This window comes from Bacillus sp. NPDC094106, from assembly GCF_044764345.1.
Taxonomy (GTDB): Bacteria; Bacillota; Bacilli; order Bacillales; family Bacillaceae_G; genus Bacillus_A.
In genome coordinates, this window is the sequence record NZ_JBIWHY010000003.1 from 1 (window position 1) to 230,686 (window position 230,686).

Annotated in this window: 194 protein-coding genes, 5 pseudogenes and 1 riboswitch (1 of these 200 cut by a window edge); of the genes and pseudogenes, 56 read left to right on the plus strand and 143 right to left on the minus strand. The window is 34.9% G+C overall.

What is annotated here, in order from left to right; translation table 11 throughout:
- Positions 1-614: 614 nt before the first annotated feature.
- The 14 genes from ACIQ7L_RS04895 to ACIQ7L_RS04960 form a co-directional block, all read right to left on the minus strand.
- On the minus strand, positions 615-2,801 hold the full coding sequence (locus ACIQ7L_RS04895) for a M60 family metallopeptidase (protein ID WP_400567662.1): 2,187 nt from the start codon (positions 2,799-2,801) through the stop codon (positions 615-617).
- Between the two features lie 735 nt (positions 2,802-3,536).
- Positions 3,537-4,523, minus strand: coding sequence for an LLM class flavin-dependent oxidoreductase (locus tag ACIQ7L_RS04900; protein ID WP_400567153.1), 987 nt, complete (start codon positions 4,521-4,523; stop codon positions 3,537-3,539).
- A gap of 277 nt (positions 4,524-4,800) precedes the next feature.
- Positions 4,801-5,088 (minus strand): hypothetical protein, encoded by a 288-nt coding sequence (locus ACIQ7L_RS04905; RefSeq protein ID WP_400567155.1) that lies wholly within the window; start codon positions 5,086-5,088, stop codon positions 4,801-4,803.
- A 482-nt stretch (positions 5,089-5,570) separates the two neighbouring features.
- Positions 5,571-6,569: a 2-hydroxyacid dehydrogenase gene (locus tag ACIQ7L_RS04910; protein WP_400567156.1), complete on the minus strand. Its 999-nt coding sequence runs from the start codon at positions 6,567-6,569 to the stop codon at positions 5,571-5,573.
- 23 nt (positions 6,570-6,592) lie between these two features.
- Positions 6,593-7,648, minus strand: a complete 1,056-nt coding sequence (locus ACIQ7L_RS04915) for an AEC family transporter (RefSeq protein ID WP_400567158.1) — start codon at positions 7,646-7,648, stop codon at positions 6,593-6,595.
- 671 nt (positions 7,649-8,319) lie between these two features.
- The gene (locus tag ACIQ7L_RS04920; protein ID WP_400567160.1) at positions 8,320-9,027 is read right to left on the minus strand and encodes a response regulator; all 708 of its coding nucleotides are present in this window, start codon (positions 9,025-9,027) and stop codon (positions 8,320-8,322) included.
- Positions 9,024-10,634 carry a DcuS/MalK family sensor histidine kinase gene (dcuS, locus tag ACIQ7L_RS04925; RefSeq protein ID WP_400567664.1) on the minus strand — a complete coding sequence of 537 codons (1,611 nt, stop codon included), beginning with the start codon at positions 10,632-10,634 and terminating at the stop codon, positions 9,024-9,026. Before dcuS ends, ACIQ7L_RS04920 begins: the two co-directional genes overlap by 4 nt.
- 786 nt (positions 10,635-11,420) lie before the next feature.
- Positions 11,421-11,711, minus strand: coding sequence for a hypothetical protein (locus ACIQ7L_RS04930; RefSeq protein WP_400567162.1), 291 nt, complete (start codon positions 11,709-11,711; stop codon positions 11,421-11,423).
- Positions 11,712-11,978: 267 nt separating this feature from the next.
- The gene (locus tag ACIQ7L_RS04935) at positions 11,979-12,197 is read right to left on the minus strand and encodes a hypothetical protein (protein ID WP_400567163.1); all 219 of its coding nucleotides are present in this window, start codon (positions 12,195-12,197) and stop codon (positions 11,979-11,981) included.
- A gap of 83 nt (positions 12,198-12,280) precedes the next feature.
- Positions 12,281-12,613 carry a hypothetical protein gene (locus ACIQ7L_RS04940; protein ID WP_400567165.1) on the minus strand — a complete coding sequence of 111 codons (333 nt, stop codon included), beginning with the start codon at positions 12,611-12,613 and terminating at the stop codon, positions 12,281-12,283.
- Between the two features lie 517 nt (positions 12,614-13,130).
- Complete coding sequence (locus ACIQ7L_RS04945) at positions 13,131-13,718, minus strand: hypothetical protein (protein WP_400567167.1); 588 nt, start codon at positions 13,716-13,718, stop codon at positions 13,131-13,133.
- A 778-nt stretch (positions 13,719-14,496) separates the two neighbouring features.
- Entirely contained in the window at positions 14,497-16,317 is a 1,821-nt protein-coding gene (locus ACIQ7L_RS04950) for an acyltransferase family protein (protein ID WP_400567169.1), read from the minus strand.
- 1,371 nt (positions 16,318-17,688) lie between these two features.
- Positions 17,689-18,069: a hypothetical protein gene (locus ACIQ7L_RS04955; RefSeq protein ID WP_400567171.1), complete on the minus strand. Its 381-nt coding sequence runs from the start codon at positions 18,067-18,069 to the stop codon at positions 17,689-17,691.
- 356 nt (positions 18,070-18,425) lie between these two features.
- Positions 18,426-18,674 (minus strand): CRISPR-associated protein Cas2, encoded by a 249-nt coding sequence (locus tag ACIQ7L_RS04960; RefSeq protein ID WP_400567172.1) that lies wholly within the window; start codon positions 18,672-18,674, stop codon positions 18,426-18,428.
- Between the two features lie 1,129 nt (positions 18,675-19,803).
- Between ACIQ7L_RS04960 and ACIQ7L_RS04965 the strand changes: the two genes are divergently transcribed.
- The gene (locus ACIQ7L_RS04965) at positions 19,804-21,522 is read left to right on the plus strand and encodes a methyl-accepting chemotaxis protein (protein ID WP_400567174.1); all 1,719 of its coding nucleotides are present in this window, start codon (positions 19,804-19,806) and stop codon (positions 21,520-21,522) included.
- Positions 21,523-21,785: 263 nt separating this feature from the next.
- On the opposite strand, the gene ACIQ7L_RS04970 is transcribed toward ACIQ7L_RS04965, so the two are convergent.
- From ACIQ7L_RS04970 to ACIQ7L_RS04985, 4 genes are all read right to left on the minus strand, one after another.
- Positions 21,786-22,463 carry an S-layer homology domain-containing protein gene (locus ACIQ7L_RS04970; protein ID WP_400567176.1) on the minus strand — a complete coding sequence of 226 codons (678 nt, stop codon included), beginning with the start codon at positions 22,461-22,463 and terminating at the stop codon, positions 21,786-21,788.
- Positions 22,464-22,592: 129 nt separating this feature from the next.
- Positions 22,593-23,483: a DMT family transporter gene (locus ACIQ7L_RS04975; protein WP_400567666.1), complete on the minus strand. Its 891-nt coding sequence runs from the start codon at positions 23,481-23,483 to the stop codon at positions 22,593-22,595.
- Positions 23,484-23,946: 463 nt separating this feature from the next.
- On the minus strand, positions 23,947-25,674 hold the full coding sequence (locus tag ACIQ7L_RS04980) for a methyl-accepting chemotaxis protein (protein WP_400567178.1): 1,728 nt from the start codon (positions 25,672-25,674) through the stop codon (positions 23,947-23,949).
- 143 nt (positions 25,675-25,817) lie between these two features.
- Positions 25,818-27,080 (minus strand): M48 family metallopeptidase, encoded by a 1,263-nt coding sequence (locus ACIQ7L_RS04985; RefSeq protein ID WP_400567180.1) that lies wholly within the window; start codon positions 27,078-27,080, stop codon positions 25,818-25,820.
- A 157-nt stretch (positions 27,081-27,237) separates the two neighbouring features.
- On the opposite strand from ACIQ7L_RS04985, the gene ACIQ7L_RS04990 reads away from it, so the two are divergent.
- Positions 27,238-27,822 (plus strand): SCO family protein, encoded by a 585-nt coding sequence (locus ACIQ7L_RS04990; protein ID WP_400567182.1) that lies wholly within the window; start codon positions 27,238-27,240, stop codon positions 27,820-27,822.
- A gap of 53 nt (positions 27,823-27,875) precedes the next feature.
- On the opposite strand, the gene ACIQ7L_RS04995 is transcribed toward ACIQ7L_RS04990, so the two are convergent.
- On the minus strand, positions 27,876-28,175 hold the full coding sequence (locus tag ACIQ7L_RS04995; RefSeq protein ID WP_097897618.1) for a hypothetical protein: 300 nt from the start codon (positions 28,173-28,175) through the stop codon (positions 27,876-27,878).
- 530 nt (positions 28,176-28,705) lie between these two features.
- On the minus strand, positions 28,706-29,536 hold the full coding sequence (locus ACIQ7L_RS05000) for a CPBP family intramembrane glutamic endopeptidase (RefSeq protein ID WP_400567184.1): 831 nt from the start codon (positions 29,534-29,536) through the stop codon (positions 28,706-28,708).
- A 142-nt stretch (positions 29,537-29,678) separates the two neighbouring features.
- Between ACIQ7L_RS05000 and ACIQ7L_RS05005 the strand changes: the two genes are divergently transcribed.
- Entirely contained in the window at positions 29,679-30,383 is a 705-nt protein-coding gene (locus ACIQ7L_RS05005; RefSeq protein WP_400567186.1) for a response regulator transcription factor, read from the plus strand.
- Positions 30,384-30,392: 9 nt separating this feature from the next.
- Positions 30,393-32,132, plus strand: coding sequence for a sensor histidine kinase (locus tag ACIQ7L_RS05010; protein ID WP_400567188.1), 1,740 nt, complete (start codon positions 30,393-30,395; stop codon positions 32,130-32,132).
- Between the two features lie 44 nt (positions 32,133-32,176).
- Here the strand turns inward: ACIQ7L_RS05010 and ACIQ7L_RS05015 are convergent, their stop codons facing one another.
- From ACIQ7L_RS05015 to ACIQ7L_RS05040, 6 genes are all read right to left on the minus strand, one after another.
- A complete protein-coding gene (locus ACIQ7L_RS05015) occupies positions 32,177-32,542 on the minus strand; it encodes a VOC family protein (protein WP_400567190.1) in 366 nt (121 codons plus the stop codon).
- Between the two features lie 59 nt (positions 32,543-32,601).
- On the minus strand, positions 32,602-33,507 hold the full coding sequence (locus ACIQ7L_RS05020; RefSeq protein WP_400567192.1) for an AraC family transcriptional regulator: 906 nt from the start codon (positions 33,505-33,507) through the stop codon (positions 32,602-32,604).
- A gap of 235 nt (positions 33,508-33,742) precedes the next feature.
- Positions 33,743-34,852 (minus strand): metallophosphoesterase, encoded by a 1,110-nt coding sequence (locus tag ACIQ7L_RS05025; protein WP_400567194.1) that lies wholly within the window; start codon positions 34,850-34,852, stop codon positions 33,743-33,745.
- Between the two features lie 297 nt (positions 34,853-35,149).
- Positions 35,150-35,344, minus strand: coding sequence for a hypothetical protein (locus ACIQ7L_RS05030; RefSeq protein WP_400567196.1), 195 nt, complete (start codon positions 35,342-35,344; stop codon positions 35,150-35,152).
- A gap of 380 nt (positions 35,345-35,724) precedes the next feature.
- Complete coding sequence (locus tag ACIQ7L_RS05035) at positions 35,725-37,581, minus strand: S8 family peptidase (protein ID WP_400567198.1); 1,857 nt, start codon at positions 37,579-37,581, stop codon at positions 35,725-35,727.
- 441 nt (positions 37,582-38,022) lie between these two features.
- Positions 38,023-39,693, minus strand: a complete 1,671-nt coding sequence (locus tag ACIQ7L_RS05040) for a M4 family metallopeptidase (protein ID WP_400567200.1) — start codon at positions 39,691-39,693, stop codon at positions 38,023-38,025.
- Positions 39,694-40,058: 365 nt separating this feature from the next.
- Here ACIQ7L_RS05040 and ACIQ7L_RS05045 point away from each other — a divergent pair, with 365 nt between their 5' ends.
- The 3 genes from ACIQ7L_RS05045 to ACIQ7L_RS05055 all read left to right on the plus strand — a co-directional run bounded on the left by ACIQ7L_RS05045 (position 40,059) and on the right by ACIQ7L_RS05055 (position 45,002).
- Positions 40,059-41,777, plus strand: coding sequence for a methyl-accepting chemotaxis protein (locus tag ACIQ7L_RS05045; protein ID WP_400567202.1), 1,719 nt, complete (start codon positions 40,059-40,061; stop codon positions 41,775-41,777).
- 334 nt (positions 41,778-42,111) lie between these two features.
- Positions 42,112-43,830 (plus strand): methyl-accepting chemotaxis protein, encoded by a 1,719-nt coding sequence (locus ACIQ7L_RS05050; protein ID WP_400567204.1) that lies wholly within the window; start codon positions 42,112-42,114, stop codon positions 43,828-43,830.
- Positions 43,831-44,018: 188 nt separating this feature from the next.
- Positions 44,019-45,002, plus strand: a complete 984-nt coding sequence (locus tag ACIQ7L_RS05055) for a S66 family peptidase (RefSeq protein WP_400567206.1) — start codon at positions 44,019-44,021, stop codon at positions 45,000-45,002.
- Between the two features lie 326 nt (positions 45,003-45,328).
- Here ACIQ7L_RS05055 and ACIQ7L_RS05060 read toward each other — a convergent pair whose 3' ends face one another.
- From ACIQ7L_RS05060 to ACIQ7L_RS05070, 3 genes are all read right to left on the minus strand, one after another.
- Positions 45,329-46,861, minus strand: a complete 1,533-nt coding sequence (locus ACIQ7L_RS05060) for a fatty acid--CoA ligase family protein (protein WP_400567208.1) — start codon at positions 46,859-46,861, stop codon at positions 45,329-45,331.
- A 364-nt stretch (positions 46,862-47,225) separates the two neighbouring features.
- Positions 47,226-48,215: a lipoate--protein ligase gene (lplA, locus tag ACIQ7L_RS05065; RefSeq protein ID WP_400567210.1), complete on the minus strand. Its 990-nt coding sequence runs from the start codon at positions 48,213-48,215 to the stop codon at positions 47,226-47,228.
- Between the two features lie 9 nt (positions 48,216-48,224).
- Positions 48,225-48,959 (minus strand): MBL fold metallo-hydrolase, encoded by a 735-nt coding sequence (locus tag ACIQ7L_RS05070; RefSeq protein ID WP_400567212.1) that lies wholly within the window; start codon positions 48,957-48,959, stop codon positions 48,225-48,227.
- 193 nt (positions 48,960-49,152) lie between these two features.
- Here ACIQ7L_RS05070 and yhfH point away from each other — a divergent pair, with 193 nt between their 5' ends.
- The gene (yhfH, locus tag ACIQ7L_RS05075) at positions 49,153-49,281 is read left to right on the plus strand and encodes a protein YhfH (protein WP_000567010.1); all 129 of its coding nucleotides are present in this window, start codon (positions 49,153-49,155) and stop codon (positions 49,279-49,281) included.
- 40 nt (positions 49,282-49,321) lie between these two features.
- Here the strand turns inward: yhfH and ACIQ7L_RS05080 are convergent, their stop codons facing one another.
- Positions 49,322-50,335, minus strand: a complete 1,014-nt coding sequence (locus ACIQ7L_RS05080) for a LacI family DNA-binding transcriptional regulator (protein ID WP_400567214.1) — start codon at positions 50,333-50,335, stop codon at positions 49,322-49,324.
- A gap of 197 nt (positions 50,336-50,532) precedes the next feature.
- On the opposite strand from ACIQ7L_RS05080, the gene ACIQ7L_RS05085 reads away from it, so the two are divergent.
- Together ACIQ7L_RS05085 and ACIQ7L_RS05090 are read left to right on the plus strand one after the other, a co-directional pair.
- Positions 50,533-51,474 (plus strand): helix-turn-helix transcriptional regulator, encoded by a 942-nt coding sequence (locus ACIQ7L_RS05085; RefSeq protein WP_400567215.1) that lies wholly within the window; start codon positions 50,533-50,535, stop codon positions 51,472-51,474.
- Positions 51,475-51,568: 94 nt separating this feature from the next.
- Positions 51,569-52,093 carry a DinB family protein gene (locus tag ACIQ7L_RS05090; RefSeq protein WP_400567217.1) on the plus strand — a complete coding sequence of 175 codons (525 nt, stop codon included), beginning with the start codon at positions 51,569-51,571 and terminating at the stop codon, positions 52,091-52,093.
- A 501-nt stretch (positions 52,094-52,594) separates the two neighbouring features.
- Here ACIQ7L_RS05090 and ACIQ7L_RS05095 read toward each other — a convergent pair.
- From ACIQ7L_RS05095 to ACIQ7L_RS05115, 5 genes and pseudogenes are all read right to left on the minus strand, one after another.
- Positions 52,595-53,017, minus strand: a complete 423-nt coding sequence (locus ACIQ7L_RS05095) for a YfmQ family protein (protein WP_400567219.1) — start codon at positions 53,015-53,017, stop codon at positions 52,595-52,597.
- A 1,383-nt stretch (positions 53,018-54,400) separates the two neighbouring features.
- Positions 54,401-54,597 (minus strand): annotated as a pseudogene (locus ACIQ7L_RS05100) (IS6 family transposase); the annotation flags it as partial.
- A gap of 238 nt (positions 54,598-54,835) precedes the next feature.
- Complete coding sequence (locus ACIQ7L_RS05105) at positions 54,836-55,408, minus strand: TetR/AcrR family transcriptional regulator (protein WP_400567220.1); 573 nt, start codon at positions 55,406-55,408, stop codon at positions 54,836-54,838.
- Positions 55,409-55,905: 497 nt separating this feature from the next.
- Positions 55,906-57,870, minus strand: coding sequence for a M56 family metallopeptidase (locus tag ACIQ7L_RS05110; RefSeq protein ID WP_400567222.1), 1,965 nt, complete (start codon positions 57,868-57,870; stop codon positions 55,906-55,908).
- Positions 57,867-58,271: a BlaI/MecI/CopY family transcriptional regulator gene (locus ACIQ7L_RS05115; protein ID WP_335359632.1), complete on the minus strand. Its 405-nt coding sequence runs from the start codon at positions 58,269-58,271 to the stop codon at positions 57,867-57,869. The genes ACIQ7L_RS05110 and ACIQ7L_RS05115 overlap by 4 nt, the downstream gene beginning before the upstream one ends.
- Before the next feature lie 393 nt (positions 58,272-58,664).
- Between ACIQ7L_RS05115 and ACIQ7L_RS05120 the strand changes: the two genes are divergently transcribed.
- The gene (locus ACIQ7L_RS05120) at positions 58,665-59,522 is read left to right on the plus strand and encodes a hypothetical protein (RefSeq protein ID WP_400567224.1); all 858 of its coding nucleotides are present in this window, start codon (positions 58,665-58,667) and stop codon (positions 59,520-59,522) included.
- A 37-nt stretch (positions 59,523-59,559) separates the two neighbouring features.
- On the opposite strand, the gene hemY is transcribed toward ACIQ7L_RS05120, so the two are convergent.
- The 4 genes from hemY to ACIQ7L_RS05140 form a co-directional block, all read right to left on the minus strand.
- Positions 59,560-60,981, minus strand: a complete 1,422-nt coding sequence (gene hemY, locus ACIQ7L_RS05125; RefSeq protein ID WP_400567226.1) for a protoporphyrinogen oxidase — start codon at positions 60,979-60,981, stop codon at positions 59,560-59,562.
- A 24-nt stretch (positions 60,982-61,005) separates the two neighbouring features.
- Positions 61,006-61,941, minus strand: a complete 936-nt coding sequence (gene hemH / locus ACIQ7L_RS05130; protein ID WP_400567228.1) for a ferrochelatase — start codon at positions 61,939-61,941, stop codon at positions 61,006-61,008.
- 14 nt (positions 61,942-61,955) lie between these two features.
- Positions 61,956-63,002, minus strand: a complete 1,047-nt coding sequence (hemE, locus tag ACIQ7L_RS05135) for a uroporphyrinogen decarboxylase (protein ID WP_400567229.1) — start codon at positions 63,000-63,002, stop codon at positions 61,956-61,958.
- Positions 63,003-63,183: 181 nt separating this feature from the next.
- Positions 63,184-65,301, minus strand: a complete 2,118-nt coding sequence (locus tag ACIQ7L_RS05140) for a transglycosylase domain-containing protein (RefSeq protein ID WP_400567230.1) — start codon at positions 65,299-65,301, stop codon at positions 63,184-63,186.
- Between the two features lie 129 nt (positions 65,302-65,430).
- Here ACIQ7L_RS05140 and ACIQ7L_RS05145 point away from each other — a divergent pair, with 129 nt between their 5' ends.
- Positions 65,431-65,904, plus strand: coding sequence for an antibiotic biosynthesis monooxygenase family protein (locus tag ACIQ7L_RS05145; RefSeq protein ID WP_400567232.1), 474 nt, complete (start codon positions 65,431-65,433; stop codon positions 65,902-65,904).
- Between the two features lie 14 nt (positions 65,905-65,918).
- Here the strand turns inward: ACIQ7L_RS05145 and ACIQ7L_RS05150 are convergent, their stop codons facing one another.
- From ACIQ7L_RS05150 to ecsA, 6 genes are all read right to left on the minus strand, one after another.
- Positions 65,919-67,370 carry a PH domain-containing protein gene (locus ACIQ7L_RS05150; protein ID WP_400567234.1) on the minus strand — a complete coding sequence of 484 codons (1,452 nt, stop codon included), beginning with the start codon at positions 67,368-67,370 and terminating at the stop codon, positions 65,919-65,921.
- Positions 67,363-67,839 carry a PH domain-containing protein gene (locus tag ACIQ7L_RS05155; protein WP_097899665.1) on the minus strand — a complete coding sequence of 159 codons (477 nt, stop codon included), beginning with the start codon at positions 67,837-67,839 and terminating at the stop codon, positions 67,363-67,365. Before ACIQ7L_RS05155 ends, ACIQ7L_RS05150 begins: the two co-directional genes overlap by 8 nt.
- Positions 67,840-67,928: 89 nt before the next feature.
- Positions 67,929-68,111 carry a hypothetical protein gene (locus ACIQ7L_RS05160; RefSeq protein WP_097899666.1) on the minus strand — a complete coding sequence of 61 codons (183 nt, stop codon included), beginning with the start codon at positions 68,109-68,111 and terminating at the stop codon, positions 67,929-67,931.
- A gap of 742 nt (positions 68,112-68,853) precedes the next feature.
- The gene (locus ACIQ7L_RS05165; protein WP_400567236.1) at positions 68,854-69,573 is read right to left on the minus strand and encodes an EcsC family protein; all 720 of its coding nucleotides are present in this window, start codon (positions 69,571-69,573) and stop codon (positions 68,854-68,856) included.
- 13 nt (positions 69,574-69,586) lie between these two features.
- Complete coding sequence (locus ACIQ7L_RS05170; protein ID WP_400567238.1) at positions 69,587-70,798, minus strand: ABC transporter permease; 1,212 nt, start codon at positions 70,796-70,798, stop codon at positions 69,587-69,589.
- Positions 70,791-71,534 (minus strand): ABC transporter ATP-binding protein EcsA, encoded by a 744-nt coding sequence (gene ecsA / locus ACIQ7L_RS05175; protein WP_400567240.1) that lies wholly within the window; start codon positions 71,532-71,534, stop codon positions 70,791-70,793. Before ecsA ends, ACIQ7L_RS05170 begins: the two co-directional genes overlap by 8 nt.
- Before the next feature lie 591 nt (positions 71,535-72,125).
- Between ecsA and ACIQ7L_RS05180 the strand changes: the two genes are divergently transcribed.
- Entirely contained in the window at positions 72,126-72,560 is a 435-nt protein-coding gene (locus ACIQ7L_RS05180; RefSeq protein WP_097899673.1) for an HIT family protein, read from the plus strand.
- 47 nt (positions 72,561-72,607) lie between these two features.
- On the opposite strand, the gene yhzF is transcribed toward ACIQ7L_RS05180, so the two are convergent.
- Positions 72,608-72,790 (minus strand): membrane protein YhzF, encoded by a 183-nt coding sequence (yhzF, locus tag ACIQ7L_RS28155; RefSeq protein WP_483861802.1) that lies wholly within the window; start codon positions 72,788-72,790, stop codon positions 72,608-72,610.
- Between the two features lie 88 nt (positions 72,791-72,878).
- Here yhzF and ACIQ7L_RS05185 point away from each other — a divergent pair, with 88 nt between their 5' ends.
- A complete protein-coding gene (locus tag ACIQ7L_RS05185; RefSeq protein ID WP_400567241.1) occupies positions 72,879-73,241 on the plus strand; it encodes a YtxH domain-containing protein in 363 nt (120 codons plus the stop codon).
- Positions 73,242-73,294: 53 nt separating this feature from the next.
- On the opposite strand, the gene ACIQ7L_RS05190 is transcribed toward ACIQ7L_RS05185, so the two are convergent.
- On the minus strand, positions 73,295-74,380 hold the full coding sequence (locus ACIQ7L_RS05190) for an ArsR/SmtB family transcription factor (RefSeq protein ID WP_400567242.1): 1,086 nt from the start codon (positions 74,378-74,380) through the stop codon (positions 73,295-73,297).
- Positions 74,381-75,031: 651 nt separating this feature from the next.
- Between ACIQ7L_RS05190 and ACIQ7L_RS05195 the strand changes: the two are divergent.
- Positions 75,032-75,118: pseudogene (locus ACIQ7L_RS05195) on the plus strand (recombinase family protein); the annotation flags it as partial.
- A gap of 44 nt (positions 75,119-75,162) precedes the next feature.
- Here ACIQ7L_RS05195 and ACIQ7L_RS05200 read toward each other — a convergent pair.
- Positions 75,163-75,861, minus strand: a complete 699-nt coding sequence (locus ACIQ7L_RS05200) for a Crp/Fnr family transcriptional regulator (protein WP_400567244.1) — start codon at positions 75,859-75,861, stop codon at positions 75,163-75,165.
- Between the two features lie 88 nt (positions 75,862-75,949).
- Here ACIQ7L_RS05200 and ACIQ7L_RS05205 point away from each other — a divergent pair, with 88 nt between their 5' ends.
- From ACIQ7L_RS05205 to ACIQ7L_RS05215, 3 genes are all read left to right on the plus strand, one after another.
- Complete coding sequence (locus tag ACIQ7L_RS05205) at positions 75,950-76,738, plus strand: HAD-IIB family hydrolase (protein ID WP_400567245.1); 789 nt, start codon at positions 75,950-75,952, stop codon at positions 76,736-76,738.
- A 270-nt stretch (positions 76,739-77,008) separates the two neighbouring features.
- A complete protein-coding gene (locus tag ACIQ7L_RS05210; protein ID WP_400567246.1) occupies positions 77,009-78,673 on the plus strand; it encodes an MFS transporter in 1,665 nt (554 codons plus the stop codon).
- A gap of 450 nt (positions 78,674-79,123) precedes the next feature.
- On the plus strand, positions 79,124-79,681 hold the full coding sequence (locus ACIQ7L_RS05215) for an HTH-type transcriptional regulator Hpr (protein WP_400567248.1): 558 nt from the start codon (positions 79,124-79,126) through the stop codon (positions 79,679-79,681).
- 6 nt (positions 79,682-79,687) lie between these two features.
- Here ACIQ7L_RS05215 and ACIQ7L_RS05220 read toward each other — a convergent pair whose 3' ends face one another.
- Entirely contained in the window at positions 79,688-80,023 is a 336-nt protein-coding gene (locus tag ACIQ7L_RS05220) for a DUF1878 family protein (RefSeq protein WP_400567250.1), read from the minus strand.
- Positions 80,024-80,140: 117 nt separating this feature from the next.
- Here ACIQ7L_RS05220 and ACIQ7L_RS05225 point away from each other — a divergent pair, with 117 nt between their 5' ends.
- Together ACIQ7L_RS05225 and prsA are read left to right on the plus strand one after the other, a co-directional pair.
- Positions 80,141-80,335, plus strand: a complete 195-nt coding sequence (locus tag ACIQ7L_RS05225; protein WP_400567251.1) for a hypothetical protein — start codon at positions 80,141-80,143, stop codon at positions 80,333-80,335.
- Between the two features lie 461 nt (positions 80,336-80,796).
- Positions 80,797-81,645: a peptidylprolyl isomerase PrsA gene (gene prsA, locus ACIQ7L_RS05230; protein ID WP_400567253.1), complete on the plus strand. Its 849-nt coding sequence runs from the start codon at positions 80,797-80,799 to the stop codon at positions 81,643-81,645.
- A 331-nt stretch (positions 81,646-81,976) separates the two neighbouring features.
- On the opposite strand, the gene glpD is transcribed toward prsA, so the two are convergent.
- The 16 genes from glpD to ACIQ7L_RS05310 form a co-directional block, all read right to left on the minus strand.
- On the minus strand, positions 81,977-83,659 hold the full coding sequence (glpD, locus tag ACIQ7L_RS05235; protein WP_400567255.1) for an aerobic glycerol-3-phosphate dehydrogenase: 1,683 nt from the start codon (positions 83,657-83,659) through the stop codon (positions 81,977-81,979).
- A 131-nt stretch (positions 83,660-83,790) separates the two neighbouring features.
- Positions 83,791-85,281, minus strand: coding sequence for a glycerol kinase GlpK (glpK, locus tag ACIQ7L_RS05240; protein WP_400567257.1), 1,491 nt, complete (start codon positions 85,279-85,281; stop codon positions 83,791-83,793).
- Positions 85,282-85,294: 13 nt separating this feature from the next.
- Complete coding sequence (gene glpF, locus ACIQ7L_RS05245) at positions 85,295-86,116, minus strand: glycerol uptake facilitator protein GlpF (RefSeq protein ID WP_400567258.1); 822 nt, start codon at positions 86,114-86,116, stop codon at positions 85,295-85,297.
- A 224-nt stretch (positions 86,117-86,340) separates the two neighbouring features.
- Positions 86,341-86,901, minus strand: a complete 561-nt coding sequence (locus tag ACIQ7L_RS05250; RefSeq protein WP_400567260.1) for a glycerol-3-phosphate responsive antiterminator — start codon at positions 86,899-86,901, stop codon at positions 86,341-86,343.
- A gap of 352 nt (positions 86,902-87,253) precedes the next feature.
- Positions 87,254-87,454: a sporulation YhaL family protein gene (locus ACIQ7L_RS05255; RefSeq protein WP_097899688.1), complete on the minus strand. Its 201-nt coding sequence runs from the start codon at positions 87,452-87,454 to the stop codon at positions 87,254-87,256.
- 610 nt (positions 87,455-88,064) lie between these two features.
- The gene (locus ACIQ7L_RS05260) at positions 88,065-88,544 is read right to left on the minus strand and encodes a hypothetical protein (RefSeq protein ID WP_400567262.1); all 480 of its coding nucleotides are present in this window, start codon (positions 88,542-88,544) and stop codon (positions 88,065-88,067) included.
- A gap of 787 nt (positions 88,545-89,331) precedes the next feature.
- Positions 89,332-90,273 (minus strand): carbohydrate kinase family protein, encoded by a 942-nt coding sequence (locus ACIQ7L_RS05265; RefSeq protein ID WP_400567264.1) that lies wholly within the window; start codon positions 90,271-90,273, stop codon positions 89,332-89,334.
- On the minus strand, positions 90,270-91,745 hold the full coding sequence (locus ACIQ7L_RS05270) for a glycoside hydrolase family 32 protein (protein ID WP_400567265.1): 1,476 nt from the start codon (positions 91,743-91,745) through the stop codon (positions 90,270-90,272). The genes ACIQ7L_RS05265 and ACIQ7L_RS05270 overlap by 4 nt, the downstream gene beginning before the upstream one ends.
- 20 nt (positions 91,746-91,765) lie before the next feature.
- The gene (locus tag ACIQ7L_RS05275) at positions 91,766-93,142 is read right to left on the minus strand and encodes a sucrose-specific PTS transporter subunit IIBC (RefSeq protein ID WP_400567267.1); all 1,377 of its coding nucleotides are present in this window, start codon (positions 93,140-93,142) and stop codon (positions 91,766-91,768) included.
- 139 nt (positions 93,143-93,281) lie between these two features.
- Entirely contained in the window at positions 93,282-94,268 is a 987-nt protein-coding gene (locus ACIQ7L_RS05280) for a LacI family DNA-binding transcriptional regulator (RefSeq protein WP_400567269.1), read from the minus strand.
- Between the two features lie 802 nt (positions 94,269-95,070).
- Positions 95,071-95,298, minus strand: coding sequence for a Phr family secreted Rap phosphatase inhibitor (locus tag ACIQ7L_RS05285; protein WP_400567271.1), 228 nt, complete (start codon positions 95,296-95,298; stop codon positions 95,071-95,073).
- Positions 95,298-96,392 (minus strand): response regulator aspartate phosphatase, encoded by a 1,095-nt coding sequence (locus ACIQ7L_RS05290; RefSeq protein WP_400567272.1) that lies wholly within the window; start codon positions 96,390-96,392, stop codon positions 95,298-95,300. The genes ACIQ7L_RS05285 and ACIQ7L_RS05290 overlap by 1 nt, the downstream gene beginning before the upstream one ends.
- A gap of 204 nt (positions 96,393-96,596) precedes the next feature.
- Complete coding sequence (locus ACIQ7L_RS05295) at positions 96,597-96,998, minus strand: DUF2871 family protein (protein WP_400567274.1); 402 nt, start codon at positions 96,996-96,998, stop codon at positions 96,597-96,599.
- Positions 96,999-97,529: 531 nt separating this feature from the next.
- On the minus strand, positions 97,530-98,474 hold the full coding sequence (gene yhaM / locus ACIQ7L_RS05300) for a 3'-5' exoribonuclease YhaM (RefSeq protein ID WP_097899695.1): 945 nt from the start codon (positions 98,472-98,474) through the stop codon (positions 97,530-97,532).
- A gap of 41 nt (positions 98,475-98,515) precedes the next feature.
- Positions 98,516-101,443: an ATP-binding protein gene (locus ACIQ7L_RS05305; RefSeq protein ID WP_400567275.1), complete on the minus strand. Its 2,928-nt coding sequence runs from the start codon at positions 101,441-101,443 to the stop codon at positions 98,516-98,518.
- Positions 101,440-102,684: a metallophosphoesterase family protein gene (locus ACIQ7L_RS05310; RefSeq protein ID WP_400567277.1), complete on the minus strand. Its 1,245-nt coding sequence runs from the start codon at positions 102,682-102,684 to the stop codon at positions 101,440-101,442. Before ACIQ7L_RS05310 ends, ACIQ7L_RS05305 begins: the two co-directional genes overlap by 4 nt.
- 316 nt (positions 102,685-103,000) lie before the next feature.
- Between ACIQ7L_RS05310 and ACIQ7L_RS05315 the strand changes: the two genes are divergently transcribed.
- Entirely contained in the window at positions 103,001-103,558 is a 558-nt protein-coding gene (locus ACIQ7L_RS05315; protein ID WP_400567279.1) for a class I SAM-dependent methyltransferase, read from the plus strand.
- 176 nt (positions 103,559-103,734) lie between these two features.
- Here ACIQ7L_RS05315 and ACIQ7L_RS05320 read toward each other — a convergent pair whose 3' ends face one another.
- A complete protein-coding gene (locus ACIQ7L_RS05320; RefSeq protein WP_400567281.1) occupies positions 103,735-104,964 on the minus strand; it encodes a helix-turn-helix domain-containing protein in 1,230 nt (409 codons plus the stop codon).
- 280 nt (positions 104,965-105,244) lie between these two features.
- Here ACIQ7L_RS05320 and ACIQ7L_RS05325 point away from each other — a divergent pair, with 280 nt between their 5' ends.
- Entirely contained in the window at positions 105,245-106,468 is a 1,224-nt protein-coding gene (locus ACIQ7L_RS05325; protein ID WP_400567283.1) for a helix-turn-helix domain-containing protein, read from the plus strand.
- A 171-nt stretch (positions 106,469-106,639) separates the two neighbouring features.
- On the opposite strand, the gene ACIQ7L_RS05330 is transcribed toward ACIQ7L_RS05325, so the two are convergent.
- Positions 106,640-112,156, minus strand: a complete 5,517-nt coding sequence (locus ACIQ7L_RS05330; protein ID WP_400567285.1) for a Cna B-type domain-containing protein — start codon at positions 112,154-112,156, stop codon at positions 106,640-106,642.
- 1,404 nt (positions 112,157-113,560) lie between these two features.
- On the opposite strand from ACIQ7L_RS05330, the gene ACIQ7L_RS05335 reads away from it, so the two are divergent.
- Positions 113,561-113,746, plus strand: coding sequence for a YhzD family protein (locus tag ACIQ7L_RS05335; RefSeq protein WP_400567286.1), 186 nt, complete (start codon positions 113,561-113,563; stop codon positions 113,744-113,746).
- Positions 113,747-113,772: 26 nt separating this feature from the next.
- Here the strand turns inward: ACIQ7L_RS05335 and ACIQ7L_RS05340 are convergent, their stop codons facing one another.
- Entirely contained in the window at positions 113,773-114,132 is a 360-nt protein-coding gene (locus tag ACIQ7L_RS05340) for a hypothetical protein (RefSeq protein WP_400567287.1), read from the minus strand.
- A 158-nt stretch (positions 114,133-114,290) separates the two neighbouring features.
- Here ACIQ7L_RS05340 and ACIQ7L_RS05345 point away from each other — a divergent pair, with 158 nt between their 5' ends.
- Positions 114,291-114,431 carry a YflJ family protein gene (locus ACIQ7L_RS05345; protein ID WP_097899701.1) on the plus strand — a complete coding sequence of 47 codons (141 nt, stop codon included), beginning with the start codon at positions 114,291-114,293 and terminating at the stop codon, positions 114,429-114,431.
- Between the two features lie 86 nt (positions 114,432-114,517).
- Here the strand turns inward: ACIQ7L_RS05345 and ACIQ7L_RS05350 are convergent, their stop codons facing one another.
- Positions 114,518-115,876, minus strand: a complete 1,359-nt coding sequence (locus ACIQ7L_RS05350) for a VWA domain-containing protein (protein ID WP_400567289.1) — start codon at positions 115,874-115,876, stop codon at positions 114,518-114,520.
- A 562-nt stretch (positions 115,877-116,438) separates the two neighbouring features.
- Between ACIQ7L_RS05350 and ACIQ7L_RS05355 the strand changes: the two genes are divergently transcribed.
- Positions 116,439-116,795 (plus strand): DUF805 domain-containing protein, encoded by a 357-nt coding sequence (locus ACIQ7L_RS05355; protein ID WP_400567291.1) that lies wholly within the window; start codon positions 116,439-116,441, stop codon positions 116,793-116,795.
- Between the two features lie 88 nt (positions 116,796-116,883).
- On the opposite strand, the gene scpC is transcribed toward ACIQ7L_RS05355, so the two are convergent.
- The 4 genes from scpC to ACIQ7L_RS05375 form a co-directional block, all read right to left on the minus strand.
- On the minus strand, positions 116,884-118,398 hold the full coding sequence (scpC, locus tag ACIQ7L_RS05360) for a succinyl-CoA:acetate CoA-transferase ScpC (RefSeq protein ID WP_400567293.1): 1,515 nt from the start codon (positions 118,396-118,398) through the stop codon (positions 116,884-116,886).
- A 128-nt stretch (positions 118,399-118,526) separates the two neighbouring features.
- Complete coding sequence (locus ACIQ7L_RS05365; RefSeq protein WP_400567294.1) at positions 118,527-119,171, minus strand: LytTR family DNA-binding domain-containing protein; 645 nt, start codon at positions 119,169-119,171, stop codon at positions 118,527-118,529.
- 513 nt (positions 119,172-119,684) lie between these two features.
- Positions 119,685-121,124: a WD40/YVTN/BNR-like repeat-containing protein gene (locus ACIQ7L_RS05370; protein WP_400567296.1), complete on the minus strand. Its 1,440-nt coding sequence runs from the start codon at positions 121,122-121,124 to the stop codon at positions 119,685-119,687.
- Positions 121,125-121,568: 444 nt separating this feature from the next.
- Positions 121,569-122,135: a TetR/AcrR family transcriptional regulator gene (locus ACIQ7L_RS05375; protein ID WP_400567298.1), complete on the minus strand. Its 567-nt coding sequence runs from the start codon at positions 122,133-122,135 to the stop codon at positions 121,569-121,571.
- Between the two features lie 145 nt (positions 122,136-122,280).
- Here ACIQ7L_RS05375 and ACIQ7L_RS05380 point away from each other — a divergent pair, with 145 nt between their 5' ends.
- The gene (locus ACIQ7L_RS05380) at positions 122,281-123,039 is read left to right on the plus strand and encodes an SDR family oxidoreductase (RefSeq protein ID WP_400567300.1); all 759 of its coding nucleotides are present in this window, start codon (positions 122,281-122,283) and stop codon (positions 123,037-123,039) included.
- 461 nt (positions 123,040-123,500) lie between these two features.
- Here ACIQ7L_RS05380 and ACIQ7L_RS05385 read toward each other — a convergent pair whose 3' ends face one another.
- Positions 123,501-124,349 carry a MerR family transcriptional regulator gene (locus tag ACIQ7L_RS05385; RefSeq protein ID WP_400567302.1) on the minus strand — a complete coding sequence of 283 codons (849 nt, stop codon included), beginning with the start codon at positions 124,347-124,349 and terminating at the stop codon, positions 123,501-123,503.
- Positions 124,350-124,447: 98 nt separating this feature from the next.
- Between ACIQ7L_RS05385 and ACIQ7L_RS05390 the strand changes: the two genes are divergently transcribed.
- Together ACIQ7L_RS05390 and ACIQ7L_RS05395 are read left to right on the plus strand one after the other, a co-directional pair.
- Positions 124,448-125,077, plus strand: coding sequence for a GNAT family N-acetyltransferase (locus ACIQ7L_RS05390; RefSeq protein ID WP_400567304.1), 630 nt, complete (start codon positions 124,448-124,450; stop codon positions 125,075-125,077).
- Positions 125,078-125,453: 376 nt separating this feature from the next.
- Positions 125,454-126,068: a DedA family protein gene (locus tag ACIQ7L_RS05395; RefSeq protein ID WP_400567306.1), complete on the plus strand. Its 615-nt coding sequence runs from the start codon at positions 125,454-125,456 to the stop codon at positions 126,066-126,068.
- Between the two features lie 83 nt (positions 126,069-126,151).
- On the opposite strand, the gene ACIQ7L_RS05400 is transcribed toward ACIQ7L_RS05395, so the two are convergent.
- The 3 genes from ACIQ7L_RS05400 to ACIQ7L_RS05410 all read right to left on the minus strand — a co-directional run bounded on the left by ACIQ7L_RS05400 (position 126,152) and on the right by ACIQ7L_RS05410 (position 132,321).
- Positions 126,152-127,258, minus strand: coding sequence for an alpha/beta hydrolase (locus tag ACIQ7L_RS05400; protein ID WP_400567308.1), 1,107 nt, complete (start codon positions 127,256-127,258; stop codon positions 126,152-126,154).
- Positions 127,259-127,303: 45 nt separating this feature from the next.
- Complete coding sequence (locus tag ACIQ7L_RS05405; protein WP_400567309.1) at positions 127,304-129,583, minus strand: glycoside hydrolase family 3 protein; 2,280 nt, start codon at positions 129,581-129,583, stop codon at positions 127,304-127,306.
- A gap of 221 nt (positions 129,584-129,804) precedes the next feature.
- A complete protein-coding gene (locus tag ACIQ7L_RS05410; RefSeq protein ID WP_400567311.1) occupies positions 129,805-132,321 on the minus strand; it encodes a GH39 family glycosyl hydrolase in 2,517 nt (838 codons plus the stop codon).
- A gap of 617 nt (positions 132,322-132,938) precedes the next feature.
- On the opposite strand from ACIQ7L_RS05410, the gene ACIQ7L_RS05415 reads away from it, so the two are divergent.
- The gene (locus tag ACIQ7L_RS05415) at positions 132,939-133,193 is read left to right on the plus strand and encodes a hypothetical protein (protein ID WP_400567313.1); all 255 of its coding nucleotides are present in this window, start codon (positions 132,939-132,941) and stop codon (positions 133,191-133,193) included.
- Between the two features lie 258 nt (positions 133,194-133,451).
- Here the strand turns inward: ACIQ7L_RS05415 and ACIQ7L_RS05420 are convergent, their stop codons facing one another.
- On the minus strand, positions 133,452-134,501 hold the full coding sequence (locus ACIQ7L_RS05420) for a DUF5105 domain-containing protein (RefSeq protein WP_400567314.1): 1,050 nt from the start codon (positions 134,499-134,501) through the stop codon (positions 133,452-133,454).
- A gap of 168 nt (positions 134,502-134,669) precedes the next feature.
- Between ACIQ7L_RS05420 and ACIQ7L_RS05425 the strand changes: the two genes are divergently transcribed.
- Complete coding sequence (locus ACIQ7L_RS05425) at positions 134,670-134,831, plus strand: hypothetical protein (protein ID WP_400567678.1); 162 nt, start codon at positions 134,670-134,672, stop codon at positions 134,829-134,831.
- A 274-nt stretch (positions 134,832-135,105) separates the two neighbouring features.
- Here the strand turns inward: ACIQ7L_RS05425 and ACIQ7L_RS05430 are convergent, their stop codons facing one another.
- The 4 genes from ACIQ7L_RS05430 to ACIQ7L_RS05445 form a co-directional block, all read right to left on the minus strand.
- Positions 135,106-136,236 carry an MFS transporter gene (locus tag ACIQ7L_RS05430; protein ID WP_400567316.1) on the minus strand — a complete coding sequence of 377 codons (1,131 nt, stop codon included), beginning with the start codon at positions 136,234-136,236 and terminating at the stop codon, positions 135,106-135,108.
- Positions 136,237-136,379: 143 nt separating this feature from the next.
- Entirely contained in the window at positions 136,380-137,006 is a 627-nt protein-coding gene (locus ACIQ7L_RS05435) for an FMN-dependent NADH-azoreductase (RefSeq protein WP_400567318.1), read from the minus strand.
- 197 nt (positions 137,007-137,203) lie between these two features.
- Positions 137,204-137,788: a DUF3238 domain-containing protein gene (locus ACIQ7L_RS05440; RefSeq protein WP_400567320.1), complete on the minus strand. Its 585-nt coding sequence runs from the start codon at positions 137,786-137,788 to the stop codon at positions 137,204-137,206.
- 141 nt (positions 137,789-137,929) lie between these two features.
- Positions 137,930-138,514, minus strand: coding sequence for a DUF3238 domain-containing protein (locus ACIQ7L_RS05445; protein WP_400567322.1), 585 nt, complete (start codon positions 138,512-138,514; stop codon positions 137,930-137,932).
- A 152-nt stretch (positions 138,515-138,666) separates the two neighbouring features.
- On the opposite strand from ACIQ7L_RS05445, the gene ACIQ7L_RS05450 reads away from it, so the two are divergent.
- Positions 138,667-139,140, plus strand: a complete 474-nt coding sequence (locus ACIQ7L_RS05450) for a MarR family winged helix-turn-helix transcriptional regulator (RefSeq protein ID WP_400567323.1) — start codon at positions 138,667-138,669, stop codon at positions 139,138-139,140.
- A gap of 343 nt (positions 139,141-139,483) precedes the next feature.
- On the opposite strand, the gene ACIQ7L_RS05455 is transcribed toward ACIQ7L_RS05450, so the two are convergent.
- The 3 genes from ACIQ7L_RS05455 to ACIQ7L_RS05465 all read right to left on the minus strand — a co-directional run bounded on the left by ACIQ7L_RS05455 (position 139,484) and on the right by ACIQ7L_RS05465 (position 143,483).
- Positions 139,484-140,419, minus strand: coding sequence for an ATP-grasp domain-containing protein (locus ACIQ7L_RS05455; RefSeq protein ID WP_400567325.1), 936 nt, complete (start codon positions 140,417-140,419; stop codon positions 139,484-139,486).
- A gap of 158 nt (positions 140,420-140,577) precedes the next feature.
- Positions 140,578-142,206: a ribosomal protection-like ABC-F family protein gene (gene abc-f, locus ACIQ7L_RS05460; protein ID WP_400567327.1), complete on the minus strand. Its 1,629-nt coding sequence runs from the start codon at positions 142,204-142,206 to the stop codon at positions 140,578-140,580.
- A 521-nt stretch (positions 142,207-142,727) separates the two neighbouring features.
- Positions 142,728-143,483: an SDR family oxidoreductase gene (locus ACIQ7L_RS05465; protein ID WP_400567329.1), complete on the minus strand. Its 756-nt coding sequence runs from the start codon at positions 143,481-143,483 to the stop codon at positions 142,728-142,730.
- Positions 143,484-144,389: 906 nt separating this feature from the next.
- On the opposite strand from ACIQ7L_RS05465, the gene ACIQ7L_RS05470 reads away from it, so the two are divergent.
- Genes ACIQ7L_RS05470 through ACIQ7L_RS05480 form a run of 3 tightly spaced genes read left to right on the plus strand, consistent with a single transcriptional unit; the run spans position 144,390 to position 146,608 of the window.
- Positions 144,390-144,923, plus strand: a complete 534-nt coding sequence (locus ACIQ7L_RS05470; protein WP_400567331.1) for a sigma-70 family RNA polymerase sigma factor — start codon at positions 144,390-144,392, stop codon at positions 144,921-144,923.
- A gap of 4 nt (positions 144,924-144,927) precedes the next feature.
- Positions 144,928-145,335, plus strand: a complete 408-nt coding sequence (locus ACIQ7L_RS05475) for a PadR family transcriptional regulator (RefSeq protein ID WP_016113565.1) — start codon at positions 144,928-144,930, stop codon at positions 145,333-145,335.
- Between the two features lie 7 nt (positions 145,336-145,342).
- Positions 145,343-146,608 carry an FtsW/RodA/SpoVE family cell cycle protein gene (locus tag ACIQ7L_RS05480; protein WP_400567333.1) on the plus strand — a complete coding sequence of 422 codons (1,266 nt, stop codon included), beginning with the start codon at positions 145,343-145,345 and terminating at the stop codon, positions 146,606-146,608.
- 558 nt (positions 146,609-147,166) lie between these two features.
- Here the strand turns inward: ACIQ7L_RS05480 and ACIQ7L_RS05485 are convergent.
- The 3 genes from ACIQ7L_RS05485 to ACIQ7L_RS05495 all read right to left on the minus strand — a co-directional run bounded on the left by ACIQ7L_RS05485 (position 147,167) and on the right by ACIQ7L_RS05495 (position 152,758).
- Positions 147,167-148,285, minus strand: a complete 1,119-nt coding sequence (locus ACIQ7L_RS05485; protein WP_400567668.1) for a CapA family protein — start codon at positions 148,283-148,285, stop codon at positions 147,167-147,169.
- Positions 148,286-148,913: 628 nt separating this feature from the next.
- Positions 148,914-151,127, minus strand: a complete 2,214-nt coding sequence (locus ACIQ7L_RS05490) for an N-acetylmuramoyl-L-alanine amidase family protein (protein ID WP_400567334.1) — start codon at positions 151,125-151,127, stop codon at positions 148,914-148,916.
- A gap of 572 nt (positions 151,128-151,699) precedes the next feature.
- Positions 151,700-152,758, minus strand: a complete 1,059-nt coding sequence (locus ACIQ7L_RS05495; RefSeq protein ID WP_400567336.1) for a sensor histidine kinase — start codon at positions 152,756-152,758, stop codon at positions 151,700-151,702.
- Between the two features lie 315 nt (positions 152,759-153,073).
- On the opposite strand from ACIQ7L_RS05495, the pseudogene ACIQ7L_RS05500 reads away from it, so the two are divergent.
- Positions 153,074-153,379 (plus strand): annotated as a pseudogene (locus tag ACIQ7L_RS05500) (Tn3 family transposase); the annotation flags it as partial.
- Between the two features lie 203 nt (positions 153,380-153,582).
- On the opposite strand, the gene ACIQ7L_RS05505 reads toward ACIQ7L_RS05500, so the two are convergent.
- Positions 153,583-153,783, minus strand: coding sequence for a hypothetical protein (locus ACIQ7L_RS05505; RefSeq protein WP_400567337.1), 201 nt, complete (start codon positions 153,781-153,783; stop codon positions 153,583-153,585).
- Positions 153,784-153,836: 53 nt separating this feature from the next.
- Positions 153,837-154,481: a sporulation membrane protein YtaF gene (ytaF, locus tag ACIQ7L_RS05510; RefSeq protein WP_400567339.1), complete on the minus strand. Its 645-nt coding sequence runs from the start codon at positions 154,479-154,481 to the stop codon at positions 153,837-153,839.
- Between the two features lie 629 nt (positions 154,482-155,110).
- On the opposite strand from ytaF, the gene ACIQ7L_RS05515 reads away from it, so the two are divergent.
- Positions 155,111-155,773, plus strand: coding sequence for a YdeI/OmpD-associated family protein (locus ACIQ7L_RS05515; protein ID WP_400567341.1), 663 nt, complete (start codon positions 155,111-155,113; stop codon positions 155,771-155,773).
- Positions 155,774-155,899: 126 nt separating this feature from the next.
- Here ACIQ7L_RS05515 and ACIQ7L_RS05520 read toward each other — a convergent pair whose 3' ends face one another.
- The 3 genes and pseudogenes from ACIQ7L_RS05520 to ACIQ7L_RS05530 all read right to left on the minus strand — a co-directional run.
- Entirely contained in the window at positions 155,900-157,360 is a 1,461-nt protein-coding gene (locus ACIQ7L_RS05520; protein ID WP_400567342.1) for a M56 family metallopeptidase, read from the minus strand.
- Positions 157,361-157,362: 2 nt separating this feature from the next.
- On the minus strand, positions 157,363-157,764 hold the full coding sequence (locus ACIQ7L_RS05525; protein WP_400567344.1) for a BlaI/MecI/CopY family transcriptional regulator: 402 nt from the start codon (positions 157,762-157,764) through the stop codon (positions 157,363-157,365).
- Between the two features lie 565 nt (positions 157,765-158,329).
- Positions 158,330-158,878, minus strand: a pseudogene (locus ACIQ7L_RS05530) (M15 family metallopeptidase); the annotation flags it as partial.
- An 895-nt stretch (positions 158,879-159,773) separates the two neighbouring features.
- On the opposite strand from ACIQ7L_RS05530, the gene ACIQ7L_RS05535 reads away from it, so the two are divergent.
- Positions 159,774-160,457: a response regulator transcription factor gene (locus ACIQ7L_RS05535; protein ID WP_400567346.1), complete on the plus strand. Its 684-nt coding sequence runs from the start codon at positions 159,774-159,776 to the stop codon at positions 160,455-160,457.
- Entirely contained in the window at positions 160,454-162,271 is a 1,818-nt protein-coding gene (locus tag ACIQ7L_RS05540) for a sensor histidine kinase (protein WP_400567347.1), read from the plus strand. The genes ACIQ7L_RS05535 and ACIQ7L_RS05540 overlap by 4 nt, the downstream gene beginning before the upstream one ends.
- Positions 162,272-162,570: 299 nt before the next feature.
- Here ACIQ7L_RS05540 and ACIQ7L_RS05545 read toward each other — a convergent pair whose 3' ends face one another.
- From ACIQ7L_RS05545 to ACIQ7L_RS05560, 4 genes are all read right to left on the minus strand, one after another.
- Positions 162,571-162,882 carry a YbjQ family protein gene (locus ACIQ7L_RS05545; RefSeq protein ID WP_400567348.1) on the minus strand — a complete coding sequence of 104 codons (312 nt, stop codon included), beginning with the start codon at positions 162,880-162,882 and terminating at the stop codon, positions 162,571-162,573.
- 102 nt (positions 162,883-162,984) lie between these two features.
- The gene (locus tag ACIQ7L_RS05550; RefSeq protein ID WP_400567350.1) at positions 162,985-163,857 is read right to left on the minus strand and encodes a CPBP family intramembrane glutamic endopeptidase; all 873 of its coding nucleotides are present in this window, start codon (positions 163,855-163,857) and stop codon (positions 162,985-162,987) included.
- Positions 163,858-163,900: 43 nt separating this feature from the next.
- Complete coding sequence (locus ACIQ7L_RS05555) at positions 163,901-164,134, minus strand: helix-turn-helix domain-containing protein (RefSeq protein ID WP_400567352.1); 234 nt, start codon at positions 164,132-164,134, stop codon at positions 163,901-163,903.
- 22 nt (positions 164,135-164,156) lie between these two features.
- Positions 164,157-164,771, minus strand: coding sequence for a DUF2975 domain-containing protein (locus ACIQ7L_RS05560; RefSeq protein ID WP_400567354.1), 615 nt, complete (start codon positions 164,769-164,771; stop codon positions 164,157-164,159).
- A 253-nt stretch (positions 164,772-165,024) separates the two neighbouring features.
- Here ACIQ7L_RS05560 and ACIQ7L_RS05565 point away from each other — a divergent pair, with 253 nt between their 5' ends.
- Positions 165,025-165,651, plus strand: a complete 627-nt coding sequence (locus tag ACIQ7L_RS05565) for a recombinase family protein (protein WP_400567356.1) — start codon at positions 165,025-165,027, stop codon at positions 165,649-165,651.
- 21 nt (positions 165,652-165,672) lie between these two features.
- Here ACIQ7L_RS05565 and ACIQ7L_RS05570 read toward each other — a convergent pair whose 3' ends face one another.
- The 8 genes from ACIQ7L_RS05570 to ACIQ7L_RS05605 form a co-directional block, all read right to left on the minus strand.
- The gene (locus tag ACIQ7L_RS05570; RefSeq protein ID WP_242216656.1) at positions 165,673-165,984 is read right to left on the minus strand and encodes a heavy metal-binding domain-containing protein; all 312 of its coding nucleotides are present in this window, start codon (positions 165,982-165,984) and stop codon (positions 165,673-165,675) included.
- Positions 165,985-167,029: 1,045 nt separating this feature from the next.
- A complete protein-coding gene (locus ACIQ7L_RS05575; protein ID WP_097899321.1) occupies positions 167,030-167,146 on the minus strand; it encodes a YjcZ family sporulation protein in 117 nt (38 codons plus the stop codon).
- Between the two features lie 342 nt (positions 167,147-167,488).
- Positions 167,489-167,662, minus strand: a complete 174-nt coding sequence (locus ACIQ7L_RS05580) for a hypothetical protein (RefSeq protein ID WP_335358476.1) — start codon at positions 167,660-167,662, stop codon at positions 167,489-167,491.
- Between the two features lie 148 nt (positions 167,663-167,810).
- Positions 167,811-169,097, minus strand: a complete 1,287-nt coding sequence (gene dnaB / locus ACIQ7L_RS05585) for a replicative DNA helicase (protein WP_400567358.1) — start codon at positions 169,095-169,097, stop codon at positions 167,811-167,813.
- A complete protein-coding gene (locus ACIQ7L_RS05590) occupies positions 169,094-169,954 on the minus strand; it encodes a DnaD domain-containing protein (protein WP_400567360.1) in 861 nt (286 codons plus the stop codon). Before ACIQ7L_RS05590 ends, dnaB begins: the two co-directional genes overlap by 4 nt.
- 409 nt (positions 169,955-170,363) lie before the next feature.
- The gene (locus tag ACIQ7L_RS05595) at positions 170,364-170,753 is read right to left on the minus strand and encodes a DUF3021 domain-containing protein (RefSeq protein ID WP_400567362.1); all 390 of its coding nucleotides are present in this window, start codon (positions 170,751-170,753) and stop codon (positions 170,364-170,366) included.
- Positions 170,754-170,776: 23 nt separating this feature from the next.
- Complete coding sequence (locus tag ACIQ7L_RS05600; RefSeq protein ID WP_400567364.1) at positions 170,777-171,295, minus strand: hypothetical protein; 519 nt, start codon at positions 171,293-171,295, stop codon at positions 170,777-170,779.
- A gap of 79 nt (positions 171,296-171,374) precedes the next feature.
- Positions 171,375-171,842 (minus strand): LytTR family DNA-binding domain-containing protein, encoded by a 468-nt coding sequence (locus tag ACIQ7L_RS05605; RefSeq protein WP_400567366.1) that lies wholly within the window; start codon positions 171,840-171,842, stop codon positions 171,375-171,377.
- A 593-nt stretch (positions 171,843-172,435) separates the two neighbouring features.
- On the opposite strand from ACIQ7L_RS05605, the gene ACIQ7L_RS05610 reads away from it, so the two are divergent.
- Both ACIQ7L_RS05610 and ACIQ7L_RS05615 read left to right on the plus strand, forming a co-directional pair.
- Positions 172,436-174,682, plus strand: coding sequence for an ABC transporter ATP-binding protein (locus ACIQ7L_RS05610; protein ID WP_400567368.1), 2,247 nt, complete (start codon positions 172,436-172,438; stop codon positions 174,680-174,682).
- Entirely contained in the window at positions 174,679-176,553 is a 1,875-nt protein-coding gene (locus ACIQ7L_RS05615; protein ID WP_400567370.1) for an ABC transporter ATP-binding protein, read from the plus strand. Before ACIQ7L_RS05610 ends, ACIQ7L_RS05615 begins: the two co-directional genes overlap by 4 nt.
- 315 nt (positions 176,554-176,868) lie before the next feature.
- On the opposite strand, the gene ACIQ7L_RS05620 is transcribed toward ACIQ7L_RS05615, so the two are convergent.
- From ACIQ7L_RS05620 to ACIQ7L_RS05695, 16 genes and pseudogenes are all read right to left on the minus strand, one after another.
- On the minus strand, positions 176,869-178,305 hold the full coding sequence (locus ACIQ7L_RS05620; protein ID WP_400567372.1) for a GntP family permease: 1,437 nt from the start codon (positions 178,303-178,305) through the stop codon (positions 176,869-176,871).
- A gap of 99 nt (positions 178,306-178,404) precedes the next feature.
- Positions 178,405-179,196, minus strand: coding sequence for an enoyl-CoA hydratase (locus ACIQ7L_RS05625; protein ID WP_400567374.1), 792 nt, complete (start codon positions 179,194-179,196; stop codon positions 178,405-178,407).
- 37 nt (positions 179,197-179,233) lie between these two features.
- Positions 179,234-180,838, minus strand: coding sequence for an ATP-dependent acyl-CoA ligase (locus ACIQ7L_RS05630; protein WP_400567376.1), 1,605 nt, complete (start codon positions 180,836-180,838; stop codon positions 179,234-179,236).
- A 249-nt stretch (positions 180,839-181,087) separates the two neighbouring features.
- The gene (locus ACIQ7L_RS05635) at positions 181,088-182,827 is read right to left on the minus strand and encodes a sigma 54-interacting transcriptional regulator (protein WP_400567378.1); all 1,740 of its coding nucleotides are present in this window, start codon (positions 182,825-182,827) and stop codon (positions 181,088-181,090) included.
- A 462-nt stretch (positions 182,828-183,289) separates the two neighbouring features.
- Positions 183,290-183,451 (minus strand): annotated as a pseudogene (locus tag ACIQ7L_RS05640) (nucleoside triphosphate pyrophosphohydrolase family protein); the annotation flags it as partial.
- 297 nt (positions 183,452-183,748) lie between these two features.
- Positions 183,749-184,489: a MerR family transcriptional regulator gene (locus ACIQ7L_RS05645; RefSeq protein WP_400567380.1), complete on the minus strand. Its 741-nt coding sequence runs from the start codon at positions 184,487-184,489 to the stop codon at positions 183,749-183,751.
- Between the two features lie 47 nt (positions 184,490-184,536).
- Entirely contained in the window at positions 184,537-184,815 is a 279-nt protein-coding gene (locus tag ACIQ7L_RS05650) for a hypothetical protein (protein WP_400567382.1), read from the minus strand.
- 3 nt (positions 184,816-184,818) lie between these two features.
- On the minus strand, positions 184,819-185,157 hold the full coding sequence (locus tag ACIQ7L_RS05655) for a magnetosome magnetite crystal formation protein family (protein WP_400567384.1): 339 nt from the start codon (positions 185,155-185,157) through the stop codon (positions 184,819-184,821).
- Positions 185,158-185,556: 399 nt separating this feature from the next.
- Positions 185,557-187,998 carry a DEAD/DEAH box helicase family protein gene (locus tag ACIQ7L_RS05660; protein ID WP_400567386.1) on the minus strand — a complete coding sequence of 814 codons (2,442 nt, stop codon included), beginning with the start codon at positions 187,996-187,998 and terminating at the stop codon, positions 185,557-185,559.
- Complete coding sequence (locus ACIQ7L_RS05665) at positions 187,991-188,317, minus strand: pyrophosphohydrolase domain-containing protein (protein WP_400567387.1); 327 nt, start codon at positions 188,315-188,317, stop codon at positions 187,991-187,993. Before ACIQ7L_RS05665 ends, ACIQ7L_RS05660 begins: the two co-directional genes overlap by 8 nt.
- 603 nt (positions 188,318-188,920) lie before the next feature.
- The gene (locus ACIQ7L_RS05670; protein WP_400567389.1) at positions 188,921-191,821 is read right to left on the minus strand and encodes a DEAD/DEAH box helicase; all 2,901 of its coding nucleotides are present in this window, start codon (positions 191,819-191,821) and stop codon (positions 188,921-188,923) included.
- A 126-nt stretch (positions 191,822-191,947) separates the two neighbouring features.
- Positions 191,948-192,349: a (deoxy)nucleoside triphosphate pyrophosphohydrolase gene (locus tag ACIQ7L_RS05675; RefSeq protein ID WP_400567390.1), complete on the minus strand. Its 402-nt coding sequence runs from the start codon at positions 192,347-192,349 to the stop codon at positions 191,948-191,950.
- A 358-nt stretch (positions 192,350-192,707) separates the two neighbouring features.
- Positions 192,708-193,715 carry a restriction endonuclease gene (locus ACIQ7L_RS05680; protein WP_400567392.1) on the minus strand — a complete coding sequence of 336 codons (1,008 nt, stop codon included), beginning with the start codon at positions 193,713-193,715 and terminating at the stop codon, positions 192,708-192,710.
- Positions 193,716-193,815: 100 nt separating this feature from the next.
- Entirely contained in the window at positions 193,816-194,607 is a 792-nt protein-coding gene (locus ACIQ7L_RS05685; RefSeq protein ID WP_400567394.1) for an NERD domain-containing protein, read from the minus strand.
- A 256-nt stretch (positions 194,608-194,863) separates the two neighbouring features.
- On the minus strand, positions 194,864-195,415 hold the full coding sequence (locus tag ACIQ7L_RS05690) for a restriction endonuclease (protein ID WP_400567396.1): 552 nt from the start codon (positions 195,413-195,415) through the stop codon (positions 194,864-194,866).
- Between the two features lie 36 nt (positions 195,416-195,451).
- Positions 195,452-195,646, minus strand: a complete 195-nt coding sequence (locus tag ACIQ7L_RS05695) for a hypothetical protein (RefSeq protein WP_400567398.1) — start codon at positions 195,644-195,646, stop codon at positions 195,452-195,454.
- Between the two features lie 340 nt (positions 195,647-195,986).
- On the opposite strand from ACIQ7L_RS05695, the gene ACIQ7L_RS05700 reads away from it, so the two are divergent.
- The gene (locus ACIQ7L_RS05700; RefSeq protein ID WP_400567399.1) at positions 195,987-197,078 is read left to right on the plus strand and encodes a response regulator aspartate phosphatase; all 1,092 of its coding nucleotides are present in this window, start codon (positions 195,987-195,989) and stop codon (positions 197,076-197,078) included.
- Positions 197,078-197,332 carry a Phr family secreted Rap phosphatase inhibitor gene (locus tag ACIQ7L_RS05705; RefSeq protein WP_400567401.1) on the plus strand — a complete coding sequence of 85 codons (255 nt, stop codon included), beginning with the start codon at positions 197,078-197,080 and terminating at the stop codon, positions 197,330-197,332. The genes ACIQ7L_RS05700 and ACIQ7L_RS05705 overlap by 1 nt, the downstream gene beginning before the upstream one ends.
- A gap of 90 nt (positions 197,333-197,422) precedes the next feature.
- On the opposite strand, the gene ACIQ7L_RS05710 is transcribed toward ACIQ7L_RS05705, so the two are convergent.
- The 6 genes from ACIQ7L_RS05710 to ACIQ7L_RS05735 form a co-directional block, all read right to left on the minus strand.
- A complete protein-coding gene (locus ACIQ7L_RS05710) occupies positions 197,423-198,742 on the minus strand; it encodes a hypothetical protein (RefSeq protein ID WP_400567403.1) in 1,320 nt (439 codons plus the stop codon).
- A 33-nt stretch (positions 198,743-198,775) separates the two neighbouring features.
- A complete protein-coding gene (locus ACIQ7L_RS05715; protein WP_400567405.1) occupies positions 198,776-199,495 on the minus strand; it encodes a plasmid pRiA4b ORF-3 family protein in 720 nt (239 codons plus the stop codon).
- Positions 199,496-199,801: 306 nt separating this feature from the next.
- On the minus strand, positions 199,802-200,419 hold the full coding sequence (locus ACIQ7L_RS05720; RefSeq protein ID WP_400567407.1) for a putative bacteriocin export ABC transporter: 618 nt from the start codon (positions 200,417-200,419) through the stop codon (positions 199,802-199,804).
- 2 nt (positions 200,420-200,421) lie between these two features.
- Entirely contained in the window at positions 200,422-202,575 is a 2,154-nt protein-coding gene (locus ACIQ7L_RS05725; RefSeq protein WP_400567409.1) for a DUF1430 domain-containing protein, read from the minus strand.
- A 220-nt stretch (positions 202,576-202,795) separates the two neighbouring features.
- Entirely contained in the window at positions 202,796-203,191 is a 396-nt protein-coding gene (locus ACIQ7L_RS05730; RefSeq protein WP_400567411.1) for a lactococcin 972 family bacteriocin, read from the minus strand.
- Between the two features lie 207 nt (positions 203,192-203,398).
- A complete protein-coding gene (locus ACIQ7L_RS05735; RefSeq protein ID WP_400567413.1) occupies positions 203,399-203,611 on the minus strand; it encodes a hypothetical protein in 213 nt (70 codons plus the stop codon).
- A gap of 330 nt (positions 203,612-203,941) precedes the next feature.
- Here ACIQ7L_RS05735 and ACIQ7L_RS05740 point away from each other — a divergent pair, with 330 nt between their 5' ends.
- Positions 203,942-204,085 carry a YflJ family protein gene (locus tag ACIQ7L_RS05740; protein ID WP_400567415.1) on the plus strand — a complete coding sequence of 48 codons (144 nt, stop codon included), beginning with the start codon at positions 203,942-203,944 and terminating at the stop codon, positions 204,083-204,085.
- A gap of 53 nt (positions 204,086-204,138) precedes the next feature.
- Here ACIQ7L_RS05740 and ACIQ7L_RS05745 read toward each other — a convergent pair whose 3' ends face one another.
- Both ACIQ7L_RS05745 and ACIQ7L_RS05750 read right to left on the minus strand, forming a co-directional pair.
- Positions 204,139-205,050, minus strand: a complete 912-nt coding sequence (locus ACIQ7L_RS05745) for a sigma factor regulator N-terminal domain-containing protein (protein WP_400567417.1) — start codon at positions 205,048-205,050, stop codon at positions 204,139-204,141.
- The gene (locus tag ACIQ7L_RS05750; protein WP_400567419.1) at positions 205,050-205,541 is read right to left on the minus strand and encodes an RNA polymerase sigma factor; all 492 of its coding nucleotides are present in this window, start codon (positions 205,539-205,541) and stop codon (positions 205,050-205,052) included. Before ACIQ7L_RS05750 ends, ACIQ7L_RS05745 begins: the two co-directional genes overlap by 1 nt.
- 241 nt (positions 205,542-205,782) lie before the next feature.
- On the opposite strand from ACIQ7L_RS05750, the gene ACIQ7L_RS05755 reads away from it, so the two are divergent.
- The 5 genes from ACIQ7L_RS05755 (at position 205,783) to ACIQ7L_RS05775 (ending at position 209,642) form a co-directional block, all read left to right on the plus strand.
- Positions 205,783-206,127 carry a hypothetical protein gene (locus ACIQ7L_RS05755; RefSeq protein ID WP_400567420.1) on the plus strand — a complete coding sequence of 115 codons (345 nt, stop codon included), beginning with the start codon at positions 205,783-205,785 and terminating at the stop codon, positions 206,125-206,127.
- 282 nt (positions 206,128-206,409) lie between these two features.
- Positions 206,410-207,144 carry a response regulator transcription factor gene (locus tag ACIQ7L_RS05760; RefSeq protein ID WP_400567670.1) on the plus strand — a complete coding sequence of 245 codons (735 nt, stop codon included), beginning with the start codon at positions 206,410-206,412 and terminating at the stop codon, positions 207,142-207,144.
- Positions 207,144-208,457, plus strand: a complete 1,314-nt coding sequence (locus tag ACIQ7L_RS05765) for a GHKL domain-containing protein (protein WP_400567421.1) — start codon at positions 207,144-207,146, stop codon at positions 208,455-208,457. Before ACIQ7L_RS05760 ends, ACIQ7L_RS05765 begins: the two co-directional genes overlap by 1 nt.
- A gap of 118 nt (positions 208,458-208,575) precedes the next feature.
- A complete protein-coding gene (locus ACIQ7L_RS05770; RefSeq protein ID WP_400567423.1) occupies positions 208,576-209,259 on the plus strand; it encodes a YhfC family glutamic-type intramembrane protease in 684 nt (227 codons plus the stop codon).
- The gene (locus ACIQ7L_RS05775) at positions 209,256-209,642 is read left to right on the plus strand and encodes a DUF3887 domain-containing protein (protein WP_400567425.1); all 387 of its coding nucleotides are present in this window, start codon (positions 209,256-209,258) and stop codon (positions 209,640-209,642) included. The genes ACIQ7L_RS05770 and ACIQ7L_RS05775 overlap by 4 nt, the downstream gene beginning before the upstream one ends.
- A 412-nt stretch (positions 209,643-210,054) precedes the next feature.
- Here ACIQ7L_RS05775 and ACIQ7L_RS05780 read toward each other — a convergent pair whose 3' ends face one another.
- The 5 genes from ACIQ7L_RS05780 to pgtP all read right to left on the minus strand — a co-directional run bounded on the left by ACIQ7L_RS05780 (position 210,055) and on the right by pgtP (position 214,255).
- On the minus strand, positions 210,055-210,804 hold the full coding sequence (locus ACIQ7L_RS05780; RefSeq protein WP_400567427.1) for an ABC transporter permease: 750 nt from the start codon (positions 210,802-210,804) through the stop codon (positions 210,055-210,057).
- On the minus strand, positions 210,805-211,566 hold the full coding sequence (locus tag ACIQ7L_RS05785; protein ID WP_400567429.1) for an ABC transporter ATP-binding protein: 762 nt from the start codon (positions 211,564-211,566) through the stop codon (positions 210,805-210,807).
- Positions 211,567-211,737: 171 nt separating this feature from the next.
- Entirely contained in the window at positions 211,738-212,079 is a 342-nt protein-coding gene (locus ACIQ7L_RS05790) for a DUF1048 domain-containing protein (RefSeq protein WP_400567430.1), read from the minus strand.
- Positions 212,080-212,150: 71 nt separating this feature from the next.
- Positions 212,151-212,471 carry a PadR family transcriptional regulator gene (locus ACIQ7L_RS05795; protein WP_016131412.1) on the minus strand — a complete coding sequence of 107 codons (321 nt, stop codon included), beginning with the start codon at positions 212,469-212,471 and terminating at the stop codon, positions 212,151-212,153.
- Positions 212,472-212,890: 419 nt separating this feature from the next.
- The gene (pgtP, locus tag ACIQ7L_RS05800) at positions 212,891-214,255 is read right to left on the minus strand and encodes a phosphoglycerate transporter PgtP (RefSeq protein WP_400567432.1); all 1,365 of its coding nucleotides are present in this window, start codon (positions 214,253-214,255) and stop codon (positions 212,891-212,893) included.
- 727 nt (positions 214,256-214,982) lie between these two features.
- Between pgtP and ACIQ7L_RS05805 the strand changes: the two genes are divergently transcribed.
- From ACIQ7L_RS05805 to ACIQ7L_RS05820, 4 genes are all read left to right on the plus strand, one after another.
- Positions 214,983-215,873, plus strand: a complete 891-nt coding sequence (locus ACIQ7L_RS05805) for a substrate-binding domain-containing protein (RefSeq protein ID WP_400567434.1) — start codon at positions 214,983-214,985, stop codon at positions 215,871-215,873.
- Positions 215,870-217,333: a sensor histidine kinase gene (locus tag ACIQ7L_RS05810; RefSeq protein WP_400567436.1), complete on the plus strand. Its 1,464-nt coding sequence runs from the start codon at positions 215,870-215,872 to the stop codon at positions 217,331-217,333. Before ACIQ7L_RS05805 ends, ACIQ7L_RS05810 begins: the two co-directional genes overlap by 4 nt.
- Positions 217,302-217,955: a response regulator gene (locus ACIQ7L_RS05815; RefSeq protein WP_400567438.1), complete on the plus strand. Its 654-nt coding sequence runs from the start codon at positions 217,302-217,304 to the stop codon at positions 217,953-217,955. The genes ACIQ7L_RS05810 and ACIQ7L_RS05815 overlap by 32 nt, the downstream gene beginning before the upstream one ends.
- Positions 217,956-218,146: 191 nt before the next feature.
- A complete protein-coding gene (locus tag ACIQ7L_RS05820) occupies positions 218,147-218,659 on the plus strand; it encodes a cysteine hydrolase family protein (protein WP_097896134.1) in 513 nt (170 codons plus the stop codon).
- Positions 218,660-218,899: 240 nt separating this feature from the next.
- On the opposite strand, the gene ACIQ7L_RS05825 is transcribed toward ACIQ7L_RS05820, so the two are convergent.
- From ACIQ7L_RS05825 to ACIQ7L_RS05835, 3 genes are read right to left on the minus strand one after another with little or no spacing between them, the layout of a single operon-like run.
- Positions 218,900-219,586, minus strand: a complete 687-nt coding sequence (locus tag ACIQ7L_RS05825; protein ID WP_400567440.1) for an MBL fold metallo-hydrolase — start codon at positions 219,584-219,586, stop codon at positions 218,900-218,902.
- Positions 219,587-219,603: 17 nt separating this feature from the next.
- Positions 219,604-219,984, minus strand: coding sequence for a VOC family protein (locus tag ACIQ7L_RS05830; protein ID WP_400567442.1), 381 nt, complete (start codon positions 219,982-219,984; stop codon positions 219,604-219,606).
- 52 nt (positions 219,985-220,036) lie between these two features.
- Positions 220,037-220,900, minus strand: a complete 864-nt coding sequence (locus tag ACIQ7L_RS05835; protein ID WP_400567444.1) for a helix-turn-helix domain-containing protein — start codon at positions 220,898-220,900, stop codon at positions 220,037-220,039.
- A gap of 257 nt (positions 220,901-221,157) precedes the next feature.
- Here ACIQ7L_RS05835 and ACIQ7L_RS05840 point away from each other — a divergent pair, with 257 nt between their 5' ends.
- On the plus strand, positions 221,158-221,448 hold the full coding sequence (locus ACIQ7L_RS05840; protein ID WP_400567445.1) for a hypothetical protein: 291 nt from the start codon (positions 221,158-221,160) through the stop codon (positions 221,446-221,448).
- Between the two features lie 333 nt (positions 221,449-221,781).
- On the opposite strand, the gene ACIQ7L_RS05845 is transcribed toward ACIQ7L_RS05840, so the two are convergent.
- From ACIQ7L_RS05845 to ACIQ7L_RS05855, 3 genes are all read right to left on the minus strand, one after another.
- Positions 221,782-222,057, minus strand: a complete 276-nt coding sequence (locus ACIQ7L_RS05845; protein WP_400567447.1) for a hypothetical protein — start codon at positions 222,055-222,057, stop codon at positions 221,782-221,784.
- A gap of 484 nt (positions 222,058-222,541) precedes the next feature.
- Positions 222,542-222,859, minus strand: a complete 318-nt coding sequence (locus ACIQ7L_RS05850) for a magnetosome magnetite crystal formation protein family (protein ID WP_400567449.1) — start codon at positions 222,857-222,859, stop codon at positions 222,542-222,544.
- A gap of 324 nt (positions 222,860-223,183) precedes the next feature.
- The gene (locus ACIQ7L_RS05855) at positions 223,184-225,562 is read right to left on the minus strand and encodes a discoidin domain-containing protein (RefSeq protein WP_400567450.1); all 2,379 of its coding nucleotides are present in this window, start codon (positions 225,560-225,562) and stop codon (positions 223,184-223,186) included.
- 123 nt (positions 225,563-225,685) lie between these two features.
- A riboswitch (cyclic di-GMP riboswitch) is annotated at positions 225,686-225,775 on the minus strand.
- Positions 225,776-226,122: 347 nt separating this feature from the next.
- Here ACIQ7L_RS05855 and ACIQ7L_RS05860 point away from each other — a divergent pair.
- The gene (locus ACIQ7L_RS05860; RefSeq protein WP_400567452.1) at positions 226,123-226,575 is read left to right on the plus strand and encodes an AraC family transcriptional regulator; all 453 of its coding nucleotides are present in this window, start codon (positions 226,123-226,125) and stop codon (positions 226,573-226,575) included.
- A gap of 121 nt (positions 226,576-226,696) precedes the next feature.
- On the opposite strand, the gene ACIQ7L_RS05865 is transcribed toward ACIQ7L_RS05860, so the two are convergent.
- Together ACIQ7L_RS05865 and ACIQ7L_RS05870 are read right to left on the minus strand one after the other, a co-directional pair.
- Positions 226,697-227,170, minus strand: a complete 474-nt coding sequence (locus ACIQ7L_RS05865) for a hypothetical protein (protein WP_400567454.1) — start codon at positions 227,168-227,170, stop codon at positions 226,697-226,699.
- 221 nt (positions 227,171-227,391) lie between these two features.
- Positions 227,392-228,867 carry an MDR family MFS transporter gene (locus tag ACIQ7L_RS05870; protein WP_400567456.1) on the minus strand — a complete coding sequence of 492 codons (1,476 nt, stop codon included), beginning with the start codon at positions 228,865-228,867 and terminating at the stop codon, positions 227,392-227,394.
- Positions 228,868-229,012: 145 nt separating this feature from the next.
- Here ACIQ7L_RS05870 and ACIQ7L_RS05875 point away from each other — a divergent pair, with 145 nt between their 5' ends.
- The gene (locus ACIQ7L_RS05875; protein WP_400567458.1) at positions 229,013-229,594 is read left to right on the plus strand and encodes a TetR/AcrR family transcriptional regulator; all 582 of its coding nucleotides are present in this window, start codon (positions 229,013-229,015) and stop codon (positions 229,592-229,594) included.
- A gap of 286 nt (positions 229,595-229,880) precedes the next feature.
- Here the strand turns inward: ACIQ7L_RS05875 and ACIQ7L_RS05880 are convergent, their stop codons facing one another.
- Positions 229,881-230,686, minus strand: partial view of a DMT family transporter gene (locus ACIQ7L_RS05880; RefSeq protein ID WP_400567460.1) — the 3' portion only. It continues 67 nt past the right edge of the window; 806 of the gene's 873 nt are visible here — the last part of the coding sequence; the start codon falls outside the window, past its right edge; its stop codon occupies positions 229,881-229,883.

Genomic DNA, 230,686 nt, shown 5'->3' on the forward strand with positions numbered 1-230,686 from the left:
CCAAGTTTGCAGTTTCGGATGGAGATAATCTTTGCGTCTAGATTAGTAGCGTGAGCTACACTGCAGAAATGCGACTTCCTGTCGCACCATAACGTAACATTATCAGAAGTTCTCCTTACCAACAATCCCCGGCTTATCAACATTCTGTGAACCATCCTCTTCACCTACGTATGCAGTTTCTTATCCATCCCATTATATCAGTGGTTAAAAGCAATCATTGTCTTTATTTCCTTTACTCCATATGTATAAAATTCCGCATAAATTAACGGCCAGCTTATGGGTTAATCATTAACTCAAGGCCAATTTATGCTTCCAATTCCGTTAGATAATTAGATAATCACCTATAAAAATAAGTGTTTTCTGGTCAACTTATGGGTAAAGTGACACTTATAAAAAAAGGCTCCATAACTGGAGCACACAAGTATTGCAACAAATAATTAAAAGAAAAAAAGACAATTACAATATATAATAAAAAATAACTGCGTATCAATTCATATGTAAAATTGCATAAAGTAAAATGTTAATCAGCAGGGATTTTCTTCATCCCCACTGATTATTAGCCCTCACCAATTGGGCTTTTACGAGCAGTAATACTCCCCTATAATGATGATCTTTTATTGGTGCTGCTCATTCGAAATTGCATTATATAAAAACTGTGCATACTGTTCACGCGTTACTTTCATATTTGGAGCGAATTTCCCTTCTCCAACTCCTGCTGCAATCTTATTCGATTGTACGGCACTAATCGCATTTTTTGCCCATGAATTCGCCGGGACATCGCTAAAATTATGTGGAGCCTTCACATCTAGTTTAAAAGCTCTCGTAATGACTTGTGCCATTTCTGCACGTGTTAATGTAGCTTTCGGTCTAAAGTTCCCTTGATCATCACCTTGGAAAATCCCTAACTTCGTTAAAGCTAATATTTCCTCAGGAAACATTGTTGAATGTTTAGCGATATCTCCATATGGATTTTCATATTTATCTTGTTTTTCTATATGCAAAGTACGGTACATTAATGCAGCTACTTGTTCCCGTGTTACATTGTCTCCCATACCAAATATTCCATTTCCATAACCTGCAATAATTCCTTTATTCGCTAAATCATAAATCGCGTTAAATGCCCAGTGTCCTTGTGGGACATCCTTGAATGTATTTCTATTTACTCCTGCATCAATTGTCAAATCGTCATGTAAAAGAGTAATAGCATCTGTTACTCCAGTCTCACTTACACTAGAGTCAACCGTTACATCTTGTCCACTTTGTTTTGGTGCGAAGACATAACCAGATGGTTTCTCTACTTGTACACGATATGTGTTTTCTATTAACCCATCAAACAAGTAGTGGCCCTCTTGATCTGTTTTTACTTCTTTTAATACGTTCCCCTCTTTATCTAACAGTTGAACACGAACGCCTTCCATTCCTTTTTCACCTTGATCGTGAATACCATTTTGGTTACTATCTTCCCATACTCGGCCGCCTAACTTGAGGACATTCGCTTTAACAGGTTTAGAATCAGTTGCTTCCCAAATAGGCGCGGCTAAAATCGGATAATTTAAAGCTTCTACTTTTTTTCTTGTTTCCGGTGTAGCTATAAGTCCCCATTTATCAAAGAATGGCAATAGATTTTGTTTTGCTACCTTGGATGTATTGTAAATAAAAGCTTGGATTTTCTCGTCACTCGTTTTAGGAAGCTCTTCTTTAGATAATGAGCGGTACGCTTGATGTAATTTAGGGTAAAATTCCTCTCCAAAGGCTAAGTCTAATTGCCAAAACATTGCTAATTTTACAAAAACATCATCGATTTTATTATAGTCTTTTTCTGACTGAGGCTTATTTAAATAGTTGAATGCTTTTTCATATGTTCCATTCTCTAATCTCGATTTATTTCCAAAAGCTCGTTGCACAGACATACTATAAATGTTTGTAGTAACTTCTCCTAATCCATCCCATAGCCAAGGAGTTTGTTGTCTTTGATGACCCATTTCATGCCAAGGTCCCCATCCATCTTTTGTAAACTTATTGATATCTAATACATTTTGAATCGAATCTCCTACATAAGCAGTTCTACTATTATATGAATACATATAATAATTCGAATGATTATCTTCTACAAAATGAACGTAATGCTTGTCTGCTTCTGCTTCAGATAAACCAGAAACTCGATCTTCAATTCTAATAGCTTCATCTATTTTTTTTAAAAGTTCTACAGGATCGGTATTAGAATCTATTAAATATTTTTTCACTCTTGCAGGACTTGCTGTTATTAGTGAGCGTTCCCCTTTTAATTCTACCGCATGGGCGTTAGGATATGCATCTAGCATGTTGATTAAATCTTGTTTCGTATGTTTGCCTAATTCAAAAAAAGGCGTAGGCGCTCCCCCTGTTTTTATTTCAGCTTGTACTGCACCGCCTTGACTTGGATTATAGAAATAAATCATTCCACCATTTGGAGATTCAATTGTGTTTTCTCCTGGTTTTAAAGTAAACGACTTTACTAACGAATCCTCATTCCATGCACCATCATAGGAGAATGTTCCTATATAAGCTTGAATATTCTGTGTACCGTCTACCTGAATTGTTATCTTTTCATTCGGGCTTGCATATAATCCGGTTGGTTCATATGGACTAAATCTAAATTGGCGCCTATCCATATCTCGGATTTGGTCTACATTTCCTTTACCCATCACATGAAAAATACGTTGGGTGGATACTTGTTTTCCTACAGTTTGTTCTTGAGTTTCAGCTGAAACCTTTGTTATTCCCGTCGTCCCCCCTACAAATGGAAAAACAAGTACATTCACAGCTATAAACGCTTTGATTGCTCTCTCCTTATTTCTTTTTTGGCTATTTTGTTTCACTCTACATCACAAACCTTTCTATAGTTTGATAAATATAACACATACCCGAAGAAAGAAATCCTCATCCTAGATCATGATAAATAATAGCTAAGAGATAAATAATTATGTAAGGTAGGATTGCGAAACGAACCCATCATTCTTTCTTATTACTACGAATTTAACATCGAACATATAGTATAGCAATCAAAATTATACAATTTTAGCTATTTTTCGACAAAAAATACTTTTTTGTCAACTTACTAAAATAGTAGTCTATGTAAATCCATTTTAATTTTTCGACATCTAAATCCCTGCTATGCAGAACAAAAAGTAACCTACACTCGTTTGCTCTTTCTGTTCTTACTGCGCATGTGGCAGAAAAAGGCCCTGACCGTTTCTATGCATGAATAGATGCTCTCTCCCACCTAAAAAGAAGGGATTATGTCGTTTTTTTAATTGATGTATATATCAACTAAAAAAGTTGGCAATCACTAAAGCGAAAAAGCTCTTTCTTTTTGTTAATCCAAATTTAATTGTTTTTTAGAATTTGTCATTTTATCTTTGAATCTCCCTAATCCAAAAATCCCCAAGAAACTTCGCTGCAAACAACGTTTCTTGGGGATTTTATCGTTAGTATTACTGCCCGTTCATGCGGGATAAAACTATCTTTTTTGAAGTTCAATTTGCTCTATCAAATTTTCACTTACAAGCAGGAATGACATACTTACCAAATAAGTCCAAGGATGAAAGTACTTTATGATGTTCTAATCCACCAAAATTCATTACTGCCATAAAGTTTGTAACACCAATTTCACGGTAAGACTGAACTTGTTCAATAACTTCATCTGGGCTTCCGATTACTGGATTAAAATTCTGTTTAAGGACTTCATACGGGATATTTTTCCCGTGCGGTGTATTCATAAATAATTGATAAGGACCTTTTGCATTTGATTCAGCATCTGCAGATGTTTCACCAACATGAACATGAAAGGCAATAGGGATCTCTAATTCATCTGGATTACCGTGTCCTGATTTTTGATACACATTTTTGTATGTATCGATCAGCTTTGCTAATTCATCCCGTGATTTGCTAAATCCAAGCCCCATAAAATTGCTTCCCATGCTAGCAACATGAGTTGCACCATTTTCACTAGAGGTCGCAATCCAATGAGGAGGAAACGGGGCTTGGATTGGCTCGACACTAAGCTTAATTTCGTTGTATTGAAAAAAGTCTCCTTGATGAGAAAAAGGCTTGCCTGACCATGCCTTACGTAACACTTCTAAAGACTCGTTAAATCGTTGTGCTTTATCCTCCAATGAAATATGATAACCATCAAATTCCTTCTGATTATATCCACTGCCTAACCCTAAATCTAATCTCCCGTTTGATAAAAGATCAACAACTGCATAATCCTCAGCAATTCGTAAAGGGTTATGTAACGGAAGTACTGAAACACCTACACCAAGGCGAATTCTATTCGTCCTTTGAGATACCGCAGCGAGCATAACTGCTGGAGAGGGATTAATGCCAAAATCTGAAAAGTGATGCTCTGTAAACCATACCCCGTCAAAATTCATTTCTTCAGCCCGAACGCTTTGCTCCAATACCTCATTATAGAATTGTCTAGGAGTTCGAGGTGAGTGATTCGGGTAATGATCAAATATTGTTAATGTACTAAATTTCATTTCATATCGCTCCTGGTAATTTCATTTCTTTACTTCACGGTTACAAAAAATCAAAATGATACTGTACCTATATATAAATCCATTTTAATTTTTCGAGATCTACATCCCTGCGATGCAGAATAAAAAGTAATTTCCACTCGTTTGCTCTTTCTGTTTTTACTTCGCATGTGGCAGAAAAAGGCCCTGACCGATTCTATGCATGGATGGATTCTCTCTCCCACCTAAAAAGAAAGGTTTATGTCGATTTTTCAATTTCTACTTATATAAAATAATCATTCTAGTTTTCTGAATCATTCCACTGGCGGCTCATTTCTAAACCATAATCCATGTCGTAAACTTCTTTTATCGCTTTAACCTTTTCAAGACTTTCTTGGCTAAACATAGGTTTGTTTTCAAAAGCATGAAGAACAATTCTTTCAAGAAGAACACCTAGTGAAATATCATGATACTCTGCCATTGCTTTTAAAACTTTTACCATCCTTTTTTCCATCCTCATACCCGTTTGCACACGCTCAATTTTAATTTTTTGACCTTCTCCACTCGTCTGATTGTTATGTTGTTTCATCATTACACATCCTTTTTGCTTAAAATCACCATCTGTTATTTACATACCAGTGTACCATTATAACAATATCACACAAGTTGTCAATTATGATATTTTAATACCGATTTAAAAGTGTGGTAGCTTTTTATATGATTAACAATTCTGTTGCAAAATTCCCTAACACATAAAGCAGTGAGAGATGTTATCTGTAGTTTGCTATACGTCAAAAACCCGAAGTTTGGTTACAAACTTCGGGTTTTTTGAAAAAGGAAAGAAAAGGATTGTCTTATTACTATATATATCCATTTTGACTTTCCAACATATAAGTCACGGCTATGAAGAACAAAAGGTGATCGCTACTTATTTTCTCTCTTTGTTTTCACTTGGCATGGGGCAGGAAAAGGATCTGACCGCTTCTATGCATGGACGGATTTTCTCTCTCACCTAAAAAGAAAGGTTTTATGTCGATTTTTCAATCTGTACTTATATAATTTTCTCTATGATTAAGCAACTTCGTTTTGACAAGCACCATCAGTTAAGAAACTATATAAGTTTTCATAAGAAATTTCAACCATATTTGTTAAAGCTTCATCAGTATAGGAACCGATATGAGGAGTTACAAGAACTCGTGGGAAATGGCTCATTAACTTTTCAATTGTTTCAGATGGTAAAGATTCATTTTTTAAGTTTTTGAAGAAGAATGTAGATTCACCCTCAAATACATCTGTACCAAATCCTGCAATTGTATTTTCTTCAATCGCTTTTAAGATTGCTTCATTGTCTTGAAGTTCACCTCTAGAAGTATTGATTAAAATCGCTTCGTTTTTCATTTTTCCTAAAAATTCTTCATTAATCATTTTGTAGTTTTGTCCTTTAATATAAGGAACATGTACAGAAATTAGATCAGAAATTGCCAGCACTTCGTCTAAAGGTAAAAATTCAACGACTTCTTTCGCAGCTTCACTTTCAAACACATCAAATGCAACGACTCTTGCCCCTAAACCTTTGAACAGTTTTGCAGTTGTTAAACCAATTTTTCCAGTTCCAAGAATACCAACTGTACAGTTACGAATTTCTTTACTGAACATCACTGCGTCTACTGTAAAGTCTTTTTCTTTTGTTTTGTTTGCAGTGTATGCTGTATTTCTTAATAACATCATACCAAGCGTTACTGCAAGCTCTGAAATAGCATTTGGAGAATACGCAGGTACACGTGCTACTTTTATTCCAACCTCTTTTGCGGCTTCTAAGTCAATATGATTGAATCCTACTGTTCTTGTTAATAAATATTTCACACCGAAACTAGCTAATTTCTCAATATTTCGTCTATTAGCCTTACAATTACCACGAATCATGACAGCATCTGCATGTTTTGCATTATTTACATTTTCATCATTCATTAAATCTGTTACTAGAGTTAAATTATAATCGTGTTTATTTAACTTCTCAAAAAAGGCTATTTCTACATCACGTACACCATAGCATACTAAATTTGCTTTCATCTTCATCTACCTCCGATATCATATTAAGAGAAAATATGAAAACTTTTAATAACTTCAAGTATTACAATCCATAATGGCATTGCTACAACACCTACAATAGTGGAAAGAAGAGAACAGTTAGATGTTAAAATCGCTTCTTTATCAAAGCTAATCGCATATGCTGCTGCAACTGTTGCTGTTGGTGTAGCCATCATAATAACAACTGTAGCCACTGCAACTTGTGAAATTGGAAGAATACCTGTTGCATTTAAGATCATGAGTAAAGCAATATTAATTACTGGAACAATAATGATTTTGTTTAAGCTATAGTACCAAGCATCTTTTGTTTTGATTGCGTCTTTTAATGAAATTTCAGCTAATGTTGCACCAATGGAAATCCATGCAAGCGGCGAAGCTAATTTAGCTAAGTAATCCATTGGCTTGAATAACCATGGAGCTGTTTGATCGATTCGTAAAAAGGCGAAATGAGAAACTTTACCATTCACTGTAACTGCCACTTGCGGTAAATATGCTTGGCATACCCAAATGAATAAACCTGCAAATGTTGCAATAACAATTGGATTTAAGAACATTGTTTTAATATTCTTTTTCTCCATTTTTAAACCTGACATTTTGATATATCCGTAAGAATAAAGGAAAATGCGGTATCCGATGTTGAAAATGGATGCATACATAACTCCTTCCGGGCCATAAACGACACCGATAATTGGAATACCAAAAAATGTAGTTGAACCGAAGATTGTTAATACGCGTAAAACATCTTGTTTATCGCCTTTGTATTTCATAAACAATGGCTTCGTTACAACGATTAATATAATGTAAATGACTATACCCCAGATCAGTAAGTTAGCCCCTTGTTTTAATGAATTCGTATTGATATTTTGCATGAATGCTGTAAATGCTAAAGCTGGAAGTGCAGCTGAAAGAATAACGCCACTTAATACCTTTGCTGCCTGAGCATTTAAAATATTTTTTTTGCGCATGTAAAAACCTAATAAAATAATAAAGACCGATGAACTAATTGCGCTAATAATGTTTTTATCGGTTAGAGTCTTGATAAGTATTTGACCGATATCCATTTTAAAAACCTCCTTATTGTGAATTGTTTCACATTTTGTTTTAAAAAATATCCGTCTCTTAATGTGAAATATTTCACATTAATTTACGTTGTTGAATTACAACTCTATGATAAATCTACTATCACCATTTGAATACATTGCGTTATTTTTAAAAGTATTATGTTAATAATGTAAGTGGAACGCTTCACAAACTATTAAAATATCACTTTCAAAACTTTCTTTATCCACAATTTAGACACTTTTCTCTAGAGCATAACTTCTATATAAATCCATTTTCATTTTTCGACATCTACATCCCTGCTATGCAGAATACAAAGTAACTTACGCTCGTTTGCTCTTTCTGTTCTTACTTCGCATGGGGCAAAAAAAGGCCCTGACCGCTTCTATGCATGGCCAGATGCTCTCGCCCATGTAAAAAGAAAGGGGTTTTTATATATAAATCCATTTTCATTTTTCGACATCCAAATCCCTGCTATGCAGAATACAAAGTAACTTACACTCGTTTGCTCTTTCTGTTCTTACTTCGCACGGGGCAGAAAAAGGCCCTGACCGCTTCTATGCATGGCCAGATGCTCTCGCCCACCTAAAAAGAGGGGTTTTATATCGGTTTTTTAATTGATATATATATATCCCTGTTTACTTAAAGCAAAAAAATAGTACTTATGAAGAACTCATAAGTACCGTTTTATCACATCGCTATTTTCTTCCGTACATTGATATTTTGTAATAGGTCTTCCAACAAACCCATACCCAACTTCCACTTCTAATATGCCTATGTCTTCTAGGAAATTCAAATATTTTCGAATGGAGACACGAGAAATCCCTATTTGAGAGGCTAATTCTTCTGTAGAAAATGCTCTTTCTTCCATAGACATAATACTTTTCCATACTACTACCAATGTTTTTTTCGTTAAACCTTTTGGTAATTCTGCTGAGCCTACACCTTGATCTTTCGCTAAGAACATTTTATCTATTTCTTCTTGGCTGACTATTTGCTGCGCATCCATGAACGTCGCCTTTTCTCGATATGCTGACAACGCTTCATTAAACCGTTCAAATTCAAAAGGTTTAATTAAATAATCAATCGCACCATATTGCATCGCTTTTTTTACACTATACATATCCCTTGCGGCTGTAATTAAAATAACGTCAACACTTTTTTCAACATTTCGGATGTGTGTTAGTAATTCAAAACCAGTTTGTTCTGGCATATATATATCTAATAAAATCAAATCAATAACCGTTGTATCTAGAACCTTTATCGCATCTTTTACAGAAGAAGCGACTGCTATTAATTGAAATCCCTCAAGCTGATTTAAATAACGCTTATTAAATTCTGCAACCATTGGATCGTCTTCTACAATAAGTACTTTAATCATTCACCTTCATCCTTAACTTCATAGGGTAACTTCATACGAAACGTTGTCCCTTTTCCGACAACAGTACGAAGCTGTAAATCTCCATGTAACTTTCTTAAACTTTGTTGAACAAAAAACAACCCTAAACCTCTATTTTCACCTTTTGTTGAAAAACCTTTTGTAAAAATTTTTTCTCGTATATCCCTTTCGATACCTTTTCCTGTATCTTTTACTTCTATATATAAAAGCTTCTCCTCAGAATCATAATCAATAGATACCATTATTTTTTTCTCTTTGCATCCATGCATTGCTTCAATCGCATTATTAATAATATTTCCCGTTATTCTAACAAGATCGTGGATGACATCTGAATGAGCTGCTTCAGGCAAATAACTATCACTGTTAATAATTAACTCTACCCCGTCTTCTCTTGCGTCACTATACTTCCCTAATAAAAAACCTGCAAATACAGAGCTTTTAATTCGTTTCATAATAAACCCTATCTCTTTTTTATGCTGATGAACGATTTGCTGAACATACTCTCCTAACTTGTCATAGTATTCCATATGAACCATTCCTAAAATAACATGGAGCTTATTCATAAATTCATGTGATTGTGCACGTAAAGCGTCTGTATATAACTGAACACCTGTAAGTTGCTCTGCAAGCTTTTTCACTTCGGTTTTATCACGAAACGTAGCAATTGCACCAACAATTTCATCATCAACTCGAACTGGAACACAATTAATAAGAACTAAAACACCATTAAAATGTTGCTCTCTATTGAACTCTGGATTGCCGGTATGTAATACTTCTTGAAAAACTTCCATATACTCATCAGCATCTTTTCCAATTAAATGATCTGTGGTATCCCCTAATTGTAAAAGACGGATTGCTGCGGTATTAACGAGGGTTATTTTCCCCGTGCGATCAACTGCCAAAACCCCCTCTTTCAACGAATGTAACATTGCATTTCGCTCTTCTAAAACCATCGCAATCTCAGAAGGCTCAAGACCAAATAATATTTTCTTAATATGCCTAGCTAATACTAAGGCACCAACAACTCCAATCAATAATCCAATCACAGTTCCTACATAAATCATCGACTGACTCTTATCAACAGCATCCTGCACTTCATCAAGTAATATCCCTACCGTTACAACACCTATTTGCACACCATCTTTATTCATTACAGGAGTAAATACACGCATTCCATCTCCAAGTACTCCCTTTGCAATTGAAATATATTCCTTCCCTTGAAGTGATGGTTCAGCATCCTTTTTATCCAAAAATGGAGACCCAATTTCCTGTGGATTTGGATGTGATTTTCGAATTAAATTCATATCTAATACGACCACAAAACTGACATTTGTTACATTCTTTATTTGATTAGAGTAACTTTGAATTTCTTTTTCATCCCCAGTCCCACTCAAAGCATCTATCACAACCTTTGAACGTGCAACTGTACGAGCTATATCTGTCACTTTTTCTGCCAACGCTTCTTCTTTTTTTTCAGCAATGTTCTTACTTATCAACACATCTGTAACTAATAATGCAATGATTACGACAACACATACTAAAATGGAAATTGTTGAATGCAAACTAAAATATCGTTTATTCTTAGGTATCATTCTTAAGAACTTCATCATTTTTCCTTTCGGTTATACCTGCAAGTTATGTACGTTCCTACGCCCTCATTCAAACATAATACAAAAAAGGGCTGGTGCTATATAAATCCATTTTAATGTTTCGACATCTAACTCCCTGCGGTGCAGAATAAAAAGTAACCGACACTCGTTTGCTCATTCTGTTTTTCCTTCGCATGTGGCAGAAAAAGGCTCTGACCGCTTCTATGTATGGCCTGATGCTCTCTCCCACCTAAAAAGAGGGGTTTTTTGTCAGTTTTTTAATTGATGTATATATAATCACATGATAATTTAGTAACATATGATTCGTTTTTCTTTTTTGAAAATGTCATAATGCTTTCAAATTCATGTGACAATATATCGAAAATTCATTTTTAAGAATGTGCTTTATATATCTTTTTCCTCTTTATTCATTCCTATATACTTTCGTATGATCTGGGATCCCTCCATTGAGTGGAGTTAGTATAGTCATATGGACACAACTTATATATATCCATTTTGATTTTCCAGCATATAAGTCACTGCTATGAAGAACAAAAAGTGACCGCTACTTATTTGCTCTCTTTGTTTTCACTTGGCACGGGGCAGAAAAAGGCCCTGACCGCTTCTATGCATGGCCAGATTCTCTCTCCCACCTAAAAAGAAAGGTTTTATGTCGATTTTTCAATTTGTACTTATATAGTTAAGTCCTTACAATACATGTTCTCACATAAAAATAATAGCTAAGCCCATTAATCAATAAAATTAACAGGCTTAGCTGTATACTGATTAACAAATTCTTTGAACACTAATAACATTTAAACTTGTGATATTAATATCTGCATGATGATCTACCCAAATAAGAAATCCGTCTTCCACGCGAATAAAAACACCTACTCCATCGATTTGATCTCCACCAGAAAAGACCCTAATTTTATCGCCTTCTCTTAAACCATCTAATACTGTCGGTCTCATTCTTGGTACTTCTTTAATTTCTTTAACTTCCCTAACTTCCTTCATTTCTTTTCTTCTTCTGTGCCGCATACATTCATCACATTCACATCTACGCCCACCAAACATTTCACATAACCCCTTTTTTCTAAAAATGTATTTACACGATAGCTTATGAAATGAATAAATTAATTGATTAGGCTATTCCCCTCTATCAAATGTCCAATCCATTAAATTTATAAATTATTTTACTAATCGTACAAGCTTTTTTTCACTACTTGCATACACTATTAGCAGGATGAAAATCATCCGAAACATAACCCCACCCTATAGATAGGAACAGCAAAAAAGGACAGTCAAAATACTGTCCTCTTTTTATTTTTCTATGCTATAACATTAGCAAAGAACTCTTCGAACACTAATAACATCTAGACTTGTGACATTAATATTTGCATGATGATCTACCCAAATAAGAAATCCATCTTCTACGCGAATAAAAACGCCTACTCCATCGATTTTATCGCCACCAGAAAAGACTTCAATCTTATCGCCTTCTCTTAAACCGTCTAATCTTCTACGACCTCTATTGTCTTCACATTCTCTTTGATTTCCCATGATTATCCTCCTTTTAAACAAATATATAAATACGTAAACTAAGATAAGCGTTCTCTCTTCTTACCTTTAATCTTTTTATTCATTTAAGAAATTCTGCGGACACTAATAACGTCTAGGCTTGTGATATTAATATTTGCATGATTATCAACCCAAACAAGAAATCCGTCTTCTACATTAATAAATACGCCTGTTCCATCGATCCGATCGCCACCAGAAAACACCTGGATTTTATCGCCTTCTCTTAAACCGTCTAATCTTCCACGACGTCTAGGCTCAAACCTTTCTTCACATTCAAAATCTTCTTCAAATTCTCTACGTCTTTCTCTTCTTCGACAATCATCAAAGTCGCAATCTCTTCGGAAATTATCGAAATCACAATCTCTCCGGAATTCATTACCTCTTCGCCCAAAGAACATTTTAACAACTCCTTTTCCTTGCTTTATACTCTTGCGTTATATTCTATGAAAGTAATGAAATAATTGATTAGACTTGTATCATCAATAAAGAAAAATGGATAGATTTCTTGCTAACAAAACAATAAATATATATACATCAATTAAAAAAACGACATAAAACCCCTCCTTTTAGATGGGAGAGAGCATCTGGCCGTGCATAGAAGCGGTCAGGGCCTTTTTCCGCCACATGCCAAGTAAAAACAGAACGAGCAAATGAGGGTAGATCACTTTTTATTCTGCGCAGCAGGGATTTAGATGCCGAAAAATGAAAATAGATTTATATAGACAAAATAACCATACTTTGTACAAACCTTTTCTCTATACGTATGCTATTACTAAGATAATTTTCATCAAATTACACCCCTATCTCCCATAGATTTCCTATGCATAAACACAGCTATCTAATATGGATAACAAAAAAACTGCCCCAAAAAGTCGTTAAATAAAGACCTTTTAGAGACAGTTTTTTGTTCACATCTTATTTATTCGCATTCATTTCTTGCTGTAATTTCTGATTAGAGCTTTGTAATTGTTGATCAAATTTTTCTAATGCAACCTGAATAGCTGCTTTGTCTTTCTTCTGAACAGCCGCTTTCAATTCTTTCTGAATACTACGCTCACCTTGTTCTTTACCTTTATCATGATCCTCTTGTTTTCCGAATACTGCTTCTAATTGCTTATGCGCTTCTTGTTTTGTTAATTTCCCATCTTTTACTTGTTGTTTAATAGAATCAATTTCTTGTTTATGAGCTTGGTAAAACGCTTTTCGCTCTGCTTTCTTTTGTTCCTCTTGTTTTTGAGAACCCACTGTTTTGTGCAATTGCTTCTCTAAATTTTTATGTGTTGCTAAATCTTGTGTAAGTTTATTTTTCAAATCAGAAGAAGCATATTGATCAATGATATTCGTAAACTCCTTCTTATAGTTACCTTTATGTTGATGTTCTGATGTTTCATGTGTAGCTGATTTGTTAGATGTATCGGAATGATCTGTTGCTGCACTTCCAGCTGCTGGAGCTAATATTGATGCTGCTAAAACAGGTGCAATTAAACTTGATCTTAGTTTCATTTAAATCTCCTCCTAAAATGCTTAATTAACTTACTAGTAGCATTATCGAACATGTTTCTTAACTTTTCCTTAACTACATAAAAACATCTTTCTTTTTAGGTGGACGAGAGCATCTGGCCATGCATAGAAGCGGGCAGGGCCTTTTCCTGCCTCATGCCAAGTAAAAACAAAGAGAGAAAATAAGTAGCAGTCACCTTTTGTTCTTCATAGCCGCGACTTATATGTTGGAAAATCAAAATGGAGATATATACCTAAAAACATCTTTCTTTTTAAGTGGACGAGAGCATCTGGCCGTGCATAGAAGCGGGCAGGGCCTTTTCCTACCACATACGAAGTAAGAACAGAATGAGCAAACGAGTCTAGGTTACTTTTTATTCTGCATAGCAGGAATTTAGATGTTGAAACATTAAAATTGATTTATATATAAATCCCTTTCTTTTTAGGGGGACGAGAGTATCTGGCCATGCATAGAAGCGGGCAGGGCCTTTTCCTGCCTCATGCCAAATAAAAACAAAGAGAGAAAATGAGTAGCGGGCACCTTTTGTTCTTCATAACTGCGACTTATATGCTAGAAAATCAAAATGGATTTATATAAACACTTCATCGCCCCTATGGGTATACAAAGAACTTCCTAGCTGTTATGCACTTGAAAGTTTCATATAAAAAGCCAATTTCCTTGTAGGAAATTGGCTTTTTATATGAATTCAGTGTGTTTACTTTTTTTGAGTATTGCAGCGATAGCTAGAAATAATAGCTCACTTAACGGAAGTAAGACGAATTACTTCTTAATATGCTTTACTATAAGTGAAGTGTATGCTTCCGCTCCTTCTTTCGTCAAATGGACTGCATCTGGTTCAAAATACGCTTGTTTCCCAGCACTTGCTGAATGCCAATCAACTAGTGTAATATTAGAGAATTTCGATGCTACTTCTTTTAATTTTTCATTAACCACCGATTCCCACGGACGCGGCACTCTAGTATTAACCAATATAACTTTATGTTTATTACCTATTAACTGAATCAATGATTCTATTTGTTCAGTAGTAAATGCTCCATTTGTACCCAATCCAATAATAACATAATCCCCCAAAGTACCCTCTTTTTTCATTCTCTCTACCGTATCAACCGCTTGAGACATCTGCCTTCCAATCTTCGCGTCAATATTGACATTAGGAAAAGCATTTTTCAAATATGGAGAGATATCAATCATAATTGAGTCGCCAATGGCTGTAATGGTTGGAGATTGTTTCGTTTGTGCCGAAGCTTCTTCTTTTTCCTCTTTATTTTCAGCTGGTTTATCAGCATGCTCCTCTTTAACTATACTTGGCTGTTTCGCCTGTTCTTTTTGTTCCGTTTGCACCGCTTCTATCCTATTTTCCTTAGGATTCTCTTTTGCTTTTCCAGCTGTTGCTAAACCAAAGCTAGCTGTTGAGAAAAGCAATAGTGCACATATTAAAGCTAGCTTACTACTGAACTTTAAGTTTCTTACTCTCAATTTCTGTAAACGAATATTCTTCAACGCACCTTGACGAATTGGATTTTCAATAAACTTCCATGAAAGTTGCGCCACAAACAGGATTAAAAAGAATTGAAAAATGGCCCTAGTGACTTGAAATTCTCCCGTACTAACTTGCGGACTCGTCAATGTGATAATCGGATAATGCCAAAGATATATCCCATAGGAGCGGACACCCATCCAACGTAAAGGTTTAAACCTCAAAAATACAGCAATTCGGCTAGCTGGATGAGCAAGATTGGCTACTAATACAGCAGTAGCAATTGATAAAAGGAACATTCCCCCTCGGTAAAGGAATGGATCATATTGATTCGTTTTCCAAAACATAACAAGAATAACAATAAGAGCAATTCCTCCAATTACATCAAGAGCGAGACGTGCTGGTGCAATAATTTTATTAGCAAGCCTACTGCTCGGCCAAATGAAAGCGAGTGCTGCACCAATCAATAAGGAAAATGCTCTTGTATCGGTACCATAATAAACCCTACTTGGATCTACGCCTGGCTCATATATCATTGCCATTGCGATAGCTGAAGCAATAGCTCCTAGAAAAATAAATAGTGCCAGACGTGATTGTTTCTTTATGTAGTAAAATCCTAAACTAATGATAAATGGCCAGACCACATAAAATTGCTCCTCAACAGCTAACGACCAAAAATGATTCAAAGGAGAAAGTTGGCCGAAGTTATCAAAATAGGATACTTTGTGAAAAATATACCACCAGTTACTGAAATAGAATACAGCTGCTAACGAATCTTCCCGCATTTTCCCCAGTAAAGAACTATGAAAAATCGTAACCCATGCCAAAACGATAATGAGCATGACAATCATTCCTGGAATCAACCTTCTTATCCTACGCAACCAGAAATTCTTCAAATCAATTCTCTTATTTTTCTTCCACTCAATAGCAAGAATATCAGTAATTAAATAACCAGAAAGCACAAAAAATACAGTAACGCCTAAGAATCCTCCAGGCATCCACTTAAAATTGATATGGTACAACATAACACCTAGTATAGCTAGGCCCCTTAGACTATCTAATCCGACCATATAACGATTATTTTTATTTAATGGTGTGGGCATTCACAATCCTCCCTATATTTCTCTTAGATGTTTTTGTTGCTTTTACTTCTCCTATAAAGTTCTTTTTCAATCATCAATGATTTCATGTCGTTTTTATTCTTTTTTTAAAGTTTCATAATAATTTTTATGAGATTCTTCTACTTCTTTTGCTTGCTTTCATAATTTTTTATCTTCAATTGTAACTTCTCTATAAATCAATTTCTCCTACGATATTACATACAGCTATCATACCAAAAATCTGCTGAAAAATGCTCATCTTCAAGTTTATACCTTTTGTCTTTTCATCCTTTTATAATAGGTACGGCAGCAACGAATTGTATATATATTCATTTTAATTTTCCAGCATATAAGTCGCGGCTATGAAGAACAAAAAGTGACCTGCACTCTTTTTGTTTTCACTTGGCATGGAATAGGAAGAGGATCTGACCGCTTCTATGCATCGGCGGATCCTCTTTCCCCCCCAAAAAGAAAGGGGTTATGTCGGGTTTTCAATTTGAATTTATATAGGTGAATATCGTTCATTAAAATAAATTCTTGTATTTTATAGAAAAGGAAAAGCACCCCCATCCTTAGCGAGGTGCTTTAGCAATTATGCTTCTTTTATATTTATACACGTAAAGCTTTAACGCTTCAAGTTTTATAGATTTTTTTCACCAGAATGACAATTATATCAACTTTCACAGAAAAAAAGACTTGAATCATGACAAGTCTTTTTTTTCTGTAGGGTCAAACAAAGAAAGAGTGGAGATAGAAAATGCACAAACATGTCAATCAAATAAAACTGTTCGAACTAAACAAATTTTCAGAAAACTGAAATCGCTGAGGGATGTGTGTTCACTCTTTCTTTGTAATGACAAGTTTATCACTAAAAATAAAATAAAACAACAAAATTCACATAAATTCGACATTTTTTTCGCGAATTAACACCATATTATCTCAGCTGTTATAACCAACTCGTTTCAATGATCTTGATTTTTTGCACCAAAACCGCAAAAGGATTTAAACTTTAACATACAGCTCATCCACTTAATTGTACCAATTACTGAGTCATAAAAAGATACAATCCTTAAAATTATACACATGATTCTACTTAATATTTCATCATCTATGAACTCTTCTACACTAATACTTAAACTTAACTAGTCTTTTCTATATATATCCATTTAAATTTTCCAGCATATAAGTCACTGCTATGAAGAACAAAAAGTGATATGCACTCGTTTGCTCTCTTTGTTTTCACTTGGCATGGGGCAGGAAAAGGATCTGACCGCTTCTAGGCATGGCCGGATGCTCTCTCCCACCTAAAAAGAAAAGTTTTATGTCGATTTTTCAATTTGTACTTATATAATTGACATTCTTCTGTGCCTATACTTAATTTTTATTTGGTCGGAAAAGATCTTGTAATAAAAATACAATCGTTATGATAACCATTACAAAATTAAAGATAAGAGATGCTATAACAGTTGCATCTGTCATATATAAAAACATGATACCTATCAAAAAAATTGCTGTAATAAAAGGTACGCTTTGTCTTGCAGTTGTTATAGAGTGACCTTTTCTCTTCTTTAAATATGTCATAATTACACCTAGAACTAATAATAAAGAAACAGTCACGAAGAGTCCGAACCAACCAAAAGCATCTTCAACAAACCAAGGTAAAAAGCGCATGGTTGAGGAACATATAAATAGGGTGAGTACTAAAAGAAATAATTGTATGAGAGATAGTGCTATATTTATGCTTTTTTGTTTCATTTTATTAAACCTCCAAGAGTTTGCAAATACAGGAGTGATATTTGTATTTAAATTTATATGAAAAGACTTACTAAGAGGTCATATCATGGAAAGGGAGTCCATAATATCTTCATTTTGTTGATCAATTAAAAGTTGGTTAGTACCTGCTGCTGAAACTTTAAATAAAAAGCTTTCACTGATGGAAGTTTCACTTTATTTAAGCTCACAGGACTGAATCAATATTGAACTACCCCCACCTTCACTTCGTTTAGAGGAAGGGAGCTTCTCGGTTAAAATGGTAAAACAGGTCATATTATGGAAATATAATTCAGTCCATTATTGTGAATAACTATAAATTAACAATACACCTTTAAAAACTAAGTTTTACAAATAATATTTTGCCAAGCTGAAACTCCAGAAATCTCAGTTACAAACAAACGATCATTAAAATCTACGTGTTTCTTTAAAGTATCCATAATCCTAATACATGAATCAGAAGTTGAAACAAACCAAGTAAATTCTGTGATTTTTGCACATGTTTCATACTCTTTGATCGCTTTAATAAAGTCTTCATAATACCTTTCTGGCTTCTTTAAAACGTAAGTAATAATTTTTAAATTACTCATAATTACACCTCATTCCAATAAAAATTTTCTACAATTTTCGACAATAAAACGACATAAAAATACTTTTTAAATATTTAGCAAGCTGTACTTATCTTAATAACCATAACAACATCTATTGTTAGCAAGCAAAATATTCAAAAAAACTAAATTCTCATTTTATTTTCATTAATCCCTATGTATAAATATTTACATTAAAAGAATTTTAAAACCAGTCTATTTTTTAATAAACTTATCTGATAAAATAAGTAGGAAATAACGCTAAGTTTAATTTCATTAACTATTTAACAATTTAATTAATCTATATATACACCAATTAAAAAAACGACATAAAATTCCTCTTTTTAGGTGGGAGAGAGCATCTGGCCATGCGAAGTAAAAACAGAACGAGCAAACGAGTGGAGGTTACTTTTTATTCTGCATAGCAGGGCGGGGATTTATATATCTTTACAACATCAAAATTAGAGAGTACAAATAGGGTGTTTAAAACGATTATTTTTTAATGTTACTAAAATTGGTGCGCATTTATATTATAAAATCTTTATAATTCGATATTTTTGTATTCGTAATGTCATAACAAGTATAATTAAAATGTTTGATTAGAAAATTGTCGCCTTATTAAACAAAAGCAAAAAACCCCGTTACTGCATTTAGTAGAGTACCGGGGCTTTTTGCTTTTTACATATTGTTCACTTGCTGTACTATATAAAGTTCGTCCTCTTGAATTGCGAACTTTATATTGTTGCGATCCATTTGTATTTATATAGTTGATAAAGTGAAACTTTAATCAGTGGGAGTTTTCTTCATCCCCCCACTGATTATTAGCCCTCACCAATCGGGCTTTTACGGGCAGTCGATCCCTCACCTAACTTCTTTGCTTTTGCTGAATTTTGAGGCGGGGATCTTACTGCCCGTTTATGCGAGATAAACTAATATTTTCTTAATCGATTACTGCGATATCACCACATCCAAAATATCTTACAGTTCTTCCCTTCTCAACTAACAGCTTTACTAATTTTATTTCTTCAAAAAACAACAAATAACGACATTTTTCAAAAAATATGTCGTTATTTGGCATCTTTTATTATAAGATATATAACGTAATATCAAGATTTAAGAGGAGTGTGGTTGAATGTCAGTTCTAAAAAACAGTAAGATTGGTACGAAGTTGAATACATTAATGATTACAGCTAGTATTGCATGTATTCTCTTATCCATTATAGGGGTTATCGCTTTAAAGAAAACAGGTGAAGCTTCTGCAAGTATGTATGACGAAAGGTTACTTCCAATTTTTTGGATAGAAGCTCTAGAATCGAACTTCTACGCCGGGAATAGTAATTTTATGGAACTCATGCTTACAACTGATGAAAAAAGAAACAAAGAACTATCAAATAATATAGCTGAACTACGTAAAGAAAATGATGAGTTATTAAAAAACTTTGAGTCTAAGATCAGCTCACAAGAAGAAAAGCAATTATATGCAAACTTCAAAAAAAACTTTCAAGAATTTAGAACTCAAATGAAAGAAGCACAAAATTTAGCAGTAAACAATAAAAATGAAGAAGCTTATGCTTATTATTCAAAAAACACTGAGCCCGCTATGCAAAATGCTATTAATTCTATTCAAGAACTTGTGAAATATAATAGTGATCAAGCAGAAAAATTACAAAAAAATAATACAAACGATGCACATACTACAATACTGATGTTTATTATTATTTCAGCTATTGCGACTGTAATTATTATATGTATTGGATATATTATTAAAATCGCGATTAAACGTCCGATTGATTTATTACAACATGATATGAAACAAGTAGCTGATGGAAATTTAGTCATACGTACTTCCTATCAAGCAAATGATGAATTAGGAGCTATCGTTACTTCTTTTAATCACATGTTAGATAATTTACAACAATTAATTGAGAAAATACAGGTAACGACACACGAAGTTACTTCCTCTACCGATAATATGTTACAGAATACAACACAAGCATCTAAAATATCTAACGAAGCTGTTCAAACCATTAATGAAGTAAACAAACAAATAGAAGGACAAGTTACTAGTATTCATGAAAGTTCAACAGCAATGAGTGACCTAACAAATGGCGTTCAAACAGTAGCTGAATCAGCATCAACTGTTGCTGAAGTATCTGTTGCTACAACAGATCGTGTAAATAACGGAAGTAAAGTAATCAAAGAATCTATTACGCAAATGAATAATGTACATGCAGTTGTTGCAGAAACATCTACAGTGATAGAACGTCTTATTATGCGTACACAGCATATAGATAAAGCTTTAGATGCGATTACGAATATTGCGGAACAAACAAACTTGCTTGCTTTAAATGCTGCAATCGAAGCAGCACGTGCAGGAGAAAATGGAAAAGGGTTTGCAGTTGTTGCAGCTGAAGTGAGAGATTTAGCGGAACAATCCAAGCAATCCGCAAAAGAAATTAATGATTTAATTAAATCCATCCAACAAGATACAAAAGATACGGTTCAAATCATGAGAAAAGGACACGAAGAAGCTACACAAGGAAGAAATGCTGCTAATGAAGCAGACGAGGCCTTTTCAACAATCATGCAAGACATTCATAAGATAACACGTCAAGTTCAAGAAGTATCAGCTACGACAGAAGAAATGTCTGCTGGAACGGAAGAAATTAACGCTTCCCTATCAGTAGTATCAGAAACTTCTATAAAAGTAGCGGAAGATACAAATCAAACCGTACAAGCCATTCAAACACAAGCATCATCCATTACAGAAATAACAAATCAATCCATGCAAATAAAGAAAAAAATTGAAGAATTAGAAGGATTACTTTCGCAATTTAAAATTAAAGAATAAAAAACAATAAATTTAATTTCACTTTATGAACAAAAAAAGCGCAAATATGATACATCTGCGCTTTTTTCTCTTAACTGAATCTCAATCGTAATTCTATATAAATCCATTTCCATTTTTCGGCATCTAAATCCCTGCTATGCAGAATAAAAAGTAACCTCCACTCGTTTGCTCGTTCTGTTTTTACTCCGCATGGCCAGATCCTCTCTTCACCTAAAAAGAGGAGTTTTATGTCGGTTTTTTAATTGATGTATATATAATAGTGTTTATTGCTTAGCTACTTCATCTTGTGAATAGTAGCTTAGTAGTGCGTTATATAAAAACTTCGCATACTGATCACGAGTTACAAACATTTGTGGTTCATACTTCCCATCACCAGTTCCTACCACAACGTTATTAGATTGTAAGGCACTAATTGCATCTTTTGCCCAAAAATCTTCCGGCACATCTGTAAACGTATGCTTTTGTTTCACTTCAAATTCAAATGTTCTTGTAAGAATTTGTGCCATTTCTGCACGAGTTAACGGTGCCTTTGGACGGAATTTTCCATTTTCATCCCCTTTAAAAATACCAAGATCTGTTAATTGTAAAATTTCGTATGGAAACATTGTTGAACTTCCATCGATGTCTTCATATGGATTTTCTAAATCTGCGCGCTGTTTCAGGCCAAGCGCACGATAAAGTACCGCTGCTGCTTGTTCACGTGTTACATTATCTCCTACACCAAACTTTCCATTTCCATAACCATACATAATTCTATGGTAAACTAAAGACGTAATTTCCTCATATGCCCAATGATCTTTTGGTAAATCATTAAATGTAAGAATGATATCCGGTCCAACTGGTGGAGTCTCATTAGTGTTTGCAGAAACGCTATTTGCACCTACAAATACCCCGCCCATTAAAGTAAGAGACGTAATCACTTTTACTAACTGTTTCTTCATTTCATTCGTCCACCCTTCCCCTTCATTTATGTACATATTAATTGTATAAAAAAACCAAAAATGGAACAATATATTTTCCACATTACATATGACATTTTTTTGAAGTGTATTCATTACAAGGTTTGTACCTCACGCCTTAGAATGAACCTTTTCTTCCCATTGCACCGTTTCCGTTTCTGATTTCCGAAAAGTAAACGCCATTCCCGCGAAGATAAGAATAATCCCTACAATCTGCACTGTAGTCGGCCGGAATCCAGTAAATACTGTGTCCAGTAAAATTGCTACACCTGGATCTAAAAAGACTAATACGGAAATAAGCCTTGTTGGCAAATCTCTTAAACTGTCGAAAAATAAATAATAAACAAACCCTGTATGGATGAGTCCTGTTGCTGTAATTGCAATCCAATTACTTTCTGTTAATCCTTGAAATTCCCCAAAGTCTACAAATGGCAATAAAAGAAAGATTCCTAAAAACGTTTGCAAAAATGTCATTGCATACGCGCTAGTCTGCTTAATTCCTTTCCCTAATAAAGTCGTAAATGCATAAAACAATGCGGCAAGAAGCGCCCAAATCATCCCAGATGACATCAATTTCTCTAAAGAAATACTTCCATCCACTCCCGCTACTAAAACAGTACCAATAAAACAAATGACGATTGAAATAATAGATAATATTGTTAGTTTCTCTTTAAATACTACACTGCCAATTAGTAATACAAGAATTGGCGCAAGGTGATATACAGAAATTGCAATCGTTATGGACATTACTTCAAAAGCTTTAAATAAAAACACCCAGTTAAAAACAAGGAATACACCACAAGCTAATATTTGCAATATTTCTTTTCGATTCCATTTTTCCTCTTTAAACTTCCCTGTTACAAGCCAGCATAAAGTTAAAAATACCGTGGCACAAATGCAGCGTACAAATACTAATTCAAAAGACGGCAAACCGGTTCTAACTGAGAAAAATCCAATTGAGCCAAAAATAGACATAGATAGTATCATTTTTATAGCTGGCATCGATTTTGTTTGATTCTTTGGAAACAATGCATATAACCTCCTTTGAATTTTGCTATATATACATCAATTAAAAAACCGACACCCCTTCTCTTTTTAGGTGGGAGAGAGCATCTGGCCATACATAGAAACGGTCAGTGCCTTTTTCAGCCACATACGAAGTAAAAACAGAAAGAGCAAACGAGTGTAGGTTACTTTTTGTTCTGCATAGCAGGAATGTAGATGTCGAAAAATGAAAATGGATTTATATGGGTATTCTTATATATAAAGCCGCCCTTTATAAACTAAATATTCTAAAAACAATAAATTCAATTATATATTATAAACAATGATCTGTAAAAAAATAGAATAAAAGACATATTAAAATGTGAAGGTTTATCACATCTTAACATGTCTCTTTTATACATGATTGTATTTTTCACATTATTAAGCTTCTTTTGCAGATTATTTGACTCCTACCATACCTCTATTTTTGAAGTGTAAATTGAGAAACAATCTTTTTCAATCCACCTGCTATACTGTGAAGTTGTTCGATTGCAACAGAAATCGTTTGAACGGACTCTTCCTGCTGACGAATAGATTCTTTTACCGCATCGGTGCGATCAGATGATCTTTGTGCAATGTGTGCCATTTCTTCTGCAGAAGCAGAAATTTCCTCACTGCTCGCAGCCATTTCATCCGTAGACATAGATACAGTTTGAATTTGAGCAGATACTTGCTGAACGTTTTCCGTAATTTTCCCAAATACTTCTTCCGTACGCATCACTACTTTTGTGCCTTGTTGTACCTCATGGTCTACTTTCCCCATCATGTCTACTGTATGATTCGTTGCTTCCATTACCTGAGCAACAAGTTGTTCGATTTGTTTTGCAGAATCACTGGATTGCTCTGCTAACTTTCTTACTTCATCTGCAACAATAGCAAATCCTCTTCCGCTTTCCCCCGCACGAGCTGCCTCAATTGCAGCATTTAATGCTAGTAAATTAATTTGCGATGTAATTCCCTGTATGACATCAATAATTTTCACAATCTCTTCTGATTGTTCTTTCATATCCCCTACTTGTCTAACACCCATTTGCACGGATCCTTGAATCGTATCCATTTGTTTAATCATTTGTTTCATTAGTTTGTTTCCTGTCTCTGCGTCTAATGCAGAATGAGAAGATAGCTCATTTACTGACGCAGATGTATCAACGATCCCCTGCATTTCATGCGTTAATTCTTCCATCGCACATGCAGTTTGCTCAGTTGCTTTCTTTTGACTATCAGCGCCACTTGCAACCTCTTTAATATCTATTGTAATTTGCTTAGCTGCATGATTTGATGTTTCTGATGCAGAAACTACTTCATCCGCATGATGGGATAAAAGTTGAATATTATTTTCAACTTCTTGCATATTTCCCCTTAATCCCGCAATCATTTCATTAAAATCTTTTACTAATACACCTAATTCATCTTTTGCTTTATAATCCCCGTATACAGTTAAGTCTCCCTCTTTTGCTCTTCCCATCATACTACTTACAGTTTGCAAAGGACTGACTATCAACTTACTAATGATATAACTTAATATACAAATAAAAATGATACTAGCTGCCACAATTATAATAAAAGTAGTAATTGAGCGTTCAATCATTTTTTTGGAATCATTAAATACTTTATCAGCTAAATCAGAAACATATTTCTCTAAATCTATCGTATGACCCGCTAGCTCGACTCCTTTTGGTTTTAATTCTTTTTGAAATTCATTTATCATTTGAGAGTCATTTGTTACTCTTGCTTTCCCAAACAAATTTTTATATGTATCCATATAATCTGGTAAAACCTTTTTCATTCTTTGAAACAATTCATCTTCTTGTTTACTCAAATTAAAACCATCATCATATTCTTTCAATAAAGATGCATATTCCTTAAGATCTTTTTCAATATTTGTAATACTCTCTTTTCTTTTCTCACTCTGCTCTTGTGAAGTTGTTATGAATTCTAATAAATTATATTCCAATGAATTTTGTGTACGAAGCATACTTTCCAATAAAACAGCGGAATATTGATAGTCATCCACAACAACCTCTGTATCATGTTTTATTTGTTTCATAGAATTGATAGCTAACCAACTCGTCATGATTAAGCCTAAAACAGCCAAGGAAATAAGTGTTAATAATTTATATTTCACCTTTAAATTTTTTAAATATCCCACAACTTCACCTCTATCTCTCTATATATAGATTTTTTAAATTTTATAGTTTATTATTTACAAAATCAGCATAAAAATCAATGAGAAATATTACCAGAAGTAAACTTTTATTACCATAAATAAAGAAGCAGCACAATTGCTGCTTCTCATTTTTGTTGTTTCTCATATTCTTCAAATGTGTGAATTCTTTCAAAAATTGGCGGATGCGTATATAAGAAGAATTTTACTAATGCAGGTGGATTCACTTGGCTTAAGCTTGTTTTCGATAAATATTGAAATGTTTTCACACCTGACTTTCCATCTTTCGTCATGTTTAATGCATATTGATCAGCCGCACGTTCTTCTATACGAGATACATAGTTTGATGCCGGACTTACCGCAAAAGATAATATAGAAGAAATGAGAAAAAACAAAGGAATGATAGAGAAACATGCTAACTTGGATATTTGTAATGTATCTCCCCATTTCCTGAGGCACATATTGATAATACGACTAATGAGATACATGCCCACAAAGGTTAAAACGATATAACTTGCTACGCCCCAATATATATGTTTCATCACATAATGTCCTATTTCATGAGCCATTATAAATAAAATCTCTTTATCTTTTAATTGTTGAAGTGTTGTATCCCACATTACAATGCGAGTATTACGGCCAATTCCTGTTACATACGCATTTAACGCGTTCGTTTTTTCCGACATGTTTACTTCATATACGTGTTCAGCTGGAATATCCGCTTGATCTGCAAGTGCTAAAATTTTCGTTTCTAATTCTTTATTTTTCAGCGTAGAGAAGTCGTGGTAGAGCGGATCAATTAAAACCGGCTGCACGAACGTTAAAAAAATCGTAAACGGTACAGATAGCGCCCATCCAGCTAACCACCATCTCTTAGGAAACTTTCGAATCAGCCATAACAGAACCGAAACAATAAGCAGCATGATTACGTAATTTACCCAGAAATCAATGACATGATCTTTTATCCAGCTCGGTGTTGTCTGCGTTGAAATCCCGTAATCAATCGATACTTTATGTCCAATCCACTGCATCGGTAATGAAAGAGCTGTTGTAAGTAGTGATAAGTAAAATAAATAAATCGCAATCTGCAAAACCCGTACTTTTGTCGTATCCTTTGACCATTTTTCAAAACGCTTTGATACACCTAAAACAAGAACAAACAATAAAATAATCCATTCTAGAGGCGTTGCTAAAAAAAAGAGTAAATTTTTCACCTGCGAGTAATTTTGACTTAGTGTAAGCTCCTTCGCATTCATAAATGTTTGCGGATCAGCACTCGTTCCTTTATACATATCCGGAATGATCTCATGATTCCATCCAAATAAATACCAATATATAAAGAACGCAAAACCAACGTACAAAAAAAGCGACCAACCAATCACTTTCCTCACGGTATTCCCTCCTCTATGCTGCCTGTCTATTATTATTGTAGGTTCATACCTTCTAAAATAGAACAAGCTAATACAGAGAATTGTCATGGAACTTTCAATCTCTTTTCGTTAATTTTCTGATTTTTCTTATAAAATAAATTTGGGAGGCGATTAGAAGATGAAAAAAATTTATGTAACTTTTACATTAGGTTTAATCATTGTAATTAGTATTGGCATTTATTATTTTACAGACTATCGTAAAGCTTCAGCTGAAATACCCCGCGGCATCGTTATGGAAGATATAAATGGCTCTACCGTCTCTTTCGATAACTTACCTAAAAAATTAAAACTTGTAGAATTTATATACACAAAATGTCCCGACATTTGTCCAGTCACTACATACAAAATGAAACATTTACGTGATGAGTTAGAAAAAGAAAATCTCTTCGGGAAAAAGATTGAATTTATTACAATTACAATTGACCCCAAATTTGATACAAAAGAGGTATTAACTACATATTCGAACACCTTTGAAATGAAAAAAACAAAAGGTTGGCACTTACTACGCGGCGATGTAGATGAAACGAAAAAACTAGCAGATACATTTAACTTTCAATACCGCGACCCTGGAAGCGGGCTTTATATTCATACTTCTAACTCTTATTTACTTGATGAAAACGATCGATTAATTGAAGTATTTGGTATGGGAGAACGTGGGTTTAATAGTGAAAAAGTGCTTGAAAAAATTAAAAAGGCAATGTAAAAAACTCTTCTAGGCGCGAAGAGTTTTTTACATTTCTGTTTAAGATCGTATCTCTACGGTATCATGTCCACAATAAAACTGAAGTCCTGAAAGGAAAGTGAACTATATTTCATAATTCCTTGTACAGTTAAAAGGAGTACAAGACCGAGCACACATATATAATTAATGCCATCCTCACTTCTTTTTTCAACTACAATGCCACCGCCAATACATAATAGGCCTAGCAAATGAAGTGCTAAATAAACAAAAAAATAGGCCTCATCCCAGCGAAGAGCAACATTCACTGTCGTAATTATAATTATGCTAACCATAATCAAATAAAATAACTTATTTGATGGTAGTATTTCATTCATATAATCCTTCACATTCCTTTCTATATTTTTCCGTTATTTATCATTAATGTGATTTTTATAATTTTTCAGTATTTTCTAATAAACTCATCTCTACTACTCATCTAAAATATACATGTCACTATTAAAATGAAAAAACTATATAAATCCATTTTCATTTTTCGACATCTAACTCCCTGTTATGCAGAACAAAAAGTAACCTACACTCGTTTACTCGTTCTGTTTTTACCTCGCATGTGGCAGAAAAAGGCCCTGACCGCTTCTATGCATGGCCAGATGCTCTCGCCCATCTAAAAAGAGGGGGTTTATGTTGGTTTTTTAATGGATGTATATATATAAATCCATTTTCATTTTTCGTCATCTACATTCCTGCTATGCAGAATATAAAGTAACCTACACTCGTTTGCTCGTTCTGTTTTTACTTCGCATGTGGCTGAAAAAGGCCCTGACCGCTTCTATGCATGGCCAGATGCTCTCTCCCATCTAAAAAGAGGGAGTTTATGTCGGTTTTTAATGGATGTATATATAAATCATTACCAGATCTCTCTCACTTTGCTTGTATATATTATCGGTGCATCTTTACTCATATAACGGCGATTGATAAACAAAAAGATGAGTACTAAATTTAATCCAATCATAAAAATAATAAGCCCTGTAACGAATGTAGTATGATTGGAAAACTCTGCAAAACTTATCATCCTTTCTTTACTAACGATAAAAGATGTAATAAGTACAGTCGCATTATTTAGCATGTGGATGCTAATTGGCATAAGTAAGCTTTTTGAACGAATATATACAATTGACAATACGATACTAAACACAGCAGCACTAAGAAACTCAACGTGCAAACATCCAAAAAGAAGAGCTACACCTATCATCCCTTTTCCTGTACCCCATTTCGCTGCAAAGCGTTGAAACAGAAATCCCCTAAACACAAATTCACCTATAATAGGAGCTACGAATACAATCATTACAAATTGATAGATGTATCCCCCTGTATGGCCTATGACAGGCTCATACAACGTATTCATTATAAAATCCGGTGTAATCCACGCGAAGCTATACATATACAAAATAAGGTATCCATAACTAAAAAGGCATAACATAGCTGTAATCATGAAAACTTGTAACAAGTTAAATGAACCTCTTTTATTAATAAATGAAGTAAATGGAACATGATACCTTCTATATTCATACCATAGCCAAATGGATGGAAGTATGTAAAATACAAGTAGACTTGTAACGAAAGAAATTGGTAGATGAAAAGTATTTTCTAGCAATTGCTTACTATTATGTTCTATACAAATAAGTAGTGCAAATACAATCAAAAAATATCTAGCTCGCATCGAATGAAACGGATTCACACTCTTCTCCTCCCCTACGTTACTTTAATCATATCATCTCAATCTTAATTTCTAAGTAAGAAAATCTTAAAATTTCCTTAAAAATTCCATAAGTTACAAGAAAATGTTATGATATTCGGTGAAAATAGGGGGGGATTTTATTTTGTATCATGCAAATATTTTACTTGTCGATGACGAAACAGCAATTTTGCAACTATTAACTACTATTCTACAAAAAGAAGGATTTTCTCATATTACAACTGCTACATCCGCTGAAGAGGCTTTATTGCTTGTTGAGCAAAATCATTATGATCTAATGATTCTAGATGTAATGCTTCCTGGGCAATCTGGTTTCGATATTTGTCCGATTATTCGCAAAAAAACGGATTGTCCAATCTTTTTCTTAACAGCAAAAACATCTGATTTAGATAAAGTATCTGGATTCTTATACGGTGCAGATGACTATATTACAAAGCCATTCAATCCATTAGAGGTTGTTGCTCGTATGAAAGCACAACTTCGAAGACATATGAAACAAACTACAAAACCTGTGAAAGAAAAATATTTTAATTCATTCGGAAGATTTCAAGTCGATAAACATGCAGCAGAATTACAAGTCGATGGGAAAATCGTTGAATGTTCAGCTCAGCTTTTTCAGCTGCTACTCTTTTTTTGTGAACATCCTAATTACGTATTTTCCAAAGAAGAAATATACGAAAAGGTTTGGGGTGCTCCTGCCTACGATGGGGATGATAATACAGTTATGGTCCATATCCGAAAGCTGCGTGAAAAAATCGAGCTAGATCCAAGTAATCCACAGTACATAAAAACCGTCCGTGGTCTTGGCTATAAATTCGTTGCAAAGTAGGTAGTAAATATGAATTTAAGTAGAAGACTTATTATCCAGTTTATCATGCAGCACATTTTCGTCTTGTTTACTTTACTAATTGCAGTATTAATTGCTTTTGCTTACTTAGTTTATCTCATTGGTACTACATTATACGAACCTAACATCCCAAATTCTGATAATTTCACAATCTCTCAATATATATCTTCAGAAGATGGTCAGATTACATTGCAATCTGATGTAAAAAAAATAATTACAGATAAAAATGACTGGCTCCAAATTGTAGATGATAACGGAAAAGTTCTTTATCACTTCAACACACCAGATAATGTCCCTAAATCTTATACAAAGACATCTTTAGTCGCATATTTACAGCATCATATACAGAGCCCTTATAAATTTACTTACTGGGAAATTGAACTAAAAGAAAAAAAGGCACTCGTTATTTATGGTGGAGTGATGAAAAGTAGTACGATACTACAAAAACTTAAACAAAACCATCCTTCTCAAGTAGTAGATAATTTTGCATTAACGGAACAAGAAAAGAATCTACTTTCTAAGGAAAAGGCACTATTACAAATATTCAACACAAATGGAGAAGAAGTTTTTTCATATCCAAGTGAAAAGAAAAAAACACTTTCAGCAATACAGACAACACTTTCTGAAAAAGAACCATGGAACCATAAGGAAAATATCTCTAGTTTCTATAATTCAGATAGCGGCCTTCTCTTTGTCATAACAGTTAAAAACGATCATTACTATCCCGATGATGAAACAGAAACCGTATTTGCAAAAAAATTTTTCACAGGATTCGCCCTCATTGTTCTCATCGTATTTGTTTACTTAGTCATTCTTTCTATTTGGTATGGAAGAAAATTTGGGAAACCGCTATTACATACAATGCGTTGGCTCAAAAATATAGCCAGCGGAAAATATGAAGAACCTGTAAACAAAAAAGGGAAAGCTGTTCGCTTCCGGCGCTCAGGTAAAGAAAAATGGTCATTCCGTCTGTTTAAAGATGTGACCAACGCTTTAGAGCACCTTTCCGTTACCCTTAAAAAGAATGAATCTATGCGAAAAGTGATTCAGCAAACACGAGAAGAATGGATTACCGGTCTCACGCATGATTTGAAAACACCACTCAGCTCCATTTATGGTTATTCTCTCTTATTAGAATCTAAGCAATATAACTGGACTGATAGTGACATTCAAGAATTTGGCCGCGTGATGAAAGAAAAATCACAATATATGACAACGCTAATTGACGACTTAAGTTTAACTTACCAGTTAAAAAATAATGCACTTCCTACGCAGCTCGTTACTATGGAGATTAACCAATTTGTCCAAAAAGTCTTATTACAGTTCATTAACAATCCAACTCTTCAAAATCAAAATATTGAATTTGTTCCGAGCTCTAATAAAATTTATTACGCTATTGAGGAGAAGTGGTTCCAGCGCATCATTGAAAACTTATTAGCAAACGCTGTGAAACATAATAATGAAACAACAAAAGTAATTGTAAAGCTCGCACAAAATGCAAACTCATTTACACTTTCTATTTCAGATAATGGAAAAGGGATGGACGAAAAAACGAAAGAACTATTATTCGAACGATATTACCGCGGAACAAATACAGAAGAAAGCAATGCAGGAACAGGACTTGGTCTAGCTATTACAAAACAGCTTGTCCTTGCTCATAAAGGTAGCATTTCTATTGAAAGTGAACTTGGAAAAGGAACGACAATTATTATCATATTCCCGCTCTCCTAACAAAAAGAGACCTTCCTAGTATACCAATCTAGGAAGGTCTTTTTCTATTTCCCCACTAATACAAATACATTCTCATCCGGTGCCTCCATCACGGCCACATGCCCTGATTCTGTTTGAAACGGTTCACGGATCCATTTTACATCTCTATTTTCTTTCAAACGCTCATATGTTTCACAAACATCTTCTACCAATATTTCTACTTCCATGAAATCAATATTTGGATGATCGCTTAGCACTAACTCCGAGCTATGTTTATCTGGAAATTTCAATCCTATTAACGTCCACACTCTATCATTTTCTAAATTTCTCTCTACAATCCAGTTTTGTTTCAGGCCCATTGATTTATAAAACGAAACAGATTTCTCTATATCCTTTGTATGTATCGATACGCATTCTAACTTTTTAAACATACTCCCATTTCTCCCTTTATATAGAAGAGCGAATCATTTTTTATGATTCGCTCCTTTTTTTATTGTTTCTTCTGCACCGGCAACCAAAGTTCAATTTGAGCAAATTCGCTCTTATCTTCATGACAACGTTCATCATATAACTCAAACTCTACCACTCCAGCATGTTCATATCCTGAATGCGGGAACCATTCTGAGAAGACTGCATTCCAAGTTTGCTGAATTGATGCGACCATATCTTTGTGAGGTACTTTTGGTGTTGTAAATACAGCGTATGTTGCTTCTGGGAATGTACGCTTCGTAAGTTCACTTGGCATATTCTCAAAGTCTGTAACCTCCATTCCGATAATATAAGTAAAATCTCCTGTTTCTAAATTAAAATCTGTGCACATCCCAAGCTCTACATATTGACTTGTATCTTTACGATTTGGAATGTTATCCGCTAGATTTTTTTGTAAATAACGATCCCAAAATACCGGAATGTCTTTGAGATTTTTCTCCTCTTTACTAGACGTCTTCATTTCATATCCAGCAACTAAAAACGCTGGCTTGTTCACAATACGAAATTCCATCTGTATTCCCCCTAAATATGGATTCAACTTCCTCTGTTTCACATTCACTTTGTAATACATCGGCGTTTTTATTTCTTGCTTTCGATACGCACTTGGCGTCATTTGAAACAATTTTTTAAAGGCTCTAGTGAACGTTTCATGAGATTGAAAGCCATGCTCTAATGCAATATCAATAATTTTTTCGTCTGTATGAGAAAGCTGATAAGCTGCCCGAGCTAGCCTCCTCTTACGAACATACTCCATTACAGTGTCACCAACCATCGCCTGAAACACGCGGTGAAAATGATATTCTGAAAACCCTGCAATATGAGCTAAATTACGTAACGTTTGTTTTTCCATTACATCTTCTTCAATATAATCAATTGCCTTTTGAATTTGCGTTTCATAACTTTCCATCTCTGTTCACCCGCCCTATATGTATTATGATAAAAGAAAGCGCTATTCGTTTCTTGACGTTTTTTGCTTTTATCCCGCCATTTGCGGGAAGTAAGGCCTTGTAAAAAGTTAGGCGCGGGATAAAGAATCTCCCGCCGATTAAAATTTTACTGTATTTTACAAAAAAGAGTGAAACTTATCCAAATAGCACTTCATGATAAGAAAAGCAGCTACCAATGGCAACTGCTTTTCTTATTTATTCAAACGTAACCTCTATCTGGATAATCTCTGACCGACTTCCAAGTCTAAGCGGCGGCCCCCAAAATCCAAATCCTGAGGAAACAATGGCGTGAAATGCACCTTTTTGTACGTATCCCCAATCTAGTTCATACATGCGTTTCGTAATGATATGATTCGGCGCCATTTGTCCACGGTGGGTGTGACCTGATAATAGTAAATCTACACCTGATTCTGCTGCTTGTTTTAGTTCAAATGGCTGATGATCCATTGCGATAACAGGAAGTGATTGATCTACTGTACTCATTAGCTCTTCAAAACTTTGACGATCTCGCTCTGTTTTATCCCTTCTTCCAACGAGATAAAAACTGTCTTCAATTGTAATGACTTCATCTAAAAGAATATGAACGTCAATCTTATCCATCTCTTGTAGAAATTCAGGGATAGCTCTACCGTAATATTCATGGTTTCCTAGTACACCGTATACGCCTAATGGAGCTTTCATTTGTTTCATAATTTGTCCCATGTTTTTCTGAATAAACACTCGTGGATGATCGTCAATTATATCTCCAGGTAATAAAATAATGTCAGGTTCCATTTCGTTTACATGATGGACTAGCCTTTTTAAATGAGAAACGCCAGATAGTTTACCGAAATGCATGTCAGAAGCCATCGCAATACGTAAGCTTTTACGCCCTTCCACTTTTTTCGGTATATGTACATCATACTTTCGAACGACTGGACTATACGCATTATACATCCCGTAACCGAAAATAAATAGAAATAGAATGAAAACAACAGTCCCTGTCCAAATAATAGCTGTCTCTGCCTGAACGGATAACAATTGTAAAATAAACACCGTTAAATCAGCTAGTGGCAATAGTATAAGCGCGTATTGTATCACTGCAAACCAATAGGAACCAATTGTTCTTAACAAAGGAAGAAACTTAAACACTTGAACAAGTAAATAAGCATATGAGAATAAACCTACCAGTAAAGCATAATATCCCCATGATTCCCAGCCAAAGAGCGTCCGCAGCCACACCCAGCCATTCCATCCGATGTAAAACATCAGTACTGTGTATACAATAAAAATAGTACCCATATTGAAATATCGAAGACTTTTCACAACAGACCTCCTCTTCTATTTCTCTTATTATAACTTGACATCCATTTATAATGTAAATATTACGCACCTGTAACTATGTTCATTTTAGGGGTAATTCTGTTTTGTTAGCTTGATGGGCATGGGGGAGCATCAGGATTATGCGAATTTACAACGTTAAGGAAATTTCAATATAAAAAGCCTAATTTCTCAATTTAATGTTAAGAAATTAGGCCTTTTTCATTACTCTATTAAAATACCCGATTGTGAAGGTTAAATATATTATACAAAAACTTCCGACATACCTTCCTACCGCATTTTTTAAAACTGGATATTTTGAAAAAGTGAAATGGTCAGAATTAGTGTTGATAAAATACCTGCAGACATTAAAGTTATTATTTTTCGTCCGTTTTTCTCTTTATTATTCTTTTTTGAAGATTTTACAATCTCTCGGGACACCGCACTCCATATAACTATAGATACTAAGGCTACTATGGAAATAATATCTGTAGACATATTTGATACCTCCTTAATTTATGATTTGTCTGAATTTTAGCATACATTATTCCGTTAAGGGTACGATTGTTGAACAAAGATTAACCATTATTCTTTAAATAAACTGCCAGTTTAAGTATAAACCCTACTAATCTCAATAGGGTAAAGTCTATTGGTACATAATCAAATCACAGTTAAATTAGGACTCCATAATGTCTCATAAGACTTGTATCAAAACGCTTATCGTTGCAAATCAATCTCCGAAAATGATGTGATATTTGCAGCGAAATAGGAAGATAGATATTTGGTCATTAAAAACGGCACCCCAATTATTAGTTACGTCTAACCATTGGGGTACCGTTCATTTTGGGAATTCCTTTTGTTTCATGTATGCATAAAACCTATTTTACGTTTAATAAATACGACCCATTTTTATTTTCATATTTATAGACATGCAAATAATATTTCCCTGGTTTCGCATTATATTCTCCTTTAATGGTATTACCATCATTTTTCCCATATGCTACAATGTTTTCTAAATCTGATTCATGATAAAGTGTCCATGTCATTCCAATTTGTTTTTCATTTAATACGGAAATATCTATATTTTGCGGTGAATTAATCGTAAAAGTATAGATATCTGACTTATCATTGTCGTTAAGATTTCCTTCAATAATCGTATTGAGATCTATTGGATTTGCCTGTGTATCTTCGTTATTTGGCTCTTGTTCTCGCGGGTTTTTTGAAGTTGAGTCTTCTCCATTTGGTTGAAATCCTAATTTTAACAATATAGCTTTTAAATCTGGTAAAACACCAATTCTATCGTAAGATGGTTCTCCAGATTGTGTTCCTGTGTTCGGATTACTTAAGATGTCTCTTAACTCACTTGGTTTATAAGGTTTACCCAAATGCTCCTTAGCAATACTTTGTATGGAAACGGCTGCACCAGCAATAATTGGTGAGGCGCTCGATGTACCATTAAAGCTAGACGTATATAAATTTTTAGCACTTCTACTTGGGTCCGCAGAAGTTGTATCTACATTTTGCCCCCATCCATATACATCAATTCGACTGCCGTAGTTTGAAAACCATGAACGTCCGTGAGGGACAGTTGATAAAGCAGCTCCGACTATGATTGCCCCTGAATCTTTAAAATCTTTGCTATTACGATTTAAGACTTTTTTTCCATCTTTATCTTTAAATTCATCTAAGTCATTCCAGCCATTTGCTCCGGCCTCGATGATTACGATTCCTTTATCCGTTCCAGTGCGAATCGCATCAAATACATCTGGTTGCACTTCAACCGGTAAATATTTATCACGATATCCTTCATAAGCTGATTGTGCCTCTAACAATAAAACATCACCGGCATTTAGATGATTTACAGCACTTAATATAGCATCCGCTTTGTTATTACTGCCGTCATCCCTAATTTGAGATACTACTTTTACTGTAGCTTTTGGTGCAATACCAATATTGCCGATTTGATTATCTTCCGCAGAAACAATTCCTAGAACTGACGTGCCGTGCCCAGCGTGAGCATCTGTATTTCTTCCGGATATAAGTTCGATATTTTGCTTTTCTAGATCTTCATGATTTAATAGCCAGCCATACTCCATATCTGCAAATGTTATACCTTTTCCATCGCCTCCCTTGATCCCCCAAGCATAAGGTGCATTAATACCGTATGGTGCCTCTTTTAGATATCCTTGGTTTTCGAATCTAGGGTCATCATAGGGATTAAGAAATAATTTTGGCATCTGTACTTCCGGTGGTGTTACATTTTCTGTTTCTTTCATGTATACATCCTCTATTAAAGATGATTGTTTTAATTTTTCTACTAATATTTCAGCTTGTTCATTTTTCGAAACTTGAATTACATAATAATTTAATAAGTTAGAAGATGAAGTATTATTATCGGTTTTAACATTTTCATTTAGATTTTGGATTTCTTTAGGGCTTACAGACGTAAATAAGCGTGTTAATGTTAAATCTGGGAATTCAGAAAAAAACTTTTCTAGTACTATATCATTTTTTTCATGTTTTATTCGCTTTTCTATACCATCCTCATACGGTAAATTCATCTCATTTTTAAACTTTACAATGATTTGCTTTTCTTCTTGTTTTTCTACATTAGATTCTTTTTGCTGTACTACTGAATTGTTTGAAGCAGCACTCACTATATAAGAAGTCTTTCCTAGTCCCGTAAAAGCGGTAATTGCTATTGTAGATACGAGCATTCCTTTTAAAATTTTCATTAATTTCCCCTCTACTTTTTCATTTTTAAACAGTTTCCTATAAAATATCGAAATAATTACGTACAAAGCTTTATACTAAATAAATTATAATGAGTATCTAAAAATATATCAATATATTTAAATATACAATATTTAATATTTATTTACATATATCCATTTTAATTTTCCAACACATAAGTCACTGCTACGTAAAACAATAGGGGACAAATCCTATCTCTCTAGCTAATTGCTCCGACATATATCGTTACAACTCTTTAGAAAACAATTCTAGTTCATCAAAAATCGATAAGTTCATATCAAAAAGGACACCCCTCGCTGATATTTCTACGTAAGGGTGTCCTTTTACATAATGATTTTTTAATGTTTTATTACCTATATAATATTATATGAGGAAATAATAATTAAATTTCATTTTCGAATATTATTACATTAACAAGCGTATTATTTTACTCCTACTTGTTCCCAAGCATTCGCCACAGCTTTATATGTCGCACTATTAACGCCATCGTAATCAGCTGCAGATTGCAATAAAGCAGCACGTGCTTTGCTAAAATTACTTGTTGGTGTTAGATATGTTGTTAAGGCACGGTAATAGATTTTTTCTGCTTTTTCTTTCCCAATAGCATTAATTGTTAAATAAGCAGCTTTATTTGGAATACCGCTATTGATATGTACGCCTCCATTATCTCCTTCTTCTGTTGCTGGTAAATATTGATAGTCTCTCATGTGAGCAGGTTGATCATATTTTTCAGGATTTGATAAGCTGCGAAGTGCATCTCCTGCAACTCCTGGCGTATATACAGCCTCTCCTAAATCCCAATTGGCTGGATCAACGAAATATCCAAATACATCAGAGAAAGATTCATTTAGTGCTCCAGATTGATTTACGTATTGAAGATTAGCTGAATATTCAGTTACCGCATGTGTTAGCTCATGTGCAACGACATCAAGTGAACCTGAAAGTGGTGCGAATTCAACACCATCGCCATCTCCATAAATCATTTGTTGACCATTCCAGTACGCATTATTATAGTTGTTCCCATAATGGACTGCAGAACGAATCGTTTTCCCTTTTCCATCAAAACTGTTGCGATTATGAACATTTTTATAATAATCATATACTTTGCCTGCATAAGCATGAGCATCAACCGCAGGAGCTTGGTCCTTATCTACCCAAACATTATCGTTATCGAATAAATAGTAATTCTTTGGATTATCTGCGTTGCTGTGATTAACTGTAAATGTCTCAATGACGCCACCATTCATCGGCTTTGTTGTGTCTTGTAAATAGTATTTTCCATATTGGCTGCTATAAGTTGTATTAAGATCTTTTCGATCACCAAATACCCCGTGGCCATAGCCTTTTTGCGGAGTATCTGCATCTGTAACTGCATTATATGAATCTACAATTGTTCCATCTTCTGCGTTTACATAGATTTGCCAGTTCGCTCCATAAGGCTTAATGAATTGTAATTGTACTTTATAAGTTAAATAATAATTCCCGTCTTTTTCATAAACAACTAAATCTGCGTTTTCATTTGTAGATTTTAAGTTTTCTTTCACTTGTTCTAATGGATTTCCACTTGTTTCTACTAATGTATCTTTTTTTGCAAGATTAATATGTTTCCATGCATTTGAAAGAGCTGTTTCTTTTGTAATCTTTGCTTTTGTGTTTTCTTTCAAACTATCTGCAGCAGCTGGATGTACGTCTCCATTTACTGTTGTTACTGTTCCATCACTCTTTGTATGAACAATGAATTGTGCACCATCAACTGGTACTTTATTGATAGATTGAATGTACACATAATGTTTCATCCCTAAATCATCTGATTTTACTTCTTTAAATGTTAAATCAGTCTGTGGATTGATTTTAAATAACTCTTTATTTTCTTCAAGGAACACTTTCACTTCTTTTTCTGTTTTCACCTTTTTATCAGATAGTTCTCCTGAAAGAAAGGATGGGTTCCCTTGTTCTTCATTCCACGTTTTTTGTATAACTTCCATTTTATCCAAAGCTTCTTGCTGTGATACTTGCTCTTCTGCAAAGGCAGTTGAAAATGGAGCACCTAAAACCATTCCGGTGGCTAGTAATGTAACGACTGTTTTTTTCATTCTTATTTCCCCTTTCACTATTCCCTTAAATAAAGATGCATCTCACTAAGTAGTATACAAACAATTGTATTATAATATATAGATTTATGCATAATTGCATATATTAACTTTTTACTAGTCTTTTTAATATATATAAATAATAATAAACCAATATTATTTTAATTGATTACTGAGATATCATCACATCCAAAATATCTTATCGTTCTCCCCTTCTCGATTAACAGCTTTACTAATTTTAGTTCTTTTAAAAAAAAACAACAAAAAAGCAACAAAAAAACGACATTTCTAAAAAATATGTCGTTTTTTGGCATTTTTTATTATAAGATATATAACGTAATATAAAGATTTAATAAGGATGTGGTTTAATGTCAATTCTAAAAAACACTAAAATTGGTACGAAGTTGAATACATTAATGATTACAGCTAGTATTGCATGTATTCTCTTATCCATTATAGGAGTTATCTCTTTAAAAAAAACGAGCGAAGCTTCTGCAACTATGTATGACGAAAGGTTACTTCCGATTTTTTGGATAGAATCTTTAGAATCTAATTTCTACGACCGCAATTGTAATTTCATGGAACTTATGATTACAACTGATGAAAAAAGAACCAAAGAATTAACAAATAATATAGCTCAAGTGCAAAAAGAAAACGATGAGTTATTAAAAAAATTCGAGTCTAAAATCCATTCACAAGAAGAAAGGGAATTATATGAGAATTTCCATAAAAACTTTCAAGAATACAGAACTCAACAGCAAGAAGCACAAAATTTAGCAGTAAACAATACAAATGAAGAAGCTTATGCTTATTATTTAAAAAACACTGAGCCCGCTATGCATAATGCAATTAAATCTATTCAAGAACTTGTGAAATATAATAGTAGCCAGGCTGAAAAGTTACAAAAAAATAGTACGGACGATGCACATACTATAATACTGACGTTTATTATTATTTCAGTTGTTGCGGCTGTAATTATTACATGTATTGGATATATCACTAAAATAGCCATTAAGCGTCCAATTACTTTATTAGAGCATGATATAGCACAAGTAGCGGATGGAAATTTAGTCATACGTACTTCCTATCAAGCAAATGATGAATTAGGAAATATTGTTACCTCTTTTAATAACATGTTAGATAATTTACAACAATTAATTGAAAAAATCCATGTAACGACATATGAAGTTACTTCCTCTACCGACAATATGTTACAAAATACAAAACAGGCATCTAAAATATCTCATGAAGCCGTTCAAACCATTAATGAAGTAAACAAACAAATAGAAGGACAAGTTACTAATATTCATGAAAGTTCAACAGCAATGAATGACCTAACAAATGGCGTTCAAACAGTAGCTGAATCAGCAGCAACTGTTGCTGAAGTATCTGTTGCTACAACAGACCGTGCAAATAACGGAAGTAAAGTAATTAAGCAATCTATTACGCAAATGAATAATGTACATGCAATTGTTGAAGAAACTTCTACAGTGATAGAACGTCTTATTATGCGTACACAACACATCGATAAAGCTTTAGACGCGATTACAAATATTGCGGAACAAACAAACCTGCTAGCTTTAAATGCCGCAATCGAAGCAGCACGTGCAGGAGAAAATGGAAAAGGTTTTGCAGTTGTTGCCGCTGAAGTGAGAGATTTAGCGGAACAATCGAAGCAATCCGCAAATGAAATTAATAATTTAATTAAAGCAATCCAACAAGATACAAAAGATACTGTTCAAATTATGAAAAAAGGACACGAAGAAGCTACACAAGGAAGAGATGCTGCTAATGAAGCAGACGAAGCCTTTTCAACAATCATGAAAGACATTCATAAGATAACACGCCAAATTCAAGAAGTATCAGCTACAACTGAGGAAATGTCTGCTGGAACTGAAGAAATTAACGCTTCACTATCAGCAGTATCAGAAACTTCTACAAAAGTAGCGAAAGATACAAATCAAACCGTACAAGCCATTCAAACACAAGCATCATCCATTACAGAAATAACAAATCAATCTATGCAAATAAGAAAAAAAACCGAGGAATTAGAAGGATTAATTTCCCAATTTAAAATTAAAGAATAAAAATTGTTTATAAATATAATTAAAAGTAAAAGACAATCAATTCACGGTTGTCTTTTATTTTTTATAATTTTTGGTTGATGGACATGCGGTAGCAACACAAGCAGTATTAGATTCTATTTTAATCTATTACTAAGATATCGTCACATCCAAAATATCTTATAGTTCTCCCCTTCTCAATTAACAGCTTTACTAATTTTAGTTCTTTTAAAAAGCAACAAAAAAACAACAAGAAAACAACAAAAAAACGACATTTCTAAAAAAATATGTCGTTTTTTGGTATTTTTTATTATAAGATGTATAACGTAATATGAAGATTTAAGAGGAGTGTGGTTAAATGTCAGTTCTAAAAAACAGTAAAATTGGTACGAAGTTGAATACATTAATGATTACAGCTAGTATTGCATGTATTCTCTTATCCATTATAGGAGTTATCTCTTTAAAGAAAACGAGCGAAGCTTCTGCAAGTATGTATGACGAAAGATTACTTCCAATTTTTTGGATAGAATCTGTAGAATCTAATTTCTACTACCGTAATTGTAATTTCATGGAGCTTATGCTTACAACTGATGAAAAAAGAAACAAAGAATTAGCAAATAATATAGCTCAAATGCAAAAAAGCAATGATGAGTTATTAAAAAAATTCGAGTCTAAGATCAGCTCACAAGAAGAAAAGCAATTATATGAGAATTTCCACAAAAACTTTCAAGAATACAGAGCTCAAGCGCAAGAAGCACAAAACTTAGCAGTAAACAATAAAAATGAAGAAGCTTATGCTTATTATTTGAAAAACACTGAGCCTGCGATGCAAAATGTAACTAAATCTATTCAAGAACTTGTAGAATATAATGGTAACCATGCAGAGCAATTACAAAAAAATAATACGAGCAGTGCACATACTACAATACTGATGTTTATTATTATTTCAGTTATTGCAACTGTAATTATTATATGTATTGGATATATTATTAAAATCGCTATTAAACGTCCGATTGATTTACTACAACATGATATGGCACAAGTAGCAGATGGAAATTTAGTAGTACGTACTTCCTATCAAGCAAATGATGAATTAGGAGCTATCGTTACTTCTTTTAATCACATGTTAGATAATTTACAACAATTAATTGAGAAAATACAAGTAACGACACACGAAGTTACTTCCTCTACCGACAATATGTTGCAGAATACAACACAGGCATCTAAAATATCTAACGAAGCCGTTCAAACCATTAATGAAGTAAATAAACAAATAGAAGGACAAGTTACTAGTATTCATGAAAGTTCAACAGCAATGAGTGACCTAACAAATGGCGTTCAAACAGTAGCTGAATCAGCAGCAACTGTTGCTGAAGTATCTGTTACCACAACAGATCGTGTAAATAATGGAAGTAAAGTAATCAAACAATCTATTACACAAATGAATAATGTGCATGCAATTGTTGAAGAAACTTCTACAGTGATAGAACGCCTTATTATGCGTACACAACACATCGATAAAGCTTTAGACGCGATTACGAACATTGCGGAACAAACAAACCTGCTTGCTTTAAATGCCGCAATCGAAGCAGCACGTGCAGGAGAAAACGGGAAAGGATTTGCAGTTGTTGCCGCTGAAGTGAGAGATTTAGCGGAACAATCCAAGCAATCCGCAAATGAAATTAATGATTTAATTAAATCCATCCAACAAGATACAAAAGATACGGTTCAAATCATGAGAAAAGGACACGAAGAAGCTACACAAGGAAGAGATGCTGCCAATGAGGCAGACGAAGCCTTTTCAACAATTATGAAAGACATTCATAAAATAACACGCCAAATCCAAGAAGTATCAGCTACAACAGAGGAAATGTCTGCTGGAACTGAAGAAATTAACGCTTCCCTATCAGTAGTATCAGAAACTTCTACAAAAGTAGCAAAAGATACAAATCAAACCGTACAAGCCATCCAAACACAAGCATCATCCATTACAGAAATAACAAATCAATCCATGCAAATAAAGAAAAAAATCGAAGAATTAGAAGGATTAATTTCCCGATTTAAAATTAAAGAATAAAAATCATTTATGAACATACTAAAAAGTAAAGGACAATCAATTCACGGTTGTCTTTTACTTTTTATAATTTTGGATTGATGGAATTACATCTTTTGACTTAATTTGAGATTTGCATCTGAACTATCTAAACTATTATTGGACTATATTTAATAAATATCACACGTAATACATATATAGGAGTGAAGAAAATGTTCCAGTTAAACAAAGGAGATAAAATAGGAGTTTTTTCACCATCATTGCCTGGTACATATACATCACCTACTAGATTCGAACGTTCCAAACAGTTTATGGAAAGTAAAGGGTTTATTATAGTTGATGGAAGTCTTACTGGAAAGTATGATGGTTATCGATCTGGGAGTATAAAAAATCGTGTTCAAGAGTTGAACCTATTCATTCGTAATCCAGAAATTAAGTGTATTATGTCGTCTGTTGGAGGAAGCAATTCGAATTCTTTACTTCCTTATTTAGATTACGAAGAAATAAAAAAACAGCCGAAAATTTTTGTTGGATACTCTGATGTTACCGCAATCTTATTAGGTATTTATGCTAAAACGGGTATGACAACATTTTATGGCCCGTCCTTAATTTCATCATTGGGAGAATTCCCTCCATATGTAAATGATACATTTTCATCCTTTGAAGATATGCTCATAAAAAATGAAGCACTTCCGTATGAATATCCTATATATCCTTTTTGGACAAATGAACAATTAAATTGGCAGACACAAAATCGTCCCAAAGCAAATTATCCGAATGAATGGGTTTGTGTAAAGGAAGGCGTAGCAACAGGGCGACTAATAGCTGGAAATTTGATGACAATGTTAAGTATATGGGGAAGTCCTTATATGCCTGTTATTCATAAGGGAGATATTTTAATGATTGAAGACTGTAAAAAAACAGCAGCGATCGTTGAAAAGCATTTTAGTTTCTTAAAAATAAACGGTATATTCGAAAAAGTTGGCGGTATAATTCTAGGAAAGCATGAACAATTTGACGATCAAGGAACAGGCTTAACGCCATATGATATTTTGCTTGAAGTAATCGGAGACACGAATATCCCAATCTTAGCGGATTTTGATTGCTGTCATACACATCCTATTGTCACAATGCCAATTGGAGCAACTATTGAATTAAATGCAACGCAGAAGACGGTTCGGATTTTGGAGTTTTAGTAAATTAACATTATTTTACTTATTTGAAGTTCAAAAAGCTAGCAACCTGCTAGCTTTTAAAGCATTTTTGTTATAAAGAATCTACATAATTTTTAGCTTCTATATAAATCCATTTTCATTTTTCGACATCTAAATCCCTGCTATGCAGAATACAAAGTAACCTATACTCGTTTGCTCATTCTGTTTTTACTTCGCATGTGGCAGAAAAAGGAACTGACCGCTTCTATGCATGGCCAGATCCTCGCTCCCACCTAAAAAGATGGGGTTTATGTCGTTTTTTAATTGATGTATATAGAGATCAGGAATTAAAGATTACTTCCCTTTCACTACACCTGCATTGCCTTCTCCTTCAAAGCCCTTCTCAATAATTTACCTGTTGTATTCTTTGGCAATTCTGTTAAAAACTCTATGCTCTTTGGTACTTTATATTTTGCAAGGTGTAAAGAACAATAACGCATTAGCTCTTCTTCTGTTACCGTTTCATGTTTTGGAACAACATAGGCACGTACAGCTTCTCCTAAGTTTTCATCAGGAACACCAATAACAACAACTTCTGCAACCGCCTCATGTTGATATAATACTTCTTCCACTTCACGAGGATATACGTTATAGCCACCTACAAGGACGATGTCTTTTTTACGATCAACAATGTAGAAATAACCTTCTTCATCCATCTTCGCTAAATCACCTGTATACAGCCATCCATCACGAAGCACTGCCGCTGTGTCTTCCGGTGCATTGTAATATCCTTTCATTACATTTGGCCCACGAACAATTAATTCGCCTACTTCACCTACAGGAACTTCTTCTCCAAGCTCATTAACAATTTTGTTTTCAACATGCAAAATATTCGTTCCAATCGAACCTGGTTTCCGCGGACGATCTAACGGATTAAAGCAAGTAACTGGTGAAGCTTCTGATAATCCATACCCTTCTGAGACAATAACACCAAATCGATTTTCAAAGTTTTTCAAAAGAGCAACAGGCATAGAAGCCCCGCCAGAAATGCATAATCGAAGTGTCTGAACATCCTCTGGAGTTGCCTCTTCATATAGATATAAATAATTATACATCGTTGGTACTCCGGCAAATATTGTTGGCCCATATGTACGACAAATACGAAATACTTCTTTTGGACTAAACTTTGGTAACATTAAAATCGTCGCACCGTTAATAATGGGCGCATTCACTGCAACTGTTAAACAAAATACATGGAACATTGGAAGTGCCGCAACAACGCGATCATCCGCAGTATATTGTAAATATGACGCGACATCTCCAGCATTACTATATAAGTTTTTATGTGTTAACATAGCGCCTTTTGGATGCCCTGTTGTGCCTGAAGTATATAAAATAACAGCCACATCTTCTTCATATAGCTCAGGGCCTTCATAAGATAGGTCACCGGTTCCTATAAGATTAGTAAACGTTTTCATTTTTTTAGTTTCTGTATGATTAAAATCTGATGAGGTTTCACATATGATGATATGTTCAAGAGAAGGTATTCTTGTTGTAAGAGATTGTATAATCGGTAGAAGGATGTCGAGTGTGATGATTGTTTTTACATCTCCATTTTGTAAAATGTAATGCATTTCGTCTGCTGTGTATATCGGATTAATAGGAATGACTGTTGCTCCTGTTTTCATTGTCCCATATAACCCAACTAAAAAATGTGGTGAATTCCCTACAATTAATGCAACATTCTCCCCTTTTCCAATGCCCATTTTTGCTAAATTACTAGAAAACCTAGTGACCATTTTGTTTAATTGGTCATACGAGACCGACTGATCCATAAATATATAAGCCGGTTTCTCTCCTTTCTTTTTTGCTGTTTCAGCCAAAGATTGAACGAGATTCACACAAACCCCACCTTTATAAAATTTAGAAAATTTAAAAATTCTAAATACATTATATTAAAAGAAAATTAAAGTAGCAAGTAACATTTAATTAATTGCATATAAAGTGAGACTTTAATCCGAGAGAGAGCTTTAGCTCTCTCTCGGATTATTAGTCGAACCAATCGGGCTTTTACGGGCAGTTTACCCCTCACCCGCTTTCTTTATTTTTGACTAAATTTCGATGCAGGGGTATTACTGCCCGTTAAAGCGGGATAAATGAGCATTCATTCATTTTTTTAATTTGAAGTTATATACATTGTTTTTATGCGTTTTCTTGTAACAAAATAAAAAACAGTCATACATACAATATGACTGTTTTTACCATTTAAAAGAATAACGATAAGAAATCTTCTGTTGTTATATTACCAAAGTAACGTTTTACATCTACATCTTCTAGAGCTGTAGCAAATGCTTCTTTGTCAAACTGTACTCCTGTTAAGTGTTCTTCAATATCATGAACATCTTCTACACCGAAGAAATCACCGTATACTTTACACTCAGTCACAGTTCCTTTTGTTACCTCTAAACGAACATCAACTTGTCCAACTGGGAAACGGTGTGAATGTTGTAAATTAAACTTCGGAGACTTCCCGTAGTTCCAGTCCCAATTACGGTAGCGTTCTTCAGAAATTTTATAAATCTCTTTCCAATCTGCTTCTGTTAGCTCGTATGTTGGAATTTCTGTTTCACCTTCAAAAATTGTCGCAAGAAGAAGTTGTTTAAACTCTTCTGTTGTCATCTTTTCGTTTAAAAATTCCGTAATGTTTGCCACGCGGCTACGGATTGATTTAATTCCTTTTGATTGAATCTTATCCATTTTCACTTTAAGCGCTGATACAACGTGATCAATTTCAGAATCAAACAATAATGTACCGTGACTAAACATGCGGCCCTTCGTCGAAAACTGTGCATTACCTGAGATTTTTCTACCTTCCGCTAAAATATCATTACGGCCGCTAAGCTCTGCTTTTACACCTAATTTTCCAAGCGCTTTTGTAACAGGCTCAGTGAATTTTTTAAAGTTATGAAAGCTATCCCCATCATCTTTCGTAATAAAGCTGAAGTTTAAGTTCCCTAAATCATGATATACAGCGCCTCCGCCTGATAAACGTCGTACAACATGAATTCCTTTTTCTTTTACATAATCAGCATTAATTTCTTCTACTGTGTTTTGGTTTTTTCCAATGATAATGGAGGGTTCATTAATATAGAACAATAAATATGTTTCGTTAATATCTAAATTTTTCACACAGTATTCTTCAATTGCTAAGTTAATTGTAGGATCTGTAATCCCTTTATTATCAATAAATAGCATCGTTTCACCTCATGACTTCCAAACGTAACCGCTATGCGCAAGCGTAATACGGCCGTCAAAAATTTGTTTTGCTTCTTCTACTAAATCAGATGTATTTCCTGCATGCGGAAGATGCGTTAACAGTAATTCCTTTACATTTGCACTCTTTGCAATGTCTGCCACTTCTGTACTATTCATATGCCCTGCTTTTGCAGCTTCCTGATGTGCATACATATTACATTCACAAATAAATAAATCAGCATCTTTTGTAAATGGAATGAATTCAGGAATGTAGCTGGAATCAGCACTATATACGATCACTTCATCACCCGCCGTAATACGCATCGCATAGCATATAACAGGGTGTACTGTTTTTAAAAATGAAATAGAGAACGGTCCAATCTGCAATATTTCTTCTGGATTATATACAATCCCTTTCGTATGCGGTGCATGTGTTAAGGACGCGAACCCTTGCACATCAAGTGCATGTCCATAAATCGGTAGTTCTGGTAATTGTCCTTTTGTCGCACTCGTAATTAACCTCGCATATTGCAATACTCCAATATCTGCAACATGGTCGTGATGATAGTGTGACAACAGAACTGCATCTATATCAGATGGTGTTATATATTTTTGCAGCTGTGCTAGTACACCGCTGCCACAGTCAACAAGTAAACGAAAACCATCGTGTTCAAACAAATACCCCGACGTTGCTTCTCCTACTTCTGGAAAGCCGCCCCAAAAGCCAACAACAGTCATTTTCATATGTATCCATCCTTTCTAAACCACTAGAAATGCAGTATTCTCACTTCACTGAGAAGGATTTTTACTTACATTCTTAACTATAATCCATTTCTTAAACTTTTTCATTATTTTTAAATTTGTTATAAAACAGTTATTGACTTTTGTTTTTTGTACTAATACAATGTTAGTAAGAAATGGAAATGGAGGGATTTACATGATTGATCAACCGATGGAATTTTTCAGAAATTTACCAACGAAAACTTGTGCACATTGCGGAAAGGAAATTGATGAACAGCACGAAGCGTACCATAATAAATGCGACGATTGCGTTCACGAAGAATAGCAGTTTGTAAGCATAAGAAAAACCTAGCAGACATCGTCTACTAGGCTAGTAACATCGTATTTTTCATCGTTGAACCTTTCACCAAGAGCTCCAATTCAAACTCATACAATTCTTTTTTACGATAATTTTTCGTATGGATTTTATCCATCATTAAATCAACAACTTTTCGAGCCATTTCACCAATTGGCTGTTCAATTGTTGTAATACCAGGCTCTGTAATTTGTGATAAAATTTGGTTATCAAAGCCAACTACAGCTAAATCATCAGGAATACTCCAGCTATGGCGTTTCGCTTCTGCGATAATTCCAGCTGCGACTTCATCTCCTCCTGCCAAAATAGCGGTAGGATTTTTTTTGTCCTTTAATACTTCATGGAATATTCTTTTTCCATCTTCCCACGAGAAAGCGTTTTCAAGAAAATCAATCGCTTCTACTTGTTTGCTCTTCTCAGTGATTGCACGTAAAAAGCCCATTTTTCGCTGTTGGCTCACTATTTTCGTTTCATTCCCACGACAAAAAATAAGGTTACAATAGCCCTGTTCTAGCACATGCTTCGCAGCTATGTAAGCCCCTTGTGCATGATCAAATTTAACCGTTGGAATGTTTGCTTCTTCAATATATTCATTACATAACACGATTGGACCGTGTTGTAAGTATGGCTCTACTTTCTCCCATGGATTCTCAAGTGAACATAGAATAATACCATCAACTTGTTTTGTTGATAACAGTTGTAAGTATTCCATCTCTTTTTCCGGTAAGTATCTTGTTTGGCAAATAATCAGTTTATATTTATGTTCAGAAGCAGCAATTTCAATTGCTTCAATAAATCTACTGAAAAAAGGATTTGTGATCCTTGGAACAAGCACCGCAATTGTTTCTGCTTTTTGTTTACGAAGTCTTCTTGCTGCAGAATTAGGAACGAAGCCTAAATGCTTCATTGCCAATTGAACCCTCTTTTTCTTATCGTCAGATACATACGGATGGTTGTTAATCACCCGAGAAACCGTTGTTCTTGATAACCCCGCTAATTTCGCCACGTCCTCGATCGTTGACACGAAATTCTCCCCCTTTGTATGAAAACGTTTTCTTAGATTGATTATATAGTATATTATTGGAAACTGCAATACGAGTTCAGATGATTTTACTATATTAATATTATACATAGGGAAAAGTCTGTTATTTGCAGGAAGATTTGACTCCTATTTAGAACTTCACAATAAGGATATTTATTACATATGAAGGATGATATTTCATGAATCGAACAGATCGTTTACTTTCTATTCTCATTGAATTACAGAGAAAACAAACCGTCACAGCTACAAGCTTAGCAGAAAAATTTGAGACGTGTAAAAGAACAATATATAGAGACATGCAAGCGCTGAGTGAATCAGGCGTTCCAATCTTTTCAATGCCTGGGCAAGGCTATTCTTTAATGGATGGTTATTTCTTGCCGCCCATTCAATTCAAACCAGAAGAAGCGGTAACTCTTCTATTAGGAAGTGATTATGTCGAACAAAATCTCGACTCAGCCTTTTCTATACATGCAAAATCTGCTAAAGAGAAATTAGAAGTAATCCTCCCTTCTGAACAGCAAAAGAAGGTTAAGGAGTTAAGAGGAACTTTCCGTTTCCTCTCCGGTACTTTCTCTCATCAAAGATTTGCTCAAGAACAACTAGAGAAACAGCTTCTTCTCTTACAAGAAGCTATTCAGAAACAACATTGTGTTTCTTTTTCTTATCGTAAACCGAATCAAAGTGAACAAAATAAACGTACGGTAAACCCTTATGGTTTAGTCAATATTTCAGGGATCTGGTACATTGTTGCTCATTGTCTACTTCGAAAACAAATACGCCATTTCCGTTTGGACCGCATGGACAACTTACAGCAAGAGCAAACGTGCTTTACGAAACCGGAGAACTTTTATTTACCAGACTATCAACCTGAAAATAATCGAACCATTATCATTCATTTATTATTTCCATCCCATATTGCACACAAAATTATTGAATCTCGCTACTTTTTTATAGATTCATATGAGCATAAAGATGATGGTTTTCATGTCGTTTTGAAATCGAGAAATATAGATGAAGTATTCCCGTGGGTGCTAAGCTGGGGAAGTCAAGTAGACGTGCTAGAACCAACTATTCTTTCTGAGAGAATTCGAGATGAGGCAAGAAAAATGCTGCAACTTTAATTTTTTCTTTCACTGCTGACATAATGGTGTCAACATCAATCATGTATAGTAACCCTTAAGAACAAAATCTTATATAGAAAAAGGAGTTAATACTATGAATACTACTGTCGCTTTAGAGAAATTTGAAAGTTTAGCAACGTCTTACATTAACGAACTAGAAAAATACACTCTTGAACAATTTAGAAGAAAGCCTTCTGAAGGAGAATGGTCTCTCGGGCAAATGTATAGTCATTTACTTGCTTCTGCACATATGCAATTACATGCTATCGCAAAGTGTGCAACTGATTCTACAACTGTAGATGGTCAAAAGACAGAAATGGGTGAAAAAGTATATGCACTGGAGGCTTTTCCTCCTATACAAATCAAAGTACCTGACCGTCCAGGATACACACCTGAAAACGAAGCGAATAAAGAAGGTGTGAAACAAGAATTGCTACAACTGATTAAACAAATGAAGGAAGTTGAACGAACGATTGCTTCTATTCCCAGCAACCGTAAAGTAGAGCACCCTGGATTTGGTTATTTAAATGCAACGGAGTGGTTTCAACTCATTTCTATGCATTTTGCACATCATCTTCGTCAGAAGGAACGATTGGAACAAAGTATTATTCTAAAATAAGTGGTACTTTATGAATAGAGATATAGTTGCTCGTTAATGTAAAGTAAAAAATGGCCTTTCGTTATCTATATATACATCCATTAAAAAACCGACATAAAACCCCCTCTTTTTAAATGGGAGAGAGCATCTGGCCATGCATAGAAGTGGTCAGGGCCTATTTCTGCCACATGCGAAGGAAAAACAGAAAGAGCATACGAGTGTAGGTTACTTTGTATTCTGCATAGCAGAGGTTTAGATGTCGAAAAATTAAAATGAATTTATATACGATAAAAAGCCCCTAAAAAAGAAAAAGAAGATCCCACCTACTATATAGGTGATTATCTTCTTTTTCTTTTCTGTATATCAATAAAGATTCTGTGATTTACTCAAAATAGGCGCTTTTTCAACGGCCTCTATTTTAGAAATCCTCTTTTTTCACTTGGAACAGAAGTAAATTAATACACTTACTTAAATATTAACTTGGCAATATTTATCCCGCATTAACAGACAGTACCAATCCTTTTAGGCTAAGTCCCCAGTTACTAACATAGAACGGTTTTGAAGGTCTTTGGAACGCAGACTATACCCGATTACTTTTTTCTTGTATTGTTTGATTACATCAACGTGATCGTCGTAACTGTACACAGAAAAACGAACATCGGTTTTTCCTTTCTTCGTATTAATAACTACTGGAGTCCCACTGGTCTGTGGAGGAAAATAATATTTCTCTAGAAATATCGCTTGGTTAAATTGATCAATGATTTGAGCTTTATCTTCACCTTCCATTTGTTTTCCGTCGATGGTTACAGTGACAGCCGTATCACTAAGTTTTGGATGCAATTCAAATTTGCTGGCAAACGATCTCACAACAGAACTTGGAAGACTCGTCACTATTATTTTAAGAACACCGACAATAATTAACATAACTATAAAATATGTCGTCATATTGTATCATCTCCGTTAATTAATATGATTACATTACTAATATTACCATAGTGGAAATGGTTATTTTTTGTACATTATGTGAAACTTCTATGACCTACTATATGAAAAGAGCCCCTGTTACTAAAAAACAGGGGTTTTCAAAACTTATAAATCCTTCCACTTCGTTCACTCTTCCCTCGAGTTCACACTGTAAATATTCTCATTTCTGTCCATGAATCCATGAAAAAAACAAGAGAAGGTATTCTCGATTGGAAACACATTGGTTGGATAATGAACCCCAATAATTTAGGGATTGCTGAAATGGTAAATCGGTATTTACCTGTTCTATTAGAAAAAGCGGAGGATTATTTATTGGAATATAAAGACGGTATAGTGATGCTTATAGAGTAAGAGGCTTTATATAATAGGTATTAATAAAGAGGAAAAAGATAAAGAAATTCCTAAACAATCCATTCATTAAATATCCATTAACTATAATTTCAGCTATAGTTATAATAAATTTAAAATATATTTAAATCATAATAAAAAGAAATACATATTAATAGCAAGGGAATGCTTGTATACTAATCTATACCGCATTCCCTTATTTTAATTGTATGTCCACTATATTTTTATTCTTCCTTTTCCAAAATAAAAAACTGATATCCGAATTTCTTAGTTTTCACCTCTTTCTGGATTCACTCCATTGTAATGCAAACTCCTCATTAAATTTCCAATATTCCCTTATTTTAATTGTATGTCCACTATATTTTTATTCTTCCTTTCCAAAATAAAAAACTGACATTCGAATTTCTTAGTTTTCACCTCTTTCTGGATTCACTTCATGGTAATGCAAACTCCTCATTAAATTTCCAATCTACTAGCTGTTGCCCCCCTCCTTGCAAACCATAATAAATTTTAAAATAGTGATCCAACTGTTTATAAAAACAACAAATCAAATTTTTTACAAAAGAAAACAATTTGGATAAAAACAGGTTGTTTTCTTTTATAGGATAGAACAAAGAAAGAGTGAAAAAGCAATACACAAACATGTAAATCACATGGAGTAAACAAATCTATAAGACTAAAAATTCAGAAAATTTAATCGATAAGGGTTTTCGTTTACTCTTTCTTTGTTATTATGAGTTTAACATTAAAAATAGCATAAATCAACAAAAAATAACAAAATTCTTATAATTTCGTCATTTTATTTATCTCCATCTAATTTCAACTTTGGGTCACGTCCCGAAAATGCTGATTTACAACGTTAAGCTCATTTCTCAATATGAAATTCTCCTTTTCACAACGTTAACATATTTGAGACAAGTCATATGGGACATTAAGAATCCTTTATTTTCAATAATTCACATTCATCTCAATAAGGTCTACTCTATTGGGACTAACTAAGGACATTGATATACAAGACTTCTTATCTACTGTTATCACACAAGGTTTAGAAATATACGAAAAAGCCAAGGCCTTCTTGAAAAAGCGCTTGGCTGCTTGTTTATCTCTTGATTTACTTAGATATAGGTTTCATCGACTCTCCATGGGTCATTTGTTGATTTAAAGTGATATCGTACTTTCTCTTCTAATTGAGGTCAATATGTTTATTATGGAGATAAGTGTACTTATCAATATGATTGATATAGTTTATTTTAAAAAAGGAGGATTTATATTGAAAAGAAAGTTCATAATAATCGCCATTATATATGTATTCATGACTAATGCTGCAATTGTTCCAAATGATAACAGAACGATAAAGATCATTACATATCTTTTATAATTATGACCAAGTTGTCCCTTTAGTCATTTTTTTATAATATAAAAAGGATTATCTTAGTTTGACAATCCTTTCAGTAAATAAAGTTCAAATAATTCTGCAATTCTTTCTTTTTCTAATGGTTCATGATTTTTTTCCCAATCGAAAATAAGTGATACATATAGTCGCAGCATAATAAATGCTGTGATTTCTGGGTCGCATTTACTAATCTCGCCTTTTTCAATTGCGCTTTCCAAATAGGATTGAATAAAAGATACAATTTCAACATCTACTTGTTGCATAACTTCTTGTACTTCTTTCGTTCCCATATCTCGCTCTTCTTGAATCAGTTTAATCATAAGCTGATGTTCTTTTCTAAATTCTAAGATGCTGTATAATGCTCTATGTACATTTTCAAAAAATGAAACATCTGAACGAATTGCTTCTTTTGCAACTTGCTTCATTTCTGTAATTAAATTAGAAATAATTTCTCCGAATAATTCTTCTTTATTTTTGAAAAAAGTATAAATTGTTCCTTTTCCTACATTCGCTAATTTCGCAACTTGATCCATTGTCGTCGCCTTATAACCAAATGCCGAAAAAGACTTTGTTGCAGCTTCAATAATAGAACGCTTTCGATCTACCGCCACATCTTCACCTCCAAAAAATGACCAATTGGATAATACAGTCAATTAGTACATATTTGATATTACCACAGTCTTCCATTCTATACAAGTTCTCTTTTTAGTTATTCCCATTATAAAATTTTCCAGTCCATCAACATAATACTGTCATAGTGTATCAGAAAAAACAGTGAAAAGAAAAAGCATTCCTACATATTCTGCTATCGGTATTACAATATCAAGTATAATCCTACTCGTATCAAGTAGCTTAATTTTTTTCATTCCATCTATGCTATTTCTATTAATTTTCTCTCTCATTACTATACACATATTAACAATACGAAATGGATATCATCTTTACGGTAAGATACACATTCATCATCATATAGTAAGAGGTCGTATTTCTTTCATAATTATACTATTTTACATCATTTAGGCTTCTACTTTTATTTTAAGAAGAAGCACGATAGAACTCTAAAAATAAAACGGTGTTCTTAAGATACACATCTTAAGAACACCGTCCTTTATTTCGACATAGAAAGCAGTATCTTCTCCATTTCTTTCTTGTTTAAATCATCATCAATTGTTTCTTTGTATTCAGCTTCATCTCTAGTAAAAATACCATTAACTATCACAATTTGATAGGCACTATTCTTTCCACTTTTAGAGACAAACATCTTCATACCTTTTAATTTACTACGACTATCAGAAGGCGGCGTAACAAAGAGCATTTGATTCCCTTCTAATTCATAATTTTTCATATTGTCTTTCCAAGGAAGTATTTGATGAAGCGGGTCCTTATTCTCCGTATAAACCCTTGATTGATAAATTGTATAGCCATATTTCCCTTTCCTATATTCTGATTTAACAACTAATTCTATATCCCTCCCAAAATATGAATCCGCCCATTCTTTCTTCAGTTCATAGCCATCAACCGTATAAGTCGGTTTCTTAATTGGAAACTTAACATGATTTTGCGCTTCGTCTACAGTATATGTTAAAGATTCAGCTACCCTATCTTCAAATGGTTTTGATTTCTTATCTATAACAGTTAATTTTTCATTATCAGCTTGACTCAAACGCTCCCGTTTAAATTCTTTTGTATCCCCGTCATAATTCTCCTGTACATTTTTCTTGACCATTGCTTTTTTCTGAATATCACGAGTTTCCTTGAACCATTGTACGTACTGTTCAAATTCCTCTTTTGTTAAACATTTTTCAGCCAAATACAAAAAATCCGTATCCCTTTTATACGACCGTATTGACATGCCCCACTCTCTACTTGCATTTTCTGGTGTACCTAGTATTGTTTCTATAGCATTTTCAAAAGCCTCTTTAGATTGTTCCTTCTTTTCTATCGCTTGCCCCTTCTTCCTTTCCTCTCCTTCCGTTGTGCTCGCATTTAGTAAAGAAACAGACGCAACAGCAACGATCGCAATTACTCCAAGTGCAGACAGGCGATATGATTTCTTTTTGAATTTCTTGATCATCAGAATTCTCCTTTTTAGCGTACGTTTATTTCTACTTAAATTAGCTAGACTTGGTGCTTGATAATAGCTTGAATAATGTTCTAAAAGAGTAATAATTGTATGTCCATATGCGATTTGTTCCTCTGAATCTATAAAGGTAAGCGCAAATGCATCGCAGGCTAGTTCTTGATCTTCCCGCATACATGAATAGGCATACCAAAGAATTGGGTTAAACCAATTTAAGATAAGTAAAACGTACATCAGCCAATTCGCCGTGACATCTCTTCGTTTAATATGTGCTAACTCATGATAGAAAATATATTGGAGTTGCTTCTCATTAAGTACTTTCATATGTTTACCTGACAATAGTACCCTTGGGCGAAAAAGGCCAAATACAGTTGGACTTGGAATTTTCCCAGCTAGCTGCAATGGAATTTGCTGCTTAATGGCCATCGACTTCCGACAGTTCTCAAATATCCTAACGATTTTTTCATCTGTAATATTAGGTTGTTTTTTTATGTAATTGTGTAACCGTCCATTCATAATGAAAGTTACAATCGCTAATATACTAGCTCCTAACAGCCAAATATACATAGCAATTTTATAAACTGAAAATGTAGTATCTTTTTCTTTTTTATTCTCGTATGTTTGTTCACTCTCTTTCGCAGCATGTACTGAACGAGATACCGAGTAATCCTCTTTTGTACTTACTGTATTATTTTCCTGTACAGCCTCTTGTGACGTTGCAGGAGAAGGAGTTTTTTGAAAAACCTCAGAAACGCCAGAGCTATATGAAAGAAGCGAATAAATACTATAAGAACTATCCGGTGACCACGGCAGGATAAGCCTTACAATCAGTATCATCCACAGCATATATTGCCATCTAGGAGTTAACTTATTTCTAAGCACAACTTTGACACATAAGATGATGCCAACTAATATACTCGCCATAAGCGATGTTTCTATCAACCAATCAAAGAAGCGGGGAAGATAGATATTTACAACCATATCTATCTTCATGATCTACCTTTCCTCTCGTTCTCTTCTGTCTTTTCATCCAAAATACGTTTCAGCTCATTAATATCTTCTGAAGATAGTTTTTCTTCTTTTAAGAAATTCACAAGTAATGGTTTGAATGCTGCACCGCAGAAACGCTTAAGTAAAGATTTTGTTTCTACTTGCAAGTAATTATCTTGTGATACTAACGGATAATAGGCATACATACGTCCTTTATCTTGATGATAAGAAACCGCTTCCTTTTGAACCAATCGATTAATAAGTGTTCGAATGGTCTTCGGTTTCCAATCCATTGTTGTCTCCAGCTCTTCAATGATCTCATTTGCTGTTTGGGGAGATTTTGACCAAAGAACTTTCATAATTTCTAATTCAGCTTCAGATATTTTAGGTAATTTATTTGTCATAGTATGTTCCACCTCTTGTATTACATTTGTAATCTACAATATAAGATTACAAATGTAATACTGTATTGTCAACCATATTTTAGAAATAAAATTGCTATATAAAATCCATTTTAATGTCTCGACATCTAAATCCCGGCTATGCAGAATAAACAGTAGCCTACACTCGTTTGCTCTTTCTGTTTTTCCTTCGCATGTGGCAGAAAAAGGCCCTGACCGCTTCTATGTATGGCCAGATGCTCTCTCCCATCTAAAAAGAGGGGTTTTTTGTCGGTTTTTTAATTGATGTATATATACTTTTTTTAATTATCAAATGAAAAAACAAGAAAATATTTACAATTAATAGTAATATAGAACATAGATACATTCATTAAAGTAGTGGGGGCTATTTCAATCATGATGCGTGCACTAAGTTTAAATATAAAGCAAGCTTTTTTAAATCATGTTTCCGTAAGTTTCTTATGCAGTATGTTCGTTCTTATTTTCATTTATCACTATTACTACGTCTTACAATATGTAGGTGTCATACCAAACGAACTTTTAACAACATCGTATAAATGGATTGGCTTTCGTGATGATGAAATGGATGTTTATTTATTATTAATGCCTATTATCGCTTCTATACCATTTAGTACAAGTTATAACGCTGATAAATCAGATGGCTTTAAACCATTTATAAGCAAAGAGATTCCTATGTTCTCTTATCTATGTACAAAATATATTGTTACTTTTTTTTGCGGTGGACTTCTTTATATCTTTCCGTTCCTGCTGTCCTTATTACTTTGTAAACTGACAATCCCAGATGGCATTCCATCATTAACCTCGGGTATTATAAACACCAATGGTATGTTTGCATCATTGTATTATGATTCTCCTATCGATTATATATCTATATATATTGTTATTAACTTTCTATTTGCTGGTTTAATGGCCGTTTTAGGTTTAGCTGCCTCTATATGGTCACAAAAAGATTACATGGCCATTTTATTTCCGTTTACTGTTAGTTCGCTTCCCTATGTAGTTTTAAATATGATATTTCCTACAGTTGGCGGAGCACCTATTCATTTATATGATCCGAAACAACCACTGCAAGGAATGTCACCTTACGTTCTAACTGTACAATGTACGTTATTTGGGATCATTAGTCTATTTATGTATATAAAGGGCGTACAAAAAGATAAAAAAATATATGTGCGCAGACTTCAAAAAAGAATGAGATGCAAAGAAGCTATTGGAAAATCAATTGATCTATAACATAAAAAGCATCCTTATGCGTTAAGGATGCTTTTTATTATTGCATAACGAATTCTGTTTCCGATATTCTTTCTAAATGAGCTAATACATGCTTTACGGCTGCCTCACCTTGGTCAATACAATCAGGAAGACCAGTACCTGCATAAGAGCAACCTGCTAGATAAATACCTGGTAATTCTTGCTCCATAAATGCGGTTAATTTTTTCATTCGCTCTTTATGCCCTACTGTATATTGTGGCATTGCATCTTTCCAGCGGCTTACAACAGTAAAGTCTGGATCAGCTGTAATATCCATTGTTTTTTGTAAATCTTCTAATATAAATTGAACAATTTCTTCATCCGTTTGTTCTACGACTGCTTCATCACCAGGACGTCCAACATAGCAACGAAGCAATACTTTTCCTTCCGGTGTTGTATGCGGCCACTTCTTATGTGTCCACGTACAGGCGGTGATTGTAAAGTCACTATTTCGAGATACAACGAAGCCCGTACCATTAATATCACGCTTAATTGCTTCTTTCGGAAAAGCTAACGCCACATTCGCAACTGATGTGGATGGAATATTACGGAAGAAACGAAACTGCTTATACTGAGCAAACATAGATGGCAATACTTTATGTGACGCCGCAACTACGATAGCGTCTGCTTCAATCTCTTTTCCATTACTAAGAGTAATCGCATAGCCATCGCCAAGTTTTGCAACTTTTTCAATGCGCGTTCCCTTCATAACACTGCTATTATCAAGCTTCTCCTCGATTGCTTCAGTCAAGGATTCTAGCCCTTGTTCTAATGTTAAAAAGATTCCTTTTGGCTTTACATCCTTTTTCTGTTTCGGTGATAACGTACGCATACCAAGTGAAATACTACGATATTTCTGCTCAACTTGATAAAATTGCGGGAATGTCGCCATTAAACTCATTTGATCGACATCCCCTGCATAAATACCAGATAGCAACGGTTCAATTAAGTTTTCAACCACTTCATTTCCTAAACGACGACGGAAAAATTGACCAAGCGATTGATCAGAAACTGGTCTTGAACGCGGTAATACAAAATCAAAACCAGCCCTTAATTTACCAATTGGAGAGAACAATCCTGAAAATAGAAACGGGGTAATTTGCGTTGGAATTCCCATCATTGATCCGCTCGGCATCTTATGTAATCGGTTGTTCACCAGAACAAATGACTTACCAGTTGCATTATTTACAAGTTGATCTCCAATTCCTAAGTCTCTGATTAATCTAGCTGCACTTTCTTTTCTTTCTAAGAAAGAATCTGGACCACGCTCAATTGTAAATCCATCTTTTCGAACGGTTTGAATTTTCCCTCCAAGTTTGCCCGATGCTTCTATTAACAATGTATCAATCGGCAATCCTTTTTCGCGAATTTCTTTTTGTAAGTAATACGCTGTTGTTAAGCCTGTAATTCCGCCACCGATGATAACAACTTTCTTCTTCAAAACGTCCCCTCCTTCCCCAAGGTATTACAAAATTTCTGCTTGTTTCTTTAAAACGACATCTGCTAAACAAGAAATAAACGCTTCTGATGCATTTGGCATTTCTGGGCGATAATATTTTGCTCCGATTTCTTCTGTAACAACTTTACATTCAACATCATTGTCGTATAACACTTCTAAATGTTCAGCAACAAATCCAACTGGTGCATATACAAACGAATTGTAACCATACTTTTCATGTAACTCTCTCGTTAAGTCTTGTACATCCGGCCCAATCCATGGATCTGGTGTATTTCCCGCACTTTGCCAACCAACCGCATAATTTCGAACTTCTGCACCGCGTGCAATATAATCCGCTGTCTCATGTAACTGTTCTGGATACGGATCACCTAACGCAATAATCTTCTCTGGCAAACTATGTGCAGACACAATTAAAACTGTTTTTTCACGTTCCGCTTCTGTCATGTCATCGTATATTTTTTTCACTTCATCTACCCAATATTGAATAAATTTCGGTTCTTTGTACCAACTATCAATACCATGAATTGTTAAATTCCCGAATTTCTCCGCTTCTTCTTGTGCTCGTCCGATATATGATTTCACACTAAAAGTAGAATAGTGAGGAGCCAGAACAAGGGCAATTGCCTCTTCAATTCCATCATTATGCATAGCTTGTACAGCATCCTCAATAAAAGGTTCAATATGCTTTAAACCGAGATACATATGAAATTCCACGTGATCCTGCATTTCATTTAAACGCTTTTCTAATTTTTTTGCCTGTTCTAACGTAATAGTAGCTAAAGGAGAAATACCACCAATCGCACGATAACGTTCTGTTAGGTCCTCTAACATTTCAGGACTTGGCTTTCGTCCTCTACGAATATGCGTGTAATAACGTTCAATATCTTCTTCTTTATATGGAGTTCCGTATGCCATTACAAGCAAACCCATTTTCTTTTTCATACACTTGTTCTCCTTTACTTTGCTAACCATCCTTTAGAATACTCATGAATAAATGCCGTTAAGCGTTTTAATGTATCTGGATTTACCTCTGGGAATACACCATGACCTAGATTAAATACATAACCAGGTTGCTTCATTCCTTGCTCTAAAATACCTTTCACATGTTCTTCAATAACAGGCCAAGGTGCAAGTAATAGAGACGGGTCCATATTTCCTTGTACAGCTTTATGAATACCGCGTGCACGCGCTTCTTCAATTGGCAGGCGCCAATCTAACCCTACTACATCAAGAGGTAAATCATTCCACTCATTCGCTAAATGGCCTGCACCAACACCGTGCATAATCATCGGAACGCCCATTTCACGAATTTCTGCAAAAATACGCTCCATTGCTGGTTTAATAAACAGACGATAGTCTGCTACATTTACTGTTCCAACCCAAGAATCAAAGATTTGAACTGCTTTTGCTCCTGCGTTAATTTGCGCTTTTACATATGCAACGACCATATCCGCTAGCTTATCCATTAAAGCAAACCAAGCTTTTGGCTCTGCATACATAAATGCCTTCGTTTTGTGATAGTTGCGAGAAGGTCCCCCTTCAATCATATAACTCGCTAATGTAAATGGCGCTCCCGAAAACCCAATTAATGGCACATCTAACATTTCTGATGTTAATAAACGAATTGTATCTAATATATATGGTACATCCTCTTCCGGATGAATTTCTCCAAGTTTTTCCACATCTTGTAACGAACGAATTGGATTGTCAATCACTGGTCCAATTCCAGATTTAATTTCCACATCAACACCAATCGCTGGAAGCGGTGACATAATATCTTTATAAAGAATCGCCGCATCTACATTGTATTGATCAACTGGAAGCTTTGTAACATAAGCACATAACTCTGGGTTATGTGTGATTTCAAATAAAGAATACTTTTCTTTTATTTTTCTATATTCAGGCTGTGAACGACCAGCTTGTCGCATATACCATGCTGGTACATATTCTGTTCGTTCCCCAATACATGCTTTTAAAAATGTCTCATTTATAGTTCTTCCCAAGACCCTTGCTCCCTTCCTTACTCACACTTCTAACGAATCCTATCCTATATTTATCTTTTTTTACTATACAGGTTGTAAAAACAAAATGCATAGCATTATGTACGTTGTTCATGAAATTGACACAAACGTTCGTAAAACCGCTTACTATTTTCACAACATTCATATTATATCATAAGCAAAACTACGGTTTAGCTACTTTTGTCTTTTCTCCTTCTTGGTTTGTTTGCGGGTTATATGGAACAACATAAAAGCTTGGTTTAGAGAATATATTCGTAAATTTGTCTTCATACTCGCCAATTCCTGTTACTGTTCCAACATGAGTATGGACTCCTTTCTCAACCTTATAGATTCGATATATAACCCTTTTATCTGAAAGCGGTGTCCAACTTAGTTTCGTGGTAAATAAACCAAAAGGGCTAAAAGATAATTTCGCCTCTATATTTTCAATTTTACTTAAGCGGATTGGCTTACCAATTGTTTCAACACCTTTTGGCTGCTTAAACTTCATATTATCTTGTATATTTGCCTTCGTTAAAATCTTTTTAAATAGCACTGTTGCGGATAGCTTTCCATCTTGTAATTGATGTTCTTTGTCCGTACGATCATATCCAATCCAGACAGCACCTACTAAACTCGGAGTGTATCCAACAAACCAAACATCTCTGGCACCTCCACTTTGATTTGAAATTGACGTCGTACCTGTCTTCCCAGCTAATGCTCCGCTATATATACCTGCTTTGGCTGTCCCTTCTTCTACAACACCTTCTAACATTTTTGTCATATACCACGCTGTTTGCTTTGAAAAAATTTTCGTTTCACCTTTAGGTGATTCTCCAATTACTGCTCCGTGCCGATCCAATACCTTTTCAATAACATGCGGCTCAATAATCTTTCCATTCGCTAAAAAAGCACGATACATCTTAACAAGTTCAAATGGAGAAACCCCTTCTTTTAATCCACCAAGCGCCATACTTAAACCAGAATCTGCAATGTGAATATTCCCCTTCTCTAAATATTGCTTCCCTTCCTCCGCCCCGAGTTCATGCAATAAGGACACAGCTGGTACATTTGCTGATTCTAAGAGTGCATCATACATCGTTACTTCTTTTGTATACTTATGATTATAATTTCGGGGTTCATATCCATCAAAGGCGGTTTGCTCATTTGTTAATACGGAATACGGATTATATTTTTTTGTCTCTAGCGCTGGTGCGTATACAATAAGCGGCTTTAAGACAGAACCTGGCTGCCTTTTCGCAAATACTCTATTGAATCCTCTTGGAACATACTCTCTTCCACCAATTGCGGCTTTAATTCCTCCCGTCGCATTATCCATCAATAAAAACGCACCTTGTACTCCGTTGTCTTTACCTGGGAAATTCCGGGCATCTTGAAATTGGTCATAGGCTACTTTTTGAATTTTTTCATCCATCGATACAACAAATGTATAGCCCCCGCGGAGAACTTCTTGATGTGACAAACCATATACACGCGCCGCCTCATCTATCACCATATCTACATATGGCATATAAGCAAGTTCCCGCTCATCTAAATTTTTATAAAGAGCAATTGTTTTCCCTTGATAGCGAACGCTTTCCTCCGCTGATACATACCCTTGTTTATGCATAAGAGACAGCACTACATCACGACGTTCCTTGCTCTTTTCTGGATGCAGAAATGGAGAATACCCATTTGGCGCTTTCGGAAGCCCCGCAAGCATCGCTCCTTCTTCAACTGTCAATTGTTCTACATTTTTATTAAAATACAATTTTGCCGCTGCCTGAATTCCATAGGCGCCATGACCGAAATAAATATGGTTCATATACATTTCAAGAAGCTGCGCTTTCGTGTATTTTTGTTCTAATTGGAGGGCTATCGCTACTTCTTTTAATTTACGTGTAAATGTTTTTTCATGAGTTAAAAAAACATTTTTGACTAGTTGCTGCGTAATTGTACTACCGCCCTCTACCTTCTCTCTCGCTAAAATGTCTTTATACAATGCGCGAAATACAGAAGGATAGTCAATTCCATAATGCTCATAAAACCTAGCGTCTTCTACAGCTATAAATGCTTGTTGCACATACTTTGGAATCTGCTCAATCGGTACAAGCTCCCTATTTTCTACATATAACTTTGTAATTTCTTTCCCTTGCTGATCAACGATACGTGATGAAGAGTGGAAAACCAGCTGCTTTTCATCCATCATATAACTGCCAGCTAACACAATGAGTTTATAGAGTACAATCGCAACTACAAGCACTGCCACGCCGCTTATTACAGTCCACTTTATTTTCCTCATGCATCGCCCTTCTTTCCAAATGATGGTATATTTATTATTTGAAAAAGAATCAGCTTTATGTACATAATCTTCGAAGTTTTTTACAAGAGCTGATATAATGAAAGCAAATTGATAAAGGAGGCATTACAAATGAAAGCAATTATTTCATACGAAACACCTCTCGAACAACCACATTTCACTGCAAAAAATGATGAAAAAAATATGTTTTATAAAGAAAATACCGAGGAAACTGTAGCTGGCTCACTTGGGTATGACGTGTTAGATGCAGTTGGAGAATTTAAAGGACAACCTGGATTCATTGTTTGTAACAATATTTCTGTTACAGAAGAAGGTCGTCCCGTTTTTGAAAATCGTTTTAAAAACCGTGCAGGGCTTATTGAAAACGAGCCTGGCTTCCAAGCGATCCGTGTTCTACGCCCATTAAGTGACGATACATATGTCATTATGACAATGTGGGAAACGGAACAAAACTTCAAAGATTGGACAGAATCACAATCATTTGAACATGCACATAAAAAACGCCCTGCACAAACGAATGCAGAGCCGCAAAAAAGCATTTTTTCAAGACCATCTTTTGTAACGACATTTGATGTACAGGCATAAAAAAGATCACCCTTTTACGAAAGGGTGATCTTTTTATTTTTTTGCTTAAACCAATCATGTATCGCTTCTGCATCATGCATCGTTGTATGTTTCAACTCGTAATGATGTCCGTGCTCTGATGCAGCAATAATAAATATATATGTGCATAACTTGTCTTTACGCTGGAAGAACGTTTGCGTCTTCGATAATGATTGTATATGCCTTCTACGAATTAAACCTGTCCGCTTTCCAATGCCTCTAGATACAATTGTCAGCTGTTCACCATGTAATGCATAGCCACCAGCTGTAAACGATATGTAACCTAACCATGTCAAGAAAACAAATAACGGAAGTAATACTAGCAGTGCAATATATTTCTCAAAGTATATTGCTGCTCCTGCGATTGGGATTGTTAAAATAATAAAGAAGATCCAACTTCTACGTAAGTAACGCCTTAATGCCGTCTTGGGTAACCCGATAAGACTTGTTTCCATTTTGTAAGGAAGTTCTAACTGCTCTAGTAATCCCGTTACATGTGCTTTTTTCATAAGAGGATGTATCGTTACACTTTTCTCCCCTTTTTCAGCATTTTGAATGACTTCTACATGAATAGAACAATAACCTAACCATTCACGTAACAACGTTTCTTTTATTGTAATCCCTTGAATACGATGTGTTTTTAGCACAACTTCTTTTCTCTCAAAAAGCCCTTGTGAAATCCGTATTTCATTATTTTTTCGGTATATAGTAAAATTAGCATGCTTCATTGCATAGCGAATCGTTGATAAGACCCACGATAAAACAAGTAATACTGCAGCACCATATATCCAAGTGGAAACAGCAAAATCAAAATTCTTCACATATTTTTCCGCTTTTTCTATCATCCATTGTGGAGCATAGTCATGTGCTTTTGAAGAAATAAACAATAGTACAGAGAACACAATTCCAAATTCACCAGAAGTGATAGAAGCAAAGATAATTTCTTTCCATGTTAATTTGTATTCGGATGATTTCGGTTCTTCTTGTGAAATAGAATCTGTTATCTCTTCCTGATTTTCTCTTTTTACAGCGGTTTCCTCATTCAATAGAGAAATAAGTGCTTTTGCCTCTTCAAGAGTTACACCAGCTAAACTTACTTCTGGTTCCTTCCCCCCGCCTGCTGTTTCAATTTTTAGTCTCGTTAATCCTAATAATTGATATAAAACATTCGAACTTGTATTTATCGTTTGTACACGCTCTTTATTTAAGTAACTCTCTTTTTTCACAAACATCCCTTGTTTTATATGCAGTATATTGTCTTTTACCCAATATACTTTGTAATACCAATGTATGATAGCAAATAAAATGGTTACAACAAAAACCGCAATCGGGATCATATACCAAAAAGAAAACTTCCCTTTTAAACTAATTAAAGGAATAATCCCTGGTAATAGATGAGAGAGTTTTAATTCTAGTAAAATTGTGATCGGATGTTGCCTCTTATACATCCTCATCACTCACCTTCGCGAGTTCTCCAATTTGGCGCTTTAATCGCTCAGCTTCCCTCATTGGTAAGCCTGGAATACTATGAGAAGTAGCCGCAGTAGAGATTTTTAATTCTGCTAATCCGTGTTTTCTCATAATTGGACCTTGCTCAATTGTTACGTGCTGTACACGTATCATTGGAACTAATACACGTTTTACCATAAACATACCATGTTGAATCTCAATCTCTTCTTCATTTAGTTGATAACTATGATAACGTTGACGTAATTTAGGGAATATAAAATAATCAAATGGTATATACACAATTGCCCCGATGAAAAGTACGCAAAAAAGCCACTCCCACCAATTAAACTTAATCATACATACAAAATACGCAATAACAACAAGGAGCTCAATTCCTGTCTCAATCAAAGCATGAATTTTCCAAACTTTGACCATATCGGGATGAATTTCATTTTCCAATGGCTGCATTTTATCACTCCAAATCTAAAAATCTAATATATGAATTCTCTCATTCTATCATCTTACAGAAAATTACATATAAATAGAAGTATTTTTTACTAAGATTCTTTCTTTTCATCATCTTTCTTCTCTGGAATGAAATAACCGAACCAAATGAACCAAATAAGACCAATGCATGCTGTCCATCCCTTCTCACCATGAAATGCATCCATTACGTCCGGAAACTTATACACGCCAATTAACCCAAGAAAACCAAGCCACCAATCTTTGCGAAATTTCATCTTTCCCCCTCCTTCCTACCAATTACTTAATCCTATCTATATATCCATTTTGATTTCTAACATATAAGTCACTGCTATGAATAACAAAAGGTGACCTGCACTCGTTTTCTCTTTTTGTTTTCACTTGGCATGGGGCAGGAAAAAGATCTGACCGATTCGATGCATGGCCGGATGCTCTCTCCCAAAAAAGGGTTTATTTCGGTTTTTCAATTTATATTTATCTACTTACTCACACATTCTTTACATTTTTAATTCACATGTCTCTTTATATAAATCCGTTTTAATTTTTCAACATCTAGATCCCTGCTATGCAGAATAAAAAGTACCCTGCACTCGTTTTCTCTTTCTGTTTTTACTTCGCATGTGGCAGAAAAAGGCCCTAACCGCTTCTATGCATAGCCAGATGCTCTCTCCCAAAAAAGGGTTTATTTCGGTTTTTCAATTTATATTTATCTACTTACTCACACATTCTTTACATTTTTAATTCACATGTCTCTTTATATAAATCCGTTTTAATTTTTCAACATCTAGATCCCTGCTATGCAGAATAAAAAGTACCCTGCACTCGTTTTCTCTTTCTGTTTTTACTTCGCATGTGGCAGAAAAAGGCCCTGACCGCTTCTATGCATGGCCAGATGCTCTCTCCCACCTAAAAAGAGGGGCTTTATGTCGGTTTTTTAATTGATGAATTGTAATTGATAAAAAGCGAAAGAAAAGCTCTCACAAAATGTGAAAGCTTTTATCAAATCGATACTCCCTTTTGCTGAAGTAACCGCATGCGATAACAATTCATCGTCGTTTCTCCAAGCCGTTGCAATAGTTGATAGTTTGCGTATGCGCCAACCGGGGCACCAATCACTGGTACAAGCTGGAGCATCTTTGCTAAATCGATATAATCACGATATTCTTGCTGAAATTTTTCCCAGTCCATATGATTTTCTTTCTGCGTGTCCCATGTTTCAATTGCTTTCCATATTTTTTTACGATAATCATCACTTGAAAAAGCAAGTTGAAATATGTGGAGAATAAAAAGCCTCTCTTCTTCTTTACTCGTATCAAATCCATAAACAGTAGCTGCATCGAATAAAAATTTAATTTTAATGCTAAGTAAAAGAGGAAAATCTGCAAGACCGAGGAGAAACCCACCAGCTCCAGTCCCTGCACCTTCTGCTGCCCCAATCTTTTTATATTCATCCATTTTCTTCATAACTTCTTCATCTCTTCTTTCGAGCGACCAATTTGTTTCTTTTAACCTTGGTTTGATAAAGTTAGATCCTATACTAATACCTTGGACCATCTTTTTAATTGTTTCCGTCAATACATTTTGCACTTTTTCCGGAATCAATTGTTGCACTTTCGTTTGCACCTTTTTGGAAAGCCGCGTCATCATAGAAGAGTTTTTCATGATTGTAAGTTTCCACTGCTGCACTTCTTTTATGACCTTCTTTTCATAATCAGTCATAAATTCATTCCTTTCAATTTAAACGTTCAATACGTTTTGCACCATATTGATAGACAAAACCAATACTGAATAGGATGCTGACAGCAAATACAACACAAGTCATGATCATATCTTTTGTTGCCAAAGCAAATACGATTGTAAATACAATACTACCTATACATAAAATGGCCTTTAAAAGGCTAAGGAAATCCTTTTTCTTTTCTTCTATAGCCACTGGATATAGATCAAGCCAAACTTTCAGGCGGTGATGCTTCCAAAGGCTTAATAATTGGTAACCAATTAAATATAAGAATACGATACTTACAATGAAACGCCCGTATAAAAACGGTATAAAGTAAAGAATGACACCGCCAATAGCAAGTAAGCGAATATATAATCCAAAATAATTACCCGATCTTAAAAAGGTACGTGTATACAAATATAAATATGTGCGTTTTTCACCAACTATCGAAAGCACAAAATCAAGCCACTTTCTGCGTGATACTCGTTCTTTTAATGCTGGTACATCAACAAACATATTCGCAATTCGGTACAGGAGCATCATTTTCTTTCCTTCTTCAGCAATTAAGTATTCCCAGTTTATCGGTTTTCCTTTTACTTTTTGGTGCATCACACCAATATATATAACCATAACAAGAAGAATAACGCCCATATAAATGACTGGCGTACGTTCTACGAGGAAATACACAAATAATCCGTTACAGATGAAACGAATGAACCAATCAGCTCGCTGCACACTTTGGTCTGTTAAAAATGATTTTTCCCATGTTACAAATAAATTCCAAGCTTTGACTAAAACAAGCGCGGCCACAATCCATATGTAAGTCCCGCCTGTTTGCTTCATTTGCTGGAAGTATAACGGGGCAAGTGCAGCCGCTGTAATTGCTATCACATATAGCTGAATCATAAATGTAAAGAGAAATGCCTTCGTAAAGTACGGCTTTAATTTTTTTTCAACTGGAAGCAAGTACACGAGATCGGCTTCTTTTAATAATGTTTGAATAGATCCTGTCGTTAATACAAGCCCCAGCAAAACTGCCATAACGAGCGCGGCCGGAAACGAAGGTGTTAACGTTTGTAACCATTGCTGATAATAATACGCACCGGCTCCGATGATGAATACGAAAATAAATTTCAAATGGTCATTAAACACATATTTACTATATGTACGAACTTCTTTTAAAAAATGCTTGAATCTTTCTTTCCATAATACGCTGCTATTCATAATCTTCTTCCTTTGTTAACGCAATATAAATGTCATCTAGCGTTGCACCAGGCATATGAAATTGTGACTGCAATTCAGATAATGTTCCTTTCGCCCTTACTTCACCTTGATGTAAAATAATAAAGGAATCACAGTAGCGCTCTGCTGTCGCCAAAATATGAGTACTCATTAAAATACCAGCACCGCTCTTTTTCATCTTGTCCATCATTTGAAGTAATGACTGAATCGCCAATGGATCTAATCCAACAAAAGGCTCGTCAACAATATAAAGCGACGGTTCAACAAGGAACGCACTCATAATCATCACTTTTTGTTTCATCCCTTTCGAAAAGTGAGAGGGAAACCATTTCAAACGATTCTTCATTCGAAATTCTTGTAATAATTGTCCAACACGCTCTTCATATTCTTTTTCATCTATACCATATGCCATCGCTGTTAACTTTAAATGCTCTTCTAACGTTAATTCATCATATAATACAGGTGTTTCAGGAATGAATGAGAAACTAGAGCGATATGCGGTCATATCTTCTCGAATCGTTTTCCCGTTAATTGTAACACTGCCCTTTTTCGGTTCCATTAAACCAATGATATGTTTAATCGTTGTACTTTTTCCTGCTCCGTTTAAACCGATTAAACCAACAAGTTCTCCTTTATTCACAGAAAATGAAACATTTTGCAGTACAGGTCGTTTCGTATATCCTCCTGTGACATTTTCCACACGTAATAACTGTTCCATATGACACCACTTTCTTTGTTATATTCATTCGCTTTTAGAAAAGCGTATACTTCAATAAAATGTATATACTCATCTTACCAAAAAATAAAAGATCCTTCATAGTATCGAATTTCTTCAAAAAAAAATTAATTTCTTTACATATCTTCTGCAAAAGGGGACATCATAATGAATGAAGAAGGAACACATTGAAAAAGCAGCCACCAAATTGATGAATACAGCTTAGTCAAATCATCATGAAATGGGGTGTCCATAATGGACAAAAAACATTTACACGAAGTCAGATCATTTGTTTTATTTTAGAAACGGGGTGTCTCGAGGAGAGTATATACTGTTTTATAAAATAAACAATTTCATTTTATAAAAGATTGCAATTTCATTTCATTGAAAATGGGGTGTCTACGGCAGAATACTAGCCGAATTACCATGCATTTCTTAAATAAATGAGGTGTCTGTGAACGGTAAATTATAAAAAATGCTTTTTCAATCCCTCTTCAGAAAACAGGAAGCTGAGCCAGCTTCCTGTTTTTCGTGTTTGTTCTCCTATGTAATTATGGTAAAATACGGCTAAGACTACTTGAAAGGATGAGAACAATGAATCATACAGCAGATAATTGTATTTTTTGTAAAATCATTGAAGGACAAATTCCTTGCTCAAAAGTATATGAAGATGAACATGTGCTTGCATTTTTAGATATCAGTCAAGTAACAAAAGGACATACACTTGTTATTCCAAAAGTACACAAGCAAGATATCTTTGCTTTAACGCCAGAAATTGCATCTCATATTTTTTCTGTCGTTCCTAAAATCGCAAATGCGATTAAATCGGAATTTAATCCAGTCGGCTTTAACTTATTAAATAACAATGGTGAAAAAGCTGGACAAACTGTATTCCACTTCCACCTTCATTTAATTCCACGCTACGGCGAAAACGATAGTTTTGGACTCGTTTGGAAATCAAACCAAAATGAATATACGATGGACAATTTACAAAATATCGCAAGTACCATTGCAAATAGTGTAAAATAAGAGTAAGAGTAAGAATACTCTCTATTTTGTACAAATTGTACACAGCACTATCGAAACATATAAAAAACAAATGTACATAACAAGCCTACTCCTCCAAATGCAATATACTGCATGGCTTGTTTCTTAACCCAAAATGCTGGAGGATATGATCTTTTTTGCTTTACAAATAACAGTAAGTGCATAGCGCGCACAAGAAAGAAAAGACTTAGGGCAAAACAAATGGTCGTCATGATTTTCACGTTTCTCCCCCCTTGTCTTAAGCATATGCACTGTTTTATACATCATGAATATGAACAAAAAATAAGGAGGTTTCCTTTTATGTCAAAAGCTAAATCCTTTGTAACAGGTATAATTTGCGGCGGAGCTGTCGCTGGACTAGCCGTTCTGTTTTCTACTCCTTCTTCTGGTAAAGATATGCGCAGCAAACTAAAAGAAAAAGGAAATGGTATTAAAAAGACGCTAGCTGATATTACGGCTGATACAAAATTATTAAAACGTCAAATTGTTGAAACAGCTTCAGAAGGTAAAGAAGTCTTTCAAGAACTGAAAGTTGATATGCAAGATACACTTTCTTCATGGAAGCAAGATATTTCTCAAAACAAACGCCACATTGAACAAGAGATTTTAGACATTCAAAAATCAATTGAAAAATTGCAGCAAGCAGTTCCAGAAAAAGCGTAAAACAAGCCTAAAACACGCCACACTTATACTGTGGCGTGTTTTTTATTTACATCTTACTCGCCCTTATGTAACAATTCTTTATTCATCCGAACAATTAAATCTTCAATTACTTCCTTATTCAAATAATAATACGTTCTATTTTGTGAACGCATACTTTTCACAATTCCTTGTATGGTCATCGTCCTCATATGATGAGATATTGTCGCATTTGTAAGTTGTAACTTCTCAGCGATTTCATTTGCATATAGTTGATCATTACTTAATAATGTTAAAATTTTAAACTTACTTTTATCAGACAATGATTTAAGCATATTGGTTATATAATCTAAATCATCATTTCCTTTCATTACATTAAAAAACAAATCAACTTTAATGCCTAAGCCTACATACACAGCGTTTCTATCTTTGGATATAATTGCTGTATAAGGGATAAGCGTTGGAAAAACATGAATATTTTTCCCCTGGATATACTCATTACCTTTTAATGTTTCAATAATTTGAATAGAAAAATTTATTTCATATGTCCCTAGTTGTTGTACCCATCTTTCTCTTACGGTATGTAAAGCTTCCAAGGCTTTATTTAAATCTTTATCTACTTCCAGCAACTTTCTTAAAAACATGTCCACATATTTTTTCGGATCCTTTAACACTGTGAATACATTCCACTTACAATCTGCTTTCATATGTAAATCATTCAAGAAATCAAATATTTTATTATCATCCATAATCATTTCTTCAACATCAATATGTTCTGTAACTTTATTCAGATACACTAAAGATTGGATAATGTTTATTTGAATCTTTTCCTTACTACATTGCGAAAGATATTCCACAATCTCCTCTGAATTTTTATCAAATAATTCAGGTATCTTATAAAAAGAAGTAGCTAAGCAGAAAACATTCCCATTGCTCACCTCTTCGTATTCACAAAAACTTTCAAAGTATAAATCTAAAAAATCATTATCTAAACCTTTAATTTTTTTTATTTTATTTCGTAATACATCGTATTCTTTATCTAAATGTAAACCCATACTATTGAAATAGTTTCCGAAAAATTCCTCATGCTTTAAAAATAATAACGAATACACTTTATCTAAGAAATCTGATACTTTATCATTAATAACTAAATTCAACTTCATACTCCTTTCCTCTGTATGCATATCCTTTTTCACATAAGAAATCGTTTTAGATTCTTTATATACATCAATTAACAAACCGACATAAAAACCCTCTTTTTAAGGTGGGAGAGAGCATCTGGCCATGCATAGAAGCGGTCAGAGCCTTTTTCTGCCACACGCGAAGTAAAAACAGAAAGAGCAAACGAGTGTAGGTTACTTTTTATTCTGCATAACAGGGATTTAGATGTCGAAACATGAAAATGGATTTCTATAAGAAAAACATTTCTCAAGATTATATGACTTATAAATTTTTAATGAAATAAAACCTTTCTATATATACATCAATAAAAAACCGACATAACACCCCTCTTTTTAGATGGGAGAGAGCGTCTGGCCATGCATAGCAGCGGCCAGAGCCTTTTTCTGCCACATGCGAAGTAAGAACAGAAAGAGCAAACGAGTGTAGGTTACTTTGTATTCTGCATAGCAGGGATTTAGATGTCGAAACATGAAAATGGATTTATATAGCTGCATACATAATCCCTTTTATATATTACACAGCAATTCTGCACTCGCTTTTTTTCTCAAAAACTCTATACATTCAAGTAGTAAATGAACCACATCTCCATTTCCCAAAGTGTATGTTCTCTTTGAGGATAAAGACTACAAGCAGGAAATATGAATGTTAATCAAATTTATGAAATTACAAATGTGTCTGGAGCTTCATTGTACAGAAGGTTATCAGAAGTGGAAAGTTAACGGAATTTATGAATAACCCATAGGAAAATCAGAGTTATCCACCTTTACTTATATCTGATTCCATTAGACATTTTCTCTAAATCTCCCCAATTTAATATGCGAATAAAATCCTTGTCCCTTTCAATAATTTTCTTTTTGGAAAGAGAATGAATCACTCGATTTAGATGGCGATATGTTGTGCCAAGTAAATCTGCAATCTCTTTAATATTAGAAGTCTTTATCTCGATTCCAAAGTCATTATCCGGTTCAGATGATATCGTGGACATAAGGTAACTTGCAAATCTGTTTTCCACAGAGGCTAGTAAATTCACACGAGAAGCTGCTGTACAAGTTTGGAGCTTATAGCTTATATGTTCTAAAAGGGTATGTAAAAACCTTGGATTATCCATTTCATGTTGTTTTATATAATCAAAAGGAAGCCCAATCAATAAGCATTCATTGACTGCTTGAACCTGCGATTGGACGGGAACGTCACGAATTAATTCAATATCACCAATAATGGACAAAGGTTGAACAAATCGTAGTAAAAGTGATTTTCCATTTTCAATACTTGAAGTTATTTTCACTTTTCCTTCTACTAAAAACAACAGTGATTCCAGTTCAATTCCTTCTAATAAAATAATTTCATTTGGTTCATACTGCTGCAATGAAAATGGGAGTTGCTTTGCTTGGTCAAACATTCCCCTAATATTATATTCTTGTAATTTCATTTCAAGTAGTTTCGGATCTTGAATATATTTCATATAAAACTCCTTTTGGGACATATGTCCTTTTCATTATAAGATAAATTGATATGATAAGAACAATGAAAAGGTGGAGGAGCGACATAGAATGAAATTTGTATTTGATTTAGATGGAACAATTTGTTTTAAAGGTCAGCCTGTTTCTGAAAAGTTATTAATCGCATTAGAAAATTTAGTAGCGCAAGGACATGAAGTCATTTTTGCTTCTGCTAGACCAGTACGCGATTTACTCCCTGTCTTACATGAGCGTTTTCATCAATATCCAATGATTGGCGGCAATGGCTCAATGGTTGCAATAAAAGGAAAAATCATATCAACGGTCAGCTTTGATGAAGAAACGATCGCAAATATTTTTCAATTACTAAGTACTTATAATGTTTCTTATTTGATAGATGGTGATTGGGATTATGCCTATACAGGGCCAGCTACACATCCAATTTTAAATAACCTCGATCCACTAAGACGAGCTAAAAACGTTCCATTAGATACATTACAGCCAATCGTGAAAATTTTAATGCTTACTTCAGATAACATGGAAAAAGTTGCAGAACAACTTAGCAAGATGAATGCTGTTGTTCACTCTCATGGAAATGAAAGAGTTTTAGACATAAGCCCAAGCGGAATAGATAAATGGAGTGGATTGCAGCAATTGGGCGTAGAAGAAGGTGGATATATAGCATTTGGAAATGATGCGAATGATATTACAATGTTTCAACATGCAATGTATTCCGTTATGATTGGTGAAAATTCACAACTAGCACCGTTTTCATCTGAAAAAATTTCATTAAGTGGGGATATAGAAAATCTTCTAGTTCAAAGACTTAGTGATTTGAGTGATCTAAATTCAATAGATAAGTTATTAACTTGCATGAAGTAGCCTAAGGGCTTTTATGAAATAATTAAAACCTAATTTCTCGTTATTTTAGCGTGAAATTAGGTTCTTTATATAAAGAAATCCGCATTTTCCTGACGCTCCCCCAGTTGATCCCTCCCCCCTCAAATAGTCGAATCAATAACTAAATCCCCCCTGTTACATGAACAAAAATTCCTATATACAATTGACAAAAAACAAATACTTATCTAAAGTTATTTTAGATGTATATCTAAAGTTATTTTAGATATACACAAAAACAAAGGGGAGATTTAAATGGATTGTAAAAAAATTATTGTTTTAATTACTTTATTATTGGGAACTTTCATTGCTTTAATGGATACAACCATTGTCAACATTGCAATCCCAGAGATATTAGATTATTTTTCTTGTTCTTTATCTGTCGTTTCTTGGGTCACTACAGGATATAATTTATCTTTCGCAGTATTATTAATAACTGCTTCAAGGCTTGCCGATCAATTTGGGAGAAAAAAAATATTTATTTTTGGCATTATATTATTTACAATCACTTCACTCCTAGCAGGAATGAGCCAATCCATTGAAACATTACTATTATTTAGAGCAATTCAAGGCGCCTCAGCTGCATGTATCGTACCCGTAACAATGCCTATTGCTTTACATATTGTTCCAAAGGAAAAGAAAGGTTTAATAATTGGAATTTGGGGTGCCTTCTCTGGTTTAGCAGCGGCTTTAGGACCTCTATTAGGAGGGGTATTAACAGATAAAATAAATTGGCAATCTATTTTTTACATCAATATTCCAATCGGAATATTGACCGTTATTTTAGCTATTATTTTCATGAAAGAGACTTGCGATAAAACTGCAAGCAAAAAAATAGATTTCCTAGGTATGATTACTTTATCCATCGCTTTATTTTGTCTAACCTTTGCTTTTGCAAAAGCAGCCGATAAAGGATGGACTTCACCTTATATTCTAATCTTATTTGTTACTTCGTTTATCTTTATAATAGGATTTTTGTTTATAGAATCAAAAACTTCCGAACCGATGGTACAACTGAAACTTTTAAAAATAAGAACCTTCTCTTTTAGTTCCTTAACATTATTTATAGTAGGACTTGGCTTAACGAGCGGTACACTTCTTATTACTTTATTGTTAACGAGCTTAATGGAAAAATCAGAGTTAGAAGCTGGGCTCATTGTATCTTCATTAGCATTTAGTTCAATGATTACTTCTATTATTTCAGGTAAATTTTCCGACCGGTATGGTGGTACATGGTTTTCTACTGTAGGTATGATTGGATTAATGATGACGACGTATTTGTACGGGAATGTTCATTTTAATTCTTCGGTTTCTGAAGTTGTCATTTTATTATGCGCAACTGGACTATCATTAGGTCTTATTATGGGTCCTGCTATGGGGTCAGCTATACGACAAGTCCCTAACGAAAAAGTCGGAATTGCCTCTGGTATTATCAATATGATGCGATCCGTCGGTCAAGCATTAGGAATTGCCATATTGACAACTATATTGAGTACAAACATGACAAATAATGTCGAGATTGCAAAAAAAGAGGCCATTCAAATGGTTGAACAAAACACAGTGTTTGACGACAATGCAAAAAAAGAAATCATACATAATATACAAACAGCGAATGGTACTTCGCAGCCTAAAAACAATGAATTATTAAAACAGATCGACAAACAAGAGAAAGAAATCCTTGCAAACACACCAGATACTTATAAAGAAAAAGTAAAACAAAGCTTTCAAAAGCAAAAAGAGGAAGCAATGATTGTAAAAGATAAAATCACTCATGTATATAAAGAATATGTAAATGATAGTTTTAACTATACGTTTACATTCGCAAGTTGGATTGTAGCAATTGGCGTTTTATTTGCCTTATTCAGCGATGTGAATCCTAGAAAGCAGGCGATTCGAAATCAGAAGTTACATGTGCATTAAAATTGAAATCGTCTTCTCTTATATTCTGTAGAGAAGACGATTTTCCAAATAACTCTCCATCCCTCACCTCTTCAATAAATCCCAGAATATAAAGATATATCACTTGTAACTTTATTCAATTTATATTCAATAAATGATAAATAAAATACATAATTTCTCATAATTTGTAATGAAACATTTTATATCTATATCTTCTCTATTACGTGGAAAAATAGAGATTCGTGAAAATTATTCATTTGCAGCATTTTTCTGCTATCTTTTTTCATCCCTTCATATCTCCCATACACGGTACTACACTTTATCATATAGCGTTTACAAATTTTCTTTATTGACCGCCAATTGTTATTTTTCCGAAAAATTTTCACAATTCTCACAAAAAGACTTTATTAATTTTTATTTTACTGGCATAATAGATACTAATGAATAAGAATGTAAAAAGTGGGTGAGTATATGAAAAATGGAGAAAAAGATTACTCGGTAAAAGAAGCAATGATTTTTAGTCAACGCATTGCTCAATTATCAAAAGCGTTATGGAAATGTGTGGAGAAAGATTGGCAACAGTGGATTAAGCCATATGATTTAAACATTAATGAGCATCATATTTTATCAATCGCTTATCATTTAAAAGGGGCTTCTATCTCTGAGATTGCAAAGTTTGGCGTTATGCACGTATCAACGGCATTTAACTTTTCTAAGAAACTTGAAGAGCGCGGGTATCTTGTATTCTCAAAAAAAGAAGACGATAAACGAAATACGTATATTGAAATTACAGAAAAAGGGGAAGAATTACTGCTGCAATTAATGGAGGAGTATAACCCTGAAAGTAATTCGGTCTTTAATGGCGCTCTTGCCCTTCGCAATTTTTATGGGAAATTTCCAGAAAATATCGAATTAATCGCAATTTTAAGAAATGTTTATGGTCAAGACTTTATCGATATTTTTGAGAAATCATTAGATAGTATTGAGGAAAATTTCACGGAATACGATCAAAAATTAATTAAAAAATAATACAGATTATCTTTTCGCTATCATGCGTATAAATTCTTCCATAATTGGCTGAAATAAGCCTTGTTTTGCTAGCGCTTCCGCAGTTTCGTTTACTTCGAGCTGATGTGGGAGCGCTTTTTCAAATTGTTCCAAAAGAGCATCGAACAAAAGTAAGCCCTCTTTTTTCTCTGCTATGTATTGTTCGTTCAATTGTTCACAAAGATTGAGTATACGTTCAATATCCTTTTTACGTGCCTTTTTCTTTATAATTAAAGAATAAAATGGACACTTTTCTTCGTCGATCATTTGAAAAAGAAGTTCTACATAATATTCAGCTTGTTCTAGTCTTTTTACAACGTCCATTTTCTCCCTCTCTTTCTAACCAAAGTCTTCTATTTCTGAATTTTATAACACGAACAAAATATCGTATGATACAATATATAAAGCATATGTATTTTGGCCAAAAGGAGGTATCTCCTCGTGACTCTTATAGAAATCATTTTCGTCACATTTGCACTTATTGTTCTATTCTACACGAATTTCATGACGCACACACTGTGCGAGCGAAAAGAAATATCCGTGAGCCGCCAACCGGGCGTTTTTCGGATGATGAATGTATGTATTACGATTCTATTAATTTCTAGTTATATAGAAATTATATTTCACGGAAAGTGAGGAAGGGAAGCTCCTTCCTCACTTTTTTCCTCTATAAACAAATTATACCTACTATGACAAATAAAATAAACAGTACAAGTAATAAAATAAGCGATGAATTCATTCCCCTATCCCCCTCCTATTTCCTTTATATGCACATTCGCCTAAATAAGGTACTCTCTTCTTAATCTGACAATTCCCCTCAATAAATGGGCAATTTTTCTTTATCAATAGGAAAAGGCTTCAAAATATGATATATTAAATTTTGTACATATTGCCCATACTATAAAATGAAATTACCTTTATCTACATTTTATCCTCAGCCTCGGTAAGCCCTGTTAAGTATGCTTTTACATAATAAGAAGGCAGAAGACCAGTGAGACTTAATCGGGCTCTTTTGGACAAAATATCATCTGAAATGAGGAAACTGTTCATTTGTGCGGGATAAATTAAAAATACATAATAGTAGGAGTGTTTATTTAATGAAGAAAGCTATACTTGCCTTAGCCGCAACCAGTGTACTTGCTTTATCAGCATGTGGAGCATCTGATAAAATTGTAACTTCTAAAGCTGGTGACATCACAAAAGAAGATCTTTATACAACAATGAAGCAACAAGCAGGTAAACAAGTTTTACGTAATATGGTTGTCGAAAAGGTAATGATTAAAAATTACAAAGTCGATGACAAAGAAGTCGACAAGAAATATGATGAATTCAAAAAACAGTACGGTGACCAATTTGCAACACTATTAAAGCAACAAGGTATTAAAGAAGATACTTTAAAAAATAGTGTTCGCGCTCAATTAGCAACAGAAAAAGCGATTGAACAAAGCATCACTGACAAAGAATTAAAAGATAATTATAAACCTGAAATTAAAGCAAGCCACATTCTTGTAAAAGATGAAGAAACTGCGAAAAAAGTGAAAGATGAACTTGCACAAGGTAAATCTTTCGAAGAGTTAGCGAAGGAATACTCTACAGATCCAGGATCAAAAGATAAAGGCGGAGATCTTGGATACTTCGGACCAGGTAAAATGGTACCAGAATTTACAGATGCTGCTTATAAATTGAAAAAAGATGAAGTAAGTGACCCTGTGAAAACACAATACGGTTACCACATCATTAAAGTAACAGATATTAAACCACAAGAAAAAACTTTCGATCAAGCAAAAGGCGATATTAAAAAAGATCTTGTTGCGAAAAAATCTCAAGATCCTCAATTTATGAATGACCTTATCACAAAAGAAGTGAAAAAAGCTGATGTGAAGATTGAAGATAAAGACTTAAAAGATATCTTTGAGACTCCAAAAGCAGACACAGAGAAAAAATAATTCATATAAAATAAGCTGTCAGGCCTTTCCTGACAGCTTATTTTCGTATTACACTTTTTTAAATGATATTGTTGTTACATACTCGTTGTATATGGAACTTTTCTACAATATTTTTCTCTCAAAGCTATATAAATCCATTTTCATTTTTCGATATCTAAATCCCTGCTATGCAGAACAAAAAGTAACCTACACTCGTTTGCTCTTTCTGGTTTTACTTCGCATGTGGCAGAAAAAGACCCTGACCGCTTCTATGCATGGTCAGATGCTCTCTCCCACCTAAAAAAAGGCCTAAAGGTTTGCTCTTCCCTTTAGGCGCTTTTTATTGCTGATCTTAAGCTAATGCAGCTGCGTGTTCTTGCTGATCTACAGGCACTACGGCATCTCTTAATGCTTTCTCTAATTCAGCTGTATATTTCAGTTGTTCTTCTTTACTCCAGCCTAATTTTGCAGCCATATACGTAATCACAGATTCTTTCCAATCATATACCCAGTGAATGTTGAAGAATACAGCCCCTCTGCGGCGTACGAAGAAATCCACAGGTTTTACTGTCATTTCATAGTCCATCGCGTATGCGAGCGGTACAAGCACGTCTAACGGCATGTTATACTCTTTCGCTTCTTCTTTCAATTGTTTTGCTAAGTTAAAGAGAATATCGACGTTAGAACCATAGAATTTCGCAAATTGTTCTGCTTGTTCTGTCGTTAAACCAGATTTTGTTCCCTCCACAGCTTTTTTCGCAATAAATGTTGGGAACCCATTAGAACCACCTACATGCCCGCCAGAGATTGGCATATGTTTCGTTTTTGTTTTTGGATACGCGCTATGTCCCTCTTTTTGCATTAAAGATGTTACATAGTCAACGACCATTTCTGCCATTTTCCGATATCCTGTTAATTTACCGCCAGCAATTGTAATTAAACCAGAGTCAGATGTCCAAATTTCATCTTTACGAGAAATTTCAGATGCGCTCTTACCTTCTTCGTAAATTAATGGACGTACACCAGCCCAGCTTGATTCAATATCTTTTTCTGTAATTTTAACTGTTGGGAACATATAATTAATCGCATTGATAATATATGTGCGATCCTCTGTTGTCATTTGCGGTACTGCTGCGTCTTTATCATAAAACGTATCTGTTGTACCTACATACGTTTTCCCGCCGCGCGGAATGGCAAAGACCATACGTTTATCTGGTGTATCAAAATAGATTGCTTGCCCAAGTGGGAAACGTTTTTGATCGATAACTAAGTGAACACCTTTTGATAACTGCAGTACTTTTCCTTTTTTCGAATTATCTTTTTCACGAAGTGTATCTACCCAAGGTCCAGCTGCGTTTACAATTTTCTTACCGTATACTTCATATACTTCTCCGTCTAATAAATCGATAACGCGCACACCGCATACTTTACCATCTTTATATAAGAAACCGTCTACTTTTGCATAGTTAACTGCTTTCGCACCGTGTTCAATTGCTTCTTTCATTACTTCGATTGTTAAACGCGCATCATCTGTACGATATTCTACGTAATACCCGCCGCCTTTTAACCCTTCTTGTTTTACAAGCGGTTCTTTTTTCATTGTTTCTTCACGGCTAAACATTTTTCTGCGTTCGCTTCGTTTTACTCCTGCTAGGAAATCATATACACGAAGACCAATTGATGTACTAAATGAACCAAATGTACCGCCTTTATGGAACGGAAGTAACATCCACTCTGGTGTTGTTACATGAGGACCGTTCTCATATACGATTGCCCGCTCTTTCCCCACCTCTGCTACCATCTTCACTTCAAGTTGTTTCAAATAACGTAAACCGCCGTGTACAAGTTTTGTTGAACGACTTGATGTACCTGCTGCAAAGTCTTGCATTTCAAACACAATTGTTGATAACCCGCGTGTTGCCCCATCTAATGCAATACCAGAGCCAGTAATACCTCCACCAATTACGATCACATCTAACTCTTGTTTATTTACCTCGTTTAATACGTCTTTACGTTGTTTACTTGAAAATTTCATGGTAATTCCTCCCTTTGATATAAAAAAGAGACCACAAACATCACTATAGAAATCGCCTCTATAGCGTGTTGTGGTCTCTCCATATCTCCTACCGAATTATTAACTTAACATCATTATAACACTGGTTATGATTATTTAAAAGCCTTTGTTGCTGCAATCGCTTTTTTCCACCCAGCATATAGCTCTTCACTTGTTTCCGCTTCCATTGCCGGTGTAAAGCTTCTGTCCATATTCCACTGCGCCTTAATTTCGTCTTGGTTTTCCCAATATCCAACTGCAAGACCCGCTAAGTATGCTGCCCCTAAAGCTGTCGTTTCATTTACTTCTGGACGCTCTACTGGAACATCTAACATATCACTTTGGAACTGCATTAAGAAGTTGTTCTTAACCGCTCCGCCATCAACGCGTAATGTTTTCAGTTCAATACCTGAATCTGCTTCCATTGCACATAGTACATCTTTCGTTTGATATGCTAATGACTCTAGCGTTGCACGAATAAAGTGCTCTTTCGTTGTACCGCGCGTTACGCCAAATACAGCTCCGCGTACTTCACTATCCCAATATGGTGTTCCAAGTCCTACAAATGCTGGAACAACGTATACACCATCAGTTGATTCCACGCGAGACGCATACGTTTCACTTTCACTTGCATCTTTAAACATGCGCATTCCATCACGTAGCCATTGAATTGCAGAACCCGCTACGAAAATACTTCCTTCTAATGCATATTCAACTTTACCATTTAATCCCCATGCAATTGTTGTTAATAGACCATGCTCAGAAGCAACTGCTTTTTCACCTGTGTTCATTAACATGAAGCAGCCAGTTCCGTATGTGTTCTTCGCCATACCTTCACCGAAGCAAGCCTGCCCAAATAACGCTGCTTGTTGGTCACCAGCCACACCTGCAATCGGTACATTTTGGCCGAAGAAATGATAATCAACCGTATGACCATACACTTCAGATGATGGGTGTACTTCTGGAAGCATACTTTTTGGCATTGTTAACATTTCTAGAAGTTCATCATCCCACTGTAAATCATGAATGTTATACATTAATGTACGTGATGCATTTGAATAGTCTGTTACGTGCACTTTACCACCAGACAATTTCCATACAAGCCATGTATCAATTGTACCGAATAGTAATTCGCCGCGTTCTGCCTTTTCTCTTGCACCTTCAACGTTATCTAAAATCCATTTTACTTTCGTACCTGAGAAATATGCGTCAATTAAAAGACCTGTTTTTTCGCGAACCATATCGCTATAGCCTTTTTCTTTTAATTCATCACAAATTTGAACTGTTTGACGAGATTGCCACACAATTGCGTTATAAACTGGTTTCCCAGTTTCTTTGTCCCATACAACCGCTGTTTCACGTTGGTTTGTAATCCCGATTCCAGCGATTTGCTCTGGTTTTACATCTACTTCACTTAAGCAAGTTGCAATAACAGCTAGAATAGATCCCCAAATTTCTTGTGCGTTATGCTCTACCCAACCTGGCTTTGGAAAATGTTGCGTAAATTCTTTTTGTGCTACATGGACAATTTTACCTTCTTTATTAAAAAGAATTGCACGTGAACTTGTTGTTCCTTGGTCTAATGAAAGAATATATTTTTCCATATTCAGTTCCCCCTTACGCTATTTTTCTACTTTTTGTATCTTTTCCACTCTTTTTGCTTGTCATATAAGAGATTGCTAGTACAATCACAGTTGCAATTATCACATAAATAAGCGCTGCATTTTGTTTCCCTTCAAATACAACTTGGTGGAATAAACCTGCAAGTGATCCACCTAAAATCGGTCCTACAACCGGAATCCATGCATACTTCCAATTCGATCCGCCCTTTCCTGGAATCGGAAGGAAGAAGTGTGCAATACGAGGACCTAAATCACGAGCCGGGTTGATTGCATAACCTGTTGTTCCACCTAATGATAAACCAATACTTACAATTAAAAAACCTATGATAAACGGATTTAAACCATCTGCAAATTTATTAGCACCAATTGCTAATATACCAAACACTAAAACGAATGTACCAATCATTTCACTTAAAAGGTTTGCAAATGTGTTCGGAATTGCTGGCCCTGTTGCAAAAACACCTAACTTTGTACCTGGATCTTCTGTTTCTTTCCAATGAGGTAAATAATGTAAATATACGATAATTGCACCGATGATTGCGCCGATCATTTGCGCTGCGATATACCCTGGTACATCGCTCCATGGGAATGCTCCCTTAAAAGCAAGTCCTAGTGTTACAGCTGGATTTAAATGTGCCCCACTAATCGATCCAACTGCATATGCTGCGATAGCAACTGCTAAGCCCCATCCCATTGTAATAACAATCCAACCTGAATCCTTAGCAAACGACTTCTTTAAACTTACCCCAGCACAAACACCGCCACCAAGAACGATTAACAACGCCGTTCCTATTAACTCCCCTAAAAATGCTGACATAATACCCCTCCCCACTTGATTTAAACACTTTCAATGTGACGGAGATAAAATGAATGGTCATTCGTTTTTTTTCAAAAGAAAAGATCCACAGTCTACATGCTTCTACATAGAAATATAGAAACAATGAAATGTGGATCTCTTCTTTTCTCCGTCACGTTTATTAACTTATCTATAATGTAAACCATAAATGAAAGCGGTGTCAATAAAATTCTCTCATATTTTTGTCACTTTTTTTGATAATATTTCCATAACTCTTTGTTCGATGTTGTAATCGCTGTTGCACCAGCTGCTAATGCTCTTTCTACATCATCAACACTGCGAATAAAACCACCTGCCAAAATCGGCACGCCTGTCCGCTCTTTCACCTCGGCAATTACACCGGTTAAAGCTCCTGGAAGTACCTCGATATAATCTGGCTTTGTCTTCTCTAAAAGATTACAACTCTTTTCCATCGCACTAGAATCAATTAAAAAGATGCGCTGAATCGCAACGACATCTTTTTGCTTCGCCTTCATAATGACATTTGCTTTTGTCGATAACAATCCATAAGGTTTAAACGTTTGGCATAAAAACTCTGTTGCATATCCATCACTTTGCAATCCATGGATTAAATCAACATGTAAAAATACTTTTTTACAATGCTGCTTCGCTAGTGCCACAACACTCTGCAATTGACCGATATGAATATCTAAAATCACAATATACTCATACGAACTATGTAATAACTTTTCTAAATCCTTAATCTGCCGAACAGCTGGCAAAATCCTTTGTTCATGAAATTCCATTCCAAAAGTCCCCTTTTTTACGTCTTCCTACCTTTTATAGTACACAATTTAAACGAAAAGAAAAGCTATATATACATCAATTAAAAAACCCCTCTTTTTAGGTGAGAGAGAGCATCTGGCCATGCATAGAAGCGGTCATGGCCTTTTTCTGCCGCATGCGAAGTAAAAACAGAAAGAGTAAACGAGTGTAGGTTACTTTTTATTCTGCATAGCAAAGATTTAGATATCGAAAAATTAAAATGGATTCAGATAGTAGGAAAAACTTTCACTTCTCTTACTGTTGTATCCTATCGAAATATCAATATAGCATAAAAAGAGTGGATAACCGATCCGTTACCCACTCTTTCCTGCATTACAGTAAAACCGAGTCTTTATCACTATCTTGGTTACGTCTCTCACGTTCTTCTTCTAAACGCTTCATATATACTTCTCCTTCTTTTTCGATAAATTCATTATCCATCTCTTGTTCTTTTTTCGAAGTATATAAAACCATGTAGCCACTTACAACAATCCCAATAATAATAAGATAAATCCACCATGGTAAAGTTTCCAATTGATTTCCTTCCTTTCCTAAGACAAGCCTTGTTAGTTTCACTGTATGAAAGGAAGAATGGATTTATGATTAAAATTTTACACTCATACATAATCTGGAAACATTTTAAGGTGTATGCTGTACGCTAAGACTATTTTTTTGTAAATAAGGACTATCCTTCTCATTAAATATAAGAAAATAGTAACGTGCTTTTAACTTTAAGAGCCTAAATGCTTAAATATTTCTCATAAAATACCATTTCGGATTTTTTTTGTGCAATTTTATTAAATAATATATACAGAAAACAAGTGTTATAGCTGAGATAATAAGATAAGTCTTATTTTGATAAGCCTCCATGTTATCATTTACATAGAATAAATACTGTTTGCCCATACTGTCATCGCTAAACCACTAAGTATATTCGAAATCACCTTATATGACCGATCTCTTGTAAATCCTATACTAGAAATCGGATTCTTAAAGATGAAAGTAAAGGTACATACTTAGGAATCACTCTTCCAGCTATTTACATTGAAGATACAACGATCGCATGGCGGTGGAGTCATCTGATTGCTCATAAAAAATGAAAAGGGCCCCAAAAAGTCAGTTACCCTGACTTTTTGGACAGCCCCTATTTCGAATTTGTTTTTACCTTTAACTTCGCTTTACTTACCATGGATTCAAGTTTATTAACAATCTCTTTTTCGAAAGTTTTATAAAAAGCATTATTTGATATTGCAATAAAGAACAACATAAGATAAGTCATTTTTTCATTACCATCTACTACAGTACCTTTAAATCCCCATTCTTCTAACGTTTTCCCTCCTATATTTACTATTGAAAACGCACCTGAAATATATGTAGCAAAAAAATGCACCTGATAAAACCTTTTTAAAAATGTATTTGAATCACATCTCCAAATATAGATAAAGTGTAAAAGTAATGATAATATACCTGACAGTATACTAGACATTATTAACATAAAAATAAATACTTCTACTGAATCTGAAGCTACAAACATACTAATAAGTGGGTCTGCAAACGAAATAATTTGTACTCCATATACTACTGTAAAAAAATATAAAACCAAATAATAGAAATAAACAAACATATTACTCATCTCCTAAAAAATAATGAATTGAAAATTGATCTTGGGAGTCAGCGGAGATACGCGTAAAACTAGGTCATACGGATACATTATTTACTAAAAACTATTTTCCGAAGATATTTGTAATATAAACATTCGTTTTTATTTAAAAATATGAACTATCCTAATCGATGAACTAGATGTAACAAAATACTGTATCAAAAATAATCTGTAACATTATTAGTGCAATACTTTTTCGCTATACAAAAAACCTAATGTTAGAAATAGAATACAGGCTGTGTTCCAAAATTACATGTATCTTAATCGAACCCCATCTTGTTAATACTTTTCTTTCATACATTCTTACTAATAGAATCTGCTCTTCTAGCAATTGGAATTCATATTATACTAAAAAATACAAACAATAAAAACCAAAATTAAACTATTTTCTAAGAGAATAACTGAATTTCATTGAGGGTATCGTTATATTTCGAAAATCCACTATACTAAGGGCATTTTTAATTATATTGCGTTAAAACTGTAAACCTATTAAAAGACTCTTTTCATTATCGTTTTTTATTTAACTAAGCGCCATTCTAGCACAAAATGCTTAAAAATCATCATGCATAGTATACTTGGTGATTTTTAAGCATTTTATACCCTTTTGTACTTGTTCTTATGTACTCTTATAAAGAAAGAGATGAACTGTACCCTGAATCGCGGACACTAAAAAAGATGGTTCCGGTGAATACCGAAACCATCTTTTAAGTGCTTGATTCTTCATGGTCTTTTTATAGGGTGCAGTTCATACTCATTTAAATTTAACAATATCTTTTAATGTTGGTAAGGATTGAATGGCTCCGTAATTTGTACAAGTAATTGCTCCAACTTTGTTAGCAAATGCAACAAATGTACAAAGTTTTTCAAAGTTAAAGTCAAATAGATTTTCTTCTTTAGAAAGTTGATAAAGCATTGCACCTACGAACGCATCTCCGGCACCAGTTGAATCTACCTGTTTCACAGGAACAGAAGGAATAATAGCATTCCCTTCACTAGTTGCAAGAAGCGTACCTTGTTTTCCAAGTGTAATCGCAACTACCTTTGCGCCTTTTTCAAGTAAAAACTGTGCAGCTTTATTCATATTTGTTTCTTTAGAAAGCATGATTGCTTCCTCTTCGCTTACTTTTACGAAATGGGCTTGTGCAATGAAAGTTAAGCAATCCTCGCAAAATTGCTGTTTATCTGTAATTAATGCATCACGATAGTTTGGATCAAAGGAAATAAAGTGGTTTTGTTCTTTTGCATATTGTAGCAGCTGAAAATAAGTTTCTTTTAAATGCCCAGGTAACAAAGCTGTCGCTGACCCAAAATGAATGATATCATGTTTGTACATTTTAGAAAGATCGATTTTATGAAACTGATATTCTCCATCAGCACCACGCATAAAAGTAAAATCACGTTCACCATGTTGATCAATAGAGACAAAAGCTAATGTCGTTTGGTTCTCTTTTATAAGCATAGAAGTATCGACACAGTTTTCTTGCAATGTTTTTTCTAGAAATTCTCCAAAAGGGTCGTTTCCGACTTGTCCAATGAATGAAGCCTTTCCGCCTAATTTTGTAATTGCTGCAGCAACATTGGCAGGAGCTCCGCCAGCTTTTTTTTCAAAGTGTACTCCATCTGTTAATGGTACATGTGTATCACAACAAATGAAATCAATTAATAATTCACCGATACAAAATACTTGTTTCATTCCAATCCTCTCCCAAGTTTGTATTGTGTTATATGAAATTCCATCTTTTCATCTGAGAAAAGAGAGATGTTGTACTCGATATCTTTACGAGGGAATACTCGCGATGTAAACACAGTTTCTCCATCACATAAGAAGATTTCAACAATGCTTTGATCTACGAAAATACGCATTTTCATTGTATCTTGGATTGGAATTTGTTTACAGCGTTTGTAACCATATTCTCCCCCAAAACGATGTTGGAAGCTTCCGCGCTCAATAGAAACGATCCCTTGATCACGCCGAAAAGTAATCGGGAATGATTCTTCATGATAATGGAATAAGGAAATACCAAATACATTTGCCTTTTCAGATTGTAATCGTACTTCTAATTCGTAGGAGTGTTCTTTGAAAAGGTCAGATAATACATATGTTTCATTCTGTAAACAACCTGACACTGTTTTAGAAGATGTCCGTAATTTCTTTAATTCACCAATCGGACGTTGTTTTAACACGTTATTTTCAAGAGTTAACTCACGTGGAATCGTTAAACAATGTGCCCACATAAAATCATCTGAAGGATACGTCATTTCACTTGATCCCGCCCACGCAAACATAATGCGGCGTCCAGACGGATCTTGCAATGTTTGCGGTGCGTAAAAATCAAACCCTTTATCTAACTCATAATAAGAATCAACGTGAAAGTATAAATTTTCTAGATCTAATGTCCCAATTGCGTAAATAACATTATAAACATTTTGATAGCTATCCTTTGTTGCTTGAATACCTTGCGGAGAAAAAATAAGAATATCTTTCCCATCTAAATGAAAATAGTCAGGACACTCCCACATAAAGCCGGAATCTTTTAAATTTGTTTGTAATTCCCCTTGCAACTTCCAATCATACAAGTCTTTTGATTGATAGATAAGAAGTGTACCTGTTTCGTTTTCCCGTTGTGCACCGAGCATCATGTAATAAAAATCATCACACTTCCAAATTTTCGGATCACGAACATGTCCCGTATATCCAGCGGGAACACTCCGAATAATTGGATTATATTCTGCTTTTGCAACCTCATATTGTTTATTCATGAAGGCAACACATTGATTAGCGTCACGCGATCCATCAGTATGTTTTACATTTCCTGTATAAAACAAGTGAAGTATGTCATCTTTTACGAAAGCTCCCCCAGAATAAGCACCGTGGGATTCATAACTTTCAGTAGGAGTAATTGCCACAGGCATACGTTCCCAGTGAATCAAGTCTTTAGATTTCACATGCGCCCAATGTTTCATTCCATGAATAGGAGCAAATGGGTACCACTGATAAAACACGTGGTACTCATTATTATAATAAGATACACCGTTTGGATCATTCATTAATCCATATGGCGGATGAATGTGATAAATAGGCTTCCAAGAGTCTTGATTTGCAATTTTCTCTATCGAAGTCAATTCACACCCTTTTGCCTCTCGTATTGTTCTATATTTATCCATAGGGTGTTCACCTCAAAAAATTAGTTCTTTTCTTTATATAGAAGCATTGTCGCAATAAACGCTGTAATAACAGCAATAGCAAATCCAATTACATAATGAACGACATTCATCATTCCTAATGGGGCCACAATCGTAAGCATCGGAATCCCTGTTAAACCATAAGCATTTGCCACAACATTCGTAAACACAACGTATGCCCCGCCAAAAGCTCCGCCAATCCCTGCGGCAATAAACGGTTTTCCTAGCTTTAAATTCACACCAAAGATTGCAGGCTCTGTAATTCCTAAAAAAGCTGAAATAGCAGAAGGAATTGCAATACTTTTCGTTTTTGTATTTGTTGTTTTAAAATAAACAGCTAAAGCTGCCCCGCCTTGCGCAACATTTGCCATAGACCATATCGGTAGTAAAAAGTTTACACCGATATCTTTATTAGCAAGTAGCCCGGCTTCAATAGCATGGAAACTATGGTGCAATCCTGTTAAAACGATAGTCGAATATAAACCGCCAAAAATAAATCCAGCAACTGGCCCAGCAACTTGATATACAGTATTTAAAATGTACGTAATACCATCACCAAATTTATAACCGATAGGACCGATAATAATTAATGATAGAAAACCTGTAATCACAACAGTTAAAAAAGGTGTAATTAATAAATCCAAAGAATTTGGTACACGTTTTCGTAACTGCTTTTCTATTACACTCATTACATATACACATAATAAAACAGGAAGAACTGTGCCTTGGTAACCAATCATATCAATGTCCATACCAAGAAAATGCAATACCGCCGGTTTCGCATTCCCAAGTGTCCAAGGGTTCATTAATGCAGGATGAGTTAAAATACCTCCGATGACTGCTCCTAAGAAAATATTACCGCCAAATTCTTTTGCAGCACTAACCCCAAGTAAAATCGGTAAAATAATAAACGCTGTACTTGAAAATATATCAAGCAATTGAATGAGAGCATGATCAGCCGGCACTAATTTAAACGCTTTCAACATTCCGAGTAAGCCCATTAATAAACCGCTGGCAACAATGGCCGGAATGATTGGCACGAAAATATTTGATAATACTTTTGCTAACCGAGCAATTGGATTCATTTTTTTCTTTACAGCTTCTGTATGCGTCTGAGGATCGATTTCAGATAAGCCGATAAGATTCGCAAATTGTTCATATACTTTGTTAACAATTCCTGTTCCAAAAATAATTTGATACTGCTCACCTGTAGAAAAAGCACCTTTCACGCCTTCTATGTTTTCGATTTCTGTTTGTGTTACTTTTGATTCATCCTTTAAAACAAGACGAAGACGTGTTGCACAATGAGTTGCACTTATAACATTTTCTTTTCCGCCGATATGTTGCAATACACTAGCGGCAGTCTCTTTCATATCCATTCAAAGTCCTCCTAATTCATTTTGCGGAACCGGTTCCGTAAATGATTAAAATAAAAGACAGGTCTTTCATATACAAAAGAAATCCTGTCTTCATTTTTCAAAATGCGGAACCGGTTCTATAAAGAATTATAAAACGCTTTCACATTTTGTCAATACTTTCTCGAATTTTTAATACATATTTTGAATTTACTATTTTTGGAATATCTTTATTTTCAACTAACTGTATGATAGATGTAGCAGCAATCGTTCCAGCGTAATGGTAGTCAAATGAAACAGTTGTTAAACTAGGATGAATTATTTCAGAAATATCATAACCTCCAAATCCTGTAACGGAAATATCTGCTGGTACAGAAAGGTTGCTTTCATGAATAACCTTTATTGCACCAATGGCGATGTTATCTGTTGCGCAAACAATAATAGTAGGACGGTTATTTTCCAAAATATGTGCTACTTGCTCCATTGCATCTTTGACATGAAAAGTTGTTTCATAATACGTAACGTTGCATGATGGAGCGAGAGTTTGAACTGCCTTTTGAAAACCTTGTTTTCTCTTTACCCCAACTGAGACATCTTCTTCCGTTACTCCTAAATAAGCAATATGACGGTGGCCTTGTGATAGAATGTATGATCCTAATTCAAACGCCGCCTCAAAATCATTGTGAATGAGACAATAATGATCTTCGTATTGTTGACCGACGAATAAAACAGGAATTTTTAATGTACTCAGCACTTTATTATGTTGCTCTGTTAATTTTGTCGTTAATAAAATAATTCCAGCTACTTTTTGTTTTGCAAAGTTTTCAATCGCTTCAATCTCTATTTCTTGCCTTTGATTTGCGTTTGCCACAAGCATTTGATAACCCTGTTCACGAAGCGCATTGTCGATTCCAATAAGGGTTTTCGTCGTAGCAAAAGAGTCTAAACGCGGAACGATAACGCCAATTAAATTTGTTGTTTTTGCTTTTAAACTTCGCGCGAATGTATTAGGAGAAAAATTTGTTTCTTGAATAATCGCTTCAATTTTTTGTTTTGTTTTATCACTGACATACCCACCATTCAAATAACGAGAAACGGTACTTTTTGCGACACCTGCTAATTTAGCAATGTCTGATATATTTTTTGCCATTCTTTTCTCCTCTTTAATAAACTAGATTTGTTCCATAACCTTCATCAATTGAGCTTTTATAAGCTGCTTATCTCCCGTCTATCTTCTTTGCTTTCGCTGAATTTTGAGGCGGGAGTATGATTGCCCGCAAATAGCAGAATAAAAACAAGTACATGTGTTAACATGTTGCACACTATTAATATTAACTCATACTAGATAGGTTTTCATATATTATTACTTATTTTGGCTATTTTTAAAGTTAAAAGTGCATTACTATATACATACAAATTGAAAGTCAGACATAAAAAACCCTTTCTTTTTAGATGGGCGAGAGCATCTGGCCATGCATAGAAGCGGTCAGGGCCTTTTCTTGCCCCATGCAAAGGTGAAAACAAAAGGAGAAAGCGAGCGCAGGTCATATTTTGTTCCGCATAGCAGCGACTTATATGTTGAAAAATAAAAATGGATTTATATACTTTATATCTTCTAATACTTATTACACGATTTGGTTCTACTGCTATATAAACCGCTAGCTTTATTATACTCTCCTAATAATCTGGATTTTTCCGCGTCCTACTTGTATTGGTATTTTCATTATGATCGAAACGTCTTATGTTTTGATTACCGAGATCATTTCGAAGCCCCAATAGTTGTTTTTGGGCATCATGAGAAGGAGGATATGAAAGAAGCATTTTATCTACTCATCATTTCAAGATTTACTTTCTAACTTACGTGATTTTGAAGACAAAGAATAAAGGAGAAAAATAAAAGAAGAACGCCTATTAGTGAGGGTAAACGTTCTTCTTTTTTGCTGTAAATTTACTTAACTTTCTTGTGGTGCTGGAAAATCAGCGTGACTTTCTTCTACTACAATACCACCAGAAATCCAAGTTTTCCCATGTTCATATGCAGGTGCAAAATCAGGTCTTGCAGGAGCTCCACCTGTATCGCCACGGTTCACATAGTGGCTTGATTTAGTAAATGTGTTCAAACCAACTGTTAAAATACCAGTTATCGCTATCGCTGTTACTAATCCACTAATTTTTTTCATTATTTTAATGCTCCTTTTTCAACATATTTTTTGCTTGCTTTATTACTCATGTAGAAATACTTACTTGCTTTCAAATGATTGTCTTCTTCATAAAATTTAATTGCTAATTTTTCAGTGTATTCTTTTACACATTCTAGTAAATTTTCACTTTCAAAATATGAAATCCCTTCTACAATGACCTTTTCTAATCCTGCTGTATTTAATTCTTTGTTCAATTCTTTCAATATCATAAAACGATATTGAAACTCTTTATTTTTTAGTTCATTACAAACTTGAAGTCCAAATTCGATATACTTATCTGCAAGTTCTGATTCACCTAATTTATAATACTCTTCAGCCATAGTAAAAACCGCTTTGTAATGTTTAGGGGCTTTTTCAACAACTTCAGAAATATGACGAATCGCTAATTCTGATAAATCTTGACTTCCGTACATCCACCCTAGATTACTTCTAACCATTAGAACATACTTTTCATGCTTTGCATTTTGAAATACCTCTAAAGAATTATTAAGACTTTCTTCAGCTAATTCAAATTGTTTTAAATCGATACAACATAGTCCATATATATTTTCACATAATGCAAGATTTTTTTCATATCCTGCTTGCTTAGAAAATTCTTCTTTTGCTTTTTGGATGTATTCAAGTGATTTTACTTGTTGGTATGAGTGATAATAAAATTCTCCTAATCTATAGTTAAATTCAGCTTTTTCAAATGGGTTTATAATATATTTTAATAGTTTTTCAGCTATATCAAACTGTTCTTTTGCTTCTGTATAATTTGTGATAAGTCTCAAATGAAAAGCTTTGAAGAAATGATAATAATATGCCAGGAATCCTTCTGTTGGGACTTCAAAAGATTCTACCTGATCAAAACTATCTTCTTTGATTGCAATCCAGTCAGTCAGGACATTATATCTGAAATCTAATAATGTATAATACAATAACACGTCTTGATCAGCTTCTACATGATTGATTTTATTATCAATTTCTTGTTTTAAGTTTGTAGCTTTTTCTACTTGTTGTTGCAACATCGAATGATACCAATCGTCTAATGAATGTTTCATTTGTTCTTTCGTTACTACATGTGCACTCACAGCAATTCATCCCCCTTTTCCCTTTATTTGTAATTATTTCAATATTAACATAATTTAGCGAAGTATATATAACCCCCTCTTTTAAATTAGTTGATAAATAATTTTCAGAATATTCACGACTAAATACACAACAAAAAGCCGACTCATAAGAGACGACTTCCTTACTATAATTTTCGAATTCATGATCCGTAAAATGGAAATTCCTTATTTATCTTTGCATGATTTTTTTAATAGAATCATAAACCAAACAAGACTGAAACCAATGATAGAATGAGAGATTGCTACTATATAAGTTAACCCTTTAAAATCAGCTCCATTTAGTTGAAGAAGTCCTCGGGCTGCCAGTGAAGAAAGTGTTAAAATTAATCCAATATTATGGACGATAAACCACATATCAAAACTTTTCACTTCATGAAATGCAAATGATTTTGATAGTGCTAAGGCAATTAAGAAAAATAAAAATCCAAGTACTAGCGTATGTGTGTGTAAAAGGTTCAGCAGAGTAGATCCTAGAATGCCTTTTGCTTTTGCATATTCTCTAGCGAATACACCTGATAATAAACCGATAATTAAATATGTAAACGATGCATTATATAATTTTTTCATCATATACCTCCTAAAGTAGAATGATTAATGTTGATGTCTGGGTATTTATATATACATCAATTAAAAAAACGACATAAAACCCCCTCTTTTCAGGTGGGAGAGAGCATCTGGCCATGCATAGAAGCGGTCAGGGCCTTTTCCTGCCACATGCGAAGTAAAAACAGAAAGAGCAAACGAATGTAGGTTACTTTTGATTCGTAAATTCCTATTCTATTTTCAAATCATGATAGGTATATAGCAAAAACTCCTAGTTTCTCAGGAGTCATGTTATAACAACTCGAATTTTTTCAATTTTATTATAATTATATAATATTTGATTATACAAAACAATTGAACGTTATGTGAACAAAGATGTCATGTTGTATTCTGCATAGCAGCAACTTGAATATCGTGGGTTGCGATACGATAGTCTTTATTTTCCAAACAACATGTCCGTACATCTATCAATCATTACAATGATTTTTAAAAATAACAAAGGCAAGTGATCTTAGCTATACACTAAAACCACTTGCCTCATAAGATTTTATTTAGTTAGTTATGAAAAGAAGGCTTATAGAATGAACGATTATCAAGTGCAAAGACACGCTCTGTGTATTCACCTGGTTTCGTGCGTCCAAGTGCACGATCCATCATGTTCATCTTCGCGTCTAAATTATCAATGTAATGCAGAATTTCTGCTTCTTTTACTAATGGTGGTTTTGGACTACCCCATTCCGCTTTTCCGTGATGAGATAAAACGATGTGCTGAAGAAGCAATACTTCTTCGCCTTCAATTTTTAACTCATCTGCCGCTTTTCCAATTTCGTTTACCATGATGGAAATATGACCAAGTAGATTTCCTTCTAACGTATACGTTGTTGAAATTGGACCAGACAATTCGATTACTTTACCAAGGTCATGTAAAATAACACCTGCATACAGTAAATCTTTGTCTAAAGATGGATACAGCGTAGAAATTGCTTTCGCTAAATCAAGCATAGATACAACGTGGTAAGCAAGTCCTGATACGAACTCATGATGATTTTTCGTTGCTGCTGGATAATCTAAAAATTCATTTTGATGTTTATTTAATAAGTGTCTTGTCAGACGCTGAATGTTCGAGTTTCTCATTTCAAATATGTACTGTGTAATCTTTTCCACCATATCTTCTTTTTTCACTGGTGCTTTTTCTACAAAGTCTGAGATATCTGTCACTTCATTCGCATTCGCAACACGAATTTGTTTCACACGCAGTTGAATGCGCCCTTTATAATTTTGAATATCCCCAGCTACTTTCACAATCGTTTCCGCTACATATTGCTTCTCCACTTCTGGTGATACATCCCATAGCTTCGCTTCAATATCGCCGCTTTGGTCCTGTAAGATTACTGTTAAAAACGGCTTCCCGTTACTCGCGATTCCTTTTGTCGCTGTCTTAATTAACAAGAAGATATCGACTTGTTCACCAACTTCATACTCTGCAATTTTCTTTTTCATCCTGATTCCTCCACCAACTTAAGTACTTTTAGTATAGCACACTACACCTGATTTTCTTTATGCCCACGTGTTAATTTTATCATCTGTTTTTCTGTAAAGAACGATAATAAATGCGCATGACATGTAAAGAAGATGACCTGTCTATCCTTCGCAATCTCTTTTATTAACTGGGTTGTTCGTTCTGTTCTTATTGCATCAAAATGCACAAAGCTATCATCAATAATAAATGGATAATCATGTTCAAACGTATGAGCAAGTGCAAATCTTAGTGATAAATACAACTGCTCCGCTGTCGCCTGACTTAGCTCATGACTGTAAAAACGAACTCCATCGCTGCGTTCAACGATAAATGGCTCCGTTTCTGATGGTGAAAAAATCTTACTGTATTTCTCACCTGTTAAGTATACAAAATACTCTTCCGATTTTTGTAAAATGCGCGGTAATTGTACTTCATGGTAATATTGCTTCGTTTTTGTTAGCACCGTTTTTGCCGCTGCATACGCTGCCCATTTTTTCACTTGTTCGCGCACATGCGACTTTTTCATTTCCCATTCATGTAGTAAATCACCGTACGTACTACCTTCTTCTAAATTTGCAATTTCTATGCGGTGCTTTGCGATACGCTCAGTTAATTCTTTCTCTTTGGAGAGAAAACCTTGTATACGCCCCGCTTCTTGTTTCAGCTTCTCTTCATAGCCTTCTACTTGGTAGTTCTCAGCTAATGATAAACTTATTAAACGCTGCTCTAACATATCAATCTGCGGTAATAAGCGCTGCACTTGTTTCTCTGCATCTTCATGCTTTTCAGCCTGCACCCCTGCTTCTAAAAACATTTCTTCATCCAAAGCTCCTGCCATTTTCCATAGTCCATCTCTTTCTGACAGAAGCTGCTTCATTTGGTGCTGTAACAATTCATATTCTTCCTGCCACTCAGCAAGCTTTTCTTGCAACTGTTTATACAGCTGTCTCTTTTCTTTTTCCTGCTGAATGCGATCACGAATCATATGAAGGGTATCAAAGTCTGTATCTTTCATAACATTCTCTAGTTTATGTTCAAACTGAGAAATCATTTCATATAATGCATCTTTTCGCTCTAATTGTTTCCCTAATTCACGATATAATTGCTGTATTTTTTCAATGCGTTCAAATGCCGGTAATACGTGCGCATGTGTATAAAAGCTCGGAAATAAATATTGCCCCTTATATACATCTACGCGCTCCGCTATACGAAACGTATCTCTCTCCCATTCTTCATATGCCGAAACAACCTTATCATAACTTCTTTCCATTTGCTGCAATTTATAAGACTCTCGTTCAAATACTTTGCGCAGTTCTTCATCTTTTTCTAATTGATAGCGAATGGACAGTGCCTCTTCGCTTTGACGTCCTCCAGCGCTCTGCTGTAATGTAAGCAGTTCCGCTTGCAAACCATCAGTAGAAGAATCTTTATACAAAACAAGCGAAAGTACAATGAGGACAAAAACGATAACACTTGTAAATAACAAAGCGCGGTTATCTAAAAATAAACTCGTCAGCAAAATCCCTGTATTCATAAGTAACAAAAGAAGACAAACTCTCTGCCAACGCTTTTTCTTTTGCTGCGCGGCTTTCGTTCTTTCTTCATATTTACGCTGAATTCGTTCAACACCTGTACCAACAAAGCCCTTATCTTGAAACGCTTTTTCCTTTTCGGCAAATACCTGTCTTTCTTCATCTGATAACATTTGTTTTTGAATGTGTTTTACATTCTCTTCCTGTTCTTCTAATTGCTCTTGCGCTGCTTTAAAACGGTCATCTAGCTGTTCTTTTCGCGTTTCTAACTCTCTTGCCTTTTGCACAGTTTGCGTAATCAATTCTTTTACCGCAAGACTTGTATCAAATGAAAGAACACTTTCTTTTTCAAAACGAGTACCAATTTGATGCTGCAATTCTTCTATTTCTTCTTTTATATTTCCAATACTTCCAGTAATATCACGCATTTCTTGACGCGCATTTTCATATGACATATGCTGCATGCGAAGTTCTTCTACATAGCTTTCTTTTTGCAGAAGCGCTTCTTCTATTTCAAGTGCATCCACTTCCGATTGCACCATCTCCATCTTTTTCTGAAGCGTATCTAACTGAACACAAAGCGGTTCAATCTTTGCTTTTATCGTTTCATAACGCGCTGCACCTCGAACAGGAAAATGTCCGTCCTGCTCTTCTAATAACTTTTCATAAGCCCGTTTTTCAATTACAAGAGGCTCAAGCGCCGATAAGATTTCATAGTCTTGCTTTCGCTGCTCTGCCAGCTCTTTTTCAGTACGACTATGAACAAGACGCTCTTCGCTTTCCTTTAGCTGCTTCACTTGGTTTTCATACGTACCAATCTTTCCTTTCCACTCGCTAAGTTTCTCCTGAAGCTGCTTCATTTCTTGCAGTGATACATTAATTTCAGGCTTACGACCATTCGGTTTAAAGCGCTGATCCATTTCTTTTTCCAGCTTTTTATCTAACTGTAATAATGCGTCACTTCCAACTGCACTTGCTGAAAATAAATAATTGCCAATCTCCGCTTCACCAAGCTGATGAATATTTTGCAAACCATGCATATCGAATGAAAAGACAGAATCAAACAAGCTCTCATTCATCCCGCTTATAATATCTTGTAAAACTTCTTCCCCGCCTGTTGTTCCATCTTCAAAATAAACCGTTACTTCCCCAGCGGCTGTTTTCGGAAGACGCTCGATTTTCAGTCGCCCATACTGCTTCGTCATCACCGTTATCGCACCGCCATATTTACCGCCTTCTTTCGGTTCATAACGCCTTTGTCCTCTCGTAGGAAATCCGAATAAAATACTCTTCATAAACGAACGAATCGTCGATTTCCCCGCTTCATTTTCACCGTACAACACCGTCAGCAATGAAAGATCCATTTCCACATTTTCTAATTTTCCATAGCCATAAATATGGAGTTTTTCAATTCTCATTTTTTATCCCTCTCTTGCTGGAATAATTGCTCTAATATAATATTTTCTGCTTCCTTTTGAATCTCTGCTTTCTCCTCTTCTGAAAAAGATTCAATGACATTACGAGCAACAGGAGATGTCCAAATCGTTCGAAGCACTGCATCCATATTCGTAAATGATTCTAACTCTTGCAGGACGTTACCAACAAAATGATTCTCCTCTTTTAACCGCTCGATTTCCGCAAATGAAATCGTCTCATTCTTCCACTTAATGACATACACAAAATCTCTTCGCTCTTCCCCCGCTGCTAAAATATGAAAAATCTCTTCCACTCGTTTTTCATCACGTAAATAAGGAGACAATGATCCTTGCCCTGTAAACAAAACTGTCAAAAGCGTCCCTTCCTCAGCTTTGCGTCGCTCATTGATCGCTTCCGTACAAGCTGTCATAAGATCATCAACGGTTTCTAATTCATCGATACGAATTTCTATTTCTCCCCAAATAACATCCGCCGCTCCGAAAAAGGAACAATTCGTACCTTGCTCTGTTATCTCAACAAGGTACGCCCCTTTCTCTCCCGTTTCCTTTCGGTGACGCCCTTGTATATTACCTGGGTAAACAATATATGGTTCTTCTGCTAAAATTTCGCGCTTATGTATATGGCCAAGAGCCCAGTAATCAAACTGTTTTTCTTTCAGCTCACGAATTTGAAACGGTGCATAACGATTATGCTCCGCATCGCCGCCTTCCACACTTCCGTGAAGCATCCCAATATGAAAAGGCGCGTCGCTCATTTTTGTATATTGCGCCGTCATATTATCGGTTACGGCTTGCTGCAAGTAACTAAATCCATAAATCGATGCAAGGAGTTCACCATCTTTGTAAAATGACTTCTCTTCTACATATGGCTCTGTAAACACATGAACATTCTCTGGAAACTCAATTGCCGCCCAGCTTCCGCCTAAATGATCGTGATTGCCATGAATCATATACACAGGAATTTCATACTGCGCAAGCCTTTTCATCTGCTCTCTCACAAACACCTGTGCACGCAAGCTTCTCGTTTCCGCATCATATAAATCCCCTGCAAGCAGGACAAAATCAACGCGCTCTTGAATTGCTTTATCGATAATACGTTCAAACGACTGAAACGTACTTTGCTTCATTCTTTCCCAAACAGATGCTGGCACATTCATTTCCATCCCTTTAAACGGACTATCTAAATGTAAATCGGCCGCATGAATAAACTTTATTTCTTTCACAATGTAACGCCCTTTCTCCGTCATACTTAATTTTATTTTAGCACGATGTATCACATATTTCTGTTGCATAATTACTCGTTTTATGACGTAGTAGCTACAACGTTCCGATTCTTTACTCTGACGGGTGTAAAAAAATAAAAAAGATGTTTAAAACATACTAAAGTTCTTTTTAAAATTAAAATAGGGAAGTTATTTTTCAGATGATTTTCTTTTGTATTAGGAGGACATTAAGAATATCTTATATTGTTCTCATCGTATTTTAATCTTTTTTTAGTAGAGTATACCTTGTATCCTACAAGGAAAGAGGAAGAAAACCATGAATGTACTACATTTTTTAAGCGAATATATAAAACACCCAAGAACTGTAGGAGCAATATTATCAAGTTCTAAGCAACTTGCAAAACAAATGATATCTCCTATTAATTTTGAACAAGCAAAATGCATTATTGAGTATGGACCAGGAACCGGAGTGTTTACGGAACAGCTCATTCAACATAAACATAATGACACAGTATTGCTAATCATTGAGAGCAATAAACAATTTTACGATATACTTCAAAATAAATATGCAGACATGAAAAATGTGTACATTATTCATGATTCTGCCGAGTATACGGAAAAATATATTCAGCAATATAAAATTACCCAAGTCGATTATATTGTTTCAGGATTACCCTTTACCAGTTTATCCCTGGATACTTCTAAAAAGATATTACAGGTAACAAAAGAACTGTTAGGGGAGGATGGAAAATTTATCACTTTCCAATATACACGTCTTAAACAACAATTTTTCCGGTCTTTCTTTACAAATATTGAAATAAAAAAAACAAACTGGAATATTCCACCAGCCTTTGTGTTTACTTGCTGTATGTGATGGGGATTCAACCCCATCTCCTTACAGCTAAAGTTAAATGTATCCATAAAATAAAAAAACGTTATTCTTTTTGTAGGAATATACAGAAAGGATAACGTTTTTTTAGATTTTAGGTCTTACTAATATACAATTTTCTTTTTTGGTATAATGCTCCCTAAAACACAAAGTATAAGTATCTATAATACAGTATGTTTTTGACGATATTGTCTCGGGGTCATGTTAGTGACTTTTTTGAAAACCTTTGTGAAATAACTTTGATCATTAAAGTTAAGCCAAGCACAAATATCAGATAATGGATATGTAGTTAAAGTTAATAATTTTTTTGTTTCTTCTACCCGCTCCCTTTGAATATATTCACTTAAAGGGATACCCACTTCTTTTTTAAATAATCTAGATAAATAAGTGGAATTTACATCCATAATTTTAGCAAGATCTTTGAGAGATATTTCATGATAAATATTTTTAGTAATATAATTTATGCACCTAGTGACCGTATTCGAATACTTGTGAACATTGTATTCTTTCACACGATCTGCAAAAGTACATAAAGCATCCTCTATTAATCTATTTACAGAGTACATGTTATCTATTTGTTCTATTGTTTGTATATATAAAGCACTAAGCGAAAAAGCAATTTCTGATGGAAGATTACCCCCTATTGCATATCGAGTAGCTAAAGTAATAGCAATAATTCCATTGTTTTTTTGTTGTCTGAGTTGATCCCCTTTTGATAAAGTTACAGCCTCTTCTTGTGGGAATGCATACGCATATTCTATTACTTTTTTCTTATTTCCTTCCTTGATGTTTGTGAAAAATTCCCTTTCTAATAATACATCGTAATTACTTGGACTATTTTGACGACGTGTTGAAATATATAAATCAGGATTTACTATTTTATAGGAAGTTTCCTCAAGTAATTTATTTTTTTCCCAAACAGTGCCTACATCTAACTTTTCATTAAAGACCATGTAATGTAATAAAATACCTATATGAATTAAAGTGATCTTTTTAATCACAGGTATAGAATGATAGTAGACAATCCCATCTTGTATTCCAGCACTTGAATCAAATTCATTCATTAACTTAATAACCATATCTTCTGATACCCTTGGATATGTAGAAGGACCAATAATAAGCGTTCCATTTACATATTTATGATCTACTATGCGAATTAAGACAAAATTCTCCAAATAGCTGTTGGTTTTTATGAGCGGAAAATTATAGAGATCATTTTCCTGATAAAGCTCACTAAGTTGTTCTTCCTTAGAAGAATGAAAAGGACTGTAAATATCATTAGAAGTAGATTGATATAAGATATCTTTATTTATAGATAAAAACTGAACAGGTACATTAAACATTTGATGTATAATATCACACAAATATTGTGTGTCAATAGAATTACTCATTATATTCCCCTTTTAATTAGATAAAATAATAAACCTTCGTATAAAAACTAAAACATTTCATATCCCCTAAAATGTTATTACAAATTGTCAAAAAAATACCATTTACCCCAAAATATTACCATAACTTTTCCAGAAAGACATGTATTCTTTAGTAATTAATATCTAAATAATTAAGGGGGAGGAAGAGAGTTTAAAATATTTTGTGTAAAAAAATCAAAATGGATTTATATAGCACTACACATCGTTACATATTAAATAGTAAATTTATGGAGTGAGTATTATGTTACAACATATTAATTCAATTGACATAAAATACACTTGTCATTTAATCTTTCAAACATTTAAAGTACCAATTTGCTTTCTAGATAAAGACAAACATATCGTATATGAATTTGCATTTAAAGATATACTTAATCCCTTCTATACTTCTAAAGAGGAGCAGTTAAATGGGTTGTTTAATGGTACCATTCTTCAAAACTTCCCAACCATTAAAAGCAATGAATATTTAGAGAATTTTATCGTTATCCATGTTGAACGTAAGGACTACATAAATGGAAGTTTTATCATAGGGCCATCTATATTTTCAGGACCACTTTCAGCACAAATTGAAAGAATAACAAACGACAGTAGATTAATGATAAATAAAGAAGAAGTTCGAAATTATTACAATTCGCTTCCAATAATCAATGCTTCAACTTTAATTCATATAAGTATTTTACTGTATTATCTCATCTACAATAAAAAATTAGACGTAACCACTGTTCAACAAAAAAACAACCTTTTTGAAAACATGAACAATGATTTGAACACTTTAATAGGTCGTCAGAATAGTGTTATTCATCATGATTATGCAACGGAAAAGAAGTTTTTTAAATACATTGAAACTGGAAATAAAAAAGAAATGCTAAAATATTATTACTCAGTTGACCCAACGACGCTTGGGGTTTTATCGTTAACAAGTGAGGTGAGAAATAAAAAAAATCTTGCCATCAGTTTTATTACTTTAGCTTGTAGATATGCAATGGAAGGAGGCCTTCCTTCAGAAATTGCTTATTCACTGAGTGATTTATATATACAAAGCTTAGAAAAGTTAGATAACTTAAAAGACGTCAATAGACTACTTGAAGAAGTTTTATGTACTTTTGCAGATCGTGTAAAAGAATGGAGGGTGAAAAAATATTCTCCAACTATTCTCGCTTGCCAAAACTATATTGCCAGAAATCTTTATCAAGAAATATCACTTAAAGACCTTGCCGATGCTATTCATATGCACCCCAACTATTTATCTACATTGTTTAAAAAAGAGGTAGGAATTTCTTTAAGTAAATATATACAACAAGCGAAAATAGAAGAGGCACAAAGGCTCTTAAGTTTAACTACACATTCCCTAACAGATATTTGTATTTTGCTTAACTTTACCGATCAAAGTTATTTCACAAAGATTTTCAAAGAATTCACTGGCGAAACACCAAAACTATTTCGGCAGAAACATACCATACTATGAAATAGAGTCCACTTTGAGTAAACAACAAAATTTTTATCAATATACAAAAATCAAAAAGAAGATACCCCCCTATATATTAGGTAGTTATCTTCTTTTTCTTTTCTAAGGAACTTTTTTCAGTGTCCTCTCAGCATCTAGCATGTTTTTCAACTTAATAGCAATACTACTTACTTATTGACCTCGTTGACGGCGGAATAAGATTACCCCAAAGATTAACAACAACATACCTACAAGCATTGTAATAAATTCCGTTGGTGTTCCTCCCGTTTTAGGAAGTAATGCTGTCGTCTTTCCATTTCCTTTAGTAGGTGTAACTTTTGAATCGTTATTTGTGTTTGTAACTTTGTTTATATTTGTATTTGTATTTGTATTTGTATTTGTATTTGTATTTGGATCTTTGTTTGGATCTACAACTGTCCCATCCTTGATTTTCGTATTCGTGATATCATAACCTTTTACTTCTGTTTTATATCCATCTACTGGTTGTTCTTTCACTTCATACTTATATGCTTTTCCATCTGTATCATATGCCGCTAAATCTGTAAATGCATATTTCCAGCTTTTTTCCGCTGTTACTTCTTTCGTATCAATCACTTTACCGTTTTGGAGTAAGTCTACTTTTATCACTTTCGGACGATCTGTCGCATTATCGTCTTTCCATGTTTTTGTTCCTTCTACTTTTGTTTTACCTACTGGTGTTTCGCCTACTTTTGTATTCGTGATATCATAACCTTTTACTTCCGATTTATATCCATCTACCGGGTGTTCTTTTACTTCATACTTGTACGCTACTCCGTTTGCATCGTGCGCGGCTAAGTCTTTGAATTCATATTTCCATCCTTTTTCCGCTGTTACTTCTTTCGTGTCAATCACTTGACCGTTTTGCAGTAAGTCTACTTTTATCACTTTCGGACGATCTGTCGCATTGTCGTCTTTCCATGTCTTCGTTCCTTCTACTTTTGTTTTACCTACTGGTGTTTCACCTACTTTTGTATTCGTGATGTCATAACCGTTTACGCTGGATTTGTATCCGTCTACCAGGTGTTCTTTTACTTCATACTTGTACGCTACTCCATTTGCATCGTATGCTGGTAGGTTTTCAAATGTGTACTTCCATTTTGTTGCCGCTGTTACTTCTTTTGTTTCTACTACTTTACCGTTTTGCAGTAAATCCACTTGAATCACACTTGGACGATCTGTCGCATTGTCGTCTTTCCATGTTTTTGTTCCTTCTACTTTTGTTTGATCTACTGTTGTTTCGCCTACTTTTGTATTCGTGATGTCATAACCGTTTACTTCCGATTTATATCCATCCACCGGGTGTTCTTTTACTTCATACTTGTACGCTACTCCGTTTGCATCGTGCGCGGCTAAGTCTTTGAATTCATATTTCCAGCCTTTTTCCGCTGTTACTTCTTTCGTATCAATCACTTTGCCATTTTGCAGTAAGTCTACTTTTATCACTTTCGGACGATCTTTCTCATTATCATCTTTCCATGTTTTTGTTCCTTCTACTTTTGTTTTACCTACTGGTGTTTCGCCTACTTTTGTATTCGTGATATCATAACCTTTTACTTCCGATTTATATCCATCTACCGGGTGTTCTTTTACTTCATACTTGTACGCTACTCCGTTTGCATCGTGCGCGGCTAAGTCTTTGAATTCATATTTCCATCCTTTTTCCGCTGTTACTTCTTTCGTGTCAATCACTTGACCGTTTTGCAGTAAGTCTACTTTTATCACTTTCGGACGATCTGTCGCATTGTCGTCTTTCCATGTTTTTGTTCCTTCTACTTTTGTTTTACCTACTGGTGTTTCACCTACTTTTGTATTCGTGATGTCATAACCGTTTACGCTGGATTTGTATCCGTCTACCAGGTGTTCTTTTACTTCATACTTGTACGCTACTCCGTTTGCATCGTGCGCGGCTAAGTCTTTGAATTCATATTTCCAGCCTTTTTCCGCTGTTACTTCTTTTGTTTCTACTACTTTACCGTTTTGCAGTAAATCCACTTTAATTGTTTTCGGACGATCTGTCGCATTGTCGTCTTTCCATGTTTTTGTTCCTTCTACTTTTGTTTGATCTACTGTTGTTTCGCCTACTTTTGTATTCGTGATGTCATAACCGTTTACTTCCGATTTATATCCATCCACCGGGTGTTCTTTTACTTCATACTTGTACGCTACTCCGTTTGCATCGTACGCGGCTAAGTCTTTGAATTCATATTTCCAGCCTTTTTCCGCTGTTACTTCTTTTGTTTCTACTACTTTACCGTTTTGCAGTAAATCCACTTTAATTGTTTTCGGACGATCTGTCGCATTGTCGTCTTTCCATGTTTTTGTTCCTTCTACTTTTGTTTGATCTACTGTTGTTTCGCCTACTTTTGTATTCGTGATGTCATAACCGTTTACTTCCGATTTATATCCATCCACCGGGTGTTCTTTTACTTCATACTTGTACGCTACTCCGTTTGCATCGTACGCTGGTAGCTTTTCAAATGTGTACTTCCATTTTGTTGCCGCTGTTACTTCTTTTGTTTCTACTACTTTACCGTTTTGTAGTAAATCCACTTTAATCACGCTTGGACGATCTGTTGCGTTGTTATCGTTCCATGTCTTCGTTCCTTCTACTTTTGTTTGATCTACTTTTGTATTCGTGATGTCATAACCTTTTACTTCTGTTTTATATCCATCCACCGGGTGTTCTTTCACTTCATACTTGTATGCTACCCCGTTTGCATCGTACGCGGCTAAGTCTTTGAATTCATATTTCCAGCCTTTTTCCGCCGTTACTTCTTTCGTGTCGATAACTTGACCGTTTTGTAGTAAGTCTACCTTGATTGTTTTCGGACGATCTGTCGTATTATCATCTTTCCACGTCTTCGTTCCTTCTACTTTTGTTTCGCCTACTTTTGTATTTATGATGTCATAGCCGTGTACGTCAGATTGATATCCCGCTATCGGATGTTCTTTTACTTCATACTTGTAAGCAACGCCATTTGCATCGTATACTGGTAGATTTTCAAACGTATACTTCCAATTTGTTACCTCTGTTATTTCTTTTGTGTCTACTACTTTACCGTTTTGCAGTAAATCCACTTGAATCGCGCTTGGACGATCTGTTGCGTTGTTATCGTTCCATGTCTTCGTTCCTTCTACTTTCGTTTCGCCTACTTTTGTATTTATGATGTCATAACCATGTACGTCAGATTGATATCCCGCTATCGGATGTTCTTTTACTGTATACGTGTACGCTACTCCATTCTCATCATATGCTGCTAAATCTTTGAATTCATATTTCCAGCCTTTTTCCCCTGTTACTTCTTTTGTTTCAATCACTTTACCGTTTTGCAGTAAATCCACTTTAATCACGCTTGGACGATCTGTTGCGTTGTTATCGTTCCATGTCTTCGTTCCTTCTACTTTCGTTTCGCCTACTTTTGTATTTGTGATGTCATAACCGCTTAAGATGGATTGATATCCTGCTACCAGATGTTCTTTCACTTCATACGTATACGCTATTCCATTCGCATCATATGTTTCTAAATCTGCAAATATATATTTCCAACCTATTACTGCCAGTACGTCTTGTGTTTTGATTACGTTTCCGTTTTGGAGTAAGTCTACTTTGATCATTGCCGGACGGTCTATTGCGTTTCCGTCTTTCCATGTCTTCGTTCCTTCTACTGTCAATTTTGCTACTTTTGTGTTTGTAATGTTGTAACCATTTACTTCCGATTTGTATCCTGCTACCGGATGTTCTTTTACTGTATAAGTATAGGCAACACCATTCGCATCATATTGTGCTAAATCTACAAACGTATAATTCCAATTGTTTGCCGCTGTTACGTCTTGTGTTTTAATTACGTTGCCATTTTGCAATAAGTCTACTTTAATCATTGTCGGTCGATCTGATGCATTGTTGTCTTTCCAAGTTTTCGTTCCTGAAACGGATGTTGTTTTTACTTCTTTTGTATTCGTAATGTTATAACCATTCACTTCCGATTTGTATCCCGCTACTGCTTGTTCTTTTACTTCATACTTGTAAGCAACACCATTCGCATCATATTGTGCTAAATCTGCAAACGTATAATTCCAATCGTTTGCCGCTGTTACTTCTTGTGTTTCTACTACTTTACCGTTTTGCAGTAAGTCTACCTTAATCATCGTCGGTCGATCTGTCGCATTGTTGTCTTTCCAAGTTTTCGTTCCTGAAACGGATGTTGTTTTTACTTCTTTTGTATTCATAATGTTATAACCATTCACTTCCGATTTGTATCCCGCTACTGCTTGTTCTTTTACTTCATACTTGTAAGCAACACCATTTGCATCATATTGTGCCAAGTCTGCAAATGTATAGTTCCAACCGTTTGCTGCTGTTACCTCTTGTGTTTGGATTACCTTGTCATTTTGTAGTAAGTCTACTTTGATTGTTTGTGGACGATCCTTTGCGTTGTTATCGTTCCAAGTCTTCGTTCCTGAAACGGATGTCTTCTTCACTTTATTCGGAATCATAAGCTTTACACCTTTTTCAGCATTTGCATCAACTGTAAAGCTTACTTTTGCTTGCGGATCAAAATCCAGATAGTCTGGAGCTGAAATTTCTTGCACATAGTAATTTCCCGCCATTAAATCAGGAACTTCAACTATACCTTGTGCATCTGTTGTATAAGTACCTCCTATTTGCTGACCTGATTCTTTATACAACTTAAACGTGACACCTTGGATGAATTTCTCTTCGTTTCCTGCAATGTGCTTAACAATTCTTAACGTTCCTTTAGGAGGCAAATCACCATCAGCACCGCCATCCATGCTTATATTCTTAACCCATGCACTATTTGCATCCGATACTGGAGCTTCGTTAACAATTTGGTAATTAATCTTATAATTATTTAAAAATGATTCTTGTTTCTTTCCGCTTTCCGTTATAGCAGTTGTATAGCCAACCGCAAAAGAATTACCGCTTGCTTTATCCTTATAAATCAAGACATCAAATGAATTATCACCAGTAAAAGTAATCGTTCCATAGCCTTGATCTTGAAATTGTTGAAGTGTTAAATTTAAAGACGTAGTTCCATTATGAATTGCTATATAAAAACTATTCTTATTAAGTGTTTGCCCGGGCTGCACACTATCAGACAAAACAATATCAGTATTTAACTGCTGTTTTTTATTGTTTATAGCCAAGAACCAACGCACTTCATCGGTATTATCGTGCTGAATATCGCCTGCTTTGTAGAAAAACTCTGTAGGTTCTGTACTACCAGTTGGGCCGCTAATCGTTACCGCTTGCTTTTCTAAATTTGTACCTAGATTTGTCTCGATTGTTTTTGTTTCTCCCGTTGGTACATTCATTCCTGAAACTGTAAAATTAAAATGTCCTCTAATATTTTGAAGTTTCTCAACCACATCAGTAAATGTACATACGACATTCGTTGTCGTGATTTTACAAGTACCAAAATCAGTTCCTTCATCATTTTTTAATAGAATCGTTCCTCTAAATCCCATTAATTCATGAGGTAACGTTAATGTTAGTGTGTCACCAGCCTTCATTTGATTTCCAGATTTATCACTAAAATTCACTCTTATTCCAGTTTGTTCACTGTAACCTAATTGCGTTTTATCGATTGTAAAACTATCCACAAATCCTGTTGTATTTAATTCTTGTGCCTTTGCTATTATAGGCACCAAACTCTGACCTATAGTAAACATAAAGATCATGATGATTGAAAAAATTGAAGTGATTCTTTTCAAATAATGGTAGTAGGTAAACTTTTGAAGTAATCTCCAGCTTTTCCCCTACCCCACACCGTGCATGCGACTTTCACCGCACACGGCGTTCCATCTAATAAACAAGTTCGTAGAATACGCCACTTGGCATCGCCTTCTTTCCCTAATAGATAGCGAGTAACCTGTTCATTAGACTTTGGGCCTTCCCTCCACTCCTTATTATCAGAGCTTCATTGGTACTACACCCCAGCTGCCATCCCTATTCATAACTCTTTCACAGCTTATGTTTATGTATGTGATTGCTGTTCCCCAAGTTATTACTACATCGTTAGGGACTTCTGACGTTCCAAAACTGCTAGGTATATAACTATACGTAGGTCCTTGCCTTTGTCCCGATTACCACTTCATAAGAAGTTAAAACAACCCTTTAGCTTTATCCATCACAAACCGTATGATATTTGTTCTGGAGGCAATATATTTATATGTATACCCATTTCTAGGAACGGATTTACGAGACGTACATTCGGCAGTTCGTCATTGATAATTCAAATTCTGACCATATATAGCTCCCTGTCCGCACCACTTTCGCAGTATGTTTAACCTTTCCTCAGCTTCACCTGTTAGGGCTACTCGATGCGACTTTCCCCCGCTTCACACGCATTCGTTACCAATTACGCATGGGGGAGTATTAACAGCCATCTCGTCATGGGATTTGTTTGGGTATCCCACCGTGGTCTCACAGTTTCAGTTGTTACTAACTTAAATCGTTAGTCCAGGCAATCCCTCGAGTAAACTCGATTTCTGCCTAACGTCACGCACCATACCCTATTCCTTCCCCCTATCCATTGTATTTAGAGCATTTCTAGTACAAATTTCTCTTTCCTCTCCATTCATAAATAAGTGTTACACTTTGGATTATCTTCCCCTTTCTTTTTTCATTGTTTTTAGCATGTATTACTTACTCTTATCATCTTAGTAAGTTAACAAACTAATTTATGGTAAAATTCTCATGAATATATAATTATTTTAAGAGAAACTGGGAAAATTTATGGAATGATTATTATTTTGCAACATGTTCATTTGATTGATATAAGATACACTTGTTATTTCATCTATCAAACATTTAAAATACCAATTCGCTTTCTTGAAAAAGCGATTCACAGCCTTATGATTTCTTGTTTTACTTAAATAAAAATCAAGAATCATGATCATAGAGCCACCTCCTCCTTTCTCTTCAAAAACAAAATAGATACAAAAGCCATCTTACTTATTACCAATCATGTCACATATTTCTTTGCATATTCTAACGTTTTATGACAAAATAGTTATAAGATTCTGATTTTAATTTGGAGGGGAATTTTTATGGGGGCATACATTCTAACAGTCTTTGAAAAAGATGGTTCAAAAGCATTAGACGAATCGTTCGAGGCCGCAACAGAAGCAGAAGCGAAATCAAAGGGTGAATCTATTTTACGAGAAAAAGGATTGTATGAAAAAACACATCGCTGCACATCTTCAGCAGGAAAGCTTGTTTTATTCCAGCGCTAAAAAAAGAAGCGTCATCCGCTTCTTTTTCATTCCATATCTTCATCACACCACGTAAATACCACATCTAGAATGCGATTTCCAATACGCACGCGCCGATTCCACTCTCCAGCTTGAATTTGGCGCTGCAATTCATCTTTCATCTTTTCCGTCCAGTCGTGGATGCTTCCATTCCCGTCGTACGGATATACGCCCTGGAACTCTTCCTGTAGAAGGCTAAGGCTTTCTGCATCCAAATGAAAATGGAAAAAGTAGTTTGCCGTAAGCGATGGTTCTTGCAATTTTAAAAACGGATCGTCAATTTGCTTTTTATTTCGGTAAAAAGTAAATATATTTACCTTTCCGCTCGTAATTTGGTCAATTTGAATTTCGTGCTTCTCTATAATCACGTCTTGTCCACCTCGTTATATACTACCTTTAGTATATATGTCTTTTACACCGAAGTTAACCATTTTCACACGAAATTCATTTTCTTCACCTATTTCCCGGACCTCCAAGTAACAATCAGAACAAATAAACTACACCAAACATGAAGGGGAGAGATTATATGTATTTCGGAAGCAAAGGTTGGTATGTAAGCGAATTAAAAAAATTAGGTATCCGTTACTACGAAGGCAGAAAACTAGAATCTTATCGTACGCATGTGTTGGCTAGTTTGCTTGAAAAAGCGAAGAGACAATCTGCTTAATTTGAAGAAGCTCCTTCTTTGGCTGAAGGAGCTTTTTTCATTTACCTTATTCTGCAGATTGTCTAAAGTAATAAAGAACAAATTCACTACATTCTGCTTCCAATTTTTTGTAAGATTAATCCTTTAGATCTAGCAAGTTTAACCCAGCCTGGATATTCGTTCATGAGTAAATCATATAGCTGATTATCAGGTATCCCGGCAGGATCTGCTACATGAAAGAAATTTGCATTATCAATGAAGCGCCCTGTTAAGTTATCTAACTCTTCTAAGAAACCAAAATTGCCAACGTTTTGATAGTTACCATAGGCATCATAATTCGATTCACCTATCGCCATAAACTGCCAGAAGATAGGCTCATATGAAGAGCTTTCTATTTCATCAATCGTACGGGTTTCATCAAAGGCTGCGCCATCTGTTAAGAACATAACATATACAGGAGTTTCCTCGGATAATGGCTCCCTGCGTCTTTGAGCGAGACCAAAGTAATGTTCCCTAACCATTTTCATAACATCGGAATAATAAGTAGCGCCCTCAAGAGGATAGCGACGAATCATGCGATTAACAAAACCATCAAAATTATCAATCGTTAATTCACCAGCATCATGAGCATATTGTCCGAACAAAAAGATATCGATTGAACCATCATCATCAAACCTAGTTCCAAGCGCTAATATCCTTTCAGCGAATTCTTGAATCTTTCCAGATCTATACAAATCATACATGGAACCAGAAATATCTAGACAAAGGGCCACTTTGGCTTCATGATTTTGCAACCCAACCTTCTCCAAAGAAATCTTCGCCTTTTTAGAAAGATCGAGTAATTTCGGAGCCTGCTTGGCCATTTTTTTCTCTAGTAAAATCTTTTTACTATTTACAATTGGAGTAGGTATCTGTTGATTTACGGTATTTTGTACTTCTTGTTTATCCGCAACCTCACCACCAAAATGCTCTAGTAATGCAGCTAACCCACCATTAAATCCTTGTCCAACAGCAGAAAGTCTCCACATTGACTTATAGTAAATTTCTGAAATAATGATCGCTTTTTCATTTTCAAACTGATTCCCTGTAAATTCATATTTTAGGATTGGCTGCCCATTTGCTTTTACTAGCATGTACCCTGAAGAAATCATAGACATTGTTCCATTGTTATCAATTGTTGCCGTGAACACTAAATTCTGAACAGTAGAAAGCGGAACATTTGATAAATCGATTAAAAAATTGCTGTATCCATTACCATGTGATGTAAGACACATTTCTCTATTTGGAGATTGTAATTGATTATAAAAAACGACAAATCGATCATCTACTATTTTCTTGTCTGCATTTAATCCAAAACAAGTAATATCAATTTCTAAGCTAGATTGTATCGAAATCTCAACTTGTAATTCTTTACATGAAGTGTAATCTGATAACTTGATCTTTTCCCCTCTAATTAAGGACTTCATATACGTATCCCCTTTTTATTCATCTATATATAATAGCTTACAATATTACAAGAAAAGGGAAAAGTGGAATCTTAATGATATATATACATCAATTAAAAAACCAACATAAAACCCTTCTTTTTAGGTGGGAGAGAGGATCTGGCCATGCATAGAAGCGGTCATCAGGACCTTTTTTTGCCACATGCGAAGTAAAAAACGAGTGTAGGTTACTTTTTATTCTACATAGCAAGAATTTAGATGCCGAAAAATTAAATGGATTTATATAAAAAGAACTACTGGTTGAAGATCGCCTATGCAACTAGTAAATGATTACAGTATTGTACCGAGCCCATGTACTGAGAAATTTGTTGTTAGAGAAGTAGCGGGAGACAGAAGAGAAATAAGATTTCTCCTCTATGCTCCAATCATGTAGAGCCAAGAGAGACCTTAAGAAATTAAGTTTTTTTCTATAAAACTGAAATTTTCCTTTTATTGTCTAGACAGGATGAAAATGAAATGTTATATTACCAATGATAATCATTACCATTTTATAATCATTATTAAAAAAAAGGAGGAACCTTGCATGCAATGGTATGTAAAAGCACTAAAAAACTATGTAGGTTTTCAAGGGAGAGCTCGTCGTACAGAATACTGGATGTTTTTCCTTATTAACCTTATTATCACTATTGGATTAGAAATCCTTGTGACAGTATCGGATAAATTTTTGATACCTTTCGCACTTTATGCTCTCGCAATCATATTGCCATCCTTAGCTGTTGGTGCCCGCAGACTGCACGATACAGGAAAAAGTGGCTGGTGGCAGCTACTGAGCATTATTCCTGTCATTGGTGGTATCGTTCTCATTATATTCTTTTGCCAGGATAGTCAAAAAGGCGATAACAAATATGGTACAAACCCTAAGGCTGACACAAGCTATTAATATTATTCTTACTATATAAGTAGATAAATAGCCCATGAAGATTTTCTTCATGGGCTATTTCTATTTTTTCTTTATTTGTGATACGTACTTATACGGTTTCTAATACCTTTTCAAGCATTGTTCCATTTTTAGCATAATTCGTATGCCAAGAAAAAGCTTTTTCTAACACATGAGGAGTTTGTCCACCCCTTGTTTGTGCTTCTTGGTAATAAGCTCGTAGCTGGTCACGATACATTGGATGTGCGCAATTCTCAATAATCAGTTCTACTCTTTCCCTTGGCGCCAGTCCTCTTAAGTCAGCATATCCCTGCTCAGTGACGATAACATCTACATCGTGTTCGGTATGGTCTACATGAGAGACGAAAGGAACGATGCTTGAAATGTTACCACCTTTTGCAATGGATTTAGTAACAAAGATAGCTAGGCGTGCATTTCTTGCAAAATCACCAGAACCACCAATACCGTTCATCATTTTTGTACCTAAAACGTGAGTAGAATTGACATTTCCGTATATATCTAATTCTAAAGCAGTATTAATCGAGATTAACCCAAGGCGACGAATGATTTCAGGGTGATTAGAAATCTCTTGCGGGCGCATGATTAATTTGTTGCGATATTTCTCAAAGTTAGAAAATACCTGTTGCATTTTCTCTTCGGAAAGCGTGATAGAGCAACAAGAAGCAAAATTTACTTTCCCAGCATCTATAAGATCAAAGACCGCATCTTGTAACACCTCGGAATAAACTTCTAAATCTTGAAACTCTGAATCTAACATTCCATGCAGCACTGCATTGGCCACTGAACCAATTCCCGATTGTAATGGCGCTAAACTTTCCGTTAATCGGCCTACTTTCACTTCTTTTCGAAGGAACTCGATTAAGTGCTGTGCCATAATAACCGTTTCTTCATCTGGCGGAACAATCGTCGATGGTGAATCAAGCTGGTTCGTAAACACAATACCCTTCACTTTTTCAACATCAACTGGAATGCCACTAATTCCAATTCGATCATCCGTTTTAACGAGCGGAATTGGAAGCCTTGACCCTTGTTTCCCAGGTTCATATAAATCATGCAGCCCCTCTAGTTGTGTAGCTTGAGCCATATTAATTTCAATAATAATAGACTTAGCATTTAGAGCAAACGCCATGGAATTTCCAATTGAAGTGGTTGGAATAACCATTCCGTCCTCAGTTATTGCAATCGCTTCCAAAATAGCAACATCTATATCCATAACGTCCGCACGAATCATCTCTGCTGTATGAGACAAGTGCTGATCCACGAATAAAAAGTCTCCATTATTAATTCCTTTTCGCATAGTCGCATCAGCTTGGAAAGGCAATCTTTTTCCTAAAATTCCTGCTTCAGCAAATAATTTATCCACATCCGAGCCTAAGGAAGCTCCAGTATATACATTTACTTTAAAAGATTCATCATTCTTAACGCGGTTCACCAACGCAAACGGGACTGCTTTCACATCACCTGCACGTGTAAACCCACTTAAGCCTAAAGTCATTCCATTTTGAATCCAAGAAGCCGCTTCTTCAGGTGTAACGACCCGTTCCTTTAGACGATGGTCCCTGATTCTATCCAAATTATTCTCCATAATTAATCCCTCTCTTAATGAATATTCATAATTATTTTACACATTAACACCATCAAAATAGGGTTTTTGGTATACGATACCGAAAATTCGGATAAAATAGCGAATCCGGGCTCTAAAGCAGAAAAAATCTAGAATCCTAGAAGTTTTCGGAAATAACTAGCGTATGATTGACTAACTGGTATCCTCTCATTATTATTCATCGAAAGTAAAAAGGTAGAATGAGTATCAGGATAAATCGCTTTAATATGATTAACATTTACAATAAATGAACGGTGACATCTAATAAATGAATCCTTCGGAAGCAAGTATTCGAATTCCTGCAGAGAGTATTTATGTGTTCCTGATAACTCTCCTGAATTCACATACGTCTTTTTATCTTTGGCCTCTAAATAAATGACCTTTGAAAAAGGAAGCGGAATCCAGCCGTCCGTTGTTTTTAAGGTAACGACCGATTTTCCATCCGTTAAAGCGGGATAAATTGCCGTCACGCAACCCTCAAGCTTTCCATTATTTAAAAATGGTACGGCCATTCCATGATAAGGAATACCAAAAACATTCCGATCAATAAACTCAGAGGCCTTTTGCTGCGTCACTATTGCTTTATGGGCAATCGTTCCTTCCTTTATAGGATCCCCGACGCTAATTTTTAAATCAATTCGTTTACTTGGCCGATAGTAGATATATTCTTTTGTATTAGAAACGGCAATTGAAATTTCATCTGAAAATAATTCACCAACGACATCTAGTAGTAACCCTAATGTTATATCTTCCATACTATTAACACCCCATTCACTATTATACTACTATTATTAACACCAAACTGTACTGATTCTGTTGGGAAAAATAATAAAGTCCTAATCAAAAAGAAGTTCAACAGTGGTGACACTTGCAAACAGTACAAAAAATATAGACGTTATGTGTTCAAATATTTTTTTCATATAAAGTTCGTTCCTGCGATCAATGTAACATGGAGAAATATCCTGCAGGATTAGTTTCCACAATGAGATCGTATGAAAAAGAAGGGGTGCATGATTAACATGCACCCCTTCTTTTTATATTTACATCTCACCCCGTTACATCATACTGCTTCACTGTAAAAGGGATCAGGTATTTATTTTTAAATCTCATTTACCTATGATACGGTTCACCGTTATACCTGCAACAGAGGTCATTTTATTTTTTCAATATATAATTATTTATTTCATAATACTAGCGTTAATACTTTTTTTAGATATTTTCATTGGCACACATAAATATATATTATGTAATTTTAGTACTAACTTTAACTATTTCCCAACTTCCTCCACATATTCCCATGTTTCTCCTTTATCTTTTGATTGATAAAGTGCGCTGCTATTACCATTATAATCTCCATCTGCCCCTTGCCCAACTAACATATTAAAGACTCCATCTTTCTCATAAGGCATACCTGGAGAATCAAAAGGACTTATTATAGACTGTGTATGATCTAATTTCACTTCATGCGGCGGATAATTTACCTTTTTGAAAGATAGGCCTCCATCATCTGTACGATATAACTCTCCCTCATTACCAGAAGGTCTAACTGCTCCTAAAAACCCCAGTTTATCATTTATAAAAGTAATTCCTGACACACTACCAATTCCTCCGTTGAATGGGTCTGTATTGATAACCTCCCATGTTTTACCTCCATCACTAGTCTTGCTTAGTGAATAAAAAGCGCTACCTAATGCTTTTTCTGTCATATTTAGTTTATAACCAACTTCCTTTGACAGGAAAAACTGTTCCTTATCATTCGTTAAATCTTGTTTCTTCTCTTTAGACCTATCTTTATTTGGAGGAGTCTTTGATTTACTCCAATTTGCGTCACATATTAAGTTATATCTAGCAGGTACTACCTCTTTCTCTTTTCCAGGGACAAATATAGACACCGTATATCCAATGATTTCAGAAGTTGCTTCTTCAAGATTATGCTCCTTACCATCCTCATTAATATTAATAATTCCCTCTGTATTATATCCCCAATTCCTTTTCCCATAATAAATCAATCCGTACTTACCTTCATTCCACTTACTAACTGTTTGCTTAACTGGAATAGCCTTAACCGTTTTAATTAGAGGTTCTACTAGTTTATCATCATCATAATCAGGATTTACATACCCGTCTCGTATTACAGTAATATCTTCTGATTTCTTCTTATCATAAGATATTAAATAAGTTTCCTCTTTCCCATCAGCAGTTTTCCCATAAACAAATGTATCAAACGCTGTGATTGTTCCATCTGAACGAAATGTAAGATCAAAATCAGTTGCCATATATAATTTCTTTGGCAAAGTATATTTTTTATTTATATCTTCAAAAATACCTTCTACTCCAGATTCATATATATTATTATGTTTAAATTTAACTGATCTTTCATGTTTTACCCTTTCTATAAACCATGCAAGTTTGCCATTATAATTTGTTGCACTTTTATAAATCTGTACTCCATAAAACGATGTGATTACAACAATAATGATAATAGAAATATATTTCCATGCAGTTGAATTAGTTAATCTTTTAGATTCATATTCTCTATCTTTTATCACTCTCATTGTAGTAAATGTAGTTATAGATATAAAAAATACTACACATAATAATAAAATATAAGTATTATAATTAGCTCTTCCATACATACATAATGAAGCTAACTCATAACAAAAAATCCAGTATCCAATTATTAATACTGGATTTGTTAATAATGACATAAGTATCCTTTTCGTATTTTTCCCAAATATAGAAATCACTCCTAATTAAATGTATCAATGACATTAAGTATACTTTGTTTTACCAAATATTTGTATAATCCTTTAATCATCATATTATTTAATTACATACGAATTAAAGGTAAAGAAATCGGAATTGATATAGTAATTAAAAGAAAATAAAAAAGCATCCCATCATGCAAAGATCAGTGCTAATCTCTTAATTCCAATTTTTATTAACATTATTCCCATAGAACTAAAACAAAAATTCACTGTACTCATATCGCAGATGCAGTCGCTCAAATAAGTGCTCTAATGATGCTTAGTGTTAGCACACTAAGCATCATTACATCAGGTTTTCATCTGAAATAAACAATTAATTTTTAAATTCAAATCAGTATCCATTACTTATGATTCGGTTCACCATACTTTACCTAGCAAATTGAACTAGCCGTCTACTCTCATATTTAAGAATTGAACAAGTTGATCATTTAAATAACTTGTACTATAAGAAAAATCATTTTGATACCACTCAATAATTATGCCAATAATCGCATTTGCTTGATAAGAACAATAGAGTGAATGATTAACTTCTTCTTTAAGCAAAGCTTCTTGATCTTGAAGTAACAAATGCTTTATTTCCTCGAACAATGAATAATAGTACATTAATGGAACCTTTTTTGAGAAAACAATTCTGTAGAATGATTTATATTTTTCGATATGATGAAAAATCCGAATGGTAGAAGGATCTAATTTACTAGTTTTCAATACTGATACATGGCGATAAGGTTCTTGATAAGAACGTGCCAAATCTGCTGTAATTTCTTTGAAGTATTCCTCAAATAAATCTTCTATTTGTGTATAATGCAAGTAAAATGTACCGCGATTTATTTTTGCTTTTCTGCAAATTTCCGAGATTGAGATGACTTCTAGACTTTTTTCGTTTAGTAATTCTAACAATGCGTTATGTAACGCCTCTTTCGTTTTCACAATACGCATATCTGTACGCATCATTTTTTTCACCTCTTATTGAACACATTTCTTACTATGTGTTAATTATTGAACATTTATCGTTATTTTGCTCATTGTAAGCGCTCTTTTATATTATTATAATTTTTATTGAACAACTGTTCAATAAATACAAAGGGGGCCGTTTCGGATGAGATTAACAGAAAAAGTAGCAATTGTCACTGGTGCTGCGTCAGGTATGGGGAAAGCAATTGCAGAAGGTTATGCAAAAGAAGGGGCAAAGGTCGTTGTATCAGACTTAAACTTAGAAGGGGCTCAAAGTGTAGTACAGGGAATTAAAGCTACAGGCGGAGAGGCCATTGCTGTTCAAACAAACGTTACTTCCGATGAAGATCTACAACGTCTTTTCGATGAAACAAAACAAGCTTATGGGAAATTAGATATTCTTGTTAATAATGCAGGTATTATGGACGGAATGGAGCCTGTTGGTGAAATTTCAGACGAACGCTGGGAGAAAGTTTTCTCTGTAAATACAGTATCTGTTATGAAAACAATGCGTATGGCAGTAAATCTCTTCTTGGAACAAGGACACGGTACGATCGTCAATAATATTTCTGCAGGCGGATTATACGGTGCACGTGCTGGCGCTGCTTACACAGCATCTAAACATGCAGTCGTTGGCCTAACAAAAAACACGGCCTTTATGTATGCGAACAAAAACATCCGTTGTAACGGTATCGCTCCTGGAGCAGTCATGACAAACATCGCTTCTTCAATGACTAGTTTGAGCGAATTTGGTGCAAGCCGCCAAGCATTAGGTATGGCAATTAATCCCCGTGCCGGACAACCAGAAGAAGTTGCACAACTAGCTATCTTCTTAGGCTCAGACGAGGCTAGTTTCGTAAACGGACAAGTCATTGCTGTAGACGGCGGCTGGACTTCCTATTAATTTTAATTCACACCTAATAAGATCACTAATTTAGTGGTCTTATTTACTTATATATTATCCATTTTGATTTTCCAACATATAAGTCACGGCTATGAAGAACAAAAGGTGATCTACACTCGTTTTCTCTCTTTGTTTTCACTTGGCATGGGGCAGGAAAAGGCCCTGGCCGCTTCTATGCATGGCCAGATGCTCTCTCCCATCTAAAAAGAGGGGGTTTATGTCGTTTTTTAAATTTGTACTTATATAGTTACCTATGGTACGGTTCAACGTGACTATATAAATCCATTTCATCTAAGTCATTGCTATGCAAAATACAACATGACCTACACTCACTTGCTCCCTTTGTTTTAACCTCGCATGTGGCAGGAAAAGGCCCTGACCGCTTCTATGCATGGCCGGATTCTCTCTCCCACCTCTAAAAAGAAAAGGGGGGGTATTTTGTTTTTTAACTTGTATATATCCTAACACTCAACTAACTCATTATCTTCTATAAACATCTGAATTTGACAACTATAAGATTCTGTATTAAAAAAATCGTTAAATAACTCCACTTCAATGAAACGGTTAATTTTCAAATGATTTTCTTTTACATATGTAACGATTTTTCTTCGGCATTCTTCCTCGTTCTCTTTACTATAGGCTAACGTTACATACTTTCCCTTTGGTAATATTTTTATATTGTGTTTATCTTCTATATTCAAATCCCCTTGAACCCCACTAAAAACATACTTTGGTTCTACATTCCACCCTGCATTCACATCATATATAATCCCTCTTTCCATTGACATTTTCCCTCCCTTCTCATGAATGATTTTTTCTAAATTCGAATAGTAAAGTAACTCCTGTAAACTTCCTACTTCTTTACATGGTGCTATCATTATGTAACGCTGTTCAAAAAACTGAATAGAGATTTCATCATCATGTAATACATCTTTGAAATTCTCTATATTCATATTTAAGCTATCAATAGTTTTGATTACTTCTTGCATTTTCTTTATGTTTTCTTCTGCTTCATCTCTTTTTAATTGTAAAAATTGTAGTAATTTCTCCGTATCACAGTCCTTAAAAATCTCTTGAAGTTCTACTATACTCGTTCGTAACTCTCTACAGCTTTTTATAATATCTATATGAATAAATTGATCTATAGAATAATATCTATAACCTGTTGTTTCATCAATATATCTTGGAATAAGTATTCCCATTTTGTGATAATATCGTAACGCTTTTATGGTAATGTCCTTTATTTTCGCAACTTCCCCAATAGAAAATAAGTTTTTCACCCGAATCACTTCCTTTATGCTTTTTCTCATATGAGTGTTGACTCTCCTCTTAGGGGAGACCTTATGATCATAATAAGACATTTGCAATAAAATACAAAATTTACTTATACACAAGGGAGTTTCGAAACATGAATACAGTAACATACAGAAGCCTAGTTAAAGAAGATTATGAAGCGGTTAAAACATTGATTGGTGAAGCATTTGGCTTCAATGAATTGATTACGGATAAGAAATTTTTAGATTCAGCATTAAACATCTATCTACAAAGTTGTATTTTAGAAAGTTCATTTAGCAAAGTGGCAGAAAAAGACAATAAAATTATTGGTGTTATTTTGGGCGATTCAAAAAAAGACAAAAATCGTTTAAAGAAAGCTCATAATACTGTAAGTCTTGCCTATTCCATGCTTAAAGTACTCATGGCTAATAAGGAAAATAAAAAATTCATAAAAGAATTCTCAAAAGTTCAAGATGCATATAAAGAACTTATAAAAGAAAAAAAAGATGATTTTCAAGGTTGTATCCAGTTATTTATTGTATCAGGAGAATCTAGAGGTCTTGGAGTTGGAAAAGCTCTAATGAATCATTTGTATAATTATATGAAAAGTATGGATGTGGAATCCTTATATCTATATACAGATAATAGATGTAACTATGGATTTTATGACAGTCAAAACTTTAAACGTATAAATGAAAAAGAAATTTGTTTGGATTCAATGAAAGATAAACTGAATGTATTTTTATACTGTTATGATTTTTAATGAATAGTAAAAACCGTATCTCTTTTTGGGATACGGTTCTCTGCTCTTTACTAATTAGTAAAGAGTCATCTTGAGCATTATATATGCATCAATTAAAAAACCGACATAAAACCCCTCTTTTTAAGTGGGAGAGAGCATTTATTCATGCATAGGAGCGGGCAGGGCCTTTTTCTGCCACATGCGGAGTAAAAGCAGAAAGAGCAAACGAGTGTAGATGTATCAACTAATCAAGTAATGAATGCAATTACAAAAGATAAAAAATATTATGATCGGTATTTGAACCACTCAGTATTGAAATGCTGAGATTTCTGCGAACACCAGTGTAACCACTGGTTATTGTACGTGATTCATGCTGTAGAAAAAAGGAGAGAACGACATGGAATGGGTTCATGAATTATTCCAGCAATACGGCTACTATGTAGTACTTGTTGGAACACTGTTAGAATATATTGCATTTCCGTTTCCGGGGGAGCCGACGTTAGTGTATGCGGGTTATTTGGCACATATAGGAGAGCTGCAATTATCAAATTTAATTATCTTATCATGTATTGGAACGAGTGTCGGAATGACAATTCAGTACTTTTTAGGGAATAAACTTGGTATGCCTTTTGTACAGAAATATGGAAAATATGTATTTTTAACACAAAGAAAAATTGATTTAACGAGAATGTGGTTTGATAAATATGGATATTTCCTTATCTTTATTGGATTCTTTGTCCCAGGCGTACGTCATTTTACTGGATACTTTGCAGGGATTATTAATTTACCGTTCCGCCGTTTTGCCATAACGATCTACTCCGGTGCTCTATTTTGGGTATCTTTCTTCTTAATCGGTGGCTATTGGTTAGGAGGAAACTTACATGATATATTTGGAGTGCTTGGACCGCACATTGGGAAAATTATCTTCGGAGTGATTGTCATTGTAGCCATTACGTTAGGTATTCGTTTTCGTAAAAAATTAAAGTGTATGTTTGTACAAAATATAAGTTAATACGAAATTCATTTTGTTCAAAAGTTAAAAATAGTTAGAGTTAATACAATGGAGCTTGTTCAAATTGAACAAGCTCCTTAAAATTAAGCAAATACTCTCTTAACCTCTTTTGCAATTTCATTCATTAAATCTTCCGCTTGCGGATATAAACCAACTTTATCCATAAACGCATGATCTGTACCGTTGTACTGAATAAGCTTCGTAGGCACGCCGCTGCGAGCAAGCTTTGCCGCATAAGCTTCGCATTCTACTTTTAAATAATCAAATTCAGCAGTTGCAATTAGCGTCGGCGGCATACTGCTTAACTGATTTGACAGCAGCGGAGAAACATGAGGATCTGTAATTTCCGCATTATTTTGCAAATAGAGTTGGAAAAGTAACTCTCCGCTTTCACCCATCGCTGAAATCATTGGAGTGATTATCTCTGCATGGTTACGAATCTCATACTGGTCGAGACCCCAATTGAAATCTTCGGTTTGGACGCCAGCCATATTCACTGTCGGATAAATAAGCGCTTGAAGCTTAATCATCCCCGTTCCCTTTTCAATATCCATCAGTGTGCACACCGTAGCTAAATTACCACCTGCACTGTCTCCAGATACGGCAATTTGCTGTGGATTCACACGAATTTCTTCAGCATGCTCATACACCCATGTTATGGATTCGAAACAATCTGTCAGCCCTGCTGGATATGGATGCTCTGGCGCTAAGCGGTAATCAACAGAAATAACAACGGCACCTGCCTTTTCTGCCAATGCTTTACACGGATTTTCCACGACATCAACACTTCCAGCTATGAACCCTCCGCCGTGAATGAAGATAACAGCAGGCAGAACTCCTTCGTTAGAAGGCGTATAGATTCGCAGAGGAATCGGTCCATTTGTTCCATCAATTGTTTTATAAGTGGTTTCGACTTTACTTTTCGTAACATCGTCATTCTTCCAACCAAACATAGCTCGCATTCCCGTAACAAACCCCATAGTATTTGAAGGATCAAATGACTCGTTTGTCATCGCAGCCATTTTTTCTGCCGTTTGTAAAGTCACTTGGAGAACCCGAGGATCTAATTCGCAGGTCGCATCAGAATCAGGAATCGGTTTCGCAATAAAATCGAAACCTCTTTTTTTGACAGCAGGTATCTCCTCACTCAATTTAGAAACTAGATTCACGTAAGAAGTTGTATTACTCATCATTACCGTCTCCTTTTTTGATCATTTGTATTTCGGAAAACTTGGTTACTGATTTCTCCCGTATTTCGCTGTACGAGAATCTGCAATGACGCCATTCCAATTCAGTCCAAAGGCGAAGTCATATACATGGCCCTCAGAATCAACGTGGCATTCCATATCATGTGCGACGTCTTCCAGCTGTTCCTCAACTGTTCTCATATTCGCTGGCATTTGCATCGGCAAGAGGCCTGATGGCTCGTAAACTCCCGACAGAGCATCCATGATCGCCTGATCTTGAACACCAAAGTTCGCTACGATCGCATCAACTTCCGCCTCGAACTCTGCGACAACCATTGGATTCGATAGCAAAATCGATACGACAACCGGCTTTCCTTTCATCATTTCTTTCGTTTCAAGCACCATGCCTAAGTCGTGCGAATTGTGTGTTGTAACTGTTTTACCTTTATAGGAACGGTTCAATATATCGGTTTCCCTAGGGTCACCAGCAATACTCCGTTCGCGGGCATGCTCGGCTGTATACGGTTTGTATTGAAGGCTAATCGGTACATAACCGTTGCCGCCATTATCGGCATCTTCCTGACTGTACCCCGCGCCTGACTTTGGACTTTGAATGAACACAAGCCCGAAATCTGCTTCATCTGGATCATTGGTAATATCGAAATATTGGGCTACAACGTCAAGATCGACTGGATGCTCTAGTTTCTCCGGCGTTGGCATACCAAACCAGTCCTTCCCAGCCGGCAAATACCGCTTCGGAATGTATACTTTACTTTTTGCTTGCATCGGCAGCGTCTGCCCCTTGTTTTTCAGAAGGACGATTGACTTCAGCTGAGCTTCATAGCCTTCTCTCAAGAAATCTGGATTACAGACGATTTTCTTGCTTTCCTCAGACAATAGATAAGGATTTTCGAAAAGACCAAGCTTAAACATATTCAGAAGCAGACGAACCGCTGATTGTTCGAACCGTTTTCTCATATAAGCTTCTCCGTGTTCAGATACACCTAATTGGTAAGCTTCTAGAACAGGCCCAACTTCGTTATTCCCTCCAAACTGATCCACGCCAGCCATTAATAGCTTATAGTGACGTTCCGCAACACTCAAATGTTCAACGCCCCATGACTTCCCTGTCAAAAACGTATCTTTACTGCCATCCTCATCAGCAGTAATCAACCAATCTGTACAAACAACGCCGTCATAACCATATCGCTCGCGTAGTAAGTCAGTAATTAAATAAGAATTATAAGAGTTACCGACGTTCTCTCCGTTTACTTGATCTTGATCGAACGAAATCGTGTAATATGGCATAACTGCGGAAGCCTTGCTCGTCTTGCCTTCTAGCTGAAAAGCCCCGTCGACGAACGGCTTCAAATGCTCCTTGAAATTGTTTCCTGGATAAACAGCATACTTTCCGCAACCAAAATGTGCGTCTCTTCCGCCTTCACCGCTTCCTCCTCCAGGCCAATGCTTCACCATCGCATTCACACTATCCAATCCCCAACCATCTTCTAGTTCCTGATCACCTTCTGATGTTTGGAAGCCGTCCACATAAGCGCGGGCCATATCTGTAGACAGAAGCGAGTCCTCGCCGAACGTGCCGCTGAAGCGGAACCAGCGCGGGTCGGTCGCAATATCAATTTGCGGTGACAGTGCTGTTGTCATACCAAGCGCCCTGTACTCCTTCGAGGCAACTTCTCCAAATTTACGTGTCACTTCAGGATCAAATGTCGCAGCAAGACCAAGCGTTTCCGGCCAAAATGATACGCGAGAAGCTGTTCCTGCACCGACGTTAAATTCGGAGCTGGCATCAGAACCGTGACGCGGATCCGAGCTGTTGTTTGCCGGAATGCCTAAACTTGTTCCTTCCGCAATAGCCTGCAGCTTGTTGTTCCAGCGCGCGGCTGTTTCTGGATTTTCAACTGTTGTTATGAGAACATGGCGGAGATGATCTTCGGTCAAAAATGCGATTTGCTCATCTGTCAAATCCCATGGCTTAGCGCCGCTCTCTTCGTAAGACTTTCCACCGTAAGTTCCTGGGAACCAACCGTCGCTCGCGGCTGGAATTGCTTGATGCCGACTGTATAACATCAATCCTGCAATCTCCTCGATGGACATCCGCGTAGCAAGATCTTTCGCCCGTTCCTCAGCCGATAACCTCCAGTCCTCATACGGCTTCAGAACCCCATCCTTACTTAAGTTTTTAAAAAACAAGCCGTTCTGCTCAATGATACGAACACTAGATAAAGCGGAATAGCCTAGTAGAGGCCCTTCTTCATTACGGACATATTCAATCGACGGCTGACCTGCATTTTTCTCTTTAGTTGACATAGAAGAACCCTCCATTTCTTAAAATGAAATCGTTATTCATCGCTATGAAGCGAGCATATAAATCATATAGAAATTTTAGAAAACGTTTACATTTTAATTATAAAAAAACCGCTCGTCTTCGAAAAGATAGCGGTTTATCAACTTTTATTGCAATATTTAATCTTTTTATAGAAACAACCTGAGTCATTTCATTAAAACAGGTTAAATTTTAACCCAATTCGTCACCAAACAGGAATGAGCTCAATCAACTGGGCACCATGCGGCTCTAAAATAGAAATACAAGTTCGACCGTTATCCACTTCAACATACTGACTAGTCATACGCGGCCGAGCGCCCGCTTTCAAGTATTCCACATCTTCAGAACAGAGCGATTTTGGTGCTCCCATCTCCACCCAGCGGTCATAACTGCTTCCGTGCTTTCGGCCAATCGTGCGGGTAACGATCCGATACTTGCCACTCGGTAAACCCGTAAGCTCCAGCTCTAACTTTACAGTCTTCACATCTTTGAAACCGTTATACCGGTTAACCGAATCGATAAAGGAAATATCGCCGAGCGCGTACAAATCATCGAAATGGCAATAATTAAAAGTCAGCACTTGATAACCGCCCCGGCCGGATGTAACGATGTAACGATCACCACGCTCAATGAGGCGATCACCCAATTTCGCCAGTAATTCATAGGCAAGCATGCCGGCTTTAGGTATGCCATATTGAGCAAGCAAACCGAGTCCACCATGAAATAAGTCTGGCGAAGCGGCCGTTTCTTCAATGTTGTCGCTCAGCACCCAGTAACCGAAGCCTTCAATGCTGTCTAAATTATCGATAATATTTTTGACGATATAAGCAGCCTTGTACAACGTATCATTCGTTAGTTCACGATGATACGAAGTCGAATTCCACTCTGTCAAATACAGATTGACCCCGGACATCTCATACTTCTCAAGCAGTCTTTTCTCGTTTGCAAGCCGATCCTTTAAAAAATCTGGATTCGGAGACACACCTCCGAACTCCTCAATCAGTTTCTGAAGCGACTCCAATTGCTTGAATTGCTCCATCTGCTCCAAGTTATTCAGCCTTTCATGCGGGTAAAAATGAAGCGGAATAAAATCCGGTAAGCACTGCCGCTCACGACAAAAAGTGAAAAACTCATCGTAAAATTTTTCCTCATCAAGCGTAATGATTCGGCCTGGAGCCCCGATTTGAAGACGAGGCGATATACGTTTTACCGTTTCATAGGTGTGAGCGTACAACTCCCTATACTCCTCCATCGTTCCCGGCCAAAATGCCTTCAACTCCGGTTCGTTCCAAAATTCGAATTTCCAAGATTCTACCTCTTCCCTGCCGTAACGATTCATGCAGTGGCGCAAAAAACGATCAACAAGCTCGCACCATTTATCTATAGATTTAGGCGGACTGATATAGCTCTTTACATAAAAAATGGTCTTGCCTTGGTCCGCTGCCAAAGCGGAGGGCATAAATCCAAGCTCAATAAACGGCTTAAGTTTGACTGAAAGAAGAAAATCGAATAGCTCATCGACCAATCTGAAATTGTATGTCGGCTGCCCTGCCTTATCCTCTGTGTACACCATCATCGAGTCATCAAATATGCCATGAAACCGCAAATAACGAAATGGGCAACGCTCCTGAACTATTTTAAGTTGCCGCTGCATGTCCGCATGCAATCCTTCTTTTGCTTTTCCAATCGTTATTAAGTTTTTCCATGTATGCCTGATTAGACTGCTGTGAGCGGATACATTGACCTGATATGCCTCCGTGTCCAGCGCCGTAATTTCTTCTGCCTGCTGCGAAGGACTTCTCTGTAAATATTGGCTAATGATTCCGAGCGCGCTCGATTGATTAAACGTCAAATAATTGGAAGATGCCCGTTCTTTCTTCTTGCCAAGGTCTGGACGAAAATGCTTCCGGTACTCGTTTGGCGTTACGTTATACCTTGTTTTAAAGGCAGTATAAAATGACTTGGCGTTCGGAAAACCGTGCTTCAGCGCGATATCCGCAATAGACGTTTCTCCATTGTGGAGCAGTTCCTCCACCGTATGTTTCAAACGAATGCTCGTCAAATAAGATTGAAAATTAAGGCCGATGTTATCACTGAAAAACTTAGACAAATACGGAATGGACAAAAATTCACGCTCAGCAATTGCCTGTAGTGTAATCGGTTCTTTATAATGGTCGTCAATGTAGGTAATGATACGAAGCATACGCTCCATATATTTCTCGTTCATAACTCCTGCGGATGCTGAAACCTTAAATTGTTTCAGAAGAATAGAGAGCACTTCTAACATTCGAATTTGCATGTCGATCTCATATACGTCACCTTTTTGATACGTTAGCTGCACCATCTCGGCCAGTAAACGACGAATCTCGTCTAAAGCATGACGCCGCTCCTTATCCGTCTCCCCCGAATAACAATCGAAGCTAATCTCATCCGCCCGTGCCACTTTTTCTTTCAAATAACTAAAAGGGATAAGAAACGTTGCGATAATGTTCCGATCAAGGCCAATCACCTCATGCACATGACATTGGTTGATTAGCAGCACGTCCCCTTCAGAAAGCGTCCGTTTCTCATGATGTAGTCTAACCTCCACCGTACCGCGCAGCACAAAAATAATTTCTACGCTGTTATGCCAATGACTCGGTACATAGTTCACACTGTTCAGTGAAACATCGAAAGGCAGACTGTCGTTCGTCTCAACCAACTCGTATACGGCATTTCGCATGAACCTCTCCCCCGCCTCCTAGAATGATAGTTTCTTTTTTCATTAGGCTCTGATTTGTGTTGTAATTCCACTAAAATTACAACACTGATAGATTGGGTATATCCTTTTTTATATAAATCCATTTTCATTTTTCGACATCTACATCCCTGCGGTGCAGAATAAAAAGTAACCTACACGCGTTTGTTCTTTCTGTTTTTACTTCGCATGTGGCAGAAAAAGGCCCTGACCATGCTCTCTCCCATCTAAAAAGAGGGGTTTTATGTCGTTTCTTTAATTGATGTATATATAGTATTATACCATTCAATTAGCAATCGATTTGAACAGCGTTTTTGTGGCAGAAGAAAAGTACGAAGAAATGCGATCGCTGCTGGAGCCTGATTTCATGTTTCTGCAGGTTATTCTGTTACTCAAAGTAATACAATAGATACAAATAACAGATATACTAAAATTAGAGCATACGCAGAATATAATGGATACCGTTTTGATGTATGGGAATCTGATTGGTTTAGTGATAGTAACGTAGAAAGTGGTACAGCATGAAGGTCAGCAGGAATATGTTTTGTAACATATCGCCCATTTTTTCCTAGTCTAATAATAAAGAAAAAGGAGGCATATATTTGAAACATAATAAAATACGTATTATTATGTTGGCAGCTATATCATTAATTGGTGGAACTTTACTTTTAAACAGTCTAGAGTTAGCTGAACCTCTTGTTCACTCCTCGGTACAATCAATAGGTGGAAATATAGATACAGCAACATATAACGTCGTTTTAAATAATTATGCTAATAGCTTTCAAGTATTGGGCGGAATTATATTTGGCGTAGGCTTTTTCTTCTTTATATATTCATTGTTTTTTACAAAAAAATAAAAAATCCCCTTCAAGTAATCGTGTAACATCCATGTATGTACATGGTCCTTTTACACTTTCTACTTAAAGGGGATTACCTTTTACAAAATTAAACGATTTACTCGCTTATTTATCCTGCATTAACGTGCAGTAATACTCCCATCTCAAAATTCAGCAAAAGCAAAGGAGTGAGGTGGGAGATAAACTGCCCGTAAAAGCCCGATTGGTTCAACTAATAATCAGTGGGGGATGAAGCCCCCCACTGATTAAAGTTTCACTTTATCTTATGAATACGCGTCCTATTTGTGCTGCTGATTGCGGATCTATTGTCCATTGATCTTTCCCTTTTTGTACCATTTTAACTGTAACTTCCTCTTCAGCATATGATAATTTTACGTCTTGTAATAGTTTATTATATGTTTCAAAAATGGCCTTCATAAGGTCATCTTCTGAGATATTTGGATTTTGAGATGCCAATTTCATCATTTCGGTTTGCATCGGTGATTGTAGTGCACTCACATCCATTGGTTTTCCCTTCAACTCAACTTCTGCTTTTCCATCTTTGCTGGATAGTACTTTCGTTTCATATTTTACATTTTTTTGAATCGCTGCTTTCAAATTCTTAAGGAACTGACTTAATAACTGATCATCAACTTTTTTTCCTATTTCTCGCTCCATTTGTTGCTTAAATCCGTTTTCAACGTCACTAATAAATTGAGAGCTGTCTTCCCCTGTTAATTTTTTCAATTTGTCTATATCTTTATCATAAAATGCTGCGTTCACATATGCATTTAATGCTTCAGCTGGCTTTTGTAAACCCTTTGCCTGTTCGGATAATTTTTTTCCGTCAATCTTATACGTCACTTTTTCTTTTCCATCTTTTTTTACATCCTCGGAGTATTTCTTATACACTAGCTCATAAGAAGAGGCCTCCTTAACATCAAAATACATGTTTCCCTCTATTTTTTTCCCTTTATCAAGATCGCCTGGGTTTAACATATCATTGGCTGAACCAAAATACTCTTTTGCTACTTGATCATCTTGATAGAGAGTAAAATCTCTAGGGATCATATGTAATGTTTCTTCCCCTGTATTTTTCAGGCTAACTTTCACCTTTAACACTTGACCATTATTTGATTTTGAATATCGATCGGGTAGAACAAACTCTGCGCTTTCTACCTGTACCTCGACACCTTTTAATTTTGCCGTCTTCCCAACTTCAACTGTTTTTGGTTTTTCTGGTTCTGATGACGTTTTTTTCGTATTACAACCGCTCACAATTCCAGCCATCAAAACAGCTGTAATACAAATACTTGCTAACTTCTTCATACTCATTACTCCCCCATTGCCTTTTCTGTATTTTTCAAAAAATCTTAAAAATACTTCTTAATTATATACTGAAAAATGAAGATTTGCATAGAAAAAATGGAAATCTTATACTAAAAATACTAATATTACCTTATTGTATTATTCAAATAAAATATGTAATATAAAAAAATGAAAAGTACAAAAATAGTAGCTACAGTCGTACTCACAACAGGATTGGCGTTATCGGCTGTGGCACCATATGAAGAAGCTCATGAAGATGAAAAAGATCAATTGCAGGTTCGAATGCAAGAAAATTCATTCCGCACAGGTGAACTTACATTATCATCATAAAAGGCTTTGAAGCAGCAAAAATTAATTGAACAAATTCGCCTGAGGTAAAATATGATTCATACTCTATCCATATGGTCACATCTGAAGTTATTTCAGGCATATATATTACAAAGAAAATTAATAGAAAAGAAACAATCTCCTTTATTATTAAACTGTACCCCGAATCGTGGACACTAAAAAAAGTCCATGATTCGGGGTTTCATGTATCTTTTCCCCCCACCACCTCGTTAGAATGTAAACAATGATGAAAGTGAAGTATGGGAGATGAGTAAAATTATTTTAATGTCTTTTTTACAAACAAAATAAACAGTAGCAAACTAATAAACCCAGATACAGCACAAACAATAAATAGCATTTGGTATCCCATAAGTTGTGAAACAAATCCTAGAATAATAGATCCTAAACCAATCCCTAAATCAAAAGCTGTAAAAAATGTAGCGTTTGCTACTCCTCTTTTCTCTGGTGGAGCCAATCGTATCGTTGCTACTTGAAGCGCAGGTTGTGCTGATCCAAATCCAATTCCGTACAAAATAGCTGTAATAACTAGTCCAACAATCCCTTTTGTCATTGTTAGGACGAATAGTGCAATTATCATTATAAAAAGTGCAGGAACAATAATGATCCCTTCTCCACGCTTATCGGATATTTTCCCTGCAATCGGTCTAATTACTATAAGTGTGACAGCATAAACTAAGAAAAAAGTACCGGCATTCACTTGAATCTTTGCCGCAAACAGTGGTAAAAATGTTGTAATACCACCAAAAGTAAGGGATAAGAAAAATGTCACAATAGCGATTGGTAAAACCGTTTTTTCAAAAAATGATATTGGTTGTTTTGATGTATGCTGAACGGCTGGAATTTTTGTACCAAGCGCAAGTATGAATGCAATACCTGCTAACGCTGTGCATAGAAGGAATAGATAATGAAATGAAAATGATTTTACTACCCAAAGACCTAATATTGGTCCTAAAGCCATACCTAAAGTCATTGCAAGTCCATACCATCCCATTCCTTCTCCGCGACGAGATTGTGGAATAACATCAGTCACAGCCGTTCCAATCGAAGTTGTAGCAATCGCCCAGCCGATTCCATGAAGGATACGTAATGCCACTAAAAATATAATGCCTGTTACCCAATCGTAAAAATACATTGTAATTGCAAAAAATAATAGCCCGCTTATTATAAATACGCGCCTGCCATATCGATCCATTAATCCTCCAACAATCGGACGTAAAATGACTGCCGATATGGTAAATACTCCAATAATAAATCCAACTTGAGATTCACTTCCACCTAATTGTTTAATAAACATAGGTAGTGTTGGCATTAATAAATAAAAACCACTAAATAGTAATAATGCTGTAATTGTCAGCATGATATAGTTCTTTGTCCATAAACGTTCCATTATAATGTAATCCTGCTTTCTATCGTTTAATAAGTTAAGAATGTTCTTACCGCCCAAAAACAGCGAGATAAGCGAATAAAAAAGCAGTACCACCGCTATAAAAGTGTTGGTACTGCTATATTACGTGACAAGTGTTTTGTTAATTAGAACGTACTTGCTACTTTAACAGCCTTTTCAAGACCTTCGGCAATAATTTCTTCTGCTTTATCTGGGAATTGGTTGTGACCTTCAATTATTACTTTTTCGATATCTTTTGCACCGAAGAAGCCCATCATACTTGCTACATATTTAACAGCCATTTCCATTTCAGCTTTTGGTCCTTTAGAATATACGCCGCCACTTGCGTTTAATAAGGCAATTTTCTTATCTCCAATAAGACCTACTGGACCTTCTGGCGTATATTTAAATGTTTTGCCTGCGCGGTTTAAATAATCAATATATGTGTGTAGTACAGCTGGAATTGTTAAATTCCATAATGGGAAACCAAAGACTACTTTATCAGCTGCAAGGAATTGATCTAAATATTTATCCGCAACAGCTACTGCTTTTGCTTCTTCTGCTGTTAAATCAAAGCCTCTACTAGCCTTAAATGTGCCGTTAATCATATCTACTCCTACATATGGCAATTCTTCATTGTATAGATCAAGCTCTACCACTGTATCATTTGGATGTGATTCTTTATAACTCGCTAAAAAAGCCTCATATAATTTCACACTAACCGCCTGATCTGCTGGACGATTGTTTGCTTTTACAAATAAAACTGTTGTCATTCTCTTTTCCTCCTGTTACTCACTCTTATGTTGTTCTATATTTACTTACTAAAAAGGATTTCCAGCTGTAATTGTCATTAAGTATATCGCCAGTAAATTTGAAAAAACATGCTAAGGATTTTTACCATTTTGCTAGCGATACCTATTATGAATACAAATTTATCTTGGTTCGATAACAATGCTGAAACACATTGTCTTTACAATATTTTTTTAAAACCATACTCCATTTCTCCACCTAGCGCTTCAGCTGTATCACCAGTTTCTCTGAAATCATGTATATAAATTTGTTCAAACGGACCAAAATTTATTTGCTTATAAAATTCAAAACATGGGAATCCATCATGTGCACCTTGAATATCGACAATACCATCTTTTTTAACATGTACGGTTAATAGATAGTCAACGGGAGGTGCATATACATTTAATGGGTTGCTCGCACTTGCACTCATTTGAAGCTTGACGTCATCAGAACTCCATACAATATTCGTGCACAAAATATTTTCTGTACTCGCTTTTCCTGTTCTTTTATTAACGGAACCATCTGGAGTTGTGACTCTTTCTGTTGTTATGCCAGTATTCGCATATGTGAAAATTTCTTTTTTGTAAAAATCTACAACTACTTCTTGTTCAATTCTGGAACGCATAGCGTTTACAGCATAAGGTGTAAATTCACGTGAGTCACCTTCAAATTCGATTACGTTTCCTGTTTGAATATCTTTCTTAGGTTCAGTCCAAGACATCGGGATAAATACACTTGCTCTAATTTTAACGATATTAGTCATGAGACACACCTCTTTAATTCTAATTTTATTTTGGGTAATCATAACATTGAACCCTCTAGCAAAACAGGGTGCAATTGCTTTTCCTTTACTATTTGCTGCTTCTTGTTTAAATAGTGATACTCTTCTAATTCATATTTATATCTAGATTGTCGTTTTAAAACTATACTCCATTTCTCCAGCTAGCGCTGCTGGAGTGTCACCAGTTTTTCTGAAATCATGTGTGTAGATTAATTCAAATGGACCAAAATCTGTTTGTTTATAAAATTCATAGCATGGAAATCCATCATGGGAACCTTCAATATGTGTAACGCCACTTTTGTTAACACGTATAGTTAATAAATAATCAGCTGCAGGCGCTGCTGTATTTAAAGGATTGCTGGCACTTGCACTCATTTCAAAAGAAACTTCATCAGCGCCCCACACAACATTCGTACATATAATGTTTTCTGTACCTGTTTTTCCTTTTTTATGCTCAATAGAACCATCTGGATTTGTAATTTTCACAGTTACGATACACGCATCTGCAAATGTAAAAATTTCTTTTTTATAAAAATCAATAATCACTTCTTGCTCTAATCTTGATCGCATTGTGTTTACAGCGTATGGTGTAAATTCACGTACATCACCAGTATATTCGAATACCCTTCCTGTTGCAGGATCTTTAATAGGTTCCAACCAAGCATAGGGTGCAAATACACTCCCTCTAATTTTAACGATATTAGCCATGAGAAACCTCCATAATTTATTAATTTTTGTTTCGATGAATCCTATTTCTTTCATAATTAAAATATAGTCAACTTGATTGACTATATTGCACATAGTACAATAGAATTTCGATAAAGTCAACTTAATTGACTTTATTAAAGGAGGTTTTATATATGAATCATCAAGTATTTAGTGACTTAGATCTTACATCACTTTTGTCATTATCCTTTAGTGCATCGGTTAATGAACTACATGAAAGATTGAGTGAATTGGGATTTGAAGATATTAGACCTGCACATGGTTTTATGTTTAAATGTATCACTCCTAATGGAGCAACAGGTATAGAACTAGCTGAGTATTTAGGAATTACAAAGCAGGCTGTGAGTAAAATGGTAGATTATCTTGAGAAACGCGGTTATGTAATACGCCAAACTCATCCCACTGATAAGAGAGGGAAGATTATTGTTTTGACCGAACGAGGTTGGCTAGTAGTGAAAGCAAAAGAGGAAATACTAACCGATATTGAAAGACGCTGGATTGAAAACATAGGCGCTGAACGAGTGCAAATGCTCAAAGAAGATTTAACAAAATTAGTTTATGAAGCAAATGAAGGGAAATCAGCATCGAGGTTAAGACCTGTTTGGTAAATATAGAGTTTTTGAACTCCCCCCACTTATCGGCCAATGCCGCTTGAAGTGGGGGATTCCTACGATATATATATCAATTAAAAAACCGACATAAAACCCCTCTTTTCAGGTGGGAGAGGGCATCTGGCCATGCATAGAAGCGGTCAGGGCCTTTTTTTGCCACATGCGAAGTAAAAACAGAAAGAGCAAACGAGTGTAGGTGACTTTTTATTCTGCATAGCAGGGATGTAGATGTCGAAAAATGAAAATGGATTTATATAGTTTAAAATACGAAATTACCAATTTACGCCCGAATTGAACTTACCAAAAAAAGCTGCTTCATCAGCAGCTTTCTTCCTATCTATTATATTTTCTCTAATTCACTACCAAGAAACTTCGCAATCTCTAGCATACCGTATTTCCCAACGACTGCTTCGGCGTCAGCATTGTAGTTTGTGTTTGTATTAATGTCATAAGTGAAAATTTCACCATCGGCATTTCGAATAAACTCAATGCCAGCGATTGCGATATCATTTGCAGCCAAAACAGCCTCATATTTTTGAATAATTGGGTCATCAAAGCCCTCAATAATTTGAAACTTCGGTTTTTCCGGGGCTTTCTCTCCAACAGGACAGAACAAATCACCAATTTGACAAGCATCAGCTGGGCATAATTCAAAGCCTTTCGATGTATCAACTTGAACTGCATACACAAATTTCCCGCCTACAAACTCACAACGTGTAATGTAAGGCTCAGGAGATTGAATATATTCTTGAATTAATGTAATACCATCTACCGGCTCTTCAAATGCTGCACTTTCTACGTATTCTTGTAAAGAAGCAACTGACTGAAACAGTTGAACGCCTAGTCCTTTTCCAGCACGGTTATGCTTCGTAATGAATGGACGTCCTTCAAATTGCGTTGCCGCTTCTATAATATGATCCTTACCAACAGCTGCAATTGTCTTAGGTGTTCGAATTCCTTCTGCATTTAGTGCCATATATTGTGCGACTTTACTTACTTCAAGCTGTAATGCTCTGCTTCCGTTGAACACTTTTCGATTATACCTCTCTAACCAAGCAAGGACAGCACCTGTAAACTCTGGTGCAAAGCGGTGATTTCTTGTATGAGAAGATGCACTCATACGATTATAAAATACACCCTGCGGTGGAACAGACGAAAGATCAACATTCCCTTTGTCTAAATGCCATTCTTCATAAGGAAGACCGAGTTCTTCCAATCTTCTCGTTAGATGTCTTGTCCACTCTGTGTTTTCATGAATAACGTGAATCTTTTTCAAGGGAATACCTTCTTTCTAAAATGTGATTGCATTCATTATACTATTTTTAGTAGTCTGTAAAATACTAATTTTACAACAACTTAATCTTAATACAAGAAAAAACGAAAGACGATACGAAGCGTCTTTCGTTTTCTTACTAAATGACAAAGTCCTCTGGTTTAAAGCTCCTTTATTAGCTTCGTAAGCTCTTTGAATCTTTTATCAAGTTCCATGTATGCTTCATCTTTAGGAGTTAAAAAGCTGAGTTTTCCTAAAACTTCTTGTCTTTCTGTTTCAAGCTTTAAACGCAATTCAGCGAGATTATCTCTTTTTTGAGATGTTTCTTTCAATTGCTTTTGTATGCGATTGTTTGAAAACACTAGTCTACTGTTAGTCGTTTTTTCAAGGAAGTACCGATCATGCGAAACGATAAGCAATGTGCCATTATATTGTGCTAATGTATGTTCAAGCTGTTCGCGTGAAGGTAAGTCAAGATGATTTGTCGGTTCATCTAAAATAAGCACATCTTTTTCATCTAAAATATACGCCATGAGCTTACACTTTACACGTTCACCCATACTCATGTGTTTGATTGACTCTTTCCATTGAGAAGATGTAAATCCTAAATGCCTCATTAAGTTTTGTACTTTTCCTCTTTCTTCAAAAGTCTCTTTATAAAATAATTGTTCTGGTGTTTTTTCAAGTGGTAAATCAAATACCTCTTGTGTTAAATAACCAATATTTGCAGATGGTGAGATCCACACTTCCCCTTCAACCGTTTCATGTCCCATAATCATCTTCAATAATGTTGTTTTCCCGCAGCCATTAGGACCAACTATTGCAATTTTCTCACCATGTTGAATTGTGAAATTAACTTTCTCAAATAATGTTCGTTCCTTAAAACATTTTTTTAATCGTTTCACTTCTAAAAAACGTTTTCCTACCTTGTTATTTGCTTGAATGGAAAACTCTACAATTGGGTCTGGTTTAACACGTTCTACTTTCTTTTTTTCAAGCTCTTTTTCCAAACGCTTTTGTTTTGACTTAACTTGTGCATCCGTTCGCTTTGCCTTAACACGATAGTATTCTTTAAATCCCTCTTTTTTTGTCGACTGTGCATGTGCTTTTTGCGACCATGATGTTAATTCTTTCATTTGCGATTCTATACGTTCAATGTTCTTTTGTTGCTTTTCATATTCGCGCTGCTGAGTGAGCCTCTTTTGTTCCCGAAATTTCATATAACTCGTGTAATTCCCTTTATGCTCAATTAGTTTTCTATCTTCTATTGACCAAATTTTCGTTGCAACAGCATCTAAAAAATATCGATCATGTGATACGACGATGATTGTTCCACTATAGCTTTTTATCTGTTCAATGAGCAATTCTGTACTCTGCTCATCTAAATGATTCGTTGGTTCATCTAACATCAGAAGGGTTGGATTTTGCGCAAATCCTTTCGCAAGTCGGATTTTAAGTTTTTCTCCACCGCTTAACGTATGAAAATCATTTGTTGGTACGCCCCATTTTGCAAGGAGTTCCGCTTCTACTGTTGTTACTTCCTTAGATGCAAATGCCTCTTTTTCTTGTTCAACATATGCCACCGTTACGTTCGTCTGTTGCCATTCCAGTTGCCCTTTTGTTGGTTCTATTTTTTCATTTATCAGCTGTAACAAGGTGGATTTTCCGGCACCATTTTTTCCAATTACGCCGATGATATCCCCTTGTTTCACTGTAGCTTTCATTTGTTCTAACAAGGTATGTTCCATTATTTCCACATAAACATCTTTTAGTTTTAAAAGTTCCTTCATACTATCGATCCCTTTCCATAAAAGGAGAACAAAAAAATCCTCCCAATTATATTTGGCAGGATTAGTCGTTATAGTATTTATACCCAAATAAGCTATTGTATGAAATAGCTTTACTTTCTTATGGAAAATGGGCAGACTAATCCTATTTTTTATAAATTGAAATATCCAATTTCAACATTTAAAAATAAGATTAGTTAATCATCGTCCACCCATCATCCTTTCCGTCATTAATAATAATAATATTGTAGCATGGTGATGCTGCATTCGTAAACGGTATGATTTAACTCAGTACCAATCGCCCATAACAAAGTATTCATTGATGATCCATTACAATAGGTAAGCTCTTTAAGGCCTGGCCCATCGCTGAATCGATTAAATGATTGTTAACATCAAACCCTTCTACTTGACGGATATCGGCGAACCGTTTCACAAATGAAGTCAAAAGAAAAACCTGTATCAATGATTACTCAGTAATTCCGCGATACAGGTTTCTTTTATTATATAATCAACAACTACTTCATTTAACTTCGTAAAAATCCACCTTCTGAGTTAATCACTTGACCAGTGATCCAATTCGCATCGTCACTAGCGAGAAATGCCACGATGCGCGCTGCATCTTCCGGCATACCAATACGCCCCATTAAAAATTTAGGCAAAAGGTGTTTTCTTATTTCATCCGTCATCCATGTCGAATCTGTTGGTCCTGGGTTTACAGCGTTAACCGTAATTCCTAAAGGAGCAAGTTCTGCCGATAACGACTTCGTAAAAGCGGCAATTGCTCCTTTCGTTGCAACGTATGCTAGTTCCCCAATCATCGGCCCTAATTCTTGCCCGGACGTCATATTAATAATGCTTCCACCATCTCTATTCGATTTCTCAAAACGACGAGCAAATTCCACGCAAAGAAGAAAAGTTGACCTCATATTAACCGCATAATGGTTATCAAGTATATGAGCATCCAACTTTGCATATCCATCTCCTGTTGAATATGCTGCGTTATTCACTAAAATCGATAAAGGACCAAACTTCTTTGAAACAGTATCCATTATTTCAAATGCAGCGTTTGCATCTGACAGATCAATTTCTAAATTGTCACAGCGAACCCCAAATTCCAAAATCTCTTTTTGAAATTTCTCTGGCCAACTAGCCTCTGACTGCCAATGTGTAAAGAAAATATCTATACCTTGAGAAGCAAATTTACGGCATATAGCCGCACCGATACCCCTTGGACTACTTACTCCTGTTACAAGAGCAACTTTATTTTGTAAATTCGTCATTTCATATTCCCCCTAATAAATAGGGACACGATGATATGTGTAAGTAGAGATGTATTACTCTCATAACAAATAAAAGCCGATACACACAGGTATCCGCCTAGTAAATGGAATGATAACTCCACACCATGCATCCCTTGTATGATTATTGTTTCAATAAATAGACATACTCCACCCGTATATGTATAGGAAAAGCACTCTATTCACTTTATTTCGTAATCATTACAAGATTTGCCACATGTAGAATCTCAATTCCCCTTTCATTACATCTCTACCATTATTATACTTTTATTACTAGTAGTAATCAATATATTCATTTATTAATATATTTATTATCACCTATCACCCTCCTACACTCGTTTGTTCTTTCTGTTTTTACTTCGCATGTGGCAGAAAAAGGCCCTGACCGCTTCTATGCATGGCCGGATCCTCTCTCCCACCTAAAATATCGTTTTTTAATTGATGTATATATATTATTAAATATCGAAAAAGAGAATAGTCACTTGTATTACAAGAGTAGATTTAAAATAAAGTTCGATAATTTATAAAAAAGTCTGATCATTTATAATAAAGATTGATAATTTGTAAAAAAGATTGATAAAAAGATCTATTTTATAGGGTATTTCTTTGTTCAATAATCTGGCCATTTAATTGAGTAAGTCTTATTAAACGAACGGTGGCAGGATAATGAATTTCATGAAGTAAAATAAGAAATTAGCGTAGAGAATTATTTAGAAAACAAAAAGGGATATGCCTTTGTTAAAATAACAGATTTATTTTTAGTAAAGAAAAATTAAGCTTGAAATAAAGGCTTAAAAAACGGTATGGACATTGCCAACCGTTTTTTTAGGGATTTATAAAACTTTTCAATGAAGTGCGTCGTCTAATAAATGTGGAGGAGGAACTGATGTGGATGAATTAACAGCAGAGGCGTTTGAAATAGAAGATAAGGAGGACCTTATAGATGAGATAATGAACAAGTATGGACAGGAAATTTTACAGCTTGTTTATTCATATGTGAATAATAAAGAGGTCGCTGAGGACTTAACGCAAGATATATTTGTTAAATGTTATAAATCTCTTCATACATACAAAGGGAAATCAAATGTAAAAACATGGTTATGGAGAATTGCCATTAATCATTGTAAGGACTATATAAAAAGTTGGTATAACAAAAAGGTAATTGTTACAGAGAATGAATCTACGTATATTGGGATTCAAAAAGAAAGTGTTGAACAAACTGTTATTCAAAATGCAGAGGAACGTAGGCTGGCTTCTGCAGTAATGAATTTACCGATAAAATATCGAGAAGTGATTTATCTCTTTTATTATGAAGAGTTGCCAATTAAAGATATTGCTATGGTAATAGAAGTGAAAGAAAACACGATAAAAACAAGACTGAAAAGAGCTAAGGAACTATTGAAGAAAGGATTGGAGGAATAATCAAATGGAAGATCGATTAAAAGGCCTACGAAAATCAATGGAGAATACAACTTTTAAACATTTGAGTTTTTCTGATCAGCATCGAAAGCAGGTACACGAAAAAATTAATCAATCATACGAAAATGAAGAAGATATCCTTTTAGCAGTTTTGCAACTTCTCATGAATGAAAAAACAGGGTACGAATTGGCACAGCTATTGCGTGGGAGAGGGATTCAAAAATTCGAAGGAAATGAAGGTTTTTTATACACCTTATTACATCGTCTGGAACAGAATCGTTTTATCCAATCAAGTTGGGATCATTCAGGAGCTAAATATTATCAATTAAATGATAAGGGAAGAAAGATGCTACGAAAGGCAGAAAAAAATTCTACAAAGGCACGATTTATATTAAAAGGATTAGTACAGGGGTGAGACAAATTTGAATAAAAAAGGGGAGCATTTTTTAAAAGAGGTTACCAATCATATTAAATCAAAAGAAGCAAAGAACCTTGTGGCAACTGAACTGGATTTTCACTTGAAACAGGCGAAGAATATGTGGATAGAGAAAGGGTTAAGTGAGGAAGTTGCTGAAGACAAGGCTGTTGAACAGATGGGAAGTCCAATCAAACTTGGTCAAGAACTTAACAAACTTCATAAGCCAAAGGTCGATTGGTTCATTATTATTTTATTAGTGACTGCTATGGGGCTAGGCTTTTTGCCAGTTGTAGCTTTTGGACATACGAATGATTTACTAACAAATAAGGTGATATTTGTTATTCTCGGTGTTGCAACGGCTCTTGGGATGATGCTGATTGATTATCGGAAATTAGAGAGACTGGGATGGCTGTTTTACACAATTGGAGTACTTATCCTTTTAATGCTATACTGTTTTCCAAACGCTTCAATGCTTGGAGAACCGTTAATAAAAGCTGGTCCCATCGCAATTGGATATTTAATGGCTGTGCCGTTCTTTCTTCTAGCTTGGGCTTCTTTTTTCAATAACAGTAGGTTAAAGGTTATGCATCTTGTGATTTTGTATTTATTTTCTTTGTATTTATTCTTAATTGTATCAACTCTTTCAACAATTTTTATCTATATCATGATGGTATTCGTTATGCTTTGGTGGAGTAAGTTAGGAAAGAAACAGGCATTGATCATTACAGTTGTACCAATTTGTTTATTTATTCTCAGTGGTTTATTTTTCTGGTCCTCAATAAAAGGATACCACTTGGATAGATTTTTAGGGTATTTAAATCCAGAGCAAGATGCGGGTGGCGCAGGGTTTATGTATATACGGTTAAAAGAGGTAATGTCGTCAGCTGGTTGGTTTGGTACATCTGGAAATGTAGAGTCTATCCCTGCTGCATATACTGATTTTGTGTTTGCAAGTTTGACTTACTATTATGGGTATTTGCTTGCGTTGATCCTTGTCTTAATTCTTTCTCTTTTTGTAGCAAGGATAATGGTCATATCTTATAAAATAAATGATCGTTACGGTAAATTGCTTCTCGTTGGTGGAGTGACTCTTTTTGTAGTCCAGTTCATTTATAACGTTGGAATGATCCTAGGCTTATTACCGATCACTTCTATATCCTTGCCTTTTATTAGCTATGGATTAACGCCAACTTTATTTCATGCGTTTTTAATGGGTATCGTGTTAAGTGTGTATCGACGTAAAAATTTGATATCAAGTAGTTTCATTTAGAATTGAATCTAAAGTTTCTTTACATTAATTTCATAAAGAGACTTTACACTGACATGGGTATTTAGCTTATTCCAGAATAGGGCGCTTTAATTGAGCAAGAATCACAAAAATTATCAAACTTTTTTATAAAAGGATGATTTAATTGAATATAAAAAATACAAGAGCAGGGGAACATCCAAAACGTTTTTCAACTAGGTTTCAAGGGTATTTACAAGTAGATGGATATAAAAGAAGAAATTGATAAAGTCTTGCCGTGGTCAATGGATTTACCATCTAGTTGCAGAGTACCGAAAAAAAGTGAAGCAAACAAAAAATAACTCCAAAATTAACTTTTGTCGTATATTTTGGAGTTACTTGACGCTTACTGATATACCAGAAGGATATGAGTTAAATAGGTTAACACCGAAGCAATATATAATAGAACTTTTATTGATTGAATTTGATTAAGAATTAGAAGAAGTGTATGGGTTTAGAGATGAATTACAATTCTCTTGAAATTTTTGCACTAGAACCGAATAAATTATTCAATAATAAATGTGTAAAATAACTCTATATTAGTTACTTATTTTCCCTCATATTTATAATCTTTCCATCCTGCTCAATTTGAACATCATTGGAAATAGACTGTAAATATCGTAGCATATTTTGTTTCTCTTGCCCCTGTGTGGGAGTAACTTGATTATTACGAATCATATATGGGTTAAATGACATTTGTACATCTTTTCCTTTAAACTTCATCGTTAAAACTCCCGTTTCTGCACTACGATTCTTCACATAATCAGGAAACAAGAAATTCCCAAGAGAATATGCAACAGGAACGTTATTATAATATTCGAATCCTTGCAACCAATGCGGATGACTTCCTACAATTGCATCTGCACCTGCTTCAACCATTTTTTGTACATATTGTTTTTGATAGTCAGCTGGTCGATTTGTTTTCTCTACTCCCCAGTGCATGTATACAATCATATAGTCTGCGTCTTTCTTTTGTTCTTTAATTGTTTTTGCAACCAAATTTAAATCATATCCATTTGCGACACCTGGTTTTTCTTTTCCAGCCGTCCAAGTAAAATCTGGCATAAATCGAACAAAAGAGAGAAATTTAAATTTCTTTCCTTTTACATTGATTTCCCTAGCTGTATATGCATCCTCTTCATTTTTTCCTGCACCAATGTAAGGAAGACCTACCTTTTCCACATGAGAAATCGTATCCATTAAACCCTCTTGCCAGTAATCCAATGTATGGTTGTTGCCAATGTTAACGATATCATAACCTGTATTTTTAATAGCCTGTAATGTAGATGGATCGCTTTTAATCCAAAATAATTGACCAGGATATTTTTTGTCTCGGTTTGTAAAAACTGATTCTAAATTTATAAAAGATAAATCTGCTTTTTCAATCTCCGATTTTACATGTTGGAATGGATAATCGGCACCTTTACTTTGAATAACAGGACGTAGCTCCCAATCAAACATCGTATCACCAGAGAAAGTCAGCGTAATTTCAGACTCTTCTTCTTGTTTAGGGGTTATTTTCTTTTTTGAAGTTTCCTTTTCCACTGCTATCTTTGAATTATCTTTTATATCTGGAGCTAAACAAGATTTTACAACAAATACAATAGGAATAATCACCACAGATAATACAATGATTCGTTTTAATAAAGTTTTAGGTTTCATTTTCATTAATATGTTTCCTCTTACGTTAATCGTTTTATGTGTCAGTTTTAACATTTCAATCATTACTTTGCAGTCTTATAATTTTATTATTACATTAAAACTAACCTTACATAAAGATGATAGTTCTGTAAGATTAGTAAAACAAACTATCTACAAAAGCCTTTGTTTTTTGTTATGGATATACATATTTAAAAATACTTTACACTCTCAGTTAGGATTGCTCGGTCTTCTCTTATAGGTAAAACAAATATTTTAACAGCAAAATACTTAAGATATTAGCTAATAAACCTTATGAACTTATACTTTTTATTCAGTTTATAGAAATATTGTAACAAAAATACAATTGTTATGATAGCCATTAAACTACTAACTGTAAGAGCGATTACAATCGATAATTCTATAGGGGGTAGCACCAACATTTTGCGGATTCTGTACGCTAAGGCTGTAACCCTTGTTATCATCATGTTATTTTTTTCAGTTCGAAGCACCCACTTTACATGGAGAAGCGAACATGATAGGTTGGATGTTCTTGCAAATTTCCTTTTATGATGCGTCTTTCACAAGAACATCTTGTACGCAGAGGCTCCTTGTCAAGCGATCTAGTTATGCTCACATTTCTGTCAGGCGGTTACATTTTATGTCCCCACTGGTCAAAGTGATAATCTTTACCGTCGATTTTAAACCAACCGTCTGAATAAAGTGAACCATCTTCTCTAGCACAATACCAAAGGTATCCGTATGCAAGAGGCCAAGGTCTATATCCACCACCAACTTGGAACCATCCTGTTTTAGCTGCCCCATTTTCATCGAAGTAATAATATTTATTATCAATAGTTTGCCAGCCCGTTTGTGCTACGCCGTTATTGTCAAAATGGTATAACTTACCGTCAATTCTTTCAAACCCTGCTCGGTTAACTGATCCGTCTTCATGAAAATAATATCTTTTTCCATCAATGTTGTCATAATCATTGAACGTATAATTGCGTCCATTTGTGAAATAGTAGTTCTTACCATCTATCATTTTCCAGCCGGTATAGAAAGATCCATCTTCTAAACTATAATATTCCACTATTTTCTCTCTTTTGTTAAGCCCTGTTTTAAAAATCGAACCGTCATGATTAAATGTTAATATTTTGTTGTCAAACGGAAGATTAACAACGCTGTCTATAACTTCTCCATTTAAATCAGAAATTCTCTCAAGCACACCTTTGTCGGAAAAGTGAAGGATAACCTTTTCATCTTCTATACGTATTTCCTTTTTATTTATATTGTAATTTTGGAAATAATAAATTTTACCATCTATATCTTTCAAGCCTTCTTTAACGAATGCTCCAGAAGCATCGGAATAGTTCTCTCCTCTCCAGGTTGATCGTTGTAAAACACCGTCATCATTAAAATGGTAGTACTTATCCTCAATCTGTGAATCACTTCCGCCTCCAGTAACCATGTAGCCATAAGGTGATGAGAAATAATAAGTCTTCCCCTTAATTTCTTGCCAACCTGTCATGAGAACTCCATCAGCATCTGCAAAGGAATACGCATTATCTCGATTTACCCAACTGTTCTTTATCACGTTTCCAGAGGAATCTTTTGCACGATATTTAGTAGGGTCCTTTTCATCAGTTATAATCTCTATTTTGTCATACTTCTGTCTCTCATTTTCTTTACCCGGATACCACTCTATTAACCAATTATTAATTTCATTGTTGCTTTTATCAGAGAAACGAATTTCAGATTTGAAACTCCAATCAGTACCAAATTGAGAAATATATTGATTACCAGCCAAACTTACCCCATTTTTGTTATTCAAACGGAACTGAAATTTACCATCATTAGAATTTCCTATCTGAACAAGTTCAAACACTTCATCATCGCCAAGCGAATCGGAATATTGAAGTCCGTTTCCTTCTTTTCCTGAAAGATATTTTGAACCTGTTTTTACGATTACTTTATTCGTTCCTTTTTTATAAGGGATAATTTGATAAGGTTTACCGTCATTTAGTGTAGTGAATGGCAGTGCCATCGATGTCTCTAGGACGTTAGTACGCTCCGCTAATACATCAGATAATCGATCATAAAAATCTGCACGAGCTTTATGATCATTATTAACATAGTTGTCAAGAACATCTTTAGATACTGGCTTTGAAGTCAATGTTATCACTCGTTTTTGCTCATCTGATAATTTATTTGCTATCTGATCAAATAAGTAATCTGAATTTCTAGCAATCACCGTCCAATCGCCGAAGGAGTCGCCGGAATATTTTTTGTAAAGTGGACCAAGAAATCTTGGATTTTTACCAGATGCTTTTTCTACAAATGCATATTGGCCTTGATTCATCACAACGCCGGTCTTTCCTTCGTCTAATTGCGCTTGTGTAATGTAAAGAAGATCGTGTTCTGAGATATTTGCTCCATTAGGGTTTAAATCTATAATTGCACCTGCTTCAGTAATTTTAAGCTGCTGCCCAGATTTTAGTTGATGAATTTCAATTCTCCCATTTGGATAGCGTACTTTAACTGGTTTAAAGAAATTCGAATCACCATATGTATGATACATGGAAATATTAAATTCCCCAGATGTAAAACTAGGAGCCTGATAAGTTTCGTTTTCTGCATATACATCAATGCGGGTGCCTGGGTCTGGCTTCTCTGGCGTTATTCCAAGTGCTTCATAAGTGTTTGCTACCGCACCTAATACAGTAATAGTTATATCTAATACCGCACCTACCCCTGCGCTAGCCTTATTTTCTGCAATCGGTGCCATAGAGAAAAGAATTCCTAATGCCGCTGTAGCAGGGATTACCTTCTTTCCAATTCCTGTTGTTTTAAATTTCTTTTTCATTCTGTTCTCCTCTCTTTGTGAAACTTTTCACTTTAAAATTGATATTTAGATATTCATCTTAATTTAAATATCTTTCAAAGGTCTTTCGTAAATGTTACAAAAGTCTTTCGTTGATTTTAATTTGTAATGTGGAATTTAAACCCAAAAACAAATTTTAATAATTTACGACCATTACGGGAAAAAACTCAGTAAAAAAGCAATAAAATTAATAACCGGTTCCTTAACGTACAAGGTACCAAAATACAAATAATGTAAAAAATAAAAATTTTATTAATTACACTAAAAATGACATAGAATATGAATTCCATGTCATTTTTCAAAGTGATTTCGAAAATAAGGGGAAAGGGATTGCTCAAGCTTATTTTTCTAGCACATCTGAGCAAATTAATTTTAAATCATATGTTTTAATTGCACTTGTTGAGGTAGATGCAACTATAAAACATGTGATTATACTGTACATTGCTTATACTTTTTACTTCTGAGTTAAAATAAAATCACCTTTGATATATTCATCTTATTATATAGTCCTTTCAATTTGCTTTCATAAATGTTACAAAAGTCTTGCAATCATTTCATTTCTTTGCTGATGTAACGGGAAGGGTAAACCAAAATTCACTCCCCTGTTTGCCATCTGAACGATCTTGTACACCAATTTCACCTTTGTGCATTTCGATTAATGATTGTGCAATGGATAATCCGAGTCCAGATCCCCCAGATTGTGAGCTTCTTGATGGATCTGTTCTAAAAAAGCGTTCAAATATGCGCAGTTGATCACTATAAGTAATGCCTTCTCCTTCATCACGTACAATGAATTGAACGTGATGCTCCTGCTTATTTTCCTCTACAATTAACTCAATCGTTCCAGATACTGGAGAATATCGAATTGCATTATGTAACAAATTACCAATAACCCGTGCTATCTTGCAGGGCATAATCCAGAGCTTAGGCAATGTATCAGAAACTTGTAATTGCAAATGGATCTCTTTTTCTTCTAATAAAATAGAATGTGAATCTAGTACTTCTAATAGAATACGATCCATATGTGTGAAACTTGGATAAAAATCTTCTTGTCCAAGTTCTAACTTAGAAAAAACAAATAAGTCATTAATTAATCCACTTAATCTTTGTATTTCTTTATGGATTGTCGTTAAGTACTGCGTTTTCATTTCAGGATTTGCAATTACATCATCTTGTAATGCTTCAATCATCAATTGCATGCTAGCCAGAGGTGTTCGTAAGTCATGTGAAATATTCGCAATGAGCTCTGTACGTGCTTTCTCTCCTTCTTCTAACTTCGTAAACCCTTCTTTTAATTTTTTAGCCATTTGTTGAAAAGCTGTTGCTAATTCTTTAAATTCTTTTGGTCCTTGTCCAATTCTATACATCGCCTCAAATTGTCTATCACTAAATTCTTTTGTTAATGCAATTAAATTTTGAATAGATTCCGTAATAGGGCGTGTTAATAGCCAATAAATCATCGTTGAAAATGCCATTGCTACGGTTACAATTCCTATGAAAAGCTGTGTTTGTTCTGGTCTAAGTAACATTTTCATTTCGCTATACCAGATAGCAATTACCATAATGCTAGTGCTTAGTAGATTCATCAATAACAATTGATTACGTAATTTCATATTGTAGTTCCCCCTGTTGTCTCAAACCAATAATCTGTGCTTCTCTAACCCTTCATATAGATGATTCATTAACACAGTTACTGTCTTAATCTCCTCGTATCCAAGCTCCCAAATTTGTTGAAGAATTCGAGAACGTAAAAATACATATTTTAAATGTTTTTTGTAATACAAGGCACCTTAAATACCCTTTGTTGTAAAATAAAACTAATATCAGTAAACACATCTTAGCCTAAATATCTTTCAACATTCTTGCAAAAATATAACAAAATTCTTTCAAGAATATCACTAAAGATCAAAAGGCTTAATTGAAATTGCAAAACTATGAATTCTTTGGCCAGATCTATTTTTTTTGGTAAGCGTGGAGAGCTACGTGAACGTGCGCTACAAGACCAACTCTAAAGGGCAAGCGCATTAAATGTTATTATTAATGCCATCAGTATATGGAATACGGTATATTTAACCAAAGCGATAGAGTATAAGAAAAAGAAGGGTTTCATGCAAGAAGAATTGTTACATCATATTTCACCACTAGGGTGGGAACATATTAACCTTCTTGGGGAGTATAAATTTAAATTCAAACAATCAACTACTTTAGAATCATTAAGACCACTCCGGAAGTAAAGTATCAAAGCCGAAATTCCTTATCGTGGGAAAATCGGCTTTTTATTTTCTAAAAAATTCCTTATCGTGAGTTTTATGTCATTTGGTTGGCGAGACCTTTCTATAGAAACCAAAGATCCAAAAATTAAAAGAATTCCATTAATAACACCATCTAACAATTACATTTATACACTATATCAATAGAACTCTTTTTTTGTTTTTTCTTACTCTTTTAAATTTGTTATTTTTCCAGCCAATACTATACCTCCAGCAATCAAAATTACGGTTCCCCAGTATAGAATAGATAGAATAGGATTACTCAAAAAGTATGGTTTTAAAAATGGCTCATGTATTATCATTTTGGCTACAGTCCAAGCAATTACATCGCCAGCAATAACTAAATCAATAATAACAATTGATAACACAGATGAAAAAATTCAATTGAAAATAACTCCAATGCTTTCACCTCAATTTGTACTTAAAACAAATTGTGAGCAGCGATTAATAATAGTATAAGTCCGCTTAAAGCCGTACTAAATTGTCCGATTGTCCACGATCCAATTCTTACGTTTGCAACTTTTTTTCCTAATTTCACTCCTAACCAAATCGTTAAAAAACTGAATATGGCTGCTGCTAGTGAAATAGCAAATGGAGACAGTTTTAATAATCCTGCCCCTAATCCGTTCGTAAGGGCATTCATAGATATAGCAATACCAAGAACAATAGCTTCGAAAAAACTAATATCTCCTGATTGATCAAGATCTGCTTTTTCAGGAGATTTTAAGTATCCAGTAATCACATTCGAAACAGACTCATCTTCATCAAGTACTTTTTGACTACCTTTCTTTTTTCTTGGAACTGCCATTAAAATAATTCTTAAACCAATTACAAATAAAAACAATGTACCAATCACATTAGATAATGTCCCCGGAAACACTGTTGAAATGTATTGCCCAAATCGAATACCGATTTCACTAAAAATAAAAGCAATAATCGCAATGATAAAGTTAGCTAATAAACTTATACGAATATTACGGATACCATAAGATATACCTACCCCAAAGTTATCAATACTAGATGATAATGAAAGTAACAAAATAGTAATCAAAGCTGCTATAGTCATAGTTGTTATCTCTCCTTTGTATAACATCTTTCCTTCATTATTAATCAATCAAAAGGACCTTAATGATTACCAAGCTCTTTTTGTTAATTGAAGAAAACAGTAATTATTTTCTGGGTTATTGTATGATACATATTAAAAAGTGTTCGAATATAAATTGAAAACGCTAAGAGCTAGTTTGGTTAAGCTCTTAGCGTACATTTTCCATATTTGATGACGCTCCCCCATCACCATCAAGTTAAGAAATTTGTTATTCCCAAAAATGAAAAAATGGGCTGAATTCTCATAAATAACTGTGGTGAGACAAAATTTTTATTTTGGGGGTACTTCAAAATATTAGAATCAAGTTGTTTGTATACTGATCTGTACTGCATCCCTTCCTCATTATATATATACTTCTATCTTCTTCCGACATTATGATACCGAAAGCGTAAAATATATGCTCTCCTTTATTTTTAAGCATTTTAATAAGAAAAAGAAAGGACCTGCCTCCCTTTTTCTCATTTCGTATATAATCAATCTTCTAGTTTAATTGTTTGACCATTTATGAATTCAATGAGAATATTTCCATGTGGAAGTTTTGTCACACTTTCAATATGACTGATTGTAAAATTGCAGAGGGGTGTTCCTTGATGACAAATAGTAAAATGAATCCTAAGGTTGATGAATTTTTAAATACAGCCAAAAAGTGGAAGGAAGAATATGAGAAGTTAAGAAATATCGTTCTTGACTGTGAGCTAACCGAAGATTTTAAATGGATGCATCCTTGTTACACGTTTGAGAAAAAGAACATCGTTTTAATACATGGATTTAAAGAATATTGTGCACTTTCGTTTCACAAAGGTGCCTTGTTACAGGATACTCATGGGATTCTAATCCAACAAACGGAGAATGTACAGGCGGGGCGCCAGATTCGGTTCACCAATGTTCAAGAAATAGTTAAAATGGAAGCCATCTTGAAGGCCTATATTTATGAAGCCATTGAAGTTGAGAAAGCCGGTTTAAAAGTAAAAAAGAAAGAGCATAAAGAGTTCATAATTCCTGAAGAACTTCAAAATAAATTCGATGAAATGCCTACTTTTAAAACTGCTTTTGAATCATTGACACCGGGACGGCAAAGAGCATACATTTTTTATTTTTCTCAAGCCAAACAAGCCAAAACTCGAGAGTCAAGGGTTGAAAAATATATCCAGAGAATTCTCGATGGAAAGGGATTAAATGATTGTACTTGTGGGCTATCTCAAAAACTGCCCAACTGTGACGGCTCACACAAGTCATTGGATAAGAAAAAATAGTAATCAAACTTTAAGATTCTGTCTCACTTTGCGTTCATTCGAACTCTGTTTAGATCGCAGGTAACGCTCAATCAAAAAAAATGACGCAGAGTTAGTCTTCTGCGTCATTTTTTTAATCATTCACGTTTATTCCCATGCGCTAAAAGATGTATAGTGCATGTCACCGTATTTTTTTTGGTATTCATCTTGTTTAATTACATCTACTTTACCAGTACCAATGATATTCACTTTACCGACAAGTTTTGATTGAGATTCATTTTTGTCAACAGACTTTACGAAATGAACCAGTATTAGTCCAGTAGACTTAGCTTCCTCAGATGTTTGTTTTATTGGTAATCCACTATCTTTAAGAGCCTGTTTTTGTGGCTCACTCAGTTTAAATACCTCTGTTCTTTCTGGAGTATCTGTGCTTTGAGCTTTATTTGATTTGAAGTTTGGATTTTCCGAAACAGGTTTTGAACCTTGTTTTATAGTTTGCTCATGTTCTATTTGGTTCCCCTTTTCATTAGAAGGTTCTGCTGCTTTTGCATCCATTAAAGAAAATGCAGAAATACCAATTACTGTTGCGATTCCTAAAACTGACCAACGGTATGACTTTTTATTAAATTTTTTAATCATTATAATTCTCCTTTTTAAAGTATGTTTATTTCTACTTAAATTTGCCAAACCTGGCGTTTGATAGTAATTTGAATAGTGCTCTAATAATGTGATAATGGTGTGACCATATGCAATTTTTTCTTTTGAACTAATAAAAGTCAGCGCTAATGCATCACATGCTATTTCTTGATCTTCGCGCATCGCATAATATGCATACCAAAGAATAGGATTGAACCAATTTAAGATGAGTAAACTATACATAAGCCAGTTCACACCCACATCTTTGCGCTTAAAATGAGATAACTCATGATAGAAAATAAATCGAATTTGATTATCATCTAATTGTTCAATATGTTTCTCACAAAGTAAAATTCTAGGTTTCTGAAACCCAAGAAGTGTTGGGCTTGAAATTTTACCCGCTATAAGTAAAGGAATATCTTGTTGAATTGACATTTCCTCTTTACAACTTTCAAAAATACGTATCACTCTTTTGTCTGTTATAAAAGGTTGTCTACTTAAATAAACATATAAACGTTTATTTACTACTATTACGAAAGAGCTTAAACAAAAAATACCTAATAGCCAAATACATAAAAAGATGTCATGCATAGACACATGCCAAGTACTATCATTTGTGTCTTGGGACGCCATTTCTTTCTTTGTTTGATTGTGTTCTTTTGGGTGTGTTTTCAGTTCATTACTCTCATTTAAAAATTGTTCCTTTGTGGTGTCCTGCAAAGAAGAATAAGAAAGATCAGAGCCTCTTGAAATTATCGAGTATAGACTAAATGAACTTTCAGGCGCCCAAGGTAACATAAGTTTTAAAATAAGGATTAACCATAGTACGTAATGCCACCTTGCTGTTAGTTGATTTCTTAATAACATTTTTATACATAATATGAAACCAACCAATATGCTAGCCGTGATAGAAGTTTCTATCACCCAATCAAAAATCATAGAAAGGTAACTATTTGATAATAAATCAAGCATAATTACCTGTCCTTTCCTTGATAAGATTCAGCTTTGTCATCTAAAATTTGTTTCAGTTCATGAATATCTTCTGACGAAAGCTTTTCTTCCTTTATAAAATTTACAAGTAACGGCTTGAAAGCTGCACCGTAAAAACGTTTCAAAAAGGACTTTGTTTCTAACTGTAAATAGCTATCTTGCGAAATTAAAGGGCTGTATGTATACAATTTTCCTTTTTCTTGATGAGAAGAAATAGCTTTCTTTTGTACTAATCGATTGAGTAGAGTTCGCACTGTTTTAGGACTCCAATCATTTGTACCCTCAAGGGCTTGAATAACTTCATTCGCAGTCAGTGGGGATGTCGTATTCCAAAGAACTTTCATAACTTCTAACTCTGCTTCTGATACCTTGGGTAATGTATTCATATTGACCTCCTCCCGATGATTACAAGTGTAATCTCAATACGTATATTACACTTGTAATCATCGGGAGTCAAGCCTATAAGGGATAAGGATTTATTTACCAATTCAGATGAATTAGGCGTATAATTTAGACTTAACAATTTTTAAAAATATTCATTTTACAATAGTCTAAGTGATTTTTTAATGATACATAATATCTAAACACTGGAAAATTTTGTTATTAAAAAATAACAAAATAAATAACCAGCTCCTTAACGTACATTTTTCTTTTTTTGATAAGGTGACCCCATTGCCATCAAGCTAAGAAAAGCAAATACCCCAAAACGATAAAATTGACATCTCTAGATAAAAATGTACAATTTTTTTGTTTTGGGGGCATTATAAAATTCTTAAGCTGATGGATAGTGGTGCTATCCCATCACTATCAAGTTAAGAAATACATTCTTTCCTAAAACGAAAAAATGAACTAAACTCCTATGGACAACTATGAAAAGATGAAATTTTCGTTTTGGGGACACTTCAAAATGTTAGCTTGATTGCCATGGGCTGGACTCCTAATAGAATATTACTAATTTTCATTGTAATATTCTTCTAAGGTGATGCTTTTTTCATATATTTCTTCTGCAATTTCACCCACATATCGGATGTGCCATGGTTCGTATGAATACCCTGTAATACTTTCTTTTCCTTTCGGATATCGAATAATAAACCCTGCACGATGGGCATTTTTAGCCAACCATTTTCCTTCTTTTGTAGTACCAAAGGATTGTTCCAATGCATTATTTACACTACTCGTTGAAACGTCCATTGTTAATCCAGTTTGATGTTCACTATACCCAGGCCTTGCAGATACTCGATCCGCTGCCTCCTTCCCTTGTTTTTTAACGTTATTTTGATACACACTTCTTTGATATTCTAAAGAACGAAATCCAGATACTGCCTGTAATGTTATTCCATCTTTTTTAGCTAGCGCAAATAGTTTCTCTAACGCTCCTGCGGCTTCTTTACGCATATGACTTTTTTCATATATACCAGAAAATGCAAAAGTAACATTTGGTACAACTAAATCACGGGGCTTATATCCATCTGGAAGCATGTGCTTCTTATTCACAATAATATGAATATCATTTGGATCTTGTGGTGCCTCTTTTTTTATAGAAGTTTCACTGTGCTTTTTAGCTGGTTCTGTTAATTGATTGTTTTTTGCTTGTATAGGTTTTGAGAAAATAAGTGGATTACACACAAAAATAATGCCTGTAATCAATAGAATGATTGTAACAATCATTAATATTCTATTTCCTTTACATAATTTCTTCATACAACTCACCTCTATGTTTTCATTTGTAGTAAATTTCTATTTTATCTCTTAATCGATAGATTAATTGAAACAGATAAAGATAAAATGCAGATAATGTCGAAACAAGTTAAAGAATAAAGGTAATTTTTTTCAAATCCCCGAAAAGGGGGAGTAAGATTGATTCATTATAAATTTATATGTTCTTTCATAAAGTTACTTTTTAACATAGTTAAAAATCTTGATTTTTCTGTTTCAAAATTATGACTAAATCACATTTGAAATATGTCGATAAAACTGTATAAATTTTGACATGAATATTGACATGAATATTAAAAAAAGTAATTAAAAACCCTTATTTATATAGATTTCTTGAATACTTTTTTTGTTACTCCCCTTTTTCGAGGGAATAGGAAAAAACAACCAATAATAAAAAACGTGTAGAAATTTATTTCTACACGTTTTTTATCTACATAAGCTGAATTTTATTTTTGCGCATTCGAATCTATTAATTAAATTATCATTCAGACTATTCACATGTCACATGTTTTTTTATTCCTCTTGAATTACTCTACTCTTTACTTTATCTTTATATAGGTTTGCTATAATTTATATGGTTTCACTCAAAAAACATAAAAAGAATACGATATTTACTATTTGTTAGAATTAGATATTACCTTTAACTTAAACGAATTAAAATTCATACAGGAGAGATACAATGCAGAAAACCCTTTTGATTGTCGAAGATGAAGATATTTTACGCGAAATTGTTAAAGATTATTTGTTACACGATGGATACAAAGTACTAGAAGCAACAAACGGAACAGAAGCACTAGCTATTTTTGAAGAACATGAAATACACTTAATCATTCTTGATATTATGTTACCAAAATTAGATGGCTGGTCTGTTTGTCGACGTATTCGAAAAACATCTAATGTACCTATCATTATGCTGACAGCTCGAGCGGATGAAGATGATACATTACTGGGATTTGAATTAGGAGCAGATGATTATGTCACAAAGCCATATAGTCCACCTATCTTACTAGCACGAGCAAAACGATTACTCGAAACTCGATACACGACACATGAGCTATCTAAAGATCATCTGTTATCTAGAAATGGGATTGTTGTGCATCTTCCTTCACGTACTGTCACAATAAATGAGAAAAATATTAATTTAACTCATACAGAATTTGAAATATTAACGTATTTGATGCAAAATGGAGGGATTGTTATAACAAGAGAACAATTAATTCAACACATTTGGGGATACGAATTTACTGGGGACGATCGTACAATAAATAGTCACATTCGAAATTTACGAAGTAAATTAGGGAAGAACTCTTCCTGCATTGTAACAATTATTCGTACTGGTTATAAATTTGAGGATAAAATATGAAAAAAGGGATTGTATTCAAATTATTTATCTTAACAACGGCATTATGTATGTTGATTTTGGTGTGTGTGTTTGTTGGACAAACCATATTTTTTAAACAATACTATGCAAATAAAAAAATGAATATGATTAAAACAAATATACAATCATTTAAAAAAGATTATGAGAAAAATAAAGATAGTTTACAAAGTATTCAAAGACTCGAACAAGATTTTTCTAAAAATAATAATACCTCGATTGCGTTACTAGATACGAATGGAAACCTAAAAAACGCTAATGACTTTTATATGGAAGTTAAAGTGGTGGACTCTCCTAAAAAAGAACTAATTAATAAGACACTCATGATACCACTTTACAATCTTATAAATATAGAAGATATTTCCTCCATTTCAAAAGAAGATATATCATTTAATAGAAAGGTTTTTGTTAATTTTATTTCAACAAAGACAAGCACCGCTCTAGTTCCTTATCAAATATTGATAGACAACACTAACAAAGTCGTGATGAACCAACAAATATTAAAAAAAATAGCTAAATATTATGAGAAAAATCATTTTACACAACAAAATGATTTAGGAATACAAGATGTGGGTGTTGAGGGAACAATTCAAACAATACACATTCCTGAAGAAAATATGATATCCAATCTGATTTATACAAATCATTTATTTATGCAAAAAATAGGAGAATTTCAAACAAAGATATTGTTTGATGAAAATAAATTTAAACAAAATACATTACAAATTATTGAAGAGGAAGAAAATAACGTAAAATACACCCTGTTCATTCAACCAATAACAGAACCAAATGGTGAAACCACATACATTTTCGCACTAGCATCTTTACAACCAGTTGATGAAGCTGTACAAATGATAAAAGACTATTATATATATATCATTATATTTGCATTGTTCCTTATCTTTTTTGCTGCATTTTATTATTCAAAACAAATTGCAAAACCATTGTTACAAATTAATTCCACGACTCAAAAGATAGCAAAACTTGATTTTTCAGAAACAATTCCCATTACATCAAAAGATGAAATTGGTGATTTATCACAAAATATTAACATACTATCCAATACGTTACATTCATACATTAACAAGCTACAGCAAGATATAGAAAAAGAAAAACAATTAGAACATACACGGAAAGAATTTATTGCAGGCGTATCACATGAATTAAAGACACCTTTAAGCATTATGAAAAGCTGCATGTCTATTTTAAAAGATGGGGTCGCTAATCATAAGAAAGATTACTATTTCAAAGCAATGGAAAAAGAAGTAGACAAGATGGATTTACTCATAGTAGATATGCTTGAATTAGCAAAATTAGAATCTGGTACGTATAAAATAGAAATGAGACCGTTTCTTATTAATAAAATGATTGAGCATATATGTGAACATCTATCCTTAGAAATAAAAAATAAACAATTAAACATTCAAATGAGTCTTTCTGAGATTGAGGTGTTAGCCAATCCACATCGCATAGAGCAAGTTATAACGAATTTTATAACGAATGCCATTCGTTATACTCCTGAAAATGAAAGTATTATCATTTCAACGGAAGAAGAGCATGCATGTGTAAAAATATGTGTAGAAAACAAAGGGGCTCATATTCCTGAAGAACAGCTCAATAAAATATGGGATCGTTTCTATCGTGGAGATGCTGCTCGACAGCGTTCCACAGGTGGAACTGGATTAGGACTTGCCATTTCCAAAAACATTTTAGATTTACATGGTGTACAATATGGCGTATCCAATACAAAGGACGGCGTATTATTTTTCTTCTACCTTAATAAAAATCTTTTCTTTTAGGTGGACGGAGGGCATCTGGACATGCATAGAAGCGGTCAGGACCTTTTCCTGGCTACGTGCAAGGGTTTAAAGCAGAGAGAGAAGGCAATTGGGGATTACTTTTTGTTTTGTATAGCGATGATTTATATATTAAAAAATTAAAACGTCTCATAAACTAGGAATAATTTCCAGTATATACTTCATTTTTACACATATTGCGGCTGAAACACAATATAAAAACCTCTTCCGTATTCTACGAAAGAGGTTTCCAACTCACATAATCAATATTATGGAAAATTAGCAGATTTACTATTTTGATATTATTGAAAATAGACAGCCGTCCCATACCCAATTAATTCAGAAGTACCTTGTCCCGCTGCAAGCTCAAATCTTAATCCAACAATAGCGTTTGCTCCTAGCTCCTCAGCCTGTTTTATTAAGCGTTCTTTTACCATTTCCTTTGAATCTTCTAGCATTTCCGTATAACTTTTTAGTTCCCCGCCAACAATTGACTTCAAACTCGAAACAATATCTTTTCCAATGTTACGTGATTGTACTACACTACTTGTTACTAGTCCTTTTACCTCTACAATACTTTTATTTACAATAGTTTCTGTTGTTACGATCAACATGTTATTCCTCCTTATTTTATAGCTTGATAGACATTTGGCGCTACCCAAAATATGGTTAATTTTTATTTATTCTCATAATAATCTGCATTAATCACTGAAAAGTTAGTTTACCTTTTGCATTTCCTGCATAGTGTTCTTTTTTAAATAAATCACAACTCCCAAAACAAATAATGGGATTAGTCCAATTAGTGTTAAGATAGATTCCATTGTATAATAATCTATTGAATGTCCTAGTATTTTCTGAATGTGATGAACATTTTCTGTTGCTATAAATATACTTTTGCTTGAATCTTTACCGACTCCTATAATAGAAAATATACTAAAGTTCCATAAAATATGGAATCCTACTGAAATCCAAATGTTTTTTGTTACCAAGTAGATCATTGCTAACGCAATAGAAACCATGAAATATGTGCAAAATGAAAAGAAATCGTAACCAGGTGTGGCATTGTGAAATAGCGCAAACATTATGCTAGTAATTATTACTCCAAAAGTGGTGATATATCGATTGTTGAATCTTTGAAATTCTGTAATTGGGAATGCCCTAAATATAACTTCTTCACTAAACGCTTGCGCAAAAACAAATAAAAAGCTAACTAAAAAAGAAAAGACGTTAAAGTTTTTATTCTCAGCTATACTTAAATACCCTCCAAAAGATTGGAGTATATTTACCATCAAACTCATAATCAATCCTAATACTGCCCCGACTATTAAAAATTTTGTATTTTTCGAATAATCCCCATCAAAACCGTATCTGTCTTTAGAATGCTTATATACCTTGCAAGCAAATAAAATCAGTCCAAAAAGGATTAAATGTGTACATACCGCAGTAATAAATTGATACGTAAGTGTATCGCCTATATATTTTTTTATGTTCCCTGCAATACCTTGTGTAATAGCTAGCAAAACAAACATTAGTATAATCATTGAAAGAAATTTTAAAGTTGATAATACAATCCGCCCAAATGTTTTCATAAAAGACCTCCATATTATCCTTAACCCAAAAAGGCTATAATTTTTAATCTTTATATACTTCTTCATCACTTTCAGAATAGGTATATTCTAAGATATCTCCAGGTTGGCAGTTTAAAACCCTACAAATTGCATCAAGTGTAGAAAAGCGAATAGCCTTTACTTTACCTGTTTTTAAATTGGATAAATTGACTACAGATATTCCCACAGCATTTGCTAATTCTCCTAACTGCATTTTCCTATCTGCTAATACTCTATCCAATCGTATAATAATTGCCATAAAATAATTCATCCCCCAGGTTCTATATAGTAGAATCGTATTCCTCTTGCAAATATGCGCCGTATTTAAAAATATTAGACAGCAATAAAATAAGAAGTCCCGTTATCAGTAGTCCAAAATTAAACTCAAAAGAAACCTGGTTTTGAGTTAATTGAAATGTCCTTACAAATAAAAAGTCTAAAATCCCACCTAATACTCCATCGATTAAACTATAACTAATAACTCCATACGCTAAATATTGAATGTAATTAATACATTTTTTAGAAAAAGGTTCTTTATTTCTTACGAACCGTATAATCCCTTTTAGCTGTATTATTAGAAATAAAAGAACTGTTAGTATGATTTCATATATCAAACAAGTGCTTATTATCAGTGTTTTAAGTTTTGTATATTGAATATGATTTGGATTAACATTATAAGAAGAATGATAAAATGCCACATGAATATGGGTTCCCTTTGTAGTTAAAATGTCTTGTAAAGTGTTTTGCAAAGTATGAAGCGGAACGAATATTCCCGCAACTAGCCCTCCTAAAACTACAAACATTCCAATAATAATTATCCAGTAAAAAGTGTTAAATACACCCTGCAACAATTTTAGTGTTTTCTCAAATCCGATAAACTCCTTAGCTTGATTCATATTTTCACTCCATTTCTTTTATTTTTAAATATACTATAGCACCTCATTTAAAGTTTTTCATTATATTTTTAATGTTAATCATTAAAAATATAATGAAAAACTTTATTTTTAATGATTATTTTGTTACAAAGAGTCCTTTCGCTGTATGTTAAGCGTAAAGCTAGCTAAATAAGTTACTTATTATTAAAGTTTAATATGATTACAAGGCAAGTGTTGCAAAAATTACATTTATGCAACGTAAGGAGAACAAAAAATGAATTACGTATATATTCGAGTGTCCACTCCACAACAAGACTATACATTTCAGAAAAAAGAAATTCTTGCCTATTGTGAAACTAACCAAATTAAATTGTTGGAAAAATGTATTTTTAAAGAAAAACAAAGTGGAAAAAATATGGAGAGGGAACAATTCCAAATTCTTATGGAGCAACTAAATCCAGGAGATGCACTGATTGTATATAAATTAGATCGTTTAGGTAGAAATCTTTCTGATATGATTCGTACTCATGAAAAACTGATTAAAAATGATATTGGGGTCATTGCTATTATTGATAACATTGATACTCGGAGGAAAGATGACATGACTACTAAAGTAATGGTTACAATCTTATCTTTATTTGCTGATATTGAACGAAACTATATACTGGAGCAAACACAGGCTGGTCGTATGAAGTATATAAAAAATGGCGGGAAACTGGGGAGAACACCTAAAATCAATAAGTCTAAAACTGATTTGATACTCGAGTTACTTGATCAGGGAAAAACGAAATGGTTATTAGGAAAGTTCTTCATAACACGTGCTATCTATGCATCCAGTGTTCAAAGAATATTTGGCCATAAAAAACTGTACCTCCAATTGTTAGTTATGTCTAAGAATTAGAGGTACAGTTTTTTTATCTATTTACACACGTACAGCCGTACCACTTACCGCAACCATTAACATTCCATCGCGAACCACTTCGTAGTCTACATCGATACCAACGATTGCATTTGCTCCTTTTTGCGCTGCAAGTTGTTTCATTTCTTCCATCGCAATGTCACGAGCTTCTTTTAATTTACTTTCATATGCACCAGCACGGCCACCTACAACGTCACGAACAGAAGCGAAGATGTCACGTACGATATTTGCACCCATAATTGCTTCACCGTTTACGATGTCTACATACTCAATAATTTCTTTTCCTTGAATTGTATTAGTTGTTGTTACGATCATTATTAACACGCTCCTATAATCTCTAAAAAATTTATTGTTATTTCTGATGCTCTTATTATTACATGAAGACAGTAAAGTAACTATCTCCTAACCTTACATAAAGATGACAGTTCTGTAAGGTTAGTAAAACAAGCTATCTACAAAAGCCTTTGTTTCTTATTGTGAATACACATATCTAAAAATATTTTACACTCTCCGTTGCGATTGCTCCGTCTTCTCTTATAAGTAAAATAAATATTTAAACAGCAAAATACTTAAGATATTAGCCAATAAACCTTATGAACTTATATTTTTTATTCAGTCTATTTTCATTCTTTTCTCCTCTCTTTGTGAAACTTTTCACTTTAAAATTGATATTTGGAAGTCCATCTTAATTTAAATATCTTTCAAATCACTTTCATAACTATTACAAAAGTCTTTCGTTGATTTTAATTTGTAATAAGGAAAGTATTGAATATTAATGTGAGGAGATTAAAATACATATGAAGAAAATATGTATCAACAAGTGCTAAAATGATTACAGAGTGTTGAAAATAGAAGACATGTACATATTGCTTACATAAAAGAGCAGCAAAATATAATGTTGCTTGATCTGTATTTTTAATCGATTAGGAGAAATTCTTGACTGTTCTTATGAGAATCAATTGCATAGAGCAAGTAATCTGCAGCCTCTTATTTCAGTTATTGTATTATAAAATACAGTATATATATCATATACATTCGATGTTTTACTTAAAAAAAGAATGGATATTCTCGAAGAGCATTTACAATTATTGTTTTTAAACACCATTAATTAGGACCATGTATTATTATGTTAATATATAAATATTTCGTAACCAATCTTCATTTGAGATTAGAATTTTTAATAAATTGTTTCATTTATAAGAATTTAACACGTTTTTCTTTTTGAGAACGTACGATATCCGCGTTTTGCCGTCGGGGCCCCTATCAAAGGTTCTCCTTCGTCTGTTTAACCTCCTACAGCGCAACGGACGAAAATCTCATCGATACGAGAAAAGGACACTCAAATGAGCGCCTTTTTTCTTTAGTATCCGAATCCGCCTCCCCAACAGCTACATCCAATGATGATCAATAGAATAAATAGCACAATAAGTAAAGCGAATCCGCCTCCAAAACCACCACAACTACCACCAAATCCCATATTAAATCCTCCTTTGAAGTAGGAGACAAAAACATTTGGGTGCACATTTTTTAACGGTTCTATCTTACTTTATGTTGTTTCGATCTCATTGAGCAGATCCTTTTACAAAAAAAGAAAAGACACCCTCCGGTGCTTTCCTCCGACTTGATAACCATATTAATTTTAATAATATGGGGTTCCGCCCCATCGCTATCAAGCTAAGGTTTTGAAGTAACCTCTAAATGAAAGTTTTCCTTCTCTACAGTTCGTTATTTTGAGAATTCAGCTCATTTTTTCGCTTTTGGGATGTTTACTTTTCTTAAGTTGATGGACATGCGGCGGTACCCCTTTATATTGATATTCTTAGTGAATTTTTTGTAAATCTACTTCTGAAAGATTTCGTTTTTCCATTTCTGTTTTAATTAAATCTATTTCATGATACATAGCTTCTGAGAGAATTCCTTTTTCTATATTTTTATTAATTTCCATGAAAAAACCGATTAAAAGAGCGTTTGGCAATTGTTTATATATAGACAAAAAATTTCCTCCATTCAACAATTTTATGCAAATACAATTATATATTCTGGAAATGAAATTTTTAAGTCTTTTTTGTTAGTATTTTGTAAATTTTTTTGCAAAATACTAACAAAAATTGTATCTATCGGCGATGGAGCACACCATCCCCCTACTTCCCTTCCACAAACCGCCCATACTCCTTCAAAAACCGCAGCTTCATCATCCCAACAGGCCCGTTCCGGTGCTTTGCTACATGAATTTCTGTCACATCCTTGTTCTCTGTCTCCTTATCATAATAATCCTCCCGGTACATAAGCATAATGACATCCGCATCCTGCTCAATTTGTCCGGTCTCCCTTAGGTCAGACAAAAGCGGACGCTTATCGTGACGCGCCTCTACCGCACGGGATAGCTGGGATAGCGCGACTACGCATACATTCAAATCACGAGCCATCAGCTTTAGCTTACGGGAGATATCACTCATTTCTTGAAACCTGTTTCCCTTATATGTCGAATCACCTGTAACGAGCTGCAAATAATCAATAACAACAAGCAATTTTTTATCTGCATGCTTTCGTTTCAACTTTCGTACTTGCATCCAAATGTCCTGTATTGTAATACCTGCTTTATCGTAAATCTCTAAGGGTAGATCTCCGATTTCCGCAAACGCCCTGCTTGTTTTCTCCCAGTCTTCTATCGCAAAACGATGCTTCGGATTTTTCAGCCTCTTTCCTGATACCTCCACTAGGCAGGAAACCATCCGTTTTAGCAATTGCTTGGTGCTCATCTCTAAAGAAAATAATCCAACTGCTGCATCTGATTTTGCTGCATGAAGCGCAATATTTAAGGCGAACGCCGTTTTTCCCATGGAAGGCCGGGCTCCAATCACAACAAAATCGCCCTCCTGCAAACCGCACGTCATCTTGTTTAAAGCCAAGAACCCTGTCTCAATCCCTGTAAGCTCTTCCGCATCTTGATGAAGTTCTTCATACAAATCAACTAACGTGTCCTTCAAATCAAAATCTAATGTACGATCTACCTCTTCCAGTTCACAAAGCGTTGTAATCGTCTCGCCGATTATTTTCTCGTCCTTCTCCGCAAGAAGCCGTTCACACATGCTGTGCGCCGCGCTTCCCGCACGGTTCATTTTCCACGCACTCCAAACAAGCCCCTCATAATAGGAGAAGTTAGCAGTAGTCGGAACACCCTCGATTATATTTACAAAGTATTCCATACCGCCAATCTGTTCCAAAAAGCCAGGCTCCATTTTCGAAACAAGCGCGACAAGATCAAGCGGCTGTCCCTCTTCTTCTATTTTCCGTATCAACTTGAATATTGCTTGATGCATAGCCGTAGAAAAGTGCTGCTCGGTCAGCCTACACTCCTTAATCAGTTCACCATCGAGAAGCAAAGATCCTAGTACCGTCTGTTCAGCCTCAACGTGTTGAATGCTCACGGACGCCACCCCTTTTCCTGTAAGAACTTCTGCAGCTCTTCTTCAGACGGTACATTTTTCTCCCACTCTTCACACTCCTCCAGAAACTGCTTCGTCTCATGCATAATAGACGGTTCCTTCTTCCGAAACTTCACCGCTGCTTCCTCTACTTCAATGACCTTCGTATATCCCTTTCCGTGCCAATCTCGTAAAATGCCCTTCACGTAAGCAAGCGTCCGCTTGTTATTTTCATGCGCAATCTGGAGTGCTTTCAGTACAAGCTCCTCTGACAAATCTGCAATCCATTCACTTAATTCATCCGCAGTATAAGGCGACAAACTACCAAAGTTTTGTTCATAAAACATAAATATACTGCTTCCCGGCTCCACTTCTTCTACTTCCCCATCCGTTTCACAACTTTCAAAAATCTCTTGAGGAATAACCACAGATGCTTCACATGGCATCCCAAAATGCTCTAATAATAGCGGAATATTCAGCTCTTCCTCTAAGCATTTTTGAAGAAACATATGTACAAACTTTTTACTTTTCACAGCCTTTAACTCACGAAGTACACATTTCTCAACGTTCGTATTCGTAACGGGGTTATAGCGCACCCAATTTTCGATGTATAACTCCTTCGTTTCTGCATCATATTGTATTTTTCCATAATCGATAAACCGCTGCAGCAACTTCTCAACAGTCTCTCTGTTGTAGCCTGTTTCCATCTCCGCTAAACGCTTCGGCAACGGATAAATACCGCATTGCGTTGTTTTCGAACATGTCAGTAAGTATATATAAAAGTATCGTTCCTCCGGCGTTAAATCGAGTACAAAATCATCCTGCCAAAAGTTCACCTGTACATTTCGGTATACCGCCATATATATTCCTCCCATCTTTTAGTGGCAAATATGAAATTGCCGCTTCTTTCATACATATAGAGATTGGGGAGGAAATTGGGCAATTCATTTTAAATTTTTTTTACTACTACGATGTTATTTCTTTTTAGTGAATTGTTGTAGTAGTTGTTTTTTATTTTGTTTTTGTAATGATTTATTACTTGTAAGGGGCTTGGTAGGGGTTTATAAGGGGCTGTTTGAAGATGATTTTGGTTAGAAACAACAAAGTCCTTTAATTTTATCTTCGCTATTATTGACTAACTATATAATGAGTGGAATTGATTTAACATAAAGTGCAACTTCCATCAGTGGAGGTTTTCTTCATCCTCCACTGCCCGTTAATATGGGATAAAACTTTACATAATTAGAGATAAAAAAATAAAAGGACATTTTAAATGTTCCTTTTATTTTTCAGTAACATGTTTAATTCTTTAGCATCTTTTTTTGTGTTTAAAAATGATATGAACCAAGAAAATATGTACAGTAAAAATATACCTCCGAGAAAATCAACAGTTAGGAATCCTTCTATCCAATGGTTATATACAGATATACAATAGACAACTAGAATCATCATGAAAAAATGAATGATTAAAGCGAACAAATAGCTAATTCTTTCCATATCAAAAATGAATGTGAAAATACCTGCACAAGCTGAGATTATAAGAACACTTATAATCTCAGCTTGTGTAATAGATATATTATTGTTTCTCGATAGTAAAACTATCATATATATAAATGATCCAGTCCCTAAACCTGAATAAAGTCGATTTTTTAATTTCAATAAAGTCTTTCCCTTCGTATTTTTTATGATTTTAAGATAAGATTATTTAATTTTGATTGTATATAAAATGTATAGAAGATTCCTCCAAAAAATAAACCAACCGATAGTCCACTTATGGCAGCATAAATTATATTAAACGAAATATTATCATAAAATGATAAGGAAATTCCTAAAGTTACATTTAAGAGATATTTTACAAAGAAATTAATCAAGATAATTATTAATGGAAGGTAACATTTCTTTCTGAAAATAACTGTCTCTTTTTCGAAAAAAGTTTGATATTTTTGATACAACAAATATCCAATTAAAATACCTGGAAGAATGAAAATCGTATAGCTTATTAAACAATATCCTAAGTGAGAAAATTTAGTGATCATTTTATCCAAACCCCATATCATAAAAATCACGGGAACAAGAAACATTTTAGATAAATTAATCGGCCTTTCTTGAGAAATAGCAATACCTCTTTTTATTAAAAAGAATAATAATATCCATACCCATAATGGCGTTCCTATAAATACTTCTTTAATCATGTTATACATTGTATTTCCTCCTTTGTTTGTATTCATATTTACATCAAAGGAGATAGAAAGAAATACTTTTAAACATAAGTGGTAAGAATCAATGCATAAGTGGAGAATTAGAATATTTTGTTAGCACATCTTTTAAAGAAGAAACATATTTTCTTGACACAATTACTTTTTCTCCGTTTGAAAGTAGTGCTTCTAGATTTCCGTTTGGTTTAACAGAGAATTTGTTTAAAAAATGAATATTGATAATTATAGTTTTTGAAATTCTAATGAAATTATCTGGAAGATCATGTTCTAATTTGTATAAAGGGCTTTTTGTTTCAAATATATTCTTTTTTGTATAAATGAATACTTTTCTTTCAAGATATTCCAAATAAAAAATAGTTGAACAAGCAATTTTTTCTTGTTCCTCTTTGTGAGCAGACTTTGCTATTAAATAGTTGTCAGAATTATTCTCTAGTGTTGATACCATATCTAGAATAAAAGATGTTACTTTGTGAATGTAAAAGGTACAAGCTTCTTCTTTAAGTTTTTCAATAATTTTAATATTCACTTTCATTTGCTGTCTATTTCCCTTTCTTTAGATTTTAAAATTACTTTCAAAATGTATTCAACAAAAAAACAATTAAAATGATTGTTTTGTGTTAACATTTTAGTCAAAAACAAGAGAAAAAGTAAAGTAGAAAAATAGTGTACAAGCAATACATTCATTATTCACTGCTCTCGCCCCCTAAAAAAAGGTTTTATCTCCGATTTTCAATTTGTATCTATATAAATCCATTTTAATTTTTCAACATCTAAATCCCTGCTATACAGAATAAAATTAACCTACACTCGTTTGTTCTTTCTGTTTTACTTCGCATGTGACAGAGAAAAGCTCTGACCGCTTCTATGCATGGCCAGATGCTCTCCCCCACCTAAAAATAAAAAGAAAGCGTTTTTTAGGTCATAGTTTAAAACCCGTTAACAAATTCATCACGAAATTCTACACCCTAAAAGTTGCATCATATCTTCATATAGTCATAGAATAAATCTGTGGTCAAAAATATATAAAGAGCTGCTACAATTCATTGCTGAAAACATGAAGAATAAAGGAAGGAATCGAAGGAAAAACTTAAAAAATTAGACAAGGAAAATGGAGAGATGAATTAAATGTTAAAGATCATCAAACATTTAAAACCATTTGTTGCTTCCATCATTGCAGTTGTATGTCTTTTAACTGTGCAGGCAGTATGCGATCTATCACTGCCAGACTACATGTCTAACATTGTCAATGTAGGGATTCAACAAAAAGGTGTAGAGAATGCAGTACCTGAAGTTATTCGTAAAAGTGAAATGGATAAACTTACGCTCTTTATGAATGGAAATGAGAAGAAAAAAGTAGATGACAACTATGTACTTTTAGATAAGAACAATCTTTCTCAAAGTGAGCTGAAAAATGATGTAAATGATTATCCGCAGCTGGATAAAGAACCACTTTATAAGCTACATACAGAGGATAAAAATATAATTAACGAGCTTAACGATATCTTTGGGAAACCAATGTTAATTACACAAGGAATTGAAAAAGGCGGCTCATCTGCTTTCCCTTCAGGTGCATCAGGTGATAACAAAGCACCAGCGAAGCTTCCGCCAAATACAGATCCTTTTGCAGTGATTGCGAAACTGCCTCAAGATCAAATCGATGCAATGAAAGAAAAGGCGGATGAAAAGTTTAAGAATATGCCAGGCAGCATGGTAACACAGTCAGCCGTTTCATTCATTGAGAATGAGTATAAAAAGATCGGTATCAATACAGATAAGCTTCAATCCAATTATATTCTTACTTCTGGCGGGAAAATGCTGCTTCTATCCTTAGTAAGTATGGCCGCTACTGTTATCGTGAGTTTACTTGCTGCAAAAGTAGCTGCAGGACTCGGCAGAGATCTTAGAAAGAAAGTATTCCGGAAAGTTACAAGCTTTTCAAATGCGGAGTTTGATAAGTTTTCCACTGCCTCTTTAATCACAAGAAGTACAAATGATATCCAGCAAGTGCAAACACTCATGGTTATGATGCTTCGAATCGTCTTCTATGCACCGATTTTAGGTATAGGCGGCATTATTAAGGTACTTACTACAGACCTTTCAATGGGATGGATTATCGGAGTTGCGGTAATCGCAATTTTAAGCTTAGTCATTGGTTTATTTAGCATCGCAATTCCTAGGTTTAAAATGATACAAAAGTTAGTAGATAAAATTAACTTAATCACTCGTGAATCTTTAACAGGTATGCTCGTTATTCGTGCTTTTAATAATCAAAAACATGAAGAGAAGAAATTTGAAAAAGGCAATCAAGATTTAACAAGAACCAATTTATTTGTAAGCCGTTTAATGTCATTTATGATGCCGATGATGATGTTTATCATGAATGCCGTTACTGTACTTATTATTTGGGTTGGAGCACACCAAGTGGATATGGGACATATGCAAGTTGGTGATATGATGGCGTTTATGCAATATACAATGCAAATCATCATGGCCTTCTTAATGATTTCAATGGTATCTATTATGGTTCCACGTGCTTCTGTATCCGCACAACGTATCGCAGAAGTTTTAGACACTGACATTACCATTCGTGATGCAGCGGAGCCAAAAACATTTGCTTCTGACAAGAAAGGCTACGTTGAATTTAAAGATGTTAGCTTTAGATATCCAGGTGCAGAAGAAGACGTGCTTTCGAATATTACCTTTACCGCAAAGCCTGGTGAAACGACTGCTTTCATCGGAAGTACAGGTAGCGGTAAATCGACATTAATCAACTTAATTCCACGCTTTTACGATGTCACAAACGGCCAAATATTAATAGATGGCACGGATATTAGAGAAGTATCTCAGAAGGAATTAAGAGAGAAAATTGGTTATGTACCGCAAAAAGGAGTTCTATTCTCCGGTACGATCGAAAGTAATTTGAAATACGGTAAGAAAGAAGCAACTGAAGAAGAACTCGCAAAAGCGGCAGAAATCGCGCAAGCCATGGAATTTATTAACGCGAAATCTGAAAGCTTCCGTACAGAAATATCACAAGGTGGTACGAACGTTTCAGGCGGTCAAAAACAAAGACTTTCTATTGCGCGTGCTCTTACGAAGGAATCCGAAATATTCATATTTGATGATAGTTTCTCAGCTCTTGACTTTAAGACAGACGCCCTACTTCGCAGAGCTTTAAACAATGAGATTGCAGGAAGTACGATTTTACTTGTTGCCCAAAGAATCAGTACCATTATGAATGCAGATAAGATCATTGTACTTGATGAAGGAAAAATAGTCGGAACTGGTACTCATGAAGAGCTTATGGAAAACTGTGAAGTTTATAAGCAAATTGCTTTATCACAACTTTCAAGAGAGGAGTTGTCATCATGAGTGATAAAAAAATAGAAAATAACAGACAAGGCGGCCCTGGTCCTGGTGGCGGCGGTCATATGGGCGGCGGCATGAGAAAGATTGAGAAGGCAAAAAACTTCAAAGGAACGATGAATAAGTTACTTCAATACTTGAAGCCCTATAAATTATCAATCTTAGTCGTTATCCTTTTCGCAATCGGTAGTGCTGCCTTTACAATCGTCGGTCCAAAAATTTTAGGAAAAGCAACAACAAAACTTTTCGAAGGACTCGTAAGCAAAGTAACAGGAGCACCCGGTGCAGCAATTGACTTTACCTATATTGGAAACATTGTTGTTTTACTCCTCGGATTATATGTAGCGAGCACTGTGTTTGGCATTATCCAAGGATATATCATTTCGGGAGTAGCACAAAAAGTATCTTATAACTTCAGAAAAGAAATTGATGAAAAGATCAACCGTATGCCGCTGAAGTACTTTGATAAAACAACGCACGGAGAAGTATTATCGAGAATTACGAATGACGTAGATACGGTGAGCCAAACGTTAAATCAAAGTATGTCGCAAATCATCACATCGGTAATTACAATCATCGGTGTACTTATCATGATGCTATCAATCAGCTGGCAAATGACATTAGTGGCGCTTTTAATATTGCCAGTATCGATGATGCTCATCATGGCAGTCGTAAAACGATCACAAAAATACTTCAAATCCCAGCAAGAATACTTAGGACACGTAAACGGGCAGGTCGAAGAAATTTATAGTGGTCACAATATCGTAAAAGCTTTTAACACTGAAGAAGAAGAAGTGAAAAAATTCGAAGAGGTAAATGATACCCTTTACCACTCCGCATGGAAGTCTCAATTTTTATCTGGAATGATGATGCCGATTATGACATTTATCGGTAATATCGGTTACGTAGCTGTATCGATTTTAGGCGGATGGCTTGCGGTAAAAAGAACCATCGCAGTTGGAGACATTTTAGCCTTTGTACAATATGTAAGAAGCTTTACGCAGCCAATCGCTCAAGTAGCTCAAATCGCGAACGTACTTCAATCAACAGCTGCTGCTGCAGAAAGAGTCTTCGAATTTTTAGAAGAAGAAGAGGAAGTGCCAGAAGCAGAAAATCCAGTGACGCTGCAGAAAGTAAACGGAGAAGTTACCTTCAAAGATGTTCAATTTGGATACAATCCAGATAAAATCATCATCAATAATTTCTCAGCTAACATTAAGCCTGGACAAAAAGTAGCAATCGTCGGTCCAACCGGAGCTGGTAAAACAACGATCGTAAAACTGTTAATGCGTTTCTATGACGTAAACAGCGGTGCAATCTGTATAGACGGTCACGACATAAAAGACTTCACGCGAGAAGACCTGCGCAACATGTTCGGGATGGTACTGCAAGACACTTGGCTATTTAACGGTTCCATCATGGAAAATATTCGTTACGGCCGACTGGATGCTACGGACGAAGAAGTAATTGAAGCAGCGAAAGCAGCTCACGTGCACAGCTTCGTAAAAACATTACCAAATAGATACAACATGGAACTAAACGAAGAAGCAAGCAACGTATCCCAAGGACAAAAGCAGTTATTAACAATTGCCCGCGCCCTTCTAGCGGATCCGAAAATACTAATACTCGACGAAGCAACAAGCTCAATCGATACTCGTACAGAAGTACTGATTCAAAAAGCGATGGAAAACCTCATGGAAGGCAGAACAAGCTTCATCATCGCTCACAGATTATCAACAATTCGTGATGCAGACTTAATCCTTGTCATGAAAGACGGGGATATTGTTGAGCAGGGTAATCATGAAGAGTTATTGAAGGCTGATGGTTTCTATGCTTCACTTTATAATAGTCAGTTTGAAGGTGCGGATGCTTCTTAAGATTGATTGGACACTCCTCTGGTTTAGAGGGGTGTTTTGTTTTATATATGATATTTAATAACGAATTTGTTCGTATCATTTTATAAAAGTGTAATAAGGTCAAGCAGCGCTCCTTAATCAACTCCCCTTCAAGAAGCAAAGACCCTAATACCGTCTGTCCGGCCTCAATATTTTGAATGCTCATGGTCGACAGTACTGTGTATGTTTCTAAAGGATGTCATTAAGAACATAAAAACAGCCATCGTTTCATGGAATGATGGCTGTTTTTATTTACACTTATACATAATCTTAACCTGATGGCTATGATATTCTCGCCTATACAATAGAAAACATCAAATACACACCAACAACGAAGAAAACAGCAGCCGTCTTAATTAAAGTAATACCGAAAATTTCTTTATAAGCTTCCCTGTGCGTTAATCCTGTCACTGCAAGTAAAGTAATAACTGCCCCATTATGAGGAAGAGTGTCCATACCGCCTGCTGCCATTGCAATTACGCGATGCAACACATCTAATGGAATATCAAAATTCGCTGCTGCTTCAATATATTTTTCTGCCATTAAACCTAATGTAATACTCATTCCGCCCGAGCCTGATCCCGTCAGCCCACACAATATATTCGTCATAACCGCTCCGTTGATTAAAGGATTGGAAAATGTCCCAGTCAAATAATTTTGGATCATAACAAAGCCAGGTAAAGCCGCGATAACGGCACCGAATCCATACTCTGCTGCAGTGTTCATCGCAGCTAAGATTGAACCACTTACACCCACGCTTGTAATCGATTGAAAATGTTCTTTTACCGCTTGGAAGTTTAATAATATAGCGCTCAGTATACCGATAAGAAGTGCCATTTCTACCGACCAAATCCCCACAACTTGTGCCATATCAATTTTCCCGTACTCCTTCAAACCGATGGACGCAAAATCAAATCCCTTTGTATACCAAACGGGGATGAATTCTGTAAAGACTTTATTCATCACCCCAACTAGTACAAGCGGTAGAAAGGCCATCCAGTAACTAGCTGGAATAGCATCACCTGAAACAATTGGCGTTGGCGCCTCTTGTGCGCTAGTTGTCGCAGCCATTTCAGAAACCGCATCACCTTTTCCGAAATAACCCTCCCCTTTAGCTGCCGCTTTCTTCCTACACCTTTCCAAATACAGCATGCCGCATGTAAAAATGAATAACGCTCCAATGATTCCTAATGTCGGTGCCGCATAAATATTTGTTTTAAAAAACGTAGTTGGAATCACATTTTGAATTTGAGGCGATCCAGGAAGTGAATCCATCGAAAACGTAAATGCACTAAATGCGATTGTCGCTGGAATGAGACGTTTCGGAATATCTGCTTCGCGAAATAATTGCGCCGCAAATGGATAAATCGCAAATACTGCAACAAATAGACTGACGCCGCTGTATGTAAGAATCGCACCCATTAATACGATGGAAAGAATGGCTCTTTTCACACCGATAAAACGGATGATGATTTTCGCGATTTTTTCTGCGATTCCAGTGATCTCAACCACTTTACCAAATATCGCTCCAAGCAAAAACACAGGAAAGTATAATTTTATAAATCCGACCATCTTCGCCATGAAAACATTAGAAAAGAACGGTAAAACGTGCGCTGGCTCAGTCAAAAATACAGCCAGCAAAGCACATAACGGAGCGAATAAAATGACCGAGAATCCCCGGTAAGCTACAAATATAAGCAAGCCAAGCGATAACAGTACAATCAATAAATCCATAACCTCTAGTCCCCCCTCAATAAAATGGATTCTCTCAAATTTGTTTTATGCTTGCATATGTTGTTACGATGCCTACCAAAGGTAGACATCGTATTCTTTTTATTTATGCTGAAAAAGCGGTACTCTCTTTTCTATAAAAGCACCTACTCCCTCTCTTACATCACTCGTTTGAAAGACATGGCCAAAATTTTTAGCCTCTATTTTTAGCCCTTCCTCAAGAGAATAAGATAATCCTTTATTGATAGATTGCTTCATCAACGATAAAGCAGGAAGAGAAAATCGAGCCATCTTCGCAGCCAGTTTCTTCGCCTTATTCAACGCTTCGCCGCACGGAACAACATGATTTACCAAACCAAATCGCAAAGCCTCTTCAGCACTAAGCGGTTCACCAGTAAACATCATTTCTTTTGCCCTCGCAGTTCCGATTAAGCGGGGCAAACGCTGCGTTCCTCCCGCACCTGGAAACAAGCCTAACTTTACTTCCGGAAGCCCGATTTGGGCCTGCTCTTCTATAATCCGTAAATCACATGATAAAGCTAATTCACACCCGCCCCCAAGCGCTAATCCGTTAATCGCAGCGATGACAGGCTTCGGTAGGCTTTCTATTTTATTTAATGGGTTCTGGAGCCACAATGCTTTTTCCTCTGCATATTCACTCCCTTTCCCAATCCATTCCGGAAATGACTTAATGTCCCCTCCGGCAACGAAAGCTTTCTCCCCAGCGCCAGTTAGGATTACAACAATAACTTCATCATCTCGTTCAATTTCATCGACCGCCGCCGTCATTTGCTCAATCACCGCGTAGCTCAGTACATTCACAGGAGGATTATCAATGATAATAGTCGCGATTCCTTTTTCTTTAGACCATGAAACAACTCGCTTATTTTCCAATGCAATCCCTTCTTTCTAATATGTAATGAGACAACTTTCAACTCGTTCTTTTAATGACATATCCGGCCTGCTCGCGATCCCAAGCAGTACCGATTCCTTCCTCCTGCAGCTTGAACTTCTGAATCCGTTCCGTCGCAGTTTTTGGGAAAGATTCACGAAACTGAACGTATCGCGGTACCATAAAGTATGCCATGCGTTCTTGACACCAATCGATAATCTCTTCATGGGACATCGTTTCTCCTTGCTTTACAATCACATATAATTTGACATCCTCTTCCCCCACTTCTGACGGGACACCGATAGCTGCTGATTCCAGCACTTTCGGGTGATTATTCACGACCTTTTCAATTTCCCAAGAAGAGATGTTTTCTCCCCGTCTTCTAATACACTGCTTGATCCGGTCGCAAAAATATAAGTAACCTTCCTCGTCCTGGTAACCACGATCTCCTGTATGGAACCATCCTCCTTCCATCGCTTCTTCTGTTTTATCCGGCATTTTATAGTAGCCTTCCATGAATGTTTGTCCTTGTAAAGCACGAATGAAAATCTCTCCGATTTCACCAGTCCTTACTTCATTTCCTTTCTCATTCACAATCTTTGTCTCTACATAAGAATACGGTTTTCCGATAGAAGGAGGCTTATTAGCGTTCAATGGATTCGTTACACAAAATCCTGTCGTTTCCGTTAATCCGTAGCCTTCTACAATCCGGACGCCAAACCTCTCCTCAAACGGCTTCCAAAATTCCTTAGGCGTAGCAGCACAAGCCGTCACCCTTGCCGGATTTTCATAATCGGTTTCCTTTTCTGGTTGCTTGCAGAGGATCGGAATCATAGACCCTAAAGAGTTAAAAATGGTTGCGCCATGACCGCGAATTTCATCCCAAAAACGAGAAGCACTAAACCTCTTTCCAAGAGCAATCGTCGCATTGCAAGAAATGGCACCGAGCACCGTATGAGCCTGGGCGTTAATATGAAATAACGGCAGCGCTGTAAATAAAATATCTTGCGAATTCGCGCCGACCATATAGGTAGCGAATGACTGTGCAGAATTGACATAAGCAGAATGACTTAACATGACCCCTTTCGGCAATCCTGTCGTTCCAGAGGTATAAAGGATACTGTTAATAGAAGAGGAGGAAACAACTTCACTTGGAAGATAATGATCATTTGTATTCAGTACATCTTTCAATCCGATTACCGGTCGCTCTTTACCATCACCTAGAATGATTTCGCTTTCATTATTGCCATGGACAACAATCTGAATTTCCCTTTGTATAAATGGCAAACAAGAAGCAATTTGAGGAACAAATGCCTTATCAACAATCATTAACTTACAATCGGAATGGGATAAAATATATTGCAGACCTTCTCCTTTTAAATGCACATTAAGAGGCACCGCAATTGCTCCCATAAAAGATAAAGCAAACCATACATCCAGATATTCAGGGGTGTTATGAAGCATAATACAAACCTTGTCACCCTTTTGGATACCGAGTTCACAAAATCCCGCTATAGCTCTTGTAATTTGATGATAGAGTTCCTCATACGTAACCCTTTGTTCTTCAAATTGTAAATACACCTTATCAGGCGACTTTTCGATACTTTGCATAAGAAAATGTGGCAAACTCTGATTCTCCAGCACTAGATTCCATCCCCTTCCTGCTAAAATTCTTTTTATTTATCTAGCAAGAAACATGCCAAAAATCGACTCTTTCTCCATTTCCTTATTCCTTAAGGGACATGCCTCCTATTTCCCATGCATGCCCACCTTCACATGTCGCATTTATGCTACAAATGATAGCGATCATGTCGCATATATAAGAAAACGTCGCAAAAACGCGACAGTAGTTATTAATGCAAACACAACAAAAAAAAAGGGCCTATTTGCCCTTTATCCTATTCCGTACCTTTCTATTTTTCGATATAAGCTGGCCCGGTGAATCCCTAAAAGCTCGGCTGCCTCTTTTCTATTTCCAGCTGCCTTTTCCAAAGCTCTCGCAATCACCCTTTTTTCAGCGGATTCCACTTCCGCCTGCAGTGAATAACTCATCTCATTCTCCTCTTGATCCGCTGCGAATATTTCATGATACAACTCTTCTTCCAAATCTTTTTGCCGCAAATAGACAGGAAGGTGATGCACTTGAATAACCGTTCCTTCCACAACGTTCATCGCTCGTTCCAGCACATTCTCCAGCTCCCTGATATTCCCTGGCCAATCATGCTCCATGAATATACCCTTCACTCGCTCATCCAATGAAAGAATACTACTACCAAGCTCCTCATTCAATTTCTGAATTAAAAATTCTGTTAAATGTACCATATCTTCCTTTCTTTCTCTTAGCGGAGGTATATCAATCGCAAACACATTTAGCCTATAATATAAATCCTCTCTAAATTCCCCTCTTTGCACCATTTCACGGAGGTTTCGATGCGTTGCCGCAATAAAACGGACATCAATCTTATGAGTTTTTGTACCACCGATTCTTTCAATCTCTTTCTCTTGCAGCACACGAAGCAACTTCACCTGCATGTCCAAAGACATATCGCCGATTTCATCTAAAAACAACGTCCCCTTATGAGCCAGCTCAATCTTTCCAGGCTTACCGCCCTTTTTCGCCCCAGTAAAAGCACCCTCTTCATACCCGAACAATTCAGCTTCTAAAAGATCCCTCGGAATCGCAGCACAATTCAACCGAATAAATGCACCATCAGCACGCGGGCTCGCATGATGAACTGCATTGGCAAAAAGCTCCTTTCCCGTTCCACTTTCTCCTCTTATCAAAACCGTAGAACGGCTTTTCGAAACCTTCAAAGCCATCGTTTTCACTTCTTCCATTTTCAAACTCTCTCCTACAATACTTTGAAATGAAAACCTCCCTTCTTGCAGTCGCTTTAATTCAGTTTGATAGTATGATAACTTCGATTCCATTGTGCTAATCTGATCCGCCAAAGCTTTAAACTGCTGGATATCATGAAACATGATTTTACCTATGGCACCAATAATCCTCCCTTCCTTCATAATGGGAATTCGATTTGCAATAACATTCTGACTATTTATACGCTGAATATGCCCAATTTCCATCTGTCCCGTCTTCACAATAATATGCATCCTCGTATTCTCAACAATCTCCGTACAATGCTTCCCAATTGCTTCCTTCGGATCATCAATTCCCAGAAATCGCGCATAAGCACCACTAAAAAAATTGATGATCCCTTGCTCATTCACCCCTAGAATACATTCAGACAGTAAATTCAAAGCATTTTCATACCGGCTGATAGTACTTTCCAAAGACAGTATGCTTTTCCCCTTGTTTTCTAGAATGACAATCGATCCGTCTTCTTTCCCGTCCTTATATACTCGAGATTCATTCACGATGAACACTTGGTTCCCAATCTTACACTCATACTTGTACAAACTATCATGTTGATTCACTACTAGCTTTTTACGATTAGGGATAATCATTGATATGTGCTTACCCGTTACTTCGTTTTTTGCTTTGTTTAACATGCTGCAAAATGCTGGATTGCTGAACGTAATCGTTCCATCATGACTTATAACTGCAATGCCGTTATTCATTACCTGAAGAGCCTGGCTCGTTAACTGCAAATTTCCCCCTTCATCCATATGCATTTGGAAGCCCCCTATCAAATCTTGCTCTTTCTCGCATGTTATATATATCTACTTTATAACACCTTGTGAAATACTTGAACCTTCTAAAGCTATTTAAAGGCAATATATAATCTCGAAGTTCAACTAAAACACAAAAAGGATATTGGTAAAAAATATCCAATTAATAAAATAATTAACACAATCCCAAAAATATTATAAAGAATTTAGGTGCTACATATATTGAAAACGTTATTTGGTATATTTCTCTGTCTATTGGGAGCTTTTTTAATTGGTTTAACATCGAATAGTCTTGGAAACATCGGTAACACCCTAATGAAAATAATAGGAATTGTCTTTGTTGTATTAAGCATCAAAATAATAAGCAACAAGAATAAAGAATGAAACTCGACTGTTTAGGAACAAGACTGTTAAAAGGCAGTCTTATTTTTATAATTTCATTGTCTTAACTAAAAAAATCCGCTCCTAAAAACCACCGCGTTTTTCCGCTTTTTGTTTACATACTTTTTCCACATCTTCAAGCGTTACACCTTCATACTGGGCTAGCGCGTTTGTGAGTTCTAATAAATCTGCTAGTTCTTCAATCTTATGCTCCTGATTTTCTGCTTCTAATATTGTTTTAAGTTTTAAGTGTTATCGTATTCTCCACTTGCTAATCCCCCACTATTTCATTACAAAAATTAGATTAAATCTCCAATTCTTATTTTATTATAGAAAGAACCTTATTAATAAAGTTAGAAACCACTTTCTTACAACAAATATACTAGCTTAATAATCTGCTTCATGAGGCAAAAAATAGACGAGAGCAACTTTATCTCGTCTATTCATTCAGGAGTTACTTCCTAATTGACTAGAATTTATGTTCTTGTACAAGGTTTTTCATACCTGTCTTGAATTCCTTGCTTATTTCTTTAACTCCAGAGACTAATTCTTTATTTGCTTCGTGATATTCTTCATAGCTTCCTTCAAATACTCCTCTTCTTCCCTCGTTAAAAGAGCTGGAAATTCAGCTAATGGAATCTCATCCTGTTTCGCAATATTTTCAAAGTCATCTTTCGGTACACCAGCAGTTCGACTGATTTCTTCTATTAATTTATAAAACTCTTTAGCAACCGCTTGAACATCAACATGTGCTGGATCCTTCTTCTCTTCCTTATGTCTCTTTAATTGCTTGATTAAACGCAGAAACTGCTGATTTAATTTCAATTTTAGTTCTTTATCATCAATATCTTGTATCCCTCTTTCTCCTAACCACTCTCTATTTTCCTTCTCCCATATGAATGTTTGTAAGAAAGAACAAAATAAAGATACATCTACCGTTTCTTCTTTCTGCAATACTGCTGTCATTTCGTCCATATGTGTGAGTACCCTCGCAATTCTCTCTTGTTCCGCTAATAATACCTCTCTTTGAAAATAGATTCTCTCCATAAACTTCTCCTTAGGAATATCATTCTGTAAAATGATATTTTGAATCTCCCCAAGTGAAAAACCAAGATGTTTCAAAGCTTGTATTTGTCGTAATACATACAAATCATCTTTCGTATATAAACGGTGTCCACCTTCTGTATAATCACTTGGTTTTAATAAATTAATTTTGTCATAATAACGGAGTGTTCGTACTGTTACATCACCTACATTAGCAAATTCACTAATTATCCAGGACATGTCTTCACCTGCTTTTTAGTTTTCTTTTTTACTTTATAACTAAAACGTTACATCACATTGCTTTTCTTAGCTACATACTGAAACATATTAGAAACTCTTGCTGATACACCTTTATCATTCTTCATTTGCATACCTAACTGGAACAAACATACTACAAGCAATAAAAAGTTAGAACTTTTTCGAATTGGATTTCCATAGCTATCATATTTCTCATAACCATCATACAAATTATGTTCCCTTCTTCTTATAACTAAATAGATCGTAACAAAAAAAGCTACTATCGCAATAACAATTCTCTTTTTCGTTGTTTCCACTTCTGTGTTCATCACCTATTCCCCTTCCATAATATATTTGTCTTCTTTAAATAGCGGAATGCGAATGAAATACTGGTATGGCTCATTACGGATTACCTTCCATGCGACAATCCCTACTTGGATTACTTCAAAAGCAAACACACCCCAAAATAAAACTAGACTTATACGTTTACTAATAATAAATAGAAGAAATATCAGCAAATGAAAATTAAATGCTTTTCGGCAATGGTATTTGTATACTTCATTTTTGCGGGCCAGCGTTATATACATAAACAATGGTGAAAAAACCCCTAAAGCAGCTGATAGCAGTAACCTGATGACGATATTTCTTTTTTCTCTTGCTATGCTTTTCATTGGAACTCCCCTTTCGTCTTGTCTTCTTTTTTATCGTAAAAGATGACGTTAGGAGAAGTTCAAGAGGGATTATTAAAATTCTTTTGGATAAATCAATTTAGGGCATGTACTGTCTAAAAGTGGGAAAGGAAGTGAACTTCATCTATTACGGTACAAAGGGATGGTATATAGCGGAGCTTAAAGCTTGAAAAATTTAGGATTCATTATTATGAAGGGTGGAAGTTGGAGAATTATCGGGACCATGTTTTGAAGATTTTGTTGTGAAAGATACAAGAAGAACAAGAAGATAAATAAGAGCTAGCAGAAATGAATCAAGCATTTCAATCCTTATAAATTAAAAACAGCTTAACCATTTTGAACCTCTAATTGTTAGACACAGTCTACAATCAGAGGTTCAGTTTATTTCGATATTACGGTCTTTCTTTCAAAATATGTATGAAGACGGTACTCACAAATCTCCTTCGTCCATCTAAATAAAAGATCCTCATCTTCTTTTTGAACATCCATATTTAAAGAAAAAGAAGTTTCATCAAATAATAGTAACCCTTTTGAACTGCCGCTCCATTTTGTCATCGGCATTGTCGCAATTAATTTACTAATCTTTTCTTCATCATATTCCCACATACGCTGCGCTTGCTTATCGCTAAAATCAATACGCCTGCGATATTCTTTTTCCATTAAGAAATGGTGGAAAAACGGTGCTACTTCTTGCGGTGAAATTGGAGTATACCACTTCTCTTCTCCACGTTGTAACATTGCCGACAGCAACAGCATTTTATAGCTTTTTGCCATCCCTGTTTTTTCTACTTCTTGTAGCCATGCTTCATATCGCATAAATACTTCTTTTTCTTCCTCTGTTAACTCATCGCTCCAAGCTAAAAAACCAACATACGATTTAAACTCTTGACGATACTCTTTACTCTCTTCTGTGCCAAGCTTGTGCAATTCTAGGTACGTTGGTCTGCGCCCTAATTCCATTTTTACAGTTTGATAGCAATGCAGCAATTTCTCTTTTCGCGGCATTCTTTTTTTCATTAGTTCATCTAACAACTGTTTTGCCTCTAACTCAAACTCTACTACACAGCCATTTGGTAGAATGTTTTCCGAACCACCGCCCTTAGTCTTACCTCCATCAACACGAAACATTTGCATTTTTACATCTGCATTTCGATAATTGGCAATTAAATCGATCACGACGCAATATTCTTTTTTCTCATGTAATCGTAATCCACGACCAATTTGTTGTGTGAAGATTGTTAATGATTCTGTTGGACGAACGAATAAAAGCGTATCTACAGAAGGAATATCAACACCTTCATTAAATAAATCGACCGTAAAGATTGCATCAAGTTCTCCATTATCTAGTAAAGCAATCGCATCTTCTCTTGATACATCTTTCGTTCCAGAATGAAGAGAAATTGTTTGATAACCATTACGATTAAAGTATGATGATAAGAAATCAGCCTGACGAATACTAGAACAAAATACAATAGTTCTCGTTTTCTTATACTTCTTCCATGCCTCTAAAATATTGTCAGCTAACTCTTCTTTTAGCTGCACTTGAGCTAACTCTTCACTATCATACTTATTCCCAAGCCAACGTACATCAGCATAATCTGTATCATCATATACACCGTAATAATGAAACGGAGACAACCATCCACGCTGAATCGCTTCCATAAAATCAATTCGATACGCAACGTTCCCATCACAAATGGAATAAATATCACGGAAATCATTACGATCTGGTGTCGCAGTTATTCCTAACAAAAAGTTAGGAGTAAAATAATCTAACACCTTTTGATAACTATTTGCTGCGGCATGGTGGAATTCATCGACAATAATGAGGTCGAAATCATCAGGAGAAAAGTTTTCTAAATGACGCTTCCTGCTTAACGTTTGGATAGATGCAAAAATAACGTCTCGCTCTCCTTCTTTTTTTCTCCCGTTGTAAATTCCCGTTATCTTATCTTGAATCACACGTTGAAAAGATTTTTCCGCTTGATTCAAGATTTCTTCTAAATGTGCAATAAATAAAACCCGTTTAAAACGCTGCGCGAAAAAAGCAGCTAAATACGTTTTCCCAAGCCCAGTTGCCATTACAACCATTGCCTTGTTATAACCTTCTTCAAGCGTATTTTCTAATTGCTCCAAAGCTGGAACTTGTGCAAAGCGCGGTGCGATTGCCGTTTCATATGAAGCTATAGATTCTTTTTCAACTGCTGCTCCTGAATTAACACTATAATCTTCTCCAGCAGAAGGAATCGTCATCTCAATCTCCTCTTGCTTCGTCCATGTTCGAACTAAATCTGGATGCTTTTGATGAAATCCCTCATATTCCTGTCTGTACTGTTTAATGGTTTCTATATTCACCGCAATTGTAGATTCATGCGTATGAACATGTAAAAACTGATCAATCGCCTCTGAAAATGTATCCTCATCTACACTTTCCCTTACAAGTAAACTCCATTCCACACCACTTGTTAATGCTGACTTCGACATATTTGAAGACCCAACAATCATCACACCATCTGTCTCATGCTCAAACAAATACGCCTTCGGATGAAAGGATTTCCCTGCACTTTTCCACAAACAAAGCTCAATATTTGGGTGAATCTCATATAACTTCTCTAGCGCATCAGGCTGTGTAATATATAAATAGTCACCGGTACAAACCTTAATATCCACACCCTGCTCTGCTGCCTTTTGTAATGGCTCTACCAAAACGTTCACACCCGACTTCATTACAAATGAAGTTAAAATATAGATTGCCTTCGCTTCATCTATGTATTTCTCTAATTTATGTAATAAATTGCTTGTAATAGGCTGAACGTTAGTCATCCTGTACCTCAACTAAAAAGATGCGCTCTTGAAACCCACCGCGCTTTTCTGCTTTTTGCTTACGTACTTTCTCGACATCTTCAAGCGTTACACCTTCATGTTGTGCTAGTGCATTTACAAGTTCCAGTAAATCAGCTAATTCTTCTACTTTATGCTCGGGAGTCTCTGCTTCTCTATATTCTGCTAGTTCTTCTTGTGTTTTTTTACATACTTCTTCTATGTATTCTTTTTCATCTAGGATTCTTGTTGTGAATGTTTTTCCGTTGTTTTCGATGATTTGTGGGATGCGATCTCGTACTAGTTTGTTGTAAACTGGCATCTTGATTCCTCCAATATTTCTATTTTGATCCTATTATATCACACAGAAATTTCCGTTTCTTTGGAAGTAAGTATGTGATAATCATAGAAAAATCCAAACTTTCAGCCAGTAACACAAACTTTTCCTTCGGTGTTCAAGCATATAATGCTAAAAATTTTAAAAAAATCGTTTCATATGTACTATAGATTAAAAGGTTGGTACGTGTATGAATTGAAAAAATTAGGATTAATTATTATGAAGAGTGGAAATCGGGGAGTTCAGACACATATTTTGCGGAATTTGTTGTTAAAAGAGCAAAAAGAAAAGGAAAAAATAAGACCTCTATGCTGGTAGCATAGAGGTCAAGCGTTCACTCTGCTCTATAAATAAAAATCAACACTTTCTAGGTTATTCGAAGATTATTTTGTGTAATGTTCTTAGAATGTATCTAAAATGTGATGGACCGATCACTTTTCTACTAAATTATGAGAAGTATTTTTTATTAATGGACTTTTCACTTAAAAACCGCTATAAAAGTGTGATAAAAGAAAGGATTAGAATCTCTGATTATTATGATAAACATTAAAAGTATCTTTTTATACCCATTTCTCATACTGATTAAATTCAGCTCAAAATATTCCCATCCCTAATATAAGAATACAGCTTGTTATCAACAGCATGCTCCATAACCATATTCATTGTAACAACAGGTAGTTCTTTTCCATTCTTGTCTTGCATTTCAGTTTGTTGCACACTATTTTTATCAGGACCTGCCTTACCTAAATAGTAAAAGTCACTTCCCTCATCATCATCTTTTTTCACAAAGATATGAATGCCAATGTTGTTTTCTTCTGCTCCAATAATTGTTTGAACTTCTCCCGATTTCAATGTTCTATTACTTCTGGTATACCATTTAAGAACTTCTTGATTGAGAAACTCATCACCATAATTCACACTAGACTCTACCTCATCATTTTTGTGGTACGTGATAAATATTGGACAAGTATGATGTTTGGTTTTATAACCATACATCGTTGAGTTTTCATCATTAGCCCAATTTAATAACCTACAAGCATCTTTTCTAGAATATTTTCTGTATAAGGTAAGCGGTTTGTTAGACTCATATAATTTACTCTTCACTTTTGCACTTCGAACAATATCAATAACCATATCTTTAAAATAATTATTTTGCTTCAAACTTTCACGAATTGAATCATTAAACATATAATCCTTACGTTCAGAACAAGTAACAATTGGCTTTTCTCCATATTTTTTCTTGCCATTTTGCATGAAGAATGACAAATCAAAAATACGTTGAACAGAAGCTATCGTAGCATCATCGGTTTGACAATTAGATTCCATTAAACAATTGAGGTACTGATCATGGTTAACCTTTTCTTGGCGTAATAACAAATCTAACAAAATAATTTCATGTTTGCGTTTTCCATTCAATACTTCTAATGAGAGCATTGTTAAAACCTTATTCTCATAATCTGTTAGCGCTGGAACTCCTTCTTTCATTTTTAATAAAAATTGATAGTAATTCGAATGTCTTTCAGCAAGCACAATAGGATCAATAGAGTGGTTTAATATAAAGTCGTAAAGATACGGAACTCTTCCTATTCTATTTTTCAATTCAACAAAAGCTTCTTTTAAGATTTTCATTTCTGTTAAATTACTATTATTAATCGCTTTAAAAATTTGTTTTTTCGCTATTTCTTCAAAGTTAACCGTTGAGATACCTTTAATATAGCTTGTATCATTTGTACGTCTACGTATATTGTCTTTGTTTTGTGATTTGTCTCCTGAAAGAGCGATTGGAATTAAATAATTATTTTTATAATTACCAATGAAATCAATGATCGTAACGAAATCTTTGGAATTATGCTTACGAAGTCCCCGTCCAAGCTGCTGAATAAAGATAATACTAGATTGAGTTTGCCTTAACATGATCACTTGATTAATACTTGGAATATCAATTCCTTCATTAAAAATATCTACAGTTAAAATATAATCAAGTATACCATTTTCTAATTGGTTTACTCGAAGCGCTCTTTCTTCTTGAGAATGGTCACCTGTTAATGCCACTGTGCAGAAACCTTTTTCGTTTAGTGCACGAGATAGTTGCTCGGCTTCCTCTTTTCGACTGCAAAACATCAATCCTGTTACTTTTCCACCAGAAAAACCATAGTATTGAACCTTTTCAATTATATGATTTACACGTTCTTCAGTAACAAGATTCAATAAAACTGTGGCATCATTTATCGTTTCTCCATTATATTCAAAATCCGTGACTCCAAAGTAATGAAAAGGGCAAAGCATATCTTCTTCAAGTGCTTCTTGTAAACGTATTTCATATGCAACATTGTAATCAAATAACTCATAAATATTGAAGTTATCTGTCCGTTCAGGTGTAGCAGTCATTCCCATTAAAAATTTAGGTTTGAAATAATCTATAACGTTCTGATAAGATTTCGCCCCTACTTTATGAACTTCATCTATTAAAATATAGTCAAATACCTCGGGGTCAAATTGAGATAAATTTTCTTCTTTTGAAATGGTCTGAATGGTAGCAAATAAATATTTAGCATCTGTTTGCTTATTCGAACCTGATAGAATCCCAAAATCTTCTTCAATTCCACCCAGAATTTTTTGGAAATCTGATTTTGCTTTATGTAATATTTGCTCACGATGAACAATAAATAGCATGCGCTTAGGAGCAAAACGTCTCACATCAAATGCTGAAAGATATGTTTTACCCGTTCCTGTTGCTGAAATAATTAATCCTTTTTCTTTTCCAGCATCTCTAACAGCTTGTATTTCTTGCAGTGCCGCCTGTTGCATTTTATTTGGAACAATTTTCAAAGCGTCTTCAATAGAATTATTATATTGACTAGGTAATTCTATAACTTGATCCGTTACCTTATAATCCACTTGCTTGTAAGTTTTTTCGTAATTGTTAATCCACTCTTCAGTTAATGTTTGAGCATCTTTCCACACTTCTTCAAACTGACTTTTGAAATGATGGACAATCTCTCCATTTTCATGCGATGTTAGCTTTACATTCCATTCATAGTTTACCTTTAACGCATGTGCTGTTAAATTAGAGCTTCCAACAATCAACGAATAGTGGGTTTTGTGGTTAAATATGTATCCTTTTGAATGGAAACCTGCTAAATTTGTTAATCTTACTTCTACATTTTCAATTTTCATTAGTTCTCTAAATACTTTTGGTTGGTTGAAATTTAAAAATGTTGATGTTAATATACGCCCTTTAACTCCTTTTCGCTTAAGATCAAGAAAATGAGATTTTAAAGTAGCAAGACCGCTTTCAGTAATAAAAGCGACTGAAAAAATAAAAGATGTACTATTTTCAATCTCTTCCAACAATGAACTTAAAACGTTTTCATTTTTTTTCGTGTTATTTACTAATAGCTTTGGTTTATAACTTCCAGATTGACTATACTTTTGATCGATAAACCCCTTATATAAAGAGGCTTCTAATTTTTGAATAAAATTCTCCATATGATCACCATTTTTGACAATTTTTTATACTAATTGTATTACTCACTGTTTTAGAGTGCAAATTTATTATGAAATTTAAAAAGCTATTCACATATAGTGAATAGCTTAATATGCTTTTTAACAACATTAATTTACAAAAGATGCCTTTGATAACTTCTCAATAGTCGGAATATCAGCAGGTGCCCAATCTAAAGTTGCGAGCTCATTTGGATGTAGCCATTTTATTGATACATGTTCAGTTAAAACTGGACTTCCTTCCATAAGCTTGCAATAAAAAGTTTTCAAATGAACGATGCCAAAATCATATTCATATACTGTGTAATCAATTTGTTCACCAATCTGTACTTTACAATGCATTTCTTCACTAATTTCACGTTGTAATGCTTCTTGAGGTGACTCTCCGTCTTCTATTTTCCCGCCTGGAAATTCCCACTTAAGAGGTAGTGCTTTAGCTGTTCCTCTTTGCGCACATAAGATTTTCTCATCTTCAACAATTACTGCTCCAACAACATAAATATTCTTTTTCATTATGTCCTCCTTAAACTCTGTAATGCACGTTTTTTATATTTTGTACCATACAAAGGGTTCTTTCTATATATTTTAACGATTAATATGCTTTAAATCAGTGGAAGTAATTTTTCGCACATACTATTTTACCTCATCCACTATCTTAGATTAGCCTATCATTAATATTAATAGAAATATCCCCAGAATGAAAGAGAAGTTAGATTAAGAAACCTTGATATCAAAATAGAATTCAATTAACAATCAAAGCGATTTTCCTCTTACCTAAACTAAGCTTTCAAAACAGAAGTAGTGCTTTGCTTGCCTACTCACTCAAAAGAAAAAAGACGTTTACTTGAAAGATACCCATAGTAAATTTCATCTAAAAGAAAACAACTTTCCTAGCAAGCCCAAATGTCATCAATGCTTCTTCTGGCAATCGTTCTAAATCCTCAAATAGCATATCTACAAACTCTTGTCCATTAATAAAGCCTATATTTTTATTCTCTTTGGCAGCGTATTCTTGTGCAAGTGCTTCGGCATCTTTCCCCACTATACCGCTCGTCACAATAATTCCATGATCACCCGCATCCATTGAATCAGCTAATTGCTTTACAACCCAGCTCTGCAAAGCGCCTCCACCTATATAAAAATGCTTTACTTGAATTCGAACAGTAAGACCACCAGGTAATTCAGCTAACAAATCAGTGTCTCCAACTTCACTACTAGTTGTAGAGAGACGATATAAACCTGGATAGTATAGAGATAATAGTGTACATACCGCATTTTCAAAACTACTCGAAGTAACACCGAATAATCCACCAGCTTGCAATTTCTCCAAATATGCATTCTTCATCTCAATATCAGTTTGTTCAGAGAAGTAGTGCTTTTTCTCTGTAACAATCTCATGAATATCTTCATAATAAGTCGAGTAAAGCGTTTGTCTTCCTTTTAAAGAGTCGAACAGGCGGCCTGTCAGCATGTCCCTAGGTATTGCTTTCTTTTCATATAGCCATTCCACCCATCTTTGATGCGGATAACCTTCTTCGCCGTTGTCAACAGATTCATCATACTTATAGCTTGAGACAATGCGCCCAATATAAGCAAATCGACCGTCTGGGACAAGAACATAATCTCCTATCTCCATCTCTTGTAAAAAGCGATAAATGACACCTGCCTTTTGGCCAAGTGCTTTTGGTGAATATGTATACTTATCCTCTACCTTCTTTTTAACTTCGTCTCTTTTGGAAACCCCTGATAAGTCTCCAATACCAGGCCAACCAATTGCGATTATCCCATTGCCCGTATCCTGATGTTTATGTTTAGTTAAAAATTCCTTCATACGATTCACACCGTGCGGAAATGGTCTAACAACCCATGCTTTTCCCATCGTAATTCCCCCTACTCCTAAATATATTTCATAATACAGTCAAACTTCCATCAGTGGCGTTTTCTTACTGCCCGTTAATACTAGATAAAAAAGAATTTTTTTAATCTACTTTCCTCTTACTTGCAGACAACTGCGCCGTATACCGACAAGAAGGAAAATTACTACATCCTAAAAAAGTCCCTTTTGAACCTTTTCGTTGTACTAAATTCCCGTTGCACCTAGGACAAATGTGTTTCTGAACTTTTTGTTTTGCTTCTTGTTTGTTCATCTGAATATTTTTTACGTGCTGCTTTTTTATATTCTTGTCAGTGATATTAGCTTGCTGAAGTGTTTGATAGATTTTTTTCATTTGACTTGGTGAAAGAATTTGCTCTGTATGATTACGAATATAGGTTGCTACTTCAGAAAAATAGGAAGTATATACATGCGATGAGGTAATGTTAATCTTTTTCAAATCACTCGAATCACTAAATGTGATTAGGGAAATGAAAGGAATCTCCTCATTATTCAATACATGTTGTATCGCTTTGATATGACCATAATTTTGCCAAACGGGATTATGGAACTTGTCTTTCCTTTTAAAATTAACTTGCGTCCATTTTGGATCCCATTCGTTCCCAAATATCCAACCTTTATAATTCTTTGTTTCTATGACGAAAATACCTGATTGCGCTATAACAATATGATCAATTTGTGTCGTTTTTCCCTTTTCTGCCCTTAAAGTTATATCATGCATGAGCAAATATTTATTCGTATCTAGTTTAGATAAGTATTTCCGAACCTCTTTCTCACCAGCACGTCCTTTTATGTTAGAGAGGTTTGCTGCACGATACATCATTACCCCTACAATTAAAAATGCGAACAGAAACATTGTGAACATATACATTACCATAACTTTTTACATTCTCTCCTTTTATGCACCAAAAACAATTTAGATGAATATACTTATTTTACAATTTATATATAATAGTAATTGATGTGTAATATGTATTTCTCATATATCACTTATAGCACCATTTTTGCTAGAACTAGTAAATACACACCAATCATATAAAAACCCCGAATGATGAACTATTTCAAAGCATCCACAATGCAAGGTATAATTCACATCAGAATGCCTTTTTACTCAAACTAAAAATATCTTATTCTTATACTGTTGCTTTAAGCTTTCCTTGATTGGCCTTTACGCTTAACTTAATTAACCTCTCTCGATCTATTAGTACCACACGATTAGCAGTAGCAGGTTTACGTGCTGCGGCTGTAAAATTACTATTCGTAACAACCCATGTTTCATTAGCTTTATAGAATTCTTTTGCACCAACAATTTCTTGAACAGAACTAATTCCTACATTCTTCTTATAACGTTTTGCTTGCACTATAATTTTTTTGTTATTTTTTCGTAAGATTAAATCTGCTCCAAAATCGCCAGATGCCTTCGTAACTTGTGTTTGATAGCCAAGTTTTTGAAACAAAACACCTAAGTATTCCTCAAATTGACGACCATTCATTTTATCAATATCATAGATTTTTGATTGCCTAAGTTCTTTTAGTTTCTTAACGTGCACATAAATATATAACAATATAATAGCTGCTGATATCATTACGATCGGTATTAAAAATTCACGTTTCCACAGTATTGCAACAACTGTCATAACTAGTAGAGAACCTAATATAGAATCATCTTGCTTTCGTTTTGCCATCTTATCACCTCCGTTCTTTTGCCAAAATAACTAAGTTTAATAGGCTATATAAAATATAATTCCTAAAATAACCAAGGCAATAACACCTTTAATTATGGGCAGGATGCTATCTGGTATATAAGATTTAATGATTGCAAGTACAATACATACAACAAATACAGCCCCCAAAATCCCCCATGCATACCAAAGTATCTCTTTTAGTGATTGCGGTAATTCTACATTGAAATTCATTGCTTCTTCCTCTCCAAGTTTATCAATATATTACATTATATTGTTTTAAAAGAAGAAAAGCACTCACAATTAGCATTCAATTGCTATAACATATTACAGAATTCGTTGTGCTGATAATACTCCCCGTCTCACGTACTATTTCATTAAAATTTTAAGAGATATTCCTTTCGTTTGTATAATATTCTTCTTCATTCCTCTACTAAAATCTCAAATTTAGAAAAAATAGTTATTAGATGTTTAATTTTCTGAAAATTATTGAGAAATTTTGCATTACACCTATCACATTTCAAATTTATGGTATTTTAATAATAATCAAAACAGATAGAAAGAAGGGGGTTCCATGAGTGTTCAAGCTACTGGTAATGATCTAGTTACCAAATTGTTGAATGATTGGTATCAAGAAATAAGAGCACAACATGTAAACGAAGCTACACAATTAAAGAAAGAAATTGATGAAAAAATTCATAATATAGAAGATCAAAATTTATTATTGTATTACTCACTGTTAGATTTTAGATATAGAGTTCTAACAGATGGTTTAGGAATTTCAAAAAATGCTTTTGACAAAGTTGAATCGTTTCCGACGCCAACAGATACTTTGCTAGCTTATTATTATCACTTCTTCAAAGCAGTCCATTCTACTATACTTACTAATTACAATGAGGCTAGAAAGCATTATGAAAAAGCAGAAAACTTATTAGAACATGTTTTAGATGAAATGGAAATTGCAGAGTTTAATTATAGGGTTTCTTCATTCCATTACCAGATATATCAACCACTTTCAGCAATCCAATATGCAACGAAAGCAAATGAAATATTCTCCAAACATATAGGACATGAGATTAATGTAGCTTTATGTAAAAATGTTCTAGGGTTATCTTGTTCAGAATTAAAACAATACGAGCACGCAGAAGAATACTTTGCTTCTGCAATTAATATTTTACAAAAGCAAGATAATAAAATATTGCTTTTAAGAGTAAGACACAATTTAGGGTTGTTGTATGCAAGTCAAAATCTTTCTCCTTTAGCTATCAGACACTTATCAGAAGTCTCCAAAAATATTCCTAATCATTTTAAGGCAATTTTTCTAGAAGCCAGAGAACATTACAAATTAGGAGAAACAGAGACAGCTAAGGAACGAATTGAAACAGGATTGAAAGTTTGTAGAGAATTAGAAAATGATGAGTATCGGCATCACTTTTTGATTTTGAAAGAATTATGTCAATTTTCAACAGTAGAAAATATAGAAAAAGTGGTTCTTGAAGGTTTTTCTTACTTTGAAAGAGAAAGTTTAATGGAATATATGCAAGAATATGGAGAAATGTTAGCACTGGAATTTCATAAGAAAGCAAACATAGAAAAGGCTGAATATTATTTTTATAAAGCTTATGAAACAAGAAAAAAATTATTAGAAAAAGGAGCATTAAAATGATGAAAAAACTTAGTTTAGCTGTAATGGGATTGGCAGTTGCGGGTGTTTTATCTTTTGGAGCAAGTACTCTTTCTGAATCAAAGCAAGCAGGACACGCAGATCTTCCTGCACCAAAGTTTGATGTTAAACAATATGCTGCTCATGGTGATACTCCTGCACCTGCAAGACCGGATTTCTTATTAGCTGCTCACGGAGATACTCCTGCACCTGCAAGACAAGACTTCTTATTAGCTACTCATGGAGAAGCAATTTAAATAAACACATATAGCAGAAGAACTAATCCTATAGGTTAGTTCTTTTTTATTGTAGAAATAGGCTATTTCAAACTGAAATAGCCCCTCCACTTATCCAAACACCTTCATCTCATCTAAAAATGCGCGCTTATTTCTATGCTGTATTTCCAGTGCTTCTAAACGGCTTTGCCACACATCATATTCGTTTAATTTTTTGTCATAAATGTCTCTTGCTTTTTTAAAATGTTTGATAGATTCTCGGTAGCTCTTACGATTCCCATTCGGTATAAGTGAACAGCCTTTGTTCCAATAATATTCAATGATTTCTCTCGGATATTGATCCACAAGTTTGTCCGCAAAGCTGTCCCAATCTGTATATATATATCTACTCGGTTCAAAGATGGTTTTTAATATTTCATCATACATTTCCATGTCATAGCAGATTTCCAAATAATCTGTAGTACTTTCTTTTTGCACAATTTTTATCAGTTCTTCTTGTACTTCTGCCCAATCATTGGCAAAGAGATAGTTTTTTATTATGCAAAAATCCTCATAATACTGTTTGCCTCTGTAATTCGTACGAAAGGCTCTTAACAAAATGTGCTTTACTTGTTCATAATCGTTCTTCCGTTTAAAATACGCAAAGGCACGTTCTCGTATTAGATCAATATCTGATTGTTTTTGGAACGCCGTTTCTACCAAAGCGAGTATCTTACTTGTATCATTTTGCCCTGCATAATGATCGAATACAAATAGAAACAATTCCGTCAGTTTGCCTTTTCCATTTCGCAAACCAGTCTCAGCCGTTTCGACTGCTTTAGATGTATTATGCTGTGTTACATAATATTGCACCAAATCCCAATAGTCCATTCCATATTCCAAAGATTGTAACCGCAGCTTCAAATATTCTTCGTCATCTTGTAACTGATCTTGATAAATCCCCATGATGAGCTTCTTATGCCAAGAACTTGGATTCTTTTGAAGAAGCTTAATAACATGCTTCCAATCAGATTCCGAGTCACATATTTCATAGATTGCGTCTATCAGCATATCTCCTAATCCAGAATTGCCAATTTCATATTGTTTAAATATACGATTGATAAGAAGCCTTTTCTCTTCGGGCGGAATGGAATATTCAGAGCACATTTCAGTTACTTTATCCAAGTAATCACAAGCCTCATACTCGAGATCTTCAGGTCCACCACCATAATCGTTAAAATTACTAATAATCTCTTCTGCCCTTTCCCAATATTCCCAAAGTAGCTTGTTTGATAAAGGATCTTCCTTTTCGGTTCCCTTCTGCAGCGCATACCATTCCATTACAGCCATATTTATATCCATATACTGATCTGCCAAGTGCTTCACTAATTCAATCAATTCTTCTTTCTCTAATTCCTTACACAAATCTTGTAATGATAATTCTTTTGCCATATACTCACTTCTCCCTAACGTTTTCACTACATATTACTTCCTTGCAACATACATCTTTAAAACGCCATTAATAAACTCCAAGTCCAATTCCTCTGGATCAAATTCTCCGAGCCATTCTTCCATCTCTTCGTCTAGTTCGCCTTCTCCGTTTCGTGCGGTTTGGATTTCGTTATACATGTAAATGCCGCCGCAATCTTCAGGTGGACATGCGCGCTTCCCTTTTGTACATGTAGGAACAGCAATCTTCCCATCCATCGGCAATATTTTTTCTAGTACTAGCTCGTGTTCCCAATTATCACCGAAATCATATGTATACAGACATTTTTGCTTTTCTGCTATTATCAATTCTCCTACTTGTGTCTCTTCAGCGTCATATTTTACCGAAGGAGATGGAAAGAAATCAAATGAATCATGCGGGATTTCAACGTGCGCGTCTCCAGTATCAAAACTGTATAAATGATAATTTTGCCATCCCATTACAATCTGAATAATGGTATGCAATTCTTCAAAGGTTACTTGATTATCAATAAGAAACCTTCTCCAAATCGGTGGACGAATTCCCTTTAATGTAACCTTAAATTGATAAATAGCAGGTTGTACAGGTCTTCGTTCTCTTATTTCCTCTACCTCTTGTCCACTAACAAATTTTACAATCTCTGCCAAACGTTCTTTTTCTGCAGATGGCATGACTTTCCAAAGGTCATCTTTTTTTATTTCCTCAATGAGCTCTAATACAATTTTGTTTATCAACATTTTGAAACACCTTCTTTCTTTTTTTCATAGCTTATAGGAATCATTATAAACGCTTTTCAAGCATATATAATCACTGATTGACAGATTTTCTAATCTACACCGTCTTGCTCACAGGTACACCCTATCACCATTAATCAATAAAACGATATCGACCACTCTTACAAATATATCGGCGCTTCGACATAGAATATCGACCTTCCGACAAATTTCGTCACACAAAAAGAAAGAACGATTCTTTTAATCGTTCTTAACTGAATCCGATATTACGTTTAAGATTAGCTGGATTTCTTAAATATATAAATCACATTACAATCTTATAATTCTCTTCGCCTTCTCAGCCAACTCTAAGTCATGTGTTACAAACAAAATTGTTTTTCCTTCGTCATTCATTTTTTTTAAAATATCAAAGACTTGATCTCTATTTTTTCGATCTAAGTTACCGGTTGGTTCATCGGCAAAAATGTAATCACATTTCTTTAAAATCACTCGGGCTAACGCTATTCTTTGTTGTTCTCCGCCGCTAAGTTCAAAAATTTTCTTTTTCTCGTAACCGGGAAGACTTACTTCTTTTAGTGCTTGTTGTATCTGTTCTTTTTTATTCACTTGCTTTTGATATTTTAAAGCAATTTTTAAATTTGTTTCGACTGTTTCATTTTCGATGAGAGCATAGTTTTGAAAGAGATATCCAAAATGATTGCGTTGTAATAACAACGTTTGTTTTGCATTCGGATTGATTTGACCATCTATCACAATATCTCCTGAATCAGCTTTTTCTAATAAACCAATAATATTTAAAAGTGTTGTTTTTCCACTTCCGCTTTCCCCAACAATTGCAATGAAATCGCCTGTTTCTATTTTTAGATGAAAATCTTCAAGTATCTTTTTATCATGAAATTGTTTATGAATCTGTTTTAGCTCAATCATTATTAATGCTCTCCTTTAATAATAGAATTGAAAGTTTTTTTGTTTAATCTTTTATCAAACACATAACTTGCGAATAGTTCTAATAGGATAATACCAATTCCTGATAAAAGGATAATATTACCGAAATAAAAATACATAATGATTATTGGAATCACATTGATACCTAAGAGTAAACAAATAATTAATTTATTTCTCTCAATAGAACTATAACCAAATATTTTTTTTATGTATAATTCTAGTTTGTTTTTTTGATAGTAACTAGATACTGTGTTATACGTAATCACTACATTGGCTACAATGAGCATGATAATAAAAACGAGCAACTTTTCTTTTTCCGCTCTTAAATCCTGAATTTCTTGACCATGCTTATCGTATAATGAATCGATACTCTGAATAGATGATTGAGCATGACTCTTATTAATTGCTGGTGAAATAAAACTATACGGATCTTTATCCGTTGATTCAAAATAAAAACATCTAGAAACATAGGATAAATAGAAGGAAGAATGAAAATTCCCGGTATCAACAATCACTATAGGATCTTGAATCGTATTTTTATTTTCTTCTGCAATCATTGAATCATACGTAAAATAGTTTTGATTATTTTCTGTATATATAATGTTAACCGATAAATCTTCTTCTTTAGTCGTATTTGCAGGTTTATTAAACTCTTCATTATAAATATTATCTACTTCTATTTTTTGAAAATAAAAATGTTTTCTATACTCATTTTTTATTGTGTTTTCATACTTTTGAAATTTTTTAGGGACTAATACATTCATTACATTTGGATCTCTTATAATCTTTTCTTCTATCGTACCGCTGCTTAATTCAATAGGATTATAATATAGATAATTTAAATTTATTGTTATGCTTTTACCAGAAGGCAATAATTCAGCATTTTTTCCTTCTGCGTTTAAATTATAAACATATTCACCATTAAGCATAGAATAGTTAGAAGCATCTATCATAAAACCTTTATACTCTTTTTCCATATTATGATAAAACTCTTTCATAACCTGACCCGTTTTATAATCTATTTCCCGATTATTTTCACCATTAAATGTTACTTTAGTAGAATACATATTTTTTGTCTTATTCCATAAAGATAGATTAGCTAATTTTTGATTTAGTTCATTCTGTATTTGATTCCAATTGTAAATAGAGAATAAGAGAAAAACGATAAAAATACACTTTAAACTATAATTCAAAAAGTTTACGAGTGTATAAGGTTTCTCACCTTTTATTTTGGATACATTCATACTTTTTATAAATGCAAACATAACAATAAAAAGAATAGGTATCGTTAAAATCAAAATGAGTATAAAAGTTATTATCCAGAACCATAAGGTTAAATCTAAATAATAATCTAAATCATTATTCAAAATATAGTAAAGACTAAATAATACATAAGATGTACAACCAGCTATTAACATGATTTTCGTCAGTTTTAAGAAAAAGTGACTAGCAATACTCCAAAGAGTATGACCTAACATACGCATAATACTCAATTCTTTTAATCGATCAATTAAATAATGCGTAATCGCTATATAAGTACATACGGTCACCAAGATTATACACAGTATTTGAAATATATCGAAATTGAATACAGACGAATTATTTTTCGCATGCACTTCTGCATGGGCAACATCTTTATTTATTAAATTGAGAATAGATTGTATGGTTTCTGGATCTTGAGTAGATATATGATATACACCGTTTCCACTAAACGTTTTATATTCATCAAAATTTCGAATGGTAATCTCTATGTTAGAATCTATTTGCTTCATTACACCGACTTGTTTCTTATCATCAACCTCAGAAGTACTTACAAAATCTTTAGAATATTCCTTTTGGAAGCTCCCTTTTTTCAAATCAACTTGATTGCGGAGACTAACATCCGTTGTGTATACAACAAGATTATTCCCGCTCCTATACATATATTTCGAAATACTTACATCATGTTCTTTTGCTAGTTTCTTGAAATATTCAATATAATTTTTGGAATGAGGTTTACTTTCTTGGAAATTTACGATGATACTAGTTGTGTTTTCATATAATAACTTATTCACTTTAAATTCTTTAAATATATTTACTCCCCAAATTGCGACAAGTAATAGTAAAGTAGTAAATAAAACATAAATAATCTTTTTCATGATGCCTCCCTCCTTCAAAAACAAAATTATAACCTAAAATATAACTAAAATGGAATATTAATGATTCTGTATACATTTATCTTACAGATTTACTTTTAAATAGGGAATACATTTCCAAATTTGTTCACTAAACTATCAATATAAGGGGCTCCAATAATATCTTAAAAAATATGTAACTAGAAACAAGAGAGGTTTTTAACCTCTCTTGTTTTTTTGTATTTTATCTATAATTATAATTTGCTTTATTTGTACCCTTACTTGTCCAAGGTAAGCTAGCCGTACTGAATTGATCTTTTGGCTTCCAACCACCATCTTTATAATCGCCTTCACCATTTGTTACTGATGCGCGGCCTTGTTTCGTATAGTGTTTGTAAGACGAATATACTTGGTTGTCTTTTTTCCCTCTAATCCAATAGCCACCATCTTGAGGACCCGATGTAACTCCCTTAACATTACTTTCGTCGAAAGTTTTACTAGCCTTTAATTGATCATTTTCATACACAATTTCAGATTTCCCAGAAGATTGCTCTGCAGCAAATACACCTGATGTCATTGGAATAGCTAACATTCCTGTTGCAATTACACCTACAATACCCTTTTTAATACCTTTTTTCACAACATATCGCCCCTTTGATTGTAATTGTAATACAACTAAACATTACCATTTAATTAGAATTATTGGAATATAAAGGGATTTTTATCAACGAATGATAGAATGTTCTGATATATTATGACATCTAGAAAAAATCAGCAGTCTTACCAAAAGACTTTATAACAACAAAAAGGAGCTAAACTATATATGTTAGCTCCTTTTACTTACAAATTATTTAATTATAAAAGAAACGATTACTAAAATGACAAGCAAAATTCCGCTTAATAATTGCCCTATTCCAGAAGCCTGTCCAAGAATCAATAAATTGAAAAGGTTTTTTCTTGTTTGGGTTTTTCCTACGAATGCATCATCCCTTTTCATTCTATATATACCCCATAAAATTAATACTACTCCAAAAACGATACCGAATAATTTTAAAGCCATATATTTGCCTCCATCTATTATTTATATATTGAATTTTTTTTAAACAACAAAAGTTGTTGTTACCTATAATCTCTAAAAAATTTATTATTACTTCTTACAATTTCATTATTACATCTAAATATTAAACAAACTATCTAACAACCTTACATAAAGATGACAGTTCTGTAAGAGTGAAATTTAAAATTAATGTTCGGAAGTTTATCTTAGCTTAAATACCTTTCAAATTTCTTGCGTAAATGTTACAAAAGTCTTTCACAAATTCTTTCCCAAAAACGAAAGTTATAAATTCCTAAACATATACTGTTTAAAAGCAAAAAAGGAAGTGATCTTATGTACTACGGAACAAAAGGTTGGTACGTAGCTGAACTGAAAAAGTTAGGAATTCGTTATCATGAAGGGCGAAAACTCGAGAGTTACCGAGGGCATGTTTTACGTAATTTATTGGCTGAGCAACAGGAAAAAATGAAAGATTAATATGTTCACGAATAATAAGCAAGAAACCAAATGTTCATCTGGTCTCTTGCTTATTATTTTTGTGGCTTAATATAAGGAACGATTTGTGCAGTAGCCCCTACAGAGGCACCACGAATAAAATCTTGATTTTCTAAGGCTTTAAAGTTTTGTGTTTGACCAGTCAGCATTACCCCTAAAATTTTCACTTCATCAAACTGTTTATTTTTATTTACATTTAAAAACTTCTGGATTGTTTCGTCATCACCACTTTCGTCGAATTGTTTCAGTGAATCAATAAATTCATTGTATGCTTCTTTCGGTGAGTTTGATGGGTTAAATCCATAAACTGGCATACCAGCTGGCCCTTTACTTTCATCTCCAATTGGTGATGTCATATACAACCATACGATGTTTAAATTATCGGGAATTTTCGCTTGAATTTCTTGTAATGTATACGGTCGATCGAAAGAAATCGCAACTTCCGCAACGTAATTTTCCATTTGTGAAATTGCCCCTAAATCATTTCGCACACCATCATAGTACTTTTTAATAGACGGATTATAAAATGTTGAAACTTTATTCTTTGTTTGTTTATCATACTCATAGAACTCCGTATCAGACCAATAAAATCCCGGTATTAACTCGTTGCTATCAATATGAAGGCGAAACCAATCATACGAACTTGTGAGTGTGCTCCATTGTACTAAATAGCCATTAATATTTTTAGAACGATTCGTTACAATATTGCCTCCAAACATAGAGGTGTTACTCGTAACTTGAGAATCGATTTGAATATTAGGTTCGGCAATTTTATTATGTAAAAAGAGCTGTTCATGAAGCTTTGTAGAACCTTTCGCCGCAAAGTAATTTCCAGTTTTATAAATGACTGGTAATAGAACAATGACAACGATAATTGAAGTAATAACAATTTTTAGTAATTGTTTTCGCTTCGCTTTTTTTAAAGCATCTTTTAACGAAGTGTCCATTAATGTTTTCCTCCTATCTTTGAGTGAATGGATTTACGTGCCCGAAATAATTTTTGCTTTACACTACTTACTTTAATGTCCAAAATAACCGCAATTTCTTCATATGAAAAATCATAGTAATACTTTAAAAAGAAAACTTCTTTATATTCTTTTTTGACGTCTTTTAATAAATGAAAAATCTCATCCTTATTTAAAATGGCATCAAATTCACGGTCTGTATGTTGGAGCTTTGAATGAATTTCCTCGGTTAAGTAGATGTTCTGCTGCTCCTTTTTTCTTTTCAAGTCAATATATTCATTGAGTGCTACTCTAAAAAACCACGGACGTATATTGCTCTCTGTTAGATCATCCAATAGTGTGTACACTTTGTAAAAAGTATTTTGAATTATATCTTCAGCATCTTCTTTTTTGGCCCCTTTCACTAGTAATAGGTTGAACACTTCCTCCCCTAAATTGATGAGATAGGAGGCAAGTATATTTTCTTTTTTCATCATTTGTCCTCCCTATACTTATACAACGAATAAGCAATGATAAATGTATACACTTACATGAAAAGTTTTTGGGTTGTTAACGGAGGCTATGTCCGAAATTAAATAAATTTATTAATCAACTATTCGATCCTGGACTGATTATCCCCTTAAAGCAAAGGGTTTTCTTGTTTGCTTTAAGGGCATTTTCTTATAGAGAAAAGAAAAACGTTAAAGTGGATATTATCAAGTAAGAAGTTAAATGATGGATGAATTTCATTCAGTTATGGAACGATATACATATATGAAAGGAGATGGATTTCTGTTGTATACATATAGCTTATACGATTCCGGGGATTCTTTTAGTATCAGTAAGTCTTATCATATCAAATGTGAAATTCCTCCACACAGATTTAGGGCGATTATGATGGAGTTTCGCCGTAATAAGGAAATAGGAGAAAATATTAAAGAATTTGTCGCATTTATGAAACAGGAATTTGGTGGAGAATTCGAACTGTTTGAGTATGACGATATTGTACAGTACGATGCCGACCAAGAGAATAGCATGATACTAGCAAACCTGCTGGATCAGGCAGATAAACATGTATGACAGAAAGAAGAGGCAGTTCCAATGAACCTGCTCTCTTCTTTTTGTTATTGGTAAAGTTTCTGTAGTACTTAAAGAATGGTTAATAATGAAAAACACAATAGCTATTCCTCAAGTTAAAGCGACCTCTATATTTGAGGTCTTTTGTTATGCATTCTTTACCCTTTTAACAATTATATAGTCGGATAAAAGCATTTATTTTACCCGTTTCTATACATAGAAAAACGATTGGGGAAGTATTTCGTGTTATGCTATTTATAGATTATTTCGAAGTGAGTGATAAGTATGAGTATTTTTATTTTGGAAGATGATGTGATCCAAGCTCAGCATGTGAAGCGGCTGGTGGAGGAAATTTGTGAGAAATATTTGCTGCCGTACGATTTTATCGAGGTGACAAGTAAGAGCGAACACATTATTGAAAAGATTCCGCTGACGACTTATGTACCGATTTATTTTTTAGATATTGAGATTAAGAGTGAGGAGCGTAAAGGTTTACAAGTCGCACAAGAGATTCGCAAATATGATGCGCAAGGTATTATTGTGTTTGTGACGACACATTCCGAATTTGCACCAATCTCGTATCAATACATGGTATCAGCTTTAACATTTATTGATAAAGGGTTGCCTTATGATGAACGCTACCGCGTGTTTGAACAATGTTTACTTCAATATCAAGCGCGCAACATGGCTGTTATTCCTACCGATGATTTTATTGTGGAAAACACGAATGCGACTGTACGTGTGCCGTTTGCAACGGTGGAATATATTATGACTGATGAGCCACATCGTTTAGCTTTAGTGACGACAGACCGCATTGTTTATTTTTATGGCACATTAAAAGAAATTGAAATATTAGATGAACGTTTACTTCGCTGTCATCAATCATATATCGTGAATACAGGACAAATGTCTTCCTATGATGCGGTGCAAAAAATGATCATTTTAAAAAATGGCAAACGCATTCCTGTGTCACGCCGTTTAGTGCGCAAAGTACGTCAACTGTTAAAGGGTGAGCTGTAATGAATGTTTATGATATAGTCGCGTTTATGTTGATTGGTATTAGCCATGTCTTATTATACCTTCAATTAATTCGTTATAATCGCCTGTCCTATACAATGGTAATCGCTTTAAGCATTGTCTTTACGATTTTACTTGGGATCGTTGTGACAGTAACAGGTTATCCTGAATTTAATATTATTATGTTGTTGCTGTTTCTATTAAGTTTAGGCTTGATACAAGACGAATTAACATTTATGCAAAACTTATACTTTGCATTAGTTAGTATGGTAAGCATTACATTAGTAAAAACGGTGTTGCTGGATTTTGGGATGAAACTGTTTATGTTAACACCATTTAATTTGTATTTATGGACAGGCAGCGTAATTCATCTCATCGTTTCGATTGTCATCGTCATTGGTATTGCACTTTGGTGTAAGCGGATTCGAAAACTTGCTCAGTTTATTGTAGCTAGCCCCCTTTATTATGTAAGCTATGTTCTTCTTGTTATAGGGCTCATCATAGAACTAATTTTGACTACGCCTTCCACCAATTTATTGGCTACATTACATCAACAGTATGGAAAAGTAAGTTATATTGCGGCGATCATATTATTTTTTGTGCTGCTGTTGATTGTGTTAATAAGCTCGCATTTGACAAAAGAAAAGATATTAGAAGAACATCAGGAGCGTTTAGATAAGGAACTACTAGATTATGTGGAGAAGTTAGAACTCATGCATGATGAATTGGCCAGTTTCCGCCATGATTATATGAATGTATTATTGGCGTTAGAGGAAGGCGTGCGCACGAAAAATGTAACGCAAATTGAACACGTTTATTTTGATGTAATCGCCCCTACCTCAAAACTGATAAACAATCGCGAGTTGGATATCGTGAAATTATCCCGAGTCAATATCCCTGAAGTGAAAAGTGTGCTAAGCGTAAAAGTGATTACTGCTCAGCAACAACAAGTAAAAGTGATGATCGATATCCCAAAAACGATTGAAACAATTGCAATGCCTGTTGTTACTTTTATTCGTGCCATTTCAATTTTATTGGATAATGCGATTGAAGAAACGGTTCGTAGTAAGGAGAAAATGTTGCAAGTTGCCTTCTTTGAAATGGAGGAACGACAATATTTTATTGTGCGCAATAGTTGTAAGCATGAAGCGATTGATTTACAGCAAATATACGAGAAGCGCTATTCTAGTAAAGATGAAAACCGGGGTTATGGGCTGTTTTCGTTAAAGCGTATGATTGATAAAACAGATCATGCAACGCTAGAAACAACTTTTGCAGCTCCTTATTTCACTCAAACTTTAATACTAAAAAAATAGTGATGCGAAAGCGTCGCTGTGTTTCATGACCATTTATGATGAAAAATGAACCGAGTATGACAAAACTACATACTTTATACGCTGTCTTTTATACACTTCAATTAAGGGGTGGAACGAGATGGCTGGTATTATTTTCGCTACGATTATAAGCATAGGATTACCGCTGACTGCACTGCTATATGCATGTTGTAAGAAACAATATATTCCATTTGTATTAGGTGTACTAGCATTTGTTGCATCGCAAGTTTTGATCCGCATACCAGTACTAAAATATTTAGGAAAACATAGCACAGCCTATTCAATGTTTAGTGCCATGCAACCTGTTTTATTTGCTGTAGTTATTGGTTTATCGGCAGGTATTTTTGAAGAACTGGCTCGTTTTATCACTATGCGCTTTTTTATGAAGCAACGAGATTGGCAGTCCGGATTTTTATTCGGAGCAGGGCATGGTGGTATCGAAGCAGTGTTACTTCTCGGTAGTAGTGCGGTGTTCTTATTGTTCTCACCAACCGCTATCGCATACAGTGATGCCTATTTTATCGGTGGTATGGAACGTTTCTTTGCAATGTTATTGCATATAGGGCTTTCGATTATTGTATTACAAGGCGTTGTGCGAAAGAGGTTTCTTTATGTTGTGCTCGCAATTATGATTCATGGGGTTGTAGATGCACTAGTTGGTATTTTACCGTTATATGTGCCGAAAGACAGTATGCTGCTTGTTGCAGAAGTTACGCTAGCGGTTATTGCGTTAGCTGTTTTCAATTATAGTTTATGGATAAAAAGAAAGGGAGTATTACGATGAAGAGAATTTTATTAACGATGCTAAGTGCTATGGTAGTGTTTGCCCTTGTAGCATGCGGTAGCAACAAAGTGGATGAAAAGGCCTCGAAAAAATATATCACGAAGGCTGAAGAAATCGTGTCATTATTAAATGAAGGTAAGTATAACGAAGTACACGCAAAGTTTGATAATCAAATGAAAGCAGGATTACCAGAAGATAAAATGAAAGAGCTTACTCCTCTTATCGAGAAATCTGGTAAATTCGAAAAGATTGATAAATCTTCAGTCGAAGAAAAAGATGGGATGTATGTCGTTATTCTTGTTGCGAAATACAGTAAAGAAAATCGCGTTTTCACAGTGAGCTTTAACGATAAAGAAGAAGTGGCGGGGTTATTCATTAAATAGGCTCTATATAAATACAAATTGAAGAACCAACATAAACCCTTTCTTTTTAGGTGGGAAAGAGCATCCAGCCATGCATAGAAGCGGTCAGACCCTCTTCCTGCCCCACGCCAAGTTAAAACAAAGAGAAAGAACGAGCGCAGGTCACTTTTTGTTCTTCATAGCCGCGACTTATATGTTGGAAAATCAAAATGGATATATATACATCAATTAAAAAACAACACCCTACCCTATTTTTAGATGAGAGAGAGCATCTGTCCATGCATAGAAGCGGTCAGGGCCCTTTTATCGACAATAGTTACCCTGAGAACATGACAAATAATTAAAGCACGGACAATTTCCCCGTGCTTTTCCAAACATATATTTTATTTCGGAAGATTTAGTTGCCATGAGACACCGAACCGATGGTGTGTACTTACCCTAACTGGCGTTTAAATGCTTTACTGGCGAAGAAGTAAGCGATGATCATGATGCCGACGCACCAAGCAAGCGCGATCCAGATATCGTTGCCAACAGACCCTTCATACAAGAGGGCACGAATCGCATTCACGATTGAAGTCACAGGCTGGTTTTCAGCGAACGCACGGACAATTTTAGGCATGGTTTCGGTGGGGACAAAGGCCGAACTGATAAACGGCAGGAAAACCAGCGGGTACGAGTAGGCTGTCGCCCCTTCCATAGATCCCGCTGTCAATCCGGGAATGACAGCCAGCCATGTCAGCGCCAGCGTAAACAGCCCAAGTATCCCAGCTACCGCGAGCCAATCTAGGATATCAGCGCTGGAACGGAAGCCCATCAAGAGTGCGACGAGGATAACTACCACGACAGTAAGCGCATTGGAAACAAGCGAGGTCAACACGTGAGCCCACAATACCGACGAGCGCTTGATGGGCATGGTAATGAAACGCGCCATCAGCCCGCTCTTTACATCCGTAAACAGCCGCACGGAAGTGTAAGCGACTCCGGATGCGATAGCCATCAGCAAGATTCCTGGCAATAAATAATTGACGTAGTTTTCCGTACCTGTCTTTATGGCGCCGCCAAATACGTAGACAAACAGCAACATCATCATAATCGGCGTAATCGCCACCGTGATAATCGTATCCGGGCTACGCATGATGTTGCGCATTAAACGCCCTAGTAATACCCCTGTTTTGCTTTTCATTTACCTCTCCTCCTTTTTGCCGATGATCGCGAGGAAAATTTCCTCTAATGTCGGTTGTTTCTCGATGTATTCCACTTTCGCTGGCGGGAACATCTCTTTGAGTTCGGTAAGGGTACCGGTCGTAATGATTTTTCCGCCATGCAGGATGGCAATACGGTCCGCCAGTTGTTCGGCTTCTTCCAGGTACTGGGTCGTCAGCAAGATGGTTGTGCCGCCGCCGACAAGTTCCTTGACGGTATCCCAGACTTCAATCCGCGCTTCAGGGTCAAGCCCTGTCGTCGGTTCGTCGAGAAAAATGACTGCTGGCGTCCCGATCAGGCTCATGGCGATGTCAAGCCGGCGCTTCATCCCGCCGGAATATTTGTCTGCCCTGCGGTTGGCCGCATCGGTCAGGCTGAATTTTGCAAGCAAATTGTCGGCGACTTGAGCGGGATTGGAAACTCCACGCAACTTGGCGATCATCATCAGGTTTTCTCGCCCGGTGAGCATGCCGTCTAAAGCTGCGAACTGCCCTGTCAGGCTAATGCTCTGGCGAGCATGATCCGGTTGATGCTGGACGTCAAAGCCGCAAATATCTACTTCACCGCCATCAGGCTTCATCAGCGTCGAGAGGATGTTGACCGTCGTCGTCTTGCCCGCTCCATTTGAGCCCAGCAGTGCGAAAATTTCGCCACGCTGCACCTCAAAATCCACCCCCTTTAAGACTTCCTTGTCTTTAAAGGATTTTTTTAACCCTTTTACAGAAATCGCTGCATTGCTCATACTTTTTTCCTCCTTATAAAAAGCACTTTGCGGAACTAGATTGCCTATACCCTTCTATTTAGTCTGACTGATAATCTGTATTACTTATTACCGGGTTAAAAATATAACTGAATAGCGAAGGCGGCAATTTTCATTTGTAACCAGCTAATCAGTCGGTATTATCTATTGAATTTATTTTTTTCTCAATTGCTTCATGATACTCTGATTCAAATCTTCACGATACTTAGCAACATAGGTTTTAGCGTTTGCCACTAGTTCGTCAGCAAAGGACGCCACGTCGTCCCCAGTGATTTCCAGCACTTGTCTACCTTCCGCCGCACCGGCTTCGAACAACTCGATTAATTCATACTGTATGTGTAGCATATCCATCCCGTTGCCCGCTGAGAAATTCCACATGTAGTTTTGAATCTTCTTAAATACAAACTGGTAGTCCTCTGGCAGGACTCCAACCCGTGCCATCATCATTTTGTATTCTTTTTTATCACCAATCATTTTTTTGAACATTTCCAACATGTTATTTTTCCTCCTTTTTTATAAAGCTGAACAAGACCCTCCAAAAATATCGGATGGAATATCTTATGAAGCTAGATTGACTTCAAGACATTAATTTTTGATGATACAAAATCCCATTTTTTCCAAAACAATTCAAGTTCCTGGCGGCCAGCCTCATTAAGTGAGTAAAACTTGCGGGGCGGCCCCATATCTGACGGTTTCTTTTCTATATTCACAAGTTTTTTCTTTTCTAATCGCACTAGGATGGTATAGACCGTCCCTTCCACGACTTCGGTAAACCCAAGCTCGTTCAGGCGGCGGGTAATTTCGTAGCCATAGGTTTCATGGCGGCTGATGATTTCCAGCACGCAGCCTTCCAGCGAACCCTTCAGCATTTCAGTTAAATTTTCCATGTTCTGAGCCTCCTCTACCCCCTCTATTTTGTCTGACTTATATTCAGTATAACAGAGTACTAAGGGAAATTTTTACTGAATAGCTTTTGGGAAAACACGCTATTCAGTATTGCTTATTACATGTATATCGTATCACCGAGTAGCAAGGGTGTCAACTGGATTTTCTAACTATTTTTAAAACCAGCTACCCTCTTATAATCATAGTACAGTTAACTTAAAAACATCGTGACTTTATTTCAAACCAACAGCAATCTTTTTTTACAACCTGACAATTCCTCAAAGAATTGTCAGGTTGGTTAGATAAATATTTTTATATAAATATTCCGTTCTAAACGTTTAACTGAGAAAATTTAAATGCCAGTAGTTGTAAGTACGAGATTGAAAAGACGCCAAATTGGCTTGGAGCCATGTTTAACGATTCAGGATTGGAGTCCATGTTTTTTGTTGTATTCTAGCTCTTTTGCTCCTCGATGGGCCATTATACAGCATATGATGCAGCAAACAGTTGCTGCTAGTAATACATAGAAACCACCATCCCATCCTACCTTGTCGACCATTACTCCAAAGAGAGTAGTACCTAAAGATGCACCTAGAATGTAACTCATAAAACCTCGTAAACCAACTGCAGAGCCAACAGCGAAGGATGGAACTACCTCCATAGTTTGTACTGAAGCTAGAAACTGTGGAATGTAAATCAAGCATCCAATAATAGCGGCAAAGATAGTCACCCAATGTAAAGATGTGCTTTGCCAGTAACCAATGATACAGACAAGTATCATTGTCATAGCAATGATTGCTGGCGGCATGCGGCGCCCCTTGAATAATTTATCTGATAGATAACCAGCCAGAAGAGTAGAAGGAATAGCTGCCCATTCAAAGAATAAAAAGGCGACGCTCATCTCTTCTTTAGTGAAATGTTTCACATGTAATAAATAAATAGGTAACCAGCTTATAATACCGAAACGAACCATGTAAACGAAAACATCTACGAAGGAAACGAACCATGCATTTTTGTTAAATAAAACATAATTCTTGAAAATCTGCCAAGCACTCATGTCTGTTGGCGGTTTTGAATCAGCACTTTGTTTTGTTTTCGAATCGGATTCGTCTTTGACGATTTCGTTTAACGGAGGTAATCCCTCACTTACCGGTGAGCCTTTAATAAGAGTGAGTATTACTAGAGCAATAACAATGGCTATAGCAGCAGGAACTTGGTAGCTTGCCGCTTGCCAGTGATTGGAGCCTAACATAGCAAAACTCATACCAACGATAGGTGCTACGATACCCCCGCCTATATTGTGAGAAATATTCCATATGGCACCGACAGTTCCCCTTTCCTTACGAGGAAACCAGTTTGCAATCGTAATAAAGCTAGGCCCAACTCCCATTCCTTGAAAGAATCCATTGAAAACAACGAGAATTGCAAACATCCAAAATGCCGTGCTGAATCCCATCATAATATTGACCATAGCACACAGAAGCAAACCAAGCGCCATATAACTTTTAGGATTAGCTTTGTCGGCTAAACTACTCATCAAACCCTTACTAACTCCATAAGCGATAAGCATGCAACTGCTTAATAACCCTACTTCTGTAGCACTAAGGTTGAGATGTTCCTTCAAATAAGGAGTAGATAAGGCAAAATTGTTACGTACTATATAGTAAGCTATGTAACCTAAGAACACCCCTAATAAAGATTGTAGCCGGAAAAGCTTATAGGTTTTTTGAACCTGATCTGGTGCTATTTTTGTAGTAGCGATTTTAGGTTTCAAAAATGAGAACATACTATCTACCTCGATTCTTTACTTTGATTTACAGAAAAAACTTAGATTAGCATGAAATTTAGTATATAAATAGAATGCCAATTTGGTGGAGACGTTTTCAAAAATACTTGTGTTATATCATACCTCCTTTGTTACATTATCTTATATGCCAATTCGTTAAACTATCAGTAAATATCTGATTTTATGTAGGATAAAATAGTAGAGTCTGTCAGAATTTATCTTACAAGCAATATTCATGGCTATATAAATCTGTTTTCATTTTTCAGCATATAAGTCGTTGATATGCAGAACAACATATGCTCCATACTCGCTTTCTCTCTTTGTTTTCTCCTTATATGCTGCAAGAAAAGCCCCTAACCTCTTCTGTTCCTGTACGGATACTCCATTCCTAAAAAGAAAGCGAACGTTTTTTATTTGTATTTACATACTTTCTGTCACAGCTCTGACACGAAAAGTAGTATTGTATACACTCTTCCATAGATTTCGTAGATCTTTCTGAAGTAATATATAAATATAAACTTCAAAAACCCTGAATCAAGCAGGATTCAATTAGGGGATTTTCACATAATACATACAGTGAAACTTCCATAAGAGAGAGATCTTCATCTCACACTTATGGAAAGCTCTCACCAATCCCCACCTGTCTTCTTTGATTCTCTCTCAATATTGAGATGGGGAACCTAAGAATACGGGGATAAATTCCTCGCCTGTAAGAATGGAGGAAAGTATGACAAATTGGTTGCGGCTTTTTTTAATATTGTTTATTACTTTACTTGTAGTAGGATGTCAGCATGAGCGTTCAAGCCCTCAAATTGTTTTCTCCGAATCTGACACCACGCCTATTCGTTCACAAGATGACAAACCCTCTCCTGTACGAATCGCGATTTCAAGTGTGTTATCAAAGGCTGATACAATTATGTACTATAGGAAAATAGCTAACTATATCGGAGAGAAGCTCCATAGACCTGTAATTCTCATTCAGCGCAAGAGTTATAATGAGATTAGTATGTTGATGATGAATGGAGGTGCTGATATAGCCATACTTTCAACAGGAGCATATATTACCTACAGACACGTCGAAGGACTGGAAGCAATCGCCATGCAAGAGAGAATGGGAGTTCCATATTATTATGGTTATGTTGTCGTACACCATAAAAATGAACTATCCAGTATACAGGATTTAAAGGGGAAAAATATTGCTTTTAGCGATCCAAGCAGTTATTCTGGATATATTTTTGTGCGAAAAAAATTAGCTGAATTAAGTGAAACACCAGAGCATTTCTTTAGTCGTTATGTTTTTACATATAATCATGAAAGCTCCCTAAGTGCTGTGATAAATGGGGTTGTTGATGCTGCAGCTGTTGATAGCTTAGTCTTTGAGCGTACCAAACTTAAAAGTCCAGAACTAATTAAGGATTTAAAAATTATTGCAAAAACGGAACCGATTGGTACCGGTCCTGTTGTCATCAACAGTAATTTACCTGATGAAGAGAAGCGAATTATCAAAGAAATTTTCATTTCTATGCACGAACAAGAAATAATAAAACCAGCGTTTCAGGGACTGCTTATTGATCGTTTTGTTCCATTTGAACCAAAGTTATATGAGGGTCACTTATGAAATGGATGAATAAATTACAAATAAACCAAAAGATATTTGGAGCTATATTCGTTTCGCTACTCTTTCTCGCTCTAGTATTGGGAGGTATCATTTGGGAATCACTCACAAAAATCATGACAGAGGACCTAAAAAAACGTGGTGTAAATATTGCCGAAAATATTGCGGCATTGTCCTCGGATTACATTTTGACTGACGATTACTATTCGATTCATCTTCTCATTACCCGAGCACAGGAAGCTAACAAAGATGTACGTTATATACTGGTCATTAACAATAATAATGTCCTTGTCGGAAATACATTCTCCAAACACCTACCGAAAGGAATATTAAACGCACATAAGCCTAATGATATCAATACTGAAAATTACGCTATCCTAACTTCAGATGAAGGAAACATCCATGACATACTTGTTCCAATTGAAGATGGAGATGTAGGATTTGTTAGAGTTGGAATGGCAGAAAAACAGGCGAAAAGCTATATTTTTACTAAAATAATAGAATTGGTTGTTGCTACATTTTTGGTCTGTATGGGAGCGGCAGGTATAGCTTATTATGTGACTCGCATTATTACTCGACCAATTAACAGTTTAGTTGATACAGCAGCAGGCATATCAGCTGGTAATTTATCCTTAAGAGCTAAAGCAGTAGGTGACGATGAAGTTGGAAAACTAGCGCGGGCTTTTAATGAAATGGCTGACAATCTGATTAGTTCTAGGACTGCAGTAGAAAAATTATTGAAGGAACTTCAAGAAAAGGATGCTCTTCGAGATACGTTGATTTTGAAACTATTATCCGCTCATGAGGAGGAGAGAAAAAGAATTTCTCGTGAACTTCATGATGAAACAAGCCAAGCCCTTACTTTTCTAATGGTTACAATGCGTATTTTGGCTAATGAAGCTAAAGATGCCGAGCAACAGGAGCTACTTAATGTAAGTCGAGAAACTGCAGCCGGTATTTTACGAGAAATTAGAGATTTAGCGGTAGAATTAAGGCCACCTATCCTTGATGATATAGGTTTAATTCCCGCATTAAGAAAATACGTAAGAAAGTTTGAAGAAAAATTTGCTCTTACGGTAATTCTACATGCTTCTGATGATGACGTTGCTGCCATAGATAGTCATACTGCTGTAGCACTATACCGAATCGTCCAAGAAAGCCTTACCAATGTAGTGAAACATACAGTAGCGACTGAGATTGTGATTGGCATGGAGATAAGGGATTATTCTATCGAGTTGAACATTCATGATAATGGTCAAGGTATAAATGAGAACGATTTTGAAAAAGCTCGCCAGCAAAATCGAATCGGAATATATGGAATGAAGGAAAGAGCAGAATTACTAGGTGGTTCATTTTTTATTAGAACTCACAATATCGGTGGGACTGAAGTTATGGTGTCGATCCCATTAAAACGGAGAGAAGGGTGTCAAGATGGAAAAGACAATCAACATAATGCTAGTTGATGACCACGCTTTGATGAGAGCGGGTTTAAAACTACTATTACAAAAAAGGCCATCCTTAAAAGTTGTAGGTGAAGCCTCTGATGGATTTGAAGCACTCCGACTTTACGACAATTTAAGGCCCGATATTCTGATATTAGATATATCTTTGCCACGCGTAGATGGAATTCAGGTTCTAACAGAGATTAAATTACGTTATGAACAAGCGAAAGTCATCGTGCTTACCATGCATGAAGATGAGGACTATATAACATTAATCATGAACGCGGGAGCTTCAGGTTACGTCCCTAAAGCAGCTGTAGATGAGGAATTATATAATGCTATTGATTCTGTTATGGATGGGTATATATACCTTCGCCCAAAGGAAATTTCAACTATGCTAAAAAAAATGCAAAACGAAACAGATTCTCGAAATCCGTATGTAATTTTAAGTCCACGTGAACGAGAGGTATTGCAACTTCTTGTTCACGGTTTTTCACTGTCTGAAATTGCTCAAGAATTAACTATCAGTATAAAAACGGTTGATACTCATAAGACGAGAATGTTGAACAAACTTAATCTTTCTAAAAAAAGTGAACTTGTTCAATATGCCATAAAGTATAATTTAATAAATATAACAGGATAACTAAAATAGTTATTTAAAAAGATGATATGGAATTGAGCTTTCATATCATCTTTTAACGTTGTCTAGTATACTGAATGTAAGTTTTTTGATTTTCGTGTATTTTCCTATAACTTATTACAAAATAAGAATGTATAATACATCCTCAAATGATAGAATTATTAACATATTGAAAAATGAAAGGGGTAAAAATAATGGAGACTTGTGCAGATGTTTTAATCGTTATCGATTTACAAAATGGCGTATGTTATAGCGAAGATCATTTATTTGATTTACAAAATTTACTCACTAAAGTAAATAATAGAATTGCCTTATATAGAGAATTACATAAACCAATCATTTTTGTTCAACACTGTGATGAAGAATTAGTACCTGGAGAAGAACTTTGGGCTATTAATGCCAATCTAGATGTTCAAGAACAAGATTTTTTTGTAAGAAAAATACATGCAAATTCTTTTTACAAAACGAACTTAAAAAATCTTTTAGACCAATTAGCTGTACATCGTATTGAATTTTGCGGCGCCCAAACAGAATACTGTATGGATGCTACGATTAAATTTGCTCATGGATTGGGATACGAAAACTTCATGGTACAGAAAGCAACCTCTACTTTGAATAATCCATTTATGTCTGCAAAAGAGACGATTGATTTTTATGAAAATATATGGAACCACCGATTTTTAAAATTGATAGAAGATGAATCTTAGAATGCCAAAAACCCCTAATTTCAATCAAAAAGCAGGGGTTTTTATCATTTTAATAGACTTAGAGAAATGAATAAACTTTTGTTGCTTATTCAAGAAAAACATCCATTTATTTAAATATTTTTTTACAATCTTAAAAATAAAAATTCAATAAACGAACACCCTATTTATATAGTTCATTCTTTTCTTTAAGCACTACACTACATTCTTTCATTCGAGAGCCGACCATTTACGTTTACTCAATTATAAAGTTAATTTCCCGCCATGATAACAATAGTACGTTTCAGCTTTCAGATTTGTAATCTTTTCTAAAGACTGTTTTGCTTTCTCAGCATCTAAACAAAAGTGCGGATTCGCAATGACCAATTCATGGTTCTCATTAACAGCTGCATCACCTGTAATGACACTTTTTAAACTTGGAAAATATAATGAAATATGCCCCGAAGTATGCCCTGGTGTTGCTACTACTCTACATTTATTACCTAAAATCATATCACCATCATGCACCTTTTCATCAATAGAAACATGCTTCAAATTCTTTAATTGCTGCACAAACCATTGACCAAATTCGATTTCTTCATTTGGCATATTTTCTAGCATTTCTTCCGCTTGAACCAATCTTTCTGGTTTCATTTCACCACTAATGTACTTTGATTCCATTTCACTAGCTATAATGTTAATCCAAGAATACTTTTCTTTGAAATCATATAAGGAACCTATATGATCGTCATCATAGTGAGTAATAATTATATTCTTTAAATCGTTCATCTCATATCCGTTTTTTAAAATTTCATTTTCAATTAAAGGTAAAAAATTTGTATACCCTGTATCGACCAATGTTAGTTCATTATTCAATATAATTAAGCTTGGATAAATGGAACTTTTTTGTCCATTAAATTCAAATTCAATTGGCAGTTCTATTATCTTCATCTTTCTTCCTCCATTTTTTATTGAGCCTGTACTTCACTCATTAAAGCATGGGTATTCCCTTCTGTGTCTTTAAAGAATGTCATCCATGTTTCTGTTTGTTCCATTTTCGCTACAATATGTGGTTCATCGATGAAAACAATTCCCTTGCTTAATAGGTCTTCATAAGTCTCTTTCATTTTTTCAACTTGAAAATAGATGACTGAACTAGATTGAGCAAATTCCTCTTTTTCTGCAAGGCTTAAAAATAGACGCAATCCGTTACATTCAAAAAATGCCATGCTGTCCGTATGAAATAGAAGCGATAGCCCCAATTTTTCTTTATAAAAATTAATTGCCCTATCTAAATTTTTAACTGGCACCCCAATTTGCCCGATTTTCTGAATCATAGTAGTTTCCAATGAAAAGCTCCCCTTTCAAATATCATTTCATTCTAAGAATATACGATTACACTTAGTACTTCTTATCCAAAATCACCTTTTTTCGAAATTCAATAGGAGAAACCCCAACATGCTGCTTAAACATTTTGCTAAAAGATACAGGGTTTTGTAATCCTAGTTCAAATGTGATATCAGTCATATTGAAATCTAATTGTGCTAAAAGATTCTTCGCCTTTAAAATTCTAAACTCCGATATATGCTGGTGAGGTGTTTTACCATATATTTGTGAGTATGTTCGTAACAAATGGTTTGGCGACAAACAAGCAATTTGGGCAATTTCATTCAATTTAATGGGTTTATCATAATAAGACCTTATATAATCATGGGCGATACTAATCCTTCTATACAATTCTTCCCGTGTAGAATTACGTATTGCACTTAATGATTCGACTTCTTTCCATGTATTGAAATGTTCCATTAGTATAATTTGCATGAACTTGTGAAATTCTTCCTCATAACCAATTGGATCATTTTCAAGAATAGGTAGATTCTCTTTAAATTTTGTTATTTGAGACAACAAGGTTTTACTTGTATCATAAGTTTTTTCAAAGAATCCGATATCACTCTTATCCTTAAAAGGATCGCTAAGAAGTTTATCGTTTGATTCTCTTAGTGAGTGGAAAATTCCCTCTGCAAATCCATCCTTAAAAAAGATACAAAAAGACTCTACTTCCTTATTTTCATCAATCGAGATGGTATAAGACCCTTCATTAAGAAGTAAATATCTACTTTCTTCGACAGCAAAAAAACCTTTACTTGTCTTGTAATGTGCTTTTCCGTTAGAAAATGTTTTAATGGATAATTGGCCATTCCCTTCCCAGTAAAACTGGTTACTTTTTGCATGTAAAACAAAATTGGTAGAATTTCTATCATTCATCATACCGTCTCCATGAGCATGTAATAACAATTTTCAGATAACTCCATTATACATAATAATGGAAGTTAAGCATAAAATCCTGTTACTTTTTATTCAACAATCAAGCGTGTTTGCTGAATAAGATTAAGTTTATGGTGTCTTAACATAAAAAGTTTTGAATCACTCTTAGTTCAACTAACGAGCAGTTCGACTTAACAAGAAATTGGTTTTTGTCATAAAATATTGAATATTCAAAAAATAGGTAAGGGAGTTGCAAAATGAAATCTAATAAAAAGGTATCTGAAATAATAGATTCAGTAGGAAACTATGAAGATGGATTCGAAGATATAATAGAATTATCCATGGAATGTAAATTCTCTAACTGCACTCATACAACCGAGCCTAACTGTGCGGTAAAAAAAGCAATTTCTGAAGGCGTTCTCTTAGATGACAGATTTAATAACTATTATCGATTTATAAACGAGGCAAAATATGTTTCTGAGCAAAAGAATAAAACTAAGGCTATTGATTATATGAAACAACTGAAACTTTTTCAAAATCGTAGTTAAGGACATACTGGATCGCATAAGGTAACGGCTATCCAACTAAACAAATTAGAGCATTTCCCTATAGAACTAACGCATGCGATAGTTCCATAATGTATTTTAAAGTCGGTTTCCCAATTTGGAAGTCGGCTTTTTTGTTTTTTATAACGAAAGGTGTCATAACTTAACAGTAAGTAGTTCAGTTATTGTGGAGAAAATCTAAAATAACGAGCTACATAACATATTAATTTGCATAGTAAATAATACGCAAAAAAGCTCAAAGTCCCTATGTGACTCTAAGCTTTACTTTTGTATGAGGCTTATTCAATTAAAGCCCCATTAGTGAATTAATTATTTTCAAAAGAAATATTTAATACTCTGAGAAAATAAAACACCAAAAGCAAAAATCGCTAAAACTAAATCAATTAATGCTAACTTCTTATTCCCTTCTTTTAAACTTATGGTAAAACCATAAATACTTCTAACCATCCAAAAAGCCATCAAAAATAACCAACCAAAGTGGTCATTTGTATAGTTTTCATCAAAAAACATTTGGAATGCACCTAAGATTAATAAAATAAGTATGATATTAGTTCCAACCCTTAAAGCTCTATTTGATTTATTATTTTTCAATTTATCATCCTCAAATCAACAATCCCTCTTAAACCATCCTGCTTTTTAGCAGAACGAAGACAATTTTGCTTCTCATTATATTCTAACATAAATTACCTAATCCTTCCATTTCCTTTTTAACACCTCGAATGACCACCAAAATAACGAAGTGACAATAGTTGTGGTCATTTCATTAATTGGTATGCAATTTCACTTGTTAATCCAACAGTGAAAACAGGATAAACTTTTACATATCAATAAAAAAATCGAGTATAAAACCTTTGTGATTTTATACCCGGTTTAACCTGCCATTTATACGGTTTCTCTACGTTATCTGAACTATTTAACTTAAAAGGTAGTTTCAGGAACTGCACACAAACCTATAGATGTTTCCTTTGTACAATATACAAATAATTAATAGTGATTAAAGAGGCTGTCCCGAAAAGTCGTTAAAAAACGACCTTTTGAGACAGCCTCTTAGAACTATAAGGTTAGTCTTTATACATTAAACTTCTTTTAACACCTTAATACCTTTTACTATATTCCAAATGAAATAGTAAATACTTAAGATAAAAGCAATAACAAACGTTCCGATTACTGCAATTCCAAGTGCATTTTCACCTAACGTACTAAATCCAACTGCTCCAGATATAGCAAGACCAATGATGAGTGTTACGAAAGGAATTAGATGTGTCCATAATGCTTTTTTTGCATGATATTTTACTTCTTCTTCTGCTACAAAGTAAATAATGATTGGTAATAGAAACGGTGCAAAGAAGATACTAAAGTAACTTAAAGAAGATAAGATATTATTTGCTTTCATGAGCTTCACCTCTTAAAAATTATTATGATTTCTTATATCCTTATTATCACATTGAAATAGTATATAAACTATCTAATAACCTTACATAAACATGACAGTTTTGTAAGATAGCCCATTTTCAAACGTATCCCGGCTGGACGAAAGTTCCGTTTGTTTCAACTCTTAAGTTGATGGATGTATGGTGCTACCCCAAGTGGTAGTATCAGTATTTCCAAGTTTCGAAGATTCATTGCATAAATCCTCTAGTTTTTGCACCAGAACAAAAAAGAGACCGTAGCGAAAGTATAAAATACTTTTGCTACAATCCCATTCATCTTCCAACTACTAATTATATAATTTTATTTCTGAAGCTGAAGCAAATCCACCGTGTCCTGATACAACTTCTAGCTTTACATACTGAGCATTTACTTTACTGAAACTTGCATTCTTTGTAAGATTATTATCTTCCCACGTTCCAGTAGCAACCTTTGTAAAGTTAACTCCATCTAGACTTGTGTATATATTATAACTAGTTATGTTACCATTAGAGTTACTGTCTTGTCTTGGAACATAAGCTAATTGTGATATGCTAGTAACTTCATTAAGCTTTATGGTAATGTATGGAGCCTTATCACTGCCATTCCATAACGTATGCCACATTGTTGCACCGTTTCCATCGATTGCATTTGCAGCACCATTATTAGCCGAAACTTCCTGACTTGAGACACCTGCAACTGATAAGTTTTTGTGCGGTATTAATCCTATTGCAGCAGTATCAGTAAACTTTAAGTTAACAGCATCACTTGCTGGATTTGAACCAACAGCAAATTTTCTAACTGTTAATATAACATTTCCTATTAAATCCGGTAAATTAGGAGCAACTGGATTATATTTTGTCCAATGTGAACCTTGGTCTATACTGAATTCCATCGTACCGTCTAGACCAAAAACTAAGTTCTCCTCATCATTTGAAGAAACATTAACTTTACCAGCTTTTCCAATTGGAATTAATAAAGGCTGCCCTGTTCCGATCACTCTTGTTAAAATGCCATCCGTTGCATTGATTGCTGAGATCTCTTCATTGCTCAGAAGCATATCATTGCTTGTAGCAGCTTTATACGTTTTTCCTCCATCAATACTGTATTCCGTATCGGGTTTAATTCCCATTAGTTTTCCTGCATTTGCTCCATCAAAACTAAAAGTAGCAAGACCTAATCCTAAACTTGGCATTTGATCTTTAATTTTATTAGCTACTTGCTTTTGATTTACATCCGTTATTGCGTTAAATACATTTAATATATTTAACGTATACTGTTGAAGTTTTGCTCTATCATCTGTGTTCAGAACATGCCTTCTAATTTGAGTAAGAAGATCCATCATTGGTCTTGGCTCATTAGCAAAAGAAGAAATGATACTGCTGTTTAATTCTTGCCACTCAGCATCTGTTACATTTGGATTTTGTAACATGAGAGAAACGTAATCTTTCCATACTAAAACATTAGTTGGTAAAAGATTAGTAGCTATTTTATAAATTGCAATTTTCTTATCTGTTGAATTCATCGCTTTCGCTAACCAGCGTAATCGTTCTGATTTATCTAGTTTTACTGGGGTACGTTCAGCATCTTCAAATAGTAAGATGTAAGGTACTTGATTTTTCGGGCTATTATCTGACCAAGGAATAACAGTTACATCATGACGGCCCGATTCACCCCATCCGGATATATCATTTCCTAAATTCCAAGAAGATGGTTTGTCATTCCATATGAGTGCACAATGCCCAGGTTGTGTAACAGGCATAGCGGCCACACCAAAGGCTTGACTTACTTGCACACCAAACTTCGAAATATTACCGCATACCCCGCCAAATCTGTAAATGGAAGAAAGATTCCAACCTACACCGTAGAATGCATCATTCCCAGCTTGAATGCTAACTCCATCTTTGTTATTTGTTACATACTGAATCAAATATGCACTTGTTCCGATCTTATCTTGACTTTTAAGTTCTGGATGTTCCGTATTAATCATGTTTCTTGCCCAAGTTAAATCTTCTTCTGGTGACCAAGTATTCACTACTAATCTTAAATGCCAAACATCATATGTTCTAAAGACTGGAAGTAACTCATTATTTTGATCTGCTGTTTTATAATATTGGTACCTCGTTAATGGATTAATAGGTTTATTATTTGTCCAATATTTTATAGGTTCAGCATGAGCTAACGATGTAGCTATCGCTAATTTTAAATACAATCCTTCGTGAGAATCTGCATCCGTATTCCAGATTGTATTCCATATCTCAAGTGCATTTACTGGATTCTTTGCAGTTGGACTGCCACCTTCAAGAAACGTATTCATTACCTCTGTATTTTTCATAATCCAGTTAAGAAAGTTTTGATGGGCAGCATCTTTTTTAGCGAATGTATCCATTGCTGCAGCACCTGTTTGTGATATGAATTGCCACTGAGCCAAAGCTGCTGCAAATACTGGGTCTGTAAGCTTACTTTTCAAATTCGCTTCAGTGAGTTCCCCAACCTTTTCATTTAAATATGTTGTAAGATAACTCAAATGATCTTCAAAATTACCATTTGCAATTGCCTGATCTGTCTTTTGTTTCAATGTTTTTTGAGTCAACGACACCGTTTCAGCTGAAACTTTCGTATAAGGAATCGTAACAAAGCTCCCTGAAATAAGTGACATAGTTAATACTAAAGATAAAGTTCTTTTCAAAATAAGCCCCCCTATTTTTTGTTTTTAAACGATTATCTTTGTGTCTATCCCCCCTCATATAAAATAATTCTCGGACCTGAAATAACCCTAAAATTTGTAAGATTCGGAATTATTTTGACATTTTTCGACAAACGGCTGACATAGTGAATGAAATACACCTTAGTCCCTATAACTTTGTGTCATTAGCTTTCACTAATTTCGCCTTTACCGAGATGAATCTTTCAGTTTGAATATACCAAAAGTCCAATTATATTTATAGACTTTTATAATTAATGTAACTATTTTTTTAAAAATTTAATTAAGGCCCGACACGCATGCCAATCAAGCTACCATTTTGAAGTGCCCCCAAAACGAAAATTGCATCCTTTCATAGGTGTCCATGTGAATTGAGCTCATTTTTTTTCGTTTTGGGGTAATTCTGAATTCTTGAGTTGATGGCGATGTGGCGGGACTCCTTAAATAAGAAAATTAACAATTTTAAAAATATATTTGATTATATTTTTAAATCATAATAGCATTTGACATGTAGCAAATATGAATAAAGAAAGGAAAGAGAAACCATGAATATGAAAGTCGAAACCCTTCCAAAATATCGTATTGCATATGTACGACAAGTTGGTCCATATGGTCCTGCCAACATGCAAGCAATGGAAAAGTTAAAGAAATGGGCTGAGGAGAAAGATCTTGTTAAATCAGCAATAATACTTGGAATTCCACAAGATAATCCTGAAACAACACTTCCTGAAAGCTGTAGATATGATGCTTGTATTGTGATTTCAAAAGATTATCAAATGGATGATTCAATTTGCGAAGGTGAACTTTCTGGTGGAAAGTATGCGATTTTCACAATCAAACATACAGCGGAAGATATTCAAAAAGCATGGGCTGAAATTTTTCCAGCTTTACACAACAGTGGATATCAAATTGACAACAAACCGATTTTAGAAAGATACACGAGTGAGATGATTAACAACCATTATTGCGAAATATGTGTACCTGTAAAAGCGTTATAAAAGAAGAAACCATTATATATACAAACAGCTCAAAAACTGTACAAATTTATTATTCAGCTTCAACTTATGGGTTGTAATTAAAAACTAAAAAGAAATGCTAAAATAGCATTTCTTTTTAGTTTTATTTAGTTGAAATTTCCAAGAAATTCGTAACCATTTTAGAAGTACTAGAATCTATTTGAATGCCTTGAACCCTCTCTTTATCATTTGTATCTTTTGCTATTATAAATTTATCATCATTTATCCAAAGTAATAATTTTTCTGTTGAATCATCGTTAAAAATAACTTCTATATTAGATTTTGCAGATTTTCTTGTTTTTTCATCTAATGTTATTTCTTTAGAGGATCCCGATTTAATTACTGTGATAATTTGATTGATAAAATCTTTGTTATCTGTGTTTCCTTTAGATAGGTTGCTAGTGTTACTTATTACTCTAATTTCTTTTACTTCCTTGTTTTCAAAAATCTTTGATGTCTCTTTAGAGCTACTAGATTGGGAACCTTCTGAAGAACTTGTTGTATTTGAACAACCAATTAACCCTACGAATACGATAATTGAAATAAGCATAAAAGCAATATTTTTAATGTCCCTCACCCCTTTTACCTAATTATACCATTTTTATTCTCCCCTTATTATTTTTTACGTTCTTTATTTCGCACATAAGATAAAGGTACTTCTAATCATTCCTTATAAAACTACTTGACTAATCGTAAGAAAGGGGATATCCCATAAATCAGTTACACTGACTTACAGGATATCCCCTTTTTGCTGTTCTTATTAAATCAATCTACAGCTAATACAAACTTTAAGATTTTCTAATTTTCAGTGTGTAAAAGCTGAGTGGCTTTTGCTTTCTGTTTCTGTCCTTTTAAGAAAAACGATACAACGAGAGCAACAATTATAAAGATTAACCCAAGTGTAAATGCCCCTTGGAAGCCAGATGTTAAGCCATTTAGCTTTTCTACTGGATCCATTGGATTTGCTGAGTTTTCCATATATTGAGTTGTGCCTGAAGACATTTTAGATATAAATATAGCCGTGCCAATCGCGCCAGCTACCTGCTGTAATGTGTTGAAGAGCGCTGTACCATGTGGATAAAGATCTGGTGTCAATTGATTTAAGCCATATGTTTGTACTGTCATCACAAACATGAGTCCAACCATTAATACGCTGTGCATCAAGATAATTTGTGTCAATGTTGTTTCTGGGTTAATACCTTTAAATAGCCACATTGCAATGGCTACTAACACAATGCCAGGGATGATAATAATCTTTGGACTGAATTTATCAAATAATTTACCTGCAATCGGTCCCATAATGGCGCTAATCATACTCCCTGGTAGCATGATTAACCCTGATTTAAAGGCTGTAACAAGTAAAACCGTTTGTAAGAACATCGGTAATAATGTCATTGTTGAGAACAGCGACATCATGACAATGAATATTAACCCAACTGATAAAGTAAACATTGGAAACTTAAATGCGCGTAGTTCTAAAATTGGATTATCGATTTTTAATTGACGAACAACAAAAATGAATAACGATATAGCCCCGATAATTAAAGTGGAATAAACTTTAGAATCTGACCATCCTAAATCACCTGAAGAACTAAAGCTATACACAATACCACCGAAACCTAATGTTGATAAAAGAATGGATAAATAATCAATTTTTGGTCGTGTTAACTCCGTGACATTTTGAATATATTTCATTCCAATTAAAATGGAAATGATTACGATAGGAATAACAATGTAGAATAACCAGCGCCAACTAAGTGAATCCACGATAATTCCAGATAATGTAGGACCAATTGCTGGAGCAGACATCATAACAAGTGCTATTAAGCCCATTGTGGCACCACGTTTTTCAGGTGGACAAATAATTAAAATCGTATTCATTAGTAATGGTGAAATTAACCCAGTGGCGATTGCTTGGACAATACGACCGATTAATAAAACGGAAAATGTCGGTGCGAATCCAGCAATCAATGTACCAACTAAAAATGTTACCATGGCGGTTAAGAACATTTGTCTCGTTGTAAGCCATTGTTGAAGTAAAGCTGTAATCGGTACTAAAACCCCAACAACTAACATGTAGGATGTAGAAAGCCATTGAATGGTTGAAGCTGTTACATCAAATTCTTTCATTAATACGGTTAAAGCATTACCAAGTAATGTTTCATTTAATAATGCAACCATTGCACCTAAAATTAATGCAATTAAAATGGGTGTATGTCTAATATTAGAAGTATCAATTTTGCTACTTGTAGAACTTGTAGTCGTAATATTCATTTATTGATTTTCTCCCTGCTTTCTTTATTTTTAATACATTTGTATACAAAAGATCACATATAACATAATATACACATGTAGATTAAAAAGGGAGAATCAATTTTCAGTAGTTGTATAATTAATCTACAGAAAAGGAGAAATGTAGATGAAAAATAATGAGGAACAGCTGGATTTACGTGTTAGACGTACACATAAATTATTGTGGGAGTCTTTATTTGAATTAATGACACAACCAAAACAGAAATATAGTTCCATTACCATCAACCAAATCTGTGATCGTGCGATGGTGCATCGAACAACATTTTATAAACATTTTGAAGATAAAGATGCATTATTGGCATTTGGATTTAAACAATATCAAGAGGAAGCCTTGACAATACCACTTTTAGATCGATTAACTAGGCCATTTCAAGTGATGGAACAAATTTTACATCATAAAGAAATTGGTAAAATATTAGAGTTGCAAATGGGTGATGAACAATTTAATAACTTTATACATTATCATACTCGTGAAGTGAAGAAACAGGAGAATCAAGAATTAAATCGAATTTGTAAAAGCCATACAATACCAGATGAGTTAATTATCGAATTCTATTCGGGTGTAATTACAACGTTAAGCACATGGTGGTTTCAAAATAGAAAAAGTGTTTCAGCAGAAGAGATGGATACATACTTTCATCAAATGATCAATCAAGATGTTTTTCAATTGAACAGAGATCAAATGTAAGCAAAAAGAATTATGCGGATCACAATGGAATAAAGGCTTTAAAAGAACTTTTTGATGAGAATCAAATCAATGTTTTTGATTTGGAACGTGTTTCAATCATATAAAGTGAAACTTTAATCAGTGGGGGTTTTCTTCATCCCCCACTGATTATTAGCCCTCACCAATCGGTCTTTTACAGGCAGTTGATTCCCCCTCCTTACTTCTTTGCTTTCGCCGAATTTTGAGGCGGGAGTGTACTGCCCATTCATGCTGGATATCAGTACATACACGTTTTTATGGAAAAGCATCAATTCTCAGATATATTCTTAAGCGATTGCTTTAAAACAATCTGATGTCTTTCGAATATGATTAAACCTCCTACTATAATGAGAAGCATTCCTATTAATTGCATACCATTTGGTACCTTCCCCCAAAATAACCAAGAAAACAGAAATCCAAATATTACTGAACTATACATCAATGATGAGACCATATTAGGATGTAGATATTTTAAAACATAAGATAAGCACTGCTGAGATGCTACACTCGTAAATGCTATACCTAATAACAACCAAATCCCCTTCATATCGAAGTATTGGTCGTTACTTATCATATAAAAAAAGGATATTACAGTAGAAAACAGGAAGAAATAAAAAACAATACTAAAGCTGCTTTCAGTTCTACGTAACGTTCTTATCGTAACATTTGAGGCAGCTGAACAAACAGCGGATAATAAAGCGAACATAGAAGCTACATTAAGATAGCCACTAGCAGTTGGATTGATTGTAATATAAACTCCCACAAAGCCCACAAAAACCCCTAACAGTACGTGTTTTGCAATTTTTTCTTTAAAGAATAAAAATAAAATAAGCGGGATAAAAAAAGGATAAGTAGAATTAAGTGCTAAAGCATTTTCTACCGGTATAAATTGCAAGGAAATCGTATATAAGGTAAACATTAGAAATCCAAAGAAACCTCTTAATAAGTGAAGTAAAGGAACACTCGTTTTAATTTTTGGTCTCCCTGTTACAAAGTAAATAGGAACAAGCATAGCTAGCGCTGAAAAAAAGCGAAAAAAGGTAATGGTTGGTTCATTTGCATATGCATAGGCCA

Excerpts from the sequence above, each read along its gene's own strand:
- ACIQ7L_RS04900 (WP_400567153.1), bottom strand. The coding sequence starts at position 4,523 with ATGAAATTTAGTACATTAACAATATTTGATCATTACCCGAATCACTCA.
- ACIQ7L_RS04905 (WP_400567155.1), bottom strand. The coding sequence starts at position 5,088 with ATGAAACAACATAACAATCAGACGAGTGGAGAAGGTCAAAAAATTAAA.
- ACIQ7L_RS04910 (WP_400567156.1), bottom strand. The coding sequence starts at position 6,569 with ATGAAAGCAAATTTAGTATGCTATGGTGTACGTGATGTAGAAATAGCC.
- ACIQ7L_RS04915 (WP_400567158.1), bottom strand. The coding sequence starts at position 7,648 with ATGGATATCGGTCAAATACTTATCAAGACTCTAACCGATAAAAACATT.
- ACIQ7L_RS04920 (WP_400567160.1), bottom strand. The coding sequence starts at position 9,027 with ATGATTAAAGTACTTATTGTAGAAGACGATCCAATGGTTGCAGAATTT.
- ACIQ7L_RS04930 (WP_400567162.1), bottom strand. The coding sequence starts at position 11,711 with ATGTTTGGTGGGCGTAGATGTGAATGTGATGAATGTATGCGGCACAGA.
- ACIQ7L_RS04935 (WP_400567163.1), bottom strand. The coding sequence starts at position 12,197 with ATGGGAAATCAAAGAGAATGTGAAGACAATAGAGGTCGTAGAAGATTA.
- ACIQ7L_RS04940 (WP_400567165.1), bottom strand. The coding sequence starts at position 12,613 with ATGTTCTTTGGGCGAAGAGGTAATGAATTCCGGAGAGATTGTGATTTC.
- ACIQ7L_RS04945 (WP_400567167.1), bottom strand. The coding sequence starts at position 13,718 with ATGAAACTAAGATCAAGTTTAATTGCACCTGTTTTAGCAGCATCAATA.
- ACIQ7L_RS04950 (WP_400567169.1), bottom strand. The coding sequence starts at position 16,317 with ATGCCCACACCATTAAATAAAAATAATCGTTATATGGTCGGATTAGAT.
- ACIQ7L_RS04955 (WP_400567171.1), bottom strand. The coding sequence starts at position 18,069 with ATGAAACAAAAAAGCATAAATATAGCACTATCTCTCATACAATTATTT.
- ACIQ7L_RS04960 (WP_400567172.1), bottom strand. The coding sequence starts at position 18,674 with ATGAGTAATTTAAAAATTATTACTTACGTTTTAAAGAAGCCAGAAAGG.
- ACIQ7L_RS04965 (WP_400567174.1), top strand. The coding sequence starts at position 19,804 with ATGTCAGTTCTAAAAAACAGTAAGATTGGTACGAAGTTGAATACATTA.
- ACIQ7L_RS04970 (WP_400567176.1), bottom strand. The coding sequence starts at position 22,463 with ATGAAGAAACAGTTAGTAAAAGTGATTACGTCTCTTACTTTAATGGGC.
- ACIQ7L_RS04975 (WP_400567666.1), bottom strand. The coding sequence starts at position 23,483 with ATGCCAGCTATAAAAATGATACTATCTATGTCTATTTTTGGCTCAATT.
- ACIQ7L_RS04990 (WP_400567182.1), top strand. The coding sequence starts at position 27,238 with ATGAAAAAAATTTATGTAACTTTTACATTAGGTTTAATCATTGTAATT.
- ACIQ7L_RS04995 (WP_097897618.1), bottom strand. The coding sequence starts at position 28,175 with ATGAATGAAATACTACCATCAAATAAGTTATTTTATTTGATTATGGTT.
- ACIQ7L_RS05010 (WP_400567188.1), top strand. The coding sequence starts at position 30,393 with ATGAATTTAAGTAGAAGACTTATTATCCAGTTTATCATGCAGCACATT.
- ACIQ7L_RS05015 (WP_400567190.1), bottom strand. The coding sequence starts at position 32,542 with ATGTTTAAAAAGTTAGAATGCGTATCGATACATACAAAGGATATAGAG.
- ACIQ7L_RS05020 (WP_400567192.1), bottom strand. The coding sequence starts at position 33,507 with ATGGAAAGTTATGAAACGCAAATTCAAAAGGCAATTGATTATATTGAA.
- ACIQ7L_RS05030 (WP_400567196.1), bottom strand. The coding sequence starts at position 35,344 with ATGTCTACAGATATTATTTCCATAGTAGCCTTAGTATCTATAGTTATA.
- ACIQ7L_RS05035 (WP_400567198.1), bottom strand. The coding sequence starts at position 37,581 with ATGAAAATTTTAAAAGGAATGCTCGTATCTACAATAGCAATTACCGCT.
- ACIQ7L_RS05040 (WP_400567200.1), bottom strand. The coding sequence starts at position 39,693 with ATGAAAAAAACAGTCGTTACATTACTAGCCACCGGAATGGTTTTAGGT.
- ACIQ7L_RS05045 (WP_400567202.1), top strand. The coding sequence starts at position 40,059 with ATGTCAATTCTAAAAAACACTAAAATTGGTACGAAGTTGAATACATTA.
- ACIQ7L_RS05050 (WP_400567204.1), top strand. The coding sequence starts at position 42,112 with ATGTCAGTTCTAAAAAACAGTAAAATTGGTACGAAGTTGAATACATTA.
- ACIQ7L_RS05055 (WP_400567206.1), top strand. The coding sequence starts at position 44,019 with ATGTTCCAGTTAAACAAAGGAGATAAAATAGGAGTTTTTTCACCATCA.
- lplA (WP_400567210.1), bottom strand. The coding sequence starts at position 48,215 with ATGCTATTTATTGATAATAAAGGGATTACAGATCCTACAATTAACTTA.
- ACIQ7L_RS05070 (WP_400567212.1), bottom strand. The coding sequence starts at position 48,959 with ATGAAAATGACTGTTGTTGGCTTTTGGGGCGGCTTTCCAGAAGTAGGA.
- yhfH (WP_000567010.1), top strand. The coding sequence starts at position 49,153 with ATGATTGATCAACCGATGGAATTTTTCAGAAATTTACCAACGAAAACT.
- ACIQ7L_RS05085 (WP_400567215.1), top strand. The coding sequence starts at position 50,533 with ATGAATCGAACAGATCGTTTACTTTCTATTCTCATTGAATTACAGAGA.
- ACIQ7L_RS05090 (WP_400567217.1), top strand. The coding sequence starts at position 51,569 with ATGAATACTACTGTCGCTTTAGAGAAATTTGAAAGTTTAGCAACGTCT.
- ACIQ7L_RS05095 (WP_400567219.1), bottom strand. The coding sequence starts at position 53,017 with ATGACGACATATTTTATAGTTATGTTAATTATTGTCGGTGTTCTTAAA.
- ACIQ7L_RS05110 (WP_400567222.1), bottom strand. The coding sequence starts at position 57,870 with ATGAAGATAGATATGGTTGTAAATATCTATCTTCCCCGCTTCTTTGAT.
- ACIQ7L_RS05115 (WP_335359632.1), bottom strand. The coding sequence starts at position 58,271 with ATGACAAATAAATTACCTAAAATATCTGAAGCTGAATTAGAAATTATG.
- ACIQ7L_RS05120 (WP_400567224.1), top strand. The coding sequence starts at position 58,665 with ATGATGCGTGCACTAAGTTTAAATATAAAGCAAGCTTTTTTAAATCAT.
- hemH (WP_400567228.1), bottom strand. The coding sequence starts at position 61,941 with ATGAAAAAGAAAATGGGTTTGCTTGTAATGGCATACGGAACTCCATAT.
- ACIQ7L_RS05140 (WP_400567230.1), bottom strand. The coding sequence starts at position 65,301 with ATGAGGAAAATAAAGTGGACTGTAATAAGCGGCGTGGCAGTGCTTGTA.
- ACIQ7L_RS05145 (WP_400567232.1), top strand. The coding sequence starts at position 65,431 with ATGAAAGCAATTATTTCATACGAAACACCTCTCGAACAACCACATTTC.
- ACIQ7L_RS05150 (WP_400567234.1), bottom strand. The coding sequence starts at position 67,370 with ATGTATAAGAGGCAACATCCGATCACAATTTTACTAGAATTAAAACTC.
- ACIQ7L_RS05155 (WP_097899665.1), bottom strand. The coding sequence starts at position 67,839 with ATGCAGCCATTGGAAAATGAAATTCATCCCGATATGGTCAAAGTTTGG.
- ACIQ7L_RS05160 (WP_097899666.1), bottom strand. The coding sequence starts at position 68,111 with ATGAAATTTCGCAAAGATTGGTGGCTTGGTTTTCTTGGGTTAATTGGC.
- ACIQ7L_RS05165 (WP_400567236.1), bottom strand. The coding sequence starts at position 69,573 with ATGACTGATTATGAAAAGAAGGTCATAAAAGAAGTGCAGCAGTGGAAA.
- ACIQ7L_RS05170 (WP_400567238.1), bottom strand. The coding sequence starts at position 70,798 with ATGAATAGCAGCGTATTATGGAAAGAAAGATTCAAGCATTTTTTAAAA.
- ecsA (WP_400567240.1), bottom strand. The coding sequence starts at position 71,534 with ATGGAACAGTTATTACGTGTGGAAAATGTCACAGGAGGATATACGAAA.
- ACIQ7L_RS05180 (WP_097899673.1), top strand. The coding sequence starts at position 72,126 with ATGAATCATACAGCAGATAATTGTATTTTTTGTAAAATCATTGAAGGA.
- yhzF (WP_483861802.1), bottom strand. The coding sequence starts at position 72,790 with ATGACGACCATTTGTTTTGCCCTAAGTCTTTTCTTTCTTGTGCGCGCT.
- ACIQ7L_RS05185 (WP_400567241.1), top strand. The coding sequence starts at position 72,879 with ATGTCAAAAGCTAAATCCTTTGTAACAGGTATAATTTGCGGCGGAGCT.
- ACIQ7L_RS05190 (WP_400567242.1), bottom strand. The coding sequence starts at position 74,380 with ATGAAGTTGAATTTAGTTATTAATGATAAAGTATCAGATTTCTTAGAT.
- ACIQ7L_RS05200 (WP_400567244.1), bottom strand. The coding sequence starts at position 75,861 with ATGAAATATATTCAAGATCCGAAACTACTTGAAATGAAATTACAAGAA.
- ACIQ7L_RS05205 (WP_400567245.1), top strand. The coding sequence starts at position 75,950 with ATGAAATTTGTATTTGATTTAGATGGAACAATTTGTTTTAAAGGTCAG.
- ACIQ7L_RS05210 (WP_400567246.1), top strand. The coding sequence starts at position 77,009 with ATGGATTGTAAAAAAATTATTGTTTTAATTACTTTATTATTGGGAACT.
- ACIQ7L_RS05215 (WP_400567248.1), top strand. The coding sequence starts at position 79,124 with ATGAAAAATGGAGAAAAAGATTACTCGGTAAAAGAAGCAATGATTTTT.
- ACIQ7L_RS05220 (WP_400567250.1), bottom strand. The coding sequence starts at position 80,023 with ATGGACGTTGTAAAAAGACTAGAACAAGCTGAATATTATGTAGAACTT.
- prsA (WP_400567253.1), top strand. The coding sequence starts at position 80,797 with ATGAAGAAAGCTATACTTGCCTTAGCCGCAACCAGTGTACTTGCTTTA.
- glpD (WP_400567255.1), bottom strand. The coding sequence starts at position 83,659 with ATGAAATTTTCAAGTAAACAACGTAAAGACGTATTAAACGAGGTAAAT.
- glpK (WP_400567257.1), bottom strand. The coding sequence starts at position 85,281 with ATGGAAAAATATATTCTTTCATTAGACCAAGGAACAACAAGTTCACGT.
- glpF (WP_400567258.1), bottom strand. The coding sequence starts at position 86,116 with ATGTCAGCATTTTTAGGGGAGTTAATAGGAACGGCGTTGTTAATCGTT.
- ACIQ7L_RS05250 (WP_400567260.1), bottom strand. The coding sequence starts at position 86,901 with ATGGAATTTCATGAACAAAGGATTTTGCCAGCTGTTCGGCAGATTAAG.
- ACIQ7L_RS05260 (WP_400567262.1), bottom strand. The coding sequence starts at position 88,544 with ATGTTTGTTTATTTCTATTATTTGGTTTTATATTTTTTTACAGTAGTA.
- ACIQ7L_RS05265 (WP_400567264.1), bottom strand. The coding sequence starts at position 90,273 with ATGAAACAAGTATTTTGTATCGGTGAATTATTAATTGATTTCATTTGT.
- ACIQ7L_RS05270 (WP_400567265.1), bottom strand. The coding sequence starts at position 91,745 with ATGGATAAATATAGAACAATACGAGAGGCAAAAGGGTGTGAATTGACT.
- ACIQ7L_RS05275 (WP_400567267.1), bottom strand. The coding sequence starts at position 93,142 with ATGGATATGAAAGAGACTGCCGCTAGTGTATTGCAACATATCGGCGGA.
- ACIQ7L_RS05280 (WP_400567269.1), bottom strand. The coding sequence starts at position 94,268 with ATGGCAAAAAATATATCAGACATTGCTAAATTAGCAGGTGTCGCAAAA.
- ACIQ7L_RS05285 (WP_400567271.1), bottom strand. The coding sequence starts at position 95,298 with ATGAAAAAAATTAGTGGATTAGTAACAGCGATAGCGATAACTGGTATT.
- ACIQ7L_RS05295 (WP_400567274.1), bottom strand. The coding sequence starts at position 96,998 with ATGAAAAAATTATATAATGCATCGTTTACATATTTAATTATCGGTTTA.
- yhaM (WP_097899695.1), bottom strand. The coding sequence starts at position 98,474 with ATGAAAAAGAAAATTGCAGAGTATGAAGTTGGTGAACAAGTCGATATC.
- ACIQ7L_RS05305 (WP_400567275.1), bottom strand. The coding sequence starts at position 101,443 with ATGAGAATTGAAAAACTCCATATTTATGGCTATGGAAAATTAGAAAAT.
- ACIQ7L_RS05315 (WP_400567279.1), top strand. The coding sequence starts at position 103,001 with ATGAATGTACTACATTTTTTAAGCGAATATATAAAACACCCAAGAACT.
- ACIQ7L_RS05320 (WP_400567281.1), bottom strand. The coding sequence starts at position 104,964 with ATGAGTAATTCTATTGACACACAATATTTGTGTGATATTATACATCAA.
- ACIQ7L_RS05325 (WP_400567283.1), top strand. The coding sequence starts at position 105,245 with ATGTTACAACATATTAATTCAATTGACATAAAATACACTTGTCATTTA.
- ACIQ7L_RS05335 (WP_400567286.1), top strand. The coding sequence starts at position 113,561 with ATGGGGGCATACATTCTAACAGTCTTTGAAAAAGATGGTTCAAAAGCA.
- ACIQ7L_RS05345 (WP_097899701.1), top strand. The coding sequence starts at position 114,291 with ATGTATTTCGGAAGCAAAGGTTGGTATGTAAGCGAATTAAAAAAATTA.
- ACIQ7L_RS05350 (WP_400567289.1), bottom strand. The coding sequence starts at position 115,876 with ATGAAGTCCTTAATTAGAGGGGAAAAGATCAAGTTATCAGATTACACT.
- ACIQ7L_RS05355 (WP_400567291.1), top strand. The coding sequence starts at position 116,439 with ATGCAATGGTATGTAAAAGCACTAAAAAACTATGTAGGTTTTCAAGGG.
- scpC (WP_400567293.1), bottom strand. The coding sequence starts at position 118,398 with ATGGAGAATAATTTGGATAGAATCAGGGACCATCGTCTAAAGGAACGG.
- ACIQ7L_RS05365 (WP_400567294.1), bottom strand. The coding sequence starts at position 119,171 with ATGGAAGATATAACATTAGGGTTACTACTAGATGTCGTTGGTGAATTA.
- ACIQ7L_RS05370 (WP_400567296.1), bottom strand. The coding sequence starts at position 121,124 with ATGTCATTATTAACAAATCCAGTATTAATAATTGGATACTGGATTTTT.
- ACIQ7L_RS05375 (WP_400567298.1), bottom strand. The coding sequence starts at position 122,135 with ATGATGCGTACAGATATGCGTATTGTGAAAACGAAAGAGGCGTTACAT.
- ACIQ7L_RS05380 (WP_400567300.1), top strand. The coding sequence starts at position 122,281 with ATGAGATTAACAGAAAAAGTAGCAATTGTCACTGGTGCTGCGTCAGGT.
- ACIQ7L_RS05385 (WP_400567302.1), bottom strand. The coding sequence starts at position 124,349 with ATGAGAAAAAGCATAAAGGAAGTGATTCGGGTGAAAAACTTATTTTCT.
- ACIQ7L_RS05390 (WP_400567304.1), top strand. The coding sequence starts at position 124,448 with ATGAATACAGTAACATACAGAAGCCTAGTTAAAGAAGATTATGAAGCG.
- ACIQ7L_RS05395 (WP_400567306.1), top strand. The coding sequence starts at position 125,454 with ATGGAATGGGTTCATGAATTATTCCAGCAATACGGCTACTATGTAGTA.
- ACIQ7L_RS05400 (WP_400567308.1), bottom strand. The coding sequence starts at position 127,258 with ATGAGTAATACAACTTCTTACGTGAATCTAGTTTCTAAATTGAGTGAG.
- ACIQ7L_RS05405 (WP_400567309.1), bottom strand. The coding sequence starts at position 129,583 with ATGTCAACTAAAGAGAAAAATGCAGGTCAGCCGTCGATTGAATATGTC.
- ACIQ7L_RS05410 (WP_400567311.1), bottom strand. The coding sequence starts at position 132,321 with ATGCGAAATGCCGTATACGAGTTGGTTGAGACGAACGACAGTCTGCCT.
- ACIQ7L_RS05420 (WP_400567314.1), bottom strand. The coding sequence starts at position 134,501 with ATGAAGAAGTTAGCAAGTATTTGTATTACAGCTGTTTTGATGGCTGGA.
- ACIQ7L_RS05425 (WP_400567678.1), top strand. The coding sequence starts at position 134,670 with ATGAAAAGTACAAAAATAGTAGCTACAGTCGTACTCACAACAGGATTG.
- ACIQ7L_RS05430 (WP_400567316.1), bottom strand. The coding sequence starts at position 136,236 with ATGGAACGTTTATGGACAAAGAACTATATCATGCTGACAATTACAGCA.
- ACIQ7L_RS05435 (WP_400567318.1), bottom strand. The coding sequence starts at position 137,006 with ATGACAACAGTTTTATTTGTAAAAGCAAACAATCGTCCAGCAGATCAG.
- ACIQ7L_RS05440 (WP_400567320.1), bottom strand. The coding sequence starts at position 137,788 with ATGACTAATATCGTTAAAATTAGAGCAAGTGTATTTATCCCGATGTCT.
- ACIQ7L_RS05445 (WP_400567322.1), bottom strand. The coding sequence starts at position 138,514 with ATGGCTAATATCGTTAAAATTAGAGGGAGTGTATTTGCACCCTATGCT.
- ACIQ7L_RS05450 (WP_400567323.1), top strand. The coding sequence starts at position 138,667 with ATGAATCATCAAGTATTTAGTGACTTAGATCTTACATCACTTTTGTCA.
- abc-f (WP_400567327.1), bottom strand. The coding sequence starts at position 142,206 with ATGAAGGAACTTTTAAAACTAAAAGATGTTTATGTGGAAATAATGGAA.
- ACIQ7L_RS05465 (WP_400567329.1), bottom strand. The coding sequence starts at position 143,483 with ATGACGAATTTACAAAATAAAGTTGCTCTTGTAACAGGAGTAAGTAGT.
- ACIQ7L_RS05475 (WP_016113565.1), top strand. The coding sequence starts at position 144,928 with ATGGAAGATCGATTAAAAGGCCTACGAAAATCAATGGAGAATACAACT.
- ACIQ7L_RS05485 (WP_400567668.1), bottom strand. The coding sequence starts at position 148,285 with ATGAAACCTAAAACTTTATTAAAACGAATCATTGTATTATCTGTGGTG.
- ACIQ7L_RS05490 (WP_400567334.1), bottom strand. The coding sequence starts at position 151,127 with ATGAAAAAGAAATTTAAAACAACAGGAATTGGAAAGAAGGTAATCCCT.
- ACIQ7L_RS05495 (WP_400567336.1), bottom strand. The coding sequence starts at position 152,758 with ATGAAATTACGTAATCAATTGTTATTGATGAATCTACTAAGCACTAGC.
- ytaF (WP_400567339.1), bottom strand. The coding sequence starts at position 154,481 with ATGACTATAGCAGCTTTGATTACTATTTTGTTACTTTCATTATCATCT.
- ACIQ7L_RS05515 (WP_400567341.1), top strand. The coding sequence starts at position 155,111 with ATGACAAATAGTAAAATGAATCCTAAGGTTGATGAATTTTTAAATACA.
- ACIQ7L_RS05520 (WP_400567342.1), bottom strand. The coding sequence starts at position 157,360 with ATGCTTGATTTATTATCAAATAGTTACCTTTCTATGATTTTTGATTGG.
- ACIQ7L_RS05525 (WP_400567344.1), bottom strand. The coding sequence starts at position 157,764 with ATGAATACATTACCCAAGGTATCAGAAGCAGAGTTAGAAGTTATGAAA.
- ACIQ7L_RS05535 (WP_400567346.1), top strand. The coding sequence starts at position 159,774 with ATGCAGAAAACCCTTTTGATTGTCGAAGATGAAGATATTTTACGCGAA.
- ACIQ7L_RS05540 (WP_400567347.1), top strand. The coding sequence starts at position 160,454 with ATGAAAAAAGGGATTGTATTCAAATTATTTATCTTAACAACGGCATTA.
- ACIQ7L_RS05545 (WP_400567348.1), bottom strand. The coding sequence starts at position 162,882 with ATGTTGATCGTAACAACAGAAACTATTGTAAATAAAAGTATTGTAGAG.
- ACIQ7L_RS05550 (WP_400567350.1), bottom strand. The coding sequence starts at position 163,857 with ATGAAAACATTTGGGCGGATTGTATTATCAACTTTAAAATTTCTTTCA.
- ACIQ7L_RS05555 (WP_400567352.1), bottom strand. The coding sequence starts at position 164,134 with ATGGCAATTATTATACGATTGGATAGAGTATTAGCAGATAGGAAAATG.
- ACIQ7L_RS05560 (WP_400567354.1), bottom strand. The coding sequence starts at position 164,771 with ATGAATCAAGCTAAGGAGTTTATCGGATTTGAGAAAACACTAAAATTG.
- ACIQ7L_RS05565 (WP_400567356.1), top strand. The coding sequence starts at position 165,025 with ATGAATTACGTATATATTCGAGTGTCCACTCCACAACAAGACTATACA.
- ACIQ7L_RS05570 (WP_242216656.1), bottom strand. The coding sequence starts at position 165,984 with ATGATCGTAACAACAACTAATACAATTCAAGGAAAAGAAATTATTGAG.
- ACIQ7L_RS05575 (WP_097899321.1), bottom strand. The coding sequence starts at position 167,146 with ATGGGATTTGGTGGTAGTTGTGGTGGTTTTGGAGGCGGATTCGCTTTA.
- ACIQ7L_RS05590 (WP_400567360.1), bottom strand. The coding sequence starts at position 169,954 with ATGGCGGTATACCGAAATGTACAGGTGAACTTTTGGCAGGATGATTTT.
- ACIQ7L_RS05600 (WP_400567364.1), bottom strand. The coding sequence starts at position 171,295 with ATGTATAACATGATTAAAGAAGTATTTATAGGAACGCCATTATGGGTA.
- ACIQ7L_RS05605 (WP_400567366.1), bottom strand. The coding sequence starts at position 171,842 with ATGAAAGTGAATATTAAAATTATTGAAAAACTTAAAGAAGAAGCTTGT.
- ACIQ7L_RS05610 (WP_400567368.1), top strand. The coding sequence starts at position 172,436 with ATGTTAAAGATCATCAAACATTTAAAACCATTTGTTGCTTCCATCATT.
- ACIQ7L_RS05615 (WP_400567370.1), top strand. The coding sequence starts at position 174,679 with ATGAGTGATAAAAAAATAGAAAATAACAGACAAGGCGGCCCTGGTCCT.
- ACIQ7L_RS05620 (WP_400567372.1), bottom strand. The coding sequence starts at position 178,305 with ATGGATTTATTGATTGTACTGTTATCGCTTGGCTTGCTTATATTTGTA.
- ACIQ7L_RS05635 (WP_400567378.1), bottom strand. The coding sequence starts at position 182,827 with ATGCATATGGATGAAGGGGGAAATTTGCAGTTAACGAGCCAGGCTCTT.
- ACIQ7L_RS05645 (WP_400567380.1), bottom strand. The coding sequence starts at position 184,489 with ATGTCCTGGATAATTAGTGAATTTGCTAATGTAGGTGATGTAACAGTA.
- ACIQ7L_RS05650 (WP_400567382.1), bottom strand. The coding sequence starts at position 184,815 with ATGAACACAGAAGTGGAAACAACGAAAAAGAGAATTGTTATTGCGATA.
- ACIQ7L_RS05655 (WP_400567384.1), bottom strand. The coding sequence starts at position 185,157 with ATGAAAAGCATAGCAAGAGAAAAAAGAAATATCGTCATCAGGTTACTG.
- ACIQ7L_RS05660 (WP_400567386.1), bottom strand. The coding sequence starts at position 187,998 with ATGACTAACGTTCAGCCTATTACAAGCAATTTATTACATAAATTAGAG.
- ACIQ7L_RS05665 (WP_400567387.1), bottom strand. The coding sequence starts at position 188,317 with ATGCCAGTTTACAACAAACTAGTACGAGATCGCATCCCACAAATCATC.
- ACIQ7L_RS05670 (WP_400567389.1), bottom strand. The coding sequence starts at position 191,821 with ATGGAGAATTTTATTCAAAAATTAGAAGCCTCTTTATATAAGGGGTTT.
- ACIQ7L_RS05675 (WP_400567390.1), bottom strand. The coding sequence starts at position 192,349 with ATGAAAAAGAATATTTATGTTGTTGGAGCAGTAATTGTTGAAGATGAG.
- ACIQ7L_RS05680 (WP_400567392.1), bottom strand. The coding sequence starts at position 193,715 with ATGGGAAAAGCATGGGTTGTTAGACCATTTCCGCACGGTGTGAATCGT.
- ACIQ7L_RS05685 (WP_400567394.1), bottom strand. The coding sequence starts at position 194,607 with ATGGTAATGTATATGTTCACAATGTTTCTGTTCGCATTTTTAATTGTA.
- ACIQ7L_RS05690 (WP_400567396.1), bottom strand. The coding sequence starts at position 195,415 with ATGGCAAAACGAAAGCAAGATGATTCTATATTAGGTTCTCTACTAGTT.
- ACIQ7L_RS05695 (WP_400567398.1), bottom strand. The coding sequence starts at position 195,646 with ATGAATTTCAATGTAGAATTACCGCAATCACTAAAAGAGATACTTTGG.
- ACIQ7L_RS05700 (WP_400567399.1), top strand. The coding sequence starts at position 195,987 with ATGAGTGTTCAAGCTACTGGTAATGATCTAGTTACCAAATTGTTGAAT.
- ACIQ7L_RS05705 (WP_400567401.1), top strand. The coding sequence starts at position 197,078 with ATGAAAAAACTTAGTTTAGCTGTAATGGGATTGGCAGTTGCGGGTGTT.
- ACIQ7L_RS05710 (WP_400567403.1), bottom strand. The coding sequence starts at position 198,742 with ATGGCAAAAGAATTATCATTACAAGATTTGTGTAAGGAATTAGAGAAA.
- ACIQ7L_RS05715 (WP_400567405.1), bottom strand. The coding sequence starts at position 199,495 with ATGTTGATAAACAAAATTGTATTAGAGCTCATTGAGGAAATAAAAAAA.
- ACIQ7L_RS05720 (WP_400567407.1), bottom strand. The coding sequence starts at position 200,419 with ATGATTGAGCTAAAACAGATTCATAAACAATTTCATGATAAAAAGATA.
- ACIQ7L_RS05725 (WP_400567409.1), bottom strand. The coding sequence starts at position 202,575 with ATGAAAAAGATTATTTATGTTTTATTTACTACTTTACTATTACTTGTC.
- ACIQ7L_RS05735 (WP_400567413.1), bottom strand. The coding sequence starts at position 203,611 with ATGGCTTTAAAATTATTCGGTATCGTTTTTGGAGTAGTATTAATTTTA.
- ACIQ7L_RS05740 (WP_400567415.1), top strand. The coding sequence starts at position 203,942 with ATGTACTACGGAACAAAAGGTTGGTACGTAGCTGAACTGAAAAAGTTA.
- ACIQ7L_RS05745 (WP_400567417.1), bottom strand. The coding sequence starts at position 205,050 with ATGGACACTTCGTTAAAAGATGCTTTAAAAAAAGCGAAGCGAAAACAA.
- ACIQ7L_RS05750 (WP_400567419.1), bottom strand. The coding sequence starts at position 205,541 with ATGAAAAAAGAAAATATACTTGCCTCCTATCTCATCAATTTAGGGGAG.
- ACIQ7L_RS05755 (WP_400567420.1), top strand. The coding sequence starts at position 205,783 with ATGGATGAATTTCATTCAGTTATGGAACGATATACATATATGAAAGGA.
- ACIQ7L_RS05760 (WP_400567670.1), top strand. The coding sequence starts at position 206,410 with ATGAGTATTTTTATTTTGGAAGATGATGTGATCCAAGCTCAGCATGTG.
- ACIQ7L_RS05765 (WP_400567421.1), top strand. The coding sequence starts at position 207,144 with ATGAATGTTTATGATATAGTCGCGTTTATGTTGATTGGTATTAGCCAT.
- ACIQ7L_RS05770 (WP_400567423.1), top strand. The coding sequence starts at position 208,576 with ATGGCTGGTATTATTTTCGCTACGATTATAAGCATAGGATTACCGCTG.
- ACIQ7L_RS05775 (WP_400567425.1), top strand. The coding sequence starts at position 209,256 with ATGAAGAGAATTTTATTAACGATGCTAAGTGCTATGGTAGTGTTTGCC.
- ACIQ7L_RS05780 (WP_400567427.1), bottom strand. The coding sequence starts at position 210,804 with ATGAAAAGCAAAACAGGGGTATTACTAGGGCGTTTAATGCGCAACATC.
- ACIQ7L_RS05785 (WP_400567429.1), bottom strand. The coding sequence starts at position 211,566 with ATGAGCAATGCAGCGATTTCTGTAAAAGGGTTAAAAAAATCCTTTAAA.
- ACIQ7L_RS05790 (WP_400567430.1), bottom strand. The coding sequence starts at position 212,079 with ATGTTGGAAATGTTCAAAAAAATGATTGGTGATAAAAAAGAATACAAA.
- ACIQ7L_RS05795 (WP_016131412.1), bottom strand. The coding sequence starts at position 212,471 with ATGGAAAATTTAACTGAAATGCTGAAGGGTTCGCTGGAAGGCTGCGTG.
- pgtP (WP_400567432.1), bottom strand. The coding sequence starts at position 214,255 with ATGTTCTCATTTTTGAAACCTAAAATCGCTACTACAAAAATAGCACCA.
- ACIQ7L_RS05805 (WP_400567434.1), top strand. The coding sequence starts at position 214,983 with ATGACAAATTGGTTGCGGCTTTTTTTAATATTGTTTATTACTTTACTT.
- ACIQ7L_RS05810 (WP_400567436.1), top strand. The coding sequence starts at position 215,870 with ATGAAATGGATGAATAAATTACAAATAAACCAAAAGATATTTGGAGCT.
- ACIQ7L_RS05815 (WP_400567438.1), top strand. The coding sequence starts at position 217,302 with ATGGAAAAGACAATCAACATAATGCTAGTTGATGACCACGCTTTGATG.
- ACIQ7L_RS05820 (WP_097896134.1), top strand. The coding sequence starts at position 218,147 with ATGGAGACTTGTGCAGATGTTTTAATCGTTATCGATTTACAAAATGGC.
- ACIQ7L_RS05825 (WP_400567440.1), bottom strand. The coding sequence starts at position 219,586 with ATGAAGATAATAGAACTGCCAATTGAATTTGAATTTAATGGACAAAAA.
- ACIQ7L_RS05835 (WP_400567444.1), bottom strand. The coding sequence starts at position 220,900 with ATGAATGATAGAAATTCTACCAATTTTGTTTTACATGCAAAAAGTAAC.
- ACIQ7L_RS05840 (WP_400567445.1), top strand. The coding sequence starts at position 221,158 with ATGAAATCTAATAAAAAGGTATCTGAAATAATAGATTCAGTAGGAAAC.
- ACIQ7L_RS05850 (WP_400567449.1), bottom strand. The coding sequence starts at position 222,859 with ATGAAAGCAAATAATATCTTATCTTCTTTAAGTTACTTTAGTATCTTC.
- ACIQ7L_RS05860 (WP_400567452.1), top strand. The coding sequence starts at position 226,123 with ATGAATATGAAAGTCGAAACCCTTCCAAAATATCGTATTGCATATGTA.
- ACIQ7L_RS05870 (WP_400567456.1), bottom strand. The coding sequence starts at position 228,867 with ATGAATATTACGACTACAAGTTCTACAAGTAGCAAAATTGATACTTCT.
- ACIQ7L_RS05875 (WP_400567458.1), top strand. The coding sequence starts at position 229,013 with ATGAAAAATAATGAGGAACAGCTGGATTTACGTGTTAGACGTACACAT.